Origin of the sequence: Micromonospora saelicesensis (genome assembly GCF_900091575.1) — a bacterium.
GTDB lineage: Bacteria > Actinomycetota > Actinomycetes > Mycobacteriales > Micromonosporaceae > Micromonospora > Micromonospora saelicesensis.
Map to the genome: position 1 here is coordinate 283,499 of NZ_FMCR01000001.1, position 225,578 is coordinate 509,076.

The window sequence follows — 225,578 nt, forward strand, 5'->3', positions numbered from 1 at the left end:
GTCGGTCGGGGCGACCGGCGGCGGGTTCTGCAACGCCGTCTCGAAGTTGTCGTAGTGCACCGGCACCACGACCTTCGGGTAGTCGAGGCCGGCCAGCAGCCGGGGCAGGTAGTCGCCGGTGGTGGTGGCGTTCTGCATGGCCACCATCGCCACGTCCGGCGCGAGGCCGGTGAGGTTCCGCTCGGCGACGTCGCTGGCCCCGGTGAAGTAGACCGACGGTCCGCCGTCGACCCGCAGCAGGTAGCCCAGCGTGTCGCCCTCCGGCAGGTCGGCGATGGTGGCCGGCTGCGGCGGCGGGCTCACCCGCACCCCGGGAAAGGCCACCGAGTACGACGGGTTGCGGCTGTGCAGCGAGCCGACCACCTCGACGCTGTGGTCGCCGAAGTCCAGCACCTCACCACCCTTCACGGCGCTGAGCTGCGTCGACGGCAACCCGTAGGCCAACCCCAGGTGGTACGCGGTCAGCGTGCCGAACACCCGTGCGCCGGTGCGCTTGGCGATGTACGGCACGTCCATGAAGTGGTCCCAGTGGGTGTGCGTGACCAGCACCGTCGTGGCCCGGTCGACCCGCGGGTCGATCACGTCGGTGCGCACTGTCAACGCCGTATCGGTCTTGAACGCCCCGGTGAACAGCCCGGTGTCGATCCGGCTGAGGAACGGGTCGACGAGAATTGTGCGGTCGCCGATGTCGACGCGCCAGCCGGCCGTACCCCACCAGCGGAAGCTGACCGCACCCTTGCGGCGAGCGGTCGGCGTGGCCGCGGCGGTCGAGGGCGCGGCCTGGGCCGGGGTGGCGACGCCGGCGGCGAGACCACCGGCGGAGACCAGAGCGGTGGTGGTGGCGGCGTCGCGCAGGAAGCGTCGGCGGTCGAGACTGGGCATGCGGATCTACTCCCCGTGGTCGGGTGATGTGTCGACCACGAGCCAACCAGCGGCACCGGGCCGCAGTCCAAGATCAAAGGCCGTCGGCTTCGATACGCCGGCGGATATCGGTCCTGCTCGGCGGGGGTGCGGCGACGCTCGGAGGGTCGCGGAATCAGTCGCCGCGCAGCGCTTCGACCGCCGTCCGGGCGGCCTCCCCCATGGCCAGGTCCACGTCGATGCGGCGCGGGGTCAGCTGTTCGGCGCGGGCGAAGACGGCGATCGCGTACCGGCCGCCGTCGGGGTATTCGGCGACCCCGGCCTCCAGGTGGAACCCGGGCAGGGTGCCGGTCTTTCCGGAGACCCGGACGCCGGGCGGGAACCCGGCGGCCAGCCGGGTCCAGAAGATCTGCCGGGCCATCCAGGTGCGGACCATCGCGCAGGCCGCCGCCGGCCCGGCCTCGTCCCGCCAGATCAGCGTGAGCAGCCGGGTGATCTCCCGGGCGGTGCTGGACGTGGTGTGCGCGGGGTCGAAGACCCGCATCGACCGGACCCGGTCCGCCGGCAGTGTGGGGAAGATCCGGGCGAACTCCGCCTCGGTCCGGGCGCCCACGTCGGCGAGCATCATCTCGACCAGTTCCCGAGGGCCACCGAGGACGCGGGTACGGGTCAGCCCCAGCTCGACGGCGAGCATCGGCAGCAGGTCCGGGCCGACCCGGCGCAGCAGCAGGTCGGCGGCCGTGTTGTCGGTGACCGACATGGCGAAGTACGCGAGGTCGCGCAGCGACACCTCGGCGTCGTCGTCGCAGCCGGCCAGACCCCACCCACCGAGCCGGTCGGCGGCGGTGACCAGTACCCGCTCGGTCGGGTCCAGCTGACCGGCCTCGACCTGCCGGGCGAACTCCAGCACCAGAAGGATCTTGAAGATCGAGGCGATCACCACCTGCTCGTCGGCCCGCACCCCGACCTCGCGACCGCCGCCGGCCGGGCCGCCACCCTCGACGGCGCTCAGGTCGACGGCGTCCAGGTCCACGACGTGCAGGCTGGCCGTCACCCCGACGGCAGCGAAGATGGCCCCGATACGTTCCTCCACGTCCACGCCAGCACGGTATCCAGCGTCGCCGTGGCCGCGTTGGCGTAGGGTCCCGGCGTGGATCTGCTCCGGCACCTGCGGCACTTCGTGGTGGTCGCACACGAACTGCACTTCGGGCGGGCCGCGGAGCTGCTCGGGATGGCCCAGCCGCCGCTGAGCCAGTCGATCCAGCGGCTGGAACGGGAACTGACGGTCGAGCTGTTCGACAGGTCCCGCCGCCAGGTACGCCTGACCACCGCCGGTGAACTGCTGCTCGGCGAGGCGGAGGAGCTGCTCGCCGGCGAGGGCCGACTCCGCAGCCTGATGGGGCAGATCCGCGCCGGTGAGCTGGGCGTACTCCGGGCCGGGGTGCCACCGGAGACACCCGCCGTGACGCTGCGCTCGCTGCTGGACGGGCTCACCACCCGGGCGCCCGGCCTGGACGTGGAGCTGCACGAGCTGACCACGGCCGAGCAGGTGCGGATGCTCACCGAGCGGACCCTGGACGTGGGGCTCGTGCATCACCCGGTGGCGGCGGACGGGCTGCGCTTCGGCGCCCCGGTCGACGTACCACTGGGGGTGCTGCTGCCGCGCACCTCGCCGCTGGCCCGCGGCCGCGAGGTGACGCTCGCGTCGCTGGCCGGTCTGGACCTGGTGGCCGCTCCCCGCGCCACCGCCCCCGGGTGGCACGACCACCTGCTGGCGGTGTGCCGGCAGCACGGTTGGCGCCCGGGGCGGGTGCGGCCGGCCCGCAACCCGGAATTTCTCTTCGGGCTGGTGCTGGCCGGCGGCGGGGTGGCCGTGGAACCGGCGACGGTGGCCCGCCGGGAACCCCGGATGGCCTGGCGGCCGATCACCGACGCGCCGCTGGCCAAGCGCACCTCGGCGGCCTGGCCGGACCGGTCGGCGCACCCGGCGGCGGCGATGTTCGGCCAGCTCGCCGCGGAGGTGCTGGCCGACGCCGAGCCCACCGCGCCCGCGCCGGCCGCGACGTCGGTGCCGGCGGCACGGCCGTGGCCGGTGCTGTTCGACACGACCGGGTGAACCGACCGGCCGTTGTGTTCGTCACCCCCGGTTGGGCGGTGGATCGTCCACCCACCCGGGTATGGATGACAGGACACGAAGACGCGAAGGAGCCGCAGTGGCAATCACGATTCCCGACATCAGCCTGAACGACGGCACCACCATTCCGCAGCTCGGCTTCGGGGTGTTCCAGATCGAGCCGAAGGACACCGTCGCGGCGGTGACCACCGCCCTGGAGGTGGGCTACCGGCACATCGACACCGCTGAGATGTACGGCAACGAGGCCGAGGTCGGCGAGGCGGTACGCGTGTCCGGCCTCGACCGGGGTTCGGTCTACGTGACCAGCAAGCTGAACAACGCCTTCCACCGCCCCGACGACGCCCGCAGGGCGTTCGACTCGACGCTGGCGGCGCTGAAGATGGACTACATCGACCTGTTCCTGATCCACTGGCCGCTGCCGACCCTGTACGACGGCGACTACGTCTCGACCTGGAAGGTGCTGGAGGAGTTCCAGCGCGACGGCCGGGCCCGCTCGATCGGCGTGTCGAACTTCCAGGTGTCGCACCTGCAGCGGCTGGCCGACGAGGCGACCGTCGTGCCGGCGGTCAACCAGATCGAGGCGCACCCGTACTTCACCAACGACGAGGTCCGCGCCTACGGCCGTGAGCACAACATCCTCACCGAGGCGTGGTCGCCGATCGCCCAGGGCAAGGTGCTCGACGACCCGACGGTCGTCGACATCGCCGGGCAGCTCGACCGGACGCCGGCGCAGGTGGTGCTCCGCTGGCACGTGCAGCGCGGCGACATCATCTTCCCGAAGTCGACCACCCCGAAGAGGATCGAGGAGAACACCCGGATCTTCGACTTCGAGTTGGACGACGCGGCGATGGAGCGGATCACCGCGCTGAACAAGGGCGAGGCCGGCCGGCAGGGCCCGAACCCGGACACCTTCGCCTACCTGCCCGAGTAACGCCTGAGCCGGCGGCGGCGCTCAGCGAAAGGGGGTCCGGACGGGCCCCCTTTCGCCGTGAAAGGACCGTCCCCGGCAATGTCGTTCCGCCGCACCACCCCGGCTCTGCTGTCGTTGCTTCTACTCGGGCCAGTGGCCTGCGCGCCGAGCCAGGCCGCCGAGGCTCCCCGCTGGTCCGAGCCTTCGGTATCGGCCTCGCCGACCCCGCCAAAGCCACGTCCGGCGCCGACCTCCACGGCCGAGGTCCGCAGCCGGGTCACCGCAGCGATGCTGAACCTGGACGCAAAGTTCCATCCGGAGACGGCGCAGTACACCGACGAGAACACCGAGGCGTGGAAGCTGATCTCCCTTTGCAAGGCGAGTCTGCCGTCGGACATCAAACGCACCGCGTACCGGGAGCGGATCTGGGACGGCGAGTCCGTGTGGATCCGGCAGTACGTGGTCGGCTACCTGAAGGTGCCGGGGCGCAAGCTCGCCGACGAATTGCGGTCGGTCCTGTCGACGTGCAAGGAGTACGAGGTGCCCGACGACGGGCGCACGTCGACGATCCTGCGGCCGTCGCCCCCGCCGCTGCCTGACGGCCCGGACGTGATCACCTTCTGCGAGCGGCTGAGCGGGAAGGCGATCCGACACCAGTGCACTCTCGTCCTGGTGCGCGGCAACTTCGTCATGCAGGTGGACGCCGCGGCGAGCAACGGTGACCTGGCGGCCGGCAGCGCGCTGATCGCGAAGATTGCGCCGCTGGCGGTGGCCGCCTTCGAGAAGGCCGCCTGAACGCCGCCGTGGGGCGCGTGCCGCTGCTGGGGCGCCCGCCCCTGCCCCCGGCTGGCGACCCCTTGCCAGCCTCCGTGGTCAGATCCGGCCCACGGAGTCCTGGTTCTGCAGCACCAGCCACCGGCCGTGCTGGTAGGTGTAGCTGACCCCGATCAACAGCGGCACCCTGGTGCCGGTGGCCGGCACCGCGTAGACGGAGTCGAACAGCACGAAGCCCGTCCGGCAGCCCACCACTGTCTGCTTCGCCACGCTGAAGGACTGGGTCCACGAGTCGTCGGCGAAGAACCCGCGCAGCCAGTCCACTGTGGCTCGCTTGCCGTCGAGCACCTCCCCGTCGGAGGCGAAGACGGAGGTGACATCGGGGTGCAGCAGCGCGGCGAAGCCGTCCAGGTCGCGCCGGGCGGTGGTCTCCACGTACGCCCGGACGGCGCGGTCGAAGGCGCGCTCGCAGCCGCGGGCCGCCGCGTCCCCGGTTGTGGTGTCGTCCGGGCCGGGGGTGGCGGCCGACACCGCGGCCGGAGCGGCGGCGAGCAGGCCGGCGGTGAGCCCGAGCAGGGCGATCGTGCGGCCGAGCCGGCCGGCGGGACGGGCGGAGGCGGGTGGACGCATCGGGTTCTCCTTCGGACGAGTGGTGGTGCCGTCGCAGCCAACCCGGCCCGCCACGCGGTCGGCCAGTGATTCGAACCAGCTCGAATGCGGACCACACATCGATGCCGCCGCTTGTACGATCCGGGCTGTGATGGTCGCTCACCTGGACGGTTCGAGCCTCGCGCGGCTCCGGTTGGCGATCTCGCCAGCGTCGGAGGTGACGTCCTGGCTGCGGGCCGCGCTGTCGCGCTTCGGGCACCCGGTGCACGGCGATCCCGGTCCGGCCGCCCGCGCCGCGCTGCGACACCCCGACGTGGCAGTGGTCGCGGAGCTGGTGACGCCGCCCGGCCGGCTCGGCTACACGCCGGACCTACTCACGCCCAAGCCGCCGCTGGGTCCGCTCGACGCGGCCTTCGAGCAGCAGTTGGCGGCCACGGCCGCGACGCCCGCCGACGAGGTGGCGGCGCAGGTGAACGAGCGGTTTCCGGCGGGCGGGATCCCGGCGCGGATCCGCACGGCGGTCGAGGACGGCACCCTGGCCCGGCGGGTCACCAACGGGTTGCGCCACTTCTGGCGGGCCGCGCTCGCCGAGCAGTGGCCAACTGTGCGCACCACGCTGGAGGCCGAGCTGGCCCTGCGAGCCACCACGATGGCCACCGCCGGAGTGGGCAGCATGCTGAACAGCCTGCACCCGAAGGTCGGCTGGACCGGCAGGTCGCTGACCATCGACAGCTCGTACCGGATCACCACCGCGCTGACCGGCGCGGAGCTGGTGCTCGCGCCGTCGGCGCTGGCCTGGCCTCAGCTCTCCACCCAGCTGTGCGACGAGGGCAACGCCGTGCTGGTCTACCCGGTCGGCGCCGGGCCGACAGTCCAGCGCAGGGCGGATCGGCTCGGTGACCTGGTCGGTGCGAGCCGGGCGGCGATCCTGGCGGACCTGGACGTTCCCCGGTCCACCGGGCAGCTCAGCGAACGGCACCGGCTGGCCCCGGCCACCGTCTCCTACCACCTGGGCGTGCTGCTGCGCTCCGGCCTGGTGGTGCGCACTCGGGAGCGCCACAGCGTGCTCTACCGGCGGTCCGACCACGGGGACGGGCTGGTCGGCTGCCGGGCAGGTCAGGGCGCGACGCGCTCCGCGATCCGGCGAAACACCGCCTGAGTCGGCGAGTCGGGCTCGGGGACGTAGACGATCAGCCGCTGCTCGGTCTCCGGCACCAGCAATACCCGGCACTCGAACTCCAACGACCCCAGGCGGGGATGCGGCACCTTCTTGATCATGGGACGCCGCTCCTCGACGTCGTGTTCGGCCCACAGCTGGGCGAACCGGGGCGAGGTGCCGAGCAGTTCGGTGACCAGCTCACGGATCGCCGGGTCGGCGGGGTAGCGACCGTAGGCGGCGCGCAGGTCCGCCACCGTGCTCTGCACGAAGCAGCGTGCGTCCGCGTCGGTCCAGTGGGCGTCGGTCGCAGGCTGCCGGAACGTCCAACGGATCATGTTGCGGTCCGCGTCCGGCACGGCGGCGAGATCACCCACGAAGTACGTGGCCAGGTGGTTCCAGGCCAGCACGTGGTACGCGGCGTCGACGAGGTACGCCGGGGTCTCGGTCATGGCGTCGAGCAGGTGCCGCAGTCCGGGCGTCACCTCCCGGCTCGGGCCGACGGTACGCGGCGGGTTCTCCCCGGCGATCCGGAACAGGTACTCGCGCTCGTCCCGACTCAACATCAGCGCCCGGGCCATCGACGCGAGCACCTGCCGGGACGGGTGCGGTCCGCGGCCCTGCTCCAGCCGGATGTAGTAGTCGATCGACATCCCGGCGAGCTGGGCGACCTCCTGCCGGCGCAGCCCCGGGGTGCGTCGGCGTTCACCCTCCGGGAGCCCGACCTCGGCGGGCCGCAACCGGGCGCGGCGGGTACGCAGGAACGCCGCCAGTTCGTCACGCTGCAGCCCGCTGCTCGTCATGCCCCCAGCATGCCCCGGGCCGGGCCGGCGAGGGTGGTACCACCGGTCCCAGCCTCGGCCCGGCTCTCCCCGGGCGCGGCCAGCCCGGCGAGGCTCGACGGCATGACGAACATGACCGCCCTGATCACCGGGGCCAACAAGGGGATCGGCTTCGCCACCGCCCGGCAGCTCGGCGCCCTCGGGATGACAGTGCTGGTGGGGGCACGGGACGCCGAGCGGGGTCGGGCCGCCGAGCGGGAGCTGCGCGACGGCGGCGCGGACGCGGTGTTCGTGCCACTCGACGTCACCGACGCCGAGTCGGTGACGGACGCCGCGAAGCGGGTGGAGGCGGAGTACGGCCGGCTGGACGTGCTGGTCAACAACGCCGGCATCATCCTCGCCGACGGCGCACGGGGGCTGCCCAGCGAGACGACAGTGGCGACGCTGCGCCGGCTGTACGAGACGAATGTCTTCGGGGTGGTGGCGGTGACCAACGCGCTGCTGCCGCTGCTGCGCCGGGCACCGGCCGCCAGAATCGTCAACGTGTCGAGCGAGGTCGGCTCGATCGCGGTGATGACCGACCCGAACGGTGCGCTGTTCGAGCTGACCTCCGTGCCGTACCCGTCGTCGAAGGCGGCGCTGAACATGCTCACCGCGATGTACGCCAAGGAGCTGCGGGACACCCCGATCACTGTGAACGCGGCGAACCCGGGCTACTGCGCCACCGACCTGAACGGCAACAGTGGCTTCCGCACGGCCGAGCAGGGCGCCGAGGTGAGCGTGCACCTGGCGACCCTGCCGGCCGACGGCCCGAGCGGGCTGCTCTGGGGCTTCCAGATGGACGCCGGCGGTGGGTACGGCGTGCTGCCCTGGTGACTGAGCGCTTGACCTGGAGTGCGCTCCAGCCGGCAGTGTGACCCGTGCGCCCACCGGTAAGGGCGCACGAGAGGAGACCCCCATGCGGTACCGCACGATCGGCGCAGACCCGGCGACCCGGCGCGAGGTCAGCGTGCTCAGCCTCGGCGCGATGCTCTTCGGCAGCGCCACCGACGAGGCCACCTCGTACGCGATCCTGGACCGGTACGTCGAGGCCGGCGGCACGTTCATCGACACGTCGGACAACTACGCGTTCTGGGTGGACGGCGGCCAGGGCGGGCAGAGTGAGGAGTTGCTCGGCCGGTGGCGGCGCAGCCGGGGCGTCGGCGCCGAGATCGTCATCGCCACCAAGCTGGGTGCCCGACCGCTGGCCCCGGGGACCAGCTACCTGGACAACGCCGAGGGCCTCTCCGCCAAGGTGATCCGCGAGTCCGCGGAGCGCAGCCGGGAACGGCTCGGGGTGGAGCGGCTGGACCTGCTCTACGCGCACATCGAGGACCGGACCGTGCCGCTCCAGGAGACCGTGGAGGGCTTCGCCGAGCTGGTCGCCGAGGGCACTGTGGGTCTGCTGGGCGCCAGCAACCACCGGGCCTGGCGGGTGGAGCGGGCCCGCGCGTTGGCCGCCGCCGCCGGCCTGCCCGGGTACGAGGTGCTCCAGTACCACCGCAGTTACCTGCCGAACCGCACCGACCTGATCAGCGAACTGGACCCGGACGGCGAGCCGGGCGGCGTCAGCGGCGACCTGCTCAGCTATCTGCGTGCCGAGCCCGAGCTGACCCTGGTGGCGTACTCGCCGCTGCTCAAGGGGGCGTTCACCCGGGCGGACAAGCCGCTCAGCTCGGCGTACGACCTGCCGAGCGCGCCCCGGCGACTGGCCGCGCTGCGGGAGGTGGCCGGGCAGTGCGGCGCGACGGTCAACCAGGTGGTGCTCGCCTGGCTGCTGGGCGGTGAGCTGCCGTCGATCCCGCTGGTGGGCGCCTCGTCGGTGGCGCAACTGGAGGAGAGCCTGGCAGCGGTCGACCTGGAGCTGACCGCCGAGCAACGGCACCGCCTCGACACCACCTGGTGACCTGTCACCGGCCGCCCCGCCGACCTCAGCTCACGGTCGGTGGGGCGGTCAGGTCGAGCTGCCAGTCGTTGGCCCGCATCATCTGCCCCGGCGGGTATTCGAAGCCGGTCTCGCCGAGCAACGTGAAGCCGGCCTTGCGGCACACCGCGTTCGACGCCGGATTGTCGACCGAGGGGTAGGCGTGGGCGTAGTGCCGGTCCCGTCGGGCGCGAGCCACGTCCACCACCGCGCGCACCGCCGCAGTGGCCAGCCCCTGCCCCCGGTACGCGGGCAGCACCGCCCAGCCCAGCTCGTACACCGGTTGGTCGCGCCACTGGCGGGCCCAGTAGCCGACGCTGCCCGCCCGCGTCCCGTCCGGCAGAACCATCGTGAACATGCAGCCCTGCTCGGTGCCGGAGAAGTGCACGTACCGGTCGTGCCGGGCGAGCACCTGCTCGTCGGTCTCCGGGCCGCCGGTGTGCTTGCGGGTGTCCGGTGAGTTGAGCTGCCGCAGCAGGTCGAGGTCGTCCTCGTGCCACTGCTCGATGCGCACCTGTGCCATTCCGCCCCCGTTCGTCGACCCCCAGTCAAGCCGATCCCACCGACATTTCGCCCCCGAACCCGGCCCGCTAGATCGGATCTAGCGGGCGCGCGTCGTCACCTCGCGCCTTCAGTGTGGAAGGGGGTGGCCATGACGCAGTTGCGGATCGCCGTGATCGTCGGCAGTACCCGGGAGGGACGGGTCGGCGACCGGCTGGCCCACTGGTTCGTCGAGCAGGCCGCGCGGCACGACGACCTGGCGGTGACGGTCGTTGACCTGACCGAGTACGACTTCCCGGCCACCTACCCCGCCGAGCCGACAGCGTCCATCCGGGCGTTCGTCCGCGAGGTGGGCCGGGCGGACGCGTTCGTCGTGGTCACCCCCGAGTACAACCACAGCTTCCCGGCACCCTTGAAACAAGCCATCGACTACGCGTACGACGAGTGGCAGGCCAAAGCGGTCGGCTTCGTGTCGTACGGCTGTCGGTCCACCGGCCTGCACGCGGTCGACCAGCTCCGTACCGTCTTCACCGCGCTGCACGCGATGACGGTGCGCGACGTCGTCGGGATCGACCTGCTCGCCGGCGAGCCGACCGCCCAGTGCACCGACGAGCTGCACCGCGACGTCGGTGTCCTGCTCGACCAGCTGCGCTGGTGGGGTCTGGCACTGCGCGACGGCCGGGCGGCCCGACCCTACGTCTCCTGAACACGTCCAACACGAAAGGTAAGGATCATGAGTAGACGCACCACCGGCCTGGCCATCGAGGCCGAGGGGCTAACCCGCTCGTTCGGGGACACCCGGGCGCTGGCCGGCATCGACCTCCAGGTGCCCGCCGGCACCGTCTACGGTCTGCTCGGCCCGAACGGCGCGGGCAAGACCACGGCGGTCCGGGTGCTCGCCACGTTGCTGCGACCCGACGGCGGTTCCGCCAGGGTCTTCGGGCACGACGTGGTCACCGAGGCCGACAAGGTCCGTTCCCGGGTCAGCCTCACCGGCCAGTACGCCTCCGTCGACGAGGACCTGACCGGCACGGAGAACCTGGTGCTCCTCGCCCGCCTGCTCGGCCTGCGCAAGCCTGCCGCTCGGGAGCGCGCCGCGGCCCTGCTCGCCGCGTTCGGCCTGACCGACGCGAGCGACCGCCAGGTGAAGAAGTACTCGGGCGGGATGCGGCGACGCATCGACATCGCCGCCAGCATCCTGAACACCCCGGATCTGCTCTTCCTCGACGAGCCGACGACCGGCCTCGACCCGCGCAGCCGCAACCAGGTGTGGGAGATCGTCCGGGCGGTGGTGTCGCACGGCACGACGGTGCTGCTGACCACCCAGTACCTCGACGAGGCCGACCAGCTCGCGGGGCGGATCGCGGTCGTCGACCACGGCCGGGTGATCGCGGAGGGCACCCCGGGTGAGTTGAAGTCGTCGATCGGTTCCGGCACCGTCCACCTGCGACTGCGCGACCCCGCTCAGCGCCCCGAGGCGGAGCGGGTGCTCCGGGAGGCGCTCGACGTGCCGGTGCAGCTCGCCGCCGATCCGGTGGCGTTGACCGCCCGCGTCGGCGAGGCCGGCACCGACCTCGACGCCAGCGCCCAGGCCGCTCGGGCGCTCAGCGACCTGGCCCGCGCCGGCATCGTGGTCGACAACTTCTCCCTCGGCCAGCCGAGCCTGGACGAGGTCTTCCTGGCCCTGACCGACCATCCCGCCGTGCCGACCGACGAGCGCGACGACGAGCTGGAGGCAGCCCGATGAGCGACACCACGACCACCACCGCCGAACGGGCGCCGTCCGTCTACGTGCCGTCCGCCGAGGCGCTGGCTACCGTGCTCGCGCCAGGTGCCCGACCGCCCCGGCCGAGCGCGCTGGGCGCGTCGCTCACCTTCGGCTGGCGGGCCATGCTGAAGATCAAGCACGTGCCGGAGCAGCTCTTCGACGTGACCGCGTTCCCGATCATCATGGTGCTGATGTTCACGTACCTGTTCGGTGGCGCCCTCGCCGGCAGCCCGCGCGAATACCTGCAGTTCTTCCTGCCCGGCATCATGGTGACCAGCGTCGTCATGATCACCATGTACACCGGCATCGGCCTCAACACCGACATCGAGAAGGGCATCTTCGACCGATTCCGGACGCTGCCCGTCTGGCGCCCGGCCGCCCTGGTCGGCATGATCTTCGGCGACGTGCTGCGCTACATCCTCGCCGCCGTGGTGATCCTGGGTCTCGGGCTGGTGCTCGGGTTCCGCCCCGAAGGCGGAGTGGTCGGAGTCGCCACCGGAATCGGGCTGCTGGTCATCTTCTCGTTCGCGTTCTCCTGGGTGTGGACGTTCTTCGGGCTGATCCTGCGCAGCGAGAAGTCGGTGATGGGAGTCAGCATGATGGTGCTGTTCCCGCTGACGTTCCTCAGCAACGTCTTCGTCGAGCCGAGCACCATGCCCGGCTGGCTCCAGGCGTTCGTGAAGGTCAACCCGGTGACGCAGCTGGTGGCCGCGATCCGGGGAGCGATGAGCGGCGACTCGGACCCGTCGGCAACGATGTGGCTGCTGCTGTGGAGCGCCGGCTTCGTCCTGGTCTTCGGCACCCTGACCATGTACAGGTACAACCGCCGCTGACAGTGATCCCCACCCCACCCCACCCCCGCGATCTTGCACTTACTGTCCCGGCAAAGGTGGCAAATCCCCCTGAACCGGCGACCGAAAGTGCAAGATCGCGGAGGGCTGGGGGTGGGGTTAGAGCTGCCAGCGCAGCGGCTCCGGCGGCAGGTAGCGGCAGGTGGTGCCGGTGGAGACGGCGTCGCGCAGGTGGCTCGCCAGTGCCGGGTGTCGGTCGTCGAGCTTGCGGAGCGTGTCGCGGATTCGCGCGGTCACCGTCTTGCGGGCCCGTTCGGCCTCGTCGCCCAGGCGGCGGCTCCGGCCGGCGAGGCCCGCCGCGGCACGCAGCTCGTCGAGCAACGCGCCCCGTTCGGCGTCCAGCTTGGACACCTTCCGGTCGTCGTCGCGGGCGGCGGCCCGGTCGATCTCCTCGTCGAGGCGGGCCAGGTGCCGCCGGTAGCGGGCCTTCGCCTCGTCGTCGAGGACCGGGTCGGCGCCCATCCGGCGGGCGGCGACCAGCTCCGGCCCGGCCGCCGGGTCGAGCAACTCGACCGCCGGTACGTCGCTGCCCGGACGGCTGAGCAGCAGGTGCAGGTCGTGCAGGCCCTTGGCGTCGGGCAGGTGCACCACGACACCGTCGTACGCGAGCTGCCAGACCGGCCCGTCGCGCCGGAACTCGTACCCCTGGATCGCAGTCGCGACCGGCGCGGCCTGGCCCGGCGCGACGACCTGAACCGACCCGACGGCCCGGCCCGAATCAGCAACCTGGCCCGGCGCCACCACCTGACCCGACCCACCGGCCTGGACCGATACGACGGCCTGGTTCGGGAGGTCGGCGTCGGGGGCTGTCGGGGCGGCGAGCCGGTGGAGCACCTGCGTCATGCCGAGGGCGGTCGCCTCCTGGACGGCGGCGGCGCGCAGCGAGGCCGCCGTAGCGGTGTCGCCCGGGTGGCCTCGGCCGGCGAGGGCGTTCGCGAGGCCGGTGCGGGCGAGCAGCGACCAGGGCCGGGAGCCCAGCCGGTCGGCGGAGTCCCGAGCGGCGGTGAAGCCGGCGACGGCGTCGTCCCAGCGTGCCTGGGCGGCGTCGATCAGCGCCAGCCAGTGGTCGACGGGGCCACTGATGTCGCAGCCGAAGAGCCCTACCGTCCACTCTCCACGGTGCGGCGCCAGCGCGGCCCGCGCGGCGTCGCAGCGCTTCGGGTCGGCGGACGCGGCGGCGGCCTGCGCGCGTAGCCGTAGCCAGAGCGGTGACACCGGGCGCGGGTACCGGATGCCGTCGGCCTCGATGCCGGCGGTCAGCCGGATCGCCGTCTCGCCGTCGCCCCGCTCGGCCGCGGTGATCGCCCGCAGCAGCTCCCGGTAGGGGTAGTCGATCGGGGCCAGCCCGTCCACCAGCGCGGCGGCCTCGGCGACCCGGCCCTGGAGCAGCAATCGGGACCAGCGCAGGTGGTGGCCCATGAACCCGAACTCGGTGTGGCCCGGGTCGGTCTGGTCGGTGAGGACGGCGAACCGCTCGTCGGCAGTGGCGAAGTCACCCTGGAACGCCGCGATGATCCCGCTGTCGACGGCCGCTGCCATCCGGTGCCGGGCGAAGTCGCCCTGCCGTTCGGCGTCGACGAAGGTGGTCAGCTCCTCGGCGAAGCGAGGGTCGCCCAGTTCCAGCAGCGCCACCCAGCGCAGCGAGGTCGCCCACAGCTCGGTCTCCCGGTCGCCCGTCCGACGGGCCACGTCCCGGATCTCGGCGGTGAGTGCGGCTCGGGTCGCGGCGGTGCCGAGCCCCCAGGTCGTGTCGTGGCGGGCCCAGAGGCTGAAGGTGAGCGCCTCGTCGTCCTGCCCTCGACGGGCGATCGTCTCGCTGGCGGTGATCAGGTCGGCGACCAGGGCGCCGACCGTCGCGGTGGCGTCCGGTTCGCCGATCAACCGGCGGTACGCCTCGCGGACCAACTCCGCCGCCTCGGTCGACTGGGCGGTATCCACCTGGCGGGAGCGGTTCACCGTGAGCGCGACCCGGGCCAGCAGCACCGGTTCGTCGAGTGAGCGGGCCAGCCTGGCGGCCTCGGCCAGTAGTCGCGTGACCTCTTCCCGGCGGGCGTGGTGATAGTGCGACTCGGCGAACTCGACGAGGATCCGCACTCGTTGTGCCGGGTCTTCGACGACCTCGAGGGCTCGGCGGAAGTGCACCGCCGCCTCGTCGCCGGCCAGCCGGGCGAACGCGTCCCGCCCGGCGGCGACCAGCAGCGTGGCCACCCGGCCCCGGTCGAGCGCGGGGCCGGCCAGGTAGGCGTGACGGGCCAGGTCGGCCGGGATCAGCCGGTCGGTGAGCTCCCGCAGGTCGTCGACCGCCCGGACGACCGCGCCGTGGCGGGCCCGCCGGTCGTCGTCGGTCAGCCCGTCGTAGAGGGTTTCGCGGACCAGGTCGTGGGCGAAGGCGAACCGGCCACCGCCCCGGGCGACCACCAGTCGAGCGGTCACCGCCCGGTCGAGCAGCCGGTCGACCTGCGCCGCCGGTGCGGCCGCGCAGGCCGCGAGGACCTGACGGTGGAACTCGCGACCCAGTACGGCGGCGACGGTCAGCGCCTCCACCACGGCGGCGGGCAGTTGGGCCAGGCGGCGGCGCACCGCCTCCCGTACGCCGGGTGCGATCGTGCCGACCGCGTCGTCGGCGTGCCACAGCCGCGCGGTCTGCTCGACGAAGAACGGGTTGCCGCCGGTGCGCCGGTGCACCTCGTCGACCAGGCTGGACTCGGGCTCCCGGCCGGCGGTCCGGGTCATCAGTGCGGCCACCTCGTCGCGGGTGAAACCGGTGAGGGTGATCGTGGTGGCCTTCGCGACCAGCGGCATCAGCAGTGGGCGCAGCGGATGCTCGCCCGACTCGACCTCGGCGTCGCGGTAGGTGCCGATCAGCAGGAGCCGCTCGAACCAGGTGTGCTGGGCGGCGAAGCTCAGCAACCGCAGTGAGGCCGGGTCGGCCCAGTGCAGATCGTCGAGGACGACTACGACCGGCCGGTGCTGGGAGACGGCGACCAGGGCGGCGGTCACCGCGTCGTACAGCGCGAACGCCTCCTGGTCGGCGGCGTCCGGGCCGGGGTCGACGCCGGCCCAACTGACGAGGCGACCGGCCTGCTCGCCGCCGGCACCGGACTGGCCGAGCAGGGCCGCGAGGGCCGGCTCGGCGGACTGCCGCGCCACCGCCCAGTCGTCGGCGGAGCGCCGCAGGGCACGCAGCACCTGCAACCACGGCCAGTAGCCGGGAGCGCTGTCGGAATCCCAGCAGGCGGCGCCGAGCACCAGCGCGCCTCGCTGCCGGGCCTCCCGGGCCGCCGACGTGACGAGGGTCGTCTTGCCGATGCCCGGCTCGCCGGTGACCAGGGCGAGACCGCCGTGGCTGGTGGTGGCGCGGTCCAACTCGGCGCGCAGCAGACCCGCGGGGTGATCCCGCCCGATGATGGCGTCGCCGAGGGCGTCCATGGTTTCCAGACGGTACTGGACCCGTCCGACAGCGCGAGCGAGTTAGCCGGCCATAAGCCTCGCGGAGCCTCACCGGTCCAGGTGGGTTCGGATCCTTTGGAGTTGATGTCGCCAACGAGTCAGCCCCATCACTCCTCATACTTCCTTATTCGGGTAGCATAGGGAGCGATGACGGAAGAAATGTACTCAGTTGAGCAGGTGGCCGACCGGCTCAACCTGCATGTGCGTACCGTGCGCGGCTACATCCGCTCGGGCCGGCTGCGCGCGGTGCGGATCGGCAAGCAGTACCGGATCGCCGCCAGCGATCTCGACGCCCTCACCGGACAGGCCCCGACCGCGCCCAGCGTCGCCAGGCAGGCGGAGGTGTCGAGCATCGTCCAGATCGACGGTGTCGACAGAGCCGCCGCCGACCGGCTCGGCACGCTCGTGCTGACCAGCGCCAACACCGGCCACGACCAGGCCAACCCGCTGCGGGTGCAGACGGTGCACGACGAGGAACGCCACCGTCTGAAGATCATCATCCTGGGTGACCCGGCCGCCACCGCCGAGTTGCTGCACCTGCTCGACGCCGTACTCAACGCCGACAACGGCCTGCTCGACCGGGAGGTCCACGATGCCTGACCAGATCCAGGAACGCGCCGGAGTGCCGGTGCTGGTCTGCGACCCGGCGGGGCCGCCGGTGGCCACCGAACAGGACGCGCTGGACCTGATCGGGGCGGCGTTCCTCGGCGCCCAGGTGGTCGCCGTGCCGGCCAACCGACTCGACGAACGCTTCTTCTCGCTGGGCACCCGCTTCGCCGGCGACGTGATGCAGAAGTTCGTCAACTACCGGGTGCGGCTGGCCGTCGTCGGCGACATCTCGGCGCAACTCGCGGAGAGTTCCGCGTTGCGCGCCCTGGTGCACGAGTCGAACCAGGGCGGGCAGATCTGGTTCGTCCCCGACCTCGACGCGCTCGACACCCGCCTCCGCGCCGCCCGATAGCCACCTCACCCGCCGGCGACAACCCTCATCTCGACGTCGTCCGCCTCGACCGCCCTCACCCGGGCCTGCTCGCGGCGCAGATCGGTGAGGTTCAGACTGCTGGCCTCAGAGACCCTGTCGATTGAGGGTGGCCAGCATCGTGACGAGTACAAGGTTTCGTGGGAAGCCGAAGCGCCAACTACCGACGGCGGGGCCGCGGCCCACAGTGACGCCCCCAGCGGCAGGAACGGCATCCATCACAAGCTACGAGGCGGGGCGCAAACCAGCTGGTTCGCGTCCCGCCTCGGTCATGCGGAATTACAGGAAGGCGGGACGCTTCTTATACCAGTTGGTGATTACGTTAACGAGATGAACGATGTTCTGCTGGCGCATGATCGGCGCCATGGCGTTCAACTCGAAGTCTTCTTTCGTCTCCGGGTTGGTGTACCAGAAGCTGTTTTCGGTGATCGGGGCTGCCATGTACGGGTCGAGCTGCTTGAAAAACACGATGATGTCGCCGGGTTCGGCGGGGTTACTGCCCTCGCGTAGGTTGTGGAAGACACCCCCGAAAACGCGCAGCATGCCAACGGATCCGAGCAGCGAGGACGCGCGCAACTTCTGGGCTTCGGTCAGTTCGCCGGCCCGCAGCTCGATCTCCGGGTCCTCCTCAGTCAAGGTAGCCAGCCCCGTGAATGCGGTCGAGATGACGTCGAGGAACTCCTTGACCTCCTCAATGACCTCTCCGTCGGAGATGGTCTTCTCAGCCTTGGGACTGATTCGACCGCCGGGCCCAGCAATTACCGCACGAGTTAGGTCTGCAACGTGTTTCGCGCCCATGAACTTGGGGTTTTTCGCGGTCATTCGATCCTGCTGGGCATCGACGCGGCCCTTGAGCATCGGGTGCTCGGCAATGTCTCCGAGTGTGCGGTTGGCGACCCGGTAGTTGTCGAAGCGAGCGCGCACGGCACTGCTGATGCCCTTTGCGTTGTCAGCAACGTCCACGAACATCTGCTGCGCCTTGATCGGGTCTGGCTCTAGGTAGACATCCAGGCCGACGAACTCGTCGGAGAGGCGCTGCATCTGGGCGACCAACTTCTCGCGCTCCGCCTGTAGTTTCAAGGCTCGCTCAGCGCTGACCTTGCGGGCCATGGTTCGGTCGAGGTCTGCGATCGCGTCTGAAATTCGCTGCTTCTCGATGTGCACACCGAGGACTCGGTGTTGGCCGTCGATGGTGCGCATCGACGAAATTCCCCCGATGGCCCAGGGAATGGTGAGGTAGCCGACCTGACCGGCGGCGTCGACCGGCTCGAACCGGCAGCCGCCGCTGTCACGGGCGAGTAGGGCAGGCGCGACCCAGTCCTGCTTCTCGTGCAGGTAGATGCCGAATCGCTTCGCGTGCAGTCGGTCGACCTTGCGGTTGTCCTTGTCGACATTTTCAGGGTCGGGCAGGGGCAGGACGGTGGGCAGGTCCAACAGCGGCACCCGGGTCGTGTAGACGGTGCGGCCACCCTGGATGGTTTTGATGGCCAGGTAGGTGCTCGAGTTGGTCGGCTTCGAAAGGCGGAGCGGATCGATGGAGATGCTCAACCAATGCCTCATTAGGGTTGTCTGCTAGATCTTACCGTCCAGCATGGAGCGCTAACCATAGCCTTCAAGACGCAACATGACAAGATTAAGATCTTATGTTGAAGAACAACGCGTAGTCGGTGGGTCGAGTGTCGACAGAACTGCCGTCGACCGGCTCGGCACGCTCGTGCTCACTAGCGCCAACCCGCTGCGGGTGCAGACCGTGTACGACGAGCAACGCCACGCCACCGCCTGGAGATCATCATCCTGGGTGACCCGGCCGCCACCGCCGAGTCGCTGCACCTGCTCGACGCCGACAACGGCCTGCTCGACCGGGAGGGCCCACATGCGGCTGGCCGTCGTCGGCGACATCTCGGCGCAGCTCGCGGAGAGTTCCGCGTTGCGCGCGCTGGTGCACGAGTCGAACCAGGGTGGGCAGATCTGGTTCGTCCCCGACCTCGACGCGCTCGACACCCGCCTCCGCACCACCCGATAGCCACCTCACCGGTCGGGCACGACCGCCATCTCCACCGCGTCCGGTTCCACTCCCCTGATCCGAGCCTGCTCGGCCGCCCACCGCAGATAGGCCAGCCACTCCTCGGACGACCAGCCGTTGCGCCGGCCGACGCCCGCGTCGGCGGGGAGTTGGCCGGCCACGACCCGGTCGAGGATCAGGGGCTGCACGCCGCCCACCCCGCGCCGGTAGCCGACGAAGTAGAGGACCTTCGTGCACAGGCCCGGCCCCAACCAGGGCAGACGAGCGTGATCGGGGTCGCGGAAGCGGCGGTACGCCGTACGCAGCACGTCCTCGTCGGGCGCTGGCGTGGACACCCCCTCCAGCGCGTACGCCAGGCGTTTGCCGTGCGGATCGGCGTCGAGCGACCTGGCGGCGCGCCACGGGCCGTACCCGATGGGTCCGTAAGCCCAGGCCAGCACGGCCGCCAGCAGGTGCCGTGGGCTCGCGGACCCCGCCCGGTAAGCGTCGGCCACCGCGAAGACGTCCCGCCGCCAGAGCTCCCCGCTCGCTGGCAGCGTGTCGGGCCACGCATCCGGTGGTAGCCCAGCCCGCCACCTGTCCATGTTGAACCTGACCGGAGCCCGCTCCCCCGGTAACACCAGACCCTCGGTTGCCTGCATGGTCGCCTCCCACAGATCGCGCGCTCGCGGAACTCCGTGGTTCGGACGCTATGGTCGGGCGCTTCTGCCTGCCGCCCGCCGACGGCAAATCGCGGTATCGACCGCAGGGGCGCCTGCCTTCCGGGGAGCCAGCATCCGGCGGGGTCGAGTACGTCGCACTGTTGACCTACGGTGCTCCCGTGCTTCCCCGAAACGTGAAAATCATCGATCAGGTCCGCGCCGAGGCGCTGCGCCGCGGCATACCCGCCCCCGACGTGGAACGCTGGCTGGGGCTCGCCCGCCCGTCTGCCTTTCTGACACAGGGGGGTGACGGGCCGGTCGTGGGCGCCATCCGTGGACCGGTGATGCTCCCGGCCGACGCCGAGGACCCCGAGTACCCCTTGATCGCCACCATCGACTGCGCTGCCCTTCCGGCAGACGTGACCGACCTTCCGCTACCGGCCGACGGCCAACTGCTGCTGTTCGGCTGGCCCGAAGAGCACGGTTACGGCCAGGTGATGTACGTGCCGGCGGGCGTCGCCGTCGAGGAACGAGAGCAGTATCCGCCTGACTTCCCTCCGGACGACGAGGAGTTCGCCGAGGTCTACACGGAGATCCCGCAGGGCGATCTGCACCTCACTGTCGACATCTCTCTGCCCTACGTCAAGACGATCCCGGGGCCCCCGTGGTCTCCGCCAATGCCGGGAGACCCCCCGTTCGAAGAGATGACCGACGTGTGGAAGGAAGTCCTGGGCAGGGTGCCGGACGGCCCGTTCTCCTATGAAGACGGGACGACGCCGCTGTTGTTGGGCGGCTACGGCACTGACTGCAACGGTTTCAACCCCGCGTGGTTGGGCGCCAACCCCCCGGGCCGGTCCGGCCAGGACGAGTCGGACCATGGTGACTGGGTTGTGCTGGCCGAGTTCCACGGCGGGAGACAGGGCGGCGCGAGCATCCACTGGGTGATCCAGCGTGCCGACCTGAAGGACCGGCGCTTCGACCAGGCCAGGGTCCTCGTCTACTGGAATCCGTGAGTGCCAGTCGTCCCGATAACCACCTCACCGGTCGGGACGGCACTGGCGCTGACGGGGGGGGGGGGGGGGGGGGGGGGGGGGGGGGGGGGGGGGGGGGGGGGGGGGGGGGCAGGACTAGCCGCACAGTGAACGGGTACGCGCGATCCATGGGTAGCCACAAGCAGAACAAACACGACAGCGGGGGCGAGTCGGCGCGAGGCCGGCGGCATTCGGGCAGCGGCGCTCCGGGCCGCCAGGGCTCGACCGTGGAGCACTCGCCCGACCAACGGCACCGCCGTACCGCGACCGGCCCGGCCGGCACCGAACGCGACCTGGGCCGGGCCAAGGTCTCGGGCGACGGGCGGATCCAGCGCCAGGGCGGCTCCTGAGCCGATCACTCAGCCGGTGCAGCCGCTCGCGCTCGCAGGGCGCCTGCACCGGCTGATCGGCTTCTACGCGGTGGCGCAGATGGCGTACGCCGTGTCGGACCAGTTCCCGGCGAACGCGTCCTCCTCGTACGCGCCGGACGCTGCGGACGTCGGGGCGGTCGCGGGGCCGCCGTTGGGGCGGAAGTCATCGACGATGCCCTCGCCGGTCACCCCGTTCAGCTCGTAGCCGGCGCCGGTCAGCACCTTCCCGACCGGGCAGGTGGCCGTGACGCTGCGGAAGTCGAGGGAGGTGCTGGCCCCCACGGCTGAGGTGCGTACCAGGCCCGCGAGGGGGTTGGCGCAGATCGCGTACGTGGTCGCTGACCAGTTCAGGGCCGTGGCGTCCGACTCGTACGCGCCGACGGTGACCGCGGTGGGCGCCGTGGCGACGCCACCGTTGGGCCGGAAGTCGTCGACGACACCTTCGCCGGTGACCCCGTTCAGCTCGTAGCCGGTGCCGGTCAGCACCTTCCCGACCGGGCACGTGGCGGTGACGCTGCGGAAGTCGGTCGAGTTGCTGACGCTGGTAGTGGCCACCCGGAACAGGCCGGCCAGCGGGTTGGCGCAGATCGCGTACGCCGTCACCGACCAGTTCCCCGCGAACGCCTCGGTCTCGTAGGCGCCGACGGTGACCGCGGTCGGTGCCGTGGCGACGCCGCCGTTGGGGCGCAGGTCGTCGACGACACCCTCGCCGGTGACGCCGTTGAGTTCGTAGCCGGTGCCGGTGAGCACCTTCCCGACCGGGCAGGTCGCCGTGACGCTGTGGTAGTCGGCCGAGTTGTTGACGCTGGTCGCGGCGACCCGCACCAGACCGGGGACCGCGGCGGACGCCGGGCTCGCCGGGGCGAGCACCGCTCCGGCCGCGACAAGACCGAGCACGAGTACGGACGCTCGGGCGCCGTACCGCCGGCTTTTGTTCTGAGCACGCATGTGTTTCTCCCGTCTGAGGCCGAGACGGGCGGCAGGTGAGACGCCGACGTCCAGGCCGTTCGTGATGACGGGTTCACGCTAGGTAGCCACCTGACCAGGCATTATCTCCAAGCCGACTACGTCGCGTAACGGACTGGACCCTTCGTCGACGTCGCTGGACTGACGGACGATGCCCAGGCATCGATGCTTGTGCATACCATTCGCCTATGCCTGCTCGCCGCGTCGCCGCCACCATCGCCCTCGCCGCGCTGGCGAGCCTGCTCGCCGTCAACGCCGCCCGTGCCGACGGGCCAGCGATCAGCACCCCGGGCACCCCCACGGTGGTGGCCAACGAACCGCACGAGCTCACGCTCAGCTGGGCGCCCTCCGCCTGGGTCGAGCCCGGCGCGGAGCAGCCGATCAACTACGAGGTGCAGGTGCCGCTGGGGCCGAACACGTACCGGTTCCTCGGCTCCACCACCGACACCACGATCACGCTGACCGACCTCGCACCCGGCACGACGTACCGGATCGCGATTGCCGCCCGCGCGCTCGGCGGCTACTCCGACACCTCGCCCACCACCACCGTGCGCACCGCGGCCGGCCGCGCGACGGTCAGCTACCTCAACCTGGACTGGTCCCCCACGAACAACCAGATCCAGCACCTCCTGAAGGTGACAAACACCGGCACCGGACCACTCGACCTGAGCACGGTGCGGGTGCGCTACCACCTGCGCTTCGAGGGCGGCAACACCTCGCTGGTGCCGAACTGCGACTGGGCCGCGCTGGGCTGCCACCGGATCCAGCAGACCGTGCAGTTCTTCATCCCGCCGGGTGGGCCCCCGGGGGCCATGACGACGCCAGCGCCGCCGGGTTACCCGATCCCGGGAACGCCGGTCCCCGGCTGGGTGGAGCTGACCTTCACCGACGGCACGCTCGCGCCGGGTCAGTCGACCGGGCCGATCCAGCTGCGGCACCACCGGCACAGCTGGAGCAACATCGACGAACGCGACGACCCGAGCTGGGCCGCCGCCACCGGCCAGTGGACCGAGAACGACCGGATCACGCTGGACGTCGACGGGGTACGCGAGTTCGGTGACACCATCAGTTGACGCACCAACGGCACCGCGTCCTCTGACTGTCGAACGCCTCAGCCCGTGGCTTGACCGGTCACCTTACGATCCGCTCATGCGGCGCGAGGAGATAGACGGAGTTGCTGTCATCCAACGCGATGTGCCTGGCACCTTGGCCGCATCGCTGACGTTTGGGTGCGGTGCCCGCGACGAAGAGATCGACTCCATCGGCCTGACCCATCTCGTGCAGCACCTGGTGGACTGGACGGCGGATCACGTCGCGGAGAAGCACGAGGACAACATTTGGATGAACGACACGTCATTCCTCGCAGGCGGCCCACCGGGTCAGGTAGCGGAGCACCTCGCCACCATCTGCTCGGCCATCAGCAATCTTCCGCCCGAGGATCTGTCCGACGCGGTCGCGGACCTCAATGCGGACAGCCGGTACGTCTCGAACATCGAAGAAGGTCTGCGCGACCCGTGGGGAGCGCTGCTGTCGCGGCGTTTCGGGCCGAGCGGATACGGCCTGTCGCGCTGGCCCGCAGTGGACTACAAGCTCTTCACAGCGGACGAGATCCGACGGTATGTCGAAAGGTTCTTCACCAGCGGCAACGCGGTTCTCACCCTGACGGGCGAACCGCCTCAGGCGATGCGACTGCCATTGCCCGCCGGCCCGCGAGTCACCCGCAGCACGCCACTCGTCAACAACCAAATGGGGCCGATCTGGTACGCCGACGAGGTCCGCGGCGTCGCGCTGACGGTCGGTGTCGAACCCAGCGCGGAAGCTGTCGTTCTGATGTGGGCACTGCGGTCGCGAGTCGCTGAGGCAGTGGACGAGGCCGGGGTGGCCATCGGTGCGGAATTCATGTGCGAAGTCGTCGACAGTACGCGGCACGAGCTCGGGTTGAGGGTCACACCAGACTTCGGCAGGAAGGGCAAGAATTTCGACGCCACCGTCGCGGCGGAGCTGCTCTGGGCCGAGCTGCAACGGCTTGCCGCCGATGGAATCGATCGAGTGGAGATCGCCGACCGGGTGCCAACGCAGCGCATGGCCATGGAGGGCGACATCGAATGGATGCAGTCGATTAGCGAGCTTCAAGCCTTGGCCCACCAGGAGCTGCTCGGCACGGCTGAAATCTACGGCTCGGAATCACTCAGCGAGCTGACTGGGCTTACTCCGGACGCGACACGGGACATCGTGTCGGGCTGGCTCTCAAGCGCCATGATCGTCGTGCCGTACGGGTCGAAACCCGACCTTCCTCGCGCCACCGAGGATTCCTGCCCGACCACCCGCTTCGTGCCCGCAGGCGAGGTCGTCAGGCCGCCGTTCTCCAAGCGGTTCCACAACAAGGGCAAGCTGGTCATCGGCATCGACGCGATCTCCACGGTGGATGGCGACGGGAACGTGCACACCGTCCCGCTGTCCCAGGCACTCGTGGTCGAGCGGTTTGGTGTCATCCGGCTCGCCCACCTCGGCCACGGCTGCGTCACCACGATCTCGGACTTCGCTGACGCTGCCGACAAGCTCCGGGCCGTCCTGCCGCCGCGGCGTTTCCGCCAGGCCGTCAAGCAGCTCAGTTCCAACTGGTAGTCGATCGTCGAGGATCATGATCGGCGGGCGTAAGCGGGCCGGTCAGTGTGGGTCTGGTAAGCAAGCCATCAGCAGGTGAGGCCTTTGGGCAGGTGGATGCGTGCGGCGGGGATGCCGAGTGCGCACAGCCGTGGCCGCGCGTCGGCAAGCATCGCGGGTGGGCCGCAGAGGTAGATGTCCTGACCGGGCTGGTGGTGTTCGAGGGCGATGGTCAGGGCGTCGCCCTGCTCGGCCGGCTCCGCGCAGGGGTCGTCGGAGAGCGCCGGCACGATGGTCAGCCAGTCGTGGGCGCATTGCAGCTTGTCGAGGGCGATCGAGTCGTACAGGTCGGTGAAGGTGCGCACGCCGACGATCAGCGTCACCCGCCGGCCGTCCGGTGCGGCGGCGACGTGCTCGACCAGGGCGCGCATCGGCGCCAGGCCGGTGCCGCCGGCGACAAGTAGCAGATCGCTCGTGGTCGCCGGGTCGAGGCTCAGCCCGGTGTCGGCGGGTGGGCCGAGCCAGAGCAGCTCGCCGGGGCGTACCTCATGGACCAGGCGGTGGGAGACGGTGCCGGCGGGTACGGCGCGGACGTGCAGCTCGACGGTGCCGTCCGCGCGTGGGGCATTGGCCGGTGAGAACCAGCGCCAGTGGCCGGGCCGGCTTGGCGTACAGACCGGCACGGCCTGACCTGGCTGGAAGGGCAGTCGCCGCCAGGGACGTACCGTCAGGATGGCGATGTCGGGCGACGGCCGGTCGTGGCCGATCACCTCGACGTGCCACCAGGCCCGTCCGTCGCCGGCCTGCGCGGCGGCGCGGCGGATGGCGTGCGTGGCGCGGTACAGTGCGCGCTCGGCGGCGATGGTGAGCTGCGGCGTCCACAGTGGGCGCGCGTGGCGGGCAACGGTCGCGAGCAGCGCGTCGCCGATGGTGGTGGCGTGCGGGAGCAGGTCGAAGTGACGGTACGCGTGGCCGAGCACCCGGAGCAGCGCCGCCCGGTTCGCCGGGGCGTCGCCGCCGACCAGGAGGCGGCCCAGCGCGCTGAAGAACAGCGGCGCGGCGCGCTGTGGGAGCAGCCCGGGTCGGCGGTCTTCGAGGGTGCACCAGAAGTCGCCGGCGGCCCGCACGTCGACCGACTCCCAGGCGGCCTCCAGACTCACGCGAGCCGGATGGTCGTCGTTCACTGTGGGCATGCCGGCTCCAAGTCGTTGATTGATGGGCTGGCACCGGGGCGGGCGGGAGGAGCTGCGCCGTTGAGGGCCGGCGCAACTCCGGGACAAGGCACCCGCCCCGGGCCATGCACCCATCCTGTTCAAGTAGCTGAAACCGCGACATGACTACTCGCTGTACTTGCGCTGTACCTATGCTGCATTGGAGTCGTTAAGCTGCCCGGAGCGGCCACGATGCGATCGGGGGCGAAACCTTGCCTACTGTCCAGGCGTGGACAGGTCGCGAAACCCGTGCGCTGCGGCAAGCCCTACGCATGAGCATTCGCGACTTCGCGGAAAACCTCGGCGTTAGCGAGCGGACCGTCTCCAAATGGGAAGCCGGCCGAGACGCGGTGCAGCCTCGGCCGGAGATGCAGGCTGCGCTCGACACCGTCCTGAGCAGAGCCGGAGATGGGGCAGGAGATCGTTTCGTCGCTGCCACTAGCAGGACTGATCTCGTAGACAGCCGCTTCGGTGCTCGCTATCAGGTCCAGTCGCACAAGTTCATACCGGCATACACAGGTGCGTCGGCGGCCGCGAAGCTCGCTGCGCAGGACGCCTTTCACCCGCGACCGCACGAGTGGCTAGAGGTCTCAATCGCTGGGGTGCCTCACGCGGAAGGGACGTGCACGGCTCACCTCTTCGCGTGCGGTGTCGTGGTGCTGCACCTCAGCCAAGAGCTGCACTTCAGCACATTGGCCTCGCTCGCCGCCTGGCGGTACGCCAGCTACGAGCAGGACTTGCCTTGGGCGGCCGACCAAGTTGCGCGGCTACTCTCGCCCACCCGGTCCACGGATCACGCCGCGCCCGAATACGTCCTGTCGATGTACGTCCTGCAAGAGCCTGCCTGGAGCGGCGCCGAACTAGAGACCGCCCTACGCCTCATGAGCCTGCCGTCTGTACTGGTCAACCGGCGAGCACACCCTTTTCCCGAACCAGTCGGCGACGACGTCGAACGCCGCTTGCTTGCCCAAGGCTTCGATCAGCCGTCAATTCAGCCCTTCGGCGTGCACGGACTCTCCGTGGGCTACGCCAGTTGGGCGGGCATGGCCTACCACGCGCTCTCCCCCGAGCAGGCCCTCGTGATTGACGACCTGGTGTCCTGTGAGGTCGACGTGCAGATGCTCTGGGCCTACTGCCGTCACATTCAGCGTCAGGTCGAGGATGGGCAAGACCCGGCGATGCCACGCGAGTTTGGATGGCGCTTCCTCCGTGCTGCCCACTCACGGTTGACGACGGCCAGAGCACGTGAGACATCGCAGCACTGCATGATGCGCGAGGCGGCGCTCTCAACGAGCGGCCTACCGGAACGTCTGACGCAGGCTCAGACAGCCCTTCGCGAGACCGCCGCGTTGAGTGGCAGAGTCAACACATGAGCGAGAAGCGTGCTGCCCTGATCGTCGTCGACATGCAGAACGGCTTCATCAACGACCGCAGCCGAGGCGTCATCCAAAAGGTCGTCGAGCTGGTCGAGTACTGGGAGGCGACCGGACGACCTGTGGTGTTCACCCGCTATCACAACTACCCCGGTAGCCCGTTCGAGCGATTGATCCACTGGTCCTCGGTGCAGCACCCGCCCGAGACTGACATCGTGCCCGAGCTGGCGCAGCACGTGAGTCGCGCACGAGCGGTGATTGACAAGAGGATCTATTCGTATTTCTCCTCTGAGGGTGCCGCATTGACGGATCAAGAGGGGTGGACCGACCTGGTGTTCTGTGGCGTGGCGACGGAGAGTTGCGTGCTCAAGTCGGCGGTTGACGCCTTCGAACGCGACCTGACACCGTGGCTCGTGACCGATGCGTCCGCCAGCCACGGCGGACAACCCGCACACGAGGCCGGCCTGCTAGTTGCGCGTCGGTTCATCGGTGCCGGGCAGCTGCTCCCTAGCGACGACGTGAGCGTCAGAGTCTGAGAGGCGGGGCGGCGGCCCAGCCCATATCCGCTCGCTGCACGTCGGCCGGCTCGGGCAGACTGCGGGCATGACGGAGCGCCCCGTGCTGTATCTGGTCGTCTGCGCCGCCGGCCCAGCGGAAGACATCGACGAGCTGGTAGACCTGCTGATCGCCGACGGCTGGCGAGTGTGCATGATCGTCAGCCCGACGGCAGCTCTGTGGCTCGACCGGGCGGCGTTGGAAGGTAAGACTGGCTATCTCGTCCGTGTGGAGTGGCGGATGCCTGGCGACCCGGAACCGCACCCGCCAGCCGATGTTGTGTTGGCCGTGCCTGTCACGTTCAACACGGTGACGAAGTGGGCGCTGGGCATCAACGACACGTTGGCACTGGGCATCCTCAACGAGTCGCTGGGCGCGGACCTACCGATCTTTGCCTTTCCACACGTCAAGGCGGAGTTGGCCGCCCACCCGGCGTACGCCGGCCGCGTGGCGGTTCTGCGCGCTGCAGGCGTCGTCGTCGTTGACGGGAATGTGCTCAACCCTGTACTCGGGCCGGACCGTTGGGGCTTGGTCATCGAGGCCCTCCGCTCGGCTCGATAATTACAGGTCCTATTCCCTGATGAGGGCGAGCCACCCAACCGAGGCGGGCGACTTCGGCAGGCCCCGCTCCGCTGGGCCGCGTCGAAAAAGAGCCAGGTGAGGTAATGAACGTTGAGCTGCTCGCGTTACAAGGGCTGCTTCGAAGCAACAGCTAAGCCGGTCACCGAATGTTCGGGTGCGACGGCGTAAGAGGGGATCCACATCACCATGCCTCAAGGTAACCGAGGCGGAACCTGCGCCAATTTCCTCTGATTGGAACCGGTGGCCCACGGACAAGGAACAGCTACTCATGCCGCGCGTCCGTCGCCACGAAGCTGGAGCCGTACGGGCTTGGTAACGATCGGCACGCCACGTCAAGCATCCCAACTCCCGGTCTTGCCACAACCCGACGTTGATCGATCGTGGCCCAGGGTTATCCGCGCCCCGGCGCGCATGGTCTGGAATGTTAGCCGATGATGAGACATAATCTCAACGTGAAACTACCGCAAACGTTCAAAAGAACATTCGGACGGCGACGCGTTGACTTCTCTGAAATCCGGTCGAGCCTCTGGTCACCTGCACCTGAAGAGCCGAATAGCATATCCCTCCAAAACCAGAACCTCATCCTCGAACAGTACAAGATCTATGTTGAGATGGCCGACCGCGTCAGCGCCCGGCGGGGCCTAGCCAATACTTTCTTCTTGACACTGAACACTGCGGCAGCGTCCATCGGTGGATGGTTCAATACATCGCTGCAAGGCCAAACGAGGTCAACGTTAGCTCTACTTCTGTTCGTACTTCTAGTACAGACGGCCGGGTGGTACGCCACCCTCCGTTCCTATCGCCAGCTAAATTCGGCGAAATTTCGGGTAATCGGTGCGCTAGAAGAGAGGCTTCCCGCGTCTCCCTACTGGCGAGCGGAGTGGAAAGCGCTCAAAGGCGGCGCAGATAAGGGTCTCTACTGGCCGATGACGCGACTTGAGCAATGGGTTCCGATTGCCTTCTCTATCGCCTACATTATCCTATTCGTAACGACGCTCACGGGCAGATAGGAGTATCACCTAGAAACACGGAATCATTCCTCTCTAATTTCAAGGTAGGGGCGGTATGCCGGATGAATTTCGAACCTTCTCGGCCTGCGGGAAGTCTTAGTCAGCTTCCGGGCCAGAACATCCGCTTTCTTCATCTCCCCTTCGGTACCGCCATAGTCAAAGACCGAATCGCTAGTTTCCATCCCGAGAAAACCCAGCCGCCGAAGGACCCGAAGTAGTTGAGGTCTCTCGACATCTGTCGATGCAGCCTTCAAAATTCGAGTCAACTGAGGTTCGGTTAGGACTTTATTTTCGCCAGCAAATTCGAAGAGGATGGGCTCAAGAGCAATTTCCGCTGCAACTCCCTCAACCAACAGTGCCTCAAAGGCGAAAGCACTATACGTGGCTTCCGCCTCTATGATGTCGGTCTCGTGAACGAGGTCGCGTTTCGCATTAGTTGCCCTCAACACAGCCGCGTTTGCGAAGAAAACGAGATCCCGCGGTCGGGGCTGAACACGCGAGAGCATGTAATCCCGAGCAGGAAGCCCTTTCACTGATCGGACAAACGCTTTCTCCCACAATTCGTTCGCACCTCGGGCGTGTGGCCGGGCTGCAAGGAATCGGTCTTCCAGCACCCTGGCAAGCAGCTCCGTGTCTCGCCATTCGATTTCCGTTGTTGTGATCTTGTCGGGCTCCCGAGCGTGATCACGCACATATGCGTATATGTCGCTCCTCAAGAAGACCGTCAAGGTGACGTTTACACTCGCTTTGCGAGATGTCTCCTTCTTGAACTCATCGACGACCCGTCCTACAACTGTCAGCAGACCCAATAGTAGGCGCGACAGAAGTTCAAGGTCGGCGCCTCTGTGCCAAGCCTTATCCAAGTTATCAACAAGAACAGCAATGCGCCGCCGCTCGTAGAGCGCATTACCAATCAATGTTCGAAGATTGCGGAGGGTGCCACCATATAGAGCAGCGTTCACCACCTTGCGGGACGACTCGACATCGCGCTCATCAACGCCGGCTGCCAAAGCACTTTCAAGGGACTTGATTAAGCGCTCTAGTCTGATTGAAAAGCTGGCATCCACGCCCCGATGTTCCAGATCGAGGCATTCTTTAAGATTCTCGAGAGGCGATCCAGTCGGAATACCAGCTGGCCGCCTTTCTGCCTCTTCGACCGCCCGCGCTGCAATTTCTGTGTACAGCAGATACTTCCATAGGCCCTCGATCAAGTAGTCGCCTAGGTGCCTTGACTCAATTTTTGCGAGAACTTCAAGCAATCCTTCCAGCTCGTAGCTTGCCGGCTTGATAACACAAACCAGATTGCGGGCGTCGTTGCGAAGAGTCTCGGCTGCCTGAAGCATGTTCGCGGTTTTTCCGGTACCCTTCTTTCCCGTAAATATCGTAGCTGCCGCGTCGACGACGTCCCGGAAATCACGAGTTTCAACAAAGTAGTGATCGAGCCCGTCTTGATCACTTTCGGCAACATGGTTTCCAAAGCGCAGAGCCGCTAGCTCAACATTCAAATGCTGGCGCACGCGGGTCGCCGCTCTTTGGCTTGGAGGCCGCAGGCCTTCCATCCATAATGCTGCTCGCTTTTCTAGATCGGCAGCGTTCTTGTAATCGAGAGCCAAATCCCGATAGTCGATTGCAGGACGAGTCGTGTCTTCGTGGGCGATCAACACCTCACGCCCAAGGCCTCGGGCTATACCAGCCAAAAGCGACGCTCGCGCGTTGGCAACGTCCGATAGAAATGCCCGGTCAGGTGTCATGTGAAATATTGCTACCTGAGAAGTGAACAGCTCCTCCGCAAACCAGGCGAGGGGGGCACTCCCATACTCATCAAAATCGACACTCTTAACGTCAAACTTGTCGTAAGAATCAAGAACGCGCGAGAGCCGTCTGCTCGGTTCATCTTCCTTGAAGCTCGGCATGTAGAATATCTTTGCGTCATCAGGGGGAGGAATTTCAGCGCCTCCCGTCAAGTCGTGCCAGAGAGGGAAGGAAGGATCCACCAGCAGCCGACGAATCCCTTCCGTTAGGTCGCCCGCATTACGATAGGACGTTGCACCGGTGGTCGTGAGTAGAGCGAAGTCCCTCAGAGCCTTTACGGCCCCCGAATCCTGACTGTCGATAAGAATCGCAACCCGCTTACGCTTGCCTATTGCAAGCCCGAGCTCGAATAGTACGTTATGACTGAGCGTTGAGAGTTCGAATAGACCAAGAGTACAGCTATCTATCGCCTTCTCAACCTCATGCACAATGAGACGACCATCAACAACCAGGTCCTCCCACGTGACGGAGTGCGCGACGCCGGGCCCGCGGGATAGGTTAAAAGCCACCTCTCGAATCGTTTCGCTGAGAACTACGGGGCGCTTGCTGTAGCCAAAGAATAGTAAATCCACTAAATTCTCCTGCCTGTCGTCGCCTTGCTTGTAGGATCGCTTCAATTCGCAGATGAGCTGCGGTTCGTCTTTTGAGGAGGGACGCGCGAGGCGGCGATAAATCCGCCAGGAGCCCGGCGAGGCGCAAATTCGATCAGCGGTCCGGTGATTTCAGATGCGCTACGAGAATTCTCGGCCGGGTTTGGATGAAGCTCGGCAAAACGGCCGGCCCCTCCGCGCCGAGACCGCGACACTTCTTTCGCGATGACCGTGGGCGGCAGTTTGAGCCCAACAAGCAACTCCGACCACCTCCCAACTAAGCGTGCCGGCGACGTTACCGGTAGGAGTCCTGCCAGCGGGACCCCTGACCTTCGCCTGTTTGGGCAGGCAGAGTTGGTCCGTTGGCGCTGTCAATAACCTGGGAGGTCGATAACTCTGCGGTAGCATCTATTACCAGCGCTCTCTTTCCGCAGGTCAAACAGCGGCGCCGGCGCCTACCGTCAGATCGCGACGCGCCGCTCCTGAGTTGCTGAGGATCGCCGCCGGCCAGCGGATTGTCATCGATCCGACAGCTGCAGATACAATCTGCGGTGGGGCGCCGAAGCCAGTCGAAGTTGCTACGTTGCCTGAATGACGGATCTTGAGCGGGGTGTTTACGAGCACCTGTTCACTCGTGAGCTGGCCGGTCGCCTCCAGCACGTCGACCCCGCCCTGATCCAACGCCACAAACTCGACCCCGCCGACGCCCACCAAACCCTCGCCCGCCACATCGCCACCCTGGCTGCCCGAGCCCTCCAGTCCCTCCCCAGCGGCGATGACAAGCTTCACCACCAGATCGCAATGGCGAACCAGATCGCCGAAGCCATCGCCACCCTGAGCCCCAAGGCAGCGACCGATCAGGACCAGGTAACCGACACCAAGCATCTGCTCCACGCCATCGCCGCCCCACCAACCCCACCCGCGGGGCCCACCTTCCCGCAGCGTCCCACCACTCCCCTCTCCACCGGCGCCCTGCTGGTCAACGGCCGCCACCAGCCGCGCATAGGCCACGAGGTCAACCACGAGATGGCCTCCGCCGAGAGCGTCGATCTGCTCTGCGCGTTCATCAAGTGGTATGGCCTCCGCATCGTCGAGCCAGCCATCCGCGAGCTGATCGCCCGAGGCGGCAAGGTCCGCGTCATCACCACCACCTACCTCGGCGCGACGGATCAGCGAGCGCTGGACCGGCTCAAGGAACTCGGCGCAGAGGTCAAGGTGTCCTACGAGACGAGGACCACCCGCCTGCACGCCAAGGCGTGGCTGTTCCGCCGGGCCAACGGCACCACTACCGCGTATGTCGGCTCGTCGAATCTGTCGAAGACCGCGCTGGTGGACGGCGTGGAGTGGAACGTGCGCATCTCGAACATGGAGCAACCGCACGTCATCGACACGTTCACGGCGACGTTCGAGGACTACTGGAACGACCCCGCGTTCGAGGCGTACGACGCGACCAGGGATTCCGAACGGCTCCGGCATGCGTTGAGCGGGGAGCGCCGCGACGAGGCACCGACCGCGATCTCGAACCTGGACGTGCGCCCGTACCCCTATCAGGCCGAGATCCTGGCCGACCTGGACGCCGAGCGACTGGTGCACGGGCGGTGGCGCAACCTGGTGGTGATGGCGACCGGCACCGGCAAGACGGTGGTGGCCGCCCTCGACTACCGCCGGCTACACAGGGCGAAACGAGCCGACTCGCTGCTCTTCGTCGCTCATCAGGAGCAGATCCTGCGGCAGAGCCTGTCGACGTTCCGGCAGGTCATGGGGGATGGCAGCTTCGGCGAGACGCTGGTCGCGGGCGAGAAGCCGAACGGTTGGAAGCACGTCTTCGCCTCCATCCAGTCGCTGCACCGCCGCGAGGTCGACCCCGAGGCGTACGACATGGTGATCGTGGACGAGTTCCACCACGCGGAAGCGCCGACGTACACGCGACTGTTGGAGCGGCTGCGTCCCCGCGTACTCCTGGGCCTCACCGCGACCCCCGACCGGGCCGACGGCGGCGACGTGCGCCGGTGGTTCGACGGGCGCGCGGCCGTTGAGCTGCACCTGTGGGACGCGTTGGAGCGGCAGTTGCTGGCGCCGTTCCAGTATTTCGGGCTGCACGACGACGTGGACCTGTCGCACGTCACCTGGAAGCGCGGCCAGGGTTACGACCCGACGCAGCTAAGCACCATCTACACCGGCAACGATGCTCGGGCGCGGACGGTGCTGCGGGCGGTCCGCGAGAAGGTGGACGTCGGGCGGATGCGGGCGCTCGGGTTCTGCGTGAGCATCGGGCACGCCGAGTTCATGGCCGCCTGGTTCAGAAAGCACGGTGTCGAGGCGGCGGCGGTGACCTCAAAGGCCGGCACCGATCGGGCGGGGCTGTTGCGGGACTTCAAGGCCGGCAAGCTGCGGGTGCTCTTCACCGTGGACCTGTTCAACGAGGGCGTCGACCTGCCGATGGTCGACACGATCCTGATGCTGCGACCCACCGAGAGCGCCACGATCTTCCTGCAACAGCTCGGCCGTGGCCTGCGCCTCGACGACGACAAGCCCTGCCTCACGGTGCTCGACTTCATCGGCGGGCAGCACGCCAACTTCCGCTTCGACCTGCGCTGGCGTGCCCTGACCGGGGTCAGCCGGCGGGCGATCACCGAAGCGGTACGCGACGACTTCCCGAGCCTGCCGAGCGGCTGCCACGTCGAACTGGATCGAGTGGCGAAGGAGGTAGTGCTCGCCAACCTGCGATCGGCACTGCCCACCTCAAAAGCCGGCCTCATTTCTGAGCTGCGGCAGCTCGGCGACGTCAGCCTCGCGACATTCCTCCGCGAGACGGGCCTGGAGATCGAGGACGTGTACCGATCGGCCAGCATCGGCGGCTGGACCGGGCTGCGTCGGCTCGCCGGCATCGAGACGTCCACACCTGGTCCCGATGACCGCGAGTTGGGCCGGGCCATCGGTCGCATGCTGCACACCGACGACGTCGACCGGCTAGAGCTGCTGACGAGGGTCGCGGCCGGACCGCCCGCGCCAGGCCAACAGGTGTACGCGGGCAGCAGCCGCCTGCTGGACATGCTGCACTTCAGCCTCTGGGGACCGAACGCCCCCCTCGCAACGCGCGACGAACGGCTGGCACGACTGTGGAAGGAACCGGCCCGCTGCGCTGAGCTGCGGCAGGTCGCCGACGTGCTGCGGGACCGCATCCACCGGGTGACGCCGACCGCCGCTCAGGGTGCGGTGCCGCTGCGGGTGCACGCCCGGTACAGCCGCAACGAGGCGTGCGCGGCGTTCGGAATGCCCAACCCGGGGTCGCTGCGGGAGGGCGTGAAGTGGCTTGAGTCGGAGCGGGCGGACCTGTTCTTCGTCACGCTGGTCAAGTCGGAGCAGCACTACTCCCCCACGACCATGTACGCCGACCGGGCCATCACCGAGACGCTGTTCCAGTGGGAGTCACAGAGCACCACCTCGTCGGCGTCGGCGACCGGGCAGCGGTACGTCAACCACGCGTCGCAGGGGTCGACGGTGCACCTGTTCGTGCGGGAGACAAAGGTGGCGGAGGGCGCCTTGGGCGTGCCGGCGTACCTATACGCCGGGCCAGTGACATACCGGCGGCACAGCGGGGATCGCCCGATGCGGATTGAGTGGGAGTTGGTACACCCGCTCCCCGCTGACCTCTATGCCGCAGCTCGAGCCATCGCGGCTTGAGCAACGAGCCAGCTCCTGTGCCGCTCTGGCGGCGGCACAGGAGCTAGGAGCAGCGGCAGGTGCCGAGAACCGAGGGGCGTACCCCGCACGAGGGGCAGATGTCCGCAGGAGGACGGGGCGCCGCTCGTGGTGAAGGGCTGAAAGCCGCCACCGCTGTGCGGTTGCTCTTCGGTGACGGGGAGACCCGGCCTGCCCGCGCGTCAGGGGTAGGACTCATACCCAACGCCTTCCGCACGTCTACCTCGTTGCAGGTGGGCCAGCCCCGACGCTGAAGCCGGCCCACCATGCCCGCCAAACTCAAGGCGGGATCGTATGCGGCTAGCTCGCGAGCAGCCTTCGCGAAACCGCGCAGTCGCCGACCGGCGATGCCAGGGCGATATTCAGTTATTACTGCCTTCGCCCGGGCCGGCTGCTGGGCGCGAGTTGGGGCCGCCTTGCTGGGTGCACTGCGGCTCACCTGAGGCGTACCGGGGGTCGGATAGCGTTTCAGAGCTTGGTCGACGGCCGTCGCGCCGACGAAGGCCCAGCCGCTTTGGCGGAGCCGTTTCGCGATCCCCTTGGGGCCGATGTTCGGTATGTTCGCTCGAACGCGGTGGGCGGCGTCCGCGATTTCGCGCTCGGAAGGGCGCTGACGGGAACTGGCGGCTCGACCTGCCTTGCTAGTCGCGCGCTGCGCGGTCCGGCGTTGGCCTGCTGCGCTTTTCGGCGCGGCGCGTGGCAGCACACCTGGGCGCTGGGCTGCGGACGACGAAGCGACTCGGTCGAGCCACACGTCGGGGGTACGATCAGGACGGTCGTCGTTCTCCCAGTCATACCCGGGCAGTTCCAAATCGCGGCCTTCGGCATCGGCGTAGAAGTCGCCAATGCCCCTTCCTCCCACCATCGCCACCCCCGAGATCTGACGAATCCACGCCGCACAACGACGCATATGGACTGGTCAAATTGTTCGTCGGGACTGCTGCCGTCAGAACCTTCGATCAGTCAACAGTCCTGACCGAATGGCGGCTGGTGAATCACTGGCTCAGCGAGGGCGGACAGTGGCCTCAGGTAGTGGTGTGCGCCGAGGCGTCCACCACCCGGCTGCTAGCGATCGCCAACTCCTCCTCGGTGAACAGCGCCCGGAACCGTGGCCGTATCACTACTGCCTCCGCCGTCAGGTCCACCCGGCCCCGCTCCCACAGCGCCGTGAACCCGTCCGACACCACCGGGTGGTGCAGCAACTGCCAGGCGGTCGCCAGCCCGCCTTCTCCGTCACCATCCGCAGTAGCAGCGCCGCGTGGTAGTGCGCCTCGTCCCGGGCCCGCTCGTAGGTGCGCACCATCGCCTCGTGGAAGGCCGCTTCCAGCGCCCGCCGATCGGCCGTCTCGGTCTCCGCCTCGTCCGGCAACTCTTCCCGGTCGTAGGCGCACGCCATCGCTCGCCGCAGCGGGGCATGCTGCATTTCAGCCTCTGAGGGCCGTCGGTGTCGCTGACCGGCTGCGATGCCCGCTGGAGCGAATGTGGCGGAAGCAGGCGCGCTGCGCAGGCCGACCTGTTCTTCGTCACGCTGGTCAAGTCGGAGGCACTACTCCCCCACCACCAGGTACGCCGACCGACTCGGACAGAAAGGCGCCGACCGTAGCGGCGAACTGTGCTTGGGCATCGTGATGCACGACGTGACCTGCTGGCAGCTCGGCGAGCCGAGCCTGGCCTGGGCGGCGGGCGATCATCTCGCGAGCGTGATCGGCCGCCAGCTCGTCGCTGCGCGTACCGCGGATCAGAAGGGTGGGGCAGGACACCGCTACCCAATCCGTCCAGTGGTCGCCGTTGAGCGCTTTCTGGGACGCCACCGTGTCATCGATGTCGAACGAGAAGCCCCAGCCGTCTTTCCACTGACGGAAGGAGCACTCCAGATAGGGAGCCGCCCCGCCCAGAGCCGAGACCAGCGCGTCGCGGGATGGCGCGCGGCGAGGGAGGCTGGTGGTGAACGACCAGTCGCAGTTCACGACCGCGCCGATGTCCTCGACGATCAGCGCGGTGACCCGATCGGCGTGCCGGCTGGCGTACTGGTAGGCGTTCACCCCGCCCAGTGAGTGACCCAGCACCGCGGCGGGGCCGACCTGCAGATGCTGGTGGAACGCGGCGACGTCGGCAACGTACTCGTCCCGCTCATAGCTTTCGGCACGGTCGGACTCTCCATGCCCACGCTGGTCGAGCGCGATCACCCGCCATTGCGGTGCCAACGCCTCAGCCAGCGGCGCGAAAGCCGACGCTTCGTTGTAGTGCCCGTGCAGAGCCAGGAGCGGGTTTCCTGGACCGCCAAAATCGAGATACGAAAGGCTCCGACCGCCGACCGTGAAGAACTCCCGCATGACCTGGAATCCTAGATCAACGACCGCCGGCTGCCGTTTCGCGAACACGTCTGCCGTTGATCGCGATGGGCGTCGGAGGCAGTCAGGCTGCGTCCGCGTTCGGCGTGAACCTGACGTCTAGCCGCCGGTCCAAGGCCCGGGCTAGCCGCTCCAGGACCGGCAAGGTCGGCACGGTTCCGCCTGCCTCGAAGCGGGCGACCGCGGACTGAGTCATGCCGGCGGCGCGGGCCAACTGGCTCTGACTCCAACCGTGCCCCTCGCGCAGGTGGCGCACCTCCTGACCAAGCTCGAAGGCGATCCGGGTGGCTTCGTAGGTCTCGGCCGCTCCCGGCTCCGTCATCCGGCGCTCACGCAGGTCATTCCAGTCCAGGCGATCACTCATCGCTCTGCCCCCTCGTTCACGATGTGCCGCTCCGCCACGCACCGCTCAAATGCGCGGCGAGCCCGCTCGACTTCCCGGTCCTCCCGCATCCGCGTCTTGCGGAACACCGTAAGCAGGATGATCCTCCGGTCGGAGGCTATCCAGTACGTCACGCGGACCGCGTCGCGCTCCAGATAAAACCGCAGCTCACGCAACTTGCCGTCGAGCTGTCTGCTGTGCGGCTCTCCGAGCAACACACCTCGACCAGCCAATAGATCGATGTAGAACGCCGCTCGGGCGAAGTCGGCAGTTGGCAGTTCCTCCAGCCAGTCTCGCACCTCTGGTTCCAGCTCCACGCTACCCCAACCCATAGCATCGATGCTATGGGTTGGGTCGTTCCCACCGGACTTCATCGAACGCGTGTCGGCGAGGACTTCGGCAATGCACTTGCCGCGCCTGGAACTGCTACAACGTCGGGGCCGCCTGCCACGCCCCCGACCGACTGCGCGTTAGGTTGAAGACCATGGAGCAGCGCATCAGCCTGATCACTCTGGGAGTCGCGGACGTAGCCCGCGCGAAGGCGTTCTACGAGCAGCTCGGCTGGCAGGGCCAGGAGGTCGAGGAGACGGTCTTCTTCCAGGCCGGCGGCCTGGCCCTCGTCCTGTGGGGCCGCGACAAGCTAGCCGACGACGCCGGCATCGAAGGGCCGGGCACCGGCGCGATGACCCTCGCTCAGAACGTCCGCTCCCGGGCAGAGGTCGACGAGGCCATCGCGACGGCGACCAAGGCCGGTGCCACGGTGACCAAGCCGGCCCGGGAAACTTTCTACGGCGGCTACGCCGGTTACTTCGCCGACCCGGACGGTCACCTCTGGGAGATCGCCTGGAACCCCGGCTTCGCCCTCGCGGAGGACGGCTCCCTCACAGTCCCCGACTTCAGCGCCGCGAACTGAGGCGCCACGAACTGAGGCGCCACGAACTGAGCCCCGCAGGAGGGAAGACGCAGTTCAGGGCGCCGGAGACGGGCAGAGCAGCGGGTCCAGCAACGGCAGTTGAAGAGGATCCAGGCAGATCGCCAGCAGCCCCGGACCCGGCGAAGGCGTCGCCGTAACAGTCGGGGTCGGCGTTGGCGAGGCCGACATGACGGGCGGCGTCGGCAGGGCCGACGCGGGCGGGTCGGTAGTGGGGACCGGACCAGGCGTCGGCACCGAACTGGCGGACGGCGCGGGAGCGACGGACGGCGGACCAGCCGGCGGCAGGGCCACCGCAACGGCAGCTTCCACTGTAGAGACAGCCGGCGGCCGCGCTGCTGGGACATTCGGCGGGCTCCATACGGCACTGTCGGCTGAGCCAACCCGCGACCTGGGCTCCACCGGCCCGACGGGACCAATCGGAACGAGGACCGCCCCAGCCCTCGGCAGGTCCAAGGCGACGACCTCCGCCGAGGACACCGGCCCGCGAGGACCCCACGCGCCGGGGCCAAGAGCGCCCGGGCCGAGCGTCACGAACACCACGGCAGCGACGGCGGCAGCGCCGAGCGCCCGCCGGTCGGGGCGTACCGCCGTCAGCGGTGCGTCGTCGGGGTCCACCAACAGAAGAGGCGCCGGCGGGTCGGCCTGGTGCGCGGCCAGCAGCGCGTCGACCTGCGCGATGACGGCGCCGCGATCGTCGGTAGCCGCGAGGGTGAGATAGAAGCGGAAGTTCACCACGGCATTGGCCGGGACCAGCAGCCCTTGCAGTCGGCCGCGGTCGGGCAGCAGGGTGACCGGCACGTCGGGGTGGTGGGCGGGGCCGACCAGGTCCGCGTACCGCCACTCGCGGCGGTGCTCCCGGCCGCCGAAGACCACCCGGTGGCTGGTCACCACGGCCATGCCGGTGTCGACGACACGCAGGCCCGCCGGCAACGCCTGGGAAGAAGCCTCAGCAAAGGAACACAAGCCGCCTGGCCTGGGCAGGCCGGGGATGTGCCGCGCCTCGGCCTCGACGAGCTGGGCGACGGGGAGGACGCGGAAGACGAGTTCGTCGTCGTCGAGCTCCACCGGTAGGCCGGTGCGGGGCTGCGTACACCCGAGGAAGCTGGCGGCTTCGATGCGGAGTCGGGCCAGGTGGTCGTCGCGGTGCCGCCAGGCGTCGGTGGCGTCGCGGTACGCGCGCTGCCGGCGCTCGTTCTCGCGCTCGGCCCAGGCGATCCGCCAGGGGGCGCAGGGCACAGAGGTCACGGTCACACGCGGTACAACCGCTCACGTACGTGACAGGCAACGCGACCGGGATCGATGTATCCCGTTGCGCCCGAAAGAAGAGTATTGACGGACACCAGAGTCGGTGCGGCGAAGCTAGCCTGCTCAGGACCCCGGCGGCCAAGGAGCTTCCCGATGCTTGATGACCTGCCCGTGCTGCGGGATGCGGTACGCGACTACCGCCTCGCGGCGACGGCCGCCGGCCTCGACTGGCCCGACCAGGACGAGTCGCCGACCGGGCATGCGCCGGACGAGGTTCACCGGATCTTCGGCGTGGATCACATCGCGGAGCAGCTCACCTGGTTGCAGTCGCAGCGCTGGCCCGAGCGGCGGTTGCTGCCCAACGGCGGATGGCTGATGTCCTGGCCGGAAGGCCCGGACGTGCTGGACTATCTGTGGCTGGCGATCGGCACGCCGTTCCCCTGGCGGCAGCAACTGCCGCTGTTCCATTTCGAGTACGCCATCTTCACCTTCGTCCTGGCGGGCGAGAACGAGGGGGAGATCTGGCGCTACGAGATCTCGCCCGACGCGTGGGACTCGGTGCGTGCCGCCAGCAGCCTGGCCACGCTATTCGACCAGTGGGCCCGGGGCATCGAGGCCGGTCTGATCGTCTATGAGGGCGAGTACAACAAGTGGCTCCAGATCAAGGACCTGGAGCCTGCCCCAGGTCTCGACCCGCTGGCTTTCCCGGTGGCCCCGGTGGAGGAAACCCTGCTGCGGGCGCGGCAGCGCGAGTGCGGGGTGAACATGGCCGTCGTCGAGGACGGCTTCCCGTACAACGAGGAACTGTCCGACGCCATCGACGCCGTCAAGGCGTCGCTCGGCAGCGCGTAGCCCGGTGCCGGCGGCCGCTCAGGGAAATCAGAGCAGCCGCCGGGCAGGACAGGACAGGCGAACTACAGCAACTACGGGCGCAGCGAGGTGAAGAACTGCCTCATCTCACTGGCCAGCAGATCCGGCTCCTCCAATGGCATGAAGTGCCCGCCCCGGCCCGGCTCGCTCCAGTGCCGGATGTCGGTGCAGGCCCGCTCGGCGATCTCCCGGGGGAAGTTGGCCATCGAGGGTTCGGTGCTCACCGTGAACGCGGCCGGCACGGTGATGTCGGGTCGTGGCGTGTTGTGGCCGAAGTCGGCGTACTGCCGGAACGACGAGCCGATCGTGCCGGTCGCCCAGTAGAGCGTGATGATGGTGAGCAGGGTGTCGGTGTCGATGCTGTTCGCCAGGTCCCCGTGGTTGTCGCTCCAGTCGCGGTACTTGTCGACGAGCCAGGCGGCCAGCCCGGCCGGTGAGTCGGCGAGCGCGGCCGCCAGGGTGTCCGGGCGGGTGCCCATGATGGCGCTGTAGCCGCCGTCGGTCTCGTCGTACGCGGCTTCGGCGTCCAGGTACGCCTGCTCGGCCGCCGACAGTGGTCGGGCGTCGAAGCTGGCCGGGAACGGTGGATGAATCATGTGGATGCCGGCTACCTGATCCGGATAGAGGGCACCCAGCCAGCCGGTGACCACTCCCCCGACGTCGCCGCCGAAGGCGCCGTACCGCTCGTAGCCGAGCACGTCGGTCATCAGCTCGTGCAGGGTCCGGGCCAGCAACGCCCGGGTGACCGGCTCGTCCGGGGCCTCCGAGAAGCCGAAGCCGGGCAGCGAGGGCACCACCACGTCGAAACTGCCACCGGCGGGGCTGGTCAGCCGGTCGACCAGCGGCAGCATCTCGACGAAGCTGCTGGGCCAGCCGTGGCTGAGGATCAACGGCAACGGCGCGGGTGTGCCCGCCGGGCGCGTGGCCCGGACGTGCAGGAAGTGCAGCTTCCGGCCGCCGACGACGGCCAGGTGCTGGGGGTACGCGTTGAGTTCGGCCTCGCGGGCTCGCCAGTCGTATCCGTCGTGCCAGTAGGACACCAGGTCCCGCAGGTAGTCGGGGTCGACGCCGCCCTGCCACGGCTGGTTGCCGCTGCGGTCGGTGAATCGGGTGCGGGCCAGTCGGGCCCGTAGGTCGTCGAGGACCGCATCGGGAACGTCGATGCGGAAGGAAGAGAAAGACATTTGTCCTCCGATAAGGAGGGCGCTCCCCGACGCGAGAGGTCAGCTGAGGGGGACGGCCGAGAGGAGCGCCCAGGAATGACGATGGGTGGTCACCGGGCTCACCTCCTCTCGTGGCTGACGAAGATCACTCTAGCCGAGTGGGTTGGGCTGCGGGCCGTGGGTCGGGAACCGCGACTGGGTACGCGGCGGGTACGCCTCGCAGTGCTCGGCCCAGTGTTCGGCGGCGGTGGCCAGGGCGTCCGCGGAGACGGTGAGGATCAGCGGGTAGATCGCTGTGGACGGGCGGCGCATCCACGGTGGCAGTGACTCGGCGGAGAACTCCACGATCAGCTCCAGCCGGCGGCGGCGCAGCACCCGGCTGCGCACTGCCAGGTTGGGTTCGGTGAAGCGGACCATCGCCGGTGGCGCGCTCAGCCCGAGTGCGGCGGTGGCCTGCCCGTGCAGCCAGCCGCCGAGCGCGCGGGCCTCCTCGACCATGAGGCTCGGGTAGTGGTGCGACCAGGTCTGGCCGTCGGCGGTGCGGGCGTCCACCTCGATGAGCAGCCAGTCGTGCCAGCCGGGCGTGGCCCCGCCGAGGTCGTCGGGCGGGTCGATGCCGGGCTGGTAGCCGACGGGGCGTACCCGCACCCGAGCGCCATCGTCAGACCGGATCTCCACTCGATCATTCTGGCCGAGCGAAGCGGACTTCAGACCCCGAATCGGTCATTTCGTGATGGTCCGCCGCACGCCCTGGTGGTTGGCGCAGGCCTTCGACCCGCCGCCGGCCAGGCTCACCGAACCGTCGCGGCACTGCACGAGGTAACCGCGTCCGGCCCAGAACTGCGGTACGCAGTCGAACCAGTCGCACACCTCGGCGGCCGGCTTGCGGATGCGCGTGCCGCCACAGAAGCCGTACCCCAGTGGGTTCTCCGGTGCCCCGCAGCGCGTGCCCTGGGTCGCGCTGGGCGACGGGCGTGGTGACTTTGTCGGCTTGGGCGGCGGGTTCTTCAGCGCGAGCGCCGGGCCGGCCGGGCGGACCAGCGCCGGTGCCACGCTGGTGGTGGGCGCCGGGGTGGCGGCGACGGCGACCTCCGCGCCACCGGTCGGGTCGGACGGGTCCGACTCGATCAGCGCCGCCGGCACCAGCAGCGCGATGGCCGCCGCCACCGCGATGGTCCTGCGGCCACCGGGCACGAACGACGACAGCCGGGCCTGCCCGGGGGTGGCCGCGGCCGGCCGGAACGGCTTGAGCTGGGCGTGCTCGGAGATCAGCTCGTCGAGTTGGGCGATCACCGCGGCGCGCTGTTCGATCGCGTCGGCGAAGGCCAGCGTGAGCTTGAACCGGAAGTCCGCAGCGGCGGCGGTGGGCAGCAACAACCCGGAGGTACGCCGCCGGTCCAGCACCTGGATCACTGTGACCGGCGCCGCCGGGTCGTGGGCCAGGCCGGTTATCCGGCCGTACGCCCAGTCGCGCCGGCCCCGCCCGCCGAGCAGCACCAGTCGACGGCTGGTGATCACGGCCATGCCGGCGTCGGTGACGCGGACGCCGTCCGGGCGGCGCGGGCGCAGTGACCCGGCTCCCGGGGCGACAGTGAGGTCGGGCGCGGGCAGCACTGTGGTGTGCCGCACCTCGACCAGTTGCGCGGCGGGCAGTGCCCAGAGCACCACCTCGTCGGCGGCCAACTCCAACGCCAGCCCGGCGCCGGCGGCCGCCGAGCCCTGGAAGTCGGCGGCCAGGGCGCGCAGCCGCCGTAACTCGTCGTCGCGTCGTCGCCACGCCGCCTCAGCGCCGCGGTACGTGCTGACCCGCCGCACGTTCTGCCGGTGCGCCCACCGGTACCGCCATGTGGAACCCGTCGAATCAGTCTTCGCCACGCCGACTCCTTCGCCGCGCTGGCCACCAATCTGGGGTGTCACGAGGTTTAACAGGTCCGGCGCGGCGCCCGGACACGCCGAAACGGGCGAACTAGCCGATCGGCGGAGCAACCAGCACGATAGGGGGATACTGGTGCCGACGTTCATGTTCTCCGAGGGGGTGGCGGTCGTGCCGGCAGTCACGCTGCCCGGGGTCGTGATCGGGGTCGACATCGGCACCACAAGCACGAAGGCCGTCGCGTACGACACCGACGGGCGGCAGCTCGGCAGTCACCTGGTCGGCTACCCGCTGAACAACCCGCAACCCGGCTACGCCGAGCAGGACCCGCAACTCATCCTCGAAGCGGTGCTCAAGTCGATCAGCATCGTCGTGGCCGAGCTGGTCCAGCCGGTGGCCGGGCTGTCGTTCAGCTCCGCCATGCACAGCCTGATCGGGTTGGACCCTGACGGCAATCCGCTGACCCCGTCGGTGACCTGGGCCGACTCGCGGTCCACCCGGCAGGCCGAGCGGTTGCGGGCGGTGCCGTCGGGGCTGGCCCTGCACCGGCGCACCGGCACGCCGATGCATCCGATGTCGCCGCTGCCCAAGTTGCTCTGGTTCGCCGAGCAGGAGCCGAAACTCTTCGAGCGGGTGGCGCACTGGGTGGGCATCAAGGACTGGGTCCTGCTGCGGCTCTGCGGCGCGCTGGTCACCGACCACTCGATCGCCTCGGCCACCGGCCTGCTCGACATCCACAAGCTGGAGTGGGACCCCGAGGCGCTGACCATCGCCGGCATCACACCGGAGCAGCTCCCGCAGCTGGTCGCCACCACCGCCGTGCTGCCCAACCTCACCCCGCAGGCCGCCGCCCAGACCGGCCTGCCGGAGCGCACCCCCGTGGTGGTCGGCGCGGGCGACGGACCGCTGGCGAACCTCGGCCTGGGCGCGGTGCACCCCGGCATGGTGGCCTGCTCGATCGGCACCAGCGGCGCGATGCGGGTGATGGTCGAGCGGCCCGCCGTGGACCCGCTCGGCGGGGTGTTCTGCTACGCGCTGACCGAGCATCGCTGGGCGGTCGGTGGCGCGATCAACAACGGCGGCATCGTGCTCAAGTGGGCCGGCGCGGCGCTCGCCCCGGACCTGGGCGAGCACTCCGAGGAGGACCTGGTCGCCCTGGCGGCCCGCGCGCCGGTCGGTTCGGGCGGGCTCATCATGCTGCCGTACCTGCACAGCGAACGGGCACCACACTGGAGCGCCCTGCCGCGTGGCGCGTACGTGGGGTTGACCCACGCACACCGCCGCGAGCATCTGGTGCGGGCCGCGTTGGAGGGCGTCTGCCAGCAGCTCGCGCTGGTGCTCAGCTCGGTGCGCGCGGCCGGCAACGAGGTCCGGGAGGTCCGGGCCGATGGCGGCTTCGCCCGCAGCGGCCTGTGGCGGCAGATGCTGGCCGATGCCCTCGGCCTGCCGGTGAGCTTCCCGGCCGCGCACGAGGGGTCGAGCTTCGGGGCGGCGTTGCTCGGCATGGAGGCGCTCGGGCTGATCCCCAGCATCGACGTCGCCGCCGACCTGGTGCGGATCGAGGAGACGGTCCGCCCGGACCCGGCCGCCGCCGCCACCTACGCGGCGCTGCTGCCGCTCTTCGCCGAGCTGTACGAGGCTCTTACGCCCGCCTTCGCCTCGATCCGTCGGATGGCGCCTGGCCTGCCCACCGGCCCCGAACCACAGGCGTGAGCGGCCGGGTCAGGGCGCTTCGACGCCGGCGATCAGGTAGCGCTGCACGTCGGCGTCGAGGATCGCCACTTCCTGCGCGTCGTCCGGCCCGGAGCCACGGAACGCGGCCAACTGCTCCGGCGACTCCCAGCGTTCGTAGACGTGGATCCGGCCGGGCTCCAACGGGTCGGCCGCCAGCAGGAAGTCGAGACAGCCGGCGGTGGCGCGCGCCCGCGCGATGACCTGTTCGCAGTCGGACAGGTACGCCTCGCGGGTGGCCGGTTCGACCTGCAGACTGCCGGCGATGATCAGCAAAGGGTCCTCCGGGGTGAGTGGCTGGGAAGCCTGATACCTGTGGGTCATATTTATACCTGTGGGGCATGACGCTCGCCGGGACATTGCCGCCCGGACGGGTGACGCCGGTCCCGTCGGTCTCACCAGCCTCCGGCGCTTCATATCGTGCAAACGTGAGAAAAAGCGACAAGAGGCGCTCATCTTCCCTGCTGGGGAACTCTGCCCGCGTACCCCTGAAGGTGCTGACGACGGCGGTCGCGCTCGCGGTGCTCGCGACGACCGGGCCGGCCACCGCGGACGGCCCGGGTCGCGCGCCCGTCGCGGACCCGGCGCAGACGACCGAGCCGGGGTACGGAGTTGAGCCCGGCGACGGTCAGAGCCACGAGCCCGGGGTGGACCCGACGCCGGAGCGCCCGCCGACCAGCGAGGTGTCCTGGCTGTCGTTTCCCGGCGGGGTGTTCGCTGTGGACCCGCTCGGGCACACAGTGCGCTACCGCGCCTGCGACGGCGACACCGGCCGGGTCGCCGACCCCACCATGCGGGTCGCCGCCGGGGTGGCCAGCGGCGCGGTCGTCGTCGGAGGCACCGCGTACCGCTACCGGGTGCCGCTGGTCGGGCGCAGCGAGGGCACGCTGGAGGTGATCCAACGGCACCGCCCGCCGACGACGCTGACCGGCGTGGTGGTCACCAGCCCGCAGCCGCCCACCGACCCGGTCGCCGGGGCCCGGCTGTTCCCGCTCAGCGGGCAGCTCGCCCGGGTGGTGGCCGACGCGAGCCTCAACCCGGCCGGGGTAACCGTCCGCGACCTGTCCGGCCGCTACGGGGACCAGCAGATCGCCGTCAACGGATCGCTGCGCCCCAAGGCGGCCAGCGTCATCAAGCTGTGGATCCTCGTCGAGCTGCTGCGCCGGGTCGACTGTGGACAGGTCTTCCTCGACGACGGGGTGCTGGTCACCCCCCAGGACGTGGTCGGCGGCACCGGCCAACTGCAGTTCGAGACGTTCCCGCAGGTGGTCACCCTTCACCGGCTCGCCCAGTACCTGATCAAGTACAGCGACAACGTGGCCGCGAACGTGCTGATCACCTACCTGGGTGGGTTCGCCCCGGTCAACGCGCTGATCGACTCGATGAACCAACGGTCCACCATCCTGGCCCGCCGGATGCTCGACAGCGCGGCGGCGCAACGCGGCGAGGAGAACTACACCAGCCCGGACGACGTGGTGTCACTGCTCGGCGCGGTCTGGGACGGCGAGATCCTCACCCCCGCCTCCCGCGACCTGATGATCGGCTTCATGCGGGAGCAGACCCTGAACACGAAGATCCCGGCGGCGTTGCCTCCCGGCGTGCCGGTGGCCCACAAGACCGGAGACCTGCCGGACGCCTCACACGACGTCGGCTACTACCTGATCCCCGGCACCGAGACCGCCGTCGCGTTCCTCACCGCCGGACCCATGGCCACCGGCGACGAGACGGTCCGGCGGATGGCCCGCACCGTCTACGACTTCCTGGTCACCCCGGTCGAGGGAGCGGTCGAGGAGTGAGCCGACCTCAGGCGCCGGGAATGTTCGCCGGCGGGTCCTCGCCCACCAGGTCGGCCGCCGGCGGGTCCGCCGACACCGACAGCCCGAAATCCGAGTACGTCAGGTCGAGCTGGGCGGTCTGCGACTGCTCACTGGCCAACTCGATGCGGTAGCGGACCAGCCGACCCTGCTCGTCCACGGCCGCTGTGAACGGCACCGCCGCAGCCCGGTCACCGAGCACGCTGCCGACGCCGCTGCCCAGCACCGCGCGGCTCTGGCGCAGGTCCAGCGTGCCCGCGTACTCCCGCTCGGCGGTCAGCCGGACCCCCGCCGGCGCGCCCAGCGTGCTGGCCAGCCGGGTGTTGTCCAGGCCCTGCTTGGCCGCCGGGGCACCCGGGGCGCCGACGTGCCACCAGGTCTTGCCGTCCCAGACCGGAACGCGGCGGTCCGGGGCGGTGACCCGCACGTACACGTCCGGCCCGGTGGTCAACCGCTCGATCTTCACCACACCGGAGGGCACCTTCAGCGAGGTCGTCTCCAGACCACGCTTCGCCTTCGGGTCCCAGAGCAGCACCGTGGCGTCCCCGTCCGCGCCGCCGGTGCCAACTGTCAGCTTGTACGGCTGTTCGTCGGCCTTCGCGGCGGCGGCCTTCAGCACCCCGACCGGGTCGGCCGGGCCCGCCGACGCCGCCGGACGACCCGCGTCCGGTTCGTCGTCGCCGGCGGCGACCAGCGCCCACGCCCCAGCACCGAGCGCCACCACGAGCACGGCGACGGCGGCGATCAGCTTCGGTTTCTGCACTGTCATCTCCCCCGGGCGGTGCGGTCCGGCCAGACTAGCCGGACCGCACCGGCTGCTGTTCCGGGTCAGCCTCCCGGCCGCTGCTGTTCCCGGTCGGCCTCCCGGCCGATCAGGCCCGGCTGATCGCGTTGGCGTGGATCGCCTCGTGCAGATACGCGGCCAGCCCCGCGGCGATGTTCTCGTAGTACGCGGTGAACCGCTCGTCGGCCAGGTACATGTCGGCCAACCCGGTCTGCATCTCGTACGAGCACTCGTAGAACCAGCGGCTGATGATCTGCCGGTGCTCCTCGGCGAGGTCCATCACCTCCGGACTGTCCGCCGGGGCGCCCGAGGCCATCAGCGCGACGATCCGCCGACCCCAGTCCTCGTTCTCCGCCTTGATCCGCAGCCAGTCGTCCTTGCCGTAGCGGGAGGCCCGCCGGTTCGACTCCCGGTACGCGTCGGTGTCACCCCAGCGCCGCTCCGCCTCGGCCTCGTGCTGCTCCGGGTCGGCGTCGCCGAAGACCTCGAACCGCTCCTCCGGCGTGAGTTGGATGTTCATCTTACTCGCCTCCATCGCGAACTCGATCGCCGTGACCATCTCCTGCAACCGTTTGAGCCGTACCGTCAGCAGTTCGTGCTGCCGGCGCAGGTGCGCGGCCGGATCGGCCGCCGGGTCGTCGATGATCGCGGTGATCTCCTCAAGCGGGAAACCAAGCTCCCGGTAGTACAGGACGAGCTGCAGCCGTTGCAGGTCCGCGTCGTCGTAGCGGCGGTAACCGGCCGAGGTGCGCCCGCTGGGCGAGAGCAACCCGATCTCGTCGTAGTGGTGCAGCGTCCGCACCGTCACGCCGGCGACCTTCGCCACCTGACCCACCGTGTACGCCATGGTCCCCCTCCCTTCCGGGAACCAGGCTCCTGCCTGCCGTTACGTGAGAGTCAACTCCGATTCTGGCCCACCATGGCGGGGGCGTCCGGTCGCCCGTACAGATAGCCCTGGCCTCGTGGGCAGCCGATCGCGGTGACCGCCTCGTGCTGACGCTCGGTCTCCACCCCCTCGGCGACCACCGCCAGGTCGAACGCGCCGGCCAGGCGGGTGACCATCTCCACCGTGGCGTACGCCCGGTCGTCGGTGCCGAGCCGGGCCACGAACGACCTGTCGATCTTCAGCTCGGTGGCCGGGATGCGGTGCAGGTAGCTCAGCGACGAGTAGCCGGTGCCGAAGTCGTCGATGGCGATCCGGATGCCCAACTCCCGGAGTTGGTGCAGCCGTTCCAGCACCGCCTCGGTGCCCTCGATCAGCGCCGACTCGGTCAACTCCAGGGTCAACGCCCGTGGTGCCAGCCCGGCGGCGCTGGTCGCCGCGGTGACAGTGGCGATCAGGTCCGGCCGACGCAGGTGCGCTGCGGCGATGTTCACCGCGACGGTCGCCTCCGGCGCACGGCCCCGCCAGGTCGCGGCGGCCCGGCACGCCTCGTGGATCACCCAGCGGTCGATCGGCAGGATCAGCCCGGTCTCCTCGGCCAACGGCAGGAACTTCGCCGGTGGCAACATCCCCAGCCGGGGGTGCCGCCAGCGCACCAGCGCCTCGGCGCTGCGCACCGCGCCGGTGGTCAGGTCGACGATGGGTTGGAACTCCAGGTGCAGCTGGTCCTCGTCGACCGCCCGGCGCAGGTCGGCGATCAACTCGGCGCGGGAGACGGCCGACTCGCGCAACGCCGCCGTGCACGTGCGGTACGCGGACTTCCCGGCCGCCTTGGCCGCGTACATGGCGATGTCGGCGTCGCGCAGCAGGTCGGTGTGGGAGGCGTGCTGCGGGCCGTACTCGGCGATACCGATGCTCGCCGACGGGTGCACCCCGACGTCCTCCTCGTCGTCGGAGGGCCGCAGCGCGTCCAGCAGCCGTTCGGCGAGCCGTTCGGGTGACACCGGCCGGCCGCCCTCGACCAGCACGGCGAACTCGTCACCGCCGAGCCGGGCGATGGTGCCGTCGCCGTTCACTGCGGTGTGCATCCGGGCCGCGAGCCCGGTCAGCAGGGTGTCACCGGTGGCGTGCCCGAACCGGTCGTTGACCTGCTTGAACCCGTCCAGGTCGAGCAGCAGCACGGCCACCGGCCGCCCGTCGCGCAGGGCCAGGCGCAGCCGCCGGTTGAACAACAGCCGGTTGGGCAGCCCGGTGAGCTGGTCGCCGTACGCGAGCAGGCGCAGCCGGGCCACCAACCGGAGGTTCTCGTTGGCCGCCAACCCCTGCCGGACAGCGAGGGCGGCCAGCAACACCATCATGGTCACGAACACCAGCTGCGGTGTCTGCCCGGTGGGCCGACGGGCCAGCACCACCGCGATGATCGCCCCACCCACCGGCAGGTACGGCAGCGCCACCCGCCACCAGGGCGGCAGCGGCGACTCGGCCGTGTCGTCGGTGCCGTCGCAGTCCGGTGGCGGCGGGTTCCGGGTGGCCAGGCCGATCAGCAGGTAGCTCAACGGCCAGCACAGGTCGATCGGGTGACCGGCGGTGTAGTCGGCGCGGGCGACCAGCGACACGTAGACGACGTCGGCGACGACCCGCAGGGTGAGGCTCGCCGCCAGGACGGTCATCGGCCGCCACATCGGCCGGGCCGGCCCGGAGACCGCGACCAGGATGGTGAGCTGCATCAGGTCGAACATCGGGAAGAGCAGCCCCAGCGTGCGCGCCGGGTCGGCCAACTCGGCGGCGGCGACCCCACGGAAGACCAGCACCCACCCGATCGGCACCAGGGCCAGGGCGACGATCACCCCGTCCAGCAAGGTACGCGCCCGCCCGACAGCGGTCCTCGGTGCGGACGGCGAGCTGAGCAGCGCGGCAGTGCCGGTGAGGATGCCGGCGGTGAAGACCACACCGACCACCGGCGTGTGCGGCAGGTCGCCGCCGACGAGCCGCTGCACCGTCCAGATCGCCCGGCCGATCGCGGCGAGCGCCATGGTGAGGGCGAGCAGCGTCCAGAACCGGCGCAGCGGCGCCGGATGTCGACGGGCCACCCCGACGCACGCGAGCGTCGCCCAACCAGCGACCAGCATCGCGCCGATGTCACTGACCAGCGCGGCGGCGGGCAACCCGGCGACCAGCCAGCCCGCCTCCAGCAGGATGACCGCAGCCGCGACGAGCGCGCCGGCGGGGTTGAGTGTCCCCGCAGCCTGCTTTCCGTCCTGTCGGGACACGGTCGCTCCGGCTCTTTCGTCGTGCGTGCACCCTCGGCGGCGCCGGTCCACGGCAAACCCCGAAAGCCTAACCAGCGCTCAGAAACGCCGCCAGAGCCGAACGTGCACCCCGCTGCGGCTTGCGCCTCTGGTCAGCGGCCCGCGGATCGGTTCCAGGGTGAACGGGGCAGTGCGGTGCCGGCCAACGGACGGCGTTTGCGGCGGCGTCTGCGCCGGCCCGGGGTGCAGGGCGGGCGGGCCACGGTGTGCACGGCCACGTCGGCCGAGGGCGTCGGTCGGCCGATCAGCCAGCAGAGGAAGCGTTCCATCGTCGGATCAGCCGACCGGAAGGCGCTCGGCGTCGGACTTGGCAATCTCGTACTCCGCCCCGCAGAACGTGCACTGCTGCGCGTACCGGGTGCGGATCGGAATGAGCGGAATGAAGAAGAGGGTGAATTTCGTCGAGCGGCGGGTGATCACCTGCGCGGCCTGGTTGCCGCAGTGGCGGCAGACCTGCTGCACGACACCGGACCGGTCGACCTTGGTACGCAGACCAAAGATGAAGAACATCGCCCGCCAGTACCCACTCAACCGCGAAAAGTCACCAGATCCCGCCATCGGATCAGGACAACCATGGGTCAGCGTGCAGGTATAGCGATTGGTATACTCCGTTCGTGAGCCAGGAAGAGTGGGATGTCTTCGTCGTCGACGAGGTTCGCGCCTGGATCGACAGCCTGGACGAGCTGGTATCGACATGCCATCCCGCTCGCCGAGCAGCGGTACGAGATTTACTTGAAGGAACGTGCACAGCAGGAGGGGGGACAGCGGTGAGTGGTCACGTGCGGTGGGCGGACATCCGGGCGGAGTACGTGCAGCGTGCCGGCGGCGAGGCGGCTGTCGAGGCGGGCAAGGAAGAGTTGCTCGCGCAGGTCGTCGGGCACCGCCTTGCCGAGGTGCGACGCTCTCGCGGCTTCACCCAGCAGCAGATCGCAGAACGGATGGGCGTGACCAAGGGCCGGGTTTCCCAGATCGAGCAGGGCAGGATCTCCGGTCAGGAGGTGGTGGCCCGGTACGCGGCCGCCCTCGGTGGCCGGCTCCACCAGGCGATCTATTTCGACGACGGTGACATCGCCGCCATCGCGTGAGGCCGACAGCACAAGGTCGTGCTCGATCCAGGATGTAGTGGCCTCCTGGGCGAACGAGGCCACTACATCCCTGATCGAGCACGATCAAGGCGGAACACTCAGCTGGCCGGCGCGGGCTCCAGGCCGGGGATCTCCTCGGAGATCCAGATCGGCTGCCAGTTCGGCACCTCGTGGAAGCGGCGCAGCTCGGACAGCCCGGCAACCGACCCGCTCCAGGCCCCGTACGGGGGGTTGGCCTCGTCGAAGCCGCTCTGTACGAAGGTCAGCGTGGTCCGACCACCGGACTCGGCCAGCTCCCAGCTCGTCACGCCGGTCGGACCCCAGTCGACCGACATCCGGCGGCCGGGCTCCAGATCGACGACCTTGGCCGCGTAGCCGGTCTCGAAGCCGCCCATGGCGTACCGGCCGCCGACCCAGGGCTCGATGCCGATCGGGTAGCCGAACCAGGCACTGGCCTGCTCGGAGTCGGTCAGCGACTCCCACACCTTGTCGGCGGGGGCGGCGATGACCAGCTCACCGCGCATGTCGGCGGAGGTGAAGTCGGTGCGCGGCAGCAGTGGCTTGCCCTCCAGGTGGGCGGCCAGGTTGGCGATGGACAGCGCCCAGAACGTCTGGAGCACGCCCCGGATGGTGGAGCCGCTCATCGCCTCGGCGAAGTCAAAGTGGCTCTGGATCAGCGTCAGCACGGTGCTGTCGGTGCCCTCGGCGGTCAACTGGAGTTCGGTGGTGGTCTCCACGCCGTCGAGCAGCCAGCCGAAGCGCAGCGTGTCGTCGTCGGCGTGCAGCAGCCGCTGGTGCGGGGCGTCGCCCTCGGGCGTGTAGCGACCCCAGAACTCGTACCGCTGGGGCAGCTCGACCTCGGCGTGCTCGGCCAACCAGAGACGCAGCTCGGCCGGGTCGGTCAGGGCCTGGCGGACGCGCCCGACGGGCGCGGCGAGACGGACCTGGACCTTCATCGGCTCACTCATTGTCGTTCCCTTTCGGATAGCAGGCGACGGCCAGCTTGAAGGCATCTCCTTCGCTGCCGCCGTAGCGGGTGAACAGGTCCTGAAGTGCGGTTTGCAGGTCGTGCAGGAACTGCTGGCGCTGCTCGGCCGGCACCCGGATCTCGCCGGAGACCCCGATCGAGGGCAGCTCGGGTGCCGCCCGGTCCAGGCCGGCGATGTCGGCCTGGACCTCCTCCATCAGGTCGAGCAGGTAGCCCAGGCTCAGCTCGTCGCGGGCCCGGCGCAGGCCGATCCGGCCGACGAGCCGCGGGGAGAGCCAGTAGGACCGGGCGGCGGCCTGGTAGATGCCTTCGGTGATGCCGCGGACCTTGCGTTCGTTGACCAGCTCGACGAGGCCAGCCGCGACGAGCTGCTTGACGTGGTAGTAGACGCGCTGGGGCGTCTGGTCGAGTCGGGCCGCGACCTCGGTGCAGGTGCGCGGCTCGGCCAGTTGCCGCAGCACCTCGACGCGCTGCGGCTTGAGCAGGACTTCAGCCTGCTCGATCTGCTCCAGGTACAGGACATCTCTCATGGCAAAATCAGTTTGTACGTACAAAACTTCTTTGTCAATCGCTTCGCGAGAAGCCGCGCCGACTTTTTTCGACGCGGCTTCAGGCGGCGGTCAGCAGGTGATCAGGGCAACCAGTCCGGTCGCAGCGGGTAGCCGCTCACGCCGTTCGGGCCGTTGTGGGTGGCCAACACCTGATGCAACTGGATGCCGTTGCGTTCGAACGCCATCCGCGACCCGGCCATGTAGAGCCCCCACACCCGGGCCGTGCCCGCGCCCACCTCAGAGACGCAGAAGTCCCAGTGCTCGACAAGGTTGCGACACCAGGCGGCCAGCGTCAGCGCGTAGTGCTGGCGCAGGTTCTCCTCGTGGTGCACCTCGAACCCGGCATCGTGCACCTCACTGATCAACCGGCCCGGACCGGCCAGCTCACCATCCGGGAAGACGTACCGGTCGATGAACGCGCCCGAGCGGTGCGGCGCCCGGTTGTCCGCGCGGGTGATGCAGTGGTTGAGCAGTCGCCCGCCCTGCCGCAGCCGACTGCGCAGCGACCCGAAGTAGGCCGGGTAGTTGCGCACTCCGATGTGCTCGGTCAACCCGATCGAGGAGATGGCGTCGAACTGCTCGGCCGGCGCGTCCCGGTAGTCGAGGTATCGCACCTCCGCCAGCTCGGTCAACCCCTCCCGCTCGATCGCGGCCTGCGCCCACTGCGCCTGCGCCTTCGACAGGGTCACCCCGAGGGCCTTGACGCCGTACTCGCGGGCGGCGTGGCGCACCATGCCGCCCCAGCCGCACCCGACATCCAGCAGCCGCATCCCCTTCTTCAGCGCCAGCTTGCCGGCGACCAGGTCGTACTTCGCCGCCTGGGCCTGCTCCAGCGTGTCGTCCGGAGACCGGAAAACCGCGCAGGTGTACGTCATCGACGGGCCGAGCACCTTCTCGTAGAAGGCGTTGGAGACGTCGTAGTGGTGCGAGATGGCCGTGCTGTCCCGCACCCGCGAGTGCCGCAGCCCGTTCATCACCCGCTTCCAGCGGGGCTGCGCCTCCTGCGGCGGTGCCGGCGGCGGCATCAGCCGCTCCCAGCCCAGCCCACGGACCAGCGCCAGCCCCTCGGCGAGCGACGGTGGGCGTAACCGCAGCTCGTCCTTGAGCACCCGCAACGCCTCGTACGGGTCGCCCGGGTGCACGCCCTGCAACGCCAGGTCACCACTGACGTACGCCCGGGCCATGCCCAGGTCACCGGGTGCGGTGAGCAGGTACGACAGCCCACGCTCGGAATGGATCGCCAGGGTGATGCCGGCGTCGGACGGGCCGACGGCGCTGCCGTCGTACCCCGTGATCCGCACCGGCAACGGCCCCGTGGTGACCGCGCGGATGACATCCGCGACGGTCGGACCCGTGGGCCGGCCCCCCGCCGGTGGGGTGGCGGGGACGCTCGCCGCCCCCTGATCTCTGTCGGTCAGGCTCATGCTCGTGCTACCGCCTTTTCGTACAGTCCCGTCAGCCGGTGGTCCGGGTCGTAGCGGTCTTTCACCGCGCGCCACGTGTCGCCGCCGTAGAGGCGATCGAAGGCGTCCCGGTCGTAGTACGCGTCGGAGTAGAGCGACTTGTGCCCGCCCGACTCCGACACCCTGCGTTCGATCGTGCGGTTGACGTCGCCGTCGGCGGCGCCCGGCGCGATCGGCACGCTCCCCCAGAACCCGATGTTGACGTAGTCCTCCCCCGGCCGGAGCGGATATAACGGCCAGGACCGCGCCGAACCGGGCCCCGCCGGCTCACGCAGTCGCAACGGACACAGCCACACCGGGTTCATTCCCACAGCGCCGGCGAACCAGCGCAGGAAGTCGGCCGTACGGTCCAAAGGGATTTCCACGTCCTGCACGACACGCTCCCGGGCCGGTTGCCCGCGCAGCCGGTCGATCCGGGCCGCCACCTGGTGGCGGTGCTCCAGCCGGACCAGCCGGTGGTAGAAGTCGCTGCGCCGGTAACGCGCCGGCCAGAGCCTGCGCACGACCGGGTGCTGCGCGCCGAACGCCGACGAGCACCAGAACCAGTCGGTGTCCCAGCGCCACAGATAGTCGTACGCGGTGAGCACGTCACGGGTGCGCCGGCGCAGCGACCGGTAGTAGATCCCTTGACCCGTGTAGTCGCTGGGCGGGCCAGCCCCGTCGGTGAACGTGGCGAAGACCAGGTACGCCTCGCCGGGGCTGAACATCACCCCGTCCATCGCGTCCACCGGTTGGCCGGCCCAGGACCGGGTGGCGGTCACCTCCGCGATCGCGTCGGTCAGCGCCTCCAGCTGGGTGAACCGGACGTTGCGCAACGACACGTACCGGCCGACCGGTTGCAGCTCGATGCGCAGCCGGGTGGCGTACCCGAGGCTGCCCAGCGAGTTGGGGAACGCGGTGAACAGGTCGGCGTGCTCGCCGTCGGGTCGGGCGGTGATGATCTCGCCGGAGCCGGTGAGCACGTCCAACTCCTGGACGGACTCGTGCGGCAGGCCGTTGCGGAACGAGGTCGACTCGATCCCGAGGCCGGTCACCGCGCCGCCCAGCGTGATGGTGCGCAACTGCGGCACCACCAGCGGCATCAGGCCGTGCGGCAGCGTCGCGTCGACCAGGTCCTCGTAGGTGCACATGCCCTGCACGTCGGCGGTGCGGCCGGCCGGGTCGACCGACAGCACGCCGTTCAGGCCACTCACGTCGAGCCCCGGAGTCCGGGGAGCGGACCGGGGGCGGAACAGGTTGGAGGTGCGTTTGGCCAGCCGGACAGGCTCGCCCGTGGGCACCGCGGCGTACGACCGCCGCAGCGTGTCCACCGCTTGATCATGGTCAATGGGGTGATCCACACGCTCAGCGCGCATGTGATCACCTTACGCTCGCCGTTTGGAAACCGTGGGATGTCGGCGCTGGCAGTTTCCCGTCCGGTGGCAGGCCCGACGGCTACCGTGGCGGGCATGCCATCGCCAGCGATCACCGCCCTGGACGCCACCCAACTGCCGTATCGGCTGGTCAGCCACGGTGCGGTCGGCAGTCTCGCGGAGGCGGCCGCCGTCCGCGGTGTGGCCGTTCCCGACGTGGTCAAGACGATCGTGGTTCGCCGTGGTGAAGACGATCACCTGTTCGTGCTCACCCCCGGCGACCGGGTGATCTCCTGGCCCAAGTTGCGCGCCCTGCTCGGGGTGCACCGGCTCTCCATGCCGGACGCGGCGGGCGCCCTGGCCGCCACCGGCTACGAACGCGGCACCATCACCCCGTTCGGCGCGAGCACGGCCTGGCCGGTGGTCGCCGACGAGCGACTGCGCGGCCGGGAGATCACCCTGGGCGCCGGCGAGCGCGGTCTCGCCATCGCGATCGACGCCGACGCCGCGATCGCCGCCCTCGACGCCACAGTGGCCGACGTCACCGACCCGCAGCCCACCCGCTGAGCGCTGCCGGCGTCACTGCCACGGCCTAGTGTTGGAGACATGCCAAAAGCAGTGTGGAACGACCTGGTCGTCGCCGAGAGCGACGACACCGTGCTGGTGGAGGGCAACCACTACTTCCCCCGCTCCGCCTTGCGCGACGACCTGATCCGGGAGTCCGCGACGCACACCGTCTGCCCGTGGAAGGGCACCGCCTCGTACTACACCCTTGAGCACGAGGGCAGCACCAGCGCGGACGCCGTCTGGTATTACCCGGAGCCCAAACCCGACGCCGAGATGGTGCGTGACCGGGTGGCGTTCTGGAAGGACGTCCGGGTCGTCGACTGACGGCGCCGACTGGCCGCGGCCGACGGCGGTGGGTGAGGATGGCCCGTATGTCCGCGTCCGAGGAACGCCCCGACCCCGCCGGCACCGTCTACGGCGGCCGCCGACGGGCCGCCCGTTCCAGTCCGCTCACCGACCCGATGCTGCGGGTGGCGCTCGGAGTCGGCCTGGTGGGGGTACTCCTCGGGGTGGCCTTCGCGATCGGGCTGTTCGGCGGCGACGGCGAGCCGGTGGTGCCAGCCACGGTCGGCGTGACGACCAGCGCGGCGGAGGCCACCACCCCGGTGGCCGAGCCGAGCCTGACCCCGTCGGTCGAGCCGTCGCCGACGCCCTCGGCGGCACCGACCACCGGGCCGCGGGTGCTGCGCGCCGCCTCGGGCCTGTGCCTGGGGCTCGACGGTGACGGTAAGGAGGCCGAGGCCGAGTTGGCCGTGTGCACCGGCGCCCCGGAGCAGCAGTGGGTGGTCAGCCCGGCCGGCACGGGCGTGCTGACGTTGACCAACGCCGCGTACGGGCAGTGCCTCGACGTCGAGGGTGGCAGTCGGGACGACGGCGGGCGGTTGCTCCAGTTCCCCTGCCACGGTGGGGCCAACCAGCAGTGGCGGTTCGGCGGGACCGGCACCAGCGCGGTGCTGCTCATCGCCGCGCACAGCAACAAGTGCGCCCAGGCCGACGACGACGCCGTCGAGGCCGGCGATGACATCCGGCAGCGACAGTGCGACGGCCGGCCCGCCCAGCAGTGGACAGTGAGCTGACCGGCCGACGCGTCGCGGTTCAGCCCCGGAAGCTCCACGCCCTGGGCGCGGTCGCGGCGACCAGCACGGCCTCCGGCACTCCTCGGCCCGGTCGGCGGCGCAGCAGCAACGACAGCCCGGCGGCGCCGATCGACAGCGCGCCCGCCACGTACCAGGCCATCGCGTAGTCGCCCAGCCGGTCCCGGACCAGCCCCGCGCCGGTCGCGGCGACCGCCGCGCCGAGCTGGTGCGCGGCGAACACCCAGCCGAACACCACCGCTCCGGCGCCACCGAAGTACTCCCGGCACAGCGCCACCGTCGGCGGCACGGTGGCCACCCAGTCCAGGCCGTAAAAGACGATGAACACCAGCATGCTCGGCTCGGCGGTGCCGGAGAAGAGGCTCGGCAGCACCAGCAGGGACAACCCGCGCAGCGCGTAGTACATGCCGAGCAGCAACCGGCTGTCCACCCGGTCGGTGAGCCAGCCGGACGCGATCGTGCCGACGATGTCGAAGAGTCCCACCAGGGCGAGCAACCCGGCCGCTGTGGTCTGAGCCATGCCGTGGTCGTGCGCGGCCGGCACGAAGTGCGTACCGACCAGGCCGTTGGTGGTCGCCCCGCAGATCGCGAAACCTCCGGCCAGCAGCCAGAACGGTCGGGTCCTGGCCGCGGTGGCCAGCGCGCCGAGCGCCCGGGTCGCCGCGCCGCCGGTCGCCGGCGGCGCCGCGACGACCTCGGTCGCCCCGTAGGCGGGCAGGCCGAGATCCGCCGGGTGCTCGCGCAGCAGCCACACCACCAGGGGTACGACGGCCAGCGCCGCTCCGGCCACCACGAGTGCGGCGCTACGCCAGCCGTGGTCGCGTACCAGGATGGCGACCAGTGGCAGGAACACCAGTTGCCCGGCCGCCCCGCCGGCGGTCAGCACTCCGGTGACCAGGCCCCGTCGGTGCACGAACCAACGGCCGGTGACGGTGGCCACGAACGCCAGCGCCATCGAGCCGGTGCCCAGCCCCACCAGCACACCCCAGCAGAGCAGGAGCTGCCAGCTGGCGGTCATGAAGACCGTCAACCCGCTGCCCGCGGCGACCAGCAGCAACGCCACCGAGACCACCCGGCGGATGCCGAACCGGTCCATCAGGGCGGCGGCGAACGGCGCGGTGAGCCCGTAGAGCAGAAGGTTGACCGAGACGGCCGCGGAGATCGTGGCCAGCGGCCAGTCGAACTCCTCGTGCAGCGGGTGCAGCAGCACCGACGGGGTGGCGCGGAAGCCGGCCGCGCCGACCAGCGCCACGAAGGCGACGGCGGCGACCAGCCAGGCGGGATGCAGACGGCGGTTCTTGGTCACGGGACAAGTCTGAGCCGGGCCACACACCTCGACGAGTGGCCGGAAAGCCATCATGCGCAATAATCGGGCCATGAGCGCTGGCCCGCACCGGATCGCCGTACTCGCCCTGCACCAGGTGGTCGGCCTGGACCTCGGCACCCCGTCCCAGGTCTTCAGCACGGCCCGGGCCGCCGACGGGACACCCTTCTACGACGTCCGGGTGTGCACCCCGGGCGGGCGGCCGGTGCGCAGCACCGCCGGCTTTCAGGTGGTCCCCGACCACGGTCTGGAGCTGCTCGACACAGCGGAAACGGTGATCGTCCCGGGCATCCACGACGGCACCGCGTTGACAGCGGGCACCGTCGAGCCGGAGGTGACCGAGGCGCTGCGCGCGGCGTACGAGCGGGGTGCCCGGATCATGTCGATCTGCACCGGAGCGTTCGTGCTCGCCGCCGCCGGGCTCCTCGACGGACGGCGGGCGACCACCCACTGGGCGTACGCCGAGCGGTTCCGCCGCCTGCACGACCGGGTGGACCTCGATCCGGACGTGCTCTTCATCGCCGAAGACCGGGTGCTCACCTCGGCCGGAGTCGCCGCCGGCATCGACCTCTGCCTGCACGTCATCCGCCTCGACCACGGCAGCGAGGTGGCCAACCGGGCGGCCCGCCGCTGCGTGATGCCACCATGGCGCGACGGCGGTCAGGCGCAGTACATCGAGCAGCCGGTGCCGAAGGCGACCGATACCAGCACGGCGGGTGCCCGGGAGTGGGCGCGGCAGCGGCTGCACGAGCCGATCGCGCTGCGCGACCTGGCCGAGCAGGCGCGGATGAGCGTGCGCACCTTCACCCGACGCTTCCGGTCGGAGACCGGCCTGAGCCCGGCCCAGTGGCTGCTGCAACAGCGCACCGACCACGCGAGACTGCTGCTGGAGACGACCGACCTCACCGTCGACCAGATCGCCCACCGCTGCGGTTTCGGCACCACCGCCGCCCTACGTCAGCAGCTTCACCAACGCATCGGCGTGGCCCCCTCCACCTACCGCCGCACCTTCCACCCCCGCCCCGAGCTGGTCGAAAGCTGATCCGCCGCCCGCCGGAGGCGTCACTGCGATGCGCGATATACCTGTGGGTCATATTTATGACTCACAGGTATATCGCGCATCAGACCGACATGCCGGAGGCCGGCACGCCCGCACAGCGAGCCGAGCCTGCGCTCGGCGAACGGAGCGGCGGCTCAGCGGGCTCACGAGCGGAGCAGGTGCAGTTGGGACTGGTGCTTCGGCAGGTGCACCCGGGTGTGCAGGTCCAGGGTGCGGGACCAGGGCAGCGACTCGTCGACGATGAGGTCGAAGCCCTCGCGTAGGTGCGTCTCGACCGGGGTCTCCGCTGCCAGGCCGAGCTGGTCGACCAGCCCGCACAGCCGGTCGCTGGTGCCGTGCAGCAACGCGGTCAGGCCACGCAGACCACCCTGCTCGGCAGCGAGCGCGTCGAGCTGCGGGCGGTGCATGTCCTCCGCCAGCTCGTAGTAGGCGAACGGCGACCCGGCGAGCAACGCCTCGGTGGCCTGGATCATCAGCTCGTCGTTGGCGACCAGATGCGCGACGATCTGCTCGGCACTGAGCTGCCCCTCCGGAGCCGGACCGAACCCGCCAGCGTCGACCTCCGCGAACAGGGCACCGTAAGCCCGCCGCAATCCCCCGCTCTCCATTCCCCCAGTCAACCTGCCCCGGCGGGAGTTAGCGGCGGGATTGGCGGGAGCGGAGGTAGTCGCTGACCACGTACTCGCCCAGGTCGTCGGTGTCCGGGGTGAACATGCGGCCCCGGCTGCGGCGGGCCACCGCGTCGACGAAGCGCCGCAGGCCCGGGTCGTCGCCGAGCATGAACAGGTTGAGCGTGGCACCGTAACGGCTCAGCCGGTCCACCTCGCGGACCGTCGCCTCGATCGTCTCCGGCAGCGGCGGCCAGTGGAACAGCGCCTCCCCGTCGTCCGGGTCCAGGTGCGCCGTCGGCTCGCCGTCGGTGACCACCAGCACGATCGGCTCGGCGTCCGGATTCCGCCGCAGGTGCCGGCCCGCCAACCGCAGCGCGTGCTGGAGGTTGGTGCCCTGCTCCATGTCCGGCTCCACGGCCGCCAACTCCTGCTGGGTGAGCGTCATCGCCTCCCGGCCGAAGCCCACTATCTGCAGGGCGTCCTGGGGAAAGCGCGTCTCCATCAGGTGTGCCAGCGCCAGCGCCGTCTGCTTCATCGGCCCCCAACGACCCTGAGAGATCATCGAGTACGACAGGTCGACGCAGAGCACCACAGCGGCCGAGGCGCGCCTCTCGGTCTCCACCACCTCGAAGTCGTCCACAGCGAGCTGCACCGGGACCGTCGGCCCGGCCCGGCTGACCGCCCGGGTCAACGTCCGGACCACGTCCAACGGTTGCTCATCGCCGTACTGCCAGGGCCTGGACGCGCCGCTGACCTCGCCCGCCGCCCCGGCCGAGCGCAGGTCGTGCTGGCCGCGTGGCCCGGCGGTCAGCTCCGCGAAGACCTGCCGCAGCGCGGTCCCGCCGAGCCGGCGCAGCGCCTTCGGGCTCAGTGTGAGCCCCTCCGCGTCCCGGCTGACCCAACCCTGCCGGCGCAGCTCCCGCTCCAGATCGCGCAGCCGGCGAACGTCGTCGGCCGCGTCCCGGCCCAGCGTGCGCGCCACCGCGTCGACGTCCACGTCGTCGAGGGTCGCCCCCGGGTGCTCCTGGTCGAGCTGGTCCAGCAGATCGTCCAGGTCGCCGATCTCACCCAGCGCGCCGGCCGCGTCGGCGTAGTCCAACGGCTGGTCGCCGCGAACCCGCTCACCCCGCCCCCAGCGCAGATCGGGTCGCAGCGCCCGCAGGTTCGCGTCGAGCGCGGACAACTCCCCCGCGAGGCGGTCGCCGAGCGACTGCTGCATGAGGCCGGCCAGCTCGGCGCGCTGCCGCTCGGAGAGCGAGTTCATCAGCCGCTCACCGGCCGCCGCCCGGCGGGCCAGCACGTCGATCAACTCGTCGACGTTCTCCGGCTTCTCCGGGAAGAAGGCGCCATGTCGGCGCATGAACTCGGCGAACGCGTCGGTGGTGTCCTCCGCGCGACCGTGCCGGGCGAGCAGGTCGTTCAGGTCGCCCATCATCTCGGCGAGCCGCTGCTGGGCGGCCGGGTCGGCGGAGGCACGCACAGCGTCGCGCAGCCCGGCGAAGCGCTGACCGAGCACGTCGTCGCGGAGTTGGTCGAGGATCTGCTGGTACGAGCGGCGGGCGTCGTCGCTGGCCCACTGGTAGCCGGACAGCTCCTCCACCGCCCGCGCCGTCGAGCGCGGCAGATTGTCCAGCACCGCCTCGGCGAACCGCGCGGCGTCGTCGTCGCGACCCCGCAGCTCGTCCCGCTCGGCGGCGAGGGCCTGGTCCAGCAGAGCCTGGGCCCGGGTCACCGCCCCGTCCAGGTCGCCCCTGCGCAGCGCCTCCCGGCGCAGCCGCCGAGCCCGGGCGGCCAGGTCGTCCAGGCCACCCCGTCCCTGCGGGCCACGGCGCAGCAAGTCACGCAGCGCCTCCCGCAGGCTGCCGCCGGCCAGCACCTCGGCACCGACCGCGTCCACCGCCTCACGCACGTCGTACGGGGGTGCGAGCGGGTCGGGCCCGCCGTTCCACTGCCCGTAACGGAACCGGTTGCCGGCCATGGTCAGCCCCGGCCGCCGTAGACGGTGCGCCCCGAGTCGGTGACGTCCTTGCCGAGCCGGCGGGTCAGGTGCAGCCCTTCCAGCACGAACTCGACGGCGGCGGCGGCCTCCTCGGAGGTGGGCGCGTCGCCCAGGTCGAGTCGGTCCAGAACCTTCGCCAACCCGGGTACGGTGCCGACCTGGCGTAGCAGCTCGGCGGCGCTGACCAACTCGCCGGTCTCGATCGCGGCACCGTCCTCGACCAGGGCGGTGAACCCGGACAGGTCCAGCCCGGCCAGGTGCGCCCGGAACGTCTCGGCGGTCGCGGTACGCAGCAGGTGCGCGAGGATCTCGATCTCCCGGCCCTCCTCGCCGCTCTCGAACTCGACCTTGCCGCGCAGCGTGCTGGTCACCGACACCGCGTCACCGACGCGGGCGACGGCGGCCTCGGGGCGTCCGTCCGGCGTGTCGGAGGCGGCGAGCAGACCGGCGCGACGCAGCGCGGCACCGGCGACCGTCTCGGCGGCGGCGATGGCGAATCGGGCGGAGACACCGGAGCGCGGGTCCACCGACGGCGACTCCCGCACGGCGCGGGCGAAGCGGGCCAGCACCTCCAGGACGTGCTCCGGCACCTCGGCGACCAGGTCGGCCTCCTGGCGGATCAGCGCCAGCTCCAACTCCAGGTCGACCGGGTAGTGGGTGCGGATCTCCGCGCCGAACCGGTCCTTGAGGGGGGTGATGATCCGGCCCCGGTTGGTGTAGTCCTCCGGGTTGGCGCTGGCCACCAGGAGCAGGTCCAGTGGCAGGCGCAGCTGGTAGCCGCGAACCTGGATGTCCCGCTCCTCCAGCACGTTGAGCAGCGCCACCTGGATGCGCTCGGCCAGGTCGGGCAGCTCGTTCACGGCGAAGATGCCCCGGTTGGTGCGCGGCACCAACCCGAAGTGGATGGTCTCCGGGTCACCGAGGGTACGACCCTGGGCGATGCGGATCGGGTCGACGTCGCCGATCAGGTCCCCGACGCTGGTGTCCGGGGTGGCCAACTTCTCGCCGTACCGCATCGAGCGGTGCAGCCAGCCGATCGGCAACTCGTCGCCGGCCTCGGCGACCTGGGCGCGGGACGCCGGGGTGAGCGGGTGCATGGGGTGCTCGTTGAGCACCGAGCCGGGCAGAACGGGGGTCCACTCGTCGAGCAACGCGCCCAGCGAGCGGATCAGCCGGGTCTTGCCCTGGCCGCGCTCGCCGAGCAGCACCATGTCGTGCCCGGCGAGCACTGCCCGCTCGACCTCGGGCAGCACTGTGTCGTCGTAGCCGACGATGCCGGGGAAACGGGTCTCGCCGGAGCGCATCCGGGCGAGGAGGTTGTCGCGGAGTTCCTGCTTGACGGTGCGGTACTGGTGACCGGCCGCCCGTAGCGCGCCGAGCGTGCCGGGCAGGTCGGCCGGTGGAACCGGGATTACCGGGGTAGGCGCAGTCACCCGACCCACGCTAGCTCACCTTCGCAGGGGTGCCCCGGGCATCACTGAGCACCCCCGCTCCCACCCTCAGCCCCGACCGCAGCGCCGGCAGGCTCCACGGCGGCGCAGGTGGTACGCGTAGGTGGCGACGCCGAGCGCCACGCCCCACACCGGCCAGAGCAGCATCGGCGCCCCGGTGATGCTGAGCCCGCCGGTGAGTTCCCAGAACTTCGGGTTGCTGAGCAGCCCCAGCGAGGCCGCGGTAACGGAGATGGCGACCAGGGTGGCCGGCACCACGGCCAGCTTCACCGGCACCCGCCGACCCGCGACGCCGATCATCCAACGCGGGAACCGCTCGCCCCAGCGCTGCACCAGCCCGAGGGTGAGGATCGCGCCGACGGTGGCGAATGCGGCCAGCCCGAACCCGGCCCAGACCAGCCCGCTGTCCTGCATCTCGGTGAGGAATTCACGGGAGATGCCGAGCGGGATGCCGGCCGCCCAGGCGAACCGGGTCAGCGCGTACGTGAAGGGGATAACGGCGGCGATGCCGGCGGCCCACCGGCCCCAGCGGGTGGCGGCGGCCGGGGTGGTCCACCCTCGGTCGGTGTGGTTGCGGCCGCAGCCCACGCAGGCCGCAGCGGTGCGGCGCTGCCAGGCGAGCACCGCCCCGGCCAGCAGCAGCCCGCCGGCCAGCGCGGCGAACCGGGCGAACAGCGCCCAATTGAAGACGTCGGCGTAGTCGACCGGCGGCCACCCGAACGGCGCACCGACGATCAGTATCGGCAGGTAGCCGAGGACGACCAGCACCCGGACGTCCGGTACGACCAGGACGAGCACGAACGCGACCGCCCAGCCGTAGCCGGCGAGCAGCGCCCGCAGTGGGCCGGGTGGGCGCGCTGCCGGGCGGCTCATCGCCAGGGCAGCCACCGCGGCGGTGAGCAGCACGCCGGCGAAGAGCGGAGTGGCCACCTCCACCGGCACCATGCGCAGCAGGCTGACGTCGCCGCCGTGGGGGTCGTTCGGGCCGAACGGATAGCCGGCGCCGGTGAGGGTGCCGATCAGGGCAAGTACGCCCCACAGGCCGAGCCAACCGGCGGCCAGTGGGGCGAGCCGGTCCGGCCAGCGGGAGTCGGTACGGGGCGGGGAGGCAGTGATCGTTGTCATGCTCTCAGCCTCGACGGACAGCCGCCGGATTCCCTCCCGGCAAGCGGTGAACCCGCTCCCCCGGTCGAGGTACCGATCAGCCGGACGGGGTGACGAAGCCGGACTCGTAGGCGGCGATCACCGCCTGCGTACGGTCGCGGACGCCCAGCTTGGCCAGCACGTTGCCGACGTGCGTCTTCACCGTCTCCACCCCCACCACCAGGTGCGCGGCGATCTCCGGGTTGGACCGGCCGGTGGTCATCAACCGCAGCACCTCGGCCTCGCGCTCGGTGAGCCGGGCGGCGGTCAACCGGTCGCCGCCCGTCGGCCCGTACGCCCCGACCAGTTGGCGGATCGCCGCCGGGAAGAGCAGCGACTCACCGGCCGCGACCACCCGGACCGCCTCCACCACCTCGGCGGGCCGGGACCGTTTGAGCAGGAACCCCGAGGCGCCGGCGCGCAGCGCCTCGTAGACGTACTCGTCGTTGGCGAAGGTGGTGACCACCAGCACCCGGGGCGGGTCGGCGGAGGTGGCCAGCAGGTGCCGGGTGGCCTGGATGCCGTCGATGCCGGGCATCCGGACGTCCATCAGCACCACGTCGGGCCGGTGCCGGGCGACCAGCGGCGGCACCTCGGCGCCGTCCGCGGCCTCGGCGAGCACGTGCAGGTCGGGTTGGGCGTCGATGATGGCCCGCAGCCCGATGCGGATCAGCTCGTCGTCGTCGACGATGAGTACCCCAGTGGTCATCGGGTCTCCTCGTAGGGCAGGCGGGCCCGGATCAGCCACCGGTCGCCGTCCGGGCCCACTGTGATCCGGCCGCCGAGCAGCAGCACCCGCTCCCGCATGCCGTCCAGGCCTCGACCGCCCCGCCCCGGCCGGCGTCGGTCGGGGTGGCGCACCGCGTTCACCAGTTCCAACTCCAGCGCGTCGCTGTGCAGGTCCAGGCGTACCGTCACCGGCCCGTGGCCGTGCCGGGCGGCGTTGGTCAGTCCTTCCTGGACGATCCGGTAGCCCTCCCGGGAGACCACCGCGGGCACCCGGGCCGGGTCGCCGGCGCGTTGCGCGTGCACGGTCAGGCCGGCCGCGCGGGCGTCGGTGACCAACCGGTCCAGGTCGGCGAGGGTACGCTGCGGCGCCACCACGGGCCGGTCGCGTCCGTTCTCCCGGAGCAGGCCGAGCACGTGGTCGAGGTCGTCCATCGCGGTCCGCCCGACGTCCTCGATGGCGGTGAGCGCCCGCCGGACGAACTCGGGGTCGGTGTCGAGGACCTCGCGGGCGGCCCCGGCCTGGAGGGTGGCCACTGTCAGCGCGTGTCCGACCGAGTCGTGCAGCTCGCGGGCCAGCCGGTTGCGTTCGGCGAGCCGGGCGGCCCGTGCTTCGAGGGCGGCGATCCGCTCCGCCTGAGCCGGGCCGAGCAGCACCGGTGCCATCGATCCGGCGAGGGCGCCGAGCCCGGCGACTGCGTAGCCGAGGCCGACCAGCAGGAGCACCCCGGTCACTGTCAGCCAGCCGCTGTCCTGCCCGTCCAGCGGCCCGAACTGTTCCCGGCTGGTCAGCTCGGTGCCGACGCCGAACTGTTGGGCGATGAACGCCAGCGCCATCGGCAGAGCGCTGAACAGCGCGATCATCACCAGCGCGCCGACGATGAGGTGGGTGGCGATCCAGAGCGCGCTACGCAGCCGGGTCTCCCGGTCGCCGTGGTGCCCGGGCGCGGGTTCGGGCAGGTCGACGCCGAGCAGGGCCCGGACGGCGGCGATCTCCAAGGCCCGGCTGCCGTCCAGCAGCAACGGGACCACGGCGATCAGCACCGCGATGAGCAGCAGGACGTAGACCAGTGGGCGCGGGATCGCCGAGTCGGCGAGCAGTTGGGCGAAGGTCACCGCGAGCAGCCCGTACGGCAGCGCCAGCACGCCGCCGAGCAGCAGGAACACGCCGCGTCGCCAGGTGGTGCCGGCGACCAGCGGGGCCAGCGCCGCTCGGAGGGTCACCTCGCCATTCTGCGGCCCGGACCGGTCCCGGCAACTCCCCCGCGTCGGGGAGATCTCAGCGGTGGTCGGCGACGTACTGCTGCGGGTCCTTGTCGCGGAACGGAAGGTTGCGCCCGTTCTTGTGCTCGCCGTAGAAGGTCAGCCAGCGTTGGCCCAGCTCGGCGCGGAGTTCGGTGCTGGCGTGCCGGCGGAAGTCGGGCAGCGCCTCGTCCTCCTCTTCGGCCAGGTGTTCGCTGTTCTCCCGGCGGGCTGTGCCGACCGCCTCCCACCACTGATCCGAGCCGACCGGGTGCAGTTTCGCGTCGGCGATGGCGTCGCGGATCTTGTTGTGGTCGCCGATCGCGTCGGCGGTCTCGTCCTCGCCGTCGTCGCCGTGCTTGACCAGGTGCGGGTAGAGGATCGCCTCTTCCGCCTCGGCGTGGATGTCCAGGTGCAGGGCGAGGGCGTCCCAGATGGCGAGCATCTCCTGCTCGTCGCGGGCGTCGTCGAGGCGGGCGAAGCCACGCCGGAAGGCGGCGTGGTCGTCCAGGATCAGCGCGGTGATGTCGTCCACTGTGCTCACTTTCCGGTTGGTTTGCCGATCCGGGCACGCAGCATCGCCGGCATCGCGGCGAGTCCGGTGATCGGGCGGAAGCGTTTTGCGGCCTCGGCCAGCGCCGTGTACTCGTCGTCGGCGAGGTCGATGTCGGCGGCGGCGGCGTTGCGTTCCATCTGTTCGACTCCGGACGCGCCGGGGATGGCGAGCACGTTCGGGTGGCGCAGCAGGTAGGCCAACGCGATCTGGCTGGGGGTGGCGTCGTGGGCGTCGGCGACCTGGCGCACTGTGTCGATCAGGGCCGCGCCGCGCTCCAGGTTCTCCGGCAGGAAGTACGGGTTGGCGCGCCGGACGGCACCGGTCGGCGGGTTCCTGGCGTCGTAGCGGCCGGAGAGGAAGCCCTGCGCCAGCGGGCTGTACGCGATGACCACCCGACCGGCCTGCCGCGCGTACGGCAGCAGGTCCTGCTCGGGTGCGCGGTCCACCATGCTGTAGCGGACCTGGTTGCTGAGCACCCGCCGGCCGAGTGCGGCTTCGGCGACCTGCCAGCGGCGCAGCCCGTAGTTGCTCACGCCGACCTCGCCGACCAGCCCGACGTCCTGCAGGGTCCGCATGCCGCGCATCGTGGTGTGGTCGCCGACCAGCGGGTTGGGCTGGTGCACCTGGTAGAGGTCGATGCTGGTGACGCCGAGCCGGGCCGCCGAGGCGACCGCCCGCTGCTGCACCACTGCGGCCACCGGCAGGACCGGCAGGATCTTGCTGGCGATCACGACCTTCGGCCGGTCGTCGCCGAGGGCCGCGCCGAGGATGCGTTCGCTGCGCCCGAAGCCGTAGATCTCCGCGCTGTCGAAGACCGTCACGCCCAGCTCGACGGCCCGCCGGACGATCTGCGCCGCCTGCCGCTCGAAGTCCGGGCCGTACCCCCATTCCCGGGAGCCGAACTGCCAGGTGCCCAATCCGATCTTGGACAGCGGTTTGGGGGTGTCGAGCGCAATGAAACGCATGGCGTCGAAACTACCCCGATGTCCCGGTTTCCACGCCCGATCCGCACCACAGTGGGCCGGAGTTAGGCTCATGATCGTGACCTACCTCGCCGCGGATGACCGCTACGACACCATGACCTACCGGCGCAGCGGACGCAGTGGCCTGCGGCTGCCGGCCGTCTCGCTCGGGCTGTGGCACAACTTCGGCCCGGACCGCCCGTTCGAACGGCAGCGCGACATCGTGCGCCGCGCCTTCGACCTGGGTGTCACCCACTTCGACCTGGCCAACAACTACGGCCCACCGCCCGGTTCGGCGGAGGAGAACTTCGGCCGGATGCTCGCCACCGACCTGAAGCCGTACCGGGACGAGCTGGTCATCTCCAGCAAGGCCGGGTACCTGATGTGGCCCGGCCCATACGGCGAGTGGGGCTCGCGCAAGAACCTGATCTCGTCGCTGGACCAGTCGCTGGGCCGGATGGGGCTGGACTACGTCGACATCTTCTACTCGCACCGGTTCGACCCGGACACCCCCCTTGAGGAGACGATGGGGGCGCTCGACGCGATCGTCCGCTCCGGCAAGGCGCTCTACGTCGGCATCTCGAACTACAACTCGGAGCAGACCACGCGGGCCGCCGCGATCCTGCGCGAGCTGGGTACGCCGCTGCTGATCAACCAGCCGTCGTACTCGATGCTCAACCGCTGGACCGAGTCCGACGGCCTGCTCGACACGCTGGAGCAGGTGGGTGCGGGCTGCATCGCGTACAGCCCGCTGGCCCAGGGTCTGCTGACCGACCGTTACCTGGGCGGCATCCCGGCCGACTCGCGGGTTCGCACCAGCGTCTTCCTCAACGAGAGCGACCTCAGCGAGGAGAAGATGGCCACCATCCGTGGGCTCGGCGCGGTCGCCGAGCGGCGGGGCCAGTCCCTCGCGCAGCTCGCGTTGGCCTGGGCGCTGCGTGACCCGCGGATGACCAGCCTGATCATCGGGGCGAGCAGCGTCGAGCAGTTGGAGACGAACATCGCCGCGCTGGACAACCTCGACTTCACCGCCGACGAGTTGGCCGAGATCGAGCGCCACCTGGGCTGAACGCCGTCGGGTCCCGGGCGGGTCGGATCACCAGATCCGGCGCCGCCCGGCCCGGTGGTTGCGCACCTCGCACTGCCGGCCCACCGGTGCGGCGGCGCTGCGACGTCGCCGTCCGGCACCAATCAGCAGCAGCGCCAGGACCAGCACGGCGGCGGCACCGGCCAGCACCGGCCACCGGCCGCCGAGGTTGGTCACCGACGCCACCGGCACGCCCGGGTCGGCCGCCGCCGCCACCGCGGACTCGGTGGCGGCCGGCCCACTCGCGGCGGTACGCGGAGCAGCCGCCGCGCTCTTCGTCGCGGCGGCTTTCGCCGGGGTGGCCGTGGCACCGGTGGCCTTGGCGCCCCGGAACACCACGTCGGAGCAGGAGTAGTAGGTGTCCGGGGTGTTGGAGTTCTGCCAGATCGTGTAGATCAGGTGTCGGCCGCTGCGGCCGGCCGGCAGCCGGCCCGCCAACTGGTACGCCCCGGCCCGCACCGGCGGGTCGGTCAGCGTCAGAAACGGGCGCGATTCCAGATCCGACCAGGTCAGCTTCTTGCTGGGGTCGTAGTCGGGCGTGGTGACGTAGAGCCGGAAGGTGCCCCGGTGCTCGATGGTGGTCCGGTACCGGAAGGTGAACTTCGCGCCGGTGGTCAGCGTGGTGCTGGGCCAGTCGGTGCGGGGCAGGTCCAGTCCCCGGTACGCGGACAGCCCGCCGCTGCACAGCTCACCGTCCGGGATCCGTTCCCGATCTCGCCCGTTGATCGTGGAAACGCGTACGTTGTCCCATTCGCGGACCGCCGCGCCGGCCTGGATCGCCGCCCGGCAGGCGCTGGTGGCCGCATACCGGCCCTCGGGGCCGCAGGCCGCCGCGCGACTGATCGGGTCGGTCGGGGCGCCGTGGGCGGCGGCGGGCGTGGCGGCCAGGGGCACTGTCGCGGCAGCGACCAGCACCGTGGCGAGGAGTCGGCGTACGGGCATGAGGATGACCTCCGCCCACTGGTACGGCCGGGAGACGGCAAAGGTTCGACGCTGACCGGCCGGGAATCCTGCGGGTGGGCGTGGCGTTTCGATACTCGGAACCGCTTGCACCGAGGAGGCAGACATGAAGGTACGTAGCTCGTTGCGTGCACTGAAGCAGAAGCCGGGTTCGGTGGTGGTCCGCCGTCGCGGCCGGGTGGTCGTGGTGAACCGCGCCAACCCGCAGTGGAAGAGCCGTCAGGGCTGACCCCAGCCCTTACCGGACATCTAGTCGCCAACGCCCTGACCGGGTCATCCGGTCGGGGCGTTCTGCGTGTCCGGGTATGACCGATCAACTCGGAGGATAAGAAGAGCGGCCCTTTTCCGGGAGCGCTTTTCCTGACCGGGACCCGCAGGTTGGGCGGGCTTTCTGATGGTCGCTCAATCACGCCTGTTCATTGTCGCCGCGACAGCCCGATGGACCGCTCGGGCAATTGTCGGGTCGGAGAATCTGGCTCTCGCGGCGCGTTCGGCGCGACGCAGTTCCGAGCCAAGTCGGAGTGGATGCGTCGATTGCAGTATCTCGCGTATCCATCGTTCAAGATCCGCTTCGTCCACCGGGGGACTCCCGGGCCGCGCGGCACCCCCGGTCGAAGATAGACGCCAACTGGCCTCATTGCCACTCATTAATCCCCCATGCACGTCACAGCCATGATGAGCTGCTGATATGCCGCCCGGGACGCCACGGCTGGCGATCGGGACCGGCACCAACCCTGTCAGCCGACAGCGCTAAGTTACCAACTCGTAACGCGCGAATTTCAGATGACGGAAAATCCATATCCCATTAGGCCGATAGGCATTGCGGTATCTCGGGCAGGGCTCTCGACACCCCCTCCTGGCCTGACGCGGACGACGAACCACATCGAGCAACGCCACTCCGCTATCCACGACCGGGCGGCGTCCTGATCGGTGTCGGCAATGACCCCAGGGGTTGACTTGCCGGCGGAACATCGATAGGACTTTTAAGTCGCCAAAAACGGGAGAGGCAGCTATGCGTATTACGTGCGGAGTAAAGCTCACACAGAGCGGGGGCGTTGCTCTGTTTCAGGACGACGTGTTGGAGTTCAACGTCGAGGCGCAGAAGCTGGAGAACAACCGTCGATACAGCGACGTGGACGATCTCACATTGATCACCCGGATCCTGGGCGACTTCGGGTACAAGGTCTCCGACGTCGACCAGTGGGCACTGGACGGCTGGGACGGCGCCGTCCACGGGCAGGCCCACCGGCTCAACAACGGCAGCCCGGTCGACGTCCGCCTGGCGCCCTACCGGGAGACGGAGCGGGTGCCGAATCCGGCACAGCCGGGCCACCGTGGCGAGTTGCCCATCGGCGACGCCACAGTGCCGTACGTCAGCCACGTGCACGTGGCGAGCCACCTCGCCGCCGCGTACAGCACCAGCCCCTTCGCCCGACGGGGCGAGCCGAGCCTCGTCCTGGTCTGGGACGGCGGTTGCTTCCCCCGCCTCTACGCGGTGGACAAGGACGGCCGCATCGAGCCTGGCGGCGAGGTCTTCCCGCTGATCGGGCACTTCTACTCGATGGCCTCGCAGCACTTCGGGCCGTACCGCCGCGACAAGCTGTCCCGCAACGTCGACGACCTCTCGGTGGCCGGGAAGCTGATGGCCTACATCGCCCTCGGCACCGCCCGGGAGCCGATCAAGCAGGTCCTCGGAGAGCTGTTCCACGAGCACTTCGAGGCCAACAGCCCGGCCGTCCGCAAGTACCGTGAGGAGATCATCGGCTGCGGCAGCACTGGCGAGCCCTCGCACGCCTACGTCCACGCCTATCTTGAGGACGTCCGTCGCCGCACCGACCAACTGGGCGTCTCCGACGACGACGTGCTCGCCAGCGTGCACGAGTTCATCGAGGAGCTGCTCGTCGAGCGACTCGTGGCCAAGGCCGAGTCCTGGAAGGGCGACGGTCCCTGGAACCTCTGCTTCGCCGGGGGCTGCGCCCTGAACATCAAATGGAACAGCGCCATGCGGGCACACAAGGCCATCCGCGAGATGTGGGTGCCGCCCTTCCCGGACGACTCGGGGTCGGCCGTCGGCACCGGCGCCATCCTGGTCAGCGGAGAGCAGCGGCTGGCGCCGATCTCGTGGAACGTCTTCGCCGGCCCCGACCTCGTGCACAACTCGCACGTTCCGGCGGGCTGGACGGTGGCGCCATGTCGACCGGAGGAGCTGGCCCGGCTGCTGCACCGCACCGGTAAGCCGGTGGTGGTCCTGCACGGCCGCGCCGAGCTGGGCCCACGGGCACTCGGGGCGCGCAGCATCCTCGCCCCGGCTGTGGACCCGGCGATGAAGGACGAGCTCAACCGGATGAAGCGTCGGGAGAACTACCGTCCGGTCGCACCGATCTGCCTGACCGATCAGGCTCCGACGGTCTTCGACCCGGGCACCCCGGACCCGTACATGCTCTTCGACCACCGGGTGCGCCCCGACTGGGTGGACCGGATCCCGGCGGCGATCCACCTCGACGGGACCGCCCGCTTGCAGACGGTCAGCGCCGAGGACAACCCGATGCTCGCGGCCGTCCTGCGCGAATACCACAAGTGGAGCGGGATCCCGGTGCTCTGCAACACCAGCGCGAACTACAACGGCCGCAGCTTCTTCCCCGACGTGGTGTCGGCGATGGAGTGGGGCCAGGTCGGCCTCATCTGGAGCGAGAACGCGCTGTACCGCAGAGTCACCTCATCGGACGCGTCAGCGAGCGTCGCCGGTACCGGTGTCAGCTGACATCCGGCGCCTGCCGGAGGGTAGGGGCGTCGGCGAGCCACCGCGCCCCCCGCTGCGGGAGCCGGCCTTCCGTACCCTCTGGCTGGGCGACCTGGCGGCCCGGTCGGCACACCAGATCACCGCCTTCGCGTTGCCCCTGCTGGTCGTGACGTTGCTGGCCGGCAGCGGCACCCAGGTGGGGTTGGTCGGCGCGGCCCAGTTCGTGCCGGTGCTGGCGTTCTCCCTGCTGGTGGGCACCTGGACCGCCCGTACCTCGCTGCGCTGGATCCTGGTAACCGGCAACGCGGCACGCGGCGTCGTGCTGTTCGGCATCGGGGCCCTGGCCGCCACCGACCGCCTGGTCTTCACGACGCTGTTGGTGGGCGCGTTTCTCATCGGCTCGGCGGCGGTGCTGCACGACATCGGGTCCCAGGTCACCGCGCCCCGGTTGCTCGACGGCGACCGGCTGGTCGCCGGCAACGGTCTGTTGCAGGCCACCACGTCGGTGACCCAGATGGCCGGGCCGGCGGCGGCGGGATTCATCGTGCAGTCCGCCGGCGCCTCCTGGGCCGCGGTGGTCACCGGGGCACTGTTCTGCGCGGCGGCGATGGCGATGGCGGCCCTCCCCGCTCGGGCGCTGCGGCCGGCGACCGACCGGGGCGACGCGCCGACGATCCGGGCCGGGCTGGCCTACGTCTGGCGGAGCCGACCGATCCGGGACCTGTGCGTGCAGTCGGCCCTCTTCAACCTGCACGAGCAGGCCTTCGCGACGGTCTTCCTGGTGTACGGCGTGCGCACCCTCGGGCTCTCCGGTGGCCTGATCGGCCTGGTCATCGGGCTCGGCAGCGTCGGGGCGCTGGTCGGTTCCCTCGTCGCCGGGCGGGTCGGTGCCCGACTGCACCTCGGCCGGGCGCTGACCGTCTCGATCACGGTCGCCGCGCTCGGGTTGCTGCTGGTGCCCGGGCTCGCCGCGGCCGGCACGGCGACCGTGCTGCTCGGGGCGGGCTTCGTGATCAACGGGGCGGCTCTGGCTGTCTACAACGTCCTGGCGGTCACCGTGCGGCAGCAGGTCCCCCCTCCCGTCCTGCTCGGCGCGGTGACCGCGAGCTACCGCATCGCGGCCTTCGGTTCGCTGCCGGTCGGTGCGCTGCTCGGCGGGGTGTTGGCCGACCTGGCCGGGGCGACCACGGCGGTGTGGGTGGTGGCCGTCTCGCTCACCGTCTCCTCGCTGCTGCTGTACGCCTCTCCGCTGCGCAGGGCGGCCCAGATGTCCGAGGTGCGGGCCCTCGCGGACACGACGACTCGGAAGGAACGGTCCATCCGGCATGGCGACTGACGTGACCGACGGCATCGGCGCCGTCGACGAGGAGACCTGGGCCCGGCTGGCCGCCGACGCCGAACCCGACGCGGCCCACGGCTACCTGCTGTTCCGCGAACGGCTGGAGCCGGGCACCGCGCTGCTGGTCACCGCCGACGACGACCGGGGGCCGGTTGCCGCGATCCACGCGGTCACCGCCGTGACCGGGACGGGCCTGTTCAGCCACCCGTGGAAACTCCTCACCGAGGAACAGTTCCTCCGGCTCACCCCGGACGACGACGCGACCCGGATCCGCACCGAGCACCGGACCCTGCTCGGCGCGCTCGGCCCGGACGCACCCGAGTCGGGCGATCTCGCGGGCTGGCTCACCACCACCGTCGGAGAGCCGCTCGTCGTCCGCACGTACGACCGCAGTCCGCTGTTCACCGCCCCCGACGTCGACACCACCCGGCGGCGGCAGGCCGGCCGGGAGGTCGTGGCGACCCTCCAGGACCTGGTCCGGCAGGGCCGCGCGGGGGCGGTGGTCCTGCCGTACGTGGCGACCGACGATGAGCTGCTGCGTGGCCTGCTGGAGGCCGCCGGCTTCGTCCGGGGCTCGGTCACCGCCGCGTCCGCGCTGCACCTCGGTGGCTACCCCACCTACCAGGCGTTCCTGGACGGGCAGAACGCCGAGACGCGCCGCAACTACCGACTGGCCGAACGCGAGGTGACCCGGGCCGGGCTCCAGGTCCGCGAGGTGCCCCTGGCCGAGCACGTCGACCGGATCGTCGACCTTGAGGCGCGCACCGGCGAGCGCAACGGCGCGGCACCGAACCGGCCGCAGTTGCGGGCGGCCCGCGCGTACCTGGCGGCGGTGCTCCCCGGGGCGATCCGGGTGGCCGTGGCCGGCCGGTCCGACGCCGAAGTCCTCGCCTGCACCGTGCAGATGTACGGCCGGCACGGCTGCTGCACCCTCGGCTACGGCAGCGACTACGACGTCACCGGTACCAGCGTCGCCTACCACCACCTGGTGTTCGGGCAGCCGGTCGAGTCGTGCATCCGGGCCGGCGTGCCCCGGTACCGCCTCGGGTTCGAGGCGTTCGCTCCGAAGTTCCGCCGAGGCGCCCGGGTCGCCAAACGTGAGCTGTGGCTGTGGACACCCGATGAGCGACAGCGGGAGTCGTTCGCCCGGCTCCTCCGCTTCCTCGACGAGCGCACCACCGGCCACCTGGCTGCCTACGTCCGCTGATTCCCCTTCATTCCGCGTCGCACCCGACGCACGACCACCGGGAGACCGACATGCCGCTGGCCCCTCGTGCCATGGTGATCTCGCTGCAGAAGACCGGCACCCACCTCATGCAGGGTCTGATGACCAACCTGGGGTACAAGATGGCCGGGGTGCCCCGGCCGACCCCCCGTAACACTCCGGAGTTCACCGACGCGCAGCGACGTCAGATCGCGGCGCTCACCCTGTCGAAGTCCGACTACGACGAACTGCTGGAGCTGGAGGGCACGGAGGAGTACCTGCTCCGCACCCAGGAGGCCTGGTCCGCCCTGGGCTGGCACTGGCAACGCCGGCTGGGCCAGCACGTCGTCAACCGGTACGGGCAGACCCGATTCGACTTCGCCGACTCGGTGATCACCAACCCGCACCTGCCGTACTCCCGGTTCGCGGACACCCCGGCCGGGCTCTGCTGGATCTTCCATGAGCTGGACATCAGCAAGGTGGACGGGTCCTTCTTCGCCGAGTGGGTGGAGACCGCCACCCCGCCGCTGGTCTACAACTACCGCGACCCCCGCGACGCCCTGGTGTCCATGGTCAACTTTCTGGAGGGGCGGACCCGCGAGGGGTACGGCAACTTCTACGAGTTCGACATCTTCCACCGCATCCTGACCTCCCTGCCGACCTGGGAGGAGAAGCTCGACTACGCGATGCGGGACACGTCCTTCCTCGGCCGCGACCAGTTCGAGAGAGGGCTGTGGCTGCTGCGCCACCCCGACGTGTGCAAGGTCAGCTACGAGGATCTGGTCGGGGAGCGCGGCGGCGGGTCCCGGCAGCGCCAACTCGAGGCCGTGGACCGGTTGCTGAAGCACGTCGGGTCCACCGCGGACGCCGAGGAGGTCGCCGGCAAGGTCTACGACCAGAGTTCCTGGAGTTTCTTCCGGGGCACCACCGGCACCTGGCGGGAGCGGTTCACCAAGCGCAACGAGGCCCGTTTCACCGAGCTGTTCGGCGACATCCTGGAGCAGTACGGCTATGAGTGAGGCCCGCGCCTTCCTGCTGCTCGGCGGTTACCGGGTCATCGCCCGCAACTGGGGCTTCCTCGCCGACCTCGCCGGTCGAGGGCTGCGGATCCTGCTGATCACCTCGGAACAGTGGCGGGCCGACACGACGGCCGCCATGGCCCGGGGCGAGGGTCCCGGGACGTACCTCACGGACGCGGCCTTCGTCACCGGCGAGGTCGGCATCGAGGGGAGTTTCACCTCCGGTGTGGTCGCCCACGTCCAGCGCTGGCAGCAGGAGTACGACATCGTCGGGGTCTACGCCGCGGGCGAGATGCTCGTCGAACAGACCGGGATCGTGGCGGATGCGCTCGGCCTGCCCGGGCCGGGGGTACGCGCGGCGCGGGTGTGCCGCAACAAGTACCTGCAACGGTTCTACCTGCCGCAGTGGAGCCCCCGGCTGGTCGTCGTCCCACCGCAGGGGCGCGCCGGGCTCGACGTGGGCCCGGTGCGGTTCCCGGTGGTGCTGAAGCCCTCGGGGCGGCGGTCGAGTTCCGGGGTCCGGGCGGTGCGCGACCCCGAGGCCCTGCCCGCGCTGCTCACCGAGTACCCGGCGGCGGAGACCCTGCTGGTCGAGGAGTACGTCACCGGCGCCGAGTACTCGGTGGAGGCGGTCGTCCAACACGGTCGGATCGTCTTCGAGTCGGCGACCCAGAAACGGACCACCGAGGACGGCTCGGACTGGTTCGTCGAGATGGCCCACACCGTGCCCGCACCTCCCGGCGCGGAGCACGAGAGGCTGCTCGCCGCCAACCGCGACATCGTGGGCCGGCTCGGTCTCGTCGCCGGCATCGTGCACACCGAACTCCGTCTCGACCGGGACGGCCGGCCGGTCCTGATGGAGGTGGCCGCCCGCACTCCGGGCGATGGCATCATGCCGCTCTACCACCTGGCGACCGGCCGGGCGTTGGAGCAGACGATCATGGAAGTGGCGCTCGACGAGCCGGCGGCGCACCCCCCACCCCGGCGGTACGCCCGCCAGGTCTACCTGCCCCAGCCGAGGGGAACGTTGCAGGACGTGAAGCTGCGCTGGCCGGGCGTGGAGCCGCAGTGGGTGCCGGAGGGGCAACCATGGCCGGTCATCGCACCTGGCGAAGCCGACGACCCGCCTGCCCTGCGACACGTCATCGTGCTCAAGGAACGCGGGGCACGCCTCGGTGAGCTGCGCGAATCCGGTGACCGTGGGGTGACGTTCCTGATCGACGCCCCGACCCTCGACGACCTCGACGAACTGGAGCGTCAGGTGAGCGCGGCGATCGACATCATCGTCGATCCCTGACCACCACCGACGGACGTCCACGACTAGACGGTGGCGGCGCGCCGGATCGACTAGGGTGCTTCGAAAGATCGCCCCGATGAGGAGGAACCGGTGTTCATCTTGGAGCTGTCCTTCGGCGACGAACCCGACCGGCTCGCCGCCCGACCGGCGCACCGGGATCGTCTCCAGGCCCTGCACCAGGAGGGCCGGCTGGTCATGGCCGGGCCGTTCGCCGACGACTCCGGAGCGATGCTGATCTTCGACGTCCCGGACGCCGAAGCGTTCGCCGCGATCGTCGCCGAGGACCCCTACTACCGCACCCCCGGGGTGACGATCGCCAGCCAGCGGGAGTGGTCACCGATCGTCCGGTAGCCGGGGCTTCGACGGTTCCCTGCTACCGCTGTCCGGATGGCCGGCTGATTCACGACTCGTCGTCCACCGCGAGCGCGGCACGGTTGCCGACATGGCCCAGGTAGAGCAGGTAGGGCACGACCAGCACGGCGAGCACCAGGACCGCCGCGATCACCGGCGGATCACCGAAGGCGGCGCCGAGGATGACCGGCAGCGGGGACACGACGGCCAACAGGACCCCGGTCCGATGGAACGGGCGTTCGACCCGGCGGTGCGCCGCGTACCAGTGCTCGGTCGACCTCATGGTCGCGGCGGTCCGCACCCCGGGGCTGCGGTACATGTCGACCGACGGCCGCACTGACGCTCTGGCGGTGAATGCGACAAGCCATCCGAGAAATGCGTAGACCACCGAGATGAACGCTCCAGCCAGCAAAGGCCACCTCCTGACGCATCAGTTGGTGTCAGCGTAGATTCCCACCCAAACGGGCACCGCCGGCCGCGGGCGTCGGGGTGGGCAGGACGCTGCGGCGGCACCGCCAGCAACAGCAAAACGCCCTGGTCGGATTGTCCCGACCAGGGCGTTTCTCAAGGGTGGAGCCGAGGGGACTCGAACCCCTGACCCCCACACTGCCAGTGTGGTGCGCTACCAGCTGCGCCACGGCCCCTTGCTGTCGTCCCGGTCGCCCGGGCACTGGGAAACTATACACAGACCGGCCCGCATGGTCATCTCGCGGGGTCCCCCGCCGGGCCGGGTCAGTTGAGGGCCACGTCCGGTGGGAAGTGCGCGACGGCGGCCATCATCCCGCCCTGCCGGCGCAGCACCATCGGCCACAGGTCGTCGGGCCGGTCGACGAAGGCGTCCCCGGGCAGCCCGTCCAGCACGAACCAGGACCCGTCGGCGACCTCCTGCTCCAACTGGCCGCTGCCCCAGCCGGAGTAGCCGGCGAAGACCCGGATGCCGCCGATGCTCTCCCGCAGCCGCTCCGGGTCGACCGAGAGGTCGATCGTGCCGACCGCCCCGGAAACCTGGTGGAAGCCCTTCACCCGGCGCATCGGGTGCCGCATCCGGGCGAGGCAGATGGCCGAGTCGGGCTGCACCGGGCCACCCTCGAAGAGCACCGCCGGGTGGCGGGCCAGGTCGCTCCAGTCACCGAGCACCTCGGCCACCGGCACCTCGGTGGCCCGGTTCAGCACCACACCGAGCGCGCCGCCCGGCTCGTGGGCCACGAGCAGCACCACCGTACGGTCGAAGTTCGGGTCCTTGAGCGCCGGAGTCGCGACCAGCAGCCGCCCGGTCATCGACTCCATCGCTCGTCCGCCGATCGCCTGGCCCTCTCCCTGCATGCCACACACCCGTCAACCGTGAGCCCGCGCCAGGGGCCGGTCATCGACCGGATCCGCCTGCCGCATCGGGTTCAGCCGTGCTGTCAACGCCATGCCTGGCACCATAGCCTGCGTGCTGGGTGCTGGCTAAGGTCTGACCGGCGGGTGATCGGACAGTTAAGACGAAGGGCTGACGCACCCGACGGCGGAGCTCCCGGTGATCGACCGATCGGGACCACCGACGGCCGAGAAACGCCCGAAAGGTCCGTCACATCCCGATAGATTCGGCTGATCGGGAGGGCGACCGCGGCTGCCCCTGCCCGCGACACGGAGGCGGGTGGCGATGGCAACTGTCCGGGACGCGACGTACGACGTGCTCCGCACCCTCGGTATGACCACTGTCTTCGGCAACCCCGGCTCCACCGAAGAGCCGTTCCTCCAGGACTTCCCCGCCGACTTCCACTACGTCCACGCGCTGCACGAGGCGACGGCCGTCGCGATGGCCGACGGCTACGCCCAGGCCGGCGGAGTGCCCGCCCACGTCAACCTGCACACCGCACCGGGCACCGGCAACGGCATGGGCAACCTGGTCACCGCCTGGCACAACAAGACCCCGCTGATCGTCACCGCCGGCCAACAGACGCGGGAGATGCTGCTCCTGGAACCCCGGCTGACCAACCGCCGACCCACCGAGCTTCCGCAGCCCTACGTGAAGTGGGCCTACGAGCCGGCCCGGGCGCAGGACATCCCCGCGGCGGTGCTGCGGGCGTACGCGACGGCGGTGCAGCCACCGGCCGGGCCGGTCTTCCTCTCCCTGCCGATGGACGACTGGGTCCAGCCCGCCGACCCGCCGCCCGCGCCGCGAACGGTGGCCACCCGGTTCGCACCGGACCCCCAGCGGTTGGACGAGTTCGTCCGGGTGCTGGCCGGCAGCCGTAACCCGGTGCTCGTGTACGGGCCGGGGGTGGACCGCTCCACGAGCTGGCCGGCCGCTGTCGCGCTGGCGGAGCGGCTCGCCGCGCCGGTCTGGTCGGCTCCCGCCCCCGAACGGGCGGTGTTCCCCGAGGACCACCCGCACTTCCGCGGCGTGCTGCCGTACGCGATCGGTCCGCTCGCCGAGGCGCTGCGCGGGCACGACACGGTGCTGGTCGTCGGCGCCCCGGTGTTCCGCTACTACCCGTACGTGCCGGGCGGGCACCTGCCCGACGGCGCGCGACTGCTGCACATCACGGACGACCCGGACGAGGCCGCGCGAGCCCCGGTCGGTGACAGCCTGCTCAGCGACCCGGGGCTGGCCCTGGCCGCGCTTGTCGAACGGGTGCCGCCGAGCGACCGGCCGGCACCCGCGCGCCGGGACGCACCGCCACCGCCGGAGGTCGGCACCCCACTGAGCGCCGACGCGCTGTTCGCCGCGCTGGCCGCACACTGGCCGACCGACGGCGTGCTGGTCCAGGAGTCGCCGTCCAATCTGTCCGCGCTGCGTCGTCAGCTGCGGATCACCCGCCCGGCGTCGTACTTCACGATGGCCAGCGGCGGCCTCGGCTACGGCCTGCCGGCGGCGATCGGCGTCGCACTGGCCGAGCGGGACACCGGGCGCGGTCGCCCGGTGGTGGCGGTGATCGGCGACGGCTCCTTCCACTACTCGGTGCAGGCGCTCTGGACGGCCGCGCGCCTGGCACTGCCGGTGGTGGTCGTCGTCCCGGTCAACCAGCAGTACGCGATCCTCAAGGCGTTCGCCGAGCTGAAGCACACCCCAGGGGTGCCCGGCCTGGACCTGCCGGGGTTGGACGTCATCGCAATCGCGGCCGGCTACGGCTGTGCCACGCAGGTGGTGGAGACCCCCGATCAGCTCGGCGCGGCGCTCTCCGCCGGGCTGCGCGCCGACGGCCCCACCGTGTTGCCGGTGCCGATCAGCACCGACGTGCCCAGCATCCTCTGAACCGGGTCAGCGCGGTCCGGTCGACAGCGGGGCACCGGTGAAGACGTCCAGCACCGGTCGGCTGCCCAGCGGCGCCGCGAGGGTGACGGTGACCGGCTCCAGTTTCAGCACAGCGATGCATTCGCCGGTGGCCCGGGTGACGCCGCCACCGACCACCACGACGTCCGGCCGTTCCCACACCAGCGGCGTGATCCCGGTGTCGCACGCGCCGACGCCGAGCCGCACTGTCAGCCGGGCGCCGTCGACGGCGGCCAGGTCCTGGGCCGCCACCAACCCGTCGGGCAGCGGCCGGGAAGGAGTGGTCGGTTCGGGGACGGGGGTGACCGCCGACGGCGCGACGGCGAGCCGGGCCACCGGGGTGGCCAGCTCCTTGATGGTGAACAGCCAGGCCGGGACCTGCGCCACACCCCGGCTCGTACGTACCGGCACGGCGCCGAACGTGACAGCGGTGACGGTGAGCGGGAGACAGGCGGTCTGCGTGCTGCTCGTGGCCCACCCGTCGGGCCCCGGTTCGACGGTGGGGCCGCCGGGGGTGGGCCGACCGGGCTGCTTCGGCCGGCCCGGGCAGGGCAGTGGGTCACCCTGGTCGAGCTGCCGGTACGCCTCGGCGGCGCTGACCAACGGCAGCCTCAACCGTCCGTCCGGGAACTGGATCTCGTCGCCGACCCGGGTGGGCGGTATTGCGACCTGCGCGCGGTACCACCCGGCCCGGAAGGCCGCCTCGGTCTCGGGGGTGAAGCCCGGGTCACCGGTGAGCACTGTCGGCCCCTCCAGCGGCACGTAGCCCGTGCGCCAGTCGGGGCCGGGTCGCCACGCCTCGGCGACCTGAGCGGCTCGCTGGTCGAACGCCTCCACGCCGCGCGTCGGGCTGCGCGGACCGGCGGCCGGACCGGCGTCGGTCGCGGCACAGCCCGCCGTGAGCAGCAACGGGAGTACGAGCAGCAGTGCAGGCCGATTCATGTACGGTTCGACGCCTCCGCCGACCGGCCGGTTCCCGACCTGGGCTCAGGTCTCGCCACCCAGATCCGTCTGGTACGCCTCCCAGAGCAGGTCGGCGCCGCGCCGCCGATGCCGGGCCAACCGCCGCAGCAGGTGCCCGGCCCGGTGTCGCAGCTCATCGGGGTGCGCCTCGGGCCGCTCAGCGATCTGCTGGACCGCCAGGATCGCGGCGACGATCGCCACGTGCTCCCGGGTCAGCAGCCGCACGCCGTGGTCCAGTCGCGGCGACTGGGTGAGCAACTCCCGGTAGAGGCCGGTGGGGCCTTCGGTGACCCGGACGTGCTCGGCGAAGCTCTGGTGCACCGGACGCAGCCGAAGGAGAACCTCTTCACGCCAGCGCGGCTCGGTGCTCGCGACGGCGACGGCCCGGCCGAGGGCGTGCACGTCACCGGTGAGGCCGGCCGGGCGCGGCGCGCCGGGTAGAGCGATGGAATGTGGATCGGCGGGGAGCCCCGCCGGATGCGCGACGCGCGGTCGGGCGACGACTGACGGCTGCTGGACCGGACCGGTGACCATGGCACCTCCCGCGCGGCGGCGCTGCTATCCCATACCGCGATGGTGAGGCTGCCCGGCCTGCCCTGTCCAGGGCCCCGAGCCGTCTCATCTGCCCCGTTGAGCCCAGTGACCCCACCAGCCACGCTGGTGCGGCCACAGCGCCGCACAGGCGTCCTGGGGACGTACGACCGCCTCAGTCGGTCGACGGGCGCTCCGCCAGCCGGCGCAGGTGGTCGGCCACGGCGTGCGCGTCGCCGGCCCGCTCGTCGCCCGGTCGACCGGTCGTGATCGCCTCGGCCAGCGCCCGCAGCTCGGATGGCGGCAGGACGGGCAGCCCCATGCCGCGCAGTGGGATGGTGACCCCCCGGGCACTCCCCGGGTCGGTCGCGAGGATTGCCCGCGCCTGCGGTTCGCCGGCCGGACCGTCGTCGTCCGCCTCGCGGTACGACACCGCGCCGGACTCGATCCGGGCGGTGGCGAGGTCGACGGTGCGGGCGCGCAGCGCACCGCGTACCCGCGCCCGGCTGCCGTCCAGCCAGGCGGCCGTGCGGAGCACCCGCAGCACCAGGTAGAGGCCGAGCAGGACGAAGGGCAGGCCACACAGGCCGACGAACGGGCTGGGACCGGACTGGTTCGGGTCGGCGGAGTCGCGTAGCCCGGGCGGCAACAGCCCCGGTGGCAGGTCCCGAGCCTCCTCATAGGAGGCGAACGCGTCACCCGGGCCGGTCAGCCGGCGCAACAGCCCGTCGGCGACGAGGGGCAGTGCCACGAACGCCGCGCCGACGGCCGTGAGCAGGACGCCGAACACCACCGCCACGACGCGCTGGCCGGGCGACGCGCCGACCGACAGGCGCAACTCCTGGTTGGTCACAGGGGGCAGCGTAAGACCCCGCGAACAACGAAGCGCCCCGGCTGGTGGGCCGGGGCGCTTCGTTCGAGGTGGTGGAGGTGCCGGGAATCGAACCCGGGTCCTTCGCCGGTTTGTCAGGGCTTCTCCGAGCGCAGCTCGCTGTGCCTCTACTCGGCCCCACCGCTCACGCGAGCAAGTTGGTGTGACGGGCCCAGTCGCTGATTAATCTCGCCGCACGGACCCCGCGACCGGGTCCGATTGGCCAGCCTCCTAGCTGATGCCGGCTACTGGGACGAAGGCGTTCCCAGGCCGACAGACTTAGCTACTCGCCTCAGGCGGCGAGAGCGAAGTCAGCGCGATTTTGCTTGGCGCTTATAAGTTTCCGACGACCGATTCTCGAGACGACGTCGGCTTCCTCGGCTCGCTTCCCCTGTCGCTGCGTACGAAGTCGAAACCAGTCACCCCCTCGACAGGCCGCCGATGTGGCGGCACTGACAAGACTAACGCCTGCCGCAACCGCTTTCATCCCGAGCCCCGGGCCGGCACGCCGATCCGGACAAACAGGATGAACTAGTCGTCCATTCCCTTGCCGCGTCGACCGGACACCCGGGCGATCTCCCGGTCCGCGTCCCGCTTGGCGAGGTCCTGACGCTTGTCGTACGACTTCTTGCCCTTGGCCAGGGCGATCTCGACCTTGGCCCAGCCGTCCGAGAAGTAGACCTGCAACGGGACGATGGTGTAACCGCCCTCGCGGGTCTTGCCGAGCAGCTTGTCGATCTCGGCCCGGTTGAGCAGCAACTTGCGGGTACGCCGGGGCTCATGGTTGGTCCAGGTGCCCTGGGTGTACTCCGGAATGTGCATCGAGTGCAGGAACAACTCGCCGTCACGTTCCTGCGCGAACGCGTCGACAAGTGACGCTCGCCCGGCCCGCAGCGACTTGACCTCGGTGCCGGTCAGCGCCATGCCCGCCTCGTACGTGTCGAGGACGGCGTAGTCGTGGCGCGCCTTCTTGTTGGAGGCGACCACCTTGCGCCCCTTTTCCCGTGGCATCGGTGCCACCCCCTCTCCTGGAGTCCGCGGCCGAGCTCACCCCGGCCGGACAACCGATCATGCTACCCGAATGAAAGGACCCTCCCGCGCCGTTTATTTCCGGCTGCGGGAGGGTCCTTGGAGACGACGGGACGACCCGTACGGTGCCTAGACCCGCAGGTAGAAGCGCAGGGTGATCCAGGCGGTGCCCGCGCTGACCAGACCACCGACGCCAGCCATCAGCGGGAAGATGAACAGGATGTCGCCCCAGGTGATCGGCGAGAGCAGACCCTGCAACGCGCTCAACGACCCGTCGAAGAGCAGATACTTCGCCGCGACCAGCGCCACCAGACCGAGCAGTGAACCGATCAGGCCGGCCACCACGGCCTCCAGCACGAACGGCGCCTGGATGAACCAGTTGGATGCGCCGACCAGCTTCATGACCGCCACCTCACGCCGCTTGCTGTACGCGGCCACCTGAATGGTGTTCGCGACCAGCAGCAGGGCGGCGATCGCCATCACGATGGCGGCAGCCAGGGCGATGTTCTGGATCGAGGTGAGGATGTTGAAGATCTTGTCGAGCAGTCGACTCTGGTCGATGATCTCCTCGACACCCGCGGTGTCCTTGTACTGGTCGTAGACGTTCTTGTACTGCTCCGGGTTGTTCAGCTTGAGCCGGAACGCCTCGGGCAGCTGGTCCGGCTTGACCGCGTTCACCAGGTCCGGCGCGTCCTGGTACATCTCCTTGAAGCGCTTGTACGCCTCGTCCTTGTTGACGTAGAGGACGTCCTTGACCAGGGGGTCGCTGTCGAGCTTGGTCTGCAGGTCGGTGCGCTCCTGCTCGGTCACCTCCTGAGTCAAGAAGATCGAGACTTCGATGTTCTTGTAGTAGAGGTCCTTCATGTCGTCGACCTGGCGGTACATGAGACCGCTGGCGCCGAGCATGGTCAGCGAGACCGCCATCGTGATGATCATCGCGATGGACATGGTCACGTTGCGCCACAGTCCGACCAGTACCTCGGACAGGACGTATTTCACGCGCATCGGGATTTCCTCCGGGTCTCCGGCATGAGGTGTTCGTCGTCAGGCTGCGCAGGGGTGGAGCGCCGGCTCACCCGTAGACGCCGCGGGCCTGGTCACGCACGATGCGACCGCTCTCAATCTCAACGACGCGGCGGCGCATCTGGTTCACGATGTTGGAGTCGTGGGTGACCATCACGACGGTCGTGCCGGTGCGATTGATCCGGTCCAGCAGGCGCATGATCTCAATCGAGGTGTCCGGGTCCAGGTTTCCGGTGGGCTCGTCCGCCAGCAGGATCAGCGGACGGTTCACGAACGCCCGGGCGACGGCGACCCGCTGCTGCTCACCACCGGAGAGCTCGTGCGGGTAGCGGTGCTCCTTGCCACCGAGCCCGACCAGCTCCAGCACCTCCGGCACGACCCGGCGGGCAACCGCCTTCGTCTTGCCGATCACCTCGAGGGCGAACGCCACGTTCTCGTACGCGGTGCGGTTGGGCAGCAGCCGGAAGTCCTGGAAGACGCAGCCGATCGAGCGCCGGAAGTGGGGTCGCTTCCAGGAGCGCATCGACGTGACGTCCTTGCCGTTGACGACGACGCGCCCCTTGTTGGGGGCCACCTCGTGCAGCAGCATTTTGATGATCGTGGACTTGCCGGAGCCGGATGGACCGATGAAGAAGACGAACTCGCCCTTCTCGATCGAGACGGACACGTTGTCGAGCGAAGGCCGGGACGCCTTCGGGTACGTCTTCGTCACTTGCTCAAGCTGAATCACGGGTGGTGAGTCTACGCGGTGTAACAACTGAGCCAAGCCCCACGCCCCGCCGATCCGGCACGAGTCGTCGAATCAGGCCTCTACCTGGAGATCGATGACGCGCTCCGCCCGCGCGCCGTCACGCACCGTCGCCAGCGAGCTGACGCTGCTTGCGCCAACGGATGCCGGCCTCGATGAAATCGTCGAGGTCGCCGTCGAAGACCCCGCTCGGATTGCCGGTCTCCTGCTCGGTTCGGAGATCCTTCACCATCTGATACGGGTGCAGGACGTAGGAGCGCATCTGGTCGCCCCACGAGCTCGTACCGCCGCTCTTGAGGCCGGCCATCTTCTCTTCCTCCTCCTGGCGCTTGCGCTCCAGGAGCCGGGCCTGGAGCACCCGCAGCGCGGAGGCCTTGTTCTGCAACTGGGACTTCTCGTTCTGGCAGGTCACCACGATGCCCGTCGGAATGTGCGTCAGGCGCACCGCGGAGTCGGTGGTGTTGACGCTCTGCCCACCCGGCCCGGAGGACCGGTAGACGTCGACCCGAACCTCGTTCTCCGGGATGTCGATGTGGTCGGTCTGCTCGGTGACCGGCAGAACCTCGACGCCCGCGAAGCTGGTCTGCCGACGACCCTGGTTGTCGAACGGGCTGATCCGGACCAGCCGGTGCGTGCCCGACTCGACGCTGAGCGTGCCGTACGCGTACGGCACCTTGACCGCGAAGGTGGCCGACTTCAGGCCCGCCTCCTCGGCGTACGAGGTCTCGTAGACCTCGGTGGGGTAGCCGTGCCGCTCCGCCCAGCGCAGGTACATCCGCAGCAGCATCTCGGCGAAGTCCGCGGCGTCCACGCCACCCGCGCCGGCCCGGATGGCTACCAGCGCCTCCCGGGAGTCGTACTCGCCGGAGAGCAGGGTGCGGACCTCCATCTCCTGGATGGCCTTGGTCAGCCCGGTGATCTCCGACTCGACCTCGGTCAGCACACCCGGGTCGGCCTCGGCCTCGGCCAGCTCCAGCAGCACCTGGGCGTCGTCGAGGCCGGAACGCAGGCTGCCCAGCTTGCTGATCTCGCCGTTGACGTACGACAGCTGCGAGGTCACCTGCTGGGCCTTGGCCTGGTCGTCCCACAGATCGGGGGCGGAGGCCTCCTGCTCCAGGCGGGCCTTGTCCTCGTGGAGGCGGTCGAGGTTGAGGACGGCCTCGATGTTTCGCAGGGTCGCGTCGAGTTCCTTGAGCTGTTCGGCGTAATCGGCAGCGGTCACGACAGACAAGCGTACTGTGCCGGGAGCGGAGCAGCTCGTTCCCTATGCGCGAACCCGCTGGCCGTCACCCGACGGGGGCGGACTTCAACCACGACAGGGCCGCCCGGTGGTAGGCGACGGCGAACTCCAGCGCGCTGGCGTCGTACGTCTCGCCGTCCCGTTTGGCGTTCTTCACCTGCTCCCGAACCTGGGCGAGGGCCTCGGTGTGGTATTCGTTGGCCGAGGCGTACAGGCCCTTCAGCTGGCTGGCGGAGTGCAGGTTGCCGAAAGCCATCCGGAGCGCTATCGGGTTGCGGATGGTGTCGCGCCCCGGGTTCTCCGCGAGCCAGCGGGAAAACGTCCGTTTTCCGCTGGCGGTGAGTGCGTAGGGCTGGCTCATCCGCGGGCCCGGCTTGCCGAGCCGCACGAAACCCCGCTCAGCCAGCACCGGCAACTCGCGGTACACCTGACTGCGGGTCATCGACCAGTACGGCGCCAGACGGCGCTCAGCGGCGGCCATCAACTGACCGCCTGTCATCGGGCCCTCGTGGAGGAGGCCGAGCAGGGCCGCCGCCGTAGGGTTGACTCCGGAATCCGCCATGCCCACTACGCTGCCACTTTGCGCACGCGGCGTCCAGGATTTGCCGGTTTGCCACCCGACAGGACTTCCTAAGTGCACTGTCGGCGGCAGACTGTCCGTTGAGGACTATCGATGGATTGCACATTCCGGGCGTCCGCCGGCGGCGCCCACGCGCGCCGCCGGCGGGTCGTCGCCGGTCAGCCCATGTGGGGGTACGTGTGGTCGGTCGGCGGCACGAAGGTCTCCTTGATCGTCCGCGGGGAGATCCAACGGACCAGGTTCAGCCAGGAGCCGGCCTTGTCGTTGGTGCCGCTGGCGCGGGCGCCACCGAAGGGCTGCTGCCCGACCACCGCGCCGGTCGGCTTGTCGTTGATGTAGAAGTTGCCGGCCGCGTACCGCATGCGCTCGCCGACCGACTCGACGACCCGACGGTCGGTGGCGAACACCGAGCCGGTCAACGCGTACGGGGCGATCGACTCCGCCTGCGCGACCACCTCGTCGAACCGGGCGTCGTCGAACACGTGCACGCCCAGGATCGGCCCGAAGTACTCGGTGGTGAAGGTCTCGTGGGCGGCGTCGCCGCACTCGAAGAGCGTCGGTCGCACGAAGTAGCCGACCGAGTCGTCGGCAGTGCCACCGGCCAGCACCCGGCAGCTGTCGTCACCGGCGATCAGCTCCAGCGCGGCGGTGTGCCGGGCGAACGCCTTGTCGTCGATCACCGCACCGCCGAAGTTGCCGAAGTCGGCCACGTCACCGTAGGTCAGCGAGTCGGTGGTGGCGGCCAGCCGGTCCCGCAGCCCACCCTCCCAGATCGAGCGCGGCACGTACGCCCGCGAGGCCGCCGAGCACTTCTGGCCCTGGTACTCGTACGCGCCACGGATCAGCGCGGTGTGCAGCGCGTCCACGTCGGCGCTGGTGTGCGCGACGACGAAGTCCTTGCCGCCGGTCTCGCCGACCAGGCGCGGGTAGCCCCGGTAACGGGAGATGTTGTCGCCCACGGTCCGCCACAACTGTTGGAAGACCTTTGTCGAACCGGTGAAGTGGATGCCGGCCAGGTCCGGGTCGGCGAGCACGACGTCGGAGACCTCCTCGCCCCGGCCGGTGACCATGTTGATCACGCCGGGCGGCAGGCCGGCGGCCTCGAACAGCCGCATGGTGAAGTGCGCGGCGAACTGCTGGGTCGGGCCCGGCTTCCAGACCACCGTGTTGCCCAGCAGGGCCGGCGCCGACGGCAGGTTGCCGGCGATGGCGGTGAAGTTGAACGGGGTGACCGCGTAGACGAAGCCCTCCAGCGGGCGGTGGTCGAAGCGGTTCCAGACGCCGGGCGAGGACGCCGGCTGCTCCTCGAGCAGGCGACGCGCGAAGTGCACGTTGAACCGCAGGAAGTCGATGAACTCGCACGCCGCGTCGATCTCCGCCTGGATCGCGGTCTTCGACTGGCCGAGCATGGTGGCGGCGTTGAGCGTGTCCCGCCAGGGACCGGCGAGCAGCTCGGCGGCGCGCAGGAAGATCGCGGCGCGCTCCTCGAAGGGCAGCGCCCGCCACATCGGCGCGGCGTCCTTGGCCGCCTTGGTCGCGGCGCGCGCGTCGTCGTGGGTGGCGTGCGCGGTCACCCCCAGCACGTGGGCGTGCTTGTGCGGCTGCACCACGTTGATCGGGTCACCGCCGGCCATCCGCTGCTCACCGCCGATGGTCATCGGCAGGTCGATGCGCTCGGCGGCGAGCTCGGTCAGCCGCCGCTGGAGCCGGTCCCGGTCGGGGCTGCCCGGCTCGTAGTTGCGAACCGGCTCGTTGCGCGGTTCGGGAACGGAGAACACGGCATCCATCAAGGCTCCTGGCGATCTCGACAGCAGTGGCGAAACCGGACCCGCGGGCACCGACCGGATGGCCGGACACCGGACGCCGCACGGGAGGCCGAGCAGCGGCGGGACCTCCCCTGATTCTCCCACGACGGGCCACGCGACCCATCTCCGCCACCGCCCAGCGCCAAGGACCGCCCCGCCCCTCCTCCCCTTACCGACCGCTCTCGATCCGTCCCGCCGTCCCGGGGCGACAGGCAGCCCAGCGGGCCCGCGTACCCTGAATGGTCGGTGACCTGCCGCCTCGAAGGGGAGACGATGACCAAGCAGCCCGGCCGCGTCCCGGCCGCTGAGTCGGACGAGCCGGCGGTCGACGCGGCCAGCGCCGGCAGTCGGCCGCTGCCCGCGCCCGGCGCCGCAGTGCTCGCGCTGCTGGCACTCGGTTGGCTGGCCGCCATGCTCTGGTCCACCCGGGAGGCCATCACCTCGGCGGCGGCCGGGGTCACCGCGATCAGCCTCTCCGCGTTCGCCCTGCCCGGCGTGATCTCGGCCGCGCTGGTGGCCGGGGCGGCCGTCGCGCTGGCCGGTGGCAACCTGCTGGCCCGCCGGTACGGCGACTGGGCCACCCTGCGCTTCGCCGGGGCGATCGGCGGCGGAATGCTGGTCGGGCTCGCTGCCGCGGTGGCCATCAACCTCACCTACTTCGACACGTCCACCACCAACGTGATCGCCGGTACCACGGCGGCCGCGGCGATCATCGGGGGCGCGCTGGCCGGCGCGCGGACCGCCCCGGCGATCGGTGCTGTGGTCACCGCCGCGCTGGGCACGCTGATCTTCGTGGTCGCGTTCAGCCGCGCCCGGGACCCGCTGTTCGACCTCTTCGGGTCCGGCGACAGCCAGGAATCGTTGATCAACGCGGCGAAGTGGGTGTCCCGTACCGAATCGCTCGTCGCCGGGCTGCTCGCCGGGCTTCTGGCCTTCGGCTACCTGACCTGGGCACGGCGTCGAGCCGTCCACCGCGATCCCGAGGCCCCGGCGCTGCGCTGGCCGGCGTACCTGCTCGCCGGCGCCGGGCCGGGGCTCCTCCTGCTGCTCGCCGAAGTGATCATCAGGGTTGGCGGCCGGTCGCTACTGGACCTTGCCAGCGCGCTCAGTGAGGCGGACGCGGTGGCGCAGACCTCGCTGGGCACCTCGCGGGTGGACAACGGCATCTGGGTGCTCTTCGTGGGGGCGCTGACCGCGCTCATCGCGTTCGGCCGCACGCTCAGCCCCGCCCACAGCGACGACGACGAACCGGCCCACGGCCCGAACCCCGTCGCGGACCAGATCGATCCGGCGGACGACAAGCCGGGCTACGCCAAGGCGTTCGACGCGGACCCGGCCGAGACGTTCGACGGCGACCCAGCCGAGACGCCCGACGCGGACGCGGCGAAGGCGGACCCGGCTCGCTGACGCCGCACCGGGGCCGGCGTTCGGCGAAGGCGGCCGGGGCCGGCCTTCGGCGCAAGTGCTTGCCCGGTGTCCGGTGTCCGGCTGCTGCCGGGGCGGTGCCCAGCTCAGTCGGTAGCGCTCAGCAGCTGGTCCAGCTCCGTCACGTCGTACCACTCCAGCTCGTGGTCCTCGGCGCCGTCAACGGTGAACTGGGCGTCCGGGTCACCAGCCGCCGCCTCGGCCACGACGTCGGCCGCCGCGCCGACCTCCTCGGCCGCGTCCGCGCTGTCCACGTGGATGGCCGCGACGGCGCCCACCGGCACGGCGTCGGTCAACGTCACCGCGCTGGAGCCCAGCTCGCCGTCGCCGCGCCCGATCGCTGCCGACGGCAGGTCGACCGAGATGACGACGCGACGGCGGGGAGCGGTCGGATCGGCCCGGAGCAGATGCAGGGCGTCCTGGGCAGCCCGGGTGAAGGCGACGTACTCCAACTCCTCCTCGTCACCCTCGGCGTACCACTCGCGCAGCGCCGGGGTCACGGCGTGCGCCTGGTCGGCGGCCAGGCCCTCCACACGCAGCCGGGCCAGCATCGGTACGGTCGCCGGCACGTACACCCGGACAAGCTCGTCGGTCACCGGTCGTCTCCCCGCGTCGTCCTCCACCGGCGGCCGCCGGCACGGGCGCAGATCATGCCGCACGCCGTGACCGTCATACACCCCGCCTCCGGCCGGAGGAAGTTCCCAGCCGGTGTGTCCCGGGTGGTTGGTACGCCACCGAACCGGTCCCGTGCTGGGCGGTGGGGGCTGTCGGTGGCAAACTGAGCCAAACGACATCAACCCCGGGAGTTTCTGTGGAGCCGAGGTTCCTGCTGCTCTCCGACGTGGCCACCGAGCTCAACGTGTCGGACTCGCAGGTCTACCACATGGTGCGCAGCGGTGAACTGCCGGCGATCAAGATCGGCGGGCGCGGGCAGTGGCGCGTCGAGCGCGCGCGACTGGAGGAGTACATAGCGCGCAAATACGACGAGACGGCAGACTGGGTGCAGAGCAACCCCCTGGTCGACCGCGACCCCGAGTAGCAGAAGCCCGGCTCGCCCCTGCCTGCTCGGCCTGCCCTCTGCCCGTCCGTCAGTTCCGGGGCGTGATCCACTCGGTTTTACGGAAGTCGGGGTGCCGGGGCCGCTGGGACCACGCGATTTCAAGAAACCCGAGTGGATCATGCGCCTTGTCGGGCGGAGGAGGCCACGAAGCCATTGACCGAGGCCGTTTTGTCGCTCAGAATCGAGCTTGTCGGAGGCAAACGAAGGCAAACGCAAGATCGAGGGGACGATGATGAGCGGAGCGCGACCCGGTCCTTCCCGACCACCCGTGCGGCTGCGCCCCGTCCCGCCCTTCGACCCGCCCTACGTTGACGAGGCCGACGGGTCGTACTGGCCGCCGATGACCGACGGCCAACTAGCCCTCGACCTGTTCGCCTCCACCCGACCCAACCCGGTCCGGCCGCCGGAGCGGCGAGCAGCCCTGCGCCCGGTGCCCAGCAGGTCCACCACCCACCCGGTCGCGTCGTTGCCGACGTCGACCGCACCGGAAACCACCCGAGCCGCGCACCGCTTCGTCGGCACCTGTCTGGAGGTGGTCAACGGCTACCGTTCGCCGGCCCAGGTGCGAGCGCTGCTCGACCCGGCCCGAGCGGGCGACCTGCTGACCGAGCTCGCCCGCGCATCCGGGCGGGCCGGGGCATCCCGCCGGCGCAGCGGCCGACCACTGGTTCGACTGCTACGCCTGCGAGTCTGCGAGCCCCGGGAGGCCGCGGTGGAGGCGGCAGCCGTCCTCACCGGCGCGGGCGGCCGAAGTTGGGCGATGGCGCTGCGTCTCGAACATCGTCGGGGCCGCTGGCTCTGCGTTGCCCTACACGTGCTCTGACCGCACCTGCCCCGGTCGTCGGCGAGGCTCACAGACACCGACGGGCCCCGGCCTGTTCGGCCGGGACCCGTCGGTCAGACGCTGTCGGTGCAGCTGCTGTTGGTCAGTTGCCGCCGTTGGGGGCGCCGTGGCAGCGCTTGTACTTGCGGCCCGAGCCACACGGGCACGGCGCGTTGCGGGACGGGCCGTTGCTCGCCTCCGCCTGGTTCGGTGCCGGCCGACGGGAGGCAGCCGACGGAACTGCCGGGCCACGCAGCCCGGATGCCGGCCGCTGCGGCGCGGATGGCGCGCTCTGCCCCGGTGCCGCCGGAGCACCCGGAGCCGGTCGGCCCACACCGAGCGCCGGAGCCTGCTGCTCGGCCTGCTCCACGGCGACCGCGCCCGGGCTGGCCTCACCGTCGATGGTCGGCGCGGAGTATTGCAGGCCCTGCCGCCGCGGTGCCTGGTTGAGGCCCTTGGCCCGGATCTCCACCGGCTTGTCGAGCAGGGTGACCTCGTCGGCCCCCTCCTCCGGCTCCGGTTCGGTCACCTGGACGTCGACGTTGTAGAGGAAACCGACGGTCTCCTCCTTGATGCCGTCCATCATGGTGGCGAACATGTCGAAGCCCTCGCGCTGGTATTCCACCACCGGGTCGCGCTGGGCGTAGGCCCGGAGGTTGATGCCCTCCTGGAGGTAGTCCATCTCGTAGAGGTGCTCGCGCCACTTGCGGTCGATGACCTGGAGCAGCACCATCCGCTCGAGCTGGCGCACCCCCTCGGTGCCGAGCTGCTCCTCACGCCGGTCGTACGCGGCGTTGGCGTCCTCCTTGAGGCGGGCGACCAGGAAGTCGGCGTCCATGCCGGCCCGGGAACCGCCGGCCTCCTCTTCCAACTCCTCGATCGTCACGCCGACCGGATAGAGCTGCTTGAGGCTGGACCAGAGCTGCTCAAGGTCCCAGTCTTCGCCGTAGCCGTCGGAGGTGGCACCCCGCACGTACGCCTCGACGGTGTCGTCGATCATGTTGCGGACCTGGTCGGAGAGGTCTTCGCCGTTGAGCACCCGGAGCCGCTCGGCGTAGACGACCTGGCGCTGCTTGTTGAGCACCTCGTCGTACTTGAGGACGTTCTTGCGGATCTCGGCGTTCTGGCCCTCGATCTGGGCCTGGGCGCTCTTGATCTGCCGGGTGACCATCTTCGACTCGATGGGCACGTCCTCCGGGATGTTGAAGCGCTCCATCACCGCCTCGACCGCCCCGGCCCGGAAGCGCCGCATCAGCTCGTCCTGGAGGGACAGGTAGAAACGGGACTCGCCCGGGTCGCCCTGCCGGCCGGCGCGACCACGCAGCTGGTTGTCGATCCGCCGGGACTCGTGCCGCTCGGTGCCCAGCACGTAGAGGCCGCCGGCGGCCGAGACCTCTTCCGCCTCGGCGTCGCAGGCCTGCTTCCAGGTGGGAAGGACCTCCTCCATCGCCTTGGCGTACTCTTCCTCGTTCTCCAGCGGGTCGAGGCCGCGCTGGCGCAGCTCGTTCGCGGCGAGGAACTCCGGGTTGCCACCGAGCAGGATGTCGGTGCCGCGGCCGGCCATGTTGGTGGCCACGGTGACCGCGCCCTTACGCCCGGCCTGGGCGACGATCTCAGCCTCCCGGGCGTGGAACTTGGCGTTCAGCACGTTGTGCGGGATGCCACGGCGGCGCAGCAACTGGGAGAGGATCTCGGAGTTTTCCACCGAGACGGTGCCCACCAGCACCGGCTGACCCATCTGGTGCCGCTCGGCGATGTCCTCGATGACGGCGTTGAACTTGGCCTTTTCCGTCTTGTAGATGACGTCCGGCCGGTCCTCGCGAACCATCGGGCGGTGGGTCGGGATGGTCACGACGCCGACCTTGTAGACCTTGTTGAACTCGCTCGCCTCGGTCTGCGCCGTACCGGTCATCCCGGACAGCTTCTCGTAGAGGCGGAAGTAGTTCTGGAGGGTGATGGTGGCCAGGGTCTGGTTCTCCTGCTTGATCTCCACCCCCTCCTTGGCCTCGATCGCCTGGTGCATGCCCTCGTTGTAGCGACGGCCGTGCAGGATGCGACCGGTGAACTCGTCGACGATCAGGACCTCACCGTCGCTGACGATGTAGTCCTTGTCGCGCTTGTAGAGCTCCTTGGCCTTGATGGCGTTGTTGAGGTAGCCGACCAGCGGGGTGTTCACCGACTCGTACAGGTTGTCGATGCCGAGCCGGTCCTCGACCTTGGCGACTCCCCGCTCGGTCACCGCGATGGTGCGCTTGGAGTGGTCGACCTCGTAGTCGCCCTCGCCGTCGGTGCCGGGCTGGAGCCGGGCCACCACGCCGGCGAACTCGCCGTACCAGCGGGCGGAGTGCTCGGCCGGGCCGGAGATGATCAGCGGGGTGCGGGCCTCGTCGATCAGGATGGAGTCGACCTCGTCGACCACCGCGAAGTTGTGCCCGCGCTGCACCAGCTCTTCCTTCGACCACGCCATGTTGTCGCGCAGGTAGTCGAAGCCGAACTCGTTGTTGGTGCCGTAGGTGATGTCGCACTCGTAGGCGGCCTTGTGCTCACTGGCCGGCCGGTTGGGCAGCACCACGCCGACGGTCAGCCCGAGGAACTCGTGCACCCGACCCATCCACGCCGCGTCACGCTGGGCGAGGTAGTCGTTGACCGTGATCACGTGGACGCCCTTGCCGGAGAGCGCGTTGAGGTAGACGGCCATGACCGAGGTCAGCGTCTTGCCCTCACCGGTCTTCATCTCGGCGATGTTGCCGAAGTGCAGCGCCGCGCCGCCCATCACCTGGACGTCGTACGGGCGCTGGCCGAGCACCCTGGCCGCCGCCTCGCGGGCCACCGCGAACGCCTCCGGCAGCAGGTCATCGAGGGTCTCACCCTCGTCGAGCCGCTCCCGGAACTGTTCGGTCATGCCGGCCAGTTCCTCGTCGGTGAGGTTGACGTAGTCGTCCTCGATCGAGGTGACGGCGGCAGCGATGGCCTTGAGCCGGCGCACCATGCGGCCCTCGCCCGCGTTAAGGACCTTTTCCAGAATCGACACGGATCAACGCTCCCCTAGACAGTCTCGAACCATCGTAGGCGCTCCATCGGCGCGATGGTCACTGGTGGCGGTGCTCGACCCCGCCGAACCCGACATAACTCGCGTCCTGCACACGCCCCAAACGTTATCCGGTTACGCCGTCGGCGAACGCTACGGCAGGATGCACGAGTGGAGCCCGTGGAGATCATCGAGGACGGCGTGCTGCTGCGGCCCTGGCGAGAGACGGATGCCGAGGCCGTACACCGAGCCTGCCAGGACCCGGACATTCAGCGTTGGACCACCGTACCGCGCCCGTACCGGCCGGAACACGCCCACGGATTTGTCACCGAGATGAGCCGGAAGGCCTGGGCCGAGGGCACCGGGGCACCGTTCGCGGTCTGCGACCCGAACACCGGGGAGCTGCTGGGTTCCAGCGGGCTCATCTCGATCGACAAGGACGGCACCGGTGAGATCGGCTACTGGACGGCGCCCTGGGCGCGCGGTCGGGGCGTGATGGTCCGGGCCACCCGGGCGGTGGCCCGCTGGTCCTTCGACACCCTCGGGCTCCGCCGGCTCATCTGGCAGGCCGAGGTGGGCAACCACGCCTCCCGGCTGGTGGCCCTCCGGGCCGGTTTCCGGATCGACGGCAGGTTGCGGCTGGCCAACCCGGCGCTGCCCGGCAGCGCGGACGGCTGGATCGGCTCGCTGCTGCCCGGCGAGGTGCCGGCCGCGGGGTCGACCGGTCCGGCCGGACCGGGCACCCTCGCCGCCCGGCGGGCCGCCGTCTTCGGCCGCCCGCAGCCCGTTCTGTTCGCCGAGAACGGGGCCGGCGAGCTGCGTCTGCGACCCATGGAGGAGAAGGACCTGGACGCCGTGGTGCAGACCTGCCGGGACCCGGAGAGCATCCGCTGGACGACAGTGCCGGACCCGTACGAGCGCGCCGACGCGCAGGGCTACCAGGCTTACGGCCGGGACGCCTGGGCTCGGGGGGACGCCGCCTGCTTCGTGATCGCCGACTCCGACGACAGGTACGCGGGCACACTCGACCTGCGGCTCTCCCCCGCCGACCCGCTGGTGGCCGATGCCGGCTTCATGACCGCGCCGGCGGCCCGGGGCCGGGGCTACCTGCCCGCCGCGTTGGTCGCGCTCAGCGCCTGGGGCTTCAGCACGTTGGGCCTGGCGCGGATCGAGTGGAAGGCGAACGTGGGCAACACCTCCTCCCGCCGGGCGGCGGAGAAGGCGGGCTTCCTGGTCGAGGGGATCGCCCGGGGCGGCGTGCAGCACCGGGGCGAGCGGGTGGACGTGTGGGTCGGAGCGCTTCTCGCGAAGGATCTGGGATGAATCTGCGGCCGGTCGTCGAGGCGCACGGGGTGCGGCTGCGCCCGTTTCGCGCGCAGGACAGCGCCGACGTGGTGGACGGCTGCGCGGACCCGCTGACTCAACGGTTCGTGTCGAACCTGCCGACGCCGTACACCGAGACCGACGCCCGCTGGTGGATCGACGTCGGTGCCCCGGCGGCCTGGACCGGCGGCGGCACGGCGTACGCCGTCGCGGACCCCGCGACCGATCGTCTGCTCGGCGCGGTGGGGTTGAACAACCCGGTGCCCGCCCGGGGTCAGGTGGAGATCGGCTACTGGATGCGACCGGCGGCGCGTGGTCACGGGCTGGCCACCGCGGCGACCCGCGCGCTGAGCGAGCACGCGTTCGCCGCCGGGGCGGCCCGACTGGAGCTGCTCACCGAACCGGAGAACGCCCCGAGCCAGCGGGTCGCGCTGGCCGCAGGCTTCCGCTACGAGGGTCTGCGCCGTTCGGCAGGTGCGTCCCGGGGCGAGGGCCGGCACGACCTGCTGGCCTGGGTACGCGTCGCCGGTGATCCGCCCGGGCCGGCCGCCCGGCTGCTGCCCGACCTGCCCGGCGGGGTGCTCACCGACGAGGTGGTGGCGCTGCGCCCACTCGCGCCGGACGACGCGGCGCTGATGTACCGGCTGCACAGCCGACCCGAGGTGGTGGCGAACCAGGCGCCGCCGGTGCCGCCGACGCGCGAGGCGATGGAGCGGCGTTGTCGTCTCGCACAGAGCGGCTGGCTGACCGGCGAGATCGCCCGGCTGATGATCACGGACGTGGCCAGCGGCGAGCCGGTGGGCAGTTGCGGGTTGTCGTACACCGACGTGGCCGCCGGCGAGGCGTCGGTCGGCTACGCGTTGCTGCCGGACTGGCGCGGCCGGGGGTACGCGACGCGGGCGGTCCGGTTGCTGGCGGGCTGGGCGTTCGGCTCGGCCGGTATCGCCCGGCTGTCGGCCGGCACGGTGCCGGACAACAGCGCGTCGCACCGGGTGCTGGAGCGGGTCGGTTTTCGGCGCGAATCCGTTCAGCGCGGCCGGCTGCCCGGGTTGGCCGGCGCCCGCCTGGACGACCTGACCTTCGCGCTCCTCCCCGCCGACCTCCGCTGACGGATCATGGAGTTGTGGTGGGCGTTTCCCCACCACAACTCCATGATCGACGCGGATCGGCTACCGGTCAGGTGGCGAGGGAGATGATGCCGTAGTCGTACGCGTGGCGCCGGTAGACGACGCTGGGGCGGCCGGACTCCTTGTCCTGGAAAAGGTAGAAGTCGTGGCCGACCAGTTCCATCTCGAACAGCGCGTCGTCGATGGTCATCGGCTCGGCCGGGTGGACCTTCTCCCGGGCGATGTGCCACGGCTGGTCGTCGTGCTCCTCTTCGACCCGCTCCGCGACCGCAGTGCCGGCGCGGGCGCCATCGCTGGGCGCGCTCAGCGCGTTGGGCACCAGGTCCGCGACCGGAAGGCCCGCTGTGGCCTCGGCGACGGAGATCGGCGCGTGCCGGCCCCGGTGTACGCGGCGGCGGTCGGCCGCGCGGCGCAGCCGGGTGTCGAGCTTCGCGATGGCCGCGTCGAGCGCGCTGTAGAAGTCGTTCGTGCAGGCTTCGGCCCGAATCACCGGGCCCCGGGAAACGCAGGTGATCTCCACCCGCTGGCAGTGGTCGGCCTGGCGCGGATTGCGCTCATGAAACAGCTCGACATCGACGCGAATAAGTTTGTGGTCGTAGCGTTCGATCTTCGCGAGTTTCTCGGCTACGTGTACCCGGTAATGGTCCGGCACTTCGACGTTTCGGCCCTTGACCACGATGTCCACGTGACCTCCCTTGTTCGGACGGTCTTCGATCCGGTTGCCCGGCCGCGCGCCGTGGGGAGACCCGCTGGCGTCGACCGGTTGGTACGGCTACGCCTCCTCTCACCGCCAGGGGCGGTTGGAACGACCTCCTACCCCCGACAGCGAAACGCTAACTCCTGTTTGCCCGGCAGTCACCCCATGTTGCCGAGACGGCCCAGGATTTTTCGCAGCTCATACACCAACGGGTGAAACGGAAACACGATCGGTTACGACTGGTGTCTTTTCTCGGTCGCCGCGAGCACCGCCGCGACACTCGGTGCCCACCCAGTCGCGGTCAGCACCCGGCTCGCCGCAGCGAGGGTCACGCCGGTGGTGACGATGTCGTCGAGCAGCACCACTACCGGTGCCGCGCCCCCGGCACGACCCCGGACCGGCCCGGTCGAGCGGGGCTGGAAGGCCGCCTCGGCCGCCGCCGCGCGTCCAGCGCTGTCCAGGGTGACCGAGTCGGGCCGGGGCGACGCCCGCAGCGGACGGTGCACCCGCACCGCCCAGCCGCTCCGGTTGAGCCGGGCCGCGCAGTGCCGGGCAAGCCGGTCGAGGTGGTCCCCGTAACGGGACCGGGCCGCCGCCACGGTGTCCGGGACCGGAACCAACGCCACCGGGCGGGCCCCACCGACGGCCGCCGCGACGACTTCGGCGAGCAGCGCGCCGAGCGGGCGAGCAAGCCCGTGTCGGCCGTGTTCCTTGTACGCCAGCAGGGCCTCGCGCAGCGGACCCGCGTACGGGCCGAGGGCGACGCAGGACGGCAGGCCCGGCGGTGCGGGAGTGGGGCGGACCGCCCGTGGTCGCAACGCACCCAGCGCCACGACACAGGCCGGGCAGACACCGTGCCGCAGGCCGGGTCGGCGCTCCCGACAACCGGCGCAGTCGGCGGGCAGCACCAGGTCGGCGAGGTCCGCCCAGAGCCCGCTCACCGTGTCAGTAGAGGAAGAACGGCGCCGACGGGTTGCTCGGCCGGACGCCGGTCGGCACCGGGGCGATGTCGCGTACCCGGCCGGGCTCGATCCGTTCGAACGGGCTGCTGCGGTAGGCCACCCCGTTCGCCTCGTACATGTAGGCCCCGCTGGGCGCCCGCACGCCGCGGTTGGTCGGGTACGCGGTCAGGTGGGTGACCTTGGCGCCGAGGTCGGTCCGCAGCGGCGTCTCCAGGGCGCCGTCGACACTGATCTCGTAGATCGCCGGCTGGCCGACTGACCCCGCCACCACGAGCTGGTCCTCCCTGCCCCAGTCGACCGCCGTGGGGTTGGTCAGCGAGGTGACCAACTCTCGGGGCGGGCCGATGGAGACCCCGCCGCCGTCGAGGTTGACCGCGGCGACGTAGAGACGGCCGCCGGCGATCAGCGCCACCCGCTGGCCGTCCAACGCGGCGGCCACCGCGGTGACCGCGGCGGAGGGCAGGTTGAGCGGCACCGGATACATCCGGGCCGCCTCGTCGAACCGGTAGAGCTGCCCGTCGGCCACCACCAGGCCACGGCTGGGGCGGTTGTCGACAGTACGCAGCCAGACCGGCCGGCTGATCGAGGAGTACTCGGTGCCGCTGCGACTGAGCACGGCGACCGGGTCGGCGCCAGTGCCCACGGCGAGTCGGTACCGGTTCTTGCCGCTGCCGGTGACCGCCATCGCGGCGAGGATCCGGCGGTCCTTGGCCAGCCCGAGGCTGGCGGAGACGACGTTACGGTTGGCCTCGGGTGTCAGCGGCACCGTGCCGCTGGGCTCGCCATCGAAGTCGAGTGGGTGGATCGCCCCGTCGTACACGCCGAACCGCTGCGGGCCGGTGGCATACGGATAGAGCACGCGGGAGTCTCGTCGCTCGCCCAGGTCCACCACGGGTTGCGCGTTGTTGCGGATCTTCAACTCCAGCTGACCGGTCAGGTCGCCCAACGACCAGGCGATCTGCGTGATCAACTGATCGATCCCGTTCTGGTCGTCACCGGACATGTCCAGGTTGACCTCCCACCGACCGTTCCCGCCGGTGGCGTTGTTGATCAGCTCGGTGCGGTCCGGCAGCCCGACGACCCCCGGGCGCAACCAGTCCGAGGGGCCGCCGACCAGCCACTTCACCACCTCGTTGACCTGCCGCTCGACCGGCACCGCCTGCGGCCGGTAGCGCTGGTCGGGCACCAGGCGGCTGCGGTCCGAACTCCAGAAGTAGATCGTCTCGTCCTGGTAGTACTCGCGAAGGGCGGTGTCGCTGAGCAGCAGCACATTGGGCGGGTTGATGACGTAGAAGCCGGCCCGGTCATCGTTGGCGCCGCCGTTGAAGGACGCAGGGCGCAGGCCGAACTCGTACTCCGTCTCGGTCGCCACCGGTGGGGCCAGGGTGCCGTTGGTCCGCAGAACACCGAGCTGTTGCACGGCGATCTTCACGGTCGTGGTCGAGTCGCTGTTGAGGGTGTAGACCGCCTCGCGCAGCCGGACCACGTTCAGCGCGACCTCGCTGCCCTTCTTGTCCTGTAGCCGGGTCTTGTCCTCCGGGGCGATGAACGCCTTGACCCGCTCGTACGCTCGATCCGGCTCGCCGGCGGCGGCGGACAGGAAGTTGCGGACGAATGCCCCGTTGTCGCTGCCGCTGGCCGTCCGCGTCGGTGGCTCACTGCCCCGACTGATCACACCGGCCTCGGTCGCGGCGCCGCCCTTGCCGTCCACCCGCACGTCGGATGCCGCCGGGATGCCACAGCCGGCGCCCAGCAGCACCATCACGCCGAGGGCCCCGAGCACAGTTGGCCGTCTCACGAGCGCACCTCCGTCCGCTGTCCGTCTCCGGCCGGAGCCGGGCCGATCGCCAATGCACCGCCGGTGCCGGGACCGATGGCCAGTGGCCCACCGTCGCGGGGGCCGCCGAACGGCAGGGCGGCGTCGGCCGGCACCAGCCGCAGCGGTGAGGTGGTCAGCCGATCGCCCGCACGGGCCGGCAGGGTGAGCCGGAACTGCGCGCCCTGCCCGGGCGCACCCCACGCCTCCAGCCAGCCGCCGTGCAGCCGGGCGTCTTCCAGGCTGATCGACAGCCCCAGCCCGGTGCCCCCGGTCTGCCGGGCCCGGGACGGGTCCGCCCGCCAGAACCGGTTGAACACCAGCTTCTCCTCGCCCACCTTCAGCCCCACACCGTGGTCGCGGACGGTGATCGCCACGGCGGTCTCGTCGATGCCGAGGGTGATCAGCACCGGGCGGGCCTCACCGTGCTCGACGGCGTTGCCGACCAGGTTGCGCAACACCCGCTCGACCCGGCGCGGGTCGACCTCGGCGATCACCGGCGTGCCCGGCAGGTCGAGTTCGATCGGTACGCCCACCCGCTCGGCCAGGCCAGCCAGCCGGTCGACCACCCGGTGCACCACCGGCACCAGGTCGGTCGGCTCGGAATCCAGCATGGCGAAGCCCGCGTCGAACCGACTGATCTCCAGCAGGTCGGTGAGCAGCTCCTCGAATCGATCCAGCTCGGCCTGGAGCAGCTCGGCGCTGCGGGCGACCGCCGGGTCGAACTCGTCGCGCTCGGCGAAGATCAGGTCAGCGGCCATCCGGACCGTGGTCAGCGGGGTACGCAGCTCGTGGGAGACGTCTGAGGTGAAGCGGCGCTGCAACCGGGACATCTCTTCCAGGCGCAGGATCTGCCGTTGCAGGTTGGTGGCCATCTGGTTGAACGACGCGGCCAGCAGGGCCAGGTCGTCCTCGCCGTTGACCACCATCCGCTGGTCGAGCAGGCCGGCGGAGAGCCGTTGGGCGGTTCGTGCGGCGACCCGGACCGGGTTGACCACCAGCCGGGTGACCAGTGCCGCGAGCAACCCGAGCAGGATCACCAGCGCGACCCCGGTGGCCACCACTGTGGCGCGGGCGTCGGCGGCGGTGACGTCCTGCCGGCCCAGCGGCACCAGATAGTAGAGCTCGATCTGGCCGAAGCGGGTGGGCACCGGCGAGCCGTAGACCAGGTACTTGGTGGTCTCGCCGGTGAGTCGCCCGGTGCGGATCTGGCTGGCCACCTTGCCGTCGGCGATCGCGGCCCGCAGCTCCGGGCTGATCAGCGACTGCACGTTCGCCGACGGGGAGGTGCGCGTCTGGATGTCGTTGGGATAGTCGTTGGCGGTGATCGCCACCACCACGCCGCTGGTCTGCTGGGGGTCGCCGCCGGCCAGGTAGTTGACGGTGCCGTCGATGGTCTCCTGGAGCTGCGCCTCCTGCGGCTGCCCGTAGAAGGAGACCTGCTTGGCCGCGTAGCTGGCACCGCTGGTCACCCGCTGCCGGACGTCGCTTCGAGCGCTGTCGAGCAGGATGGTGGTGATCTTGTCAGCGATCAGGAACGCGAACCCGCCGACCAGCAGGCTGGACGCGACCAGCGTGATGGTCACGACCCGGACCTGGAGTGAGCGGCGCCAGGTCTGGTGTGCCCGACCCACCGCACGGGCGAGCCGACCGCTCACCGCACGCCAGAGCTCCCCGCCGGCGCTGGGGCGGCGGGCAGCCGTACTCGGGGAGGGTGGGGGCGGCGAGGTCGACACAGTGCGACCAGGCTATCCGGTCCCTGCCTTGTAGCCCACGCCCCGCACGGTGAGGATGATTTCCGGTCGCTCCGGGTCCGGCTCGATCTTGGCCCGCAGCCGCTGGACGTGCACGTTGACCAGACGGGTGTCGGCCGCGTGCCGGTAGCCCCAGACCTGTTCGAGCAGCACCTCGCGGGTGAAGACCTGACGTGGCTTGCGGGCGAGCGCGACCAGCAGGTCGAACTCCAGCGGCGTCAGCTTCACCTCCTCGTCGTTGCGGCTCACCGTGTGCGCGGGCACGTCGATGGTGATCTGGTTGTCCGGAGGCCCGATGGTGAGCATCTCCGGGGCCACGTCCTCGCCCCGGCGCAGTCGGGCCCGCATCCGGGCCACCAGCTCCTTGGGCTTGAACGGCTTGACCACGTAGTCGTCGGCGCCGGACTCCAGGCCGAGCACGACGTCCACGGTGTCGCTCTTTGCGGTCAGCATGACGATGGGCACGCCGGACTCCGCTCGGATCGACCGGGCCACGTCGATACCGCTCATACCGGGAAGCATCAGGTCAAGCAGCACGATATCGGGACGACTGTCGCGAAAGGCGGCCAACGCCCGCTCGCCGTCCGCCACAAACGAGGGCAGGAAACCCTCACTGCGCAGCACGATGCCGAGCATCTCGGCGAGCGCGGGGTCATCGTCGACCACCAGTACGCGGGCTCTCATGGGATTAATATTGCATCCTCATTCAGTTCGGTGGGACCGGCGTCCGCCGGTAACGCTTCCATGATCCCCCTTTGGCACCGCCTGGCGCCACAGCAGGCTGGGCCGATCCGGTTGTCGCCATCCGGACGACGGTCAGCCGAACAGCCCACGCCCCCAGTGGTCCCCGCCGTCGCGTACCCCGGGAGGACAGGCGAACACCCCACTGGAGACGTGTCGCAGGTACTCGTTCATCACGTCGTGCCGGGCCAACTGTGTCTGGATCGGCACGAACTGGCGGCGTGGATCGCGCTGGTAGGCGATGAAGAAGAGGCCCGCGTCGAGTCGGCCGAGGCCGTCCGAGCCGTCGACGAAGTTGTAACCCCGGCGCAGCAGCTGAGCGCCGCCATTCCGACTCGGGTGGGCCAGCGTGACATGGGCGTGCTCGGCGATCACCGGCTTCCCGTCCGCGCCACGGGCGGCGAAGTCGGGTTCGTCGAACTCGTCGCTGCGACCCAGCGGCGCGCCGCTGCCCTTGGTCCGCCCGACGATCTCCTCCTGCTCGGCGAGGGAGGTCCGGTCCCAGGTCTCCACGAGCATCCGGATCTTACGGGTGACCAGGTACGAGCCCCCGGCCATCCAGTCCGGCCCGTCGCCCGGCTGCACCCACAACTGGTCGCGCAGCAGGTCGGTGTCCTCGGCCTTGAGGTTGGCCGTGCCGTCCTTGAACCCGAAGAGGTTGCGCGCGGTGGCCTGCTCCCGCGAGGTCGATGAGGTGCGGCCGAAGCCCAACTGCGACCAGCGGACGCTCACCACGCCCATGCCGAGCCGGGCCAGGTTGCGGATCGCGTGCACCGCCACCTGCGGGTCGTTGGAGCAGGCCTGGACGCAGAGGTCGCCACCGGAGAGCTGCGCCTGCAACGCGTCGCCGGGGAACTTCGGCAGCTCGGCGAGGGCGGCGGGCCGACGGTCGGCGAGGCCGAACCGGTCCCGCCCGTCGGCGTCGCGGAACAGCGTCGGCCCGAAGCCGATGGTGAGGGTGAGCTGCGAGGGAGGCAGGCCGAGTGCTTCACCGGTGTCGTCGGGTGGGGCCTCCGGCATCCCGCCGACCGCACCCAGCACCCCGGCGTCGCGTCCCGCGGTCATCCGGGCGGCGGCGGCCGTCCACTCCTCCAGCAGTTCGACGAGTCGGGCCCGGTCCTTGGTGATCACGTCGAAGGCCACGAAGTGCAGCCGGTCCTGCGCCGGGGTGACGATGCCGGCCTGGTGCTCACCGTGGAACGGCACGGCCCCGGCCGGGTGGTCGTTCGCAGCGGCCGGACCATGTGAGCCGTTCAGCAGCGCTCCCGCGCCGGCCGCCACTCCGGCGACCCCGGCCACTCCGGCGCCGGCCAGGGTGATGGCCCGGCGCCGGGTCAACCTGCTCCCGCTCATCGACTCCACTCTTTCTGCCAGGTGGTCACTTCGCGACGGCCGCGGCGACCTTGCTGATCGGCTCGGCGAGCGCGTTGATCCCGTCGGAGAGCTCCTTGAGCTCGGCCTTGCTCAGCGCGGTGTGCAGCTTCCAGCCGTCGCCGTCGCGGTGCTTGCCGAGCAGTCCCTCGACGTTGGCGAACTCGGTGTCCAACTGCGTGACCAGCTCCGGCGAGCGCTGCTGCAACGCGGGGCGCAGGGCGGACACGGCGGCCTTGGAACCTTCGAGGTTGGCGGCGAAGTCCCACAGGTCGGTGTGCGAGTAGCGGTCCTCCTCGCCGGTGATCTTGCCGCTGGCGACCTCGTCGAGCAGTTCCTTGGCACCGTTGGCGAGCTGGAGCGGGGAGAGCTTCTCGGCGTTCGCCTTGGCCACGATCTCCTTGACGTCGACCAGCAGCCGGTCGGCGATCGGGCCATCCTTGCTGATGTCACCAGACTGCCAGAGGTCCTTCTCGATCCGGTGGAAGCCGGTGAACTCCATCCCCTCCTCGATGACCTCCTCGCGGCCGTCGATCTTGGGGTCGAGGTCACCGAAGATCTCGGCAACCGGCTCGATCCGCTCCCAGTAGGTGCGGGCGACCGGGTAGAGCGCCTTGGACTTCGCCACATCGCCGGCCTTGACCGCGCCGACGAACTCCTCGGTCTTGTCCAGCAGCGCGGCGGTCTGGCTCTTGACGTAGCGCTGGTAGTTGTCGGTGGCGTCACCCAGCGCGGCGTCCGCGGTGAGCGGCTGCGCCGACCCGCTGACCTTGAGCGCACCCCGGATGCCCTTGCCACTCATCCCTGGCTTGCAGGCCGTCTGGTACGTGCCGGCCGGCAACTCCACGTGCAGCTCGCGGCTCAACCCGGGGGCGATGTTCTCCACCTCACCCATGACGCGGTCGCCGTCGGCGTACACGTAGAACTCGGTCACCTTCGCACCCGAATTGGTGATCTTGAAGGTGGCGGTGCCGGCACCCAGGTCGGTCGAGCCGACCTCACAGGCGGTGTCGCTGGCCTTGACCACGATCGGTCCGCCGGACGCGGCCGAGTCACCCTTGTCGGAGTCGGAGCAGGCGGCCAGACCGGCCGTCGCCAGCACGCCTGCGGCGGCCAGCGCGAAGAACTGGGTGGTACGCATCTGGGCTGTCTCTCCTCGTGGGTCAGGCACGCTGCGGCGTGGACGCCGCCTCGGCCTCGGCGCCGGTGTCGGCCCCGCGCTCGGTGACGGTGGTGGTGGTCGCGGTGGGTGCCGGCTTGCGCCGGGCCGGTCGCAGGAAGAGCAGGAGGACCGGTACGGCGTACGCGACCCAGGCGATCGTCTCCAGCACCGTGGGCGCGGGAGTCACGTTGAACATGCCGGCGAGCAGGGCCGCGTACCAGGTGCTCGGGTCGAGCGCGCCGGTGATGTCGAAGGCCAGGTGGTTCAGGCCGGGCAGGACGCCGGCCTCCTGGAAGTCGTGCACGCCGTACTTGAGGATGCCGGCGGCGACCAGGATCAGCAGCGCGCCGGTCCAGGTGAAGAACTTGCTGAGGTTGATCCGCAGGGCGCTGGCGTAGAGCAGCACGCCGAGGACCACGGCGGTGACGATGCCGCCGATCAACGCGAGCAGCGGGCCGCTGTCGCCGGCCGCGCCCTGGGCGGCCGAGTAGAAGATCAGCGCGGTTTCCAGGCCCTCGCGGATCACCGCGAGGAAGGCCATTCCGGCGACGGCGAGGGACCCGACGGCCAGCGCCTCGGTGAGCTTGCCCCGCAGTTCACCGGCGATTGTCCGGGCGGCTCGGCGCATCCAGAAGATCATCCAGGTCACGAAGACCACGGCGGCGACCGAGGTGATCGCCTCGAACAACTCACGATCCTCGGAACGGGACAGCAGCGAGGTCGACGTGTACTCGATCAGCCAGCCGAAGAGCACCGAGAGCGCCACGGCCAGGCCGACGCCGCCCCAGACCTGCGGCAGCCGGTCCCGGCGCTGCGACTTCACCAGGAAGGCGACCAGGATGCTGACCACCAGGGTCGCTTCCAGCCCTTCCCGCAGGCCGATCAGGTAGGTGGCGAACATCCGGGCTCCGAGTAGGTTAGGCACGCCTTGGCTGACTTAGGGCAGGCATACCTTCCTCCCTGGTCAGGGCCCTCGTCAAGTCGTTCACGACAAGCTCACCAGGTCCGTGACGAGGACCAACGGCCGCCGGCAGCCGGCCTGCCGCCCGTCGGCTGTGGAAGGATCCCCGCCGTGAGGGGATTCCTGCCGTGGTTGACGGTGCTGGCCGTGGTGCTGCTGCTCAGCGCGCTACGCCTGCGGGCGCTGGCCACCGTCGTGTCGGTCGGCTGGCTGATCTGGTGCGTCTGGACGTGGTTCCGGCCCACCCGACGCGGCCCCCGTTCGGGCTGAGCCGGAGACGCTGAGCCGGCGGCGGAGACGACGAACCGGGCCGGCTGCGAACAGCCGACCCGGTCCGGAGATGTCGATCAGTAGCGGTAGTGATCCGGCTTGAACGGACCCTCCGTGGAGACGCCGAGGTAGGCGGCCTGCTCCTTGGTCAGCGTGCTCAGCTTGGCGCCGAGCGCGCCGAGGTGCAGCCGGGCCACCTTCTCGTCCAGGTGCTTGGGCAGCACGTAGACGCCGATCGGGTACTCCTCGGTCTTGGTGAAGAGCTCGATCTGGGCGATCGTCTGGTTGGCGAACGAGTTCGACATGACGAAGCTCGGGTGCCCGGTCGCGTTGCCCAGGTTCAGCAGGCGGCCCTCGGAGAGCACGATGATGGCGTGCCCGTCGGCGAAGCGCCACAGGTCGACCTGCGGCTTGATGTTGATCCGCTCGACGTCGGACCGCTTGGCCAGCCCGGCCATGTCGATCTCGTTGTCGAAGTGGCCGATGTTGCCGACGATGGCCTGGTGCTTCATCCGGGCCATGTGCTCGTTCGTGATGACGTCGAAGCAGCCGGTGGCGGTGATGAAGATGTCGGCCTGCTCGACCACGTCGTCCAGGGTGGCGACCTGGTAGCCGTCCATCGCGGCCTGCAACGCGCAGATCGGGTCCACCTCGGTCACCACGACCCGGGCGCCCTGGCCGCGCAGCGACTCGGCGCAGCCCTTGCCCACGTCGCCGTAGCCCATGACGACCGCCATCTTGCCGCCGATCAGCACGTCGGTGGCGCGGTTGATGCCGTCGATGAGCGAGTGCCGGCAGCCGTACTTGTTGTCGAACTTGCTCTTGGTCACCGAGTCGTTGACGTTGATGGCCGGGAAGAGCAGGGTGCCAGCCCGGTGCATCTCGTAGAGCCGGTGCACGCCGGTGGTGGTCTCCTCGGTCACGCCCTTGATGCCGGCGGAGATCCGGGTCCAGCGCTGGCCGTCCTCGCCGAGCGAGCGGTGCAGCAGCTCGAGGATGACCGCGTACTCCTCGGAGTCGGCGGACTCGACCGGCGGGACCGCCCCGGCCCGCTCGAACTCGGCACCCTTGTGAACGAGCAGGGTGGCGTCGCCGCCGTCGTCGAGGATCATGTTGGGGCCCTGCCCGTCCGGCCAGGCGAGCACCTGCTCGGTGCACCACCAGTACTCCGGCAGGGTCTCGCCCTTCCAGGCGTAGACCGGAACTCCGGCCGGAGCCTCGGGGGTGCCGTCCGGGCCGACGACGATCGCCGCGGCGGCGTGGTCCTGGGTGGAGAAGATGTTGCAGGACGCCCAGCGCACCTGCGCGCCGAGCGCGACCAACGTCTCGATCAGGACGGCGGTCTGGATGGTCATGTGCAGGGAGCCGGTGATCCGCGCGCCGGCGAGCGGCTGCGCCTCGGCGAACTCGCGCCGGATCGCCATCAGGCCGGGCATCTCGTGCTCGGCAAGCTGGATCTCTTTACGCCCGAACTCGGCGAGCGACAGATCCGCCACCTTGAAGTCGCCGTCGGCGAGCGTGCTCGGCCGGGCCTCGGACGGCGTGCCGCTGGCGGACGCCGGGAGGGTGCTGGTCATGAAAGCTCCTGTCGAACGATGTCTGCGCCGACCCTCCACCTTACGCGCGTCGGCGACGGGCATCAGGCACGGTCGGCGGACAGCGCACGGGGCGGTCGGTGATGGACGGACCTTCCCGCCCACGTCCCGCCCGCCCCGTGCATCCCCCCGGTTTGGTTCCCCCGCACGTTCTCGGACCGTCGTCGCGATAACGCTGCGTACTCATAGAGTCACACTCAGGCAGGGTGACGTCAAGCTATTCCGGGAAAGTCGGACTTGTGTCGTTGGCCCGAGTCGAGGTCAGCGCAGCCCGGACGTCGCCACGTACGCCACACCGGCGCCGTCGATCCGCAGCGGCGCTTCCGACGCCGTACCGATCGCCGCCTCGCCCGAGACCAGCGTCAACGCGCCGGCACCGTCGTCAACGGTGATCGAACCGCCAGCGCAGAGCACCACCCGGGGGCCGGGCAGCGACAGTGTCACCGAGGGCACCGCCGCGTCGACCCGCACCCGGTGCAGCGCGAAATCGTCCACCGGCACGGGCCACCAGTCCACCCCCGGGCCGACCGGCTGCGCGGCCCGCACCGGATCGTCGAGCACCTCGAAGCGCAGCACCCGCAACAACTCGTCGACGTCCACCCGCTTCGGGGTCAGGCCGCCGCGTAGCACGTTGTCGCTGGCCGCCATGATCTCCACGCCGCAGCCGCTCAGGTAGGCGTGCAGGTTGCCGGCGGGCATCCAGATCGCCTCCCCCGCCTCCAGCCGCAGATGGTGCAACAGCAGCGCGACCAGCGCACCCGGATCCCCCGGGTACGCCTTGGCCAGCCGGCGGGTCAGCTCCGCGTCCGGGCCGTCGGCCGGCGCTGCCACCACCGCGGCCAGCAGGTCGTGACGCCTGGCGACCGGCCAGCCGAGCAGCGTCCGCACCGCCGTCCGCAACCCCGCCGGCCCGGCCCGCAACGCGGCGACCACCGGCACCAACGCCGGTACGCCGAACGCGGCGAGCGCCTCGGCCGACTCCGCCGGATCCCGGAAACCGCACAGCGCCTCGAACGGGGTGAGCGCGACCAGCAACTCCGGCTTGTGGTGCGGGTCGGAATAGTTGCGCTGCCCCTCGGGGCGCCCCGCCTCCGCCGCGTAGCCGGCCTGCGCCTGCTCGGCGTCAGGGTGGGCCTGCAGGCTCAGCGGAGCGTCGGCCGCGAGAACCTTGAGCAGGAACGGCAGCCGGCTGCCGAACCGCTCGGACACCCGCTGGCCGAGCCACTGCCCTGGTTCGTCCCGCACCAGGTCACAGAGGCTCACCCGCAGACCGGCGCGATCCACGTGGGCCGGAGCGCCCGGATGGGCCCCCAACCACAGCTCCGCCTCCGGGCCCGCGCTCGGCACCGATCGCCCCTGGAGGAGGGCGATGGCCGAGCGCGAGCCCCAGGCGTAGTCCCGGATCGGCCCGTACAGTGGCTCCACCCGTCAGCCCCCGGGCCGCCCGGCCGGCTCGCCCGACGTGTCCTGCGGCTGCGGCACAGCGGTGTCGGCCGCGGCACCGGTGCCGGCCTCGGCGGCAGCGGCGCTGTAGACGTCCGGCTCCAGATAGATCACCCGGGCGATCGGCACCGCGGCGCGGATCCGCGCCTCGACGGCGTTGATGCCCCGGGCCAGGTCGTGGGCGCTCTCCCACTCCGGAACGGCGATCTTGGCGGCCACCATCAGCTCTTCCGGGCCCAGGTAGAGCGTCTTCATGTGGATGATCCGCTCCACCTCGGGGCCGTCGGTGACGGCCCGCTCGATGGCGGCCAGCTCGGACGCCTCGGCACCCTCACCGAGCAGCAGGCTCTTCGTCTCGATGGCCAGCACGACGGCGATGACGACCAGCAGGATGCCGATCATCGCGGTGCCGGCGGCGTCCCACTCGCCGTTGCCGGTGATCAGCGTCATGGTGACGCCGAACAGGGCGAACACCAGACCGACCAGCGCGCCGAAGTCCTCCAGGAGCACCACCGGCAGCTCCGGCGCCTTGGCCCGGCGGATGAAGCGCACCCAGGACTGATTGCCCCGGACGTGGTTGGACTCCTTGATGGCGGTCCGGAAGGAGAACGACTCCATGATGATCGCCGACACCAGCACGACCACCGGCAGCCAGTGCCAGGACTCGATGCCGCCCTTGTGATGCCACTTGTGGTAAGCCTCGTAGAGCGCGAACAGGCCACCGATGCTGAACAGCACGATGGACACGATGAACGCGTAGATGTAGCGCTCGCGGCCGTACCCGAAAGGGTGTTCCGGGGTGGCCGCGCGCTTCGCCCGCTTGCCACCGAGCAGCAGGAGGCCCTGGTTACCGGAGTCGGCGACCGAGTGGACCGCCTCGGCCAGCATCGACGACGAGCCGGAGAGCAGGAACGCGATGAACTTGGTGACGGCGATGCCGATGTTGGCCAGCAGGGCGGCGACAATCGCCTTCGTCCCACCGTTGGCGCTCATGCCACCGCTCCGCTTCGCCGCACGAAGCCGCCCGGTCCGCGCATGACGCGCCGCCCCCTACGTTCGTTCACTGGTTCGACAGCTCCTTCATCTCGGTGATGGCCGGAACGGCCATCGGGTCCAGCCCATGTGCCAGAGCAAGGTAGATCGAGGCGAAATCCGGAACGGCGATCAGCGACGCCAGCCGCTCCAGGGCGGAGCCGCCCTCGGCGGTCACCACGTCGCACCGCACGCCACGGCGCTCCGCGAGGGTCTGCACCGCGTCAGCACGGCGCTCCTCGACGGCGAGCGGCTCGTCGGTGTCGTCCTCGGCGTTGAGCCCGCCGTCGCGCAGCAGCACCAGCCGCAGCCGGGTGCCCTCGCCGTCGTCCTCGGCCGGGTCGGCGAAGATGTCCCGCTCCCCCTCGGCCAGGCCGCCGAAGACGCCGTCGAGCAGCCCGACCCGACCCCGCCCGGCCTCACCCAGCGCTCCGGTGACCACCGGGTAGCGGGCGTTGGCCGACAGGGTGTCGCCGAACCGGCGGGCCGCCACCGTGGCCAGCGGGGACGAACCCCAGACGATCGGGATCGAGCCGGCCAGGCCCAGCGCCAGTGACTTCGCCGGGTTGACGAAGGACTCGGCGGCGGACCGGCAGCGGTCGGCGTCCGCGTCGAGCCGGGCCGCGGTCTCCGCCAGGTCCGCCTCGTTGACCTTCACGAGCCCGAGGGAACGGGCGGCGAGCAGGACCGGCACGGTGAGCGCCCAGAGGCTGGCCCGGGCCGGGGCACGCCGGGGCACCGGGATGAACGGCGCCCGGGCCTGCTCGGCGATCGACTGCAACTGCGAGTCCGGGGCACCCACGGCGACGAGTCGGGCACCACGGCGGTGGGCCGCCTCGGCCGCGCCGAGCGCCTCCGGGCTACGTCCGGACGCGCTCACCGCGATCACCACGTCGGCCGCGCCCACCCAACCGGGTACGCCGGCGGAGCGGTGCCCGATGATCGGGACCGGGCAGCGTGGCCCGGCGACCGTGGCCAGCACGTCCCCGGTACGCCCGGCGGTGCCGATGCCGGCGATCACGACGGCTCGGGGCCGCCCGTCGTCGGCGAGCACCGCGAGGTTCGCCTCGGCTGCCAGCGCGGCGCTCTCGCGGACCTGCGCACCGGCCGACGCCGTGTGCCGGAGCATGCCGCCCGGGTCGGCCTCGGCCAACGCCTGCGGGTTGTCGAGCAGGGCCTCGTCGGCGTCACGGCGCCCGCTGACCCCGGCCGTACCGTCGATCATGAGGACTGCCCGGGGCCGCCGCGCGCCTCGTCGAGCAGCAGCACCGGCACGTCGTCGCGGACCTCGAAGATCCGGCCGCACTCCGTACAGGTCAACGTCTGCGCCTCGGCGTCGTAGGTGAGCGGGGCGTGGTGCGTGTCCGGACAGGCAAGGATCTCGAGCAACTGCGGATCCAGGGCCATGGCGCGGCTCCTTCCACGTGTACGGCTTGACCGACGGCGGTGCCGACCGGCGCAGGCGATCTTATCGGCGAACGCGGTCGAGCACGTCGTCCCGGAGCGAGACCATCCGATCCCGGGTGGGCGCCTCGACGTTGAGTCGCAGCAGCGGCTCGGTGTTGGAGGCGCGCAGGTTGAACCAGGCGCCGTCGGGGAAACGCAGGGTGAGCCCGTCCATCTCGTCGGCCACCGCGTCGGGGTACGCAGCGCGCACCTCGGCCACCGCTGCCGCCTGGTCGGCCACCGTCGAGTTGATCTCGCCGGAGGCGATGTAGCGCTCGTACTCACCGGCCAACACGGACAGCGGCAGCGACTGCTCGCCCAGCGCGGCCAACGTGTGCATCGCCGCGAGCATCCCGGTGTCGGCGAACCAGAAGTCCCGGAAGTAGTAGTGCGCGGAGTGCTCGCCGCCGAAGACGGCGTTGGTGCGGGCCATCTCCGCCTTGATGAAGGAGTGCCCGACCCGGGCGACGACCGGCTGCCCACCGTGTTCCCGGATGATCTCCGCCACGGCGCTGGAGGTGATCAGACCGTGGATCACCGTGGAACCCGGGTGCTTGGCCAACTCACGGGCTGCCACGAGTGCGGTGATCGCCGACGGTGAGACCGGCTCACCGCGCTCGTCCACCACGAAGCACCGGTCGGCGTCACCGTCGAAGGCCAACCCGATGTCGGCCCCGTGCTCGACCACCGCGCGCTGGAGGTCGACCAGGTTCGCCGGGTCGAGCGGGTTGGCCTCGTGGTTGGGGAAGCTGCCGTCCAACTCGAAGTAGAGCGGCACGATCTCCAGCGGCAGCGGCGACAGGGCCGCGTCGCCCAGCACTGTCGGAACGGTGAAGCCACCCATGCCGTTGCCGGCGTCGACGACCACCTTCAACGGCCGGATGCCCGAGAGGTCGACCAGCTTGCGCAGGTAACCGGCGTAGTCGGGGAGCAGGTCGCGCCGCTCGGCGGGCCGCGTCGGCGCACCGGCGGGACGAGCGTCGCCCGAGTCCAGGAGGGCCTGGGCCCGCTCCCGGATCTCGGCCAGACCGCTCTCCTGGCCGATCGGGCGGGCACCGGAGCGGCACATCTTGATGCCGTTGTACTGCGCGGGGTTGTGGCTGGCGGTGAACATCGCGCCGGGCAGGTCGAGCGAACCGGACGCGTAGTAGAGCAGGTCGGTGGAGGCGAGGCCGATCTCGATCACCGAGCGGCCCTCGGCGCGGACGCCGGCGGCGAACGCGGCGGCCAGGCCGGGCGAAGTGGCCCGCATGTCGTACCCGACGACGACGGCGTCACCCGGCTCATCGGTGGAGTTGAGCAGTTGGGTGAAGGCGGCGCCCAGTGCCTCGGCGACCCGTTCGTCCCACTGGTCCGGCACCGTCCCGCGGACGTCGTACGCCTTCACAATCTGGGACAGATCAGACACGTGTTCCACTCCTTGGCCGCAGGTTAGACACCGATCCTGAGCCTAACGGAGGGTCGGGCCGTACTCCGCTCAGCCGGGGAGCCGGGGAATGAACACGGTGTGGCCGCCGCCGTCGGTGGGCGGGTCACCGGGCTTCGGGCGACCGTCGGGACCCGGCATCGGCTGGGTGGCCTCGGGCGCCGGGGTGTCCGGCCGGGCACCGTAAACCCCGCCGGTGGCGGGACGCGGTGACGGCACCGCACCACCCCAGGTGGCGGGCGGCGGCTGCTGGCCGTACACCTGACCGGGGCGACCGGGCGCGGCCGGCAACCCGCCCCCGGCGCGGTAGGTGGTGCCGCCGGGGTTGCCCGGCAGGGTGCCGGGCGCGTCGTCCGACGGCTTCCGGTCCTGCCGCGAGCGACGGAACAGCAACACGATGAGCAGCAGTCCGACCGCCACCAGCACAATGCCGAAGTACATCACCGGTGATCCTCCTCCGGACGACTCGGCGGCGGTCGCCGTGGTGTTCGGCGCCGCGGAGACGCCACCCTGCGCCGCCGGGTTCACCGCTTCGTCGACGGTCGCGACCTCGGTCGGGCTCGGGGTCGGCGTCGGCTTCTTCGACTGCGACGGAGTCGGCGACGGAGTGACCCGGGCTCCGGTCAGCCGCGCCGCGTCGGTGGCGTGACCAAGCGTCTGGCCTGCGGCGCTGATGCCCGCGCCGCTGACCACGAGACGGCCTCCCGGCGAACCCGCCGCGAACGCCACCCGGTACCGCACCGTGATGCCCTTGCCCTTGCACAGCGTCGGCTTCGAGGGTGACGTCTGCGCGGTCGACACGGTGCCGGTGCCGCCGGAGACGGCCACCGGGAACCAGCGCCCGCCCGCGTTGACCTCGACCGCCACCTGGTTCGGCTGGAGACCCTCCAGGCTGAAGCCCAGCGCGGTACGCAGCAGGACGCACCCGTCGGTGCGCTTGCGCACCGCGACGTTCACCCCCTGCGCGGAACCACCGGCGGCGAAGCTACTGGCCGCGCCCACCCGGACCGAGTCCTGATCGGCCAGCGCCGGTGACGCACCGAGCATCACCAGGCCGCCCGCAAGACCGCAGACCGCCGCGAGCCGTGCCACGCGTCGACGCACTGTCATGATTACCTCGCCGTTCTCCCCGGGTGGGGTCCGCGGGTCAGGCTACTACCGGCCCACCCACCCCACCGGTCATAGAGCGCCCCGCATGTGTGCGGCGTTACGGTTTACGGCTCCTCCGGCCGACCTCCTGGTGACCGGACTGACCAGCCAACCAGCGGGCCTGCTCCGCCTCGGCGAGGGCGTCACGGCACAGCCGGTCGGCGGTGCGGGTGGTCTCCGGCAGCCGGTAGCGCGGAGTCAACGCGAGCACCTGCGCGGTCGCGTTCTCCAGGCTCATCCGATGGCCGACGCTGACGAAGACCGGCTTCACCCCGTCGCGGGTCCGCAGCACCCGACCGACGACCTCGCCACCGTCGCGCAACGACGACCAGGAACCCCGCTCGGCGGACGGCTGATCCCACACCCCGACCAGTGGCGTCTTCGCCACCCCGATCGCGGGCAACCCGGTGATCACCCCCAGGTGGCAGGCGAGCCCGAACCGGCGCGGATGGGCCAGCCCGTGCCCGTCGCAGACCAGCAGGTCCGGGGTGGTGGTCAGCCGGTCGAGCGCAGCGAGCAACGCGGGCAACTCACGGAAGGCGAACAACCCCGGCACATAGCCGAACGCGGGTCGCCCCACACCGACCGCGGAGTCCACCACCGCCAGGGTCCGGGCGTCCAGGACCGTCACGGCCGCCGCCAGCAGGTCACCACCCTCGGCGTACGCGACGTCCAGGCCGGCCACCGTCGCGGGCGCGCTCGGCCCCGGCCCGGCCAGGTCCACCAGCGGCCGCAACTCCTCCTGTACGGCCACCGCCTCGGCGACACTGCCCGGCCCTGTTGTCCCAGTGGCCGCCGCTGGTGATGATCCACTCGGCTTCACGGAAGTCGGGCTATCCCACGGCACTGGATGCCCCGACTTCAATGAACCGGAGTCGATCACCCTCGGCCTGAGACGTCGGCGCCATCCCCGGTGGCCCTACCGTCCGAGCCGCCCCGAGCAGGGTCACCGTCGGCCCGGCTCCTGACCGCACCCAGGCCGAGCGCGAAGGCAATGCCGAGGGCGACACCGAAGGCGACGCCACCCTTCGCCCCGAACACGGGAATGCCGATCGCCAGACCGATCAGGATGCCGACCGGCCAGGCCCAGACGGTGGACCTGACGCTCTGCGTACCGGATCTCGCCATGCGTCGATCTTATTCGGGTCCCGCCACCGACCCGTCCCTCCGTCTCTCCATCCGCGGGGCATGCCTACTGCACTCTCGCTATGTCCGGGTCCGCGCCAGGATCACCGGCCGCGCGAAGCTGCTTGCACGCGCAATCACTGCCGACCGGATGGCTGCGGGCCACTGGCGCTGACACCGGGCGTGAACATGGCTCGGATGCCGTCCTCGTCGGGCAGCGCCGTACCCCCGCTGACGGTCTCGGCCACCCTCTCGGCCGTGGCCCGATCAACAGTTTCGAAGCGGTCGACGTTTCGATAGTCGTCGACAAAGCGAACGACCAGAGCTGGATCGAAGGCCCAGCGTCCGCTGCGGTGGTCCCAGAGGATGGCATTGCCTGCGCCTACGTCCATTACGAAGAGTCCGGCCGGACCCCCGATCCTCTCGTCATTCCGGTAGACCACGTAGTAGGTCAGCCTGCGGCCCATCTGATTCGTCACCAATCCCGGGCGCACACCCGAATCGACTGCGTCGACTTTGACGCCTATCGGCGACTCGCGATCGAGGCGACCTGTACGCCCGCCGCTTCAACCTGCGCCCGGACCGCGGCCAGCAGATCCTGTACGTCCGAGTCGTCCGGCTCCGCCAGCAGGTCGATGTCGAGGCGCCATCCTCGGCTGTCCACGTCGCGCCAGAGCCCAACGTTCGTAGATACCCCTGCGATTGTCCGTTTGACTTCGCCGAACAACTCGTCCCAGTCGTCGCCGAGCCGCCCGACCTCACTCAGGCCGAGCACTGCCCGCAGACGGCCCAAAGTGGCGCGGTCCACGTCCCCGTCCAGATCAATCACCCAACTAGCTGACATCTGCTTCCCCAACAATCCAGTCCGAATCTCGGAAGTGGGACGACACTCCGGTTCCGGTTCGATCCGGCGGACCGGAACCAGGAAAAATCGCCGGCACCACGTCGCGGCCCAAATCACAGGCGTGCCGTTCAGCCCAATCAAACAGATGAGGGAAGCACTCTCGCGCCACCTTTTTCGTTACGAAGCCGTACCTCGCGTTGACGACACGAAGGCCAGGATATTTATCGGCCGCGTGTTGCCGAGCCCGCTCCACCATCTCATCCGAGGAAATCTGAAAGTCGTAGTCGCTCGGCTCTTCCAGGCCCAGCCGGTACATGGAGTCGAACGGCCTACGCAGTGGAAGCGGCCCTCCCTGCGACCAGCCCTGCAGACGCGCCAACGCCTCCGGGTTGTCTACCAGCTCGGACTCCGTCGGCATCTGCTTGTGGGGCCCCGAGAAGAAGCGAGCCGATGAGCCTTGAAGCCGAATGTCGACGGTTGACAGGTCCAGGCCATCCTCGCGCAATGCATCGAAGAGATCGGCCCTCATCCGTGCGAACTCCTCCTGGGTAGCTCCGAGAGGCGCCGACCTTTCGGCCCAGGCCAGGACGGCATCGGGTGTGATGCCGAGGAACTCGCAATCCTTCGGGTTCAGCTGGCGGCCAGATTCATCCGCAGGCAACAACGGACCGGCAGCCTGCCAGCTGCGGTCGCCCCGCTCTTCTGCTGCGGTCTCCTTCACGGTCTCGACGCGGTTCTGCCCGCTACCGGCGTCGGGGGCCGAGCCCGGGCCGTCGAGGAGTAGGTACATCCGGTTGATGTACGGGTCGCCGTGGCCGCCGTCGTCGTGCGTCGGCGGGTGATCCGGCAGGTCGGGCCGTTCGCTGAACCGGCCCCGGGGTAGTCCGCCGAGCGGCATCGGTCGGCCCTCTCCGCTCAGCACCAGCGCGTCGATGCCGACCACGTTGGGGTAGAGCGGCCGGTCCCGGACCACGCCGTTCTGCGGGTCCACGTAGAGCACCGTGCCGTTCTGGTTGAGCGCCACCCAGGCGTGCGAACCACCGTGCGCCCACTCGGTGACCAGGAACGAGTAGCTGCCGTGGCCGCCCAGCAGCAGTTGGTCGTGCAGGTTGCGGTAGCCCCGGTCGGCGGCCTGCCGCGCCTGCGCGGAGTCCGTACGTTGACCGGACGCCGGGGCGAGGAGTTGCTGGAAGCGTCCGCCGGTCACGTCCTCCACCCGACCTGGGCCGCCTGCCTCGCCACGGATGGGGCGCCGGATGTCACCGTCGAGGTAGCCGTCGAAGGTTCGGGGCGCCGATACGCGGGGTCGCCCGTGCACCCACGTCTCGAACAGGGACAGCGTGCAGTCCAGGCAGTTGATGCCCCGGGTGGCGTCGGCCGCGGGACCGCCGTCGTTGAGCAGCCCGAACCAGCCGCCGTGTCGGGGGTCGGCGGTGCGGGTGACGGTGCCGTCCGGATCGCGGGGCATCTGTCGTTCGACGTCGACCTGGTGCAGGGCGAGCGGTGGCCGGAGTCCTCCGGGCTGCCCGTACGGCCGGGAGTCGTCGATCGGCGGCGGATCGTCGTCGCCGGTGAGCCTGGACGGGCCGGCAGTCTCCACCGCGCCGAGCGCGAGCGCGCCCACGTCCCGGTTGGCGTGCTCGAAGGTGGCGGTGATGTCCACGACCGGCGGGGCCGTGGTGCCGGCCAGCACCGCGTCTGCCACGTCACGCCATTCGGCGTACGCGCGAGCTTCCTCGTTCGCGGCGCGCTGCCAGCCGTCGGCCCACTGCCGGTTGCCGGCCTGGTGCAGTTGTCGGGCGTAGGTGGCGTACTCGACGGCTCGGCGATCGTGCTCCACGGCACGGGTGCGCAGTCGGGCGGCCTCGGCCTGCCGGCGGTTGTTCTCGAACCCGATCCGCAGCGATTCGTAGTGGTCCTGGTAGCGCCGCCGCTCGGCGGCTTCCGCCGCTGCGGCCCACTGCGCCGCGTACGCGTCGTTGGTCTCGGGCTCGCGCACCGACGGGGCGCCGAACGCGGCCACGTCGACGGGGATCGACGCCCTTCCCCGGGCGGGATGGTCGGGCGCCCGCACCGGTGCGGGCGTCTCCCGGGTCGGGACACGCGACGGCACGGCGAACCGACCCACCACCGGTGGGGTGGGGACGGCCGGCAGCGGCCCGTTGGTGGTGGTCGGGACGCCGAAGGTGACCGGTGCCGCTGGGCCGGGGGTGATAGTCGGTGCGGAGTGGCCGGTCGCCGGAGACCAGGCGGTCGGTCCGGAGGTGGTGGGGTGCGGCGAGTTGCCGGGCTGGACCGGCGGGACACCGCTGGCAGCCGGCCCGCCGCCCGATTCGAGGGGGCCGGCCACCGGCGCGGACGCCGACGAAAGCCTCGGATCGGCACCCACCACAGACCGACTCGGATCAGCCACCGCCGAGGTGGCCGGATCGGCAGCCGAAGCCGACGCGACCGGACCGACACCCACCGCCGACGTGGCCGGGTTGGTGCTCTCCGCCGAGAGCACGGGGTCGGCCGGGTGTGGGACGCCCGCTCTGTCGCCGAACGACCCGCCCGTGGACGGTGTCACCTCGGACGTGCCCACCGAACGGCCGAACACGTCCACGTCGGACACCGCAGCGACCGGCATTGGTGACGACGTCTGCACGTCGGGCGCGACCTGAGACGCCAGCCCGGCTTCCCGTGACTGCTCGACAACCGGTGTCGTCGGCGCAGCCGACTGGTTCGGCGGCGTGGTGGCGACGCTCTCCGTCGCCTGCATCGGAATGCCCGCAGCCGTAACCAGGCCACCCGAGGCCACACCACCGACAGCCCCCGCAGAAGCAGCCCCCGCCGCGGTCGAGGCCGCAGCAGACGAGACCCCGAGGGAGGGAGACGCCCCCGCAGAGGCCGCATCCCCCGCGACAGGCGGCGCAGCCGGAAGGGAGGGACCCGTGAACGATGCTCCGGCGAGGGCGTTGGCCTGTGCGTCGAGCCGGGCGCGTAGCGCGTGGTCGGTCTGCCCGGTGGCCGAACCGGTGGCCCCGGACGCGGCGGCGCGCGCCACGTCCTCCATCGAGGTCAGGCCCTGACCGGTGGCCAGGCTCGCCGCGCTGTCGGCGAGCACCTCGCCGGTCATCTCCCGCCCCAGGTGCTCCCCGACCTTCGCCGCTCGCCCGGTCGCGTGCCGGCCCAGGCCGGCCAGCGGTGCCACCGCGCCGCCGGCCAGCCCGCCCACCGCCGAGGCGCCGAGGTCGGTCAGGTCCAGGCCGTGTGCCCGCCCGGTGGAGTTCTGGTACGCCTGGGTGGCCAGGGTGACCCCGGCCTCCTCGGTGGCCTCCTCCAGCCCTCCCCGGGCGGCCCGCTTGGCGAGCCCGCGTGCACCACCTCGGGCGACCTCCTTGGCGGCCCGCTCGCCGGCCTCCTTGAGCCCGTGCTTGAGGGACTTGCTGGCCAGTTGGCCCATCAGCCGCTTGAAGATCTGTTGGACCAGCAGCCGCGTCGCGGTGATCGCCGCCCCGGCGGCCGGGGTTGCCGCACCGGCGGTCAACACCGCCGCCACCGCCACGGTGAGAAGCTCGATGACCAGGATGCCCAGCTCGATCCAGACTTCCAGCTTGGCGCCCTCGATGTCGCAACCGCACTCCTCGACCAGTCGGCCCAGGTCGGCCGTGACCGCGAGCAGCACGGGCAGCGGGGCGTCGGAGCCCTCGGCGATCCCCCGCCAGGCCGCCTCGAACGCCGCGTCGACAGCCCCGACGCGGCCGTACCCGTTGTGCACCTCGACGGCGGCCGCGGCGGCGTCGGCGTGCGGCCCGGCGAGCACGGAGGCGACCGCGTACCACTGGTCGGCGACGTCCCAGACGGCCCGCTCGTTGCCCTCCGGCCACTGCACGCCGACCACCCAGTCGAGGGCCTCGTAGATCCAGCCGGGCACGTCCCACGGCGCGTAGTCCAGGGGGTGCGGGATGGGGCTCGGCAGCACGCTCATCGGGATCGTCGGCCGTCAGCGCCGGTCGGCGGCCCGACCGACCCGGGCGGCGCTGGCCCCGTCGGTCTGCACGCTCGCGTCGACCGCCTCGACCACGTCGCTGCCCAGCTCGGTGAGCCGGTGCCCGACGCCGGCCCAGGCGCGCAGCACGGTCTGCTCGAACCCGCGGTAGTTGCGCTCGAAGGCGGCGCCGATGTCGTCGCGACCCCAGGGCCGGGCACCGCTGGCGGCCTCGATCGCGCCCCCCTCCGCCGCACGACGGGCCGTCACCGCCTCGCCGGCGAGCGCCAGGTCGGCGGCACCCCGGCGGGCCCGGGACGGATCAAGCCAGAGCTGCCCGTCGGTCATGGCTTCGCCTCACCTTTGCCGAGTACGGCGTCGGCCCGACCGAGCAGCTTGGCGTAATCGCCGGTCCTGAGGAAGTCCGTCGCCCCGGAGCCGGCCGGCATGCTCTCGGCGACGAGGTCGCGGGTGGCGTCGGCGGCGGCGGTCGCGGCGGCCCGGATCGTTTCGGTGACCTTTCGGCCGAGCGCGTCGGCGTCGCGGTCCCGGTAGATGGCCGGCGTCAGCTCGACCTCGATCAACTGGCCCTGCGCGCCCACTGTCGCCGTCACCTGCCCGTCGGCCGACCGGCGGGTCACCCGCAGCGCGGCGAGCCGCGTCTGGAGGGTGTCCAAACCGGATCTGAGCTGCTGGTACTGGCCATAGACGTCGTCGAATCGGGCCCGTAGCTCGCGATTGACGCCCCGGTCCGCCTGTTCGTCCACCGCCGCCCTCCCGTCACCGTCGGTAGAGCGAAACAATACCGGCCGCCATCGATCCGTGTAGTCCGGTAGTTTCAATGCGTGATCGACCGTCAACAGGCCGAGCAGCTCGCGGCCACCTGGGCCCGCCGTGACTCGCAGCGTCTCGGCCACGAGTGCACACCGATGGTCGACGAGTTCGACCTGGGGTGGGTCATCACGTCCGTCGTGCCCACCGAGGTGCGCACGGTGCCGGGTGACCTGCCGACGACAGTCATCGACAAGCAGACCGGCACGGTCACCACCTGGCCCCGGGTGCCGAGCACTGTGGTGGCGGAGCTGTACCGGCGTAGCCAACCCGCGGGGCCGACAGCTCCCCGCACTCTCGACCCGTCGAGCCTGCTGGTCCGGGAAATCCATCGGGGTGCCACCCCGAACACCGCCGCGCACCTGACCATCGACGGACGGATCTGGACGGCCCAGGGCACGAAGGCCGACGTGCCACTCAACCATCACCCGCTGGTCCGCGACTATCTCGGCCAGCTGCCGCCCGGCGAGCTGGTTCGCGGCGGGGAGGCGCACGCCGAGCTGATCGTGATCTCCGACGTCCTGCACGAGTACGACCACCGTCGCGCCGCCGAGGGCATCGCGCCGATGGGGCGGGCCGAGGCAGCGGCGCTGCTGGAGGGCGCCCGCTTCGAGATCTTCCGGATCCGTGAGCCGGGCGATCCCGCTGGTGGGCCCGCCGAGCGGCCCTGCGACTCGTGCATCGCCTTCCTGGTGCGGGCGAACGTCCTGCCGGAGTCGGCTCGCGCCTACACCGAGACCTGGACCGCGCCGGAGGCACCCGACCCCGATCCTGGGCGGTTCCCTTCCGAGGTCGCGAACGCGCTGGTCGCGGCCGGTTGGCGGCCACACATCGGGGATCAGATCATGGCCGCCGCCGCCGTACGGGACGTCACGTCGGTGCATGGGCGCAACCATCGGCACGAGGTCTTTCCCGCCGCCGTGGAGGCGCTGACCGCGTTCCCCAGCCTGGTCGGTGCGCGGCGCGGCCGGGGTGAGCAGGTGTGGATCTCCCGTTTCGACATCCGCCCGCACACCATCGCGCACACCGCCGACACCCTCGCGGACTTCGCCGCGGTGCTCGGCGTACGCCTCTTTCCGATCGGCACCGAGCAGCAGGACAGCATCCTGGCGGTGGACGAGCGCGGCCGGGTCTTCGCGCTCGACCAGGCCGGCGAGTGGTTCCTCGGCGACACCATCGACGCCGCGTTGACCACCCTGCTGCTCGGCCGCGCGCCCGCCCGGGTTCGTGACGACGGCACCTGGCAGGCCGACTGACCCGGCAGCGTTGCCGGGCTAGAGCGCGAGGCCGGTCAGCACCATGACCCGGGGCTCGGTGTAGTCGTCCATCGCGCTGCGCAGACCCTCCCGGCCCACGCCGCTGCCCTTCACCCCGCCGTAGGGCATCTGGTCGGCACGGTACGACGGCACGTCACCGACGATCACCCCGCCCACCTCCAGCGCGCGGGCGGCGGCGAAGGCCACGTCCAGGCGCCGCGTGAAGACGCCGGCCTGCAAGCCGTACGCCGAGTCGTTGACCGCTGTGAACGCGGCCTGGTCGTCGGCGACCGGGGTGACCACCAGCACCGGCCCGAACACCTCCTCGGCCACGACCTTGGCGTTCGCCGGCACGCCGGTGAGCACGGTCGGGGGGTAGGTCGCGCCGTCGCGGAGGCCGCCCACCTCGACGGTGCCGCCTGCGGCGACGGCCTCGGCCACCCACGTCTCGACCCGGCGGGCCGCGTCCTCGGACACCATCGGCCCGACGTCGGTCAGCTCGGACGCGGGGTCTCCGGTCCGCAGCCCTCGCACCGCCGCCACCAGCCGGGGCAGGAAGTCGGCGTGCAGGGCGTGGTGCACGTACACCCGCTGGACGGCGATGCACGACTGGCCGGCCTGGTAGTTGGCGAACGTCGCGATGCGCTGCGCGGCGAAGTCCAGGTCCTCGTCGGCGGTCCAGTCCGCACAGAGCACCGCGGCGGCGTTGCCGCCCAACTCCAGCGTCACGTGCTTCTCCGGCGCGGCGCGGCGGATGGCCGCGCCGACCGGCCCGGAGCCGGTGAACGACACCACCGGTAGCCGGGGTTCGGTGACCAGTTCGGCGGCGCGGTCGTTGGGCAGCGGCAGCACCGAGAACATCCCGGCCGGGAGGTCGGTCTCGGCCAGCAGTTCGCCGAGCAGCAGCGCGGTCAGGGGCGTCGCGGGCGCGGGCTTGACGATGATCGGCGCGCCGACGGCGATGGCCGGGGCCACCTTGTGGGCGACGAGGTTGAGCGGGAAGTTGAACGGCGTGATGCCCAGCACCGGGCCTCGCGGCACCCTGCGGACCAGGGCGATCCGCCCGCCGGCGGCCGGGTCGGTGTCGAGTCGTTGCAACTCGCCGGAGAAGCGGCGGGCCTCCTCGGCGGCCCAGCGGAAGGTCGACACCGCACGCCCGACCTCGGCGCGGGCCCACTTGAGCGGCTTGCCGTTCTCCGCGGTGATCAGGGCGGCGATCTCTCCCGCGCGCTCGGCGAGCCGCCGGGACACGTGGTCGAGGGCCGCCGCGCGGGCGTGCGCGGGCAGGGCCGCGGCCTGCGCGGCCACCCCGGCCGCCGCGGCGACGGCGGCGTCGACCTGGTCGGGCGTGGCGACTGTGGTACGCCCCACCGGGCGGCCGTCGTACGGGTGGTGGACGGTCAACTCACCCTCGCCGGTGGCAGGGCGGGAGGCGACGAAGAAGGCTGCGGGCTCCACGCCGAGCAGCGTAGCCGAGCGACCAGTCGACGGAAACAGTCGCGATAACCCTTGTCTGCCGCGAATTCAGTAGCGAAGATGGCAGAGAGATTGCGATAACCGCCGCAGAACCGCGCCCCCGGCCCCCTCGGAGTGATCCCTCATGAGTGACCAGCAGCAGCTGCGCAACTTCGTCAACGGCTCCTACGTCGACCCGTCCGATGGCGGTTACGCCGACCTGGTCGACCCCTGCACGGGTGAGGTGTTCGCCCAGGCCCCGGTCTCCGGCGCCGCCGACGTGGACGCGGCGATGAGCGCCGCCGCCACCGCGTTCGAGAGCTGGCGGGAGGTCACCCCCGCCGAGCGGCAGCGGGCACTGCTCAAGCTCGCCGACGCCGTGGAGGCGCGCGCCGCCGAGCTGGTCGACGCCGAGGTCCGCAACACCGGTAAGCCCCGCCAGCTCACCGCCGAGGAGGAGCTTCCCCCGGCGGTGGACCAGTTTCGGTTCTTCGCCGGCGCCGCCCGGATGTTGGAGGGACGGTCCGCCGGGGAGTACCTGGCCGGGCACACCTCCTACGTGCGGCGTGAGCCGATCGGCGTCTGCGCGCAGGTCACCCCCTGGAACTACCCGCTGATGATGGCGGTCTGGAAGATCGCCCCCGCGCTCGCCGCCGGCAACACGGTGGTGCTCAAGCCGTCGGACACCACCCCGGTGTCGACGCTGCTGCTCGCCGAGATCGCCGCCGAGTTCTTCCCACCGGGAGTGTTCAACGTGGTCTGCGGCGACCGGGACACCGGTCGTACCCTCGTGTCGCACCCGACCCCGCAGCTGGTGTCGATCACCGGCTCGACCCGCGCGGGCATGGAGGTCGCCGCCGCGGCGGCCCCCGACCTGAAGCGCACCCACCTGGAGTTGGGCGGCAAGGCCCCGGTAGTGATCTTCGACGACGCGGACGTGGCGGCGGCCGCCGAGGCCATCGCGCTGGGCGGCTACTTCAACGCCGGGCAGGACTGCACGGCGGCCACCCGGGTGCTGGCGGGCCCCGGCATCCACGACGACTTCGTGGCGGCGCTCGCCGACCAGGCCCGCAACACGAAGACCGGCGCCCCGGACGACGCCGACGTGCTCTACGGTCCGCTGAACAACGCCAACCAGCTCACCCGGGTCAGCGGTTTCGTGGACCGGCTGCCGGACCACGCGGCGATCCAGACCGGCGGGTCCCGGCAGGGCGAACGCGGCTACTTCTACGCGCCGACCGTGGTCTCCGGTCTGCGTCAGGCCGACGAGATCATCCATGACGAGGTGTTCGGGCCGGTGATCACCGTGCAGCGCTTTTCCGACGAGGACGAGGCGGTGCGCTGGGCCAACGGCGTCGACTACGGCCTGTCCGCATCGGTCTGGACGCGCGACCACGGCCGGGCCATGCGGATGACCCGTCGACTGGACTTCGGCTGCGTCTGGGTCAACACGCACATCCCGTTCGTCTCGGAGATGCCGCACGGCGGCTTCAAGCACTCCGGACACGGCAAGGACCTCTCGGTCTACAGCCTGGAGGACTACACCCGGATCAAGCACGTCATGCACAACATCGAGGGCTGACCCATGCCGTCGAGCGAGGAGCTGCACAAGCGGCGCGGTGACGCCGTGGCCCGGGGTGTCGGCAGTGTTGTCCCGTCCTACGTGGACCACGCCTCCGGCGGGACAATCACCGACGTGGACGGCCGGGAGTGGATCGACTTCGCCGCCGGCATCGCCGTGACCAGCGTGGGCAACTCGGCTCCGAGGGTGGTCGAGGCGGTCCGGGCGCAGGTGGAGCGGTTCACCCACACCTGCTTCATGGTCGCGCCGTACGAGTCGTACGTGGCGGTCTGCGAGCAGCTCAACGCGTTGACGCCCGGCGGTTTCGCGAAACGCTCGGCGTTGTTCAACTCGGGCGCGGAGGCGGTGGAGAACGCCGTCAAGGTCGCCCGGCACGCCACCGGGCGGCCGGCGGTCGTGGTGTTCGACCACGCGTACCACGGCCGGACCAACCTGACCATGGCGTTGACCGCGAAGAACATGCCGTACAAGCACCGGTTCGGGCCGTTCGCCGGGGAGATCTACCGGGTGCCGATGTCGTACCCGCTGCGCGATGGTGGGCTCTCCGGCGCGGAGGCGGCGGCCCGCGCCGTCGAGATGATCGAGAAGCAGGTCGGCGCGGAGAACGTCGCCGCGCTGCTCATCGAGCCGATCCAGGGCGAGGGTGGCTTCGTCGTACCCGCGCCGGGTTTCCTGCCCGCGCTGCGGGCCTGGGCGACGGCGGCCGGGGTGGTCTTCGTCGCCGACGAGATCCAGACCGGTTTCTGCCGTACCGGCGACTGGTTCGCCTGTCAGCACGAGGGCGTCGAACCCGACCTGGTGACCCTGGCCAAGGGCATCGCCGGTGGCCTGCCGCTGGCCGCGGTGACCGGTAGGGCCGAGCTGATGGACGCGGTGCACGTGGGTGGGCTCGGCGGCACGTACGGCGGCAACCCGATCGCCTGCGCCGCCGCGCTGGCCACCATCGAGACCATGCACGAGCTGGACCTGGCCGGTGCGGCCCGACGGATCGAGTCGGTGCTGGTCCCCCGGCTACGGGCCATCGCCGAGCGGGATCCCCGGGTCGCCGAGGTACGCGGCCGTGGGGCGATGCTCGCCGTGGAGCTGGTGCTGCCGGGCACCCTCACCCCCGACCCGGTCGCCACCGCGGCGATCTCGGCGGCCTGTCACGCCGCCGGCCTGCTCACCCTGACCTGCGGCACGTACGGCAACGTGCTGCGCTTCCTGCCCCCGCTGGTGATCTCCGACGGGCACCTCGGTCGGGGTGCCGACCTCCTCGACGCCGCCTTCGGCTGAGCAGCGGAGCAGGCTGAGCGGCTGAGGGGCCCGGTGCGCGGGCCCCTCCGCCGATGTCAGCGAAGCACCTCGACAGTGTTGCGGCGCACCAGGTTCTTGCCCGGCTCGCGGATCTGCTCCATGGCGGCGGAGTTGAGCAGCACGCAACTGCCCGACGGGCCGGTCACCGTCACAGTGGTCGTCCGGTTGTTGTCCAGGTTGGTCACCCGCAGCCGGGTGCCCACCGGGAACTGCCCACTGGTCGCCGCCGGTCCGGCCGCCTCCTCGAAGAAGGTGATCGCCCCCGAGCACGCCGACCGGGGCGCCGGGCCGGGCGCGCCGGGAGACGCGGCGCCGGGGCGGACGGTGCCGGGGGCCGGAGCGCCGGCGGGCGGGGCCGCGCCGTCGACGCGTTCCACCACGTTGCGGCGGATCACGTTCTTCCCCGGCTCGCGGACCAGCTCCATGGCCGCCGCGTTGAGCAGCACGCAACTGCCCGACGGGCCGGTCACCGTCACAGTGGCGGCCCGGTTGTTGTCCAGGTTGGTCACCCGCAGCCGGGTCCCCACCGGGAACCGGTCGCTGGTCGCCGCCGGCGCCCCGCCCTCCGCCGAGAAGGTGACCGAGCCGGAGCAGACCGACGACCGTGCCGGGGCCGTGTCGGCGAATCCGAAGCTGGTCCCCACCGACACGCCCACTGCGGCGAGCACCGCCACGCTCGCTGCCAGCACGTGCCTGCGCTGCACCCTCATCGCCGTCACTCCCGTCCTCGGTGGTGTCCTTCACCCACCGGTACGGACCGGAGCGTCCTACCGTTCAGCCGGCACGGGTATCGATCGTGCGGCGGCCAGGTCCACCGGCCCGTACCGGGTGCGCGGGGCCCCGGTGATCAGCGCCCAGTAACGGTCGCCGTACGACCAGTGCCACCACTCGGTCGGGTAGTTCACCATCCCCGCGCCGCCGAGGGCGTCCACCATGATCTGCCGGTGCCGACGGGCGGTGCCGCCGATCGCCGGCGCGTCGGTGAAGCAGGCGTCGGCGCTGTCCTCCGGGGTGGCGTCGATGGCCGTGCCCAGGTCCAGCTCCACACCGTCGTCGGTGCAGAGCGTCAGGTCCACCGCCCCACCGGTGCTGTGCGGGGCCACCTCGACCGGCGAGACGAACTTCGTGGTCTCCCGGTGCAGCCGCTGCGGCGACCAGTCCGGGTGCCGTCGGCGCAGCTCGTCGCGGTAGCCGGTGAAGATGGCCAGTTGCGCCTGGTACGGCCGGTAGCCCTCGACCACCAGCAGCCGCAGCCCACCGGGCAGGGCACGCTGCGCGGTCAGCAGGCGGTCCACGACACCGGCACGCAACCGGGCGTACGCCCCGGCCGGGTCGGCCGCCCGGCCGTCGAGCCGCAGCTCCGGCACCTCACGCAGGTCCACGAACTCCTCGCCGTCGTCGGCGCTGGGCACCGCCGCCACCCGGGGGTCGGAGAGCAGGATCATCTGATGCTCCCCGCCGTGCTCGCGGACCGTTCCGCGTGCCGGAGCCGGGCCAACTCGACGAGTCGGTCCACCACCTCCCGGTAGCCGACCCCGACGGCGGCCCACACCTTCGGGTACATCGAGTGCGCGGTGAAGCCGGGCATCGTGTTCAGCTCGTTGACGTACAGCTCACCGGACGTCTCGTCGTAGAAGAAGTCGACCCGGGCCAGACCCCAACCGCCGATCGCGGCGAACGCGCGCAGCGACAGCTCGCGGACCCGCGCGGTCACCTCGTCCGGCAGCACGGCGGGGACGATCATCGGGTCGGCGTCGCCGAAGTACTTCTGCTGGTAGTCGAACCAGCCGCCGCTGACCTGCACCTCGCCCACCGCCGACGCCTCCGGACGCCAGCCACCGAGCACCGCGCACTCCAGCTCCCGACCGGCGACCCCCTGCTCGACCATGACGAGTTGGTCGTGGCGAAGCGCCTCCTCCACGGCGGCGGCCAGGTCGTCACCCTCGCCCACCCTGGAGATGCCGATCGACGAACCCATGCTGGCCGGCTTGACGAAGAGTGGCCGGCTCAGCCCGGTCACCAACTTCTCCGGGTCGTCGACCGCCCGGTATGTGTGCGCGTCGAACGACACGTACGGGGTGACGGGGATGTCCTCGGCGCGCAGCGCCCGCTTCATCGCCACCTTGTTCATGCCGACCGCCGAGGCGAGGATGCCGCACCCGACGTACGGCACGTTCAGTGACTCCAGCAGCCCCTGCACCACCCCGTCCTCACCGTACGGGCCGTGCAGCACCGGGAAGAGCACGTCCAGCTCGGCGTGCACCGCGCCGGGGGCGTTACCGGCGGACACCTGCACGACACCCGGACGCGGACCGGCGCGCAACTCGACGGCCGGCCCGGTCACCACCAACTGGTCGTCGATGGCCCGCTCGCCGGCCGGCCGGTCGCGCAACTCGGCCAGCAGCGCGTCGGGCATCAGCCGAAACCCGCCGCTGCGGGTGACGCCGATGGCGACAGTGCGGTAGCCGCCCCCGGCGAGCGCCCGGGCCACCCCGAGCGCGGAGGCACAGGAGACCTCGTGCTCCGCCGACGGTCCACCGAACAGGATTCCGATCCGAACTGGCGCGCTCACGCCGCCGCCCCTTCCTCAGCCAGGTCGGCGGATCGCGGGGCCATCAACCGGGCCACCAGCGCCTCCTCCACGTTTCCGCCGGTCAGCACCACGCCGACCGTCCGCTGCCGGTCCCTGGCCGGGGCGAGACGGAGGGCGCCGGCCAGGCCCGCCGCCCCGGAGGGCTCGGCGAGCACCTTGAGCTCCGTCAGGATCAGCCGGAACGCCGCTGCGATCTCCTCGTCGTCGACCCGGACGACCCCGCGCAGCGTGTCCCGCACGATGGCGAACGGCAGCTCCCCCACGCAGGACGGCCGCAGCCCGTCCGCGATGGTGGGCGCCGGCGTGACCGGCACGCGTACACCTGCCGCCAGGCTGCGGGCGAGCGAGTCGCAGCCCACCGGCTCCACGCCGTACACCTCGATGCCGGAGCCGGCGGCGGCCAGGCACGCGCCGGCCACCCCGCCACCACCACCCACCGGTACGACCAACGCGTCCAGCGGCGTCCCCGCGCGCTCGGCGTCCTCGATCAGCTCCAGGCTCGCGGTGCCCTGCCCGGCGATCACGTCCGGGTGGTCGTACGCGTCGACGACGGGGTGACCGCTCTCGTCGCTGAGCCCGTTGGCCACCGCCACCCGCTCCTCGACGCTGGTGCCGGCGAACACCACCCGCGCTCCCGCCGCGCGCGCTCGGTCGACCTTCGTCGATGCCGCGTCGACTGGCAGCACCACTGTCGCCGCGAGCCCGTGCTGCCGGGCCGCCAACGCCACCGCCACCGCGTGGTTGCCGGTGCTCTGCGCGATCACCCCGGTGTGGCCGGCCATCGCGAGGCGGCCGACCGCGCGCAGCGCGCCCCGCATCTTGTAGGAGCCGCCGTTCTGGAGGTTCTCCGCCTTGAGCAGGACCCGCGCCCCGGCAAGCTCGTCGATCACCGGGGACCGCAGCACGGGGGTACGGACCACGCGGCCGGCAAGCCAGCGGCTGGCCTCCTCGACATCGGCCCGGACCTGGCCAACGGTGCGTGTCATCGTCTCTCCTTTTCGGGCACACCACAGGCGGGGTCCAGCGGTACGTGGACCCCGGTGAAGGTGGGTGGAAGTGTCAGTTCACGGTGGGTAGCTGGACGTCGACCCGCAGGCCGCCGTACTCGGCGGGCCGGGCCGCGATGATGCCGTCGTGGGCCTGGGTGATCGAGCGGGCGATGGCCAGGCCCAGGCCGGCCCCGCCGCCCTGCGAGGTCCGGTCCCGGGCGAGCCGGCGGAACGGCTCGAACAGACCGGCCACCGCCTCGGCCGGCACGGGTTGGCCGGTGTTGACCACGGACAGCGCGGGCACGCCGCTCACCACGACGGTCAGTGAGCCGCCCGGCCGGTTGTACTTGATCCCGTTCTCCACCAGGTTGGTGACCAGGCGTTCCAGCAGCACCCGCTCGCCGACGACGACCCGGGGTACGAGATGGGTCTCCACGGTGACCCCGGCCTCCCGGGCCCGGTCCAGGTAACCGGCCAGCACCGCCTCGACGATCGTGTCCAACCGCTGCGGTATCCGCGATCGGAGGCCCTGGTCGCTCTCGCTGAGCGCGAGCAGGCCCTCGATCAGTCGTTCGTTGCGCTCGTTGGTCTCCAGCAGCTGACTGGTCAGCAGCTCCAACTGCTCGCCGGTGAGCGCCCTGGCCATGCCGACCTCGATGAGCGTCCGCTGCACGGCGAGGGGCGTACGCAGCTCGTGCGAGGCGTTCGCGGCGAATCGCCGCTGCCCCTCGTACCCGGCGGAGACGCGTTCCATCATCTCGTCGATCGCCCGGGACAGCCGGGCCAACTCGTCGCTGCCCCGGGGCCGGATCCGGTGACCGAGGTTCTGCGGGCCGAGGTGCCCGATCGGCCCGGCCAGGTCAGCGACCGGGCGCAGGCACCACACCGCGGCGAACCAGAGCCCCACCAGGACGGCCACTGTCACGAGCAGGACGGCCACCAGGGGCAGCATGAACGCCCCCGGCCGTACGTTGCCGCACACCGTCGACAACCCGGGCATGGGCACGTCACAGAACTGCTGCCCCCAGGCCCAGGTCATCCCCGCCAGCCACTTGCCCATCGCCGGCAGTATCGGGCCGGCCAGCAGCGCCAGCAGCCCCACCAGCAGCACCCGTCGTCGGGGCGTCCAGCTCACGCCGTGCCGCCGATGCGGTAGCCGGCCTTCGGAACGGTGTGGATGATCGCGGGATCGCCGAGCTTCTTGCGCAGGGTCATCACGGTGACCCGTACGGCGTTGGTGAAGGGGTCGGCGAACTCGTCCCAGGCCTGCTCCAGCAACTCCTCGGCGCTGACCACCTGGCCGTCCGCGCGCAGCAGCACGTGCAGCACCGCGAACTCCTTCGGGCTCAACGCGAGCGGGCGGCCGTCCCGGGTGGCCAGGTGCCGGCCCACGTCCAGTGCCAGGCCGTCCTGGGCGAGCACCGGTGGCAGCGCCGGCGTGGACCGTCGCCCGAGGGCCTGCACCCGGGCCACCAGCTCGGCGAAGGCGAACGGCTTGGTCAGGTAGTCGTCCGCGCCGAGGCCGAGGCCCTCCACCCGGTCCCGGATGCCGGCCGCCGCGGTGAGCAGCAGCACCCGGGTGCCGACCTGTGAGTCGGCGATGCTGCGGCACACCTCGTCGCCGGTGTGTCCGGGCATGTCCCGGTCCAGCACCGCTACGTCGTACCGGTTCACCCCGACCCGCTCCAGCGCACCGTCACCGTCGTAGCAGACGTCGACGGCCATCGAGAGGCGGCGCAGCCCTTCGGCCACCGTGTCCGCCAACAACCGCTCGTCGTCCGCCACCAGCACCCGCACGTTTTTCCGCTCCCCCAGTTCGGCTTGCCCGGCATACCGTCGCAGGCCCGGGTTAAGGGTTCTGTAAGCACCCGCCGCAGCCATCCTCCACGTGGGTGTCCAGCGGGCAAACCACCGCAAGCCAGTCCCGGTCGACTTCGTGCTCGTGTCACGTCATCTGGGTCGTCCGTCCCCGAAGGCCCGGGCGGTTGGCGTGCGGGGGTGAGCTGCGTCACGATGGGGGCCGAGGAGGTCGCCCGATGGCTGACCCGTGGCTCGCCCTGGAGTTCGGCGTCGATCCGGCGGAGCGGATCGCGCAGGTCGGTGCCGCCCACGAAGCCTTCCTGACCGCCGGCGCGGCGCCGCACCGGGTGCGGGAGGTGGTCCGCCGCTCCTGGGAGCGTTCGGCACGGCTCGACCCGGAGGCCACCCCGCCGGTCGACCTGGCCGACGACGTTCTGGCCGCGTACCGGGCGGTTCACCCGTTGGCCCGCGTACTGCCCCTGTTCCGGGACCTGCTCGGCGGCATCGCCCAGGACGGCGCGCACCTGATGGCGGTCTGCGACGCGCACGGGCGACTGCTCTGGGTCGAGGGGCATCCGGGTGTGCTGCGGCACGCCGAGCGGATGAACTTCATGCCCGGCGCCCGTTGGGACGAGACGCACGCCGGCACCAACGCCCCCGGCACCGCGCTGGCCGTGGACCACAGCGTGCAGATCTTCGCCACCGAGCACTTCAGCCGCCCGGTCCAGCGGTGGACCTGCGCCGCCGCGCCGATCCACGACCCGGCCACCGGGCGGCTGCTCGGCGCGATCGACATCACCGGCGGGGACCACCTGGCGACCCCGCAGAGCCTGGCGCTGGTCCGGGCCACCGCCCGGGCCGCCGAATCACAGCTCGCCGCCGACCGACCGCCGGAACCCGGCGTCGCCACCGTGACCGCGCTCGGCCGGGACGAGGCGGAGCTGCGGTTCGAGGGCCGACGGATCCGGCTGGGTCGACGGCACAGCGAACTGCTGGTGCTGCTGCTCCAGCACCCCGAGGGGCGCACCGGAGTTCAGCTCGGCCTCGACCTGTACGGCGACGACCGACTGCACCCGGTCACCCTGCGCGCCGAGCTGTCCCGGTTGCGCCGGGTGCTCGGCCCGGAGTTGCTCGATTCCCGCCCGTACCGGCTACGCGGGACCGTCCGCGCCGACTTCACCACAGTCGCCGACCGGCTGGACCAGGGCGATCCGGCGGGCGCGCTCGACGCGTACCCCGGGTCGTTGCTGCCCGGCTCGGACGCGCCGGGAGTGGCGCGACTGCGCCGGCTGATCGACGGCCACCTCCGCGCGGCCGTGCTGGCCGCCGCGGACCCGGCGCTGCTCGCGGCCTGGACGGCGACGCCGGCCGGTGCCGACGACCTGGCCGCCTGGCAGGCCCTGGCGCGGGCGCTGCCGGTGGGCGCGCCACGTCGGCCCCTCGCCCTCGCGCGCATCGACCAGCTCGCCGGGGAGTACGACCTACCGCGCGCAACGTGGCTGCAACGTCGCTGAAACTACCGTCGCCGTCGGCACACCCGCACAACGACGGCGGAGGTAACCATGACGCGCTACGACGCGCCCACCCACTGGCAGTCCCGTTACGACCACTACATCGGCGGCGAGTACGTCAAGCCGCACGGCGGCGCCTACTTCGAGAACCCGACACCGGTCACCGGGCAGACCTTCACCGAGGTCGCCCGGGGCACCGCACCCGACGTGGAGAAGGCCCTCGACGCCGCCCATGGCGCCGCCGACGCCTGGGGCCGCACCTCGGTGGCCGAACGGGCGCTGATCCTCAACCGGATCGCCGACCGGATGCAGGAGAACCTGGAATCCCTGGCCGTGGCCGAGAGCTGGGAGAACGGCAAGCCGGTCCGGGAGACCCTCGCCGCCGACATCCCGCTCGCCATCGATCACTTCCGTTACTTCGCCGGGGCGATCCGGGCCCAGGAAGGCTCCCTGGGCGAACTCGACGACGACACAGTGGCGTACCACTTCCACGAGCCGCTCGGCGTGGTCGGGCAGATCATCCCGTGGAACTTCCCGATCCTGATGGCGACCTGGAAGCTCGCGCCCGCGCTGGCCGCCGGCAACGCCGTGGTGCTCAAACCCGCCGAGCAGACACCGGCGTCCATCCACTACTGGCTGTCGCTGGTGGCGGACCTGCTGCCGCCGGGGGTGCTGAACATCGTCAACGGTTTCGGTGTGGAGGCCGGCAAACCGCTGGCGTCCTCGGCCCGGGTCGCGAAGGTGGCCTTCACCGGCGAGACGACCACCGGGCGGCTGATCATGCAGTACGCCAGTGAGAACATCAAACCGGTCACGCTGGAGCTGGGCGGCAAGAGCCCGAACATCTTCTTCGACGACGTCAGCGCCGCATCCGACGACTTCCTGGACAAGGCCCTGGAAGGCTTCACCATGTTCGCGCTCAACCAGGGCGAGGTCTGCACCTGCCCGTCCCGGGCGCTGATCCAACAGGGCCACTACAGCGACTTCCTCGCCGCGGCGGTCTCCCGCACCGAGCAGATCGTGCAGGGGCATCCCCTGGACACCGACACGATGATCGGGGCGCAGGCCTCCAACGACCAGTTGGAGAAAATCCTGTCCTATCTCGACATCGGCCGGAAAGAGGGCGCCAAGGTGCTCACCGGCGGGTCACGGGCGGATCTGGGCGGCGACCTGTCGGGCGGGTACTACGTCGAGCCGACCATCTTCGAGGGCGACAACTCGATGCGGATCTTCCAGGAGGAGATCTTCGGGCCGGTCGTCTCGGTGACCTCCTTCGCCGACCTCGACGACGCCGTGAAGATCGCCAACGACACCCTGTACGGGCTGGGCGCGGGTGTGTGGAGTCGGGACATGAACACCGCGTACCGGGCCGGGCGGGCCATCCAGGCCGGGCGGGTGTGGACCAACTGCTATCACGCGTACCCGGCGCACGCCGCGTTCGGCGGGTACAAGCAGTCCGGCATCGGCCGGGAGAACCACAAGATGATGCTGGAGCACTACCAGCAGACCAAGAATCTGCTGGTCAGCTACTCGACCAAGAAGCTCGGCTTCTTCTGATGCCGGTCGTCTCCGTCACCCCCGCCGCGGCCGAGTTGATCCGGTCGTTGCGGGGGCGGCACGGTCCGCTGATGTTCCACCAGTCCGGTGGCTGTTGCGACGGCAGCGCCCCGATGTGTTTCCCGGCGGGCGAGTTCCGCACCGGCTCGTCCGACGTGCTGCTCGCCTCCCTCGCGGTCGACGGGGTGACCGAGCCGGTCGAGTTCTGGATGTCGAAGTCCCAGTGGGAGCTGTGGAAACACACAACGCTGACCGTCGACGTGGTCCCCGGCAGAGGCAGCGGCTTCTCCCTGGAGGCCCCCGACGGCGTCCGCTTCCTCATCCGCTCCCACCTGGCCCCCTGAGGCGGGTGCCGCAGGCTCGGCGGCACCTGCCCCGAAGAGCGGTATACCTCCGAGTCATATTTATTCCTCAGAGGTATACCGCTCTTCAGCGTTTCCCGTCGGACGGCGTGACCGTGGCGGGACCGGGCGGGGCCGTTGACCATGAACGCGGGGTTAGTCGCAGGCGATGCCGTCGCCGTCTCGGTCCAGGTCGTAGATGTCGTCGCCGATCACCCTGATCGGCCCGCTGACGTAGGCGGGGCCGTTGCCACTGCCACCCGCGCAGTCGACGTCGCTGGCGATCGGGACGCAGCCGCTGTAGTTCGGGTCGCACTTCGACGACTGCTGCTTCTTGGTGCCGACGGCGACGACCTGGGTCACCGGCTGCTTCGTCACGGCGGATTTGACCAGCTTCTTGGCCGTCCGCACACCGTCGGTGGTGGTCACCTCGTAGGTCAGGGTCCGGACGCCGTTCACGCCCTTGGTGCGGACGACCCGCTTGCCCTCGGCCAGCGACGAGTCCTTGACGGTCCGCTCGCCGTACCGGATGGCGGCCTTCTCCGTCACTGTCGTCACCTGCACCACCGGCACGGCTACCGCCGACGAGGGCGCAGTGGCGGGCGCCGACGAGGGTGCGGTCGAGGGCGCGGCGATCGACGACTCTTCCTGGGCCGGGGCCTCCTCGGTCGGCTCACGGGGTGCGGCCAGGACAGGCTGCTCGGCGGCAGTGCCGCCGGTCTTGGTCGGTTCGGGTTCGCCGGTCAACGCGCCGACGATGGCGGTGCCGGTGCAGCAGAGCAGCAGGAGCGACAGCGTCACCGAGCCGAGGATCACGGCGACCCGGCCGGCGGGAGTGGCCCGGCGGAACCAGTTCGGTCGGGGCGTCTGGTCGAACGACGGCGCGTACGGCGGCCCCGGGTTCTGTGGTGGTTGCATCGTCACGGCGATGAGTGTCGTCGCAAACACGGTCTGCAATATCCCCCGTCGCGTTCGTCACCTGCGCCTTTCGCTTCGCGGGAAAGATCCGTGGGCGCGTTCGCGGGCGACGAGTCGGCAGGTGCGGCACACCTCCAGGTCGGCAGGGCAGGGCCGATCGTGCGGGTGTCAGCACCAACAAAAGGCGCAGATCACCACGCAATGGATCGAAAATGGATCGGATGCCGAACGGCGACGAGGGAACTGTCGCGATGCCGTCAGCGGGGCAGGCTCACCGCTCCTCCATCGCCCACGGTGACCCGTAACCGTTCAGCAGGTCGAGGAAGGGCATCGGGGGCAGCGCCTCCGGCCCGAGCACCCCGACACCGGCCCATGCGCCGTTGGCAAGCAGCTCCAACGCGACGACCGGGTTGACGGCCGTCTGCCAGACCACCGCCTGGTGCCCGTACTCCCGCATCGACCACTCGTTGTCGACCACGTGGTACAGGTAGACCTCGCGCGGTCGCCCGTCCGGGCCGAGGCCGCGTACCCAGGTGCCGGCGCAGGTCTTGCCGCGCATCCGGGCACCGAGCGTGGCCGGGTCGGGCAGGCTCGCGGCCACCACGTCACGCGGGGAGACCTCGACGCCACGTACCCGCACCGGGGAGACCGCGTCCAGACCGAGCTTGTGCAGCGTCTTGAGCACGTCGATGAATTCGTCGCCGAGGCCGTACTTGAAGGTGACCCGCCGGGCCTTGACCCAGCGCGGGATGAGCAGCACCTCCTCGTGCTCGACGTTGACGCACTCGACCGGCCCGATCCCCTCGGGAAAGTGGAAGACCTCCGGCTCGGAGAACGGTTCGGTGGTGAACCAGCCCCGGTCCCTCTCCCAGACGACCGGCGGATTGAGGCACTCCTCGATGGTGGTCCAGATGGAGAACGAGGGCGCGAAGTCGTACCCGTCGACGGTGAGGTTCGCCCCGTCCCGGACACCGATCTCGTCGATCTCACTGAACAGTTCGTCGGCGGCGTAACGGGCGAACACGTCGGAGAGGCCGGGTTCGACCCCGATGCCGCACAGCGCCAGCCGACCGGCCGCCGACCAGGTGTCGGCCAGCGCGAACTGTTCGTCGCCGAGCTTCACGCCGGTCTCGACGTGCGACAGCGACATCGCCATGTCCAGGTAGTCCGCGCCGGCCGCGAACGCGCCGTCGAAGATCGGCATGACGAACCGCGGGTCGACGGCGTTGAGCACGTGCGTGATCCGGTGCTCCCGGCACAGCGCGGTGACCGCGTCGGCCGAGGCGGCGTCCACCTGGGCGGCGACGAACCGGTCACCGTGTCCGGCGACCGCCCGCTCGGCCCGAACGGGGTCGTGGTCGGCGACCACCATGGTCTCGAAGAAGGTCCGTCGGGCGGCGATGGATACGGCGGCGGAGCCGACGCCACCGGCGCCGACGAGGAGGACACGCATCAGGAATCAAACCCCAAACCGAAACGATCGAGAGTACGGAGCCAGAGGTCGCGCCGACCCTCGCGCGCGTCGGCGCGGGCCAGTGACCAGCGGGTGAGATTGATGCCGACCGCGCGGACGGGTTCCGGCGGGAACGGCAGTGGCTTGCGGCGAACCAGGTCGAGCCGGGTCAGCGAGGTGTTCCCGCCGTCGAGCAGGTCGAGCAGCACCCGGGCCCCGAAGCGGGTGGCCCCGACGCCGAGGCCGGTGTAGCCGGCCGCGTACGCCAGCCGACCGCCGTAGGCGGTGCCGAAGAACGGGCAGAACCGGGTGCAGGTGTCGATGACACCGCCCCAGCGGTGGCTGAACCGCACGTCAGCGAGCTGCGGAAACGTGGTGAAGAAGTGGCGGGCGAGGGTGGTGAAGGTGGCCGGGCGTTGCTCCAACTCGGGCGCGACCCGGTTGCCGTAGTGGTAGACGGCGTCGTAGCCGCCGAAGAGGATCCGCCCGTCGGCGGTGATCCGGTAGTAGTGGAACTGGTTGGCGGTGTCGGCGAGCCCCTGCCGGTTGCGCCAACCGATGGCGTCGCGCTGGGCCGGGGTGAGCGGCTCGGTCATCAGCACGTGGTCGTAGACCGGCACCAGGTACGCCCGCAGCCGGCGCAGCAGCGGCGGGAACGCGTTGGTGGCCAGCACGACCCGGCGCGCGCGTATCGAGCCGGGCAGGCCGGCGGCCGGGGTGTCGACCCGGCCAGGGTCGGCCGGGTGGGCGGCGGGACCGGTGCCCAGGGTGCTGGCGTGCAGCGCGGCTCTGTCGCCGCGCAGGCCGGTGACCCGGGTGTGCTCGTGCACGCGTACGCCGAGGTCGAGGCAGGCGCGGCGCAGCCCCCAGGCCAGCTTCGCCGGGTCCACCATGGCCACCCGGTCGGCGTCGAACATCCCACCCAGGTACGTCGGTGAGTGCACCTCGGCGCGTACCTCGTCCCGGTCGAGTAACCGCACCCGGTGGCCGTACCGGCGGGCCAGGTCCGCGTCGGCGGCCAGCCCGTCGAGTTGGTACGGCTCGACGGCGACGGCCAGCTCGCCGGTGCGCTCGAAGTCGCAGTCGATGTCGAACTTCGCGACGGTGGCGGCGATGGCGTCCAGGTTGTCCCGGCCGAGGCGTTCCAACTCGCCGACCTCGTCGGGGAACCGGTCGACGCCGTTGGCGAGGCCGTGGGTCAGCGAGGCGGCGCAGAACCCGCCGTTGCGCCCGGACGCGGCCCAACCGCAGGTCCCGGCGTCGACGAGCAGCACGTCCCGGTCCGGGTCCGCCTGCTTCGCCAACAGCGCGGTCCACAGTCCGCTGTAACCGCCACCGATCACCAGCAGGTCGGCGGAGTGCCGACCGCTCAGTGGCGGTAGCGGGTCGGGGCGGTCCGGGCGATCGAGCCAGTACGGCACGGGTGCCGCGTCGGCCAACGCCCGGCCGGTATGCGGGAGCGTCATGACGGGCCGGCCAGCAGCGCGGCGCGGCGGGCCCGTCGACCGCGCAGCGAGCTGAGCCCCACGAGCAGCAGCGCGACCGCGAACATCGCGGTGCCGATCACGTTGACCTGCGGTGGGATGCCACGCTGGGCAGCGCCCCAGACGTACATCGGGAACGTGACTGTGGTGCCGGCGTTGAAGTTCGTGATGATGAAGTCGTCGAAGCTGAGCGAGAAGGCCAGCAACGCGGCGGCCACGATGCCGGGCAGCACCAGCGGCAGGGTGATCCGCCGGAAGGTCTGCCACTCGTTGGCGTAGAGGTCCATGGCGGCCTCCTCCAGCCGCCGGTCCATCCCGGCGAGCCGCGCCTTCACTGTCACCACCACGAACGACACGCAGAACATCACGTGCGCGATCACGATGGTCCAGAAACCCTGCGGTACGCCCGCCGACACGAACAGGGCCAGCAACGACGTGCCCATCACCAGCTCCGGGGTGGCCATCGGCAGGAAGATCAGCACGTTGATCCCGGATCGGCCACGGAAGCGGTGCCGGACCAGCGCGAACGCCATCAGGGTGCCGAGCACTGTGGCGACCACTGTGGCGATGAAGCCGATCTGCACGCTGCGGACCACCGCGTCGCACATGTCCGAGGTGGCGCACGGCTGCCGCCAGTTGTCCAGTGTGAACTCGTTGAAGTCGTACGACAGCCGGCTCGACGGCCGGTTGAACGACAGCGCGGCCACCACCAGGATCGGCAGCGCCAGGTAGCCGAGCACCAGCAACGCCACGATCATCACCCAGCGGTCCGCGAGCCAACGGGAAACCCTCATCAGAGCCGCCTTTCGTTCGCGACTGCGGGGCTCCGCTGCGCTGCACTCCTCGCGCTCACAGGACCTCCTCCGTGCCGGCTCGTCGGAGGTAGCCGAAGACCACCGCGAGGATCGCCGCCATCAGCAGGAACGACAGCGCGGCGCCCTGCGGGTAGTCCAGTCGGACCAGGAACGCCGAGTCGATGACGTTGCCGATCATGTATTCGTTCGGGGTGCCGAGCAGTTCGGCGTTGATGTAGTCGCCGCTGGCCGGGATGAAGAAGAGCAGCGTGCCGGCGACCAGACCGGGCATGGACAGCGGCAGCGTCACCCGACGGAACGCCTGCACCGGGCTCGCGTACAGGTCGGTGGCCGCCTCCAGCAACCGGGGATCCAGCCGCTCCAGGCTCGCGTACAGCGGCAGCACCAGGAACGGCAGGAAGTTGTACGTCAGGCCGAGCACCACCGCGAACGGGGTGGCCAGCAGCCGACCGTCCGGGGCGAGCAGGTGCACGTCGCGCAGCAGACCGACGAGCGCGCCGTTGTCCGACAGGATCGTCTTCCAGGCCAGCGTGCGGACCAGGAAGCTGGTGAACATCGGCGCGACGACGCAGACCAGCAGCAGGTTCTTCCAGCGGCCGGCCTTCTGCGCGATGGCGTACGCCAGTGGATAGCCCAGCAGCAACGCCAGCACCAGGGCCAGCCCGGCGTAGCCGAACGAGCGCAGGAACTGCGGCCAGTAGGCCTGCAGCACGTCCGGGTAGTTGCTGACCGCCCAGGTCATCGCGTACCCGGTGGAGAGCGAGCCGCTGGGGTCGTACAGGCTGGCCGCCGCCAACTGCAGCAGCGGCACACCGAAGAAGATGAGCAGCCAGGCCGCACCGGGCAACAACAGGAGGTACGGCAGGAGTCGGCGTCGCCCGGACCGGGCTGCCGGTGGCGCGGGTGGTGGGTGCCCCGCCCTGGTGGGGGCCAGCAGGGTCACGACGACGCACCCACCGGCTCGTCGAGCACCGGCGACGTCCGGTCGGTGTCGGCGGCGTCGCGGGGCAGCAGGAACGCGTGCCGCGGATCCCAGTACGCCACGGCCTCGCTGCCGACCGCCACGGGCGTCGACGTCCCACTGTTGGCGGCGAAGACCGACAACTCGGTGCCCCAGCCGGTGCGCAGCAGGTACTGCGTGCTGACTCCCACGTAGGAGGCGTCGGTGACGACTCCGGTGACGTGCTGATGCCCGGCGGGCACCTGGTCGGCGGAGCCGACCAGAATCAGCTTCTCGGGGCGTACCCCCAGGTGGACCGGGCCGTGGTCGGCCCGCGCCCGGCCGGCGGGCACCGAGAGGCGCGTGCCGTGCGCCGTCACCGCGACGTCGCCGCCACTGGCGCCGGTGGCCTCGCCGGCGAGCAGGTTGGACTGGCCGAGGAAGTTCGCCACGAAGGCGGTGGCGGGAAACTCGTAGATGTCGGCCGGGGCACCCAACTGCTCGATCCGGCCGGCGTTCATCACCGCGACGGTGTCGGCCATGGTCATGGCCTCCTCCTGGTCGTGGGTGACGTGCACGAAGGTGATGCCGACCTCGGTCTGGATGCGCTTCAGCTCGATCTGCATCTGTCGGCGCAGCTTGAGGTCGAGTGCGCCCAGCGGTTCGTCGAGCAGCAGCACCTGCGGCCGGTTGATCAGGGCGCGGGCCAGCGCGACCCGCTGCTGCTGACCACCGGAGAGCTGGGCGGGACGGCGGTTGCCGTACCCGTCCAGTTGCACCAGCGACAGCATCCGGGTGACCTCGTCGTCGACCGAGCGGATGCCGCGTCGGCGCAGCCCGAAGGCGACGTTCTCGAAGATGTCGAGGTGCGGGAAGAGCGCGTAGCTCTGGAAGACGGTGTTCACCGGCCGCTTGTACGGCCGCAGCCGGGCGATGTCCCGGTCACCGAGCAGCACCTGGCCGCTGGTCGGCTCCTCCAGGCCGGCGATCATCCGCAACGTGGTGGTCTTGCCGCAGCCGGACGCGCCGAGCAGCGCGAAGAACGAGCCCTGCTCGATGGTCAGGCTCAGGTTGTCGACAGCGGTGAAGACGCCGAACCGTTTGGTGAGGTCGGCCAGGCGCAGGTCGCCGGCGGGTGTCTCGCGCGCCATCCTCGTCACGCCCCGATGACCTGTTGGAACTTGCCCTCGTACTCCTTCTCCTGCTTCTCGTCCAGGGCCATGAACACCTTGGACTTCGACAGCAGCGCGTCGTCGGGGAAGATCAGCGGGTTGGCGGCCAACTCTGGGTCGATCTTCTCCATCTCGGCCTGAGCGCCCTTGACCGGGCAGATGTAGTTGACGTACGCGGCCAGCTTCGCCGCGACCGCCGGCTCGTAGTAGTAGTTGATCAGCGCTTCGGCGTTGCCCTTGTGGGTGGCCTTGTTGGGGACCATCATGTTGTCGCTGTAGAGCATCACGCCCGAGTCCGGTGCGACGAACCGCACCTTCTCGTCCTCACCGGACAGTTGGATGACGTCGCCGGACCAGCCGATGCACGCGGCGATGTCGCCCTTGGCCAGGTCGGGGGCGTAGTCGTTACCGGTGAACTTGCGGATCTGCCCGGAGTCGACGGCCTTCTTGAGCTTGTTGAGGGCGTCGTCGAACTGGGCGGCGGTGAAGTTCGCCGGGTCGTGCCCGTTCGACCCGAGCAGCAGGCCCATGGTGTCGCGCATCTCGCTGAGCGCGGTCACCTTGCCCTTGAGGTCGGGGCGGGTGAGCAGTTCGTCGACCGTCCGCAGTTCCTTCGTGACGTTGCCGTTGTAGGCAAGGCCGGCGAGGCCGGACTGCCACGGAATGGAGATCCGGTTCTCGGCGTCGAAGGGGCGGTTGAGCAGCGATGGAAGCAGGTTGGCCTGCACGTTCGGGATCTTCGCCGGGTCCAGCTTCTGGATCCAGCCGAGCCGGATCATCCGGGCCGCCATCCAGTCGGTCAGCACGATGATGTCCCGGTCGGTGCTCTGGCAGGCGGCTAGCTGGTTCTGCACCTTGCCGAAGAATTCGTTGTTGTCGTTGATGTCCTCGGTGTAGGTCACCTGAATGCCGGTCTTCGTGATGAACTCGTCGAGGCTCGGCCGCTTGGACTCGTCCTTCTCGTCGACGTCCATGTACTGCGGCCAGTTGGCGAAGGCCAGTTTCTTCTCGGTGCCGGAGAGGTCCTCGCTGACGCAGCCAGCTTCGGTCTGTTGCGCGCCCTTGGTGCCGCAGCCCGCGAGGCTGCCACCCATGGTGAGGAGGGCGGCCGAACCGAGAGTGCCGGTGAGCAGTCCACGCCGGGAGAGGGGCCGGAGGGGAGTACGCATGACGACTCCTAGGGGGTCATCGTCGGCGGGCGGGACGGGGAGGCGCGCCGGCGGGAATGTCGGGAGGGTCAAGTGCCATGGACGACTGATCCTGACATGAGGTGACCTCCCTTACAAGGGATTCCGTTGCCGGAATAGCGATGCACGACGAAATACGCCAGACTACGCGGGGATACACGCGCGACATCACGATTCGGGACATGGGGAGCAGGCAATGACAAACCGGCAGCACGAGAACAGCAATGGCGGTCGACGCGTCGCTGTCCGTGACGGCGCCAATCACGCTCTGCTGGATGACGTGGCCAAGCAGATCATCGAGCAGCTCCAGGAGGACGGCCGCCGCCCGTACGCGACGATCGGCAAGGCGGTGGGGCTGTCCGAGGCAGCGGTCCGGCAGCGGGTGCAGCGACTGCTCGACTCCGGCGTGATGCAGATCGTGGCGGTGACCGATCCGCTCCAGCTCGGCTTCAACCGGCAGGCGATGATCGGCCTACGTACCGACGGCGACCTGGAAGCGGTCGCGGACCGGCTGGCCGAGTTGGACGAGGTCGACTACGTGGTGATCACCGCCGGGTCGTTCGACCTGCTCACCGAGGTGGTCTGCCGCAACGACGACCACCTGCTGGAGATCCTGCAACGGCTGCGCGCGGTGCCCGGGGTGCTCTCCACCGAGGCGTTCGTCTATCTCAAGCTTCGCAAGCAGACCTACACCTGGGGTACGGCCTGAGCTTCCCTTGATCACTCGGCTTTCCGGAAGTCGGGGTGTCCGGGCCGCCCTGATACCCCGGTTTCCGTGATCCCGAGTGGATCAGCGGTGCGTTGTGTGGACCCTGTCGGCCGCGCCTAACGCGCCGACGAAAGACGCCCAGGCGGTCGGCGCGAAGGTCAGGGTGGCGCCGTCGCGGTCCTTGCTGTCGCGCACCAGCACCCGGCCGGGCAGGTTGTCGGCCACCTCGACGCAGTCGCCACCGTTGTTGCTGCTGCGGGTCGCGGTGCGCCAGCGGGCGTCGGTCATGTCCATGTCGTGGCCACTTCCCTGATCAGCTCGATCGACCGGCGTTGGGGGAACGCCTCGCCGGTGACGCTCTCCCACCTGCGTCCCAGGCTAGCGACGTCGAGCGGATCGGTCACGACCTGACCGCGGAGCTGGTTGTCGAGATACGCCAATTCCGTCCCGTCGGGCAGCCGGCCCAGCACGAAAGGGCCGGCCAGCCCGGTGTGCCACGGGCTCTCGGCCGGGATGACCCGGACCTGCACGTGCTCCCACTCGGCCACTCTCGCGAGGTGGGCCAACTGGTCGGCCATCACGGCGCGGTCGCCGACCGGCCGGCGCAGCACCACCTCGTCGATCACCGCCACGAGTTGCGGTGGAGCGTCGCGGCACAGGACCGCCTGCCGTTCAAGGCGGCCCGCCACGATCTGGTCCACCTCGGACGGTGCGACCAGCCCACCGGTGCCCAGGATCGCGCGGGCGTACCCCTCGGTCTGGAGCAGACCCGGCACGAGCAGCGGCTGGTAGGACCGGAGCGAGGTGGCGTCCTGTTCCAGTTCGGCCCACGGCCGGAACCACGGCAGGTCACGCCGGCGGAACGGCTCCGGCCAAAGGTCGGCCGCCTCCCGGCGCAGAACCTCGGCCACCGCCACCCGGGTACGCGGATGCGGAATGCGCCCCGAAGCAAGCCACCGCGCCGCCGTCTTCGGGTCGACGCGGACCTTCTCGGCCAACGACTCGACAGTCTCCCCCGCCTCGGCCATCGCCACCCGCAACGCCTCGTTCGCCACCGGACCTCCCGCCGCTCATCCGTGCCGCAGCGGACGACTCGGGATCGTTCGCCCAGCAGGCGCACTGCGACGCCGCTCGATGCACGTTGCGGCGGACGATAGCCACGCTGCGTGTCCGTGTCTGCGACCTACCGGCGTGTTGCGGTGAGACGTGTTGGCGCGCAGCCAGGACGCCCCCCGACCGTCCCCGAAGTGCCCCACCAGCGTCCCAAGGCCCACGCCTCCGCTCCTGTCGACCGTCGGTCAACCGGTCGGCGGCAATACGGATTCCGTTGCATGCGTGACGCCTCTGCGCTAAATCCGTCGCCAACCGACCGTGATACCGCCGATAACACTTGCTTCGGAGCCTGAGACTGTGCGATAACCGTTGGCAGAGCGGCCGGCCTCACCCCTTTGACCGGCCCGACGACCGATGGGGCTGACATGGCCAACGCCACCGACCACCTCTGGATGCACTTCACCCGGATGGCGAGCTACTCCGCCGGTGAGGTGCCGACCATCGTGCGCGGCGAGGGAGCGTACGTGTGGGACGCGCAGGGTCGCCGCTACCTGGACGGGCTCGCCGGGCTCTTCGTGGTCAACGCCGGCCACGGCCGCACCGAGCTGGCCGAGGCCGCTGCCAAGCAGGCCAGCGAGCTGGCGTACTTCCCGCTCTGGTCGTACGCGCACCCGAAGGCCATCGAGCTGGCCGAGAGAATTGCCGCGCTCACCCCCGGCGACCTCAACCGGATCTTCTTCACCACCGGCGGCTCCGAGGCCGTGGAGGCGGCGTGGAAGCTGGCCCGCGCGTACTTCAAGCGCACCGGGAAGCCCAACAAGTACAAGGTGATCAGCCGGTACATCGCCTACCACGGCACCTCCATGGGCGCCCTGTCGATCACCGGCCTGCCCGGGATCAAGAGCGACTTCGAGCCACTGGTGCCGGGCGCGATCAAGGTGCCGAACACGAACTTCTACCGGGCGCCCGAGCACGGCGACGACCCCGAGGCGTTCGGCCGCTGGGCCGCCGACGAGATCGGTCGGGCCATCGAGCGGGAAGGGCCGGACACGGTCGCCGCGGTCTTCCTTGAGCCCGTGCAGAACTCCGGCGGGTGCTTCCCCCCGCCGCCCGGCTACTTCGAGCGGGTACGGGAGATCTGCGACGCGTACGACGTGCTCCTCGTCTCGGACGAGGTGATCTGCTCGTGGGGGCGCTTGGGCGAGTACTTCGGCGCGGTGCGCTACGGCTACCAGCCGGACATCATCACCACCGCCAAGGGCATCACCTCCGGCTACGCCCCGCTCGGCGCGATGATCGCCAGCGACCGGCTGATGGAACCGTTCCTCACCGAGACCGGCATGTTCGCCCACGGAGTGACCTTCGGTGGCCACCCGGTCTCCTGCGCGGTGGCCCTGGCCAACCTTGAGGTGTTCGCCCGCGAGGACCTGGTCGGGCACGTACGCGCCAACGAGGACGCCTTCCGGGCCACCCTGGAGAAGCTGTACGACCTGCCGATCGTCGGCGACGTCCGCGGCGACGGCTACTTCTACGGCATTGAACTGGTCAAGGACAAGACCACCCGGGAGACCTTCACCGAGGCCGAGTCGGAGCGCCTGCTGCGCGGCTTCCTCTCGACCGCCCTGTTCCAGGCGGGCCTCTACTGCCGGGCCGACGACCGGGGCGACCCGGTCATCCAGCTGGCCCCGCCCCTGATCGCCGAGCAGCAACACTTCGACGAGATCGAGCAGATCCTCCGCACAGTCCTGACCGAAGCCTGGACCAAGCTCTAACCCCACCGACTGGTGTTGATCAAGAGGTTTGCGTCAAAAACGCACCGGATGATGACCGAAACCTCTTGATCAACGCAGAGAGGAGCGCGGAGCGCCGGGGGGCCGGGCGCAGGGGGCCGGGTTAGTGGTTGGGGGGGATTACTCGGAGGTGGCCTCGGCGGCCGGTCTGGTGGGGGTTCTCCGGACGGTTCTGGTCCGGCTCCGGGGGACGGGGGGCCGGGCGGGCGGCTTCGCGGACCGCTTCGGCCAGCGCGACCAGGTCGTCCGTGGTGGGCGGCGGCGGCTCGAACTCGCCCTCGTGCCGGACGACGTCCCAGCCCCGCGGCGCGGTCAGGCTGCGGGCGTGCGGCTCGCACAGGTCGTACGTGTGCGGCTCGGCGAACGCCGCCAGCGGCCCCACCACCGCTGTCGACTCGTTGTAGACATAGGTCAATGTGGCGACCGCTTGCCGGGGGCAGCCGTTACGGGAGCAGCGCCGTGGTGACCTCACGTGCGGCAGGGTATCTCCATTACCGGGTCCGGCGCATCGCTTCGCGTTGCGACACGCCCGTCATGGTGATCACAGTCGACCGTCGTGGGCGCGCCGCGCCACGGGAGCGGCGCTGCCGCTGACCAGCCCGAGACGGGCGCTACCCTTTGCCTCATGACGAGCCCGGAACACCGCCGCCCCGGCTCTGGCCGGCGTGTGCATCGTGACCGGCACGGGCGCGGCCTGCGCGGACGGCTGGTTCCGGCCACCGTGCCGCTGGCGCGGACCAAGGCCGAGGTCTTCGACGACCTGGTCCTGGACACCGTCGAGACGCTGGAGCGTCGGTTCGCCAAGGAGCTGGCCGGGGTCGAGTTCGCGGTCGAGGACGTCCCGCCGGACCTGAACGTCTACGACTCGGACGTGCTGGAGGACGGCGAGGTCCCGTTGGCCCGGCTGCTGCCCGGCCGCCCGGGCCGGCAGGAGGTGCCGCCGCGGATTGTGCTGTACCGGAGGCCCCTGGAGTTCCGGGCGATGGACCGTGAGGACCTCGCCGATCTCGTCCATGACGTGATCATCGAGCAGGTGGCGAACCTTCTCGGGGTGGACCCGGACGAGCTCGCCTGAGCCAACCCCCGAGCGGAGAGTCGGGCGGCCCCCACCGCCTCGACCTCACACCGCTCAGGCGGCCCGCCGCTTCAACTTGCGCCGCTCCCTCTCGGAGAGCCCACCCCAGATGCCGAACCGCTCGTCGTGACCCAGTGCGTATTCGAGGCACTCGGTCTTGACCTCGCAACGCGAGCAGATTCGCTTCGCCTCGCGGGTCGAGCCGCCCTTCTCGGGAAAGAACGCCTCGGGGTCGGTCTGCGAGCACAACGCCCGCTCCTGCCACTCCGGCGCGTTTCCGAGCAGGTCGGCCACCTCAAGCTGGCCGTCCATCAAATGCCTCCTTGTCGCGCACCGGCGTCATCGCCGCTGCAACCCCCCACGCGAAAGGCGTGCTTGTCCGTCCGGTCCCGTTTTGTTGCGTTCCGTGCGAACAACCCCATTCAAATTACACGCGTGTAATGCGTGCGCCGTCAAGCCAAACTTGATAATGGAGTCGCCCTCCCGACACCCCCGGTCGGCCACTCGGGCCGTCCAGCCTCGCAACCTGCCCTATCGATTCAGACCCCGGCCGAGTAACGCCCTCTCCGGCGAGTTGCCCGACTTTTCTGCCGTGGCGCTTCTCCGACGAGTCGTCGAACGGACGGCACCAGAGACCTCCACCCCTAAGCTGATCTTGGTGGGGGACAGGTTAACGCGGTGCGGCGCAGACCGCCCGTCGAGCTGCGGACAGCACTCGCGCCCCGTCCACATTGTGGACGGGGCGCGGTGGTGAAACCGATGCGGCGGGGTCAGCCAGCGGCCCCAAAACCGCTGCTGGGCCAGGCAAACTCGGCTATCTCTCCACCATGGACAGAAATCGTCCCGGCGGGCGTATCATCGTCCCACCAGACGGTATAAATTCCGCTCGGCAGATCGGGATAGACCGCACTGTGGAACGAGCCGTCCCGCACCCGACGCTCACGCACCGCCGAGTGGACCCGCCGTTCGTCGTCGCGACTGATCTCGATCTCCCTGCCGTGCAGATCCCGACCCGTGTAGACGATCAGGGCGCCGGTGTCGCCGCCCAGATCGAGGACGACGGTCCCGGTCTCCGACGGCCCGTACGCGTGCTCGTGCATCCGCTCGCCCCCGCCCCGATCAGGACGCCGCCGGCGGGTTGTTGAACCCGTCGTACGGCGTACCCAGGTAGGGGAAGTTTCCGAGGAACGGCGCGGTCACGTCTGCGGCGCTCAGCCCCGGGGTGACCGCGGCGGCCGCCGCGTCCGGTTGGAACGTCTTGTCCACCAGCGGGACGGTGACCCCGGCGATGGCCCGCAACGCGATGCTGACCACGTCGTCGCCGACCCGCCGCCCGTTCGGGAACCCGGCCAGGTCGCCACCGAGCACCCCGAACCGGTCCGGACGCCTGGTCGGCGGGATCGCCGTGTTCAGCCGCAGCATGTCGGCCTGCACCTCACCGGTGGCGTTGGTGAAGCCGTCGATCAGCCCGGCCGGCACCCCGGTGAGCAGGATCGCCACCAGGTCGGCGCGGGCCTTCTTCGACTTGGTGAGCTTGTCCAGGTTGGGGAAGACGTCCGGGTAGAGCGCCGGCAGTAACGCGGCCAGCTCCGGCTGCTCGACGAACTGGGCGAACCGCTTGTCCTCCGACGGCGGCAGCGAGTTCCACAGGTCCTTCTTGGACATCGGCACGATGACCTCGTTGAACAGTGGATTGCCCAACCGCGAGACCTGGGTGAACGGGCCGGTGCTGGTGTCCGCCCCGCCCCGGTCGCCGAGCACCCGCACCTGCCGGCGCGACGCCGACGTCCACACCCCGATCACCGACGCCCGATCGGCGGCACCGTACCGGTTGGCACGCCGACGCACCCGCTCCAGCGGCACCTGCACCGCGATGCTGTGCACGTTCATCCGGTCGGTGGCGTTGACCGGCTCTCCCTCGGCCTTGAAGATCTTCTTCCCGGCGACGTGCAGTTGCTGGAACGGACGCAGCGTGCCGAGGTCGAAGATCGCCCCGAGGTCGACGAAGAACCCGTCGGCGCGCTGCCCGGCGAAGACCCGCTCCCCCGTGGAGAGCGAGTAGGTGGCCTGCCGCACCAGGTCGGCGTACTTCGGGGTGGACAGCGGGCCGACGTTGCACGGCGGGCAGGGCAGCTTGTGCGCCAGCCGGTGCTCGCGGCCGTCGGCCACCCGGGTCAGGCTGTAGAACTGCCGCCGGTTCCAGTTCTTGCTGTCCAGCGAATCGATCGGACCGGTGTTGTAGAGAAAACTGTTCGGGTTGGTGATCTCGGTGGTGAATTCGAACCGGTAGGTGACATCCGGACGACCGTCACCGTCGTTGTCGATATGGATCTCGTACCGCACGTCGTCGCCGAACTCGAAGAAGTTCGGGCCCCCGGAGGGGAGCTGCAACGGCACGTAGTTGGCGATCAACGTGACCGTGTCGCGTTTGTCGGGGCTGACGAACGCGTACAGGTCGGAGCTGTCGGCGACCGGATCCTTGGCTATCTCCGGGGCCTCGCGGTGGGAAGACATGGCGGACCAACCTCACTGGGCGGGGACAGGATGGCGGGGCGGAGGGTCGGGTCAGCGCCGGGCGGCGCGCCGCAGCCGGTCCGCCAGGCCGCGGTCGCGTACCTCGATGCGCGTCTCACCGACAAAGACGTCCATCGTTCCGGAGTCGGCGTCACGCAGGTGCACGATGATCGGTTCGTCGGCTCGTCCGGCCGCGCCGGGGGCGTTCTGCGCGGCCGACAGGCCCGGCACGGTGAGCGCGGCGGCGCCGAGGGTGGCGCTGGCCGCGGCGGTCAACGTCTGCCGGCGGGTCAGTCGCGGCCACTGCCGCTTCCGCTGATCACTGGTCATGGGCAACCTTTCCGGCGGTGGCGCGAGCGCGCCCGCGGAGACGGACGGGTCCGGTGCCGTCTCGCGACGCCGCCGGGCCCCTGAGGGGACACCGGCGGCGGTCCTCGCCGCGACCGCCACCGGCATCGCGTGGTACGGCCGGTGGCGGGGAAAGGTTCGACGTCAGGGCCGGGCGTGACCGTACGCAGTCGACCGCTTGCGCGCCGGACGACCGGCGGCCTTCGCGATGGCCCGCAACTGCTCCTCGGTACGCGCCGAACCGTTGTCGGAGCCGGCCATCCGGGAGATCGTCTCCTCCATCAGCGTGCCGCCGAGGTCGTTGCAGCCGCCCTGGAGCATCGCGACGGTGCCCTCGTCACCGAGCTTCACCCAGGAGCACTGGATGTTGTCGATCCGGCCGTGCAGCAGCAGCCGGGACATGGCGTGCACCACCCGGTTCTCCCGCCAGGTCGGGCCGGGTCGGGCGATACCCGCCAGATAGATCGGAGCATTCGTGTGCACGAACGGCAGCGCCACGAACTCGGTGAACCCGCCGGTGCGGTCCTGCACCCCGGCCAGCACCCGGAAGTGCGCCAGCCACTGCCCGGGGTGGTCGACGTGGCCGTACATCATCGTGGAGCTGGACCGGATGCCCAGCTCGTGGGCGGTGCTGACCACGTCGACCCAGGCGGCGGCCGGGAGTTTGCCCTTGGTCAGCACCCAACGCACGTCGTCGTCGAGGATCTCGGCGGCGGTGCCCGGGATGGTGTCCAGCCCGGCCTCGCGGAGCTGGAGCAGCCACTCGCGGACCGGCACCCCGGCCTTCGCGGCGGCGGTGACGATCTCCATGGGCGAGAACGCGTGCACGTGCATCTCGGGCACCCGGGCCTTGATCGCGCGCACGATGTCGGCGTACCCGGTGACCGGCATCTTCGGGTCGATGCCGCCTTGGAGGCACACCTCGCTGGCGCCGAGGGCCCACGCCTGCTCGGCCCGGTCCGCGACCTGCTCGACGGAGAGCCGGTACGCGTCAGCGTCCCGCTCACGCTGCGCGAACGCACAGAACCGGCAGCCCACGTAGCAGACGTTGCTGAAGTTGATGTTGCGGTTGACCACGTAGGTGACGTCGTCGCCGACCGCTGCGCGGCGCACGTCGTCGGCGAGGCGGCACAGCTCGTCGAGCGCCGGCCCGTCCGCGCCGAACAGCGCCAGCGCGGCATCGGTGTGCCCGGGGTCGAGCAGCGCCGCCGGGTCGTCGGCGGCGAGCTTGAGCCCGGCCGCCAGGTCACGGTCCGCACCACTCCCGGCCGGTGCCACGGGTACGCCCGCCCGGCGGGCGGTCGCCTCCGGGGTGACCTTGCCAGCGACCTCGGACCAGTCGCCGTAGACGCTGTCGAAGTCACCGCGCCGGTCGTCGGTGCGGCCGGTGGTGTCGATGGTGGCGTGCAGGTCGACCCGCCCGCCGAACACCTCCTCCGGCTCCTGCCACGGTCGTCCCTGCGGCATCGCCGACTCGACCGCCATGCCCGTCGAAGGATCGGCCAGGGCACCGACGTGCGGCAGCAACCGTGGGTCGAGCCACGGGTCACCCGCGCGCACGTACTCGGGGTAGATCGTCAACCGCTCCCGCAGCGTGAACCCGGCCAGCTCGGTGTGCCGGGCCAGCTCGTCGATCTGCGGCCAGGGGCGCTCCGGGTTGACGTGATCGGGGGTGAGCGGGGAAACGCCACCCCAGTCGTCGATGCCGGCGCGCAGCAGCAGGTCGTACTCGCCGGCGATGAGGTTCGGCGGGGCCTGGATCCGGGCCTTCGGGCCGAGCAGCAGCCGGGCCACCGCCACCGTGGCGGCCAGGTCGTGCAGCTCCGCGTCGGGCATGCCGCGCATCGCCGTGTCCGGCTTGGCGCGGAAGTTCTGCACGATCACCTCCTGGAGGTGCCCGTACTCCCGGTGAGCGCGGCGGATCGCGAAGAGCGCGTCCACCCGCTCCGACGGGGTCTCCCCGATGCCGATCAGGATGCCGGTGGTGAACGGCACCCCGACCCGCCCCGCGTCTTCGAGCACCCGCAACCGGACCGCCGGCTCCTTGTCCGGTGAGCCGAAGTGCGGGCCACCCGGCTCGGACCAGAGCCGGGTCGCGGTCGTCTCCAACATCATGCCCATGCTCGGCGCGACCGGCTTGAGCCGTTGCAGCTCCGACCAGGACAGCACCCCGGGGTTGAGGTGCGGCAGCAGGCCGGTCTCCTCCAGCACCGCCACCGCACAGGCGCGCAGGTAGTCCAGGGTCGAGTCGTAACCGCGCTCGTCCAACCAGGTCCGGGCCGCCGGCCAGCGCTCCTCCGGCCGGTCGCCCAGGGTGAACAGCGCCTCCTTGCAGCCCTGCGCGGCACCGGCCCGGGCGATCGCGAGGACCTCGTCGCGGTCCAGGAACGGCGCCGGCAGCCGGTGCGGCACTGTCGCGAAGGTGCAGTAGTGGCAGCGGTCCCGGCAGAGCCGGGTCAGCGGAATGAAGACCTTTTTGGAGTACGTGACCACACCCGGTCGCCCGGCATCCCGCAGCCCTGCGTCGCGGATTCCCCCGGCGAGCCGGAGCAGTTCGTCGAGCGCGTCGCCACGAGCGGACAGCAGCGCGGTCGCCTCGTCGACATCCAGCGCCCGCCCGTTCGCGGCCCGGCCCAGGGCCCGCCGCACGCTCGCATCGCTCGGGCCGGATTGGGTGCGATCAACCATCCACTCACCCTATGCGCAGCCCGACGCCACCCAACCAGTCCCGGCCCGCACCGTGGGAAACGGCACCCCCGGCCCACCCCCTCGACCGCCCTCCCGGTTGATCATGAAGTTATTGCCACGACACGCCGTGTGATCGAGCAACAACTTCATGATCGACGAGGGTCGGTGGGGATCGGTGGGGGTCGACGAGGGTCGGTGGGGGTCGACGGGGTTGGTTGGCCTCAGCGGGGCTGGTCGGGGTGGTCGTTGGGCCTGATGTGCTGGGTGCGGTCGGTGTCCGGGTCGGCGGGGTGGGAGATGACCTCGGTCGGGTCGGCGGACTGGCGCGGAATCGCCTGAGTGGGGTCGGCCGACGGCGGCTGCCCGAACGGCGGCGGCGCGGCCGGGGACGGCGGCGCCGACTGGGGAGCGGGGTTCGCCGGCGGCGCGGACTGCGGTGCCTGGAACGGCGGGGCCGACTGCGGGGCCTGGAACGGTGGCGACTGCTGGCCGTACTGGCCGGCCTGCGGGTAACCACCAGGCTGACCCGCCTGCGGGTAACCACCCGGCTGACCGGCCTGCGGGTATCCGCCGGGCTGACCGGCCTGCGGGTATCCGCCGGGCTGGCCGGGAGCGGGCCATCCGCCCTGCGGCTGGCCGCCGGGCTGACCCGGGGCCGGCCAACCGCCCTGCTGCTGCGGCCAACCCGGCTGGGGCTGGCCGTAGACGCCCGGCTGCGGCTTGGCTCGCGGCACGTAGTAGTGGGCGCGCCAGATCGTGTAGACCACCCAGGCGGCGATCGCGAAGATCACCATCCAGGCGAACCGGGTGAGCACACCGAGCAGCGCGTCGAGCACCTCGGCCTCGGCCAGCCGGCCCACCGTCCAGATCAGCATGGTCAGCGTGCCGAACAGCGCGCTGACCGCGTACTCGATGACAGCTGCCTGCGTGATCAGCTTCGCCTTCGCCACCACCGGCGAGATGTGCGTGGCCAGCAGCACCGCCAGCAGTGGCAGACCCACTGCCTCCACCCCGACGAACGCGTAGAAGGCGCTGCCCGCGCGGTCGGTGAAGGAGCTGTAGTCGTTCGGGGCGATGAGCCGGAGCAGGCCCACGAAGAGGAACACGGCGTTGGCGCCAAGCAGCGCGAGCGCGGCGAGCTCCCGTAGCGGCTTGGTCAGCTGGCGGGCCTGCGTCGCGTCGGCGGACGCGGGCTCGGCGGGGCTGGTCACGAGTTCCCCCTCGGGGCATCAACGGACAGGGTGCACGTGAGCCTAGTCTCGCGGGCCACCCACGGATCGGAGGCGTCACGTGCGCGAGGATGGTCGACATGCGCATCGTGGTTCTGGCCGGCGGCATCGGCGGCGCCCGGTTCCTGCTCGGGGTCCGGGCGTACGCCCGTGACGTCGGCGCGGAGGTGACCGCCGTGGTCAACGTCGGCGACGACCTGTGGTTACACGGGTTGAAGATCTGCCCCGACCTGGACAGCGTCATGTACACGCTCGGCGGGGGCGCCGACCCGGAACGGGGCTGGGGTCGGGTCGGCGAGAGTTGGACGGTCAAACAGGAGTTGGCCGCGTACGGGGCTGAACCGACCTGGTTCGGCCTCGGTGACAAGGACATCGCCACCCACCTGGTCCGCAGCACCATGCTCAACGGCGGTTACCCGTTGAGCGCGGTCACCGAGGCGCTGGCCAGTCGCTGGGAGCCGGGCGTACGCCTGTTGCCGGCGACGGACGACCGCCTGGAGACCCATGCCGTGGTGGAGGACGACCAGGGTCAGCGGGCGATCCACTTCCAGGAGTGGTGGGTGCGGTACCGGGCCGACATCCTCACGCACCGCTTCGTGTTCGTCGGCGCGGAGACGGCGAAGCCGGCCCCCGGGGTGCTGGACGCGATCGCCTCGGCCGACCTGGTGCTGATCGCGCCGAGCAACCCGGTGGTGAGCGTCGCGCCGGTGCTGGCCGTACCCAGGCTGCGTGCGGCGGTGGCGGACGGCCCGGCGCCGGTGGTGGGTGTCTCCCCGATCATCGGCGGCGCGCCGGTGCGGGGGATGGCCGACCGTTGCCTGGCCGTGCTCGGTGTGGAGTGCAGCGCGGCGGGGGTGGGTCGGCTCTACGGCGGCCGGGCGAGCGGTGGCCTGCTCGACGGTTGGCTGGTGGCCGAGGAGGACGCGGGCACTGTGGTGCCCGAGGTGACGGTCCGCGCGGTGCCGCTGCGGATGACCGACGAGGCGGCGACGGCGGCGATGGTCCGCGCCGCGGTGGAGTTGACGTGAGGCTGGAGATTCTGCCGGTGCTCGGCATCGGCCACGTGACCGAGGGTGACGACCTGGCTGCGGTGATCGCGACCGCCGCGCCGTGGCTGCGCAACGGCGACGTACTGGTGGTGACCAGCAAGATCGTTTCCAAGGCGGAGGGGCGGCTCGTCGACGTGCCGGCGGACGGGCCGGAACGGCTCGTCGCCCGGGACGAGGTCCTGGCCGGTGAGACCGTCCGGGTGGTCGCCAGCCGGGGTGCGACCCGGATCGTGCAGACCCACCACGGCTTCGTCATGGCCTCGGCGGGGATCGACGCGTCGAACGTGGACAAGACCCAGCTGGTGCTGCTGCCGGTCGACCCGGACGCCTCGGCGCGGGCTCTGCGGGACGCGCTGCGGGAGCGCTACGACCTGGACCTGGCCGTGATCATCAGCGACACGATGGGCCGGCCCTGGCGCAACGGGCTCACCGACGTGGCGCTCGGGGTGGCCGGGATGCCGGCCATCCGCGACCACCGGGGCGAGGTCGACCCGTACGGCAACGAGTTGCAGTTGACCCAGATGGCCGTGGTGGACGAGCTGGCGGGTGCCGGCGAGCTGATCAAGGGCAAGTGCGATCAGGTCCCCGTCGCTGTGGTGCGGGGCTACCTGCCGGCCACCAACCCGGACGACGCCGGTGGCGCGCGGGCGCTGATCCGCGACGCGGCGCAGGACCTGTTCTCGCTCGGTACCGCCGAGGCCCGCGCCGCCGGGCTATCCGACGCCGCCACCCTGACCGACGGTCCCGGCCCGACACCGGCCGACCTGACCGCGGTGCGACGGGCGATCGACGCGGTCGCCGGGGTCGTCGCCCCCGGCACGGTCTTCACAGTGGTCGACGAGGCCGAGGTACGCGCCGGTCTGGTCGCCGAGATGCCCGGGTGGCCGGACGGCGCCGACCTGCTGCTCGGCTCGGCCCCGACGCCCGTCGAGCCGTTCGGTCTGGTCCGCTTCGGCGCCGACCTGCACCGGCTGCGCGCCGCCCTGGCTGCCCAGGGCGTCGGGTCGACCCTGTTGCCGCCACCGCCCGGCAGCCCGGCGAGCGCCGCGCTCGCCCTGTAGCCGGTCCTCAACCTGTAGAACCGCCCTCGGCCTGTGCGAACGGCCGGGTCACGCGTCCAGCATGGCCCGGCCCAGCGGGGTCAACGTGTGCAGCACGCTGTTGCGTTCGCGGTGGCTGACCAGCAGACCAGCGTTGCGCAGCACAGTGGCGTGCTGGCTCGCCGCCGCCGGTGAGATGTTGAGCTGGCGGGCGACTTCCCCGGTGGTGCAGCCCTCGTCGCTGGCCTGCAACACCGCCGCCCTGGTGCGGCCCAGCAGCGCGGCGAGTGATTCGCGGGCAGCACCGGACGCGGCGCTGTCGTCGGCGGAGACCAGCGCGCCCAGCCGGTCCACCGGGTAGACCAGCACCGGTGGCAGCGCCGGGTCGAGCAGTGCGACCGGAGTGGCCGCGCAGAAGAACGACGGCACCAGCAGCAGCCCACGGCCGTCCAGGTGCAGCTCCCGGCTGTGCGGGTAGCTGCGGACCTCCAGCACCCCGCTCTCCCAGCGCATCGCCGGCCGGAGGCTGGTGAGCAGGCCCTCGACGCCGCCGTCGAGCAACGCCCGCGCCCGTCGCGCACGGTCCGCCGCGACCGCGGCCTGGATCCGGCTCCAGTACGGGCTGATCGCCAGCGAGCGGTACTGCTCCATCGACTCGGCCAGGTGGTGCAGCGCCGACACCTCGCCCCGAGCGAGCGCGGCCGCCGAGGAGGGCAGCTGGTTCTCGGCAGCCAGGACGCTCAGGTCCCGGTGCAGCAACTCGACGGGGGTACTGCGGAGCGCGTCCAGCCCGGCCTCGAAGCCCTCGACGCTGGCGTACGGGGTGAGGAAGTCGGGGAAGTAGCCACGCGGCGGGTTCAACGCGAAGAGCAGCCGGAGCTGCTCGGAGCTGGAGTCCTGACGCAGATCCCGCGCCACACTGCGCCGCCAGTTGGCAGTCAGCGGATCGCGGGTGCGACCGCGCAGCACGTGCAGGCTGAGGACCAGCTCCCAGACCGGGTCCGCCGCCGGCGCCACCCGGGTCCGGAGGATGTCCTCGCCAGAAAAGTGGATCTTCAGCATGGAGCGCTCCCGTGTCGCCGGCAGGGGGATGCCGGTTGACCGTTCGACTCTACCTGGCCGGCAGTAATCTCCATCTTTAAGCCTGGAATGAAAAACCTCGACGCTTCCGGGGCCGGTTGGGCATGCTTCCCATGCCCGAACACGGCGCCGCGCGTCAGTGACGCCCGTGCTGCCGGGGCACCGGGACCGGGGAGGCCCCGGTGATCGGACGGCACCACGAGGGTCTGCGGCCCTTGCTCCGCAGAGGTGCCGTCCGGTCATCCCGCCCCCGCCGGCTCAGCCGACCCAGAGCGCGACCCGATGGTCCTCGTCCGTGACGTAGAACGACCGTCCGTCCAGCTCCGCCACCCCCTCGACGTGGTGGAACGGGGCCAGGTCCGCCACCTGCTCCCCGACGAGCCGCCGCCCGTCGCCCGCCTCGCCACCGGTGAGCCGGAAGCGGACGTGCCGGGAGGTGACCTCACCCCCACCCGGATGGTCGTCGAGCAGGACCGACCCCTTGCCCAACGCGTCGATCGACCCGATCACGGCCGCGTACCCGCCGTCCACCGTCGGGGTGATCGCGCGGAAGCCGGTCAGCTGCCCCGGCGGAGTTACCCCGGTCAACACGTACGCGCCCAACGCCCGCGGCCACGCCCGGTCGGCCGTGAACATGCCCGGCACACCGGCCACCTCGACCAGGATCGGCTCACCGGCATCGGTGACCGGGAAACGCAGCCCGAGCAGCACCGTCCCGGTCGGGGTGAACGCCGCCGCCTCCACGTTCAACGGCAGGTCGTCCGGGGCCAACCGGCTCACCCAGCTCTTCTCCCGGACGGTCCCCCGGGCCAGCGTCTCCACGATGAACCGCTCCCGCACCCGCTCCCCCGCCGGCAGGAGGGTCAACGGCGACGCGGCGAGAGCATCGTTCACAGCCCGGTGCAGTCGAAACGAGTTGCGCACCACGTGCACCGGCACCGGCCCGGCCGCCGCGTCGTCCTCGCGGAACCGGGCCACGAAGGCGCGCCGGGGTCGCAGTGGGCCAGCTTTCGAGCCGAAGTGGGAGCCGAAGACGTACACCCAGCCGTCGTGGTGGGCGAGCGCCTCACCGTCCTCGGTCCGCCCGTTCTCCACACCGGCGTCCGCCAGCACGTGCAGGGCCGTCCACTCCCCGTCCTCGCGCTCCAGCAACAGCGCGAGGCAGCGCTCCACCGGCCCCTCGTCCAGCACCGTCCAGAAGCCCCGCCGGGCACCGTACGCGCGCAGCAGCGCCGCCGACCGGACCGGCAGCAGATCGCTGGCCTCGTTACCGGCCACCACGAATTCGATGAGTCGCAGGGTCATTGAGCCAGCGTACGGAGCACACGCTCGTACAGTGGCGGGGTGCCCGACACCGTGATTACCGGCCCGACCGCCCAGACGACCGAGCCCGAGACGTACAAGGCGCTGCACGCCGACGCCACCGCGTTGCTGGAGGGCTGGCAGCCCACCAGCCCGGACGCGGCCAGCGCGCGGGACCGGACCCTCGCCCTGCTCGCCGCAGGCCCGGTGGCGATGAGCCGGCAGCACCGGCCCGGCCACGTCACCGCCAGCGCGTTGGTGCTGGACTCCACCGGCTCCCGGGTGCTGCTCTGCCTGCACGTCAAGTTCGGGCGTTGGGTGCAACTCGGCGGGCACTGCGAGCCGGTCGACCAGACCCTGGTCGCCGCCGCGCTGCGCGAGGCGACCGAGGAGTCCGGGATCGCCGGCCTGCGTATCGACCCGGTGCCGATCGACGTGGACGTGCACCAGGTGCAGTGTCAGGGCGGCTCGGCGCACCACGACGTCCGGTTCGCGGTGATCGCTCCGCCCTCGGCGGTGGAGCAGGTCAGCGACGAGGCCGAGGAGCTGGGCTGGTTCCCACCGGACCAGCTGCCTGAGCCGCTGGCCGGCGGGACCGTCCAACTGGTCGCACCGGCCCTCGCCGCCCTCAGACGTAGCCCTCTTCGCCTCGCTCCTTGAGCTCGTCGACCAGGGTCTTGACGTCCTGCGCCCGGTCGCGCGGGCAGACCAGCACCGCGTCCGGGGTGTCCACCACGATCAGGTCGCGCAGGCCGAGGACGGCCACCAGCCGACCCGACTGCGGCACGACCACGAGGTTGCTGCTGTCCCGCAGCAGCACGCCCGGCTTGGCCTCCGTGCCGAGCACCACGTTGCCGGCGTCGTCGGTTGGCAGCACGTCGCCCAGGGTGTGGAAGTCACCGACGTCGTTCCAGCCGAAGTCACCCGGCACGGTCGCGACCCGACCCGCCGTGGCCGCACCCTCCATCACCGCGTAGTCGACGGAGATCTTCGGCAGGGTCGGCCAGATCGCGCCCAGGACGTCGTCCTGCTCCGGGGTGCCCCAGGCGGCGGCGATCGCGGCGACGCCGGCGTGCAGCGCCGGTTGCTGGCGGGCCAGCTCAGCGAGGAAGACGTCCACCCGCCACACGAACATGCTCGCGTTCCACAGGTGCCGGCCCGAACGGACGTACGCCTCGGCGACCTCGGCGGCCGGCTTCTCCTTGAACTCGGCCACCTGCCGCCACGGCACGCCCTCGGTCGGATCGCCGGTCTCCAGGTAGCCGTAACCGGTCTCCGCACGGGTCGGAGTGATCCCGACGGTCATCAGCAGGCCCTGCTCGGCCCCGCGGACCGCCTCCTGGACCGTGCAGACCCAGCTGTCCGTGTCGCGGATCAGGTGGTCCGCCGCGAAGCTGCCCATCACCGCGTTCGGGTCACGCGTCGCGATCACCGCGGCGGCCAACGCGATCGCCGCGCAGGAATCCCGGGGGGAGGGCTCGACCAGGATGTTCTCCTCCGGCAGCACGGTCAGCTGCCGTGCCACCGCCGCGACGTGCGCGGCACCGGTGACCACAAGGGTCCGATCCGGTGTGGTCAGCGGCGCGAGCCGGTCCACGGTCGCCTGGAGCAGCGAGGCACTGGTGCCGGTCAGCGGGTGGAGGAACTTGGGATGGCCAGCGCGGGACAACGGCCACAACCTCGTGCCACTGCCACCTGCCGGAATGACCGCATAGAGCATCCGCACATCATGCCCGACGTACCTGCCCAAAGTGGCACGGGTCACCCGCAGCGGCGCGGAGGATCAGGAACGGGCGCGACTCCACGCCGCGATGTGCACCTCGGCGCTGGACTCCCAGGTGAACTCCTTGGCCCGGTCGAACCCCGCCTTCGCCAGCGACAACCGCCGCTGCTCGTCGTCGAGCAGGGCGGCCAGGTCGGTGCCGATCTGCTCCGGGTCCTCCGAGGTGTACGCGACCGCGTCGCCGCCCACCTCGGGCAGTGAGAGCCGGGGCGTGGTCAGCACCGGGGCGGCGCACGCCATCGCCTCCAGGATCGGCAGACCGAACCCCTCGCCGTAGGACGGGTACGCGGCGACCAGGGCACCGCCGAGGAAACCCGGCAGGTCGCCGTAGCGCAGGTAGCCGGGGCGCAGCAGACGCAGGTGCGACGGCACCTCGGCCACCGCCCGGTCGATGTCTTCGTCGTGCCCCTGCCCACCGGCGATCACCAGGGCCGGCGGGTCGACCCGGTCAGCCACGGCCCGCGCCCACCCACGAATCAGGTTGGGCACGTTCTTGCGAGGCTCCTTGGCACCGAGGAAGGCGACGTAGCTGCTGTTGCCCAGCCCCAGACGCGCACGTACCCGGGCCTTCTCCTCCTCGGTGGGAGCGTGGAAGGCAGCCTGGTCGACGCCGTGGTAGGCCACGTCGATCCGGGTCGGGTCGGCGTCGAGCAACCGAATCAGCTCGTCCCGGGTGGCCTTGCTGGGCACGATCACCCGGTTGGCGCGGCGCAACGAGGTCTTGATGGCGCTGCGGAAGAACGTGCGGCGTGACTTGTCGTAATGCTCCGGCTCGGTGAAGAACGTCGCGTCGTGCACGGTGACCGTGACCGGACACCCGGCCCGCAGCGGGCAGGTGTAGAAGGGCGAGTGCAGCACCTCTGCGCCCACCTGCTGAGCGAGCAGCGGCAGGCCGGTCTGCTCCCAGGCGAGCCGGGCCGGGCGGTGCGCCACGGCGGCCGGGGCCGGGATGATCTCCGCGCCGGGCAGCATGCGGGTGTAACGCTCCAGATCGGTGCGGAGACTGACCACCGCCAGCTCCACCCCCGACCCGCACACCTTGCCGAGGGCACCGAGCAGACCGTCGACGTATCGACCGACACCACCACGGTCGGCGGGGACACTCGTGGCGTCGATGAGCACGCGGGGCGGGCGACCGGCGGTCACGGGGCGACTCCTTGTAATGGCGGGCTGTGGGGAACAACACTCCGGGGGTAAAGCCTACGCCGGGGCGCGGGGCCGACGCTGACTGCGACCCGACGGTACGCCGACTTGTCCTCGTCATCGAGTACGGCCCACAGGGGCGTATCGTTCGCGCCGATGGCCGACAACATTGCCCGGGTGTTCGCCGACGCGATCGCGACCGACCCGACCCGACCGCTGCTCACCTGGTACGACGACGCCACCGGCGACCGCACCGAACTCTCCGGCGTCACCTTGGCGAACTGGGTGGCGAAGACCGCCAACCTCCTCGTCGACGAGGTCGGCCTCGCGCCGGGCACCCCGGCCGGCGTGCTGCTGCCGCCACACTGGCAGACCGCGGCGGTGCTGCTGGCCTGCTGGTCAGCGAAGCTGAGCGTCGTCGACACGCCGGGCGACGTGGGGGTGCTCTTCGCCGCCGCCGACCAGTTCGACGAGGCGCAGTCCTGGTCCGCCGACGAGCGGTACGCCCTCGGGTTGGCCCCGCTCGCCGCCCCGCTTCGGCAGGTGCCGCCCGGGTTCGCCGACTACGTCGTCGAGGTACGCGGCCACGGTGACCACTTCACGCCGCAATCCGGCCCTGGCCCCACCGACGCGCACCTGCTGGGTCGCGCCGAGGCCCGCGCCACCGAGTTGGGCATCCTTCCCGGGGCCCGGGTCCTCATCGACGCCGCCCGGCACCCCGACCCGGTCGACTGGCTGCTGGCCCCGCTGACCCGGGCCGCCACCGTGGTCCTCTGCGCCAACCAGGACCCCGCCCGCCTGGCCGCCCGGCTGACCGCAGAAAAAGTCACGCACCCCCTCCCCTAACCCCACCCCGCGAACTTGCGGTTCCGGTTGGCGAGATGGGTGGGATGCCCCTTGAGTCGGGGCAGAAAGTGCAAGATCGCGGGGGGACGGGGTCAGGACGTCGTGCGGGATCGGGCGAGGGCGGCGAAGGCGGTCAGGGACTCGGGGTTGACCAGGGCGCCCTTCGCCGCGGCCTGGTCGACCGGGGTGCCGGTGAGGATCTTCTTGACCGGCACCTCCAGCTTCTTCGCCGAGAGGGTGCGGGGCACCGAACGCACCTGGTGGATCTCGTCGGGCACGTGCCGGGGTGAGAGCGCCGTGCGCAGTTCACGGCAAATCTTCGCGCGCATCGGGTCGTCAAGCTCCAGACCCTCGGCCAGCACCACGAAGAGCAGCAGCTCACCGGCACCGCCCTCGTCGTCCTCCAGGTGCACGACGACCGAGTCGAGCACCTCGTCGAGCCCTTCCACGACCGAGTAGAACTCGGCGGTGCCGAGGCGCACCCCACCACGGTTGAGGGTGGCGTCGGAGCGGCCGGTGATCACACAGCCACCCCGCTCGTTGATGGTGATCCAGTCACCGTGCCGCCAGACGCCCGGGTAGACGTCGAAGTACGCCTCCGCGTAACGGGTGCCGTCCGGGTCGTTCCAGAAGCCCACCGGCATGCTCGGCATCGGTTCGGTGATCACCAACTCGCCGAGCTCGCCGATGACCGGCGTGCCGTCCGCGGAACGGGCCTCCACCTTGGCGCCCAACGCCCGGCAGGCGATCTCACCGGCGTACACCGGCAGCAGCGGCACCCCGCCGACGAAACCGGTGCACACGTCGGTGCCACCGGAGAGCGACTGGAGCTGGACGTGGTCGCCGACGGTCTCGTACACCCAGCGGAAGCCCTCGGCGGGCAGCGGCGCACCGGTGGAACCCACGCCGCGCAGCGCCGACAGGTCGGCGACCTCCCGGGGGATCAACCCGGCCTTACGGCAGGCCAGCAGGTACGGCGCGGAGGTGCCGAAGTACGTGGTGCCGGTCTCCGCCGCCAGCCGCCACAGCCCGCCGAGGTCAGGCTCAGCCGGCCGGCCGGGCTCGGCCCGGACCCCGGGGTTGCCGTCGAAGAGCACGATGGCCGCACCCACCGCCGGGCCGGAGACCAGGAAGTTCCACATCATCCAGCCGGTGGTGGTGAACCAGAAGAACCGGTCGGCCGGGCCCAGATCGTGGTGCAGGGCGAGCATCTTCAGGTGCTCCAGCAGGATGCCGCCGTGGCCGTGCACGATCGGCTTCGGCAGCCCGGTGGTGCCCGAGGAGTACAGCACGTAGAGCGGATGGTCGAACGGCACCGGCGTGAACGTCAACGGCTCGTCGGTGGGTGCGGCCAGCTCGGCCCAGCCCAGCGTGCCCCCGGGCGCCGGACCCGTCGGGTCGAGGTAGCCGATGCTGACGGTGTGGCGCAGCGACGGCAGGGCGGCCCGGATCGCGGCGACCTCGGCACGCCGGTCCACCGGCTTGTCGCCGTACCGGTAGCCGTCCACGGCGACCAGGATGGTCGGTTCGATCTGCTGCCAACGGTCGGTGACGCTGCGGGTCCCGAACTCGGGCGCGCAGGACGAGAAGATCGCGCCCAGGCTGGCGGTGGCCAGCAGCAGGACGTACGTCTCGGCGATGTTCGGGGCGTACGCCGCCACCCGGTCACCGGCGGTGACGCCGAGCCGGCGCAGCCCGGCCGACACCCGGCGGACCTGCTCGCGCAGCTCACCGGCGGTCAATGTGACCGGCGGGCGGGTCTGCCCGTGGGAGAACACCACCGGGTCGTCGTCGGCCCGCCCCGGCATCCGCAGCACGTTCTCCGCGTAGTTGAGCGTGGCGCCGGGGAACCAACGGGCGCCGGGCATCCCCCGCTCGGCCAGGGTGGCGGTCGGCGGGGTGTGCGCGATCACCTCGAAGTGGTCCCAGATCGAGCGCCAGAACCCGTCCAGATCGGTGGTGGACCAGCGCCACAGCGCGTCGTAGTCGGCGAAGTCCAACCCGCGGTGCTCCCGCAGCCAGCGCAGGTAGGCACCGATCCGGGACCGCTCACGTACGTCCGCCGGCGGCGTCCACAGCATGTCACCCACTGCTCCACCCTCCCCCTGGCCCGACACGACACTGTGACTGGGCCGTGGCGCCATCTTGCCCTACCTCGAAGCGCCATTCTGCGCACCGGGTAGGCCAACCGACGCGTGCCCGTCCCACACTCCAACCCGCCACCTCATGTGGGTCAGCCGGCGCGGTGGGCCTGGATGGCGCGGCGGCGGGCCAGCCGGTGCGCACGGCGGATCTCCGCCTCCTTGTAGCGGCGCTCGTCCTCCGCCGTCTCCGGCAGCACCGGGCGGACCGCCCGCGGCGCTCCACCGACGTCCACGCCGACGAACACCAGGTACGCGGTGGCCACCCGGACCGGTGCGTCCTCGGCCGAGTCCCACCGTTCGGCGACCACCCGCACGCCCACCTCCATGGAGGTCTGGCCGGTCCAGTTCACCTGGGCGTGCGCGTGCACCAGATCGCCGACCCGGACCGCCTCGGAGAAGACGATCTCGTCGATCGCCGCGGTCACCGCGGTCCCGCCGCTGTGCCGGGCGGCGGCGGCCCCGGCGACGTCGTCGACGAACTTCATCAGAACCCCGCCGTGCACGGTGCCGTAGAGGTTGACGTCCACCGCGGTCATGATCTTGCTGAGAGTGACGCGCGAGTACGACGTCGGCTTGCCGGTTGGAGCGGCGGAGAGGTGCTCAGTCATGTCGAAAACGGTACGGTGCGCGGATGCGACATCTCTGGAGCTTCCTCGCCGGGCTGGTGGTGGCGCCCATCACCTGGGTGCTGGTCACACTGGGGCAGGACGGGTCGAGCCGGACGGTCGACCGCTGGGTGGAGATCGGCACGTTCAACACCGCCAACCTGATCGAGCCGGCCGTTTACCTCGGTGTCGGCGGTGTCCTGCTGGGCCTGCTGGGCACGCTGCGCTTCTCGCCGCTGGGCCCGATGGTGGCCGGTGCGCTGCTGGTCACCCCGTACATCGGGATGTTCGTGGCGCCCTTCTCGGTGCGGGACGCGATCCCGCACGAGTGGAAGGTGTTCGGCGATCCTCTGCCGCTGCGACTGCCCGTGGAGAACGGCACGCTCTTCCTGCTCGGCCTGCTGCTGCTGATGGCGACCTTCAGCCAACAGCGTTGGCGGCAGTGGCCGAGCCCGGCGACCGAACCGGCCGCGGCACCCACCCCCGCGTCGGACGGGGGCCCCCGCAACGACGACTTCACGTTGACCGACTGGCCGGCCCCCGCGCCTGCGGAGCGCGACACCGCGCCCCTCACTCTGGGTTACCCGGCGGACTCGACAGCGACCGAGCCGCTGCCCCGCCGGGTGGGTGGCGAATCACCCTGGTCCGCCCCACCGCGCGGCCAACCGCGCCCCGAGGACACCACCGAGATCCGCTGATCGTCGGGGCGGGCCGGTGGACCGGCCCGCCCCTTTCGTCTTTTCCGAGCTAGTGCAGCGCGACCGCCAGATCCGGGTCGACACTGCCGAGGCTGGCGCGGGGAACCACGAGGAGCATGACGATCAGCGCGGCGGCCATGCCGCCCGCGATGACGATCGCCATCGGTACGCTCCCGGTGCCGAACAGACCGGCCAGTGGCGCCGACACCGCGCCGATGCCGAACTGCACCGCGCCGAGCAGGGCCGCGGCGGTGCCAGCCGCCTCGCTGTGCCGGCTCATGGCCAGCGCCGGCGCGTTGGGCAGGGCCAGGCCGGCGGCGGCCAGGACCAGCCACAGTGACGCGAGCAGGGTGCCCAGGCCACCGATGCCGGTCGCCGCGAACATGACCAGCAGCAGGCCGGCCGCCGTGCCGGCGATCAGGGCGCTGACCAGGATCTGCTGCGGGGTGTAGCGGCGCAGCAGCCGCACGTTGAACTGGGTGGCGCCGATCAGGCCCACCGCGCCGGCCCCGAAGGCGATGCCGAACTGCTGCTCGTCGAGGCCGTACTCCTGCTGGAGCACGAACGACGAACCCGAGACGTACGCGAACAGGGCCGCCATCGCCAGCCCGGCGACCAGCACCAGGCCGACGAACGCCCGGTCGTTGACCAACCCGCGGTAGTCGCGCAGGGTGGCGCGCACCCCGCCGTGCCGCCGACGCGTCACCGGAAGGGTCTCCGGGAGCCGGAGAGCGGCCACGACGATCAGCAACGCGCCCAGCACCGCCAGCGCCGCGAAGACGCCCCGCCAGTCGGTCCAGCTCAGCAGGCCGCTGCCCAGGGTCGGCGCGAGGATGGGCGCCAGGCCCATGACGAGCATCAGCCGAGAGAAGATCCGGGCGAAGGAGGCCCCGCTGAACAGGTCGCGAACCACGGCCGTCGCGACCACTGTGGCGGCGGCGACGCCGAGACCCTGGAGTACGCGCAGGCCGCCGAGCACCGCGATGTTGGGTGCGAAGACGCACAGCACGGAGGCCACGATGTGCGTGGCCAGCCCGGCCAGCAGCGGCACCCGCCGTCCGACCACGTCGGAGAGCGGCCCGATCAGCAACTGGCCCAACGCGAGACCGACCAGCGTGCCGGTCAGCGTCAACTGCACCGCGGTCTCGGTGGTCTGCAGGCCCGCCGTGATGGCGGGTAGCGCGGGCAGGTACATGTCGATGGTCAACGGCCCGATCGCGATCAACGCGCCGAGCACGAGGACGAGTTGCGCCCGCTGACGGTTGGTCATCAGGTCGCCGGGCAGCACTTCTTGCGCGACGGCGGAATCGCGTCCGGTCTTCTCCACCAACTGCTTCATCATCTCGATCTCTCTGCGGGGCGCGTCGTCACGAGCGGCGGCGCGGGGCGTCACCGGGACCGCGTGGACGTGGCGGCACGGTGTGGGATGCCCGACGGTGGGCAGCGTGGTCGTGACGAGGCAGGGGTCGTGGCGGGGGCGGCCGGGTGGGGCGATGATCCGAGGGTGATCCTCTCGCTCGGCAACACCTCGGCGACAGGTGACGTTCCCGGTGTGTGGGGAGTCACCCCACCCCGTCCGCACGGGTCGGTTGTGACCAGGGTCACAACAGGACCAGAACCCGGGCCGGGGTACGCGTCGTCTTGCCTGGTGTGAAACGAAGTCTGGACGGGCTCGACGAGGGTGAACTCCTTCGCCGCGTCGCTCGGGGCGACCGGCGCGCGTTCGACGCGCTGTACCGGCGTACCGCCCCGTGGTTGACCGCGCGACTGCGTCGGCGCTGCGCCGACGAGGACGTGGTGGCCGAGGTGTTACAGGAGACGTACCTGGCGGTCTGGCGGTCGGCCGGCAGCCAGGCCCGGTCCTCCACCTCCGGCAGCGCGGTGGGCTGGTTGTGGACGATCGCCGCGCACCGGCTGATCGACGCGTTCCGCCACCGGGCCCGACGGGAGCGGGTCCCGTCGGTGCAGACCTTCGAGACCGTGGCCCCGGCGGCCGAGGACGAGGCGCTGGCCGGCGGGATGGACGCCAACCTGGAGCGTGCCCTGCACGAGCTACCGGCGGAACTCCGTCAGGTGCTGCGTTCGATGGTCCTCGACGGCTTGACCGCACGGGAGACCGCTCTGCTGCTCGGCATGCCGGAGGGGACCGTGAAGACCCGGGCCCGGCGAGCCCGAATCGCCCTCCGGGAGGCGCTGTCATGACCACTCACCCGACACCCACCCTCATCTCCCAGTACGCCTCCGGCGCTGCCGGCGTCGACGACACGACCATCTGGGCGGTCGAGGCACACCTGGAGGCCTGCGCCGCCTGCCGAGCGGTGCTCACGGACGCCGTCGACCCGGGCACCCGTGACCTGCTGGACAGGGTGGCCGGCGGAATCGCCGACGGAATCGCCACCGGCCCGGGGCCGGTACGCCGTCACCGGCTGCTGCGCACCGGGGTCGCCGCCCGGGTGCTGCCCTGGCTCGTCACCGCCACCGGGTTGATGCTGGCCGCGGTCCTGTTCGAGTGGACGTTCAACAGCCTGCCGTCGCTGGTGCTGCTGATCGCGCCGGTGGCGCCGCTGCTGCCGGTGGCCGCGGTCTGGAGCCGGCGCCTCGACCCGGCCTGGGAACTGACTGCCACCATGCCCCGCACCGGCCTGCCGCTGCTGATGCGCCGCACGTTGGGGGTGCTGTCGGCGGTCATACCGGTGCTGGCGGTGGCGGGCTGGGTCACCGGGCACTCCCCCGGCCTCTGGCTGCTACCCGCAGTGGGTTTCACCGCCGGCGCGTTGGCGCTGGGCGCGGTGGTGGGGGTCGACCGCGCCGCACTCGCGTTGACCGTCGCCTGGTCCGCCGGGGTGGTCGTGCCGAGCCTCGCCGACGGGCAACTTCCGACGGTCCTCACCGGCGGCAGCCTGCCGGGGTGGGCGCTCGCCACCGTGGCGCTGACGGCCGTCGTACTCGTCCGAGCCTGGCGACGGCCGCACGGACCGCTCCAGAACCTTCTGCACCGATGACGACATCGAGCCTGGACCGAATGGAGAGATCATGATACGTACGGTCAGCGTGGCCGAGACCGCCCCGTCCACCTACGCGTGGGCGGTGCACGCCGAGAAGTTGCAGGTCCGGGCCGGCCGACACCTCGCGGTCAACGAGCTCGACCTGAGGTTGGGCACCGGTGTGCACGGGCTGCTCGGCCCCAACGGCGCCGGAAAGACGACGTTGATGCGAGCCCTGGCCACGGTGTTGAAGCCGGCCGGTGGGCGGCTGACCCTGCTCGGCGGCGAGGTCACCGGCAACGCCGACCTCCGCCAGGTACGCCGCGGCCTGGGCTACCTGCCGCAGCACTTCGGCTTCTACCCGCGCTTCACCGTCCGGGAGTTCGTCGAGTACATCGCCTGGCTCAAGGAGATGCCGAAGGCGGTCATCCCTGGCGCTGTGCAGCGGGCAGTCGAACGGGTGGGTCTGGCGGACCGCGCCGACTCCCGGATGAAGACGCTGTCCGGCGGGATGCTGCGCCGCGCCGGCATCGCCCAGGCGATCGTCAACGACCCGGCGGTGCTGCTGCTCGACGAGCCGACGGTCGGCCTGGACCCGGAGCAGCGCCTCGACTTCCGCGAACTGCTGCGGGAGATCGGCCTGGACAGCTGCGTACTCGTCTCCACCCACCTGGTCGAGGACGTCGCGGTGGCCTGCTCCGACGTGGTGCTGATCAGTGAGGGCCGGTTGGTGTGGCAGGGCACCACCGGGCAACTGACCGAGCAGGGTGCGGCCGGCGACGCCGGTGACAGCGCCACCGAACGTGGCTACTCGTCGGTGCTGCGCGCCTACCGTGGGCGGGTGTCGGCATGACGGGATGCATCCTCCGCATCGAACTGCGCCGCTCGGCGGCGCTGGGTACCGCCCTGTTGATACTGGTGGCCGGCGCGGCGTTGCTGCTGTCGTCCACCCAGTTCTTCGCGGGGCGGTGGATGCAGCTGGCGGTGATGGCCCGGTCGCTGCTGATGGTGCTGCTGCCGCTCGCGCTGGCCGGTGGGGCGTGGATGGGCCGGCGCGACGCGCGCCACCGGGTCGACGAGTTGTTCGCCAGCACCGTCCGGCCGCGGTGGCAGCGCGTCATCCCGACCGCCGGCGCTCTCGCGGTCTCGGTGGTGACCGCGTACCTCCTGGTGTTTCTCATCGCGGCCGGGTGGGTGGTGCCGACGTCGAACTACTTCCCGAGCGCGACGGTCGTCGTCTTCGCGGTCGGCGTTCCCGCGCTGATCGCCGCGGGTTGGCTGGGCATGGCCGCCGGCCGGGCCGTGCCCCGGGTGATCACCGCACCGGTCCTCGCCGTGGTCGGGTTCGTCCTGGTGGGGTTGGTGCCGGAGCTGGCGATGGCACCCGACACGGGCGCGGAGATCGCACAATTCCGGCCGGAGCCGGCGGCGGTGCTTCTCGTCCCGGCGATCACCGGCCTGGACGACTTCCAGACGATCGCGACGAAGGTCAGCCTGCTCCAGGCGCTGTGGCTGGGGTCCCTCGCCGTGACCGGCCTGCTGCTGCTCGGCGCGGTCCGTCGCCGCGCCATCGCGTTCGCCGTGCTCCCGGCGGTGCTCGGTGTCGCGGTCGCCCTCCCGCTCCTGCCCGTCGGCGGAGTCCGCGGGGCGGCGGTCGTCGACCCGGTCGCCATCGAGCTGGTCTGCGACAACGACGGCCCACAGGTCTGCGTGACGCGGGCACACGCCGGGCTGCTGCCCGCCGTCGTCGGCCCCGCCCGCCAGGCGCTCGACATGATGGCGGCGAAGCTGCCCGACGCACCGGTCCGGGCGGTGGAGACCCAACAGGTCGCCTACTGGGCGCGGCTGGACCCGGACACCGCGCCGGCCCGGCACTCCGCCGACACGATCGTCTTCGACACCCCCACCATCGACCGCCTCGGCCGCGCCGACCTGTCCGGCGACTACTTCCTGCCGTCCCTGCTGGAGGCCGCCTGGCAGCAGGAATGCGGCGAACAGTCGGTGCGGGGCGACGTGTACCGGGCCCGGATCGTCGCCACCGCTTGGCTGACCGGTCGACCACCGGCCCCGCAGACCGGATGGGCACCCGAGGAGATGGCGCTGCTGAAGAGCGCGTACCAGGCGTTGGTGAGCCTGCCGGAGGTCGAGCAACGGCGTCGGATGGCAGCGGTACGCGAGGGCGTACTGGCCTGCCGGGACGACGAGCTGGTGGCGATCCTGCCGGGGGATCAGTCGTGAGGTGGCTCCAGCTGCACCTGCGCTCCCGTCGGGTGCCCCTCGCCCTGACCACCGCGACCTCGTTGATCGCGCTGACCTGGGCGCTGTCGCTGGCCTACACCGACTCGACGACCATCAGCGCCCGGACGGCCAGCCTCGTCATCATGCTGGCGGTGGTCGCGGTCGGCACCACCCTCAGCGGGGCCGACGACGCCCTCGACCACACAATGGCGGTCAACTGGCCGGTACGCCGTGCCGGGCACCTGCTGCTCGGCGCCGCCGCGATCACCGCGCTGCTGTCCCTCAGCATGATCACCGACACGCGCTACGAACCGTTCGCTCTCATGCTGCGCAACACCGCGGGGCTGCTCGGGCTCACCGCGCTCGGCGCCACGGTGCTGGGTGCCGCCCTGGCCTGGATAGCCCCGCTGACCTGGACCCTCATCGCGGTGCTGCCGATGATGGGGCCGAGCCAGGATCTGAAGATGCAGCTCGCCGGCTGGTTGATCCAACCCGCTGGCAACACCGCCGCCACCGCGTGCGCCGCCGTCCTGGCGGTGACGGGGCTGCTCGCGTACGCCCTGTGGGGTTGCCCAGTGCGGCCGGTGAGCGAGACGGCCCCCGACCGGTGACGGACGCTCCGGTGCTCCGGGATCCCGGAGCACCGGAACCTGGCCTAGATATCGGCCAGCAGCTGTCGCGCCATGACGATCCGCTGGACCTGGTTGGTGCCCTCGTAGATCTGAGTGATCTTGGCGTCGCGCATCATCCGCTCGACCGGGTAGTCCCGCGTGTAGCCGTAACCACCGAGCAACTGCACCGCGTCGGTGGTGATCTCCATGGCGGCGTCGGAGGCGAAGCACTTCGCCGCCGCGCCGAAGTAGGTGAGATCCGCGTCGCCACGCTCCGACTTGCCGGCAGCCGCGTACGTGAGCTGCCGGGCCGCCTCGAGCTTCATGCCCATGTCGGCCAGCATGAACTGGATCCCCTGGAACTCGGCGACCGCCTTGCCGAACTGGCGACGCTCGGCCACGTACCCCTTCGCGTAGTCGAGCGCGCCCTGGGCGATCCCGACGGCCTGCGCGGCGATGGTGACCCGGGTGTGGTCCAGGGTCTTCATCGCTGTCCCGAAGCCGGTGCCCTCCGCGCCGATCATCCGGTCGGCCGGGATCCGCACGTTGTCGAGGTAGACCTCGCGGGTGGGCGAGCCCTTGATGCCGAGCTTCTTCTCCGGCGCGCCGAAGCTCACCCCGGCATCGGACTTCTCGACCACGAAGGCCGAGATGCCCCGGGACCGGGCGGACGGGTCGGTGACGGCGAAGACCGTGTAGAACTCGGACACCCCGGCGTTGGTGATCCAGCGCTTCACACCGTTGAGCACCCAGTGATCCCCGTCACGTACCGCCCTGGTGGTCATGGACGCCGCGTCGCTGCCCGCCTCCGGCTCGGAGAGGCAGTACGAGAACATCGCGTCACCGGCCGCGACGGGCGTCAGGTAACGAGTCTTGAGATCGGCGGAACCGGACAACAACAGCGGCATGGTGCCGAGTTTGTTCACTGCCGGGATCAGCGAGGAGGACGCGCAGGCGCGTGCCACCTCCTCGATCACGATGGCGGTGGCCAGCGCGTCCGCGCCCGCGCCGCCGTACTCCTCGGGAATGTGCGGTGCGTGGAAGTCGGCCGCGCGCAGCGCGTCGTAGGACGCCTTGGGGAACTCCCCCGTCTCGTCGGCCTCCGCGGCGTGCGGAGCCACCTTCGCGGCGCAGACCTCCCGCACGGCTTCCCGGATCGCCTGGTGCTCCTCGGGCAACCGGTAGACGTCGAACGACTCCCCTGCGGCCATCTCGGCCCTCCCCTTCACCACTATCATGCGCAGTCTGTGACGACTCCTGACCGCCGACCGCGCAGACTGAAGACTAGCGACTGCAGTTCAGGTGATGTTACCGGCGCGTAGGCATGGGCAGGACGGTGCACCTAACGCGCTCAGCGATGATGGAGATTGAGACAGTGAGCCACCCTCCGGTGCCCCGCCCAGGCGCCGCAGCAGAATGCGACGCGACGACGCGACGCCAGCGCGAGCGGAGAAGACAGGCGTGACGATCCCCTACCCCACCATCCAGCCGACCCCCGCCATCGCCGCGGTGACCCCGCCCTCGGGCGCACCCCGGCCGCGGGTGACGTTCCTAGGGACTGGTTACCTCGGTGCGACGTACGCCATCTGCTACGCCGAACTGGGCTACGAGGTTCTCGGGTTCGACGTCGACGCCGACAAGATCGCGATGCTGAACGCCGGTCAGGTGCCGATCCACGAGCCCGGCCTGGACGAGCTGCTCCGGCGCAACCTCGCCGCCGGCCGCCTCCGGTTCAGCACTGACATCGCCGAGACCGCCGAGTTCGGTGACGTGCACTTCATCTGCGTCGGCACCCCGCAGCGGGCCGACGGCATGGGCGCCGACCTGTCGTACGTCGAGGCGTCGGTCACCAGCCTCGCGCAGCACCTGACCCGTAAGGCGTTGATCGTCGGCAAGTCCACCGTGCCGGTCGGCACCGCCGAGTGGGTCGAGCAGCTCGTCGGCAAGCACACCCCGAACGACCTGGACGTCGAGGTGGCGTGGAGCCCCGAGTTCCTCCAGGAGGGCTTCGCCGTCGACGACGTCCTGCGGCCCAACCGGATCGTGGTCGGCGTCAAGAGCGAGTGGGCCAACGGCATGCTCTACGCCGCGCACAAGGGCGTGTTCGACCTGGCCGCCACGGAGGACCGAGAGGTGCCCCTGGTGGTCACCGACTTCTCCACCGCCGAGCTGGTCAAGGTCGCCGCGAACGCCTTCCTGGCCACCAAGATCTCCTTCATCAACGCGATGGCCGAGGTCTGCGAGGCCTCCGGTGGCGACGTCACCCAGCTGGCCCGCGCGATCGGCTACGACCCGCGGATCGGCAACCGGTTCCTCCAGGCCGGCCTCGGCTTCGGAGGCGCCTGCCTGCCCAAGGACATCCGGGCCTTCCAGGCCCGCGCCCAGGAGCTGGGCGCCGGCGAGGCGCTGCGCTTCCTTCACGAGGTCGACCTGATCAACCTGCGCCGTCGTACCCGGGTGCTCCAGCTCGCCGCGGACCTGCTCGGCCGCCGCTCCGGCCCGGCCGGCCCGGACTTCTCCGGCACCCGGATCGCCGTGCTCGGTGCCACCTTCAAGCCCAACACCGACGACGTCCGCGACGCCCCGGCGCTCGCCGTCGCCGCACTGCTGCACAAGGCCGGCGCCGACGTGCACGTGTACGACCCGCAGGGCACCGAGAACGCCCGCCGCGCGGTTCCCGAGTTGACCTACGAGAACAGCATCAACGAGGCGGTCAACGAGGCCGATCTGGTCTGCGTCCTCACCGAGTGGGCCGACTTCCGCAACGCTGATCCGGTCGCCCTCGGCGACCTGGTCAAGGGTCGCAAGGTCGTCGACGGCCGCAACTGCCTCGACCCGGCACTGTGGGCACAGGCGGGCTGGGAGTACCGGGGCATGGGTCGCCCCTGACCCGACCGACGCACCACCGGCCGGCCATCGAGCATCTCGATGGCCGGCCGGTGTCGTTGTTTGCCCCGGACCCGCCGACAAGAGTCGAAATCCGCGCCAGCTTTGGGCATGCTGCGACAGTGGGAGTCCACAGTGCGGGTGGAGGGGTGTCGTGGCGACCTTTCAATGCTCCTCGTGCGGCCGGGAGATCAAGCCGGCCGTCCGATGCCCGCACTGTGGGGCAGATCAACCACAGTGGGTCGAGCACCTGGCCGACATTGAGCGTTCGATCGCGGAGATGAAGGCGCGCGACGCCGCCATCGCCCGCGAGCAGCGGCAGATCGCCGCCAAGATGCAGGCCGCGCTCTTCCAGCGGGACATCCTCGCCCACGCCGGCGAGGAGCGGATCAAGCAGGCCACCCGGCCGCGCCGGGTGCTGCGTCGCCGCCCCGGCCGGCGGCCACCGACCGCCACCATGGGAACGCCGCCCCGGGTGCCCCGCCAGGGCACCCCCTCCGCCCCGGAGGACCCGCCGCCGCCCCCGCCCCGGGCCGCCTGGCTGGACGTGGACGACCCGGAGCACCCGCCGGAGGCGTCCTCGCGCGAGGTGCAGAACATCCCGCTCGGGCTGGGCGCGCTGCTGCTCGGCGTCGCCGCGGTGGTCTTCGCCGCGGTGGCCACCAGCTCAATGGACGCGCTGGCCCGGCTCGGCATCCTGCTCCTGGCCACCGTGTTGATGCTGCTCGCCCCACCGGCACTGGCCCGGCGCGGGCTCACCTCGACCGCCGAGACCATCGCCGCGGTCGGCCTGCTGCTGGTGCCGCTCGCCGGCAACGCCCTCTGGGCGGTGGACCGGATCGGCACCGGCGGCGGCTCCGGCACGGTCTTCGCAGGGGTGATCTTCGCGGTGACCGCCGCCGTCGCCTTCGGGTACGCCGGTTGGACCGGTCTGCGCGCGCCCCGCTTCGCCACAGTGCTCGCCGCCCAGCCGGTCCTGCCTCTGCTGGCGTACGACCAGATCACCGGCCCGGGCGGCTGGGCCCTGGTGCTGGCCCTGGTCGCCCTCGTCAACCTCGGCCTGGCCCGCTCCGGCGTGACCGTCGAACGCCCCGTCCGGCAGGACCTGCCATCGCCGGGCACGCCGTCCGCGCCGCGTCAACGCGACGCGGAGAGTCGACCGGAGGGCGACCCGGAGGAGGCCGCCGAGCTGATCGACGCCAGCGGCGGCGCCGCTGACCCGCGGCCGACCCGACCGGTGCCCGGCCTGCGTGAGCTGACCTGGTTGCTACACGCCGTGGCGGTCGCCGTCTCGCTGGCGTACGCGGTCACCGCCCTGCTGCGGGCGCAGACCGTGCCGACCGCGACCGGCGCCGGGGTGGTGCTGCTGCTGGCTGCCATGATCGGGCTGGCCGGCGCGTTGGTGCTGCGTCGCCCGCCGCTGCCGGACGTCGCGGCAGGCATCGTCACCCTGGCGGTGATCGGCTCGCTCAGCCGAATCGCCTCGGTGGCACTGCCCGGCCGGGCGCTCCTGCTGATCGCGGCGGTCATCACGGTGACCGGGCTGGCGGTGCGCGCGGTCCCGGAGGCGGCCCGACGTGGCCCACAGTTGGCCTCCGCGGTGGCGCTGACCGTCAGTGGTCTGGTGGTCGCCGGCGGCGCGCTACGCGCCGGGGTGGCACCGGTCCGGGCGGCACTGCCCGCCTGGAACCCCGACCTCAGCCGGTACCCGGGCGAGCTGGCCGCCGCCGTCGGGCCGACCACCTGGCAGCTCGCGGGTGCCGCGTTCCTGCTCACCATCGCGGCGGTGCTGGCCCTGCCCACCGAGATCCGCCGGGAGTTCGCGGTCGCCGGCGCCGCGCTGACCGCGCTCGCCGTCCCGGCCTCGTTCGGTCTCGGCTGGGCGACAGCACCCTGGCCAATGGTGATCACCGCGATCGGCATCGGGGTCATCGGGCTCTCTGCCCGCACCGACCGAGCCGCGGTGGCCCACGCCATCGGGGCGGCCGTGGTCGGCCTGTTCGGCGCTGGTGCCAGCCTGGCCAGCCCCACCCTCACCGCCGCGGTCCTGATCACCCTGTTCGTGGCCGGCACGCTGGTCACGCTGGCGCCCCGGATCCGGATCGCCTCGGCCGCCTCCGACACGGTCACCGCCTGGGCCGCCGGCGGCGCCGCGTTCGCGCTGCCCGGGGCGGTGGCGGCGTTCGTGGCCGCGAGCATGCCGAGCGACCCGACCCTCACCCCGGCCAGCCTCCGCGAGGTGACCGTCCCGATCCTGGCGGCCAGCTTCCTGGCGGTCTGCGTGACCCTGGGCTACGCCGCCGTCGTGCAGGTCTCCCAGCGCCACATCCCCGCGCCGCTGTCGGTCGGCACCGGGCTGGGGGCGCTGATGGTCACCGCCGCCGCGTTCGGGGCGCCCGGCGCGACCGTCGCCGACGCCTGGGTGGGCGCGCTCCTGCTGGTCGCGGCGGTGCTGCTCTTCCTGGCCCCCTCCATCGACGCCGGCCGTCGAGCCGACCTCACCCTCGACGGCTCGGACCTGGCCGCCGCGGCGGTCACCACCGCCCTGATCGCCACGCTGGTACGGATCGGGGCGGTACTCGCCCCGGGTGGGCAGCTGGCGGTGGCCGCCGCCCTGCTCCTGGTGGTCGCCGTGGGCGCCCGCAGCATGCCGGAGGAGTGGCGACGCGGACCGATCCTCGGCCTCACCGTCGGCGGCGCCCTGATCGGCGTCCTCGCCGGCTGGTCGGCGATCCGCGGTGGGGTCGGCGTGCTGGCCACCCCCGGCCCGATCTGGAGGGGCGATCTGAGCGACTGGCCGGCCGCCCCCGTCGGCGGTGCCACCTGGCAGGCGCCGGTCGCGCTGGCGCTGCTGGCCCTCGCCGCCGGCATCCTGCTCCCGCCGCCGTGGCGCTGGGACGTGTCCGGCGTGGCGGTGGTGCTCGCCACGATCGGCGCGCCGGCCGCATTCGATCTGGCCTGGTGGTCACCGGTCCTGGTCGGCGGAATGGTCGCCACCGTGTTCGGCATGGCAGCGGTGGCCACGGAGGAGGCGCGCGCCGGGCTGTCCCGGGCCACCGTGGCCGGGGTCGTCGCGCTGCACGCCGCCGGAGCCGGACTGGTCCGCCCGTGGACCACGGCCCTGGCGCTGGGCAGCATCGCGCTGATCGGCGTGGTGGTGGCCACGCTGGCCCGCGTCCTCGCCGGTCCACAGGTCGCCGACATCGAAACCGAGGGGATGCCACCGCACCTGGCGCAGATCGGCGGCGCGGCGATCGGTGCCGCCCTGCTGGCCCTCCCCGGTGCGGTGGCGGCACTGTCCGCCGAGTTCGAACACTCGGCGCAAGTGGTGCTGACCGCCGCGCTGGCCGCGACGAGCCTCGGCCTGGCCGCCGTGGCCGCGGTCCGCCGGCTGGTGCCGCAATATCTGCCCTGGGTCAGCGTGGCGGTGGTCGGCGGGGCCACCATCAGCGCCCTCGCCGCCATCCCCACCGGCCTCGCCGCCGGCGTCTACGCGGCCGCCGCCGCCCTGCTCGGCGTACTGGCCGAGCTGATCCGCGCGGCCACCGTGCCGCCCACCGGCGCGGCCCAGCCGGTCCGGCGCTGGGCGGTACGACTCGACGGCGCCCTACGGCGGTTGCCGGACGACCCGGAGCGCCGACGGTGGCGGGTCAACCCGGCAGCGGGTGCGTTGGCCGCAGCGGCGCTGCCGACCGCCCTGGCGCTCGCCTCGATCGCACCCGCACTGGTCACCGCCCTGGTCGAGCCGCACCGCACACTGACCCGGATCTGGCAGGGCCCGCCACCGGAGCTGCTCACCCCACCGTCGGACGTGGTCAACCCGACCCACGTGCTGACGGCGTTGCTGCTCACCGCGACCGCCGCGCTGGCCGCCACCGGGTTCAGCGGTGGGCGGCGGTCCCGTGCCGTGCCGGTGGTGCTGCCCGGGGCGGCCGTCACGCTGCTGATCGCACCCATCGCGCTGGGCCAGGGCTGGCCCGCCAGCACCGTCGCCGCGCTCTCCGTCTTCACCATCGCGATGCTCGGTCTCGCACTGACCCCACCGCCGCCGCTGGTCGAGCGGGCCCGCTCACTGCGGCTGGCCCGGGTGCTGGTGTTCGCCATCGGTCTGGCCGGTGGCAGCGCCGGGCTCGCCGGCAGCCTTGCCGACCGGCAGATGACCCTGTTCACCCTCGGCAGCGCGGTCGGGGTGGGCGCGGTGGCGGCGCTGTTCGGCACCACCCAGCGAGCGCGCATCCTCGGCTGGCTCTTCGCCTCACTCATGGCGCAGCTCTTCGTGCTCACCGCCGGCCTGGTCGCCGGGCTGGCGGCGGTCTGGTCCGCGTTTGGGGTGCTCGCCGTCGGCGCGGTCCTACAGGTGCTCGCCGCGACCCTGCCCCGGCTGCGCCGCCCCGAGGCGCAGCGGGAAGCGTCCACCGTGGAGTGGACCGGGTACGCTGCCGCGCTGATCGCGTTGGCCCTCGCCTTCGACTCGCCCCGCCACATCGCCGCCCTGCTGGCCGCCTGGGGCGCTGTCCTCGGGGTGGCGGCGACCCGACCCGGTCGCCGGCCGGTGGAACGCCGGATCCTGTTCTGGGCCGTGGTGGTGTGTGAGATCACCGCGTGGTGGATCCTGATGCGGGTCGCCGACGTGGCGTTGCCCGAGGCGTACACGCTGCCGTTCGCCGTGTTGGCCCTCCTCGTCGGAGTCCTGGAGCTGCGTCACCGACCCGACATGAGCAGTTGGGTGGCATACGGGCCGGCGCTGGTCGCGGCCTTCGTGCCGACGCTGGCCATCGTGCTGGCCACCGAGTCCAGCACGCTGCGGCAGATGCTGCTGCTGCTCGGCGCGGTCGCGGTGCTGATCTTCGGCTCGTCCAGCCAGCAGCAGGCCCCGGTGATCGTCGGCGCGTCGGTCACCGCGATCACGGCGATCCACGCCCTGTTCAGCCTGGGGCCGTGGCTGGCGCTGATCCCGGTGGGCATCCTGCTGCTGGTGCTCGGTGCGAGCAACGAACGCCGCCGCCGCGCCCAGGAACGCCTACAGACCGCCCTGCGCGGCATGAGATGACTAACCGGAGGGTCCCCGCGGCGTGGGTGAGATGAAGCGGAGGGTCCCTGCGGCGTGGGTGAGATGAAGCGGAGGGTCCCCGCGGCGTGGGTGAGTGGGGGCGGTGAGTGGGCCGGGTTCGCGTCACCCGCGTCGCCTCGCGCGATCTTGCACTTTCTGTTGCGGCATAAGGGGTAAAAGCCGCGAAGCAACGACCGAAAGTGCAAGATCGCGGGCGGGGCGGGGCGGGGTGCGGGGTGCGGGACCGGGTTAGTGCAGGGTGGCTTGGAGGGCGGCTTCCTTGGTTGCCACCAGCTTCTCCAGGTCCTGCTGGTAGGTCGTCATCTTGGCGCGCAGGCCCTCGTCGGCGGCACCGAGGATCCGTACGGCGAGCAGGCCGGCGTTGCGGGCGTTGCCGATCGACACGGTGGCGACCGGGATCCCGGCCGGCATCTGCACGATGGACAGCAGCGAGTCCATGCCGTCGAGGTGCTTCAGCGGCACCGGCACACCGATCACCGGCAGCGGCGTCACCGAGGCGACCATGCCCGGCAGTGCGGCGGCACCCCCGGCCCCCGCGATGATCACCTTGAGGCCCCGGTCGGCGGCGTCGCGCCCGTACTCGATCATCGCGACCGGAGTCCGGTGCGCCGAGATCACCCGGACCTCGTACGCCACGCCGAAGTCGTCCAACACCTCGGCGGCGGCCCGCATGGTCGGCCAGTCCGAGTCGCTGCCCATGATCAAGCCAACCGTGCTCACTGCGGCCCTCTCCTCGTTCCCGAAACCGTGACTCACTCGTGGCCCTCGCGCAGCCAGCGTGCGGCCCGCGCGGCCCGCGCCCGCAGGTCGTCCAGGTCGTCACCGAGCACCGTGACGTGCCCGATCTTGCGGCCAGGTCGCACCTGCTTGCCGTACAGGTGCACCTTGGCACCCGGCTCGGCGGCGAAGAGGTGGTGCAACCGCTCGTCGATCGACATCCCGCCCGGCTCACCGCCGAGCACGTTCGCCGACACCACCACCGGGGCGGTCAGCGCGGTGTCACCCATCGGGTAGTCCAGCACGGCCCGCAGGTGCTGCTCGAACTGTGAGGTCCGGGCGCCCTCGATGGTCCAGTGCCCGGAGTTGTGCGGACGCATCGCCAGCTCGTTGACCACGATCGCGGGCCGGCCGGCGTCGTCGCGCACCTCGAACAACTCCACGGCCAGCAGGCCGATCACACCGAGCGCTGTGGCCAGGTCGATGGCGAGCTGCTGAGCGGCGACCGCCAACTCCTCGTCCAGGCCGGGCGCCGGGGCCAGCACCTCCACGTTGATGCCGTCGCGCTGCACTGTCTCGACCACCGGGTACGCGGCCACCTGACCGAACGGCGAACGGGCCACCTGCACGGCCAACTCCCGCCGCAGCGGCACCCGCTCCTCGACGATCAGCCGGGTGCCGCCGGCGAGCAGCGTGGTCGCCAGCTCGGTGGCCTGGGCGGCGTCGTCGACCATCCAGACGCCCCGGCCGTCGTACCCACCCCGGGCCGCCTTGAGCACCACCGGCCAGCCGACCTGCTCGCCGAAGCCGACGAGGTCGGCGGGCTCCCCGACCGGCCGCCAGGCCGGATTGGGAGCACCCAGCTCGGTCAGGCGTTCCCGCATGACCTGCTTGTCCTGGGCGTGCAGCAGCGCGTCAGCCGGCGGGTAGAGGGGCACCCCTTCGGCCGCCAGCGTGCGGATGTGCTCGGAGGGCACGTGCTCGTGGTCGAAGGTGACGACGTCACAGCCCTTGGCGAAGGTGCGCAGCGCGGCCAGGTCGGTGTGGTCGCCGTACTGGACGTCGGCGGCGACCAGCGCCGCGCCGTCGTCGGGGGCGGTCGCGAGCACACGCAGTGACTGGCCGAGGGCGATCGCGGCCTGGTGGGTCATCCGGGCCAACTGGCCGCCACCCACCATGCCGACAACTGGCAGACCGGTACGGGAATCCATAGCGCGGCCAGCCTATCCGGGTCGCCGACGGGCCCGCCGGGAGGGCCGGCGCCCCGCCTCGGAAGCGCTGGCGGGGCCACCCGGCGGGCGACGCAGGCGACTACTGGGCGTGGCCGTGTGCTCAGCTCAGCTCGGCGACCAGGTCCTCGACCGTGGTGACCGGCCGCTGGCAGACGAAACCCCGGCAGACGTACGCGGCGGACTGCCCCTCGACCAGCGGACGGTCGGCGAGCAGCGGCACACCCGGCTGGTCCGGACGCCCTGCGACGACCACAGCTCCGGGCGGTGCGTGCCGGCGGGCGGCGGCCACCAGGGGGTCGCCGGCCGGATCGTCGGTGACCACGGCGATCTCGTACGGCCCGGAGAGCAACGCCTCGCCGACCATGGCCGCGTACCCGGTGAACCGGGGGTGCTTGCCGACGATCGGCGCGACAGTGCCGAGGGCCGCCTCGGCGGCCTCCCGGTAGCGCGTCTCCCCGGTCAGCGCCGAGTACGCCACCAGCCCGGCGATCAACGCCGACCGGCCGGACGGGGTGGCGTTGTCGGTCGGGTCCGCGGGGCGGGCGACGAGCCGCTCCGCGTCGTCGGCGGTGTCGTAGAAGGCGCCACCGGGCGCGGCGAAGTGCGCCAGGGCCGTGTCCAGCAACTCGCCGGCCAGGGTCAGCCAGCGGCCCTCGCCGGTGAGCTGGTGCAGCGCGCAGAAGGCCTCTGCGACACAGCCGTAATCCTCCAGGACACCGGCCGGCTCGCCGACCTTGCCGTCCCGGGAGACCCGGCGCAGCCGGCCGTCCACCAGGTGCACGGTGGCCAGGTGCTCGGCGGCCTGGCGCATCGCCCCGTCGGCGACGATGGTGACGCCGTCCATCAGGTTGGCGTCCTCGTCCTGCGGTGACGCGTACACGGCAGCGACCTGCTGGAACTCGGCGATGGCGGTGATCGCCAGACCGTTCCAGGCGGCCACCACCTTGTCGTCGAGGGCCGGCTGAGGGCGGGTGTCCCGGGCGGCGAGCAGCCGCCCGACCACCTGCTGCCAGCGGGCACGCACCTCGGGCGCGGCATCGTCCACGTCCCGGGCGAGCTTGAGCACGCTCATGCCGTGCTCAAAGGTGCCCTCGTCCGTGACGGTGAACAGGTCGGCGGCGAACCGGCCGTCCTCCTCGCCCAACGCCTCCACGAGTTGGGCGGGCGTCCAGGCGTAGGTGAGCCCCTCGACGCCCTCGGTGTCGGCGTCCAGTGCGGACGCGAACCCCTGCCCAGGCCGATGCAGCTCGTCGGCGAGGAACCGGGCGGTGTCGCGGGCCACCCGGCGGGCCAGCGGGTCGCCGGTGAGTCGCCACAGCTGGGTGTATACCCGCAGCAGCAGCGCGTTGTCGTAGAGCATCTTCTCGAAGTGCGGCACCGTCCAGTGCGCGTCCACCGAGTACCGGGCGAAGCCGCCCGCGAGCTGGTCGTAGATGCCGCCCCGGGCCATCGCCTCGGCCGTGTGCCGGGTGATCTCCAGGCTGCCCGGGTCGCCGGTGCGCTGGTGGTGGCGCAGCAGGAAGAGCAGGTTCATGTGCGGCGGAAACTTCGGGGCGCCGCCGAATCCGCCGTTCGTGGCGTCGTACTCGCTGGCCAGCTTTGCGGCCGCCGCGTCGAGCAGCGGGGCGTCCAGCGGGGCGGTGGGGCCGCCCACGGCCTGCGCGCCGCCGATCGCCTCGACCACGGCGGCGCCCTGGCCCAGCACCGCCTCGCGCTGCTCCCGCCAGGCGGTGGCGACCGACTGGAGCAACTGGACGAAGTTGGGTCGCGGGAAGTAGGTGCCGCAGAAGAACGGGGTGCCGTCCGGGGTGGCGAAGACGGTCATCGGCCAACCGCCCTGGCCGGTCATCGCCTGGGTGGCGGTCATGTAGACCGCGTCCACGTCCGGGCGCTCCTCACGATCTACCTTGATCGACACGAAGTCGTCGTTCATCAGGGCGCCGACCTGCTCGTTCTCGAACGACTCGTGCGCCATGACATGGCACCAGTGGCAGGCCGCGTAGCCCACCGAGATGAGCACGGGTACGTCCCGCCGCTTCGCCTCGGCGAACGCCTCGTCCGACCACGGCCACCAGTCGACCGGGTTGTCCTTGTGCTGGAGCAGGTACGGACTGGTGGCGTCGGCAAGTCGGTTCACCTGACGACCATAACCAGCCCCGGCGCGGACCGCGCGGGCTCCACCCGGACGGTCAGGACGCGCCGTCGGCGCGGAGCCGGAACACGTTCGACTCCGCCGAGTCGCGCAGCGACCCCAGCACCGCGCCGATCTTGTCTGCCGGCATCGGCTTGAAGAAGTGGTAGCCCTGCGCGGAGGTGCAACCAAGCTCGGCCAGGGCCATCCGCTGCTCGGCGGTCTCCACCCCTTCGGCGACCACCCGCAGCCCCAACTCGTGAGCGAGGCCGACGGTCGTCCGGACGATCGCGGCGGCCTCCGGCGAGTCGGCCATCCGGATGACGAAGGAACGGTCCACCTTCAACTCGTCCACAGCGATCCGGGTGAGGAAGGTCAGCGACGAGAAGCCGGTGCCGAAGTCGTCGACAGCGAGTTGCACGCCCATCGACCGGAGCGTCGCCAGCACCTCGTCGATGACCTCCAGCTCGCTCATCACCACCGTCTCGGTGATCTCCAGAACGAGCCGGTGCGGCGGCACCTGGTGGCGGCGCAACGCCTCGGCGATCTCCGCGGGCAACCGGGGGTCGAGCAGGCTGCGCGCCGAGAGGTTGACCGAAATCGGGACGTCCAACCCCTCCCGGGCCCAACCGGCGGCCACGCTGAGCGCCTTGTTCAGCACGTAGCGGGTGAAGGTGCCGAGCTGCTCGCTGTTTTCCACCGGCCGGATGAAGTCGACCGGGTTCAGCCACCCACGCCGGGGGTGCTGCCAACGGATCAGCGCCTCCACCCCGGTGGGCGCACCGGTGGCCAGGTCGACCGCCGGCTGCAACGCCAGCACCAGCTGATCGTCGACCTTCAACGCCTCACGCAGCTCGGCCAGCAGGGCGAGCTGGTCGGTGCTGGCCGCGTCGCGCGCGCCGTCGTACGCGGCGACGTTGCCACCGCCCTCCTTGGCCTGATACATCGCGATGTCGGCCCGACGCAGCAGCTCGGTCAGGTCCGCGGTGCCCGCGGCGGCCACCACCACCCCGACCGAGACCTCGATGGACATCCGTACGCCGGCCACCTCGGTCGGTGCGGCCAGCCGTTCGGCGATCTCGCGGGCCTGACGCAACGCGTGGGCCATCGGAGCGGTCCGGTCGCCGAGCACCGGCACCGCCGTGAGCAGCAGGGCGAACTCGTCGCCACCGAGTCGACCGAGCAGGTCACCGGCGCGGACCAGCGCGCTGAGTCGGTTCGCGGTCAGTCGCAGTAGCTGGTCACCCGCCGCGTGGCCCAGGGTGTCGTTGACTTCCTTGAACTGGTTGATGTCCAGCAGCAGCAGCGCCACCGGATGGTCGTGGCTGAGCTGTCGCAGCGACTGGTCGCCCTTGCTGAGCATCGCCGCCCGGTTGGCGAGCCCGGTGAGCGGGTCGTGCACCGCCTCGTACGACGAACGGGCGGTCACCAGCCGCAGCTCGCGGTGGGTCGCGGCGTCGTGCAGCGCGGCGGCGAGGGCGTCGCCGAACGCGGCCACCGCGTCACGTTCCCGGGCCGTGGGCGGGGCCGAGCGGGGGAACCGCACCCGCAGCCGACCGACCGGCGTGGCGCCGACCGACAGCGCCCGGCTCAGCTCGTGCTCGTCCAGCTCCGGCTGGTCCGGTGCGGCGGTCTCCCGGTCGACCAGCTGACCGCTGGCGTCGCCCCGGTAGCGGTGCCACCGGCCGTCGGCGCGGGCCACGTCGACGTCCACCAGCTCGGCGTTGAACAGCGTCAGCGCCCCGGTGACCGCCGCGCTGGCCACGCCCCGCTCGTCGAGCTGGTTGAGGGCCGCGGTGGCCTCGGCGAAGGCACGCCAGGTGCGGCGCTCCTGATCGGAGCGCAGCCGGTAACGGTAGGTCTGCTGCAACAGCCACAGCAGCGGCGGCAGCAACAGCAACCAGCGCGGGTCGAGTTCCAGCAGGGCGACCACGACGAGGCCGACCGCCACGTTGCCGACGAACATCAGCAGCTTGCCGCGCAGCGCGGCGAGCAGCGGCGGCCCGATCGGCAGCCCGTGCCGCAGGCCCAGCGTCACGCCGCCGAGCCAGGCGGTCACCAGCAGGTACGTCACCGAACCGGCGATCACGGCCAGCGCCAGCATCGGGGTGGGTGGCGAGAGCAGCGGCCGCCCGAGCGCGGTGGTCACGGAGACGGCCAGTGCCGACGCGGCGGCCAGCGACGCGGCGATCCGGACGATCTCCAGGGCCGGACGGCGATCGTTGTGCAGTGACAGCAACGTCCAGGCCAACCCGGTGCCGAGCAGCGTGGCGGACGGGAGCCAGCCGGCTGGAGTCAGATAGAGGCAGACGATCAGGGCCGCCTCGCCCCAGGTGATGCTGACCATGCCCGCGGCCGAGCGGAATCGCAGCCGGGCGAGCTGGGCGAGGGCCAGGACGGCGACGGCGATGCCGAAGCGGGCCGGACCGCCGAGGGGGTCGTCAGCCGGCAGCCGGACCGGAAGGGTCAACCCGACCGCGGCGGCCGCCAGGGCGGTCAGCGTGACGGCGGCGGTGAGCACGAGCAGCCGGCCCGGTGTGCCACGCACACCGAGCCGATCGAACGGGTCGTCGGCCGGACCGGAGGTCATCGACCTCCCCCGTCAGCCGACCGACCGACGTCGCGGTGGGCGGCCGGTGCTGTGCTGGTCATCGGCGCCCCCTCCCGCACACGGCTCGGAGACTTTTGGTCCCCCCGGCGGAAGGCTAAGCCAAACCGGGTGGCCGCAACAGGGGGCGACCACCCGGTTCAGCGTGATTCACGCGCGGACTACCCGTTCAGGTGCTGCTGGTGCCCGTTGGGAGCGGGCGTGGATGAATCACGCCCCCCGGTCCCGTCTGTCGGATCGACGACTGCCGCATCGGCCCTGGTCGGGTCGGTCGGCCCGGACTGCTGGGGGAAACGGTCCGGCAGACGGCGCAGCCGAGCGTTCATGTTGCGGATCAGCAGGATGGTCGCGGTGGCCAGCAGCAGGATGAGGAAGAGGCCCATCGGCCCGGCCAGACCACCCGTGCGGGTGTCCCCGAAGTTGTTCTCCGCGAGCACCTGGGCAGCGGTCAGCATGGCGTTCCTCCGATGTGCGGTTGGTAACCAGGGTAGCCCCGCCGGGAATCAGCGCGCGTGCGCCGTCTCCCGAACCCCGGCGAAGAGATCGGACTCGGGCAGCGGGCTGTCGACCATCGAGCGGGCCAGCTCGTAATCCTCGGTCGGCCAGGCGCGCTGCTGGAGCTCCATCGGCACGTGGAACCAGAAGCCGTCCGGGTCGACCTGGGTGGCGTGGGCGCGCAGCGCGTCATCGCGGACCGGGAAGTATTCGGCGCACTCGACCCGGGTGGTGATCCGCGGGCCCTTGTCGGGGCGATCCTCCCACCGCTTGAGCCACTCCTCGTAGGGCGACTCCAGACCAGCGGCCAGCATGCCCTCGTGCAAGGCCATGATCTTGCCCTTGGAGAAGCCGATGTCGTAGTAGAGCTTCAGCGGCTGCCAGGGCGCGCCCAGCTCGGGGTAGCGCTCCGGGTCACCGGCGGCCTCGAACGCGGCCACGCTCACCTTGTGGCACATGATGTGGTCCGGGTGCGGGTAGCCACCCTCCTCGTCGTACGTGGTCACCACGTGCGGACGGAACTCGCGCATCAGTCGCACCAGCGGGCCTGCGGCGACCTCGACGTCCTGGAGGGCGAAACAGCCCTCGGGCAGCGGCGGCAGCGGATCACCCTCGGGCAGACCCGAGTCGACGAAGCCCAGCCAGGCCTGGTCGACGCCGAGGATCGCCCGCGCGGCGTCCATCTCGGCACGCCGGATCTCGCCGATGTTGGCCCACACGTCAGGTCGGTCGAGCTTGGGGTTGAGCACGCTCCCGCGCTCGCCACCGGTGCACGTCACGACCAGGACGTCCACCCCCTGAGCGACATATTTCGCCGTCGTCGCCGCGCCCTTGCTCGACTCGTCGTCCGGGTGCGCGTGCACGGCCATGAGACGCAGTTGCTCTGCCAACTTCGGCGCTCCTCGTCTGTGCCGGACGGTGGACCCGACCGGGCTCGACCGGCTGACCTGCCGGGATCTTTCCTCACCGCACCCTGTCACCGGCCACCAGCGCCGGGCATGACCTGCCATTCCTGCCGCTGGACCGGGTGGGAGGATGGTGCTCTGTCATTCTTGCCGATGCCGCCGACAACAACGCCAGGAGATACCCGCCGGTGACCGAGACGCACGCCACAATTTCACCAGGCGCGCCGGTATTCCCGGCCGGGCGCTACGGCCGCCGTCGGGCACCGGGCGGAAAGCGCCGCCGTACGCTGCTGGCCGCGCTGGCGCTGTTGGCGCTCGTGGCGACGCTGACCGTGATCTCGGTCCGGCTCTACCGCCAGTACGGCGACCCGGCCTACGACGCCCAGGTGATCACCTACACCGACATCACGGACAAGCAGGTGCTTGTCGACTTTCGGGTGACCGTCCCGCCCGGTGGATCAGCGGTCTGCGTGCTGCGCGCCCGCGACCGTGCCGGCGCCGAGGTCGGCCGCGAACAGGTCACCGTGACCGCCGATCCCGGGGATCGGCACGTCACGACCCAGCACCGCCTGGCCACCACCGCGCGGCCCTTCATCGGCGAGGTCCTGCGCTGCCGACCACCGTCCTGAGCTGCCCGAACAGCACCAAGGGCGGGGCTGACGGGGCGCCTACCGGCGGTGTCGGATCCGGACACCGGCGGTGATGGCCGACACGCTGTGTCGTACTGCACTGGTAACTTGGTAGTTCACCTGTCAGCCAGCCACGCACAACTGAGGAGAACGCCTGTGTCCACTGGCAACGAGGCGCCCGCCACCTGGCTGTCGCAGGACGCGTACGACCGCCTCCAGGCCGAGCTCGACGAGCACATCGCCAACCGTCCGGCGATCGCAGCTGAGATCAACGCTCGGCGCGAGGAGGGCGACCTGCGGGAGAACGGCGGCTACCACGCCGCCCGCGAGGAGCAGGGCAAGGCCGAGGGTCGCATCCGCTACCTGCAGGAGCTGCTGCGCACCGCGAAGGTCGGCGAGGCCCCGACCGCCGACGCGGTGTCGCCGGGCATGGTGGTGACGATCTACTTCGACGACGACACCAACGACACCGAGACCTTCCTGCTCGGTTCCCGGGAGATCGCGGCCACGACCGACCTGACCGTCTACAGCCCTGAGTCCGCGCTGGGCAAGGCGATCCTGGGCGGTCGGGCCGGGCAGACCTGCACCTACACGGCGCCCAGCGGCGCCGACATCAAGGTGACAGTGGTCAGCTTCGAGCCGTTCTCCGGCTGACCGTCGCCGGTCGCGTCACCCGCTGCCGGCCGGCTCGACCGAGCCCGGCACCCGCTGTCGAAACACCGCGCATCCGAGGCGTGGCACCCACCGGTGTCACGCCTCGGCCGCGAAGACCACCTGGTAGCCGCTGGCCCGTAGGGCGCTGATCAGGGTGTCCGAGTGCTCGACGCCCCGGGTCTCCACCGACAGCGCCACCTCCACCTCGCCGAGGCTGAGGTGCGGGTTGGCCCGCTGGTGCTCCACGTCCACCACGTTGGCCCGGTGCTCGGCAATCTGGCTGAGCAGTGACGCGAGCTGCCCCGGCCGGTCCGAACAGCGGACGGTCACCCGCAGGTAGCGACCCGCCGCGGCCAACCCGTGCTCGATCACCCGCAGCATGAGCAACGGGTCGATGTTGCCGCCGGAGAGCACCGCGACCACCGGCGTCTCCACCTCGACCACGCCGGCCAGCAGCGCGGCCACACCGACCGCCCCGGCCGGCTCGACCACCTGCTTGCCCCGCTCCAGCAGCATCAGCAGGGCCCGGGAGATGTCCTCCTCGGAGACGGTGACGATCTCGTCGACCAGCTTGCGCACGTGGTTGAAGGTGATCTCGCCCGGCCGGCCGACCGCGATGCCGTCGGCGATGGTGGAGAAGACGGGCAGCCGGACCGGTTCCCCGGCCACCAGTGAGGGCGGGAACGCCGCCGCCCCGGCCGCCTGCACGCCGATGATCCGGACGTCCGGGCGCAACGCCTTCGCGGCCACCGCCATGCCCGAGATCAGACCGCCGCCACCCACCCCGGTGATGATCGTTTTCACCTCCGGGCACTGTTCGAGGATCTCCAGCGCCACAGTGCCCTGCCCGGCGATCACATCGGGGTGGTCGAACGGGTGGATCAGCACCGCGCCGGTGCGCTCGGCGTACGTGTGCGCGGCGACCAGCGACTCGTCGACGGTGTTACCGGCCAACTCGACCTGCGCGCCGTACCCCTTGGTGGCGGCCACCTTCGGCAGCGGCGCGTTGACCGGCATGAAGACGGTGGCGTGCGTGCCGACCAGGCCGGCGGCGAGAGCCACTCCCTGCGCGTGGTTGCCCGCGCTCGCCGCGACCACGCCGCGCTCCCGCTCCGCCGCCGACAACCGGGAGATCCGCACGTACGCGCCCCGCACCTTGTACGAGCCGGCGCGCTGCACGTTCTCACACTTGAGCCACGTCGGCCCGCCCAGCGCCGCGCTGAGCGGCCGGGAGGGCTCCAGCGGGGTGGTGCGGGTGACGCCAGCGAGCAACTCCCGTGCGGCCCGCACGTCGTCGAGACCGACCAGTTCCGTCATGCCCCGATCGTGCCACCCGACTCCGGAGCCCTCGGCGGCGACACCGGAGTCCCCGACGGCGCGCACACCGTCGACGGTCAGGCGGTGGCCGGCGACTCCGTGCCGACCCGGGGGTAGCCGGGGGCGTGGCGCGTCCACGGGGCGGCCATCTCGAACTGACCGGCCACACCGAGCAGCAGCAGCTCCGAGCCGGGTGGACCGACCAGCTGCACGGCGACCGGCAGGCCGTCCGGGCGGCGGCCGACCGGCACGACGACCGCCGGGAGGCCGGCGATGTTCCAGGGTGCGGCGTACGGGGCGTACCGGATGTTGGCTGTCATGTTCGCCCGCCAGGACCGCTCCGACCAGCGGGCCGCCTCCGGTGGCGCGCTGGCCAGCGCAGGGGTGAGCAGCAGGTCGACCGAGTGGTCGGTGAAGAAGTCGACCGATCGTTGCCGCCAGGCGGCCCGGTCCGCCTCCCGCACGTAGCCGCGACGCTGCGCCCACTCGCCCAGGGCGACGTGCCGCCGGGTACGCCGTTGCAGGCCACGCCGGTCCAGACCGGAGGCCCGGACGTCGGTTGCGGCTGCGGCGAACCAGGTGGCGATGCCCTGCAGGCCGAGCGCGGTCGGGTAGACCGGATCGGCCGGCACGGTGTCGTGCCCGGCGGCGGCGAGGAGCCGACCGGCGGCGGCGACAGCGTCCCGGTTGGGCGCGTCCGGTGCGACACCGCGCACCGGGGACCGCAGCGAGACACCCACCCGCAGCCGCTGCGGGGGAACCAGCTTCTCGGGACGCCGGCCGGCGAGCACCGAGAAGCCGACCGCAGCGTCGGCGACGGTGCTGGTCAGCATCCCGTGCTCGGTGAGGCCGAACCAGTCGTCCGCCCCGAGCTGGCAGGGGACCACGCCCCGACCGGGCTTGAGCCCGACGAGTCCACAGCAGGCCGCGGGAATCCGGATCGAGCCGAGACCGTCGTTGGCGTGCGCGATCGGCACCAGCCCGGCGGCGACCGCGGCGGCGGCACCACCCGAGGACCCACCGGGGGTACGCGTGCTGTCCCACGGGTTACGGGTCACTGCGCTTTCGTCGTCGGTCAGCGCCCACAGCCCCAGCTCCGGCATCCGGGTCACGCCGAGGATCACCGCGCCGGCGCCGCGCAGCCGACGCACCACCTCGTGGTCGGCCTCCGCCACGTCGGTGCGGGCGGCGGCCGACCCGTTCCAGGTGGGCAGGCCGGCGACCGGGGTGTTCTCCTTGACCGCCACCGGAACCCCGGCCAGCGGCAGGTTGGCCAGGTCCTCCTGCTCGTCGACCTTCTCCGCCTCGGTGATCGCCTCACCGCCGCGAACGGCGCGGAACGCGGCCAGCTCACGGTCGGCTCGGGAGATGTACTCGAGGTGGTCGGCGACGACCTGGGTCGCCGAGACGTCACCTCGGCGTACGCCCCGGGCGATCTGCTTTGCGGTCGCTCCGACCCAGGTCGCCATGATGTCCTGCACGGCCATCCTCCCCCAGCGGTCAGCCCAGCGCCTGCTCCAGATCGGCGAGTAGGTCGTCGACCGTCTCGATGCCGACAGACAGTCGCACGAGATCGCCGGGAACTTCAAGCGGCGAGCCGGCAGCACTTGCGTGTGTCATCCGACCCGGGTGCTCGATCAGGGATTCCACACCACCCAGCGACTCGGCGAGCACGAAGAGCTTGGCCCGGTTGCAGATGTCCACTGCGTGGTCCTCACCACCGGCGGCGCGGAACGAGATCATGCCGCCGAATCGGCGCATCTGCTTGGCGGCCACCTCGTGACCGGGGTGCGAGGGCAGCCCCGGATAGAGCACCTGGGCGACCTTGGCGTGACCGTCGAGGTACGCGGCGAGCCGCTCGGCGTTGTCGCAGTGCCGGTCCATGCGTACCCCGAGGGTCTTGATGCCCCGCAGGGTGAGCCAGGCGTCGAACGGGCCGTTGATCGCGCCCATCGCGTTCTGGTGGTAGCGCAACTCCTCGCCGAGCCCGGCGTCGGCGACGACGAGCGCGCCACCGACCACGTCGGAGTGCCCGCCGACGTACTTGGTGGTGGAGTGCACCACCACGTCCGCGCCGAAGGCGATCGGCTGCTGGAGGTACGGCGAGGCGAAGGTGTTGTCCACCACCAGCAGGGCGCCCGCGTCGTGTGCCACGGCGGCCAGGGCGGCGATGTCGGCGATGCCGAGCAGCGGGTTGGTCGGCGTCTCCACCCAGACGATCTTCGTGCGGCCTGGCTGCACGGCCGCACGGACCGCGTCCGGGTCGGAGACCTTGGCCGGGCTGAACTCCAGGCCCCAGCGCTGGGCGACCCGGGCGAAGAGCCGGTACGTGCCGCCGTACGCGTCGTCCGGGATCACCACGTGGTCGCCGGGCTGGCACACGGCCCGCAGCAGGGTGTCCTCCGCCGCGAGGCCGCTGGCGAAGGCGAGCCCCACCGGCCCGCCCTCCAGCGCCGCCAGGCACTCCTGGAGCGCGTCACGCGTCGGGTTGCCGGAGCGGCTGTACTCGTAGCCGAGGCGAGGTGCGCCGACGGCGTCCTGGGCGTACGTGCTGGTCTGGTAGATCGGTGGGATCACCGCGCCGGTGCGGGCCTCGGGGTCCTGACCGGCGTGGATGGCGAGCGTCTCGAAGCCGTGACTCATTCTGGTGAGGCTAGTGCCCCGTCCCGAGGGCTGGAACGGAACCCGCGCTCCCGGGCGAGGGTCGGACCGACCGGCCCGACCCTCGCGCTCCGCAGGCCCGGTCAGGCGGCCGGGACGTGCAGGACGTGCAGGGTCGCCGGACGGGCTCCGGTCCAGTCCGAGGTGACCGCGTAGACCCGGGCTTCGTTCGGCGCCCAGGCCAGCCCTCCGGCACTGAGCTCATCGCCCAACTCGTAGCGGGCCTGTTCGGTGCCGTCCGCCGCGAACACGAAGACGTCCGGGTCGTAGGCGGCGTCGGCGCCGGCGGCGATCCGGGTGCCGAGACGCGACAGCTCGACCGCCCGCGGGTAGGGACCGGTGGCGTACGCCGCGCTGGGGGTGGAGATGTCGGCGAATGGGAACGCCTGCACCAGCGGTGGGGAGCCGGCAGCCGTGTAGAGGGTGGTGCCGGTCGGGTCGAGGGCGATGTCGCGCAGGTTGCTGCCGACGGCCGAGAACTGGTTGGTCCGCAGCATGGTCAGCGCTCCTGCGGCACCGATCCCGTAGGCGTACACCGACGCCGGGCTCAACCCCGGCTGACCGGCGAGCAGCACCGCCCGGTTCTGAGCGGCGGCGGCCAGCAGCGGAGCGTAGTAGAAGTCCTCGCTGACCACGCCGGTGCTGAGGCGGGCCGGCTGGCGTCCCAGGTCGATCCGGCCGATGTTGCCGCCCCACTGGTCACAGCCGTAGCCGAACCACAGGTACCGGCCGGTCAACGCCAGCGACGACGGGCACTCGCCCGCTCCGGTGTCGTACCGGGCGGACTCGAGCAGCGAGCCGGTGTCGAAGGCGGCGATGGCGTTGGCGGTGGGCAGCGCCACGTAGAGGGTCCGCCGGTCGGCGCTGAGCAGCAGGTCGGTGGGGCCGGGCAGACCCGACAGCGTGCCGACCACAGTGCCTGTCGCGGTGGTCACCACGACATCGGTGGCGGAGCTGCCACCGCTGACGAAGACCCGGTCACCGGCCGACACCACGTCGGCCACCGTGCTCAGCGGCAGTGGGGTGGCGGTCGGCGCGGCGGCCGCCTGGGCGTGGCCCGGGGTCGCGCCGGTGAGCAGCCCGGCGGTGAGTGCCGCCAGCGCCAGGGTGAGGCCTCTTCTGATCTGCAAGCTTGGTCCTTTCGGAGCATCGACGCGCACGCCGATGGCCGGGATCGCCCCGCACTCATCCATTCACGTAGATGAGTACCACAGTCGGTTGACGCGTGGGGGGCACCGTGACCCGCGAGGCCGCCGACATAGCCTGGCCCGATGAGCGGTTGCGTGTTCTGCGGGATCGTGACGGGCGAGGTGCCGGCGTTCCGGGTGGCCGACACCCCGGACGGGGTGGCGTTCCTGGACACCCGGCCGGTGTTCAAGGGGCATGTCCTGGTGGTCCCCCGGGTGCACCTGGTGACCCTGGCGGAGTTGCCGGCCGACCTGCTGCCCGACTACTTCGCCATGGTCCAGCGGCTGGCGGTGGCGGTGGAGACCGCTCTCGGCGCCGGTGGGACGTTCGTGGCGATGAACAACAAGGTGTCCCAATCGGTACCCCACCTGCACACCCACGTGGTCCCACGCACGAAGGGCGACGGGTTGCGGGGCTTCTTCTGGCCGCGGACCCGCTACGACGACGACACCGAGGCCCAGACGTACGCGGACCGGATCGCGACGGCGCTCCCCGGTGTGCCTGACTCAGCCTCACGCGGGTAAGGAAGCCAGACCCTCCGGTGTTACACGCTGGGAGTGGTACGAGAGGAGATCCCACGTGTTTTTGCGCCGTATGAACGCCGATATGGTCTCGCCCGACCAGGCCCTGCCGGGCCGTCAGATCGCCATGCCGGTCGCCGACCGCCACGAGGTGCTGGGCACCCCGTTGAAGGGCCCGTTCCCTGAGGGCCTCCAGGTCGCGGTCTTCGGCATGGGCTGTTTCTGGGGCGCCGAGCGGCTGTTTTGGACGCTGCCCGGCGTCTACACCACCTCCGCCGGCTACGCGGGTGGCATCACCAAGAACCCGACGTACGAGGAGACGTGTTCCGGCCGGACCGGGCACGCCGAGGTCGTCCAGGTGGTGTACGACCCCAGCAAGATCAACTATGAGGATCTGCTGAAGGTCTTCTGGGAGAACCACGACCCGACCCAGGGCATGCGCCAGGGCAACGACGTGGGCACCCAGTACCGCTCGGCGATCTACACGACCACCGACGAGCAGCGGACCATCGCGGAGTCGTCCCGGGACGCGTTCCAGCCGATCGTGACGCGGGCCGGCAAGGGTGAGATCACCACCGAGATCGCTCCCCTCGGCAGCTACTACTTCGCCGAGGACTACCACCAGCAGTACCTGGCGCCGACCAAGAACCCGAACGGGTACTGCAACCACGGCCCGAACGGCCTGAGCTGCCCGGTCGGAGTCGCCCGCGTCGGCGGCTGACCATCGCCACCCGCACAGTGTGATGCCCGGCCGCCGATGAGGTGGCCGGGCATTCCCGTTCGGCCCTGTGATCGAAATCCGTTGCCGAGCCCGACGAGAACTCGATAACGTGGCCGTACACGTGAAAGGAGGTGGTCCAGACTTGTATAGCAATCGGACTCGTGAGGTGGCTGTCAGCTAGCCGCTGTCCTCGACAGTGATCGGCCTGCCGCGAGGCGGGCAAAAAGCACCATCGTCGAGACCGTGTGGCAGCGGTGCGGCGAATCCACGACAGCCACCCGACCCCCGGGGTGCCGGCCAAGTCCAGCCGGCCCGCGTACATGCGCGGAGCGCCCCGGGGGTCGCTCCATATCCGCGGGAGTGGCGATGTCCATGCGCGAGCTGGTGGTGCTGGGGACGGCCAGCCAGGCGCCGACCCGTCAGCGCAACCACAACGGGTACGTGTTGCGCTGGGACGACGAGGTGATCCTCTTCGACCCGGGTGAGGGCAGCCAGCGTCAACTCCTGCACACCACCGTCACCGCCACCGACCTGACCCGGATCTGCGTCACCCACTTCCACGGCGACCACTGCCTGGGCCTGCCCGGCACCATCCAGCGACTCTCCCTGGACCGGGTGGCGCACCCGGTTGCCGTGCACTTTCCCTCCGGCGGCGCCGAATACTTCGCCCGGCTGCGGTACGCCACCTCCTTCTACGAGACCGCCGAGCTGCGGGTCGAGCCCATCGAGGCGGACGGGCAGCGCATCGCCCTGCGCTGCGGCACGCTGGAGGCACGCCGGCTCCGACACCCCATCGAGACGTACGGCTACCGGCTGGTCGAGCCGGACGGGCACCGGATGCTGCCGGAGAAGCTGGCCGCGTACGGCATCGCCGGGCCGGCCGTCGGCGAGCTGATCCGCGTCGGGCACCTGGACCTCGACGGACGCCGCGTCACCCGGGCCGAGGTGAGCGTGCCCCGGCCGGGGCAGCGGTTCGCGTTCGTGATGGACACCGGCCTCTGCGACGGGGTGTACGCCCTCGCCGAGCACGCCGACCTGCTGGTCATCGAGTCGACGTTCCTGGAGTCGGAGGCCGCGCTCGCCGCCGAGGTCGGCCACCTGACCGCGGCGCAGGCAGCCCGGGTGGCGACCGAGTCCGGCGTACGCCGACTCGTGCTCACCCACTTCTCCCAGCGCTACCCGGACCCGCGCCGGTTCCACGACGAGGCGCGCGCGCACTTCGACGGCGATCTGATCATCGCCGAGGATCTGACCACGGTGCAGCTCCCGCCGCGCCGGGTAGCCTCGGCCGGGTGACCGTCACGCTCCGCCCCGCGACCGAAGGCGACCTGATGGCGGTGGGTGCCCTGCACCAGCGCTCCCGGGTCGCCGCCTACTCCGCCTTCCTGCCGGCCGAGGCACTGGCCGACCCGACACCGGAGGCGATGGGGCGGTACTGGGTCGAACGGTGGATCTGGGAGCGGGACACCCACCGGATGACAGTGGCCGAGCGGGCCGGTGCGCTGGTCGGGTTCAGCCACCTGGGCCCGGACGACGAGGACGACCCCGCCACCGGGCTGCTCAACGCGATCCACCTCGACCCTGCCGAGCAGGGCCGCGGCGTCGGCCGCACCCTGATGGTGGACGCCCTGGAGGCCATGCGGGCGCAGGGCTGGCGGCGTGCCGCGCTCTGGGTGCTGCGGGACAACGCCCACGCCCGCTCGTTCTACGAACGCGGCGGCTGGACCCCGACCGGAGCGGAGCGTGAGGAGCACATCGGTACCGCCCTCACGCCCCAACTCCGCTACACCCGGCTGCTGGATGCCTGAACGAGGCCTCCAGCAGGCTCAGTGGGCGCCCAGGTGGGACAGGAGGTCCTGGCGGGTGAGCACACCCTTGGGCTTGCCGTCGACCAGCACCAGGGCGGCGTCGGACTTCTCCAGCATGCCCACCGCCTCGCTCACCGGCTGACCACCACCGATCATCGGCAGTGGGTCGCCCATGTGCCGCTCGATCGTGTCGTGCAGGTGGGCCTGGCCGGTGAACAACGCGTCGAGCAGGTCCCGCTCGGCGATCGAGCCGGCGACCTCACCGGTCACCACGGGCGGCTCGGCCTTGAGCACCGGTAGCTGCGAGACGCCGTACTCGCGCATGTAGTCGATCGCGTCGCGGACGGTCTCGGTCGGGTGCACGTGCACCAGCTCGGGCAGCCCGCCCGGCTTGCTGGCCAGCGCGTCGGCCACCGTCGGCTCTGCGCCGGAGTTGTCGAGGAAGCCGTACCGGGCCATCCACGAGTCGTTGAAGATCTTGGAAAGGTAGCCACGACCGCCGTCGGGCAGCAGCACCACCACCACGTCGTCCGGGCCGGCCCGGCGGGCGACCTCCAGGGCGGCGACCACCGCCATTCCGCAGGAACCGCCGACCAGCAGCCCCTCCTCGCGAGCCAGTCGCCGGGTCATCTCGAAGGACGCCTTGTCGGAGACCTCCACGATCTCGTCGGCGACACCCTGGTCGTACGTCTCCGGCCAGAAGTCCTCGCCGACGCCCTCCACCAGGTACGGGCGGCCGGTGCCGCCGGAGTAGACCGAGCCCTCCGGGTCGGCCCCGACGACGCGCACCCGGCCGTCGGACGCCTCCTTGAGGTACCGGCCGATGCCGGAGATGGTGCCGCCGGTGCCGACGCCGGTCACGAAGTGGGTGAGCTCGCCGTCGGTCTGCTTCCACAGCTCCGGGCCGGTCGTCTCGTAGTGCGAGCGCGGGTTGGCCGGGTTGCTGTACTGGTTGGGCTTCCAGGCGCCGGGGATCTCCCGGGTCAGCCGGTCGGAGACGTTGTAGTACGAGCGCGGGTCCTCCGGCGCGACGGCGGTCGGGCAGACCACCACCTCGGCGCCGTACGCCCGGAGCACGTCCTGCTTGTCCTGGCTGACCTTGTCGGGGCAGACGAAGACGCACTTGTAGCCCTTGAGCTGGGCCACCAGGGCCAGCCCGACGCCGGTGTTGCCGCTGGTCGGCTCGACGATGGTGCCGCCGGGCTTGAGCAGACCGGCGGCCTCGGCGTCCTCCACCATCCGCAGCGCGATCCGGTCCTTCACCGAGCCGCCCGGGTTGACGTACTCCACCTTGGCCAGCACGGTGGCCTGGATGCCCTCGGTGACGTTACGCAGACGCACCAGCGGGGTGTTTCCGATCATGTCGACGACGTTGTCGTAGTACTGCACGGTGTGCCCTTCGTTGCGGCGCCGGCGGTGGGCGGCCGGGAAGACGTTTGCTCACCGCCCAGCGTACGTGTCGTCAGGGCACCAGCCCTCCGGGGATGACGGAGCTGCGGCGGGCCTCCCACTCCAGGAACCGGTCGGTCTCGGCGAGCACGCTGCCGGCCAACCAGGTGATCATGACCGCGTCGTCGGCCAGCCCGAAGATCGCCAGCGGGATCTCCGGGAGCAGGTCGATCGGCGAGACGATGTACGCCGTCGCCGCGGTCATCAGCGCCAGCCGAAGGCCGCCGTCGTACTCCCCCTTGGTGGTGGCTCGGATCATCCGGGGCAGCGCGGCCAACCGCGTGCCGATCGACGGCCCGTTGCGCGCCCCGGCCGCCAGGGCCCGCGCCAGGGCCGTGAACGCCGCGCTGCGCTTCAGTGTCTTACCCATCGTCGCGCTCCTCTCCGCCGGATCAGCGTGGCGGGTCGGCGCAAGTCGGCCGGCCTCTGGAACCCAGGTACCCCGTCGCGTCGGTTTCCAGGCACCCGGGTGCCGTCACGACGACAGCGGTGTGTCGGGCCAGCGCGATAATGTCGCGGTATGGGGGTGGCACATTCCGTCGTACCCGGTGGTGAGCGCTGGCGGCAGGCCCGGCGGTTCGTCCGGCTGGCCGCCATCGGGACAGGCGCCACCGCGGCGGCCGCGGTGGCGACCGGCGGGATGCTGGTCGGCCAGGCCCGCCAGGCTCGCCGGACCATCCCGATGGCCGAGGCGCCGCCGCCCCGCTGCGACGGGATGTACGGCGCGAAGTTCCCCGGTCCGGCGCTCACCATGGTCGTGCTCGGTGACTCGTCGGCGGCCGGCTACGGGGTGCACCGCCGTCGGGAGACGCCCGGGGCACTGCTCGCCACCGGCCTGTCCCGTCGACTGCACCGGCCGGTGCAGCTGCACCGCTTCGCGGTGGTCGGCGCCATCTCGGCGGCGCTGCGCCACCAGGTGGAGGCGGCGCTGGAGTGCCGACCCGACATCGCGGTGATCCTCATCGGCGGCAACGACATCACCAACCGCACCCCGCGCGGCCTGGCGGTGCGCTACCTGGTCGAGGCGGTGCACACCCTGCGCGACGCGGGGTGCGAGGTGGTCGTCGGCACCTGCCCCGACCTGGGCGCGATCCGACCGATCCAGCCACCTCTGCGCTGGCTGGCGCACCGTTGGAGCCGCCAGCTCGCCGCCGCCCAGACGGTGGCCGTTGTCGAGGCGGGCGGGTGGACGGTCTCCCTCGGTGACCTGCTCGGCCCCCGGTTCGCGGCCGAGCCGACCCGGATGTTCGCCTGGGACCGGTTCCATCCCTCCGCCGAGGGGTACGCGATGGCCGCCGCCGCGCTCCTGCCGACGATGCTCTCCGCCCTCGGCGCGACCCCGGAACGACGGGCCACACCGACGCTCGGCGACGGCGTACGGTCGCTGCCGAAGGCCGCGCAGGAGGCGGCTCGACACGCCGGCACGGAGGTCAGCGGCGTCCAGGTCCGGGGCCGCGACCGAGGGCCGGCCGGCCGGTGGGCGCAGCTGCGCCGACGGGCGTTCTTCGGTGTCGGCGCGGTGCCTCAGCACGGGTCCGCCTCGGACACCTCGACAGTGGAGGGACTGGCATGAACGAGCGCAGCGCGCGGAGCGTGACCTCCGGCCTCGCCGGCCGAATGGGTCGGGCGGCGGCGATCTCGCTGTTCGCCGGCACCGTCGGGGGCGCCGCCGTCCTCGCTGGTGAGGCGTTCATCGCCCGGCACCGACGCTACGCCGAACCGGAGCTCGGCCTGGCCCTGCGCGCCACGATCGGCCGGGCGGGCGCTGCCCCGCTGCGACTGGTGTTGCTGGGCGACTCGTCGGCACTGGGCGTCGGTGTGGACCGTCTGGAGGACACCATCGGCGGGCAGTTGGCCAACCTGCTCGCCGAGGGCCCGACCGGCCGCCGGGTGCACCTGTCCAGCGTCGGCGTCTCCGGGTCCCGCTCGACGGACCTCGCCACCCAGGTGGCCCGGGCCCTGCTCGGTGAGCGGCCCGACGTGGCGTTGATCCTGATCGGCGCCAACGACGCCACCGGGCTGCGCCGCCCCTCCGACGCGGCGGCTTATCTCGGCGCGGCGGTGCACCGCCTGCGTGAGGCGCGCGTCGAGGTGGTGGTGGGCACCTGCCCCGACCTCGGGGCGGTGCGTGCCATCGCGCCTCCGCTGCGCCAGGTGGTCGGCTGGTCCGGGCGTCGGGTGGCCCGCGCGCAGACCACTGCCGTGCTGGAGGCGGGCGGCTCGGTGGTCGACCTGGCCACCGAGACCGGGCCGGTGTTCCGGGCCGACGCCGGGACGCTCTGCCAGGACGGCTTCCACCCCTCCGCCGACGGCTACCGGGTGTGGGCGCACGCGCTGCTGCCCGCCGTCGTCGCCGCGGCGGCGGCCACGACCCGGCGCTAGATCGTCCCCGGCCAGGGTGACATTTCCCGCCGCGCCGGCTTCTTCCGCGCCATGTTACCGGCGGGTTAACGTTGGTCCATGCCGATTGAGTCGTCCCGCGACGCCGTCATCGTCGCCACCGCCCGCTCCCCCATCGGCCGGGCGCACAAGGGGTCCCTGCGCGACGTCCGCTCCGACGACCTCGCCGCGACCATCGTCCAGGCCGCGCTGGACAAGATCCCCGCGCTCGATCCGACCACGATCGACGACCTCTACCTCGGGTGCGGCCTGCCCGGCGGCGAGCAGGGCTTCAACATGGCCCGGGTGGTGTCCACCCTCCTCGGTCTGGACACTGTCCCCGGCGCCACGCTGACCCGCTACTGCGCCTCCTCGTTGCAGACCACCCGGATGGCGATGCACGCGATCCGGGCCGGCGAGGGCGACGTGTTCGTCTCCGCCGGGGTGGAGATGGTCTCCCGCTACGCCCGGGGCAGCTCCGACGGGCTGCCGCCCGAGGCGCAGGCCCTGGTCGGCGGCGGCTGGGAGAACCCCCGCTTCGGGCCGGCCGCTGAGCGCTCGAAGCGCCGCGCACAGGGCGGCGCCGAGGTGTGGACCGACCCGCGTGAGGCCGGCGAACTGCCCGACATCTACCTGACCATGGGGCAGACCGCGGAGAACCTGGCCCAGGTGTACGACGTCACCCGCGCCGACATGGACGAGTTCGGCGTACGCAGCCAGAACCTCGCCGAGAAGGCCATCACCGACGGTTTCTGGGCCCGGGAGATCACCCCGGTCACCACGCCGGACGGCACCGTGGTGAGCACCGACGACGGGCCCCGGGCCGGCGTCACCCTCGACGCGGTCGCCGGCCTGAAGCCGGTGTTCCGCCCGGACGGTCGAATCACCGCCGGCAACTGCTGCCCGCTCAACGACGGCGCCGCCGCCGTGGTGGTGATGAGCGCCCAGCGGGCCGAGGAGCTCGGGCTCACCCCGCTGGCCCGGATCGTCTCGACCGGTGTGACAGCCCTGTCGCCGGAGATCATGGGTCTCGGGCCGGTCGAGGCGTCCCGGCAGGCGTTGCGCCGAGCCGGCATGACCATCGACGACGTCGACCTCGTCGAGATCAACGAGGCGTTCGCCGCGCAGGTCATTCCCTCCTACCGCGAGCTGGGCATCCCGGAGGAGAAGCTGAACGTGATGGGCGGGGCCATCGCGGTCGGCCACCCGTTCGGCATGACCGGCGCCCGGATCACCGGCACCCTGCTCAACGCGCTGGAGTGGCACGACAAGACCATCGGCCTGGAAACCATGTGCGTGGGCGGTGGCCAGGGCATGGCCATGGTGCTCGAACGGCTCAACTGAGCCGAGCTGCCTCAGAGCGCGCTGCGGGTCGCCGTCACCTCGGCGGCGGCCCGGGCCAGCGCCTCGTCCCCCGGGTCGGCGGCCAGCAGGTCCGCCGTGACCACCCGCAGCTGATCGGGTAGGGCCAGGTCGTTGTCGAGCCGGGGCACCACTCGACGGGGCTCCCCCTCGGCGTCGGCGGCCAGGTTGGCCACCTCCTGCACCAGGCGGTGCACCAGGTCGGCGCGGGACACGTTGCCGGCGGTCGCGACCGCCGCCCACCGGGGCTGCTGCCAGTGCGCGATCTGACGGACCAGCAACCGCACGGCCTTGTCCAACTCCGCTGCGCTCATCGCCGCCGAGTCTACGGCCGACACCGACCGCGCCGGGTGGGGCCGGTCAGCGGCGCAGGTAACTGAGCAGCCGCAGCAACTGCCAGTAGAGGAAGACCAACCCGGTGAGCAGGCCGAACGCGCTCAGCCACGCGTACCGACGGGCTCGGCCGTCGCGCACCGAGCGTTCGACGAGATCGAAGTCGAGGATGAAGCTGAACGCCCCGGCGATGATGGCCACCACCGAGAAGGCGTACGGCAGCCAGCCGACCTCCCCACTGACGCTGTAGACCGCCAGGCCCGGTCGCCCGGTGATCAGGTACGACACCAGGTTGACCACGCTGAGCACGGCGATGCCGAGCAGGGTGCCGATCACCAGGCGTGCCAGGCGGGGCGTCGCCCGGATCACCCGGGCCCGGTAGAGCGCCGCCATGCCGAGGAAGACGCCGAAGGTGCCGGCCACCGCCTGCACCACGATGCCCGGGTAGACCTGCTCGAAGGTGCGGCTCGCCACCCCCAGCAGCAGGCCCTGAAGGACCGCGTAGCCGACGATCGGCACCGGATTGGTGATCGCTCGCAACGAGATGACCAGGACCAGCGCGATCGAGGCGAGCGCGCTGCCGGCCAACGCGGCTCCCAACCACACGGCGTCGGGGATCACCGCCCAGGACACCGCGGCGGCCGCGCCGGTCACGAGCAGCAACCCGACGGTACGGACCACCACGTCGTCGACGGTCATCGGCTCGACGTCGCGGGCGCCGAGCACCCGTGCCTCCACCCGGCCGGGCTCGTCCAGCCGGTTGAGCACCGGGTTGTTGCTGCGCACCGCCGCCTCCTTCGCCCGCGTACCCCCCGAAGTCACTCTGCCCCGGGCGGACCGGCGGTGGCGGGCAAACGGCGCGGACGACGGCGCCCGCCCCCACCGGAGTGGGGACGGGCGCCGGTCGACAGTGCGGACGAGGTCAGTCGTCGCCCTGGAAGTAGCTCAGCAGGCGCAGGATCTCGATGTAGAGCCAGACCAGGCTGACCAGGATGCCGAACGCGGCCACCCAGGAGTAGCGCTGCGGCAGGCCCATCCGGACGCCGTCCTCGATCTCCTTGAAGCTGAGCACGAAGCTCAGCGAGGCGACCACGATGCAGACCAGGCTGAAGCCGATGGCCAGCGGGCTGCCGTCACGCAGACCGGTGTTGACGCCGAACAGCGCCAGCACCAGGTTGATCATCATGACGGCGAAGAGGCCGACCATCACCGCGATCATGCCCTTGACGAAGGCCGGGGTGGCCCGGATGACCTTCGCCTTGTAGAGCATCGCCATCAGGAAGAAGATGCCGAAGCTGGCCACGGCGGCCTGGAGCACGATGCCGTCGTAACGCGTCTCGAACGCCTTGCTGACCATGCCGACGAAGACACCCTCGACGACCGCGTACGCGATCACGAGCGCCGGGTTGGCCATCCGGGAGAACGAAATGATCAAGCCGAGGACCAGGCCGACCACTGCCGCGCCGATCCATGCGGTACCGACCAGCGCGTCGGGCACGAGCACCCAGGCGGCCGCGGCGGTGATGCCAAGGATGCCGAGCAGAGCGACAGTCTTGACGACCACGTCGTCGACGGTCATCGGCGCCACGGTCGGCGGCGCGGCCGGGTATCCGGCCTGGGACGGGTACTGCTGGGGAATGCCGGGCTGTCCGTACGGCCCGGCCGGGGCGTACCCGGCGGAGCGCTCCCGCTCGGCCGCCTGGCCGAGCCGGGCGAGCACCGGGTTCGAGGTCTTCACTGTCTGGCCTCCCTCAGGGGGTCGTTTGCACGTGAACGTGCCCTCCAAGAGTAGACGGCACAGCCAAGTCCTGGAGATCACGAATGAGAATGTGTGAGTCGACCGGTGCCCGGGGCGGGGGTCGAACCCGCACGCCTTTCGGCAGCCGCTTTTAAGGCGGCCGTGTCTGCCTTTCCACCACCCGGGCGAGTGGCACCGGCGCGCCGACACGCCTGGTGCAGTGTCACCGTAGCCGGTCTGCGGCGACCCGGCGTACCCCGCCGGCCTGGCCACATTAGGGTCGATGCCGTGAGCAGCGCAGCCCCCACGGCCCCCGACGCCGCGCCTGAGCAGGCATTCCGCCTCGCCGATCAGGTCAACCGCCGACCCCGGGGCACCCGGCTGCTGGCCGCCGTCCGCCGCCACCGGGCGGACCTGCTGGCCGCTCTGATCTTCGCGGTGCTGGCCGGCTGGCTCACCCACGGGTTGTGGCCCGACCCGGGCGCCCGCATCCTGGCGCTCAACCCGGAGGACCAGACCCTCTACGAGTGGTTCCTGGCGGTGGACGCCCGCGCGCTGCTCGGCGACTTCGACCTGCTCACCAACCGGCTCAACGCTCCCGACGGTGTGAACCTGATGGCCAACACCACGGTGATCGCCCTCGGCGTCCTCTTCGCGCCGGTCACCCTGCTGCTGGGCGCACCTGTCACCTTCGCGCTGCTCGCCGCCGGCAACCTCGCCGGCACCGCACTCGCCTGGTACCTGCTCTTTCACCGGACTCTGCGCGTCCGCCGGGTGGCCGCCGCACTCGGCGGCGGGCTGTGCGGATTCGGACCCGGCATGGTGTCGCAGACCAACAGCCACCTGCACATGACCGCCCAGTGGCTGGTGCCGGTGATCGTCTGGCTGGTGGTGCGGCTGCTGCGGGCGGCCGACCCGGGGCCCGGCACCCTCGACCAGGCCGGCAGTACCCGAGCCACCGGGCCGGACCGTCGTCGGCTGTTCACCTCCGCGGCAGGGCTGGCCGGCGCGATCAGCGCACAGGTCTTCATCGGCGAGGAGGTGCTCTTCCTCGCCGCGATCACGCTGCTGGTGATGGCGATCAGCTACGCCGTGGCGGACCGGGACATGGCCCGCCGGGCGCTCCCCGGGTTCGCCGGCGGTTTGGCGATCGCCGCAGGGCTCGCCCTGCTGGTGCTCGGCTATCCGCTGTGGTTCCAGTTCGCCGGGCCACAGGGAGTCGCCGACGGGATGTTCACCCCGGCCTACTTCTCCGCCGACCTGAGCAGTTGGTGGACGCTCTCCCCACTGTCGGTGGCCGGCAGCGACGAGTCCGCCCGGCTGACCACCGGCCCCGCCGAGTACAACACGTTCCTCGGCTGGCCACTGCTGCTGGTCGCCGCGGTGTGCGCGATCTGGGCCGGGCGCCGCCAGTTGGTCAACGCCTGCGTCGCGGCGGGCCTGGTGATGGGGGCGCTCTCGCTCGGCCCCGAGGTGGTGCTCGGCGGCACCAGGACGGCGATCCCCGGCCCGTACGCCCTGATCGGAGGGCTGCCGGTGGTGGACGGGGCGTTGCCGATGCGGTTCGCGCTGGCGTTGCTGCCGATCGTCGCGACGCTGCTGGTGCTCGCTGTCGACCGGGCGCTGCGCAGCTCCGGTCGGGCGCGGCGGCTGGTGCCCCTGGCCGTCGGAGCGGCGCTGCTGCCGATCTTCCCGACCCCCCTGCCGACCGCCGGACGACCCGCCGTGCCGGAGTTCATCACCGGCGGCCACTGGCGGCAGTGCGTACCGCCGGGCGGGGTGCTGGTCCCGGTGCCACTGCCCACCCCGAAGGAGCCCTGGCCGATGCGCTGGGCGACCGCCGCCGACGCCGGTTTCGGGCTGCCGGAAGGCTTCTTCATCGGCCCGTACGGGAGGGGCGGCACCGCGGCGATGGGCACCTTCAAACAGCCCACCTCCGCGCTACTGGCGGATGTCGCACGCCGCGGCGACCAACCGGCCATCGGCGACGAGCAGCGCCGCCAGGCCGTCCGCGACGCCGACTTCTGGGGCGCCTCCTGCGTGGCGCTCACCGACGACGCCCCCCACGCCGAGGCCCTGCGCGCCACCCTGGAGCAGCTCTACGGCCCACCCACCCGCATCGCCGACGCCTGGACGTGGCGGGTCTAGACCAACGAAAACCCCGCCGATCTTGCACTTTCTGTCCGGACAAGACGCACCAGAAGGTGCATTACGACATCCGGAAGTGCAAGATCGACGGGGTCGGCGTCGGTCTGTGGTCAGACGCGGGGCGCGCCGACCGGCTGGGAGGCCTCGACGAACTCCTCGCGCGGGTCGTGCAGCTGGCCCAGGGCGACCACCTCACGCTTGAGGAAGAACGCCAGCGACCAGTCCACCACCACGCGGACCTTGCGGTTGAACGACGGGATCCGGCTCATGTGGTACGTCCGGTGCATCACCCACGCCGGCCAACCGGTCATCTTGATGCCGTACACCTGGGCCACGCCCTTGTGCAGGCCGAGGCTCGCCACGCTGCCGACGTGCTTGTGCTTGTAGTTCACCGGCTCGCGACCCCGGATCACGGCCGTGATGTTGTCGGCCATCCGGGCAGCCTGGCGCACCGCGTGCTGAGCGCTCGGCGAGCAGAAGTTGCCCGGCTCCTTGGTCAGGTCCGGCACGGCGGCGCAGTCGCCCGCGCTCCAGGCACCCTCGAGCACCTGGTCACCGTCGACCACCTGAAGGGTGGGCAGGCAGGTGATCCGACGACGGTCGTCACGTGGGAAGTCGGTCGAGTCCAGCATCGGCGACGGCTTCACGCCGGCCGTCCAGACGATCGTGTCGGAGCGGAAGCTGTCACCGTCGGAGAGCTTGACCACCCCGTCGACGCAGGACTCGAGCCGGGTGTCCAGCCGGATGTCCATGTTGCGCTTCATCAGCTGCTGCACGGTGTAGGCACCCATGTCCCGGTCGACCTCGGGCAGCACCCGCTGGGTGGCCTCGACCAGCACCCAGCGGACCTCGTCCTGCTTGAGCTCCGGGTAGTAACGCAGGGCGTCGCGAGCCATGTCCTCCATCTCGGCGAGCGCCTCGATGCCGGCGTACCCACCGCCGACGAAGGTGAAGGTCAGCGCCGAACGGCGGACGTCCGGATCCGGCGTGGCGGCCGCCACGTCGAGCCGATCCAGCACGTGGTTGCGCAGGTAGATCGCCTCGCCGATGGTCTTGAACCCGATGCCCTGCTCGTGCAGGCCCGGGATCGGCAGGGTGCGGGAGACCGAACCCGGAGCCACGATCACGTGGTCGTAGGTGATCTCCCGGGCCGGGCCGCTGATCGGCTGCACGGTGGCCACCTTGCGGTCGTGCTCGATCCGCGTGACCGTGCCGGCCACCATCTTGCACCGGCGCAACTCCCGCCGCAGCGGCACCACGGAGTGCCGCGGGGAGATGTTGCCCGCCGCCGCCTCCGGCAGGAACGGCTGATAGGTCATGTGGGGTTGGGGGTCAACCACCATGACCTCAGCCTCACGGGAGCTGAGCTTCTTCGACAGGCGCAGGGCCGCGTACAGACCGACGTGCCCGGCACCAACCACAAGGATCCGCTTCGGATTCACGTTGTCTATCTTTCCCCGGCCGGCTCAGGTAATCCCGCTCGCGCCCCCCATCTGTGACGGAGCACAACCCATGTGACCTGCGTAACCCTCAGATCGCAGTGGTCACCGACGCCGCAGCAGCCAGCCCAGCAACAGCGACATCCCCACCGCCACCAGCAGCCCCAGCACTGTCACCCACTGGTGTCCGGCGCCCCCACCCGTCCCCGTCGCCTGCAACAACAGCACGCCGAGCACTGCGGAACCCAACAGCACGGCGGCCGACCGTACCAACCAACGGGTGATCAGCTCGGGGTCCACCATCGCGTCATAGGGCAGCAGCGCGGCCAACGCGCAGAGGGTGTGACCCAGGTAGAGCAGGGCCGCGACGGCGAGAAGCCGCCAGAGGGCGACCGGACGGCCGTACCCGTCGGTGGCGAGCAACCAGCCACCGACCGTGACCAACGCGGTGAACGTCGTCCAGACCTTGCGCGGCCCGAACGCGGGCAACAGGGCAGCCACCGCCAGGAAGAAGATCGGCCGGCCGGAAAGCACCTCCGCGGGGAACGCCAGGGCGAACCCGGCAAACACGATGACGAAGATCCCGGCCCGGACCAGCAGCGGGGCCACGCTGACGCGGGCGACGGCGTACTGCGCCGCCCGAACCCGCTCCACCACAGCGTTCACCGCACCCGCCTTCCGTTCGCGGCTGCGGGGCTCGCAAGCTCACTCCTCGCGCTCACCGGCCACCCACCCTCGGAGCCGTCGCCAACCGGGCCACGTCCCGCAACACTTGGTCCAGACTGCCGGCACCGGCCCAGCGCACCACCGGTACGCCATGCTCCCGGAGCTGCCCGATCATGATCTCCCGGTCCAGGCGCCACAGCCGGTACGCCACCTCGGCCCAACCCCGGTCCTTTGGCGACGCCAGGTCGGTAGGCAACGTGTCGACCGCCACCACGAACCGCCCACCTCGGGCCAACCGGGCGAGCATCTGCGCCGACCGTTCGTCCAGCAGCGGGGTGAGCACCACCACCAACGCGTCCGAGGAGAGCAACTGCGGGCCGAAGACCTGGTCGTACGGTTCGTGGGCGGACGCGTGGACCCGGACGTCGAGCAACCACTCCAGGACGGTGAGGTACTGCCGCCGCCCGGCGGCCGGCCGGAGCCGGCGGGCGGCCGGCCCGTACTCCAGCAGCGAGACCCGATCACCACGGTGCAGGTAGTGCTCGGCGATCGCGGCGGTGGCCCGGACGGTGGTGTCCAGCACCGAGGCGGCGCCGTTCACCCCACCGGAGCGGCCCGCCTCGGCGAGCACGTCGAGCAGCACCACCACCTCCGCGTCCCGGTCGGAGAGGGTGGCGGCCACGTGCAGCTGCCGGGCCCGCAACGAGACCCGCCAGTCGATCCGGCGCAGCCGGTCCCCGGGGGCGAAGACGCGTACGCCGGCAAGCTCGCCGCCCTCTCCTGGTCGGCGAGAGTGGTGCGCCCCGACCAGGCCGGCGGCGCGGGGCATCGCCTCGACCGCCTCGAACGGCTCGGTGCGGGGGTACACCCGCACCCGTACCGGCTCAGTGATCACCGCCCGGGAGACCAGCAGACCCCCGGCCGTGGCGACCCTGGCACCGGCGGGGCCGACCGGGTGCCGGCCCCAGCGCAGGGCCTTGCCGGCCAGCTCCAGGTCCACCGCGGCGCCAATCGGCACCGACGTCACGAACGGCCGGTCCGCGACGGAACGACGCCCGCCGACGCCCTGCGCCGTCGCACCGGATTCCGGGGTGATGCTCGGCGCCCCGTCGTCGACGGCCTCGTCGCGGGCGAAGCCGGCCCGGTCGATCCGCAACCACGGCGAGACGCGGGTACGCATCACCACCAGGTCGTAGTCGACAGTGTCCGGGTTGCCGACGCTCACCGCCGCCGCCACGTCACCGCCCTCGACCAGCGGCCCACCGTCACCCTGGGTGATCCACACCTGTGGCAGCGCCGTGGGCCGTCGACGCAACGCGTACGCGGTGCCCAACGCGAACGGGGCCGCGAGCACGATGAGGTCCACCCGGCCCAGCAGCACCCCGGCCACCAGCAGCAGGCCGGCGAGCAGCACCGCGCGGCCGAGCGCCGGGGTGGGTGCCCAGCCGGCAGCCGGTTCCGCTTCGGTGGCCGTCGGCACTGTCGGTCCGGTCATCAGTGCCGGGGCCCGCCGGCGGCGTAGCTGGGCAGCGCGCCACTGGCCGGGGCGGGAGTCGCCTCCAGCACCTCGCCCACCACGAACGCCGGGTCGACCCGACGCAACCACATCTCCGGGCGCAGGGTGATCCGGTGGGCCAGGGCGGGCGCCGCCACCGACTTGACGTCCTCCGGCACCACGTAGTCCCGTCCGCCGAACACCGCGCGGACCCGGGCCAGCAGCAGCAGCGCCAGCGAACCGCGAGGTGAGGCGCCGACCAGCACCGACGGGTGCTCCCGGGTGGCCGCGGTGAGCGACACGATGTAGCGGCCGATGGAGTCCTCCACCACCACGTCCTCCAGTGCGGCCTGCATGGCGCGCAGCGTCGCCGCGTCGACAACCGCCTTGATGTCCGCCTCCTCCCGGCGACGGCTCATCCGACGGCGCAGCACCTCCCACTCCTCTTCGTGCTGCGGGTAACCGAACGAGACGCGCAGCAGGAACCGGTCCAGCTGCGCCTCCGGCAGCGGGTAGGTGCCCTCGTACTCGATGGGGTTGGCGGTGGCCAGCACGTGGAACGGCTCGTCGAGCTTGTAGGTCACACCCTCGACCGACACCTGCTTCTCCTGCATCGCCTCCAGCAGTGCGGACTGGGTCTTCGGCGGCGTCCGGTTGATCTCGTCGGCGAGCAGCAGGTTGGTGAAGACCGGGCCGGCCCGGAAGGTGAAGTCACCGTTGCGCTGGTCGTACAGGAAGGAGCCGGTGACGTCGGCGGGGAGCAGGTCGGGGGTGAACTGCAACCGACGGAAGTCCAACCCGAGGGCCTGGGCGAACGAGCGGGCGGTGAGTGTCTTGCCGAGCCCTGGCAGGTCCTCCAGGAGCACGTGCCCGCCCGCGAGGATGCCGGCGAGGACCAGCTCCAACGCGTCCCGTTTGCCGACCACGACGGTGCCGACCGCGTCCAGGACCGCCCGAGCCAGGTGCCCGACCTCGGCGGGGGCAATGCTCCGGTCCACGTCGTTCATCAGATGCTCTCCAGTTCGGCGACGATCACCGCGAGGTCGCGCGGCGACGGGGTGCGGCGAGGCGGGGTCTCCAGGAACGTCCACAGGCGGTCACCCAGCAGGACGCGAGCGCGGGCGGGATCCGACTCACGGGTGACGCCGTGTTTCAGCCGCATCCGCTCGTCGGCCAGTTCACCGATCCGGGGCAGGACCACCTCGGTGAAACGTTCGGTTCGGTTCGCGGACCAGTCCAGGGGCCGTTCCCACTGGTTGATCGCGCCACGCAGCGCGTCCCGGGCGCCCCAGTTGTAGCTGCCGTCGTCTTCGCCCGCGCCGGCCTGGCGAGCCGGCGGCGGCGGGGGTGGCGGCGCCAGCAGGGCGGTGGCCCGGCGGACCGCCAGCACGGCGAGCACCCCGGCGATCAGTACGGGCAGCGAGACCTGGAGGCCCACCGCGCGGAGGCCGACCAGCAGGACCGCGACCAACGCGGCGGCCCACGCGAGCGAACGCAGCACCGGACGCCATCGGGACGGGCGCGCCTGCGGACCGACCGGCGCGGCCTCCTCCTCGAACGCGAGCAGATCGTCGATGCTGGTGCTGCTCATGAGGTCACCGCCGCGGTGAGCTCTCCGCGCAGCCGGCCGAGCGCGGCGCGGGCCTGGTCCCGGGTGCGTTCGCCGACCGGGTGGGTGGCGTACCGGGCCTCCCGGTAGACGTGCGCGAACTCGGCCAACACGTCGGTGCTGACGATGGCCGGCACGCCCGCCGCCGGATCACCCTGCAACAGTCGGCTGACCAGATCGGTGGGGGTGTCTCCGGCGAGCCTCGGCACACCGGCCGCGGCGGCGGTCTCCTCCAGGCGCACCCAGCAGGCGATCACCGCCACCCGGGGGTCGGTGTCCCGGTCGTCGAGCTCCACCAGGCCGGCGTCGAGGGCGGCGACCACCTCGCGGGCGGTGCCCTCGGCGGTACGGCGGGCCCGCTGTGCAGGTAGTGCCCGCGTGGTACGGCGCAGCGCGCCCCGGAGCAGGACCCAGCTGAGGTAGCCGAGCGCGGCGAGGATGGCCAGCCCGAGCAGGACCACAGCCACCGTGCCGACCCACTGCGGGATGTGCGCCTGGGTGGCCTCGCCGGCGTCGCGGGGCTCGATCGGGATGGACGGCGATGGCTCAACGGTCGGGTACTCGGGAACCCAGGGAACGTTGTCCGCGGCCGGCGGAATGCGACTGGCCCCGATCGACGAGTGAGCAGATGCCAGCGCGGCACCGGCGAGCAGGGCGGCGACCGCGCCGACCGGCCACCACCGGCGGAGCAGGCCGAACACCGGCCGCAGCACACCCGGCTCGGCGGACGGTACCGGTGTGGGCGGGCGTGTTCCGTCTGTCATCGCCACCACCCCACGCGTCGTCTCAGTCCACTCCGGCCAGCTGTTTAGCCTGGCCGAAGACGTCGTCCAACATCCCTGGTGTCAACCGCCCGGTGAAGGTGTTCTGCTGACTGACGTGGTAGCAGCCGAGCAAGTCCGGAGCGTTCGTGCCGGACCAGTGTGCCCCATGACCGAACGCCGGTCGCGGGCTGGGCGGGCGCTGCCCGTACACCGCATTGAGCACCGGCCACCACGCGGCCCAGGCGAACGCGCCCAGCGCGACCACGACCCGCAGCGTGGGCCGGATCAACGTGACCTCGCGGTGCAGCCAGGGTGCGCAGGTGTCCCGTTCCACTGGCGTCGGCTTGTTGTCCGGCGGCGCACACCGGACGGCCGAGAAGATCCGCAGGTCGCGCACTGTGAGCCCGTCGTCGGCGGCGACGCTGGTCGGCTGGTTGGCCAGCCCGGCCCGGTGCAGCGCGGCGAACAGCACGTCACCCGACCGGTCACCGGTGAAGATCCGGCCGGTGCGGTTGCCGCCGTGTGCGGCGGGCGCCAGCCCGAGGATGGCGATCCGGGCGTCACCCGCGCCGAGGCCGGGCACCGGCCGACCCCAGTACTCCTGGTCGCGGAAGGCGGCCCGGCGGGTGCGGGCGACCTCCTCCCGCCACTGGACCAGCCGCGGGCAGGCGAAACAGTCGCTCACCGCCGCGTCGAGGTCGGCCAGGTCGGTCGCCCGCGCTGCGCGGGCGACCACCTGTGCGGGGGTACGCGTCTCAGCCAAGCTTGGCCCGGAAGAGTTCCAGGGTGCGGGCCCAGGCGCTGGCGGCGGCGCGCTGGTCGAACGCCTCCGGCCGGTCGTCGTTGAAGAAGGCGTGCGAGGTGCCCGGGTAGTCGTAGAGGTGGCAGTCGCCGCCGGCCTCCTCGATCGCCCGCCGGGCGGTCTGTACGCCCTCGTCGGTTGAGGTGCCGTCCTCTTCGGAGCAGTGGATGACCGCTGCCTTGCCGGCGTAGTCGGCCCAGTCGGGACGCATCGACTCCCACGGCAGCACGGGATAGAAACCGGCGGTCGCGACGATCCGCTCGGAGATGGTGGCCGACCAGAGGGCCAGGCTGCCACCGGCGCAGAAGCCCACGGCACCGACCTTACCGGTGACCTCGGGCCGCCCGGCGAGATAGTCGGCCGCTCCGGCGATGTCCTTCGCCGCCTCGTCCATCCGCATCGCCAGCAGGAGCCGCTGCGCCTCGTCCGGCTCGCTGGTCGTCTCACCGTGGTAGAAGTCCGGGGCGAGGGCGACGAAGCCGGCCTCGGCGAACCGGTCCGCCACCGACCGGATGTGCGGGACCAGACCCCACCATTCCTGAATGACGATGACGGCGGGGCTGGCCGTGCCGCTGGCGGGTATCGCGAGATACCCCTCGCTCGTGCCCCCGTTGCTGCGGTAGCTCACCATTTCGCCCATGGGCCGTCCTCCTAGCGGTCAGTCATCGTTGGCTGGTCGCCCAGTGGTCCTACGTGCCGGTAGCCTGCCACGCCACGCGGCCGTCGGGAAGACGCCGGAACAGTGGCATTCACCTCCTGTTCGCCCCCCGGTGACTCCGGGTACGCCGACGGCGGCGGGGTCCGCTCCCGCCGCCGTCGATGCCGAGCTACCGCTGTGGTCAGACCTTCTTCGTCAGGCAGAGCACGTAGCCCGTCTTGCCCGGCTCGATGCTGGAGAAGACGTACCCCTCCTGGCCCTCCTTGAAGAACTGGGTGCAGGTGGTGTCGGACTTGGCCTGAGCCTCGCTCTGGCCGTCCACCCGACCGACCACGCTGTACGCCGCGTCGGTGGAGGTGCACTCGACGACCTTGGCGCCGTCGACCTCCTCCTGCTCGGTGCCGGTGACCTCGGGCAGCTCGGCGATGCAGTCGCCGGTCTTGGCGGCTGCGGTCTCGTCCTTGTTGAAGTAGTTGCCGATCGCCGAGGCGACGCCGAACTTCAGGCCGGCGATGACGACGACGGCGAGGACCGCACCGACGATGCCGATGGCCTTCTTCGCACCGGACTTCTCCGCCTTCGGCTCGGTCGCCGGCTGCTGCTCGGCGGCCGGCTGCTCGGCCGGCTGCGGCTGCGGCGCGGCAGACTGCGGCGCGGCCGCTTGCGGCGTCTCGACGGCCGGCTCAGGGGTTGCGGCGTCGGGCGCGGGGGGCGGTGCGACCTGCTCTGACACGGGGGTTCCTTCCGAGGGGTTGATGAGCAGACGACACCGTAACGATCATTGATTTACGGTGTCGTCCCGCTCGCCTCGTCCGTTCAGCTATTTCCCAGCTTCGCCAGCATGATCCAGTTCACACCGGGGTTCAGCGCGTCGGGGTGGGGGTGGGCGTGGGGGTTGGCGTTCCGCTCGGCGGCAGGCCGGTGGCCGTACCGGTCGGCAGCGGCGTTCCGGTCTCCCCGGGTGTGCTGCTCGGGTCTGGCGTGCTGGTCGGGTCCGGCGTGCTGGTGGGCGACACCGGCGGTAGGGGCGCGCCCGGTGCGCGGGGCACGAAGGGCGCCTGCTCCGGGCAGTACGGGTACGCCCGCAGCGTCTGCTTTTCATAGGCGCCGTCCAAGCAGTCCGGGTAGCCGAGCCGGATCGGATTGCCGTTCTGGTCGAAGAGCCGGGCGTTCTCCACCAGGCGGCCCTCGCTGTCGTAGACGAAGACGTCCCGGACCCGGTCGTACTGGCTGTCGACAGCGGTCTGGTCGTAGCCGTAGTCGCCGTAGCGCATCCGGTCCTCGGCCTGGATCAGCGCGGCGAACGCGAAGACCACCAGCACCACGCTGGCGACCTGCACGACCGAGCGCGGCCAGCGGGTCAGCTGGGCCGAACGGCGACCGATCCAGATGGAGCCGAGCACGAAGCCGATCAGCATGATCAGGCCGGCGAGCAGCTCACCGCCGAACCTCGGCAGCAGCCCGAATTCGCCACCGGTGGTGATCACCGTGACCAGCATCGCCGCCAGATAGCCGCGCAGCACCCACCAGGCCGGGCGCAACAGTCGGAGGAAGTCGCTGGCCGTCTCGTACCCCAGGGGTGGGCCGAGCCGGGTGTCCATGGCGCGCAGCCGGCCGCGGACCCGGGCCATCGCGCTCGCCACCCGCTGGTCGAGGTTGCGCCCGCTGCCCGGCGCGGCGCCGGCCGCGGCGCGCAGCTCGGCGGCGTACGTCTCGGGCTCACCCAACCGCTCGACCAGGGTGCCCTCGGCCTCGGCGGCGACCTCGGTGAGGTGGTCGGCGAGATCCTCGGTCAACTCGTCGCGTTGCCCGGGCGGCAGGTCGGCCAGAGCGGTCCGGACCCGCGCCACATAGTCGGTGATCTCCTGCTCCGCGACGGTCATGCCGCCATCCCCCGATCGTCGAGCAGAGTGTCCATTGTGGTGGCGAACGAGCGCCAGAGCTTGCCGGAGCGGGTCAGCTGGTCACGCCCCGCGGCGTTGAGTGAGTAGTACTTGCGGTGCGGCCCGGATTCGCTCGGCACGACGTAGGTGGTGAGCAGGCCAGCGGCGAAGAGGCGACGCAGCGTCCCGTAGACCGAGGCGTCACCGACCTCCTCCAGGCCGGCCTCGCGCAGCCGGCGCAGGATGTCGTAACCGTAACCGTCCTCCTCTCGGAGCACGGCCAGGACGGCCAGATCAAGCACGCCCTTCAACAACTGTGTGGTGTCCACGCATTGCACACTAGTGCGTAATGCGAAGTAGCGTCAACGCATCGGCCGCAACACGCCGGGCCACGCGGGGATGCGCGGGGATGCGCGGGGATGCGCAGGGATGCGCAGGGATGCGCAGGGATGCGCAGGGATGCGCAGGGATGCGCGGGGATGCGCGGGGATGCGCGGGGATGCGCGGGGATGCTGATCGACTCGGATTTCCGGAAGTCGGGGCATCCACGCTGCCCGGACACCGCGACGTCAATGAAGGCGAGTTGATCAAGCTCCGAGCGCGCGGTGGCTTACTGGAGGCTCCAGGCGATGCCGTCGAGGATGTCGTGCTCCGAGGCGACCACCGACGGCATCCCGGCCCGCTCCATGATCACGCGAAGCACCAGGGCGCCGGCGCCGATGACGTCGGCGCGGCCCGGGTGCATCACCGGGTTCGCCAACCGCTGTTCACGGGTCTGACCCAGCAGCTCCGCTGTCACCCGGGCGACCTCCTCGTACGACACCCGGGCGTGGTGGATGCGCTCCGGGTCGTACTCCCGCAGGCCCTGCGCGAGCGCGACCACAGTGGTGACCGACCCGGCGAGGCCGACAAGGGTGGCCGCCTCGCGACCGGGCACCACGGCGAGCGCCCGGTCCACCACCGCAGCGATGTCGGCCTGCGCCGCCTCGACCTGCTCGGCCGTCGGCGGGTCACCGGGCAGGTGCCGCTCGGTCATCCGGACGCAGCCGATGTCCACCGAGATCGCCGACCGCACCCCGGCGGCCCGGTCACCGACCACGAACTCGGTGGAACCACCACCGATGTCGACGACCAGGAACGGCTCCTTCGCGTCGGCGGGCAGCCCGCGCACCGCGCCCGTGAACGACAGCCGGGCCTCCTCGTCGCCGCTGACCACCTCGGGCGCGACACCGAGGGTGGCCCGCACCATCTCGGTGAAGTCGGCGGCGTTGGCGGCATCGCGGGAGGCCGAGGTGGCACACATCCGCACCCGCTGCGCGCCCAGCTTCTCGATGTCGGCGGCGTACGACGCCAACGCCACCCGGGTCCGCTCGATCGCCTCCGGCGCCAGTCGGCCGGTGCGGTCCACGCCCTGCCCCAGGCGGACGATCTCCATCCGCCGGGTCAGGTCGACCAGCGGCGCCTGCGGCCCGGCCGAGGCGTCGGGCAGGTCGGCGACCAGCAGTCGGATCGAGTTGGTCCCGCAGTCGATGGCCGCCACACGCGTCGTCACGGCAGCAACCTTACGGCAGCACGGGCGGCCACCCGGCGGCTTGGTTGGGCGTGGGCCACGACTCGCCCAGGTCGCCCGACGGGCCCCGCAACAACCCCAACCCGAGCGCGGTCAGGTGATGCCGGACGGCCCCACCCTCCCGCTCGCTGGTCACCAGACCGGCGGTCCGCAGTGCGCGGGCGTGCTCCGAGGCCGAGGAGAGACTGATCCCGACCGCCCGGGACAACACGGTGGTGGTCAACCCGCCGTCGGTCGCCAGTCGGCGCAGCACCAGCGCCCGGGTGACGCCGAGCAACCGACCGAGGGCATCGTCGTCGGCGGGAGCCCCGCCCGCGGGCATGACCACCGGGTAGACGAGCAGGATCGGGTAACCCTGCTCGACGAGCACCCGGGGCCGCGGCCCGGCCAACGGGGAGGGCAGCAGGATGATCCCGTGGCCGGTGCCGGGGAGATCGCCGTCCCACCACGTCCGTATTTCCAGCACCGGATCCCGCCACCGGATCCCCGGGTGCAGCCCGGCGAAGAGACTGGCCAGGCCATGCTGCGCCAGCCGCTGGCTGGCAGACGCCACCTGCTGACGGTACGCGGACACCAGCTCGGCCCAGTGCGGTTCGAGCACCGCGTCGCACCAGGTCCGCACGGCCCCGCCGAACAGGTCCAGCACCTCCGGATCGGCCGCCGCGAACCGCCGCCGCAGCGGGCTGGCCGACGTGTCCGCGTACGCCAGGGTGACCTCGGCGCGGACCCGCCGCGTCGGGGTGGCCCGGATCGCCTCCAGGCCGGCCTCCACCGACTCCAGGCCGTCGAAGGGAGTGACGAAGTCCGGCAGACGTCCCCGGTCGGGCAGCAGATGCCGCAGGACCGCGGTGGCAGCCTGGGCGGCAGCCGTGCCCTCGGCCGCTGCCGCACGCTCGGCCAGGGTCGGCGCCATCGCCGCGACAGTGGGATCGCGCAGCCACTGACCAGCCAGCAACGCGATCCCGACCGGATGCAGCCGATCGGCGAACCGCACCCGGCACAGGTCGGCCGACCCGAGCTGGAGGCGAAGCATGGCAACAGCCTGCCTGCCTTCGCCCAGGACCGAAAGGGTTGATCCGTGGCCGAACGCTCTCCAGTGTGGACCGCGGGGTCGACGGGGGGTGGCCGGCGTGCGGCGAACAGTGGCGGTGTTGACGGGGCTCTGCCTCATGGTCGTTGCCGCAGCTTGTGGTGAGCGGGGGCAACCCTCGTCGGCCCCGCCAGCCGCACCGTCCGCGTCGAGCGAACGACCGGCGGCCGGTGACCACCATCTCACCCTGCACCACAACGGACTCGACCGCACCTACCTGCTGCACGCGCCCCCGGGGTACGACCCGGGCAGGCCCTCCGCGCTGGTCATCGCGCTGCACTTCTATCCCGGCCTCGGATCCTCGATGCGGGAGTTGGCGGGCCTGGACGTCAAAGCCGACAAGGACAACGTGCTGGTCGCCTACCCCGACGGGCAGGGCGGTGGCTTCAACGCGCTGGTCTGCTGCGGCGGCGCGGACGACGTGGGCTTCCTCAACGCCCTCACCGACCATCTGGTGCAGACCTGGCACGCGGACCCGAACCGGGTGTTCCTCACCGGCATCTCGAACGGCGGCGACATGAGCTTCCGGGCGGCTGTGGAGAGCACGGGCAGGTTCGCCGCGATCGGGGTGGTCAGCGGTGGTTACAGCGGAAATCTGACCACCGCCGACAGCTACGTGCCGAAGAGCCCGGTCTCCGTGATCACCTTCATCGGCGGCCAGGACCGCTACGCCTCCATCTTCCAGACCGGCATGCGGACCTGGCAGCAGCGGCTCGGCTGCCGGCCGAGCCCGAAGGCGTCCGGGGTGCCGGGTGTGACGCACACGGTGGCGGGCTGCGCGGACGGCAGCGACGTCAACGTCTACACGATCGCCGACATGGGCCACAGTTGGCCGGGAGCGACAACGGGCCAACTCGCCGCATCCTCCGCGGGGCTGTCCGCCACCGACCTGATGTGGGAGTTCTTCGCCGCCCACCCCCGCAAGGCCTGACCTACAGGCGCAGCAGCATCCGGCTGTTGCCCAGCGTGTTCGGCTTGACCCGCTCCAGGTCCAGGAACTCCGCGACACCCTCGTCGTACGAGCGCAGCAGTTGCTCGTAGACCGGCTGCGGCACCGGAGCGCCGTCGATCTCCTGAAAACCGAACGCGCCGAAGAACTGCGTCTCGAAGGTGAGCACGAAGATCCGTGCCACCCCCAACTCCCGGGCCGCGTCGATCAGCTCGCCGACCAGCCGGTGCCCGATCCGCCGGCCTCGACAGACCGGGTCCACCGCGACCGTACGGATCTCGGCCAGGTCCTCCCACATGACGTGCAGCGCACCGCAACCCACCACCAGGCCGTCGGTGGGGCGGACCGCCACCCGGAACTCCTGCACCTGCTCGTAGAGGGTGACTGTCGCCTTGCTCAGCAGCCGCCGGTCGTTGGTGTAGGTGTCGACGAGCCGTCGGATGCCCCGCACGTCCCCGGTGCGGGCCCGCCGTACGAGAATCTGACTCTCGGGTGCCTCGGACCCGGCCTGCGTGCTCATTCGGCCGCCGGCACGTCCACGCACGGCCCCGCCGACCACCAGGGCTCGACCAGGCCCAACGTCTCGTCGCCGAACGGGTTCACCCCGGGGCCGGCGCCCAGCGCGTGGCCAAGGTGCACGTGCAGGCACTTCACCCGGCCCGGCATCCCGCCCGCCGAGATGCCGGCGATCTCCGGCACCTCGCCGATCGCCTCCCGGCGGGTGAGGTAGTCCTCGTGCGCGGCACGGTAGTGGGCGGCCAACTCCGGGTCCGTCGTCAGCCGGTCCGCCATTTCCTTCATCAGCCCCGCCGACTCCAGTCGGCTGCACGCAGCGGTGGCCCGGGGGCAGGTCAGGTAGTAGAGCGTCGGGAACGGGGTGCCGTCGGCGAGGCGGGGGGTCGTCTCCACCACGTCCGGAAGGCCACACGGGCACCGGTGGGCCACCGCCCGGGTGCCCCGGGGCGTCCGGCCGAGCTGCGCGGCCACCGCGGCCAGGTCCGCCTCGGTGGCCGGCTCGCGCTGCGGCAGGGGAACGGAATCCGCCGCCGGCTCCGACGGTGGTACGACAGTCACGGTGCCCATCTCTCCTGGTGTGCTGGTCGGTGGATCACTGGCCCGGCTGCTGGCTGTCCGCCGCCCGCACGCTCGACCAGAGCGTGTCGTACCAGGTCTCCGGCCCGGCCGGCGCGGCCGAACCGGCCGACTTTCCGGCGTCCCGGGCGGCGCCCTCCGGGTCGTGCAGCACCACCATCATCTTCTCGCCGGGCCGGCC

211 protein-coding genes, 2 tRNA genes, 1 other RNA gene and 2 pseudogenes (2 of these 216 running past the window's edge) are annotated in these 225,578 nt (G+C 71.0%); 78 read left to right on the forward strand and 138 right to left on the reverse strand.

Going from position 1 to position 225,578, the window contains the following annotated elements; all coding sequences use genetic code 11:
• Positions 1–882: the 5' portion of an MBL fold metallo-hydrolase gene (locus GA0070561_RS01340; RefSeq protein WP_091393680.1), read on the reverse strand. It extends 96 nt beyond the left edge of the window; 882 of the gene's 978 nt are visible here — the first part of the coding sequence; its start codon is at positions 880–882; its stop codon lies beyond the left edge, outside the window.
• Between the two features lie 154 nt (positions 883–1,036).
• A complete protein-coding gene (locus GA0070561_RS01345; RefSeq protein ID WP_091393683.1) occupies positions 1,037–1,960 on the reverse strand; it encodes a serine hydrolase in 924 nt (307 codons plus the stop codon).
• 51 nt (positions 1,961–2,011) lie between these two features.
• Here GA0070561_RS01345 and GA0070561_RS01350 point away from each other — a divergent pair, with 51 nt between their 5' ends.
• The 3 genes from GA0070561_RS01350 (at position 2,012) to GA0070561_RS01360 (ending at position 4,700) form a co-directional block, all read left to right on the forward strand.
• Positions 2,012–2,977, forward strand: coding sequence for a LysR family transcriptional regulator (locus GA0070561_RS01350; protein WP_091393686.1), 966 nt, complete (start codon positions 2,012–2,014; stop codon positions 2,975–2,977).
• A 97-nt stretch (positions 2,978–3,074) separates the two neighbouring features.
• Positions 3,075–3,926 (forward strand): aldo/keto reductase, encoded by an 852-nt coding sequence (locus tag GA0070561_RS01355; protein ID WP_244166022.1) that lies wholly within the window; start codon positions 3,075–3,077, stop codon positions 3,924–3,926.
• A gap of 78 nt (positions 3,927–4,004) precedes the next feature.
• On the forward strand, positions 4,005–4,700 hold the full coding sequence (locus GA0070561_RS01360) for a hypothetical protein (RefSeq protein WP_091393693.1): 696 nt from the start codon (positions 4,005–4,007) through the stop codon (positions 4,698–4,700).
• A 78-nt stretch (positions 4,701–4,778) separates the two neighbouring features.
• Here the strand turns inward: GA0070561_RS01360 and GA0070561_RS01365 are convergent, their stop codons facing one another.
• Positions 4,779–5,309, reverse strand: a complete 531-nt coding sequence (locus GA0070561_RS01365; RefSeq protein WP_167362323.1) for a nuclear transport factor 2 family protein — start codon at positions 5,307–5,309, stop codon at positions 4,779–4,781.
• 130 nt (positions 5,310–5,439) lie between these two features.
• Between GA0070561_RS01365 and GA0070561_RS01370 the strand changes: the two genes are divergently transcribed.
• Complete coding sequence (locus GA0070561_RS01370; RefSeq protein WP_091393698.1) at positions 5,440–6,447, forward strand: ArsR/SmtB family transcription factor; 1,008 nt, start codon at positions 5,440–5,442, stop codon at positions 6,445–6,447.
• On the opposite strand, the gene GA0070561_RS01375 is transcribed toward GA0070561_RS01370, so the two are convergent.
• Positions 6,405–7,247: a helix-turn-helix transcriptional regulator gene (locus GA0070561_RS01375; RefSeq protein WP_091393701.1), complete on the reverse strand. Its 843-nt coding sequence runs from the start codon at positions 7,245–7,247 to the stop codon at positions 6,405–6,407. The genes GA0070561_RS01370 and GA0070561_RS01375 overlap by 43 nt on opposite strands.
• A gap of 102 nt (positions 7,248–7,349) precedes the next feature.
• On the opposite strand from GA0070561_RS01375, the gene GA0070561_RS01380 reads away from it, so the two are divergent.
• Both GA0070561_RS01380 and GA0070561_RS01385 read left to right on the forward strand, forming a co-directional pair.
• Positions 7,350–8,102: an SDR family oxidoreductase gene (locus GA0070561_RS01380; RefSeq protein ID WP_091393704.1), complete on the forward strand. Its 753-nt coding sequence runs from the start codon at positions 7,350–7,352 to the stop codon at positions 8,100–8,102.
• An 82-nt stretch (positions 8,103–8,184) separates the two neighbouring features.
• Positions 8,185–9,171, forward strand: coding sequence for an aldo/keto reductase (locus tag GA0070561_RS01385; RefSeq protein WP_091393707.1), 987 nt, complete (start codon positions 8,185–8,187; stop codon positions 9,169–9,171).
• 25 nt (positions 9,172–9,196) lie between these two features.
• Here the strand turns inward: GA0070561_RS01385 and GA0070561_RS01390 are convergent, their stop codons facing one another.
• The gene (locus GA0070561_RS01390; RefSeq protein ID WP_091393709.1) at positions 9,197–9,712 is read right to left on the reverse strand and encodes a GNAT family N-acetyltransferase; all 516 of its coding nucleotides are present in this window, start codon (positions 9,710–9,712) and stop codon (positions 9,197–9,199) included.
• A gap of 129 nt (positions 9,713–9,841) precedes the next feature.
• Between GA0070561_RS01390 and GA0070561_RS01395 the strand changes: the two genes are divergently transcribed.
• Genes GA0070561_RS01395 through GA0070561_RS01405 form a run of 3 tightly spaced genes read left to right on the forward strand, consistent with a single transcriptional unit; the run spans position 9,842 to position 12,291 of the window.
• A complete protein-coding gene (locus GA0070561_RS01395) occupies positions 9,842–10,396 on the forward strand; it encodes an NADPH-dependent FMN reductase (RefSeq protein WP_091393712.1) in 555 nt (184 codons plus the stop codon).
• A gap of 27 nt (positions 10,397–10,423) precedes the next feature.
• The gene (locus GA0070561_RS01400; RefSeq protein ID WP_091393715.1) at positions 10,424–11,437 is read left to right on the forward strand and encodes an ATP-binding cassette domain-containing protein; all 1,014 of its coding nucleotides are present in this window, start codon (positions 10,424–10,426) and stop codon (positions 11,435–11,437) included.
• Positions 11,434–12,291 (forward strand): ABC transporter permease, encoded by an 858-nt coding sequence (locus tag GA0070561_RS01405; RefSeq protein WP_091393718.1) that lies wholly within the window; start codon positions 11,434–11,436, stop codon positions 12,289–12,291. Before GA0070561_RS01400 ends, GA0070561_RS01405 begins: the two co-directional genes overlap by 4 nt.
• Positions 12,292–12,408: 117 nt before the next feature.
• Here GA0070561_RS01405 and GA0070561_RS01410 read toward each other — a convergent pair whose 3' ends face one another.
• The gene (locus GA0070561_RS01410) at positions 12,409–15,738 is read right to left on the reverse strand and encodes an ATP-binding protein (protein WP_091393720.1); all 3,330 of its coding nucleotides are present in this window, start codon (positions 15,736–15,738) and stop codon (positions 12,409–12,411) included.
• A gap of 168 nt (positions 15,739–15,906) precedes the next feature.
• Here GA0070561_RS01410 and GA0070561_RS01415 point away from each other — a divergent pair, with 168 nt between their 5' ends.
• Both GA0070561_RS01415 and GA0070561_RS01420 read left to right on the forward strand, forming a co-directional pair.
• Entirely contained in the window at positions 15,907–16,359 is a 453-nt protein-coding gene (locus GA0070561_RS01415; RefSeq protein WP_091393723.1) for a helix-turn-helix domain-containing protein, read from the forward strand.
• Positions 16,352–16,720: a DUF4180 domain-containing protein gene (locus GA0070561_RS01420; protein WP_091393725.1), complete on the forward strand. Its 369-nt coding sequence runs from the start codon at positions 16,352–16,354 to the stop codon at positions 16,718–16,720. Before GA0070561_RS01415 ends, GA0070561_RS01420 begins: the two co-directional genes overlap by 8 nt.
• Positions 16,721–17,017: 297 nt before the next feature.
• Here GA0070561_RS01420 and GA0070561_RS01430 read toward each other — a convergent pair whose 3' ends face one another.
• The gene (locus GA0070561_RS01430; RefSeq protein WP_167362324.1) at positions 17,018–18,286 is read right to left on the reverse strand and encodes a DNA sulfur modification protein DndB; all 1,269 of its coding nucleotides are present in this window, start codon (positions 18,284–18,286) and stop codon (positions 17,018–17,020) included.
• A 325-nt stretch (positions 18,287–18,611) separates the two neighbouring features.
• On the opposite strand from GA0070561_RS01430, the gene GA0070561_RS01435 reads away from it, so the two are divergent.
• Positions 18,612–18,761, forward strand: a complete 150-nt coding sequence (locus tag GA0070561_RS01435; RefSeq protein ID WP_244166023.1) for a DUF4180 domain-containing protein — start codon at positions 18,612–18,614, stop codon at positions 18,759–18,761.
• 5 nt (positions 18,762–18,766) lie between these two features.
• Here GA0070561_RS01435 and GA0070561_RS01440 read toward each other — a convergent pair whose 3' ends face one another.
• The gene (locus tag GA0070561_RS01440) at positions 18,767–19,402 is read right to left on the reverse strand and encodes an 8-oxoguanine DNA glycosylase OGG fold protein (RefSeq protein WP_141710295.1); all 636 of its coding nucleotides are present in this window, start codon (positions 19,400–19,402) and stop codon (positions 18,767–18,769) included.
• A gap of 50 nt (positions 19,403–19,452) precedes the next feature.
• Here GA0070561_RS01440 and GA0070561_RS01445 point away from each other — a divergent pair, with 50 nt between their 5' ends.
• Entirely contained in the window at positions 19,453–20,415 is a 963-nt protein-coding gene (locus GA0070561_RS01445) for a YwqG family protein (protein WP_141710296.1), read from the forward strand.
• Between the two features lie 146 nt (positions 20,416–20,561).
• Entirely contained in the window at positions 20,562–20,783 is a 222-nt protein-coding gene (locus GA0070561_RS33440; RefSeq protein ID WP_167362310.1) for a hypothetical protein, read from the forward strand.
• A 63-nt stretch (positions 20,784–20,846) separates the two neighbouring features.
• Here GA0070561_RS33440 and GA0070561_RS01455 read toward each other — a convergent pair whose 3' ends face one another.
• Complete coding sequence (locus GA0070561_RS01455; protein WP_141710297.1) at positions 20,847–21,752, reverse strand: hypothetical protein; 906 nt, start codon at positions 21,750–21,752, stop codon at positions 20,847–20,849.
• Positions 21,753–21,958: 206 nt separating this feature from the next.
• Here GA0070561_RS01455 and GA0070561_RS01460 point away from each other — a divergent pair, with 206 nt between their 5' ends.
• Positions 21,959–22,843: a fibronectin type III domain-containing protein gene (locus tag GA0070561_RS01460; protein WP_091393746.1), complete on the forward strand. Its 885-nt coding sequence runs from the start codon at positions 21,959–21,961 to the stop codon at positions 22,841–22,843.
• A 76-nt stretch (positions 22,844–22,919) separates the two neighbouring features.
• Positions 22,920–24,395 (forward strand): peptidase M16 family protein, encoded by a 1,476-nt coding sequence (locus tag GA0070561_RS01465; RefSeq protein WP_141710298.1) that lies wholly within the window; start codon positions 22,920–22,922, stop codon positions 24,393–24,395.
• Positions 24,396–24,463: 68 nt separating this feature from the next.
• On the opposite strand, the gene GA0070561_RS01470 is transcribed toward GA0070561_RS01465, so the two are convergent.
• Positions 24,464–25,567, reverse strand: coding sequence for an FAD-binding oxidoreductase (locus tag GA0070561_RS01470; protein WP_244166024.1), 1,104 nt, complete (start codon positions 25,565–25,567; stop codon positions 24,464–24,466).
• Positions 25,568–25,797: 230 nt separating this feature from the next.
• On the opposite strand from GA0070561_RS01470, the gene GA0070561_RS01475 reads away from it, so the two are divergent.
• From GA0070561_RS01475 to GA0070561_RS01490, 4 genes are all read left to right on the forward strand, one after another.
• A complete protein-coding gene (locus GA0070561_RS01475) occupies positions 25,798–26,958 on the forward strand; it encodes a helix-turn-helix domain-containing protein (RefSeq protein ID WP_091393752.1) in 1,161 nt (386 codons plus the stop codon).
• Positions 26,955–27,494, forward strand: a complete 540-nt coding sequence (locus GA0070561_RS01480) for a cysteine hydrolase family protein (protein WP_091393756.1) — start codon at positions 26,955–26,957, stop codon at positions 27,492–27,494. Before GA0070561_RS01475 ends, GA0070561_RS01480 begins: the two co-directional genes overlap by 4 nt.
• A 67-nt stretch (positions 27,495–27,561) precedes the next feature.
• Positions 27,562–28,074, forward strand: coding sequence for a flavoprotein (locus tag GA0070561_RS01485; RefSeq protein ID WP_091393759.1), 513 nt, complete (start codon positions 27,562–27,564; stop codon positions 28,072–28,074).
• 473 nt (positions 28,075–28,547) lie between these two features.
• On the forward strand, positions 28,548–29,105 hold the full coding sequence (locus GA0070561_RS01490; RefSeq protein WP_208603668.1) for a RipA family octameric membrane protein: 558 nt from the start codon (positions 28,548–28,550) through the stop codon (positions 29,103–29,105).
• A gap of 23 nt (positions 29,106–29,128) precedes the next feature.
• Here the strand turns inward: GA0070561_RS01490 and GA0070561_RS32905 are convergent, their stop codons facing one another.
• On the reverse strand, positions 29,129–31,489 hold the full coding sequence (locus tag GA0070561_RS32905) for a P-loop ATPase, Sll1717 family (RefSeq protein ID WP_141710299.1): 2,361 nt from the start codon (positions 31,487–31,489) through the stop codon (positions 29,129–29,131).
• Between the two features lie 609 nt (positions 31,490–32,098).
• Between GA0070561_RS32905 and GA0070561_RS01495 the strand changes: the two genes are divergently transcribed.
• The gene (locus GA0070561_RS01495) at positions 32,099–35,191 is read left to right on the forward strand and encodes a DEAD/DEAH box helicase (protein WP_091393764.1); all 3,093 of its coding nucleotides are present in this window, start codon (positions 32,099–32,101) and stop codon (positions 35,189–35,191) included.
• A 1,153-nt stretch (positions 35,192–36,344) separates the two neighbouring features.
• Here GA0070561_RS01495 and GA0070561_RS01500 read toward each other — a convergent pair.
• The 4 genes from GA0070561_RS01500 to GA0070561_RS01515 all read right to left on the reverse strand — a co-directional run bounded on the left by GA0070561_RS01500 (position 36,345) and on the right by GA0070561_RS01515 (position 38,259).
• A complete protein-coding gene (locus tag GA0070561_RS01500; protein WP_091393767.1) occupies positions 36,345–36,632 on the reverse strand; it encodes a hypothetical protein in 288 nt (95 codons plus the stop codon).
• Positions 36,633–36,741: 109 nt separating this feature from the next.
• Complete coding sequence (locus GA0070561_RS01505) at positions 36,742–37,542, reverse strand: alpha/beta fold hydrolase (RefSeq protein ID WP_091397137.1); 801 nt, start codon at positions 37,540–37,542, stop codon at positions 36,742–36,744.
• 82 nt (positions 37,543–37,624) lie between these two features.
• Positions 37,625–37,924, reverse strand: a complete 300-nt coding sequence (locus GA0070561_RS01510; RefSeq protein WP_091393770.1) for a helix-turn-helix domain-containing protein — start codon at positions 37,922–37,924, stop codon at positions 37,625–37,627.
• Positions 37,921–38,259, reverse strand: a complete 339-nt coding sequence (locus GA0070561_RS01515) for a type II toxin-antitoxin system RelE/ParE family toxin (protein ID WP_205780040.1) — start codon at positions 38,257–38,259, stop codon at positions 37,921–37,923. The genes GA0070561_RS01510 and GA0070561_RS01515 overlap by 4 nt, the downstream gene beginning before the upstream one ends.
• A 167-nt stretch (positions 38,260–38,426) precedes the next feature.
• Between GA0070561_RS01515 and GA0070561_RS01520 the strand changes: the two genes are divergently transcribed.
• Entirely contained in the window at positions 38,427–38,855 is a 429-nt protein-coding gene (locus tag GA0070561_RS01520) for a VOC family protein (RefSeq protein WP_091393776.1), read from the forward strand.
• 54 nt (positions 38,856–38,909) lie between these two features.
• On the opposite strand, the gene GA0070561_RS01525 is transcribed toward GA0070561_RS01520, so the two are convergent.
• Complete coding sequence (locus tag GA0070561_RS01525) at positions 38,910–40,121, reverse strand: hypothetical protein (protein WP_141710300.1); 1,212 nt, start codon at positions 40,119–40,121, stop codon at positions 38,910–38,912.
• A gap of 153 nt (positions 40,122–40,274) precedes the next feature.
• On the opposite strand from GA0070561_RS01525, the gene GA0070561_RS01530 reads away from it, so the two are divergent.
• A complete protein-coding gene (locus GA0070561_RS01530; RefSeq protein ID WP_091393782.1) occupies positions 40,275–40,973 on the forward strand; it encodes a hypothetical protein in 699 nt (232 codons plus the stop codon).
• 71 nt (positions 40,974–41,044) lie between these two features.
• Here the strand turns inward: GA0070561_RS01530 and GA0070561_RS01535 are convergent, their stop codons facing one another.
• The 3 genes from GA0070561_RS01535 to GA0070561_RS01545 form a co-directional block, all read right to left on the reverse strand.
• Positions 41,045–42,175, reverse strand: a complete 1,131-nt coding sequence (locus GA0070561_RS01535) for an epoxide hydrolase family protein (RefSeq protein WP_091393785.1) — start codon at positions 42,173–42,175, stop codon at positions 41,045–41,047.
• 129 nt (positions 42,176–42,304) lie between these two features.
• Positions 42,305–42,832 carry a WapI family immunity protein gene (locus GA0070561_RS01540; protein ID WP_091393787.1) on the reverse strand — a complete coding sequence of 176 codons (528 nt, stop codon included), beginning with the start codon at positions 42,830–42,832 and terminating at the stop codon, positions 42,305–42,307.
• 45 nt (positions 42,833–42,877) lie between these two features.
• Positions 42,878–44,029 carry a hypothetical protein gene (locus GA0070561_RS01545; protein WP_091393850.1) on the reverse strand — a complete coding sequence of 384 codons (1,152 nt, stop codon included), beginning with the start codon at positions 44,027–44,029 and terminating at the stop codon, positions 42,878–42,880.
• A gap of 133 nt (positions 44,030–44,162) precedes the next feature.
• Here GA0070561_RS01545 and GA0070561_RS01550 point away from each other — a divergent pair, with 133 nt between their 5' ends.
• Positions 44,163–45,740 carry a gluconokinase gene (locus GA0070561_RS01550; RefSeq protein WP_244166025.1) on the forward strand — a complete coding sequence of 526 codons (1,578 nt, stop codon included), beginning with the start codon at positions 44,163–44,165 and terminating at the stop codon, positions 45,738–45,740.
• Positions 45,741–45,749: 9 nt separating this feature from the next.
• Here the strand turns inward: GA0070561_RS01550 and GA0070561_RS01555 are convergent, their stop codons facing one another.
• Positions 45,750–46,082 (reverse strand): putative quinol monooxygenase, encoded by a 333-nt coding sequence (locus tag GA0070561_RS01555; protein WP_181518477.1) that lies wholly within the window; start codon positions 46,080–46,082, stop codon positions 45,750–45,752.
• 170 nt (positions 46,083–46,252) lie between these two features.
• Between GA0070561_RS01555 and GA0070561_RS01560 the strand changes: the two genes are divergently transcribed.
• Positions 46,253–47,554 carry a serine hydrolase gene (locus GA0070561_RS01560; protein WP_167362325.1) on the forward strand — a complete coding sequence of 434 codons (1,302 nt, stop codon included), beginning with the start codon at positions 46,253–46,255 and terminating at the stop codon, positions 47,552–47,554.
• 7 nt (positions 47,555–47,561) lie between these two features.
• On the opposite strand, the gene GA0070561_RS01565 is transcribed toward GA0070561_RS01560, so the two are convergent.
• From GA0070561_RS01565 to GA0070561_RS01580, 4 genes are all read right to left on the reverse strand, one after another.
• On the reverse strand, positions 47,562–48,335 hold the full coding sequence (locus GA0070561_RS01565; protein ID WP_091393863.1) for a hypothetical protein: 774 nt from the start codon (positions 48,333–48,335) through the stop codon (positions 47,562–47,564).
• Positions 48,336–48,444: 109 nt separating this feature from the next.
• The gene (locus tag GA0070561_RS01570; RefSeq protein ID WP_091393866.1) at positions 48,445–49,203 is read right to left on the reverse strand and encodes a MerR family transcriptional regulator; all 759 of its coding nucleotides are present in this window, start codon (positions 49,201–49,203) and stop codon (positions 48,445–48,447) included.
• A 50-nt stretch (positions 49,204–49,253) separates the two neighbouring features.
• Positions 49,254–51,509, reverse strand: a complete 2,256-nt coding sequence (locus tag GA0070561_RS01575) for a putative bifunctional diguanylate cyclase/phosphodiesterase (protein ID WP_208603669.1) — start codon at positions 51,507–51,509, stop codon at positions 49,254–49,256.
• 315 nt (positions 51,510–51,824) lie between these two features.
• Complete coding sequence (locus tag GA0070561_RS01580; RefSeq protein ID WP_091393870.1) at positions 51,825–52,058, reverse strand: zinc-ribbon domain-containing protein; 234 nt, start codon at positions 52,056–52,058, stop codon at positions 51,825–51,827.
• Between the two features lie 165 nt (positions 52,059–52,223).
• On the opposite strand from GA0070561_RS01580, the pseudogene GA0070561_RS34680 reads away from it, so the two are divergent.
• Positions 52,224–52,319, forward strand: a pseudogene (locus tag GA0070561_RS34680) (type II toxin-antitoxin system RelE/ParE family toxin); the annotation flags it as partial.
• Positions 52,316–52,633: a helix-turn-helix domain-containing protein gene (locus GA0070561_RS01590; protein ID WP_091393872.1), complete on the forward strand. Its 318-nt coding sequence runs from the start codon at positions 52,316–52,318 to the stop codon at positions 52,631–52,633. The pseudogene GA0070561_RS34680 and the gene GA0070561_RS01590, both read left to right, overlap by 4 nt.
• Before the next feature lie 98 nt (positions 52,634–52,731).
• Here the strand turns inward: GA0070561_RS01590 and GA0070561_RS01595 are convergent, their stop codons facing one another.
• The 4 genes from GA0070561_RS01595 to GA0070561_RS01610 all read right to left on the reverse strand — a co-directional run bounded on the left by GA0070561_RS01595 (position 52,732) and on the right by GA0070561_RS01610 (position 56,990).
• Entirely contained in the window at positions 52,732–53,601 is an 870-nt protein-coding gene (locus GA0070561_RS01595) for an SRPBCC family protein (protein WP_091393876.1), read from the reverse strand.
• A complete protein-coding gene (locus GA0070561_RS01600) occupies positions 53,594–54,151 on the reverse strand; it encodes a winged helix-turn-helix domain-containing protein (RefSeq protein ID WP_030490876.1) in 558 nt (185 codons plus the stop codon). The genes GA0070561_RS01595 and GA0070561_RS01600 overlap by 8 nt, the downstream gene beginning before the upstream one ends.
• A 101-nt stretch (positions 54,152–54,252) precedes the next feature.
• On the reverse strand, positions 54,253–55,596 hold the full coding sequence (locus GA0070561_RS01605) for a class I SAM-dependent methyltransferase (RefSeq protein WP_091393879.1): 1,344 nt from the start codon (positions 55,594–55,596) through the stop codon (positions 54,253–54,255).
• Positions 55,593–56,990, reverse strand: a complete 1,398-nt coding sequence (locus tag GA0070561_RS01610; protein WP_091393882.1) for an FAD-binding oxidoreductase — start codon at positions 56,988–56,990, stop codon at positions 55,593–55,595. The genes GA0070561_RS01605 and GA0070561_RS01610 overlap by 4 nt, the downstream gene beginning before the upstream one ends.
• A gap of 93 nt (positions 56,991–57,083) precedes the next feature.
• Between GA0070561_RS01610 and GA0070561_RS01615 the strand changes: the two genes are divergently transcribed.
• Genes GA0070561_RS01615 through GA0070561_RS01625 form a run of 3 tightly spaced genes read left to right on the forward strand, consistent with a single transcriptional unit; the run spans position 57,084 to position 58,630 of the window.
• Positions 57,084–57,554 (forward strand): aminoacyl-tRNA deacylase, encoded by a 471-nt coding sequence (locus GA0070561_RS01615; RefSeq protein ID WP_208603670.1) that lies wholly within the window; start codon positions 57,084–57,086, stop codon positions 57,552–57,554.
• Positions 57,555–57,593: 39 nt separating this feature from the next.
• Positions 57,594–57,878: a DUF427 domain-containing protein gene (locus GA0070561_RS01620; protein WP_074317101.1), complete on the forward strand. Its 285-nt coding sequence runs from the start codon at positions 57,594–57,596 to the stop codon at positions 57,876–57,878.
• Positions 57,879–57,925: 47 nt separating this feature from the next.
• Positions 57,926–58,630: an RICIN domain-containing protein gene (locus GA0070561_RS01625; RefSeq protein WP_091393888.1), complete on the forward strand. Its 705-nt coding sequence runs from the start codon at positions 57,926–57,928 to the stop codon at positions 58,628–58,630.
• Between the two features lie 19 nt (positions 58,631–58,649).
• On the opposite strand, the gene GA0070561_RS01630 is transcribed toward GA0070561_RS01625, so the two are convergent.
• Positions 58,650–60,005: an MFS transporter gene (locus tag GA0070561_RS01630; protein ID WP_373861930.1), complete on the reverse strand. Its 1,356-nt coding sequence runs from the start codon at positions 60,003–60,005 to the stop codon at positions 58,650–58,652.
• 19 nt (positions 60,006–60,024) lie between these two features.
• On the opposite strand from GA0070561_RS01630, the gene GA0070561_RS01635 reads away from it, so the two are divergent.
• A complete protein-coding gene (locus GA0070561_RS01635) occupies positions 60,025–61,014 on the forward strand; it encodes a GlxA family transcriptional regulator (RefSeq protein ID WP_244166026.1) in 990 nt (329 codons plus the stop codon).
• Positions 61,015–61,175: 161 nt separating this feature from the next.
• On the opposite strand, the gene GA0070561_RS01640 is transcribed toward GA0070561_RS01635, so the two are convergent.
• The 8 genes from GA0070561_RS01640 to GA0070561_RS01675 all read right to left on the reverse strand — a co-directional run bounded on the left by GA0070561_RS01640 (position 61,176) and on the right by GA0070561_RS01675 (position 69,725).
• Entirely contained in the window at positions 61,176–61,640 is a 465-nt protein-coding gene (locus GA0070561_RS01640; protein WP_091393895.1) for a hypothetical protein, read from the reverse strand.
• 28 nt (positions 61,641–61,668) lie between these two features.
• Positions 61,669–63,621: a VWA domain-containing protein gene (locus GA0070561_RS01645; RefSeq protein ID WP_091393898.1), complete on the reverse strand. Its 1,953-nt coding sequence runs from the start codon at positions 63,619–63,621 to the stop codon at positions 61,669–61,671.
• A gap of 2 nt (positions 63,622–63,623) precedes the next feature.
• Positions 63,624–65,084 (reverse strand): magnesium chelatase ATPase subunit I, encoded by a 1,461-nt coding sequence (locus GA0070561_RS01650; RefSeq protein ID WP_091393900.1) that lies wholly within the window; start codon positions 65,082–65,084, stop codon positions 63,624–63,626.
• Between the two features lie 57 nt (positions 65,085–65,141).
• A complete protein-coding gene (locus GA0070561_RS01655) occupies positions 65,142–66,218 on the reverse strand; it encodes a hypothetical protein (protein ID WP_091393903.1) in 1,077 nt (358 codons plus the stop codon).
• Between the two features lie 76 nt (positions 66,219–66,294).
• The gene (locus tag GA0070561_RS01660; protein ID WP_091393906.1) at positions 66,295–66,945 is read right to left on the reverse strand and encodes a response regulator transcription factor; all 651 of its coding nucleotides are present in this window, start codon (positions 66,943–66,945) and stop codon (positions 66,295–66,297) included.
• Complete coding sequence (locus GA0070561_RS01665) at positions 66,942–68,186, reverse strand: sensor histidine kinase (RefSeq protein WP_091393909.1); 1,245 nt, start codon at positions 68,184–68,186, stop codon at positions 66,942–66,944. Before GA0070561_RS01665 ends, GA0070561_RS01660 begins: the two co-directional genes overlap by 4 nt.
• A gap of 55 nt (positions 68,187–68,241) precedes the next feature.
• Positions 68,242–68,739: a hemerythrin domain-containing protein gene (locus GA0070561_RS01670; protein WP_167362347.1), complete on the reverse strand. Its 498-nt coding sequence runs from the start codon at positions 68,737–68,739 to the stop codon at positions 68,242–68,244.
• Between the two features lie 5 nt (positions 68,740–68,744).
• On the reverse strand, positions 68,745–69,725 hold the full coding sequence (locus tag GA0070561_RS01675; protein ID WP_091393915.1) for an aldo/keto reductase: 981 nt from the start codon (positions 69,723–69,725) through the stop codon (positions 68,745–68,747).
• Positions 69,726–69,795: 70 nt separating this feature from the next.
• Between GA0070561_RS01675 and mgrA the strand changes: the two genes are divergently transcribed.
• Positions 69,796–70,791 (forward strand): L-glyceraldehyde 3-phosphate reductase, encoded by a 996-nt coding sequence (gene mgrA, locus GA0070561_RS01680; protein WP_091393918.1) that lies wholly within the window; start codon positions 69,796–69,798, stop codon positions 70,789–70,791.
• Positions 70,792–70,818: 27 nt separating this feature from the next.
• On the opposite strand, the gene GA0070561_RS01685 is transcribed toward mgrA, so the two are convergent.
• On the reverse strand, positions 70,819–71,751 hold the full coding sequence (locus GA0070561_RS01685) for a lytic polysaccharide monooxygenase auxiliary activity family 9 protein (protein ID WP_091393922.1): 933 nt from the start codon (positions 71,749–71,751) through the stop codon (positions 70,819–70,821).
• 124 nt (positions 71,752–71,875) lie between these two features.
• Between GA0070561_RS01685 and GA0070561_RS01690 the strand changes: the two genes are divergently transcribed.
• The 7 genes from GA0070561_RS01690 to GA0070561_RS01720 all read left to right on the forward strand — a co-directional run bounded on the left by GA0070561_RS01690 (position 71,876) and on the right by GA0070561_RS01720 (position 79,719).
• A complete protein-coding gene (locus GA0070561_RS01690) occupies positions 71,876–71,998 on the forward strand; it encodes a 50S ribosomal protein L36 (protein ID WP_030490864.1) in 123 nt (40 codons plus the stop codon).
• 783 nt (positions 71,999–72,781) lie between these two features.
• Positions 72,782–74,530: a carbamoyltransferase N-terminal domain-containing protein gene (locus GA0070561_RS01695; protein WP_091393924.1), complete on the forward strand. Its 1,749-nt coding sequence runs from the start codon at positions 72,782–72,784 to the stop codon at positions 74,528–74,530.
• Positions 74,520–75,845, forward strand: coding sequence for an MFS transporter (locus GA0070561_RS01700; protein WP_091393927.1), 1,326 nt, complete (start codon positions 74,520–74,522; stop codon positions 75,843–75,845). Before GA0070561_RS01695 ends, GA0070561_RS01700 begins: the two co-directional genes overlap by 11 nt.
• Positions 75,835–77,055, forward strand: a complete 1,221-nt coding sequence (locus GA0070561_RS01705; RefSeq protein ID WP_091393930.1) for a peptidogalycan biosysnthesis protein — start codon at positions 75,835–75,837, stop codon at positions 77,053–77,055. Before GA0070561_RS01700 ends, GA0070561_RS01705 begins: the two co-directional genes overlap by 11 nt.
• 50 nt (positions 77,056–77,105) lie before the next feature.
• Complete coding sequence (locus tag GA0070561_RS01710) at positions 77,106–78,071, forward strand: sulfotransferase domain-containing protein (protein WP_141710301.1); 966 nt, start codon at positions 77,106–77,108, stop codon at positions 78,069–78,071.
• The gene (locus GA0070561_RS01715) at positions 78,064–79,368 is read left to right on the forward strand and encodes an ATP-grasp domain-containing protein (RefSeq protein WP_091393937.1); all 1,305 of its coding nucleotides are present in this window, start codon (positions 78,064–78,066) and stop codon (positions 79,366–79,368) included. Before GA0070561_RS01710 ends, GA0070561_RS01715 begins: the two co-directional genes overlap by 8 nt.
• A gap of 90 nt (positions 79,369–79,458) precedes the next feature.
• A complete protein-coding gene (locus GA0070561_RS01720; protein ID WP_091393941.1) occupies positions 79,459–79,719 on the forward strand; it encodes a YciI family protein in 261 nt (86 codons plus the stop codon).
• Positions 79,720–79,768: 49 nt separating this feature from the next.
• Here GA0070561_RS01720 and GA0070561_RS33885 read toward each other — a convergent pair whose 3' ends face one another.
• The 3 genes from GA0070561_RS33885 to GA0070561_RS01735 form a co-directional block, all read right to left on the reverse strand.
• The gene (locus GA0070561_RS33885) at positions 79,769–80,038 is read right to left on the reverse strand and encodes an SdpI family protein (RefSeq protein ID WP_279616348.1); all 270 of its coding nucleotides are present in this window, start codon (positions 80,036–80,038) and stop codon (positions 79,769–79,771) included.
• A 252-nt stretch (positions 80,039–80,290) separates the two neighbouring features.
• Positions 80,291–80,363: transfer RNA gene (locus GA0070561_RS01730), tRNA-Ala, on the reverse strand.
• A gap of 88 nt (positions 80,364–80,451) precedes the next feature.
• The gene (locus tag GA0070561_RS01735; RefSeq protein ID WP_091393947.1) at positions 80,452–81,042 is read right to left on the reverse strand and encodes a YqgE/AlgH family protein; all 591 of its coding nucleotides are present in this window, start codon (positions 81,040–81,042) and stop codon (positions 80,452–80,454) included.
• Between the two features lie 322 nt (positions 81,043–81,364).
• Here GA0070561_RS01735 and mdlC point away from each other — a divergent pair, with 322 nt between their 5' ends.
• On the forward strand, positions 81,365–82,960 hold the full coding sequence (gene mdlC / locus GA0070561_RS01740) for a benzoylformate decarboxylase (protein WP_091393951.1): 1,596 nt from the start codon (positions 81,365–81,367) through the stop codon (positions 82,958–82,960).
• Positions 82,961–82,966: 6 nt separating this feature from the next.
• On the opposite strand, the gene GA0070561_RS01745 is transcribed toward mdlC, so the two are convergent.
• From GA0070561_RS01745 to pruA, 10 genes are all read right to left on the reverse strand, one after another.
• The gene (locus tag GA0070561_RS01745; protein ID WP_091393954.1) at positions 82,967–83,920 is read right to left on the reverse strand and encodes a hypothetical protein; all 954 of its coding nucleotides are present in this window, start codon (positions 83,918–83,920) and stop codon (positions 82,967–82,969) included.
• Positions 83,921–83,965: 45 nt separating this feature from the next.
• Complete coding sequence (locus tag GA0070561_RS01750) at positions 83,966–84,475, reverse strand: hypothetical protein (protein WP_091393957.1); 510 nt, start codon at positions 84,473–84,475, stop codon at positions 83,966–83,968.
• 172 nt (positions 84,476–84,647) lie between these two features.
• Positions 84,648–85,325 carry a hypothetical protein gene (locus GA0070561_RS01755; protein WP_091393959.1) on the reverse strand — a complete coding sequence of 226 codons (678 nt, stop codon included), beginning with the start codon at positions 85,323–85,325 and terminating at the stop codon, positions 84,648–84,650.
• A gap of 69 nt (positions 85,326–85,394) precedes the next feature.
• Positions 85,395–85,770, reverse strand: a transfer-messenger RNA (tmRNA) gene (gene ssrA, locus GA0070561_RS01760).
• Positions 85,771–85,874: 104 nt separating this feature from the next.
• Positions 85,875–86,354, reverse strand: a complete 480-nt coding sequence (gene smpB, locus GA0070561_RS01765) for an SsrA-binding protein SmpB (RefSeq protein WP_091397147.1) — start codon at positions 86,352–86,354, stop codon at positions 85,875–85,877.
• 147 nt (positions 86,355–86,501) lie between these two features.
• Positions 86,502–87,377 (reverse strand): permease-like cell division protein FtsX, encoded by an 876-nt coding sequence (ftsX, locus tag GA0070561_RS01770; RefSeq protein ID WP_091393961.1) that lies wholly within the window; start codon positions 87,375–87,377, stop codon positions 86,502–86,504.
• A gap of 67 nt (positions 87,378–87,444) precedes the next feature.
• Positions 87,445–88,125, reverse strand: coding sequence for a cell division ATP-binding protein FtsE (gene ftsE / locus GA0070561_RS01775; protein WP_030331491.1), 681 nt, complete (start codon positions 88,123–88,125; stop codon positions 87,445–87,447).
• 118 nt (positions 88,126–88,243) lie between these two features.
• Positions 88,244–89,365: a peptide chain release factor 2 gene (gene prfB, locus GA0070561_RS01780; protein WP_091393964.1), complete on the reverse strand. Its 1,122-nt coding sequence runs from the start codon at positions 89,363–89,365 to the stop codon at positions 88,244–88,246.
• Positions 89,366–89,429: 64 nt separating this feature from the next.
• Positions 89,430–89,945: a PadR family transcriptional regulator gene (locus GA0070561_RS01785; RefSeq protein ID WP_091393967.1), complete on the reverse strand. Its 516-nt coding sequence runs from the start codon at positions 89,943–89,945 to the stop codon at positions 89,430–89,432.
• A 176-nt stretch (positions 89,946–90,121) separates the two neighbouring features.
• A complete protein-coding gene (gene pruA / locus GA0070561_RS01790) occupies positions 90,122–91,750 on the reverse strand; it encodes an L-glutamate gamma-semialdehyde dehydrogenase (RefSeq protein ID WP_091393970.1) in 1,629 nt (542 codons plus the stop codon).
• A 291-nt stretch (positions 91,751–92,041) separates the two neighbouring features.
• Between pruA and GA0070561_RS01795 the strand changes: the two genes are divergently transcribed.
• Positions 92,042–93,175, forward strand: coding sequence for a hypothetical protein (locus GA0070561_RS01795; protein ID WP_244166028.1), 1,134 nt, complete (start codon positions 92,042–92,044; stop codon positions 93,173–93,175).
• 104 nt (positions 93,176–93,279) lie between these two features.
• Here GA0070561_RS01795 and GA0070561_RS01800 read toward each other — a convergent pair whose 3' ends face one another.
• Positions 93,280–93,789 (reverse strand): DUF6912 family protein, encoded by a 510-nt coding sequence (locus GA0070561_RS01800; RefSeq protein WP_091393973.1) that lies wholly within the window; start codon positions 93,787–93,789, stop codon positions 93,280–93,282.
• A 215-nt stretch (positions 93,790–94,004) separates the two neighbouring features.
• Here GA0070561_RS01800 and GA0070561_RS01805 point away from each other — a divergent pair, with 215 nt between their 5' ends.
• Positions 94,005–94,232, forward strand: coding sequence for a helix-turn-helix domain-containing protein (locus GA0070561_RS01805; protein ID WP_091393976.1), 228 nt, complete (start codon positions 94,005–94,007; stop codon positions 94,230–94,232).
• A gap of 250 nt (positions 94,233–94,482) precedes the next feature.
• Positions 94,483–95,076 (forward strand): Rv3235 family protein, encoded by a 594-nt coding sequence (locus GA0070561_RS01810; protein ID WP_091393977.1) that lies wholly within the window; start codon positions 94,483–94,485, stop codon positions 95,074–95,076.
• A gap of 103 nt (positions 95,077–95,179) precedes the next feature.
• On the opposite strand, the gene secA is transcribed toward GA0070561_RS01810, so the two are convergent.
• Complete coding sequence (gene secA / locus GA0070561_RS01815) at positions 95,180–98,107, reverse strand: preprotein translocase subunit SecA (protein ID WP_091393980.1); 2,928 nt, start codon at positions 98,105–98,107, stop codon at positions 95,180–95,182.
• A 168-nt stretch (positions 98,108–98,275) separates the two neighbouring features.
• Between secA and GA0070561_RS01820 the strand changes: the two genes are divergently transcribed.
• On the forward strand, positions 98,276–99,427 hold the full coding sequence (locus tag GA0070561_RS01820; RefSeq protein ID WP_091393984.1) for a GNAT family N-acetyltransferase: 1,152 nt from the start codon (positions 98,276–98,278) through the stop codon (positions 99,425–99,427).
• Positions 99,424–100,536: a GNAT family N-acetyltransferase gene (locus GA0070561_RS01825; protein WP_091393987.1), complete on the forward strand. Its 1,113-nt coding sequence runs from the start codon at positions 99,424–99,426 to the stop codon at positions 100,534–100,536. Before GA0070561_RS01820 ends, GA0070561_RS01825 begins: the two co-directional genes overlap by 4 nt.
• 67 nt (positions 100,537–100,603) lie before the next feature.
• Here the strand turns inward: GA0070561_RS01825 and hpf are convergent, their stop codons facing one another.
• The 8 genes from hpf to efeU form a co-directional block, all read right to left on the reverse strand.
• Positions 100,604–101,239 carry a ribosome hibernation-promoting factor, HPF/YfiA family gene (hpf, locus tag GA0070561_RS01830; RefSeq protein WP_091393991.1) on the reverse strand — a complete coding sequence of 212 codons (636 nt, stop codon included), beginning with the start codon at positions 101,237–101,239 and terminating at the stop codon, positions 100,604–100,606.
• Positions 101,240–101,484: 245 nt separating this feature from the next.
• Positions 101,485–102,192 (reverse strand): ComF family protein, encoded by a 708-nt coding sequence (locus GA0070561_RS01835; RefSeq protein WP_091393995.1) that lies wholly within the window; start codon positions 102,190–102,192, stop codon positions 101,485–101,487.
• 4 nt (positions 102,193–102,196) lie between these two features.
• Positions 102,197–103,975, reverse strand: coding sequence for an LpqB family beta-propeller domain-containing protein (locus GA0070561_RS01840; RefSeq protein WP_091397149.1), 1,779 nt, complete (start codon positions 103,973–103,975; stop codon positions 102,197–102,199).
• A gap of 32 nt (positions 103,976–104,007) precedes the next feature.
• A complete protein-coding gene (mtrB, locus tag GA0070561_RS01845) occupies positions 104,008–105,765 on the reverse strand; it encodes an MtrAB system histidine kinase MtrB (protein ID WP_091393999.1) in 1,758 nt (585 codons plus the stop codon).
• 12 nt (positions 105,766–105,777) lie between these two features.
• Positions 105,778–106,467, reverse strand: coding sequence for an MtrAB system response regulator MtrA (gene mtrA / locus GA0070561_RS01850; RefSeq protein ID WP_030331519.1), 690 nt, complete (start codon positions 106,465–106,467; stop codon positions 105,778–105,780).
• 132 nt (positions 106,468–106,599) lie between these two features.
• A complete protein-coding gene (efeB, locus tag GA0070561_RS01855; protein WP_091394002.1) occupies positions 106,600–107,877 on the reverse strand; it encodes an iron uptake transporter deferrochelatase/peroxidase subunit in 1,278 nt (425 codons plus the stop codon).
• Between the two features lie 25 nt (positions 107,878–107,902).
• A complete protein-coding gene (gene efeO, locus GA0070561_RS01860; protein WP_091394006.1) occupies positions 107,903–109,036 on the reverse strand; it encodes an iron uptake system protein EfeO in 1,134 nt (377 codons plus the stop codon).
• A 22-nt stretch (positions 109,037–109,058) separates the two neighbouring features.
• A complete protein-coding gene (efeU, locus tag GA0070561_RS01865) occupies positions 109,059–109,958 on the reverse strand; it encodes an iron uptake transporter permease EfeU (RefSeq protein ID WP_091394009.1) in 900 nt (299 codons plus the stop codon).
• Positions 109,959–110,129: 171 nt separating this feature from the next.
• On the opposite strand from efeU, the gene GA0070561_RS33445 reads away from it, so the two are divergent.
• Positions 110,130–110,288, forward strand: coding sequence for a hypothetical protein (locus tag GA0070561_RS33445; protein ID WP_167362326.1), 159 nt, complete (start codon positions 110,130–110,132; stop codon positions 110,286–110,288).
• Between the two features lie 77 nt (positions 110,289–110,365).
• Here the strand turns inward: GA0070561_RS33445 and ahcY are convergent, their stop codons facing one another.
• The 14 genes from ahcY to GA0070561_RS01935 all read right to left on the reverse strand — a co-directional run bounded on the left by ahcY (position 110,366) and on the right by GA0070561_RS01935 (position 125,085).
• Entirely contained in the window at positions 110,366–111,865 is a 1,500-nt protein-coding gene (ahcY, locus tag GA0070561_RS01870; protein ID WP_091394012.1) for an adenosylhomocysteinase, read from the reverse strand.
• A gap of 279 nt (positions 111,866–112,144) precedes the next feature.
• Positions 112,145–113,308: a mannose-6-phosphate isomerase, class I gene (manA, locus tag GA0070561_RS01875; RefSeq protein WP_091394014.1), complete on the reverse strand. Its 1,164-nt coding sequence runs from the start codon at positions 113,306–113,308 to the stop codon at positions 112,145–112,147.
• Between the two features lie 3 nt (positions 113,309–113,311).
• A complete protein-coding gene (locus GA0070561_RS01880; protein WP_091394017.1) occupies positions 113,312–114,319 on the reverse strand; it encodes a cation diffusion facilitator family transporter in 1,008 nt (335 codons plus the stop codon).
• A gap of 67 nt (positions 114,320–114,386) precedes the next feature.
• Positions 114,387–115,583: an SIS domain-containing protein gene (locus tag GA0070561_RS01885; protein ID WP_091394020.1), complete on the reverse strand. Its 1,197-nt coding sequence runs from the start codon at positions 115,581–115,583 to the stop codon at positions 114,387–114,389.
• Positions 115,580–115,765, reverse strand: a complete 186-nt coding sequence (locus GA0070561_RS01890) for a Trm112 family protein (protein WP_091394023.1) — start codon at positions 115,763–115,765, stop codon at positions 115,580–115,582. Before GA0070561_RS01890 ends, GA0070561_RS01885 begins: the two co-directional genes overlap by 4 nt.
• A gap of 61 nt (positions 115,766–115,826) precedes the next feature.
• Positions 115,827–117,212 carry a phosphomannomutase/phosphoglucomutase gene (locus GA0070561_RS01895; RefSeq protein ID WP_091397152.1) on the reverse strand — a complete coding sequence of 462 codons (1,386 nt, stop codon included), beginning with the start codon at positions 117,210–117,212 and terminating at the stop codon, positions 115,827–115,829.
• A 69-nt stretch (positions 117,213–117,281) separates the two neighbouring features.
• On the reverse strand, positions 117,282–118,340 hold the full coding sequence (locus tag GA0070561_RS01900; RefSeq protein WP_141710303.1) for a hypothetical protein: 1,059 nt from the start codon (positions 118,338–118,340) through the stop codon (positions 117,282–117,284).
• A 97-nt stretch (positions 118,341–118,437) separates the two neighbouring features.
• Complete coding sequence (gene nfi / locus GA0070561_RS01905) at positions 118,438–119,133, reverse strand: deoxyribonuclease V (protein ID WP_244166029.1); 696 nt, start codon at positions 119,131–119,133, stop codon at positions 118,438–118,440.
• Between the two features lie 125 nt (positions 119,134–119,258).
• Complete coding sequence (locus tag GA0070561_RS01910; RefSeq protein ID WP_091394033.1) at positions 119,259–119,507, reverse strand: hypothetical protein; 249 nt, start codon at positions 119,505–119,507, stop codon at positions 119,259–119,261.
• Positions 119,508–119,641: 134 nt separating this feature from the next.
• Positions 119,642–119,983, reverse strand: a complete 342-nt coding sequence (locus GA0070561_RS01915) for a hypothetical protein (RefSeq protein ID WP_141710304.1) — start codon at positions 119,981–119,983, stop codon at positions 119,642–119,644.
• A gap of 44 nt (positions 119,984–120,027) precedes the next feature.
• Positions 120,028–120,333 carry a hypothetical protein gene (locus GA0070561_RS01920; RefSeq protein WP_091394039.1) on the reverse strand — a complete coding sequence of 102 codons (306 nt, stop codon included), beginning with the start codon at positions 120,331–120,333 and terminating at the stop codon, positions 120,028–120,030.
• A 4-nt stretch (positions 120,334–120,337) separates the two neighbouring features.
• A complete protein-coding gene (locus tag GA0070561_RS01925) occupies positions 120,338–124,318 on the reverse strand; it encodes a toxin glutamine deamidase domain-containing protein (RefSeq protein ID WP_091394042.1) in 3,981 nt (1,326 codons plus the stop codon).
• A 15-nt stretch (positions 124,319–124,333) separates the two neighbouring features.
• Positions 124,334–124,666: a hypothetical protein gene (locus GA0070561_RS01930; protein WP_091394045.1), complete on the reverse strand. Its 333-nt coding sequence runs from the start codon at positions 124,664–124,666 to the stop codon at positions 124,334–124,336.
• Complete coding sequence (locus GA0070561_RS01935; RefSeq protein ID WP_091394049.1) at positions 124,663–125,085, reverse strand: YbaB/EbfC family nucleoid-associated protein; 423 nt, start codon at positions 125,083–125,085, stop codon at positions 124,663–124,665. The genes GA0070561_RS01930 and GA0070561_RS01935 overlap by 4 nt, the downstream gene beginning before the upstream one ends.
• Before the next feature lie 78 nt (positions 125,086–125,163).
• On the opposite strand from GA0070561_RS01935, the gene GA0070561_RS01940 reads away from it, so the two are divergent.
• Complete coding sequence (locus GA0070561_RS01940; RefSeq protein WP_091394052.1) at positions 125,164–126,405, forward strand: SUKH-3 domain-containing protein; 1,242 nt, start codon at positions 125,164–125,166, stop codon at positions 126,403–126,405.
• An 18-nt stretch (positions 126,406–126,423) separates the two neighbouring features.
• Here the strand turns inward: GA0070561_RS01940 and GA0070561_RS01945 are convergent, their stop codons facing one another.
• Positions 126,424–127,863: an aldehyde dehydrogenase family protein gene (locus tag GA0070561_RS01945; RefSeq protein ID WP_091394056.1), complete on the reverse strand. Its 1,440-nt coding sequence runs from the start codon at positions 127,861–127,863 to the stop codon at positions 126,424–126,426.
• 142 nt (positions 127,864–128,005) lie between these two features.
• Here GA0070561_RS01945 and GA0070561_RS01950 point away from each other — a divergent pair, with 142 nt between their 5' ends.
• Positions 128,006–129,442: a gamma-aminobutyraldehyde dehydrogenase gene (locus GA0070561_RS01950; RefSeq protein ID WP_091394059.1), complete on the forward strand. Its 1,437-nt coding sequence runs from the start codon at positions 128,006–128,008 to the stop codon at positions 129,440–129,442.
• A gap of 3 nt (positions 129,443–129,445) precedes the next feature.
• Complete coding sequence (gabT, locus tag GA0070561_RS01955) at positions 129,446–130,717, forward strand: 4-aminobutyrate--2-oxoglutarate transaminase (RefSeq protein WP_091394062.1); 1,272 nt, start codon at positions 129,446–129,448, stop codon at positions 130,715–130,717.
• A 56-nt stretch (positions 130,718–130,773) separates the two neighbouring features.
• Here the strand turns inward: gabT and GA0070561_RS01960 are convergent, their stop codons facing one another.
• The 6 genes from GA0070561_RS01960 to GA0070561_RS01985 all read right to left on the reverse strand — a co-directional run bounded on the left by GA0070561_RS01960 (position 130,774) and on the right by GA0070561_RS01985 (position 136,117).
• On the reverse strand, positions 130,774–131,448 hold the full coding sequence (locus GA0070561_RS01960) for an RlpA-like double-psi beta-barrel domain-containing protein (protein ID WP_091394065.1): 675 nt from the start codon (positions 131,446–131,448) through the stop codon (positions 130,774–130,776).
• Positions 131,449–131,505: 57 nt separating this feature from the next.
• Positions 131,506–132,183, reverse strand: a complete 678-nt coding sequence (locus GA0070561_RS01965) for a M15 family metallopeptidase (RefSeq protein WP_091394068.1) — start codon at positions 132,181–132,183, stop codon at positions 131,506–131,508.
• Positions 132,180–133,310, reverse strand: a complete 1,131-nt coding sequence (locus GA0070561_RS01970; RefSeq protein ID WP_091394069.1) for a D-alanine--D-alanine ligase family protein — start codon at positions 133,308–133,310, stop codon at positions 132,180–132,182. Before GA0070561_RS01970 ends, GA0070561_RS01965 begins: the two co-directional genes overlap by 4 nt.
• The gene (locus GA0070561_RS01975) at positions 133,307–134,317 is read right to left on the reverse strand and encodes a threonine ammonia-lyase (protein WP_091394072.1); all 1,011 of its coding nucleotides are present in this window, start codon (positions 134,315–134,317) and stop codon (positions 133,307–133,309) included. Before GA0070561_RS01975 ends, GA0070561_RS01970 begins: the two co-directional genes overlap by 4 nt.
• 73 nt (positions 134,318–134,390) lie before the next feature.
• The gene (locus tag GA0070561_RS01980) at positions 134,391–135,455 is read right to left on the reverse strand and encodes a sensor histidine kinase (RefSeq protein ID WP_244166030.1); all 1,065 of its coding nucleotides are present in this window, start codon (positions 135,453–135,455) and stop codon (positions 134,391–134,393) included.
• Positions 135,452–136,117 carry a response regulator transcription factor gene (locus tag GA0070561_RS01985; protein WP_091394074.1) on the reverse strand — a complete coding sequence of 222 codons (666 nt, stop codon included), beginning with the start codon at positions 136,115–136,117 and terminating at the stop codon, positions 135,452–135,454. Before GA0070561_RS01985 ends, GA0070561_RS01980 begins: the two co-directional genes overlap by 4 nt.
• A 239-nt stretch (positions 136,118–136,356) precedes the next feature.
• On the opposite strand from GA0070561_RS01985, the gene GA0070561_RS01990 reads away from it, so the two are divergent.
• The 3 genes from GA0070561_RS01990 to GA0070561_RS02000 are packed head-to-tail and all read left to right on the forward strand — an operon-like array spanning position 136,357 to position 139,532.
• Positions 136,357–137,634 carry a GAF domain-containing protein gene (locus tag GA0070561_RS01990; protein WP_091394078.1) on the forward strand — a complete coding sequence of 426 codons (1,278 nt, stop codon included), beginning with the start codon at positions 136,357–136,359 and terminating at the stop codon, positions 137,632–137,634.
• Between the two features lie 48 nt (positions 137,635–137,682).
• Entirely contained in the window at positions 137,683–139,188 is a 1,506-nt protein-coding gene (adh, locus tag GA0070561_RS01995; RefSeq protein WP_091394080.1) for an aldehyde dehydrogenase, read from the forward strand.
• Positions 139,188–139,532 carry a DUF779 domain-containing protein gene (locus GA0070561_RS02000; RefSeq protein WP_373861504.1) on the forward strand — a complete coding sequence of 115 codons (345 nt, stop codon included), beginning with the start codon at positions 139,188–139,190 and terminating at the stop codon, positions 139,530–139,532. Before adh ends, GA0070561_RS02000 begins: the two co-directional genes overlap by 1 nt.
• Before the next feature lie 153 nt (positions 139,533–139,685).
• Here the strand turns inward: GA0070561_RS02000 and GA0070561_RS02005 are convergent, their stop codons facing one another.
• From GA0070561_RS02005 to GA0070561_RS02035, 7 genes are all read right to left on the reverse strand, one after another.
• Positions 139,686–140,447 (reverse strand): G5 domain-containing protein, encoded by a 762-nt coding sequence (locus GA0070561_RS02005; RefSeq protein WP_244166091.1) that lies wholly within the window; start codon positions 140,445–140,447, stop codon positions 139,686–139,688.
• A 271-nt stretch (positions 140,448–140,718) separates the two neighbouring features.
• The gene (locus GA0070561_RS02010; protein ID WP_091394084.1) at positions 140,719–141,900 is read right to left on the reverse strand and encodes a saccharopine dehydrogenase family protein; all 1,182 of its coding nucleotides are present in this window, start codon (positions 141,898–141,900) and stop codon (positions 140,719–140,721) included.
• Entirely contained in the window at positions 141,900–143,366 is a 1,467-nt protein-coding gene (locus GA0070561_RS02015; RefSeq protein ID WP_091394087.1) for an NAD(P)/FAD-dependent oxidoreductase, read from the reverse strand. Before GA0070561_RS02015 ends, GA0070561_RS02010 begins: the two co-directional genes overlap by 1 nt.
• Complete coding sequence (locus GA0070561_RS02020; RefSeq protein ID WP_167362327.1) at positions 143,363–144,178, reverse strand: ABC transporter permease; 816 nt, start codon at positions 144,176–144,178, stop codon at positions 143,363–143,365. The genes GA0070561_RS02015 and GA0070561_RS02020 overlap by 4 nt, the downstream gene beginning before the upstream one ends.
• Before the next feature lie 55 nt (positions 144,179–144,233).
• Positions 144,234–145,142, reverse strand: coding sequence for an ABC transporter permease (locus tag GA0070561_RS02025; protein ID WP_091394093.1), 909 nt, complete (start codon positions 145,140–145,142; stop codon positions 144,234–144,236).
• The gene (locus tag GA0070561_RS02030; RefSeq protein ID WP_091394095.1) at positions 145,139–146,290 is read right to left on the reverse strand and encodes an ABC transporter ATP-binding protein; all 1,152 of its coding nucleotides are present in this window, start codon (positions 146,288–146,290) and stop codon (positions 145,139–145,141) included. Before GA0070561_RS02030 ends, GA0070561_RS02025 begins: the two co-directional genes overlap by 4 nt.
• A gap of 5 nt (positions 146,291–146,295) precedes the next feature.
• On the reverse strand, positions 146,296–147,480 hold the full coding sequence (locus GA0070561_RS02035; protein ID WP_091394098.1) for a polyamine ABC transporter substrate-binding protein: 1,185 nt from the start codon (positions 147,478–147,480) through the stop codon (positions 146,296–146,298).
• Between the two features lie 214 nt (positions 147,481–147,694).
• On the opposite strand from GA0070561_RS02035, the gene GA0070561_RS02040 reads away from it, so the two are divergent.
• Positions 147,695–148,207, forward strand: coding sequence for an Lrp/AsnC family transcriptional regulator (locus tag GA0070561_RS02040; protein WP_091394101.1), 513 nt, complete (start codon positions 147,695–147,697; stop codon positions 148,205–148,207).
• A gap of 81 nt (positions 148,208–148,288) precedes the next feature.
• Here GA0070561_RS02040 and GA0070561_RS02045 read toward each other — a convergent pair whose 3' ends face one another.
• Both GA0070561_RS02045 and GA0070561_RS02050 read right to left on the reverse strand, forming a co-directional pair.
• A complete protein-coding gene (locus GA0070561_RS02045; RefSeq protein ID WP_091394103.1) occupies positions 148,289–148,501 on the reverse strand; it encodes a DUF397 domain-containing protein in 213 nt (70 codons plus the stop codon).
• Positions 148,492–149,235 carry a DUF5753 domain-containing protein gene (locus tag GA0070561_RS02050; RefSeq protein ID WP_091397162.1) on the reverse strand — a complete coding sequence of 248 codons (744 nt, stop codon included), beginning with the start codon at positions 149,233–149,235 and terminating at the stop codon, positions 148,492–148,494. Before GA0070561_RS02050 ends, GA0070561_RS02045 begins: the two co-directional genes overlap by 10 nt.
• 450 nt (positions 149,236–149,685) lie before the next feature.
• Between GA0070561_RS02050 and GA0070561_RS02055 the strand changes: the two genes are divergently transcribed.
• On the forward strand, positions 149,686–151,032 hold the full coding sequence (locus GA0070561_RS02055) for an aspartate aminotransferase family protein (protein ID WP_091394107.1): 1,347 nt from the start codon (positions 149,686–149,688) through the stop codon (positions 151,030–151,032).
• 121 nt (positions 151,033–151,153) lie between these two features.
• On the opposite strand, the gene GA0070561_RS02060 is transcribed toward GA0070561_RS02055, so the two are convergent.
• Positions 151,154–151,522, reverse strand: coding sequence for a DUF3499 domain-containing protein (locus tag GA0070561_RS02060; RefSeq protein ID WP_091394110.1), 369 nt, complete (start codon positions 151,520–151,522; stop codon positions 151,154–151,156).
• A gap of 153 nt (positions 151,523–151,675) precedes the next feature.
• On the opposite strand from GA0070561_RS02060, the gene GA0070561_RS02065 reads away from it, so the two are divergent.
• Positions 151,676–152,125 carry a metallopeptidase family protein gene (locus GA0070561_RS02065; protein ID WP_091394113.1) on the forward strand — a complete coding sequence of 150 codons (450 nt, stop codon included), beginning with the start codon at positions 151,676–151,678 and terminating at the stop codon, positions 152,123–152,125.
• Between the two features lie 54 nt (positions 152,126–152,179).
• On the opposite strand, the gene GA0070561_RS02070 is transcribed toward GA0070561_RS02065, so the two are convergent.
• The 6 genes from GA0070561_RS02070 to GA0070561_RS02100 all read right to left on the reverse strand — a co-directional run bounded on the left by GA0070561_RS02070 (position 152,180) and on the right by GA0070561_RS02100 (position 158,886).
• Positions 152,180–152,437: a WhiB family transcriptional regulator gene (locus GA0070561_RS02070; RefSeq protein WP_007455784.1), complete on the reverse strand. Its 258-nt coding sequence runs from the start codon at positions 152,435–152,437 to the stop codon at positions 152,180–152,182.
• A gap of 458 nt (positions 152,438–152,895) precedes the next feature.
• Positions 152,896–153,225, reverse strand: coding sequence for a phospholipase (locus GA0070561_RS02075; protein WP_091394116.1), 330 nt, complete (start codon positions 153,223–153,225; stop codon positions 152,896–152,898).
• Between the two features lie 19 nt (positions 153,226–153,244).
• Positions 153,245–154,639, reverse strand: coding sequence for a DUF4331 domain-containing protein (locus GA0070561_RS02080; RefSeq protein ID WP_091394118.1), 1,395 nt, complete (start codon positions 154,637–154,639; stop codon positions 153,245–153,247).
• A 51-nt stretch (positions 154,640–154,690) separates the two neighbouring features.
• Positions 154,691–154,969 (reverse strand): hypothetical protein, encoded by a 279-nt coding sequence (locus GA0070561_RS02085; RefSeq protein WP_091394121.1) that lies wholly within the window; start codon positions 154,967–154,969, stop codon positions 154,691–154,693.
• 162 nt (positions 154,970–155,131) lie between these two features.
• Positions 155,132–157,675 carry a bifunctional FO biosynthesis protein CofGH gene (locus tag GA0070561_RS02095; RefSeq protein ID WP_091394126.1) on the reverse strand — a complete coding sequence of 848 codons (2,544 nt, stop codon included), beginning with the start codon at positions 157,673–157,675 and terminating at the stop codon, positions 155,132–155,134.
• A 221-nt stretch (positions 157,676–157,896) separates the two neighbouring features.
• A complete protein-coding gene (locus tag GA0070561_RS02100; protein WP_091394128.1) occupies positions 157,897–158,886 on the reverse strand; it encodes a hypothetical protein in 990 nt (329 codons plus the stop codon).
• 98 nt (positions 158,887–158,984) lie between these two features.
• Between GA0070561_RS02100 and cofD the strand changes: the two genes are divergently transcribed.
• Both cofD and GA0070561_RS02110 read left to right on the forward strand, forming a co-directional pair.
• The gene (gene cofD / locus GA0070561_RS02105; RefSeq protein ID WP_091397165.1) at positions 158,985–159,932 is read left to right on the forward strand and encodes a 2-phospho-L-lactate transferase; all 948 of its coding nucleotides are present in this window, start codon (positions 158,985–158,987) and stop codon (positions 159,930–159,932) included.
• Positions 159,929–161,014, forward strand: a complete 1,086-nt coding sequence (locus GA0070561_RS02110) for a coenzyme F420-0:L-glutamate ligase (protein WP_091394131.1) — start codon at positions 159,929–159,931, stop codon at positions 161,012–161,014. The genes cofD and GA0070561_RS02110 overlap by 4 nt, the downstream gene beginning before the upstream one ends.
• 48 nt (positions 161,015–161,062) lie before the next feature.
• Here GA0070561_RS02110 and GA0070561_RS02115 read toward each other — a convergent pair whose 3' ends face one another.
• Positions 161,063–162,055 (reverse strand): ArsR/SmtB family transcription factor, encoded by a 993-nt coding sequence (locus GA0070561_RS02115; protein WP_091394134.1) that lies wholly within the window; start codon positions 162,053–162,055, stop codon positions 161,063–161,065.
• Positions 162,056–162,331: 276 nt separating this feature from the next.
• On the reverse strand, positions 162,332–163,378 hold the full coding sequence (locus GA0070561_RS02120; protein WP_091394137.1) for a hypothetical protein: 1,047 nt from the start codon (positions 163,376–163,378) through the stop codon (positions 162,332–162,334).
• A 39-nt stretch (positions 163,379–163,417) separates the two neighbouring features.
• Between GA0070561_RS02120 and GA0070561_RS34470 the strand changes: the two genes are divergently transcribed.
• A complete protein-coding gene (locus GA0070561_RS34470; RefSeq protein WP_181539312.1) occupies positions 163,418–164,035 on the forward strand; it encodes an NUDIX hydrolase in 618 nt (205 codons plus the stop codon).
• Here GA0070561_RS34470 and GA0070561_RS02130 read toward each other — a convergent pair.
• Together GA0070561_RS02130 and GA0070561_RS02135 are read right to left on the reverse strand one after the other, a co-directional pair.
• On the reverse strand, positions 164,004–165,095 hold the full coding sequence (locus GA0070561_RS02130; RefSeq protein WP_091394140.1) for a mannose-1-phosphate guanylyltransferase: 1,092 nt from the start codon (positions 165,093–165,095) through the stop codon (positions 164,004–164,006). The two genes, GA0070561_RS34470 and GA0070561_RS02130, sit on opposite strands and share 32 nt — an antisense overlap.
• Before the next feature lie 63 nt (positions 165,096–165,158).
• Complete coding sequence (locus GA0070561_RS02135) at positions 165,159–166,304, reverse strand: glycosyltransferase family 4 protein (protein ID WP_091394142.1); 1,146 nt, start codon at positions 166,302–166,304, stop codon at positions 165,159–165,161.
• A gap of 153 nt (positions 166,305–166,457) precedes the next feature.
• Here GA0070561_RS02135 and GA0070561_RS02140 point away from each other — a divergent pair, with 153 nt between their 5' ends.
• Positions 166,458–167,147, forward strand: coding sequence for a TIGR03089 family protein (locus GA0070561_RS02140; RefSeq protein ID WP_091394144.1), 690 nt, complete (start codon positions 166,458–166,460; stop codon positions 167,145–167,147).
• 92 nt (positions 167,148–167,239) lie between these two features.
• Here GA0070561_RS02140 and GA0070561_RS02145 read toward each other — a convergent pair whose 3' ends face one another.
• Together GA0070561_RS02145 and GA0070561_RS02150 are read right to left on the reverse strand one after the other, a co-directional pair.
• On the reverse strand, positions 167,240–169,237 hold the full coding sequence (locus tag GA0070561_RS02145) for an acetoacetate--CoA ligase (protein WP_091394147.1): 1,998 nt from the start codon (positions 169,235–169,237) through the stop codon (positions 167,240–167,242).
• A 143-nt stretch (positions 169,238–169,380) separates the two neighbouring features.
• Positions 169,381–169,899: an acyl-CoA thioesterase gene (locus GA0070561_RS02150; protein WP_091394150.1), complete on the reverse strand. Its 519-nt coding sequence runs from the start codon at positions 169,897–169,899 to the stop codon at positions 169,381–169,383.
• 23 nt (positions 169,900–169,922) lie between these two features.
• On the opposite strand from GA0070561_RS02150, the gene GA0070561_RS02155 reads away from it, so the two are divergent.
• The gene (locus GA0070561_RS02155; RefSeq protein ID WP_091394151.1) at positions 169,923–170,594 is read left to right on the forward strand and encodes a hypothetical protein; all 672 of its coding nucleotides are present in this window, start codon (positions 169,923–169,925) and stop codon (positions 170,592–170,594) included.
• A 49-nt stretch (positions 170,595–170,643) separates the two neighbouring features.
• Here GA0070561_RS02155 and GA0070561_RS02160 read toward each other — a convergent pair whose 3' ends face one another.
• Positions 170,644–171,936 (reverse strand): multidrug effflux MFS transporter, encoded by a 1,293-nt coding sequence (locus GA0070561_RS02160; RefSeq protein ID WP_244166031.1) that lies wholly within the window; start codon positions 171,934–171,936, stop codon positions 170,644–170,646.
• A gap of 308 nt (positions 171,937–172,244) precedes the next feature.
• Between GA0070561_RS02160 and GA0070561_RS02165 the strand changes: the two genes are divergently transcribed.
• The 5 genes from GA0070561_RS02165 to GA0070561_RS02185 are packed head-to-tail and all read left to right on the forward strand — an operon-like array spanning position 172,245 to position 176,427.
• Complete coding sequence (locus tag GA0070561_RS02165; RefSeq protein WP_208603672.1) at positions 172,245–172,796, forward strand: RNA polymerase sigma factor; 552 nt, start codon at positions 172,245–172,247, stop codon at positions 172,794–172,796.
• Entirely contained in the window at positions 172,793–173,596 is an 804-nt protein-coding gene (locus GA0070561_RS02170; protein ID WP_208603673.1) for a cupin domain-containing protein, read from the forward strand. Before GA0070561_RS02165 ends, GA0070561_RS02170 begins: the two co-directional genes overlap by 4 nt.
• 31 nt (positions 173,597–173,627) lie before the next feature.
• A complete protein-coding gene (locus GA0070561_RS02175; RefSeq protein WP_091394154.1) occupies positions 173,628–174,431 on the forward strand; it encodes an ABC transporter ATP-binding protein in 804 nt (267 codons plus the stop codon).
• On the forward strand, positions 174,428–175,816 hold the full coding sequence (locus GA0070561_RS02180; protein ID WP_091394156.1) for a hypothetical protein: 1,389 nt from the start codon (positions 174,428–174,430) through the stop codon (positions 175,814–175,816). The genes GA0070561_RS02175 and GA0070561_RS02180 overlap by 4 nt, the downstream gene beginning before the upstream one ends.
• Positions 175,813–176,427, forward strand: a complete 615-nt coding sequence (locus GA0070561_RS02185) for a hypothetical protein (protein WP_091394159.1) — start codon at positions 175,813–175,815, stop codon at positions 176,425–176,427. The genes GA0070561_RS02180 and GA0070561_RS02185 overlap by 4 nt, the downstream gene beginning before the upstream one ends.
• Before the next feature lie 44 nt (positions 176,428–176,471).
• On the opposite strand, the gene GA0070561_RS02190 is transcribed toward GA0070561_RS02185, so the two are convergent.
• A complete protein-coding gene (locus tag GA0070561_RS02190; protein ID WP_091394161.1) occupies positions 176,472–177,638 on the reverse strand; it encodes an acyl-CoA dehydrogenase family protein in 1,167 nt (388 codons plus the stop codon).
• A gap of 250 nt (positions 177,639–177,888) precedes the next feature.
• Here GA0070561_RS02190 and GA0070561_RS02195 point away from each other — a divergent pair, with 250 nt between their 5' ends.
• A complete protein-coding gene (locus tag GA0070561_RS02195) occupies positions 177,889–179,316 on the forward strand; it encodes a UDP-glucose dehydrogenase family protein (protein ID WP_091394164.1) in 1,428 nt (475 codons plus the stop codon).
• 151 nt (positions 179,317–179,467) lie between these two features.
• Positions 179,468–184,363, forward strand: coding sequence for an SCO7613 C-terminal domain-containing membrane protein (locus GA0070561_RS02200; RefSeq protein WP_091394167.1), 4,896 nt, complete (start codon positions 179,468–179,470; stop codon positions 184,361–184,363).
• A 249-nt stretch (positions 184,364–184,612) separates the two neighbouring features.
• Here GA0070561_RS02200 and purE read toward each other — a convergent pair whose 3' ends face one another.
• From purE to mca, 6 genes are all read right to left on the reverse strand, one after another.
• Complete coding sequence (purE, locus tag GA0070561_RS02205; RefSeq protein WP_091394170.1) at positions 184,613–185,104, reverse strand: 5-(carboxyamino)imidazole ribonucleotide mutase; 492 nt, start codon at positions 185,102–185,104, stop codon at positions 184,613–184,615.
• Positions 185,105–185,136: 32 nt separating this feature from the next.
• Positions 185,137–186,312, reverse strand: a complete 1,176-nt coding sequence (locus GA0070561_RS02210) for a 5-(carboxyamino)imidazole ribonucleotide synthase (protein ID WP_091394173.1) — start codon at positions 186,310–186,312, stop codon at positions 185,137–185,139.
• A gap of 121 nt (positions 186,313–186,433) precedes the next feature.
• Positions 186,434–188,470, reverse strand: coding sequence for a thioredoxin domain-containing protein (locus GA0070561_RS02215; protein ID WP_091394176.1), 2,037 nt, complete (start codon positions 188,468–188,470; stop codon positions 186,434–186,436).
• A gap of 52 nt (positions 188,471–188,522) precedes the next feature.
• The gene (locus GA0070561_RS02220; RefSeq protein WP_091394180.1) at positions 188,523–191,054 is read right to left on the reverse strand and encodes a putative bifunctional diguanylate cyclase/phosphodiesterase; all 2,532 of its coding nucleotides are present in this window, start codon (positions 191,052–191,054) and stop codon (positions 188,523–188,525) included.
• A 179-nt stretch (positions 191,055–191,233) separates the two neighbouring features.
• Entirely contained in the window at positions 191,234–191,527 is a 294-nt protein-coding gene (locus GA0070561_RS02225; RefSeq protein ID WP_091394183.1) for a hypothetical protein, read from the reverse strand.
• Between the two features lie 48 nt (positions 191,528–191,575).
• Positions 191,576–192,457, reverse strand: a complete 882-nt coding sequence (mca, locus tag GA0070561_RS02230) for a mycothiol conjugate amidase Mca (RefSeq protein ID WP_091394187.1) — start codon at positions 192,455–192,457, stop codon at positions 191,576–191,578.
• Between the two features lie 203 nt (positions 192,458–192,660).
• Here mca and GA0070561_RS02235 point away from each other — a divergent pair, with 203 nt between their 5' ends.
• Both GA0070561_RS02235 and greA read left to right on the forward strand, forming a co-directional pair.
• Complete coding sequence (locus GA0070561_RS02235; RefSeq protein ID WP_091394190.1) at positions 192,661–193,101, forward strand: DUF4307 domain-containing protein; 441 nt, start codon at positions 192,661–192,663, stop codon at positions 193,099–193,101.
• Between the two features lie 156 nt (positions 193,102–193,257).
• Positions 193,258–193,755 carry a transcription elongation factor GreA gene (gene greA / locus GA0070561_RS02240; protein WP_091394193.1) on the forward strand — a complete coding sequence of 166 codons (498 nt, stop codon included), beginning with the start codon at positions 193,258–193,260 and terminating at the stop codon, positions 193,753–193,755.
• A gap of 96 nt (positions 193,756–193,851) precedes the next feature.
• Here greA and ilvA read toward each other — a convergent pair whose 3' ends face one another.
• The 4 genes from ilvA to GA0070561_RS02260 all read right to left on the reverse strand — a co-directional run bounded on the left by ilvA (position 193,852) and on the right by GA0070561_RS02260 (position 198,863).
• Positions 193,852–195,072, reverse strand: a complete 1,221-nt coding sequence (gene ilvA / locus GA0070561_RS02245) for a threonine ammonia-lyase (protein WP_091397178.1) — start codon at positions 195,070–195,072, stop codon at positions 193,852–193,854.
• Between the two features lie 77 nt (positions 195,073–195,149).
• Complete coding sequence (locus GA0070561_RS02250) at positions 195,150–196,559, reverse strand: amidase (protein WP_091394196.1); 1,410 nt, start codon at positions 196,557–196,559, stop codon at positions 195,150–195,152.
• A gap of 13 nt (positions 196,560–196,572) precedes the next feature.
• Positions 196,573–197,715, reverse strand: coding sequence for a cystathionine gamma-synthase (locus tag GA0070561_RS02255; RefSeq protein ID WP_091394199.1), 1,143 nt, complete (start codon positions 197,713–197,715; stop codon positions 196,573–196,575).
• A gap of 101 nt (positions 197,716–197,816) precedes the next feature.
• Positions 197,817–198,863, reverse strand: coding sequence for a hypothetical protein (locus GA0070561_RS02260; protein ID WP_091394201.1), 1,047 nt, complete (start codon positions 198,861–198,863; stop codon positions 197,817–197,819).
• 141 nt (positions 198,864–199,004) lie between these two features.
• On the opposite strand from GA0070561_RS02260, the gene GA0070561_RS02265 reads away from it, so the two are divergent.
• The 4 genes from GA0070561_RS02265 (at position 199,005) to GA0070561_RS02280 (ending at position 201,971) form a co-directional block, all read left to right on the forward strand.
• Positions 199,005–199,445: an HIT family protein gene (locus tag GA0070561_RS02265; protein ID WP_091394203.1), complete on the forward strand. Its 441-nt coding sequence runs from the start codon at positions 199,005–199,007 to the stop codon at positions 199,443–199,445.
• 55 nt (positions 199,446–199,500) lie between these two features.
• Positions 199,501–200,163, forward strand: coding sequence for a peptide-methionine (S)-S-oxide reductase MsrA (gene msrA / locus GA0070561_RS02270; RefSeq protein ID WP_091394206.1), 663 nt, complete (start codon positions 199,501–199,503; stop codon positions 200,161–200,163).
• 366 nt (positions 200,164–200,529) lie between these two features.
• The gene (locus tag GA0070561_RS02275) at positions 200,530–201,459 is read left to right on the forward strand and encodes a ribonuclease Z (protein ID WP_091397182.1); all 930 of its coding nucleotides are present in this window, start codon (positions 200,530–200,532) and stop codon (positions 201,457–201,459) included.
• The gene (locus tag GA0070561_RS02280) at positions 201,456–201,971 is read left to right on the forward strand and encodes a GNAT family N-acetyltransferase (RefSeq protein ID WP_091394209.1); all 516 of its coding nucleotides are present in this window, start codon (positions 201,456–201,458) and stop codon (positions 201,969–201,971) included. The genes GA0070561_RS02275 and GA0070561_RS02280 overlap by 4 nt, the downstream gene beginning before the upstream one ends.
• A gap of 18 nt (positions 201,972–201,989) precedes the next feature.
• On the opposite strand, the gene GA0070561_RS02285 is transcribed toward GA0070561_RS02280, so the two are convergent.
• Together GA0070561_RS02285 and GA0070561_RS02290 are read right to left on the reverse strand one after the other, a co-directional pair.
• Positions 201,990–203,360: a cystathionine beta-synthase gene (locus GA0070561_RS02285; protein ID WP_091394212.1), complete on the reverse strand. Its 1,371-nt coding sequence runs from the start codon at positions 203,358–203,360 to the stop codon at positions 201,990–201,992.
• 73 nt (positions 203,361–203,433) lie between these two features.
• On the reverse strand, positions 203,434–203,790 hold the full coding sequence (locus GA0070561_RS02290; protein WP_091394216.1) for a YkvA family protein: 357 nt from the start codon (positions 203,788–203,790) through the stop codon (positions 203,434–203,436).
• 150 nt (positions 203,791–203,940) lie between these two features.
• Here GA0070561_RS02290 and GA0070561_RS02295 point away from each other — a divergent pair.
• The 3 genes and pseudogenes from GA0070561_RS02295 to GA0070561_RS02305 all read left to right on the forward strand — a co-directional run.
• Positions 203,941–205,004: pseudogene (locus GA0070561_RS02295) on the forward strand (SGNH/GDSL hydrolase family protein); the annotation flags it as partial.
• Positions 204,990–205,802 carry an SGNH/GDSL hydrolase family protein gene (locus GA0070561_RS02300; RefSeq protein WP_091394221.1) on the forward strand — a complete coding sequence of 271 codons (813 nt, stop codon included), beginning with the start codon at positions 204,990–204,992 and terminating at the stop codon, positions 205,800–205,802. The pseudogene GA0070561_RS02295 and the gene GA0070561_RS02300, both read left to right, overlap by 15 nt.
• 78 nt (positions 205,803–205,880) lie before the next feature.
• Positions 205,881–207,143 (forward strand): acetyl-CoA C-acetyltransferase, encoded by a 1,263-nt coding sequence (locus GA0070561_RS02305; protein ID WP_091394224.1) that lies wholly within the window; start codon positions 205,881–205,883, stop codon positions 207,141–207,143.
• Positions 207,144–207,154: 11 nt separating this feature from the next.
• On the opposite strand, the gene GA0070561_RS02310 is transcribed toward GA0070561_RS02305, so the two are convergent.
• From GA0070561_RS02310 to GA0070561_RS02325, 4 genes are all read right to left on the reverse strand, one after another.
• A complete protein-coding gene (locus tag GA0070561_RS02310) occupies positions 207,155–207,475 on the reverse strand; it encodes a hypothetical protein (protein ID WP_091394226.1) in 321 nt (106 codons plus the stop codon).
• 46 nt (positions 207,476–207,521) lie between these two features.
• Positions 207,522–208,280, reverse strand: a complete 759-nt coding sequence (locus tag GA0070561_RS02315) for a Bax inhibitor-1/YccA family protein (protein ID WP_091394229.1) — start codon at positions 208,278–208,280, stop codon at positions 207,522–207,524.
• Positions 208,281–208,416: 136 nt separating this feature from the next.
• The gene (locus GA0070561_RS02320) at positions 208,417–209,232 is read right to left on the reverse strand and encodes a Bax inhibitor-1/YccA family protein (RefSeq protein ID WP_091394231.1); all 816 of its coding nucleotides are present in this window, start codon (positions 209,230–209,232) and stop codon (positions 208,417–208,419) included.
• A 106-nt stretch (positions 209,233–209,338) separates the two neighbouring features.
• Positions 209,339–209,419, reverse strand: a tRNA-Leu gene (locus GA0070561_RS02325).
• A 101-nt stretch (positions 209,420–209,520) separates the two neighbouring features.
• Between GA0070561_RS02325 and GA0070561_RS02330 the strand changes: the two genes are divergently transcribed.
• Positions 209,521–211,380 (forward strand): hypothetical protein, encoded by a 1,860-nt coding sequence (locus GA0070561_RS02330; protein WP_208603674.1) that lies wholly within the window; start codon positions 209,521–209,523, stop codon positions 211,378–211,380.
• A 110-nt stretch (positions 211,381–211,490) separates the two neighbouring features.
• Here the strand turns inward: GA0070561_RS02330 and GA0070561_RS02335 are convergent, their stop codons facing one another.
• The 13 genes from GA0070561_RS02335 to GA0070561_RS02395 all read right to left on the reverse strand — a co-directional run bounded on the left by GA0070561_RS02335 (position 211,491) and on the right by GA0070561_RS02395 (position 223,299).
• Positions 211,491–212,822 carry an NAD(P)/FAD-dependent oxidoreductase gene (locus GA0070561_RS02335; protein ID WP_091394234.1) on the reverse strand — a complete coding sequence of 444 codons (1,332 nt, stop codon included), beginning with the start codon at positions 212,820–212,822 and terminating at the stop codon, positions 211,491–211,493.
• A 102-nt stretch (positions 212,823–212,924) separates the two neighbouring features.
• Positions 212,925–213,485 (reverse strand): hypothetical protein, encoded by a 561-nt coding sequence (locus GA0070561_RS02340; RefSeq protein ID WP_091394237.1) that lies wholly within the window; start codon positions 213,483–213,485, stop codon positions 212,925–212,927.
• 52 nt (positions 213,486–213,537) lie between these two features.
• Entirely contained in the window at positions 213,538–214,980 is a 1,443-nt protein-coding gene (locus GA0070561_RS02345) for a DUF58 domain-containing protein (protein WP_091394240.1), read from the reverse strand.
• Positions 214,980–215,987, reverse strand: coding sequence for an AAA family ATPase (locus GA0070561_RS02350; protein WP_091394243.1), 1,008 nt, complete (start codon positions 215,985–215,987; stop codon positions 214,980–214,982). Before GA0070561_RS02350 ends, GA0070561_RS02345 begins: the two co-directional genes overlap by 1 nt.
• Entirely contained in the window at positions 215,987–216,571 is a 585-nt protein-coding gene (locus tag GA0070561_RS02355) for a hypothetical protein (protein ID WP_091394246.1), read from the reverse strand. The genes GA0070561_RS02350 and GA0070561_RS02355 overlap by 1 nt, the downstream gene beginning before the upstream one ends.
• Positions 216,568–217,353 (reverse strand): DUF4129 domain-containing protein, encoded by a 786-nt coding sequence (locus tag GA0070561_RS02360; protein ID WP_091397187.1) that lies wholly within the window; start codon positions 217,351–217,353, stop codon positions 216,568–216,570. The genes GA0070561_RS02355 and GA0070561_RS02360 overlap by 4 nt, the downstream gene beginning before the upstream one ends.
• 22 nt (positions 217,354–217,375) lie before the next feature.
• Positions 217,376–218,089: a uracil-DNA glycosylase gene (locus tag GA0070561_RS02365; protein WP_091394248.1), complete on the reverse strand. Its 714-nt coding sequence runs from the start codon at positions 218,087–218,089 to the stop codon at positions 217,376–217,378.
• 19 nt (positions 218,090–218,108) lie between these two features.
• Complete coding sequence (locus tag GA0070561_RS02370; RefSeq protein WP_091394251.1) at positions 218,109–218,795, reverse strand: dienelactone hydrolase family protein; 687 nt, start codon at positions 218,793–218,795, stop codon at positions 218,109–218,111.
• A 199-nt stretch (positions 218,796–218,994) separates the two neighbouring features.
• A complete protein-coding gene (locus GA0070561_RS02375; protein ID WP_091394253.1) occupies positions 218,995–219,546 on the reverse strand; it encodes an LppU/SCO3897 family protein in 552 nt (183 codons plus the stop codon).
• Positions 219,547–219,676: 130 nt separating this feature from the next.
• Positions 219,677–220,696, reverse strand: coding sequence for an HAAS signaling domain-containing protein (locus GA0070561_RS02380; RefSeq protein ID WP_091394256.1), 1,020 nt, complete (start codon positions 220,694–220,696; stop codon positions 219,677–219,679).
• On the reverse strand, positions 220,693–221,025 hold the full coding sequence (locus GA0070561_RS02385; RefSeq protein WP_091394259.1) for a PadR family transcriptional regulator: 333 nt from the start codon (positions 221,023–221,025) through the stop codon (positions 220,693–220,695). Before GA0070561_RS02385 ends, GA0070561_RS02380 begins: the two co-directional genes overlap by 4 nt.
• A gap of 281 nt (positions 221,026–221,306) precedes the next feature.
• Positions 221,307–222,236, reverse strand: a complete 930-nt coding sequence (locus GA0070561_RS02390) for a Ppx/GppA phosphatase family protein (protein WP_091394262.1) — start codon at positions 222,234–222,236, stop codon at positions 221,307–221,309.
• A 22-nt stretch (positions 222,237–222,258) separates the two neighbouring features.
• Positions 222,259–223,299, reverse strand: a complete 1,041-nt coding sequence (locus GA0070561_RS02395) for an ArsR/SmtB family transcription factor (RefSeq protein WP_091394266.1) — start codon at positions 223,297–223,299, stop codon at positions 222,259–222,261.
• A 97-nt stretch (positions 223,300–223,396) separates the two neighbouring features.
• On the opposite strand from GA0070561_RS02395, the gene GA0070561_RS02400 reads away from it, so the two are divergent.
• On the forward strand, positions 223,397–224,287 hold the full coding sequence (locus GA0070561_RS02400; RefSeq protein ID WP_244166032.1) for a CE1 family esterase: 891 nt from the start codon (positions 223,397–223,399) through the stop codon (positions 224,285–224,287).
• Between the two features lies 1 nt (position 224,288).
• Here GA0070561_RS02400 and GA0070561_RS02405 read toward each other — a convergent pair whose 3' ends face one another.
• The 3 genes in view from GA0070561_RS02405 to GA0070561_RS02415 are tightly spaced (at most 34 nt apart) and all read right to left on the reverse strand, a layout consistent with a single transcriptional unit that may run on beyond the window.
• Positions 224,289–224,825 (reverse strand): amino-acid N-acetyltransferase, encoded by a 537-nt coding sequence (locus GA0070561_RS02405; protein WP_091397193.1) that lies wholly within the window; start codon positions 224,823–224,825, stop codon positions 224,289–224,291.
• On the reverse strand, positions 224,822–225,379 hold the full coding sequence (locus GA0070561_RS02410) for a DUF501 domain-containing protein (protein WP_091397196.1): 558 nt from the start codon (positions 225,377–225,379) through the stop codon (positions 224,822–224,824). The genes GA0070561_RS02405 and GA0070561_RS02410 overlap by 4 nt, the downstream gene beginning before the upstream one ends.
• 34 nt (positions 225,380–225,413) lie before the next feature.
• On the reverse strand, positions 225,414–225,578 hold the final stretch of the coding sequence (locus GA0070561_RS02415; protein ID WP_091397199.1) for an FtsB family cell division protein. The gene runs 474 nt beyond the window's last position; 165 of the gene's 639 nt are visible here — the last part of the coding sequence; the start codon falls outside the window, past its right edge; its stop codon occupies positions 225,414–225,416.

Excerpts from the sequence above, each read along its gene's own strand:
- GA0070561_RS01360 (WP_091393693.1), top strand. The coding sequence starts at position 4,005 with ATGTCGTTCCGCCGCACCACCCCGGCTCTGCTGTCGTTGCTTCTACTC.
- GA0070561_RS01365 (WP_167362323.1), bottom strand. The coding sequence starts at position 5,309 with ATGCGTCCACCCGCCTCCGCCCGTCCCGCCGGCCGGCTCGGCCGCACG.
- GA0070561_RS01370 (WP_091393698.1), top strand. The coding sequence starts at position 5,440 with ATGGTCGCTCACCTGGACGGTTCGAGCCTCGCGCGGCTCCGGTTGGCG.
- GA0070561_RS01375 (WP_091393701.1), bottom strand. The coding sequence starts at position 7,247 with ATGACGAGCAGCGGGCTGCAGCGTGACGAACTGGCGGCGTTCCTGCGT.
- GA0070561_RS01380 (WP_091393704.1), top strand. The coding sequence starts at position 7,350 with ATGACGAACATGACCGCCCTGATCACCGGGGCCAACAAGGGGATCGGC.
- GA0070561_RS01385 (WP_091393707.1), top strand. The coding sequence starts at position 8,185 with ATGCGGTACCGCACGATCGGCGCAGACCCGGCGACCCGGCGCGAGGTC.
- GA0070561_RS01390 (WP_091393709.1), bottom strand. The coding sequence starts at position 9,712 with ATGGCACAGGTGCGCATCGAGCAGTGGCACGAGGACGACCTCGACCTG.
- GA0070561_RS01395 (WP_091393712.1), top strand. The coding sequence starts at position 9,842 with ATGACGCAGTTGCGGATCGCCGTGATCGTCGGCAGTACCCGGGAGGGA.
- GA0070561_RS01400 (WP_091393715.1), top strand. The coding sequence starts at position 10,424 with ATGAGTAGACGCACCACCGGCCTGGCCATCGAGGCCGAGGGGCTAACC.
- GA0070561_RS01405 (WP_091393718.1), top strand. The coding sequence starts at position 11,434 with ATGAGCGACACCACGACCACCACCGCCGAACGGGCGCCGTCCGTCTAC.
- GA0070561_RS01410 (WP_091393720.1), bottom strand. The coding sequence starts at position 15,738 with ATGGACGCCCTCGGCGACGCCATCATCGGGCGGGATCACCCCGCGGGT.
- GA0070561_RS01415 (WP_091393723.1), top strand. The coding sequence starts at position 15,907 with ATGACGGAAGAAATGTACTCAGTTGAGCAGGTGGCCGACCGGCTCAAC.
- GA0070561_RS01420 (WP_091393725.1), top strand. The coding sequence starts at position 16,352 with ATGCCTGACCAGATCCAGGAACGCGCCGGAGTGCCGGTGCTGGTCTGC.
- GA0070561_RS01435 (WP_244166023.1), top strand. The coding sequence starts at position 18,612 with ATGCGGCTGGCCGTCGTCGGCGACATCTCGGCGCAGCTCGCGGAGAGT.
- GA0070561_RS01440 (WP_141710295.1), bottom strand. The coding sequence starts at position 19,402 with ATGCAGGCAACCGAGGGTCTGGTGTTACCGGGGGAGCGGGCTCCGGTC.
- GA0070561_RS01445 (WP_141710296.1), top strand. The coding sequence starts at position 19,453 with ATGGTCGGGCGCTTCTGCCTGCCGCCCGCCGACGGCAAATCGCGGTAT.
- GA0070561_RS33440 (WP_167362310.1), top strand. The coding sequence starts at position 20,562 with ATGGGTAGCCACAAGCAGAACAAACACGACAGCGGGGGCGAGTCGGCG.
- GA0070561_RS01455 (WP_141710297.1), bottom strand. The coding sequence starts at position 21,752 with ATGCGTGCTCAGAACAAAAGCCGGCGGTACGGCGCCCGAGCGTCCGTA.
- GA0070561_RS01460 (WP_091393746.1), top strand. The coding sequence starts at position 21,959 with ATGCCTGCTCGCCGCGTCGCCGCCACCATCGCCCTCGCCGCGCTGGCG.
- GA0070561_RS01465 (WP_141710298.1), top strand. The coding sequence starts at position 22,920 with ATGCGGCGCGAGGAGATAGACGGAGTTGCTGTCATCCAACGCGATGTG.
- GA0070561_RS01470 (WP_244166024.1), bottom strand. The coding sequence starts at position 25,567 with ATGCCCACAGTGAACGACGACCATCCGGCTCGCGTGAGTCTGGAGGCC.
- GA0070561_RS01480 (WP_091393756.1), top strand. The coding sequence starts at position 26,955 with ATGAGCGAGAAGCGTGCTGCCCTGATCGTCGTCGACATGCAGAACGGC.
- GA0070561_RS01485 (WP_091393759.1), top strand. The coding sequence starts at position 27,562 with ATGACGGAGCGCCCCGTGCTGTATCTGGTCGTCTGCGCCGCCGGCCCA.
- GA0070561_RS01495 (WP_091393764.1), top strand. The coding sequence starts at position 32,099 with ATGACGGATCTTGAGCGGGGTGTTTACGAGCACCTGTTCACTCGTGAG.
- GA0070561_RS01500 (WP_091393767.1), bottom strand. The coding sequence starts at position 36,632 with ATGCAGCATGCCCCGCTGCGGCGAGCGATGGCGTGCGCCTACGACCGG.
- GA0070561_RS01505 (WP_091397137.1), bottom strand. The coding sequence starts at position 37,542 with ATGCGGGAGTTCTTCACGGTCGGCGGTCGGAGCCTTTCGTATCTCGAT.
- GA0070561_RS01510 (WP_091393770.1), bottom strand. The coding sequence starts at position 37,924 with ATGAGTGATCGCCTGGACTGGAATGACCTGCGTGAGCGCCGGATGACG.
- GA0070561_RS01520 (WP_091393776.1), top strand. The coding sequence starts at position 38,427 with ATGGAGCAGCGCATCAGCCTGATCACTCTGGGAGTCGCGGACGTAGCC.
- GA0070561_RS01530 (WP_091393782.1), top strand. The coding sequence starts at position 40,275 with ATGCTTGATGACCTGCCCGTGCTGCGGGATGCGGTACGCGACTACCGC.
- GA0070561_RS01535 (WP_091393785.1), bottom strand. The coding sequence starts at position 42,175 with ATGTCTTTCTCTTCCTTCCGCATCGACGTTCCCGATGCGGTCCTCGAC.
- GA0070561_RS01555 (WP_181518477.1), bottom strand. The coding sequence starts at position 46,082 with ATGACCCACAGGTATCAGGCTTCCCAGCCACTCACCCCGGAGGACCCT.
- GA0070561_RS01570 (WP_091393866.1), bottom strand. The coding sequence starts at position 49,203 with ATGGCGTACACGGTGGGTCAGGTGGCGAAGGTCGCCGGCGTGACGGTG.
- GA0070561_RS01580 (WP_091393870.1), bottom strand. The coding sequence starts at position 52,058 with ATGTTCTTCATCTTTGGTCTGCGTACCAAGGTCGACCGGTCCGGTGTC.
- GA0070561_RS01595 (WP_091393876.1), bottom strand. The coding sequence starts at position 53,601 with ATGAGTGAGCCGATGAAGGTCCAGGTCCGTCTCGCCGCGCCCGTCGGG.
- GA0070561_RS01600 (WP_030490876.1), bottom strand. The coding sequence starts at position 54,151 with ATGAGAGATGTCCTGTACCTGGAGCAGATCGAGCAGGCTGAAGTCCTG.
- GA0070561_RS01605 (WP_091393879.1), bottom strand. The coding sequence starts at position 55,596 with ATGAGCCTGACCGACAGAGATCAGGGGGCGGCGAGCGTCCCCGCCACC.
- GA0070561_RS01610 (WP_091393882.1), bottom strand. The coding sequence starts at position 56,990 with ATGCGCGCTGAGCGTGTGGATCACCCCATTGACCATGATCAAGCGGTG.
- GA0070561_RS01615 (WP_208603670.1), top strand. The coding sequence starts at position 57,084 with ATGCCATCGCCAGCGATCACCGCCCTGGACGCCACCCAACTGCCGTAT.
- GA0070561_RS01620 (WP_074317101.1), top strand. The coding sequence starts at position 57,594 with ATGCCAAAAGCAGTGTGGAACGACCTGGTCGTCGCCGAGAGCGACGAC.
- GA0070561_RS01625 (WP_091393888.1), top strand. The coding sequence starts at position 57,926 with ATGTCCGCGTCCGAGGAACGCCCCGACCCCGCCGGCACCGTCTACGGC.
- GA0070561_RS01630 (WP_373861930.1), bottom strand. The coding sequence starts at position 60,005 with ATGGCTTTCCGGCCACTCGTCGAGGTGTGTGGCCCGGCTCAGACTTGT.
- GA0070561_RS01635 (WP_244166026.1), top strand. The coding sequence starts at position 60,025 with ATGAGCGCTGGCCCGCACCGGATCGCCGTACTCGCCCTGCACCAGGTG.
- GA0070561_RS01640 (WP_091393895.1), bottom strand. The coding sequence starts at position 61,640 with ATGGAGAGCGGGGGATTGCGGCGGGCTTACGGTGCCCTGTTCGCGGAG.
- GA0070561_RS01645 (WP_091393898.1), bottom strand. The coding sequence starts at position 63,621 with ATGGCCGGCAACCGGTTCCGTTACGGGCAGTGGAACGGCGGGCCCGAC.
- GA0070561_RS01655 (WP_091393903.1), bottom strand. The coding sequence starts at position 66,218 with ATGACAACGATCACTGCCTCCCCGCCCCGTACCGACTCCCGCTGGCCG.
- GA0070561_RS01660 (WP_091393906.1), bottom strand. The coding sequence starts at position 66,945 with ATGACCACTGGGGTACTCATCGTCGACGACGACGAGCTGATCCGCATC.
- GA0070561_RS01675 (WP_091393915.1), bottom strand. The coding sequence starts at position 69,725 with ATGCGTTTCATTGCGCTCGACACCCCCAAACCGCTGTCCAAGATCGGA.
- mgrA (WP_091393918.1), top strand. The coding sequence starts at position 69,796 with ATGATCGTGACCTACCTCGCCGCGGATGACCGCTACGACACCATGACC.
- GA0070561_RS01685 (WP_091393922.1), bottom strand. The coding sequence starts at position 71,751 with ATGCCCGTACGCCGACTCCTCGCCACGGTGCTGGTCGCTGCCGCGACA.
- GA0070561_RS01690 (WP_030490864.1), top strand. The coding sequence starts at position 71,876 with ATGAAGGTACGTAGCTCGTTGCGTGCACTGAAGCAGAAGCCGGGTTCG.
- GA0070561_RS01695 (WP_091393924.1), top strand. The coding sequence starts at position 72,782 with ATGCGTATTACGTGCGGAGTAAAGCTCACACAGAGCGGGGGCGTTGCT.
- GA0070561_RS01705 (WP_091393930.1), top strand. The coding sequence starts at position 75,835 with ATGGCGACTGACGTGACCGACGGCATCGGCGCCGTCGACGAGGAGACC.
- GA0070561_RS01710 (WP_141710301.1), top strand. The coding sequence starts at position 77,106 with ATGCCGCTGGCCCCTCGTGCCATGGTGATCTCGCTGCAGAAGACCGGC.
- GA0070561_RS01715 (WP_091393937.1), top strand. The coding sequence starts at position 78,064 with ATGAGTGAGGCCCGCGCCTTCCTGCTGCTCGGCGGTTACCGGGTCATC.
- GA0070561_RS33885 (WP_279616348.1), bottom strand. The coding sequence starts at position 80,038 with ATGTACCGCAGCCCCGGGGTGCGGACCGCCGCGACCATGAGGTCGACC.
- GA0070561_RS01735 (WP_091393947.1), bottom strand. The coding sequence starts at position 81,042 with ATGCAGGGAGAGGGCCAGGCGATCGGCGGACGAGCGATGGAGTCGATG.
- mdlC (WP_091393951.1), top strand. The coding sequence starts at position 81,365 with ATGGCAACTGTCCGGGACGCGACGTACGACGTGCTCCGCACCCTCGGT.
- GA0070561_RS01745 (WP_091393954.1), bottom strand. The coding sequence starts at position 83,920 with ATGAATCGGCCTGCACTGCTGCTCGTACTCCCGTTGCTGCTCACGGCG.
- GA0070561_RS01750 (WP_091393957.1), bottom strand. The coding sequence starts at position 84,475 with ATGGTCACCGGTCCGGTCCAGCAGCCGTCAGTCGTCGCCCGACCGCGC.
- smpB (WP_091397147.1), bottom strand. The coding sequence starts at position 86,354 with ATGCCACGGGAAAAGGGGCGCAAGGTGGTCGCCTCCAACAAGAAGGCG.
- ftsX (WP_091393961.1), bottom strand. The coding sequence starts at position 87,377 with ATGCGCGTGAAATACGTCCTGTCCGAGGTACTGGTCGGACTGTGGCGC.
- GA0070561_RS01785 (WP_091393967.1), bottom strand. The coding sequence starts at position 89,945 with ATGGCGGATTCCGGAGTCAACCCTACGGCGGCGGCCCTGCTCGGCCTC.
- pruA (WP_091393970.1), bottom strand. The coding sequence starts at position 91,750 with ATGGATGCCGTGTTCTCCGTTCCCGAACCGCGCAACGAGCCGGTTCGC.
- GA0070561_RS01795 (WP_244166028.1), top strand. The coding sequence starts at position 92,042 with ATGACCAAGCAGCCCGGCCGCGTCCCGGCCGCTGAGTCGGACGAGCCG.
- GA0070561_RS01810 (WP_091393977.1), top strand. The coding sequence starts at position 94,483 with ATGATGAGCGGAGCGCGACCCGGTCCTTCCCGACCACCCGTGCGGCTG.
- GA0070561_RS01825 (WP_091393987.1), top strand. The coding sequence starts at position 99,424 with ATGAATCTGCGGCCGGTCGTCGAGGCGCACGGGGTGCGGCTGCGCCCG.
- GA0070561_RS01840 (WP_091397149.1), bottom strand. The coding sequence starts at position 103,975 with ATGGTGCTGCTGGGCGCCGGCTGTGGCATCCCGGCGGCATCCGACGTG.
- mtrA (WP_030331519.1), bottom strand. The coding sequence starts at position 106,467 with ATGAGAGCCCGCGTACTGGTGGTCGACGATGACCCCGCGCTCGCCGAG.
- efeB (WP_091394002.1), bottom strand. The coding sequence starts at position 107,877 with ATGAGCGGGAGCAGGTTGACCCGGCGCCGGGCCATCACCCTGGCCGGC.
- efeO (WP_091394006.1), bottom strand. The coding sequence starts at position 109,036 with ATGCGTACCACCCAGTTCTTCGCGCTGGCCGCCGCAGGCGTGCTGGCG.
- efeU (WP_091394009.1), bottom strand. The coding sequence starts at position 109,958 with ATGTTCGCCACCTACCTGATCGGCCTGCGGGAAGGGCTGGAAGCGACC.
- ahcY (WP_091394012.1), bottom strand. The coding sequence starts at position 111,865 with ATGACCAGCACCCTCCCGGCGTCCGCCAGCGGCACGCCGTCCGAGGCC.
- GA0070561_RS01880 (WP_091394017.1), bottom strand. The coding sequence starts at position 114,319 with ATGAGCGCCAACGGTGGGACGAAGGCGATTGTCGCCGCCCTGCTGGCC.
- GA0070561_RS01885 (WP_091394020.1), bottom strand. The coding sequence starts at position 115,583 with ATGATCGACGGTACGGCCGGGGTCAGCGGGCGCCGTGACGCCGACGAG.
- GA0070561_RS01890 (WP_091394023.1), bottom strand. The coding sequence starts at position 115,765 with ATGGCCCTGGATCCGCAGTTGCTCGAGATCCTTGCCTGTCCGGACACG.
- GA0070561_RS01900 (WP_141710303.1), bottom strand. The coding sequence starts at position 118,340 with ATGACAGTGCGTCGACGCGTGGCACGGCTCGCGGCGGTCTGCGGTCTT.
- GA0070561_RS01910 (WP_091394033.1), bottom strand. The coding sequence starts at position 119,507 with ATGGCGAGATCCGGTACGCAGAGCGTCAGGTCCACCGTCTGGGCCTGG.
- GA0070561_RS01925 (WP_091394042.1), bottom strand. The coding sequence starts at position 124,318 with ATGAGCGTGCTGCCGAGCCCCATCCCGCACCCCCTGGACTACGCGCCG.
- GA0070561_RS01930 (WP_091394045.1), bottom strand. The coding sequence starts at position 124,666 with ATGACCGACGGGCAGCTCTGGCTTGATCCGTCCCGGGCCCGCCGGGGT.
- GA0070561_RS01950 (WP_091394059.1), top strand. The coding sequence starts at position 128,006 with ATGAGTGACCAGCAGCAGCTGCGCAACTTCGTCAACGGCTCCTACGTC.
- gabT (WP_091394062.1), top strand. The coding sequence starts at position 129,446 with ATGCCGTCGAGCGAGGAGCTGCACAAGCGGCGCGGTGACGCCGTGGCC.
- GA0070561_RS01960 (WP_091394065.1), bottom strand. The coding sequence starts at position 131,448 with ATGAGGGTGCAGCGCAGGCACGTGCTGGCAGCGAGCGTGGCGGTGCTC.
- GA0070561_RS01965 (WP_091394068.1), bottom strand. The coding sequence starts at position 132,183 with ATGATCCTGCTCTCCGACCCCCGGGTGGCGGCGGTGCCCAGCGCCGAC.
- GA0070561_RS01975 (WP_091394072.1), bottom strand. The coding sequence starts at position 134,317 with ATGACACGCACCGTTGGCCAGGTCCGGGCCGATGTCGAGGAGGCCAGC.
- GA0070561_RS01990 (WP_091394078.1), top strand. The coding sequence starts at position 136,357 with ATGGCTGACCCGTGGCTCGCCCTGGAGTTCGGCGTCGATCCGGCGGAG.
- adh (WP_091394080.1), top strand. The coding sequence starts at position 137,683 with ATGACGCGCTACGACGCGCCCACCCACTGGCAGTCCCGTTACGACCAC.
- GA0070561_RS02000 (WP_373861504.1), top strand. The coding sequence starts at position 139,188 with ATGCCGGTCGTCTCCGTCACCCCCGCCGCGGCCGAGTTGATCCGGTCG.
- GA0070561_RS02005 (WP_244166091.1), bottom strand. The coding sequence starts at position 140,447 with ATGCAACCACCACAGAACCCGGGGCCGCCGTACGCGCCGTCGTTCGAC.
- GA0070561_RS02010 (WP_091394084.1), bottom strand. The coding sequence starts at position 141,900 with ATGCGTGTCCTCCTCGTCGGCGCCGGTGGCGTCGGCTCCGCCGCCGTA.
- GA0070561_RS02015 (WP_091394087.1), bottom strand. The coding sequence starts at position 143,366 with ATGACGCTCCCGCATACCGGCCGGGCGTTGGCCGACGCGGCACCCGTG.
- GA0070561_RS02020 (WP_167362327.1), bottom strand. The coding sequence starts at position 144,178 with ATGAGGGTTTCCCGTTGGCTCGCGGACCGCTGGGTGATGATCGTGGCG.
- GA0070561_RS02030 (WP_091394095.1), bottom strand. The coding sequence starts at position 146,290 with ATGGCGCGCGAGACACCCGCCGGCGACCTGCGCCTGGCCGACCTCACC.
- GA0070561_RS02035 (WP_091394098.1), bottom strand. The coding sequence starts at position 147,480 with ATGCGTACTCCCCTCCGGCCCCTCTCCCGGCGTGGACTGCTCACCGGC.
- GA0070561_RS02040 (WP_091394101.1), top strand. The coding sequence starts at position 147,695 with ATGACAAACCGGCAGCACGAGAACAGCAATGGCGGTCGACGCGTCGCT.
- GA0070561_RS02045 (WP_091394103.1), bottom strand. The coding sequence starts at position 148,501 with ATGGACATGACCGACGCCCGCTGGCGCACCGCGACCCGCAGCAGCAAC.
- GA0070561_RS02050 (WP_091397162.1), bottom strand. The coding sequence starts at position 149,235 with ATGGCCGAGGCGGGGGAGACTGTCGAGTCGTTGGCCGAGAAGGTCCGC.
- GA0070561_RS02055 (WP_091394107.1), top strand. The coding sequence starts at position 149,686 with ATGGCCAACGCCACCGACCACCTCTGGATGCACTTCACCCGGATGGCG.
- GA0070561_RS02065 (WP_091394113.1), top strand. The coding sequence starts at position 151,676 with ATGACGAGCCCGGAACACCGCCGCCCCGGCTCTGGCCGGCGTGTGCAT.
- GA0070561_RS02070 (WP_007455784.1), bottom strand. The coding sequence starts at position 152,437 with ATGGACGGCCAGCTTGAGGTGGCCGACCTGCTCGGAAACGCGCCGGAG.
- GA0070561_RS02075 (WP_091394116.1), bottom strand. The coding sequence starts at position 153,225 with ATGCACGAGCACGCGTACGGGCCGTCGGAGACCGGGACCGTCGTCCTC.
- GA0070561_RS02080 (WP_091394118.1), bottom strand. The coding sequence starts at position 154,639 with ATGTCTTCCCACCGCGAGGCCCCGGAGATAGCCAAGGATCCGGTCGCC.
- GA0070561_RS02085 (WP_091394121.1), bottom strand. The coding sequence starts at position 154,969 with ATGACCAGTGATCAGCGGAAGCGGCAGTGGCCGCGACTGACCCGCCGG.
- GA0070561_RS02095 (WP_091394126.1), bottom strand. The coding sequence starts at position 157,675 with ATGGTTGATCGCACCCAATCCGGCCCGAGCGATGCGAGCGTGCGGCGG.
- cofD (WP_091397165.1), top strand. The coding sequence starts at position 158,985 with ATGCGCATCGTGGTTCTGGCCGGCGGCATCGGCGGCGCCCGGTTCCTG.
- GA0070561_RS02115 (WP_091394134.1), bottom strand. The coding sequence starts at position 162,055 with ATGCTGAAGATCCACTTTTCTGGCGAGGACATCCTCCGGACCCGGGTG.
- GA0070561_RS02120 (WP_091394137.1), bottom strand. The coding sequence starts at position 163,378 with ATGACCCTGCGACTCATCGAATTCGTGGTGGCCGGTAACGAGGCCAGC.
- GA0070561_RS02130 (WP_091394140.1), bottom strand. The coding sequence starts at position 165,095 with ATGCTCTATGCGGTCATTCCGGCAGGTGGCAGTGGCACGAGGTTGTGG.
- GA0070561_RS02140 (WP_091394144.1), top strand. The coding sequence starts at position 166,458 with ATGGCCGACAACATTGCCCGGGTGTTCGCCGACGCGATCGCGACCGAC.
- GA0070561_RS02150 (WP_091394150.1), bottom strand. The coding sequence starts at position 169,899 with ATGACTGAGCACCTCTCCGCCGCTCCAACCGGCAAGCCGACGTCGTAC.
- GA0070561_RS02155 (WP_091394151.1), top strand. The coding sequence starts at position 169,923 with ATGCGACATCTCTGGAGCTTCCTCGCCGGGCTGGTGGTGGCGCCCATC.
- GA0070561_RS02160 (WP_244166031.1), bottom strand. The coding sequence starts at position 171,936 with ATGATGAAGCAGTTGGTGGAGAAGACCGGACGCGATTCCGCCGTCGCG.
- GA0070561_RS02170 (WP_208603673.1), top strand. The coding sequence starts at position 172,793 with ATGACCACTCACCCGACACCCACCCTCATCTCCCAGTACGCCTCCGGC.
- GA0070561_RS02175 (WP_091394154.1), top strand. The coding sequence starts at position 173,628 with ATGATACGTACGGTCAGCGTGGCCGAGACCGCCCCGTCCACCTACGCG.
- GA0070561_RS02180 (WP_091394156.1), top strand. The coding sequence starts at position 174,428 with ATGACGGGATGCATCCTCCGCATCGAACTGCGCCGCTCGGCGGCGCTG.
- GA0070561_RS02190 (WP_091394161.1), bottom strand. The coding sequence starts at position 177,638 with ATGGCCGCAGGGGAGTCGTTCGACGTCTACCGGTTGCCCGAGGAGCAC.
- GA0070561_RS02210 (WP_091394173.1), bottom strand. The coding sequence starts at position 186,312 with ATGGATTCCCGTACCGGTCTGCCAGTTGTCGGCATGGTGGGTGGCGGC.
- GA0070561_RS02220 (WP_091394180.1), bottom strand. The coding sequence starts at position 191,054 with ATGACCTCCGGTCCGGCCGACGACCCGTTCGATCGGCTCGGTGTGCGT.
- GA0070561_RS02225 (WP_091394183.1), bottom strand. The coding sequence starts at position 191,527 with ATGCTGACCGCTGCCCAGGTGCTCGCGGAGAACAACTTCGGGGACACC.
- ilvA (WP_091397178.1), bottom strand. The coding sequence starts at position 195,072 with ATGACGGAACTGGTCGGTCTCGACGACGTGCGGGCCGCACGGGAGTTG.
- GA0070561_RS02250 (WP_091394196.1), bottom strand. The coding sequence starts at position 196,559 with ATGGCCGTGCAGGACATCATGGCGACCTGGGTCGGAGCGACCGCAAAG.
- GA0070561_RS02255 (WP_091394199.1), bottom strand. The coding sequence starts at position 197,715 with ATGAGTCACGGCTTCGAGACGCTCGCCATCCACGCCGGTCAGGACCCC.
- GA0070561_RS02265 (WP_091394203.1), top strand. The coding sequence starts at position 199,005 with ATGAGCGGTTGCGTGTTCTGCGGGATCGTGACGGGCGAGGTGCCGGCG.
- GA0070561_RS02275 (WP_091397182.1), top strand. The coding sequence starts at position 200,530 with ATGTCCATGCGCGAGCTGGTGGTGCTGGGGACGGCCAGCCAGGCGCCG.
- GA0070561_RS02290 (WP_091394216.1), bottom strand. The coding sequence starts at position 203,790 with ATGGGTAAGACACTGAAGCGCAGCGCGGCGTTCACGGCCCTGGCGCGG.
- GA0070561_RS02300 (WP_091394221.1), top strand. The coding sequence starts at position 204,990 with ATGAACGAGCGCAGCGCGCGGAGCGTGACCTCCGGCCTCGCCGGCCGA.
- GA0070561_RS02305 (WP_091394224.1), top strand. The coding sequence starts at position 205,881 with ATGCCGATTGAGTCGTCCCGCGACGCCGTCATCGTCGCCACCGCCCGC.
- GA0070561_RS02310 (WP_091394226.1), bottom strand. The coding sequence starts at position 207,475 with ATGAGCGCAGCGGAGTTGGACAAGGCCGTGCGGTTGCTGGTCCGTCAG.
- GA0070561_RS02345 (WP_091394240.1), bottom strand. The coding sequence starts at position 214,980 with ATGACCGGACCGACAGTGCCGACGGCCACCGAAGCGGAACCGGCTGCC.
- GA0070561_RS02350 (WP_091394243.1), bottom strand. The coding sequence starts at position 215,987 with ATGAACGACGTGGACCGGAGCATTGCCCCCGCCGAGGTCGGGCACCTG.
- GA0070561_RS02355 (WP_091394246.1), bottom strand. The coding sequence starts at position 216,571 with ATGAGCAGCACCAGCATCGACGATCTGCTCGCGTTCGAGGAGGAGGCC.
- GA0070561_RS02360 (WP_091397187.1), bottom strand. The coding sequence starts at position 217,353 with ATGACAGACGGAACACGCCCGCCCACACCGGTACCGTCCGCCGAGCCG.
- GA0070561_RS02370 (WP_091394251.1), bottom strand. The coding sequence starts at position 218,795 with ATGGGCGAAATGGTGAGCTACCGCAGCAACGGGGGCACGAGCGAGGGG.
- GA0070561_RS02380 (WP_091394256.1), bottom strand. The coding sequence starts at position 220,696 with ATGACCGTCGCGGAGCAGGAGATCACCGACTATGTGGCGCGGGTCCGG.
- GA0070561_RS02395 (WP_091394266.1), bottom strand. The coding sequence starts at position 223,299 with ATGCTTCGCCTCCAGCTCGGGTCGGCCGACCTGTGCCGGGTGCGGTTC.
- GA0070561_RS02405 (WP_091397193.1), bottom strand. The coding sequence starts at position 224,825 with ATGAGCACGCAGGCCGGGTCCGAGGCACCCGAGAGTCAGATTCTCGTA.